185 protein-coding genes and 7 pseudogenes (1 of these 192 running past the window's edge) are annotated in these 203,377 nt (G+C 36.9%); 159 read left to right on the forward strand and 33 right to left on the reverse strand.

The window, feature by feature from the left end; translation table 11 throughout:
• From GMJ66_RS06955 to GMJ66_RS07005, 11 genes are all read left to right on the forward strand, one after another.
• Window positions 1-1,269, forward strand: the 3' portion of a protein-coding gene (locus GMJ66_RS06955) for a cobyrinate a,c-diamide synthase (RefSeq protein ID WP_156289600.1). It extends 108 nt beyond the left edge of the window; 1,269 of the gene's 1,377 nt are visible here — the last part of the coding sequence; its start codon lies off the left edge, out of view; it ends in the stop codon at window positions 1,267-1,269.
• A gap of 53 nt (window positions 1,270-1,322) precedes the next feature.
• Window positions 1,323-1,868, forward strand: a complete 546-nt coding sequence (locus GMJ66_RS06960) for a cob(I)yrinic acid a,c-diamide adenosyltransferase (RefSeq protein WP_156289601.1) — start codon at window positions 1,323-1,325, stop codon at window positions 1,866-1,868.
• 36 nt (window positions 1,869-1,904) lie between these two features.
• Entirely contained in the window at window positions 1,905-2,867 is a 963-nt protein-coding gene (gene cbiB / locus GMJ66_RS06965; protein WP_156289602.1) for an adenosylcobinamide-phosphate synthase CbiB, read from the forward strand.
• Entirely contained in the window at window positions 2,842-3,903 is a 1,062-nt protein-coding gene (gene cobD / locus GMJ66_RS06970) for a threonine-phosphate decarboxylase CobD (protein ID WP_156289603.1), read from the forward strand. Before cbiB ends, cobD begins: the two co-directional genes overlap by 26 nt.
• Window positions 3,900-4,478 (forward strand): bifunctional adenosylcobinamide kinase/adenosylcobinamide-phosphate guanylyltransferase, encoded by a 579-nt coding sequence (locus GMJ66_RS06975; RefSeq protein ID WP_156289604.1) that lies wholly within the window; start codon window positions 3,900-3,902, stop codon window positions 4,476-4,478. The genes cobD and GMJ66_RS06975 overlap by 4 nt, the downstream gene beginning before the upstream one ends.
• Window positions 4,475-5,980 carry a cobyric acid synthase gene (locus GMJ66_RS06980; protein ID WP_156289605.1) on the forward strand — a complete coding sequence of 502 codons (1,506 nt, stop codon included), beginning with the start codon at window positions 4,475-4,477 and terminating at the stop codon, window positions 5,978-5,980. Before GMJ66_RS06975 ends, GMJ66_RS06980 begins: the two co-directional genes overlap by 4 nt.
• Entirely contained in the window at window positions 5,980-6,771 is a 792-nt protein-coding gene (gene cobS, locus GMJ66_RS06985; RefSeq protein ID WP_156289606.1) for an adenosylcobinamide-GDP ribazoletransferase, read from the forward strand. Before GMJ66_RS06980 ends, cobS begins: the two co-directional genes overlap by 1 nt.
• Window positions 6,741-7,355: a histidine phosphatase family protein gene (locus GMJ66_RS06990; RefSeq protein ID WP_231514848.1), complete on the forward strand. Its 615-nt coding sequence runs from the start codon at window positions 6,741-6,743 to the stop codon at window positions 7,353-7,355. Before cobS ends, GMJ66_RS06990 begins: the two co-directional genes overlap by 31 nt.
• A complete protein-coding gene (locus tag GMJ66_RS06995; RefSeq protein WP_156289608.1) occupies window positions 7,307-7,735 on the forward strand; it encodes a bifunctional adenosylcobinamide kinase/adenosylcobinamide-phosphate guanylyltransferase in 429 nt (142 codons plus the stop codon). The genes GMJ66_RS06990 and GMJ66_RS06995 overlap by 49 nt, the downstream gene beginning before the upstream one ends.
• Window positions 7,736-7,800: 65 nt before the next feature.
• Window positions 7,801-8,514: an ATP-binding protein gene (locus GMJ66_RS07000; RefSeq protein WP_156289609.1), complete on the forward strand. Its 714-nt coding sequence runs from the start codon at window positions 7,801-7,803 to the stop codon at window positions 8,512-8,514.
• Window positions 8,515-8,928: 414 nt separating this feature from the next.
• Entirely contained in the window at window positions 8,929-9,108 is a 180-nt protein-coding gene (locus tag GMJ66_RS07005) for a hypothetical protein (RefSeq protein ID WP_156289610.1), read from the forward strand.
• On the opposite strand, the pseudogene GMJ66_RS21275 reads toward GMJ66_RS07005, so the two are convergent.
• A pseudogene (locus tag GMJ66_RS21275) lies at window positions 9,105-10,117 on the reverse strand (IS1634 family transposase); the annotation flags it as partial. The gene GMJ66_RS07005 and the pseudogene GMJ66_RS21275 overlap by 4 nt on opposite strands.
• 160 nt (window positions 10,118-10,277) lie before the next feature.
• A complete protein-coding gene (locus GMJ66_RS07015) occupies window positions 10,278-10,709 on the reverse strand; it encodes an aldehyde dehydrogenase family protein (protein WP_197046630.1) in 432 nt (143 codons plus the stop codon).
• A 110-nt stretch (window positions 10,710-10,819) separates the two neighbouring features.
• Here GMJ66_RS07015 and GMJ66_RS07020 point away from each other — a divergent pair, with 110 nt between their 5' ends.
• The 29 genes and pseudogenes from GMJ66_RS07020 (at window position 10,820) to GMJ66_RS07160 (ending at window position 42,303) form a co-directional block, all read left to right on the forward strand.
• Window positions 10,820-11,008, forward strand: a complete 189-nt coding sequence (locus tag GMJ66_RS07020) for a TRAP transporter large permease subunit (RefSeq protein WP_156289612.1) — start codon at window positions 10,820-10,822, stop codon at window positions 11,006-11,008.
• A 446-nt stretch (window positions 11,009-11,454) separates the two neighbouring features.
• A complete protein-coding gene (locus tag GMJ66_RS07025; RefSeq protein WP_156289613.1) occupies window positions 11,455-12,897 on the forward strand; it encodes an aldehyde dehydrogenase family protein in 1,443 nt (480 codons plus the stop codon).
• Window positions 12,898-13,024: 127 nt separating this feature from the next.
• Window positions 13,025-14,107 (forward strand): zinc-binding dehydrogenase, encoded by a 1,083-nt coding sequence (locus tag GMJ66_RS07030; RefSeq protein ID WP_197046632.1) that lies wholly within the window; start codon window positions 13,025-13,027, stop codon window positions 14,105-14,107.
• 9 nt (window positions 14,108-14,116) lie between these two features.
• Window positions 14,117-14,605 (forward strand): hypothetical protein, encoded by a 489-nt coding sequence (locus GMJ66_RS07035; protein WP_156289614.1) that lies wholly within the window; start codon window positions 14,117-14,119, stop codon window positions 14,603-14,605.
• Between the two features lie 316 nt (window positions 14,606-14,921).
• Entirely contained in the window at window positions 14,922-16,454 is a 1,533-nt protein-coding gene (locus GMJ66_RS07040) for a sodium:solute symporter family protein (RefSeq protein WP_156289615.1), read from the forward strand.
• 580 nt (window positions 16,455-17,034) lie between these two features.
• Complete coding sequence (locus GMJ66_RS07045; RefSeq protein ID WP_156289616.1) at window positions 17,035-18,603, forward strand: ATP-binding protein; 1,569 nt, start codon at window positions 17,035-17,037, stop codon at window positions 18,601-18,603.
• Between the two features lie 14 nt (window positions 18,604-18,617).
• Complete coding sequence (locus tag GMJ66_RS07050; protein ID WP_156289617.1) at window positions 18,618-19,283, forward strand: response regulator; 666 nt, start codon at window positions 18,618-18,620, stop codon at window positions 19,281-19,283.
• A 128-nt stretch (window positions 19,284-19,411) separates the two neighbouring features.
• Window positions 19,412-20,458 carry a DctP family TRAP transporter solute-binding subunit gene (locus tag GMJ66_RS07055; protein ID WP_231514849.1) on the forward strand — a complete coding sequence of 349 codons (1,047 nt, stop codon included), beginning with the start codon at window positions 19,412-19,414 and terminating at the stop codon, window positions 20,456-20,458.
• A gap of 15 nt (window positions 20,459-20,473) precedes the next feature.
• Window positions 20,474-21,520 (forward strand): TAXI family TRAP transporter solute-binding subunit, encoded by a 1,047-nt coding sequence (locus GMJ66_RS07060; protein ID WP_156289618.1) that lies wholly within the window; start codon window positions 20,474-20,476, stop codon window positions 21,518-21,520.
• Window positions 21,521-21,602: 82 nt separating this feature from the next.
• Window positions 21,603-23,597, forward strand: coding sequence for a TRAP transporter permease (locus GMJ66_RS07065; protein WP_156289619.1), 1,995 nt, complete (start codon window positions 21,603-21,605; stop codon window positions 23,595-23,597).
• 113 nt (window positions 23,598-23,710) lie between these two features.
• Window positions 23,711-25,150 (forward strand): SLC13 family permease, encoded by a 1,440-nt coding sequence (locus GMJ66_RS07070; protein WP_156289620.1) that lies wholly within the window; start codon window positions 23,711-23,713, stop codon window positions 25,148-25,150.
• Window positions 25,151-25,226: 76 nt separating this feature from the next.
• Window positions 25,227-25,991: an MBL fold metallo-hydrolase gene (locus tag GMJ66_RS07075; RefSeq protein WP_231514864.1), complete on the forward strand. Its 765-nt coding sequence runs from the start codon at window positions 25,227-25,229 to the stop codon at window positions 25,989-25,991.
• A 176-nt stretch (window positions 25,992-26,167) separates the two neighbouring features.
• The gene (locus tag GMJ66_RS07080; protein WP_156289622.1) at window positions 26,168-27,094 is read left to right on the forward strand and encodes a hydroxymethylglutaryl-CoA lyase; all 927 of its coding nucleotides are present in this window, start codon (window positions 26,168-26,170) and stop codon (window positions 27,092-27,094) included.
• Between the two features lie 12 nt (window positions 27,095-27,106).
• Complete coding sequence (locus tag GMJ66_RS07085) at window positions 27,107-27,901, forward strand: enoyl-CoA hydratase/isomerase family protein (protein WP_156289623.1); 795 nt, start codon at window positions 27,107-27,109, stop codon at window positions 27,899-27,901.
• Window positions 27,902-27,918: 17 nt separating this feature from the next.
• Complete coding sequence (locus tag GMJ66_RS07090; protein WP_156289624.1) at window positions 27,919-29,079, forward strand: acyl-CoA dehydrogenase family protein; 1,161 nt, start codon at window positions 27,919-27,921, stop codon at window positions 29,077-29,079.
• Between the two features lie 84 nt (window positions 29,080-29,163).
• Entirely contained in the window at window positions 29,164-30,006 is an 843-nt protein-coding gene (locus GMJ66_RS07095) for a fumarate hydratase (RefSeq protein WP_197046633.1), read from the forward strand.
• A gap of 14 nt (window positions 30,007-30,020) precedes the next feature.
• On the forward strand, window positions 30,021-30,578 hold the full coding sequence (locus GMJ66_RS07100; protein WP_156289626.1) for a Fe-S-containing hydro-lyase: 558 nt from the start codon (window positions 30,021-30,023) through the stop codon (window positions 30,576-30,578).
• Window positions 30,579-30,607: 29 nt separating this feature from the next.
• Window positions 30,608-31,276, forward strand: coding sequence for a GntR family transcriptional regulator (locus GMJ66_RS07105; RefSeq protein ID WP_156289627.1), 669 nt, complete (start codon window positions 30,608-30,610; stop codon window positions 31,274-31,276).
• 46 nt (window positions 31,277-31,322) lie between these two features.
• A complete protein-coding gene (locus GMJ66_RS07110; protein ID WP_156289628.1) occupies window positions 31,323-32,180 on the forward strand; it encodes an HpcH/HpaI aldolase/citrate lyase family protein in 858 nt (285 codons plus the stop codon).
• 28 nt (window positions 32,181-32,208) lie between these two features.
• Window positions 32,209-33,369, forward strand: coding sequence for a CaiB/BaiF CoA transferase family protein (locus GMJ66_RS07115; protein WP_156289629.1), 1,161 nt, complete (start codon window positions 32,209-32,211; stop codon window positions 33,367-33,369).
• An 18-nt stretch (window positions 33,370-33,387) separates the two neighbouring features.
• Window positions 33,388-33,918 carry a MaoC family dehydratase gene (locus GMJ66_RS07120; RefSeq protein ID WP_156289630.1) on the forward strand — a complete coding sequence of 177 codons (531 nt, stop codon included), beginning with the start codon at window positions 33,388-33,390 and terminating at the stop codon, window positions 33,916-33,918.
• 24 nt (window positions 33,919-33,942) lie between these two features.
• Complete coding sequence (locus GMJ66_RS07125; RefSeq protein WP_156289631.1) at window positions 33,943-35,298, forward strand: MmgE/PrpD family protein; 1,356 nt, start codon at window positions 33,943-33,945, stop codon at window positions 35,296-35,298.
• Window positions 35,299-35,381: 83 nt separating this feature from the next.
• Window positions 35,382-35,564 carry a hypothetical protein gene (locus GMJ66_RS07130; protein ID WP_156289632.1) on the forward strand — a complete coding sequence of 61 codons (183 nt, stop codon included), beginning with the start codon at window positions 35,382-35,384 and terminating at the stop codon, window positions 35,562-35,564.
• Between the two features lie 253 nt (window positions 35,565-35,817).
• A complete protein-coding gene (locus tag GMJ66_RS07135) occupies window positions 35,818-37,251 on the forward strand; it encodes a YfcC family protein (RefSeq protein WP_231514850.1) in 1,434 nt (477 codons plus the stop codon).
• Window positions 37,252-37,390: 139 nt separating this feature from the next.
• Window positions 37,391-38,509: a M20 family metallopeptidase gene (locus tag GMJ66_RS07140; protein ID WP_156289633.1), complete on the forward strand. Its 1,119-nt coding sequence runs from the start codon at window positions 37,391-37,393 to the stop codon at window positions 38,507-38,509.
• Between the two features lie 723 nt (window positions 38,510-39,232).
• A complete protein-coding gene (locus GMJ66_RS21015; RefSeq protein WP_331279672.1) occupies window positions 39,233-39,307 on the forward strand; it encodes a hypothetical protein in 75 nt (24 codons plus the stop codon).
• A 362-nt stretch (window positions 39,308-39,669) separates the two neighbouring features.
• On the forward strand, window positions 39,670-40,050 hold the full coding sequence (locus GMJ66_RS20605; protein ID WP_156289634.1) for a DUF4372 domain-containing protein: 381 nt from the start codon (window positions 39,670-39,672) through the stop codon (window positions 40,048-40,050).
• 124 nt (window positions 40,051-40,174) lie between these two features.
• Window positions 40,175-40,622, forward strand: a pseudogene (locus GMJ66_RS21170) (transposase); the annotation flags it as partial.
• A 597-nt stretch (window positions 40,623-41,219) separates the two neighbouring features.
• A pseudogene (locus GMJ66_RS07160) lies at window positions 41,220-42,303 on the forward strand (IS4 family transposase).
• Between the two features lie 491 nt (window positions 42,304-42,794).
• Here the strand turns inward: GMJ66_RS07160 and GMJ66_RS07165 are convergent.
• The 4 genes from GMJ66_RS07165 to GMJ66_RS07180 all read right to left on the reverse strand — a co-directional run bounded on the left by GMJ66_RS07165 (window position 42,795) and on the right by GMJ66_RS07180 (window position 47,528).
• Window positions 42,795-43,307 (reverse strand): TRAP transporter small permease, encoded by a 513-nt coding sequence (locus GMJ66_RS07165; RefSeq protein ID WP_156289636.1) that lies wholly within the window; start codon window positions 43,305-43,307, stop codon window positions 42,795-42,797.
• Window positions 43,308-43,356: 49 nt separating this feature from the next.
• On the reverse strand, window positions 43,357-44,688 hold the full coding sequence (locus GMJ66_RS07170; RefSeq protein ID WP_156289637.1) for a TRAP transporter large permease: 1,332 nt from the start codon (window positions 44,686-44,688) through the stop codon (window positions 43,357-43,359).
• A 71-nt stretch (window positions 44,689-44,759) separates the two neighbouring features.
• On the reverse strand, window positions 44,760-45,905 hold the full coding sequence (gene dctP, locus GMJ66_RS07175) for a TRAP transporter substrate-binding protein DctP (protein ID WP_156289638.1): 1,146 nt from the start codon (window positions 45,903-45,905) through the stop codon (window positions 44,760-44,762).
• Between the two features lie 135 nt (window positions 45,906-46,040).
• Window positions 46,041-47,528 (reverse strand): class I adenylate-forming enzyme family protein, encoded by a 1,488-nt coding sequence (locus GMJ66_RS07180; RefSeq protein WP_156289639.1) that lies wholly within the window; start codon window positions 47,526-47,528, stop codon window positions 46,041-46,043.
• A 649-nt stretch (window positions 47,529-48,177) separates the two neighbouring features.
• On the opposite strand from GMJ66_RS07180, the gene GMJ66_RS07185 reads away from it, so the two are divergent.
• The 47 genes and pseudogenes from GMJ66_RS07185 to GMJ66_RS07410 all read left to right on the forward strand — a co-directional run bounded on the left by GMJ66_RS07185 (window position 48,178) and on the right by GMJ66_RS07410 (window position 93,015).
• On the forward strand, window positions 48,178-48,786 hold the full coding sequence (locus GMJ66_RS07185) for a TetR/AcrR family transcriptional regulator (protein WP_156289640.1): 609 nt from the start codon (window positions 48,178-48,180) through the stop codon (window positions 48,784-48,786).
• A gap of 401 nt (window positions 48,787-49,187) precedes the next feature.
• A complete protein-coding gene (locus tag GMJ66_RS07190) occupies window positions 49,188-49,994 on the forward strand; it encodes an NADPH:quinone oxidoreductase family protein (protein ID WP_231514851.1) in 807 nt (268 codons plus the stop codon).
• Between the two features lie 318 nt (window positions 49,995-50,312).
• On the forward strand, window positions 50,313-50,708 hold the full coding sequence (locus GMJ66_RS07195) for an acyl-CoA thioesterase (protein WP_156289642.1): 396 nt from the start codon (window positions 50,313-50,315) through the stop codon (window positions 50,706-50,708).
• Window positions 50,709-50,813: 105 nt separating this feature from the next.
• A complete protein-coding gene (locus GMJ66_RS07200; RefSeq protein WP_156289643.1) occupies window positions 50,814-51,617 on the forward strand; it encodes an MBL fold metallo-hydrolase in 804 nt (267 codons plus the stop codon).
• Between the two features lie 281 nt (window positions 51,618-51,898).
• Window positions 51,899-52,735, forward strand: coding sequence for an enoyl-CoA hydratase-related protein (locus GMJ66_RS07205; protein WP_197046634.1), 837 nt, complete (start codon window positions 51,899-51,901; stop codon window positions 52,733-52,735).
• Between the two features lie 39 nt (window positions 52,736-52,774).
• On the forward strand, window positions 52,775-52,903 hold the full coding sequence (locus GMJ66_RS20885) for a hypothetical protein (protein ID WP_269321866.1): 129 nt from the start codon (window positions 52,775-52,777) through the stop codon (window positions 52,901-52,903).
• A gap of 88 nt (window positions 52,904-52,991) precedes the next feature.
• Window positions 52,992-53,981 (forward strand): NAD(P)H-dependent flavin oxidoreductase, encoded by a 990-nt coding sequence (locus GMJ66_RS07210; RefSeq protein WP_156289644.1) that lies wholly within the window; start codon window positions 52,992-52,994, stop codon window positions 53,979-53,981.
• A 71-nt stretch (window positions 53,982-54,052) separates the two neighbouring features.
• On the forward strand, window positions 54,053-54,457 hold the full coding sequence (locus GMJ66_RS07215; RefSeq protein WP_156289645.1) for an acyl-CoA thioesterase: 405 nt from the start codon (window positions 54,053-54,055) through the stop codon (window positions 54,455-54,457).
• Window positions 54,458-54,467: 10 nt separating this feature from the next.
• Window positions 54,468-55,410: pseudogene (locus tag GMJ66_RS07220) on the forward strand (acyl-CoA dehydrogenase family protein).
• Window positions 55,411-55,458: 48 nt separating this feature from the next.
• A complete protein-coding gene (locus tag GMJ66_RS07225; RefSeq protein WP_156289646.1) occupies window positions 55,459-56,628 on the forward strand; it encodes an acyl-CoA dehydrogenase family protein in 1,170 nt (389 codons plus the stop codon).
• 31 nt (window positions 56,629-56,659) lie between these two features.
• Window positions 56,660-57,418, forward strand: a complete 759-nt coding sequence (locus GMJ66_RS07230; RefSeq protein WP_231514852.1) for a beta-ketoacyl-ACP reductase — start codon at window positions 56,660-56,662, stop codon at window positions 57,416-57,418.
• An 18-nt stretch (window positions 57,419-57,436) separates the two neighbouring features.
• The gene (locus GMJ66_RS07235) at window positions 57,437-57,889 is read left to right on the forward strand and encodes a MaoC family dehydratase N-terminal domain-containing protein (protein WP_156289648.1); all 453 of its coding nucleotides are present in this window, start codon (window positions 57,437-57,439) and stop codon (window positions 57,887-57,889) included.
• Entirely contained in the window at window positions 57,882-58,283 is a 402-nt protein-coding gene (locus GMJ66_RS07240) for a MaoC/PaaZ C-terminal domain-containing protein (RefSeq protein ID WP_156289649.1), read from the forward strand. Before GMJ66_RS07235 ends, GMJ66_RS07240 begins: the two co-directional genes overlap by 8 nt.
• A 26-nt stretch (window positions 58,284-58,309) precedes the next feature.
• Window positions 58,310-59,083: an SDR family oxidoreductase gene (locus tag GMJ66_RS07245; protein WP_156289650.1), complete on the forward strand. Its 774-nt coding sequence runs from the start codon at window positions 58,310-58,312 to the stop codon at window positions 59,081-59,083.
• A gap of 30 nt (window positions 59,084-59,113) precedes the next feature.
• Window positions 59,114-60,283 (forward strand): thiolase family protein, encoded by a 1,170-nt coding sequence (locus tag GMJ66_RS07250; RefSeq protein WP_156289651.1) that lies wholly within the window; start codon window positions 59,114-59,116, stop codon window positions 60,281-60,283.
• 64 nt (window positions 60,284-60,347) lie between these two features.
• A complete protein-coding gene (locus GMJ66_RS07255; RefSeq protein ID WP_156289652.1) occupies window positions 60,348-61,556 on the forward strand; it encodes an acyl-CoA dehydrogenase in 1,209 nt (402 codons plus the stop codon).
• Between the two features lie 92 nt (window positions 61,557-61,648).
• Complete coding sequence (locus tag GMJ66_RS07260; RefSeq protein ID WP_156289653.1) at window positions 61,649-62,392, forward strand: SDR family NAD(P)-dependent oxidoreductase; 744 nt, start codon at window positions 61,649-61,651, stop codon at window positions 62,390-62,392.
• 132 nt (window positions 62,393-62,524) lie between these two features.
• Window positions 62,525-63,559 (forward strand): phosphotransferase family protein, encoded by a 1,035-nt coding sequence (locus tag GMJ66_RS07265; RefSeq protein ID WP_156289654.1) that lies wholly within the window; start codon window positions 62,525-62,527, stop codon window positions 63,557-63,559.
• A gap of 173 nt (window positions 63,560-63,732) precedes the next feature.
• A complete protein-coding gene (locus GMJ66_RS07270; RefSeq protein ID WP_156289655.1) occupies window positions 63,733-64,527 on the forward strand; it encodes an enoyl-CoA hydratase-related protein in 795 nt (264 codons plus the stop codon).
• 98 nt (window positions 64,528-64,625) lie between these two features.
• Window positions 64,626-65,234 carry an FAS1-like dehydratase domain-containing protein gene (locus tag GMJ66_RS07275; RefSeq protein ID WP_156289656.1) on the forward strand — a complete coding sequence of 203 codons (609 nt, stop codon included), beginning with the start codon at window positions 64,626-64,628 and terminating at the stop codon, window positions 65,232-65,234.
• Window positions 65,231-65,698, forward strand: coding sequence for a hotdog family protein (locus GMJ66_RS07280; RefSeq protein WP_197046635.1), 468 nt, complete (start codon window positions 65,231-65,233; stop codon window positions 65,696-65,698). The genes GMJ66_RS07275 and GMJ66_RS07280 overlap by 4 nt, the downstream gene beginning before the upstream one ends.
• 119 nt (window positions 65,699-65,817) lie before the next feature.
• On the forward strand, window positions 65,818-65,934 hold the full coding sequence (locus tag GMJ66_RS20890; RefSeq protein WP_156289657.1) for an AMP-binding protein: 117 nt from the start codon (window positions 65,818-65,820) through the stop codon (window positions 65,932-65,934).
• An 83-nt stretch (window positions 65,935-66,017) separates the two neighbouring features.
• Window positions 66,018-66,392: an AMP-binding protein gene (locus GMJ66_RS07290; protein WP_197046636.1), complete on the forward strand. Its 375-nt coding sequence runs from the start codon at window positions 66,018-66,020 to the stop codon at window positions 66,390-66,392.
• Between the two features lie 222 nt (window positions 66,393-66,614).
• Window positions 66,615-67,007 carry a hypothetical protein gene (locus tag GMJ66_RS07295; protein WP_156289659.1) on the forward strand — a complete coding sequence of 131 codons (393 nt, stop codon included), beginning with the start codon at window positions 66,615-66,617 and terminating at the stop codon, window positions 67,005-67,007.
• Between the two features lie 26 nt (window positions 67,008-67,033).
• Window positions 67,034-67,696: a hypothetical protein gene (locus tag GMJ66_RS07300; protein WP_156289660.1), complete on the forward strand. Its 663-nt coding sequence runs from the start codon at window positions 67,034-67,036 to the stop codon at window positions 67,694-67,696.
• A gap of 266 nt (window positions 67,697-67,962) precedes the next feature.
• Window positions 67,963-69,168, forward strand: a complete 1,206-nt coding sequence (locus tag GMJ66_RS07305) for an ABC transporter substrate-binding protein (protein WP_156289661.1) — start codon at window positions 67,963-67,965, stop codon at window positions 69,166-69,168.
• A gap of 157 nt (window positions 69,169-69,325) precedes the next feature.
• Entirely contained in the window at window positions 69,326-70,531 is a 1,206-nt protein-coding gene (locus GMJ66_RS07310) for an ABC transporter substrate-binding protein (RefSeq protein WP_156289662.1), read from the forward strand.
• A 63-nt stretch (window positions 70,532-70,594) separates the two neighbouring features.
• Window positions 70,595-71,449, forward strand: coding sequence for a branched-chain amino acid ABC transporter permease (locus tag GMJ66_RS07315; RefSeq protein ID WP_156289663.1), 855 nt, complete (start codon window positions 70,595-70,597; stop codon window positions 71,447-71,449).
• Window positions 71,449-72,423: a branched-chain amino acid ABC transporter permease gene (locus tag GMJ66_RS07320; protein WP_231514865.1), complete on the forward strand. Its 975-nt coding sequence runs from the start codon at window positions 71,449-71,451 to the stop codon at window positions 72,421-72,423. Before GMJ66_RS07315 ends, GMJ66_RS07320 begins: the two co-directional genes overlap by 1 nt.
• A complete protein-coding gene (locus GMJ66_RS07325) occupies window positions 72,420-73,178 on the forward strand; it encodes an ABC transporter ATP-binding protein (protein ID WP_197046637.1) in 759 nt (252 codons plus the stop codon). The genes GMJ66_RS07320 and GMJ66_RS07325 overlap by 4 nt, the downstream gene beginning before the upstream one ends.
• The gene (locus tag GMJ66_RS07330; RefSeq protein WP_156289665.1) at window positions 73,175-73,885 is read left to right on the forward strand and encodes an ABC transporter ATP-binding protein; all 711 of its coding nucleotides are present in this window, start codon (window positions 73,175-73,177) and stop codon (window positions 73,883-73,885) included. The genes GMJ66_RS07325 and GMJ66_RS07330 overlap by 4 nt, the downstream gene beginning before the upstream one ends.
• Before the next feature lie 51 nt (window positions 73,886-73,936).
• Window positions 73,937-75,466, forward strand: coding sequence for an acyl-CoA synthetase (locus GMJ66_RS07335; protein WP_156289666.1), 1,530 nt, complete (start codon window positions 73,937-73,939; stop codon window positions 75,464-75,466).
• A gap of 44 nt (window positions 75,467-75,510) precedes the next feature.
• Window positions 75,511-77,058, forward strand: a complete 1,548-nt coding sequence (locus tag GMJ66_RS07340) for a class I adenylate-forming enzyme family protein (protein ID WP_156289667.1) — start codon at window positions 75,511-75,513, stop codon at window positions 77,056-77,058.
• Between the two features lie 16 nt (window positions 77,059-77,074).
• Window positions 77,075-78,088 (forward strand): NADP-dependent oxidoreductase, encoded by a 1,014-nt coding sequence (locus GMJ66_RS07345; RefSeq protein ID WP_156289668.1) that lies wholly within the window; start codon window positions 77,075-77,077, stop codon window positions 78,086-78,088.
• 16 nt (window positions 78,089-78,104) lie between these two features.
• The gene (locus tag GMJ66_RS07350) at window positions 78,105-78,863 is read left to right on the forward strand and encodes an enoyl-CoA hydratase-related protein (RefSeq protein ID WP_156289669.1); all 759 of its coding nucleotides are present in this window, start codon (window positions 78,105-78,107) and stop codon (window positions 78,861-78,863) included.
• Between the two features lie 209 nt (window positions 78,864-79,072).
• A complete protein-coding gene (locus tag GMJ66_RS07355; protein ID WP_156289670.1) occupies window positions 79,073-80,110 on the forward strand; it encodes a phosphotransferase family protein in 1,038 nt (345 codons plus the stop codon).
• Between the two features lie 9 nt (window positions 80,111-80,119).
• Window positions 80,120-80,560 (forward strand): hypothetical protein, encoded by a 441-nt coding sequence (locus GMJ66_RS07360; protein WP_156289671.1) that lies wholly within the window; start codon window positions 80,120-80,122, stop codon window positions 80,558-80,560.
• A 15-nt stretch (window positions 80,561-80,575) separates the two neighbouring features.
• Window positions 80,576-81,559, forward strand: coding sequence for an NADPH:quinone oxidoreductase family protein (locus tag GMJ66_RS07365; protein WP_156289672.1), 984 nt, complete (start codon window positions 80,576-80,578; stop codon window positions 81,557-81,559).
• A gap of 19 nt (window positions 81,560-81,578) precedes the next feature.
• A complete protein-coding gene (locus GMJ66_RS07370) occupies window positions 81,579-82,793 on the forward strand; it encodes an acyl-CoA dehydrogenase (protein ID WP_156289673.1) in 1,215 nt (404 codons plus the stop codon).
• A 236-nt stretch (window positions 82,794-83,029) separates the two neighbouring features.
• Entirely contained in the window at window positions 83,030-83,797 is a 768-nt protein-coding gene (locus GMJ66_RS07375) for an SDR family NAD(P)-dependent oxidoreductase (RefSeq protein ID WP_156289674.1), read from the forward strand.
• Window positions 83,791-84,555 carry an SDR family NAD(P)-dependent oxidoreductase gene (locus tag GMJ66_RS07380; protein ID WP_156289675.1) on the forward strand — a complete coding sequence of 255 codons (765 nt, stop codon included), beginning with the start codon at window positions 83,791-83,793 and terminating at the stop codon, window positions 84,553-84,555. Before GMJ66_RS07375 ends, GMJ66_RS07380 begins: the two co-directional genes overlap by 7 nt.
• 11 nt (window positions 84,556-84,566) lie before the next feature.
• Window positions 84,567-85,664 (forward strand): hypothetical protein, encoded by a 1,098-nt coding sequence (locus tag GMJ66_RS07385; protein ID WP_156289676.1) that lies wholly within the window; start codon window positions 84,567-84,569, stop codon window positions 85,662-85,664.
• A 126-nt stretch (window positions 85,665-85,790) separates the two neighbouring features.
• Window positions 85,791-86,999, forward strand: a complete 1,209-nt coding sequence (locus tag GMJ66_RS07390; RefSeq protein ID WP_156289677.1) for an ABC transporter substrate-binding protein — start codon at window positions 85,791-85,793, stop codon at window positions 86,997-86,999.
• A gap of 67 nt (window positions 87,000-87,066) precedes the next feature.
• Entirely contained in the window at window positions 87,067-88,584 is a 1,518-nt protein-coding gene (locus GMJ66_RS07395; protein WP_156289678.1) for an acyl-CoA synthetase, read from the forward strand.
• 499 nt (window positions 88,585-89,083) lie between these two features.
• Window positions 89,084-90,457 (forward strand): MFS transporter, encoded by a 1,374-nt coding sequence (locus GMJ66_RS07400; RefSeq protein WP_231514853.1) that lies wholly within the window; start codon window positions 89,084-89,086, stop codon window positions 90,455-90,457.
• A 69-nt stretch (window positions 90,458-90,526) separates the two neighbouring features.
• Window positions 90,527-92,062, forward strand: a complete 1,536-nt coding sequence (locus tag GMJ66_RS07405) for a class I adenylate-forming enzyme family protein (protein WP_156289679.1) — start codon at window positions 90,527-90,529, stop codon at window positions 92,060-92,062.
• 173 nt (window positions 92,063-92,235) lie between these two features.
• Window positions 92,236-93,015, forward strand: a complete 780-nt coding sequence (locus GMJ66_RS07410; protein ID WP_156289680.1) for an enoyl-CoA hydratase/isomerase family protein — start codon at window positions 92,236-92,238, stop codon at window positions 93,013-93,015.
• A gap of 51 nt (window positions 93,016-93,066) precedes the next feature.
• On the opposite strand, the gene GMJ66_RS07415 is transcribed toward GMJ66_RS07410, so the two are convergent.
• Window positions 93,067-94,809 (reverse strand): acyl-CoA dehydrogenase family protein, encoded by a 1,743-nt coding sequence (locus tag GMJ66_RS07415; protein ID WP_156289681.1) that lies wholly within the window; start codon window positions 94,807-94,809, stop codon window positions 93,067-93,069.
• Between the two features lie 695 nt (window positions 94,810-95,504).
• On the opposite strand from GMJ66_RS07415, the gene GMJ66_RS07420 reads away from it, so the two are divergent.
• From GMJ66_RS07420 to GMJ66_RS07475, 12 genes are all read left to right on the forward strand, one after another.
• Window positions 95,505-95,945, forward strand: coding sequence for an acyl-CoA thioesterase (locus GMJ66_RS07420; RefSeq protein WP_156289682.1), 441 nt, complete (start codon window positions 95,505-95,507; stop codon window positions 95,943-95,945).
• Window positions 95,946-95,987: 42 nt separating this feature from the next.
• Window positions 95,988-97,358, forward strand: a complete 1,371-nt coding sequence (locus tag GMJ66_RS07425) for a sigma-54 interaction domain-containing protein (protein WP_156289683.1) — start codon at window positions 95,988-95,990, stop codon at window positions 97,356-97,358.
• Between the two features lie 284 nt (window positions 97,359-97,642).
• Window positions 97,643-99,250, forward strand: a complete 1,608-nt coding sequence (locus GMJ66_RS07430) for an AMP-binding protein (protein WP_156289684.1) — start codon at window positions 97,643-97,645, stop codon at window positions 99,248-99,250.
• A gap of 30 nt (window positions 99,251-99,280) precedes the next feature.
• The gene (locus tag GMJ66_RS07435) at window positions 99,281-100,795 is read left to right on the forward strand and encodes an acyl-CoA carboxylase subunit beta (protein WP_156289685.1); all 1,515 of its coding nucleotides are present in this window, start codon (window positions 99,281-99,283) and stop codon (window positions 100,793-100,795) included.
• A 132-nt stretch (window positions 100,796-100,927) separates the two neighbouring features.
• The gene (locus tag GMJ66_RS07440) at window positions 100,928-101,995 is read left to right on the forward strand and encodes a TRAP transporter substrate-binding protein (RefSeq protein WP_197046638.1); all 1,068 of its coding nucleotides are present in this window, start codon (window positions 100,928-100,930) and stop codon (window positions 101,993-101,995) included.
• A gap of 54 nt (window positions 101,996-102,049) precedes the next feature.
• Window positions 102,050-102,544, forward strand: a complete 495-nt coding sequence (locus GMJ66_RS07445) for a TRAP transporter small permease subunit (protein ID WP_156289687.1) — start codon at window positions 102,050-102,052, stop codon at window positions 102,542-102,544.
• Window positions 102,545-102,622: 78 nt separating this feature from the next.
• A complete protein-coding gene (locus GMJ66_RS07450; RefSeq protein ID WP_269321871.1) occupies window positions 102,623-103,894 on the forward strand; it encodes a TRAP transporter large permease in 1,272 nt (423 codons plus the stop codon).
• Between the two features lie 66 nt (window positions 103,895-103,960).
• Window positions 103,961-105,553, forward strand: a complete 1,593-nt coding sequence (locus GMJ66_RS07455) for an acyl-CoA carboxylase subunit beta (protein ID WP_156289689.1) — start codon at window positions 103,961-103,963, stop codon at window positions 105,551-105,553.
• A 343-nt stretch (window positions 105,554-105,896) separates the two neighbouring features.
• Window positions 105,897-106,685, forward strand: a complete 789-nt coding sequence (locus tag GMJ66_RS07460; protein WP_156289690.1) for an enoyl-CoA hydratase/isomerase family protein — start codon at window positions 105,897-105,899, stop codon at window positions 106,683-106,685.
• Window positions 106,682-107,857 carry a thiolase family protein gene (locus GMJ66_RS07465; RefSeq protein WP_156289691.1) on the forward strand — a complete coding sequence of 392 codons (1,176 nt, stop codon included), beginning with the start codon at window positions 106,682-106,684 and terminating at the stop codon, window positions 107,855-107,857. The genes GMJ66_RS07460 and GMJ66_RS07465 overlap by 4 nt, the downstream gene beginning before the upstream one ends.
• Window positions 107,829-108,677 (forward strand): 3-hydroxyacyl-CoA dehydrogenase family protein, encoded by an 849-nt coding sequence (locus GMJ66_RS07470; protein ID WP_269321868.1) that lies wholly within the window; start codon window positions 107,829-107,831, stop codon window positions 108,675-108,677. The genes GMJ66_RS07465 and GMJ66_RS07470 overlap by 29 nt, the downstream gene beginning before the upstream one ends.
• Window positions 108,678-108,686: 9 nt before the next feature.
• Window positions 108,687-109,823: an acyl-CoA dehydrogenase family protein gene (locus tag GMJ66_RS07475; protein ID WP_156289692.1), complete on the forward strand. Its 1,137-nt coding sequence runs from the start codon at window positions 108,687-108,689 to the stop codon at window positions 109,821-109,823.
• A 72-nt stretch (window positions 109,824-109,895) separates the two neighbouring features.
• On the opposite strand, the gene GMJ66_RS20895 is transcribed toward GMJ66_RS07475, so the two are convergent.
• The 3 genes from GMJ66_RS20895 to GMJ66_RS20620 all read right to left on the reverse strand — a co-directional run bounded on the left by GMJ66_RS20895 (window position 109,896) and on the right by GMJ66_RS20620 (window position 111,855).
• A complete protein-coding gene (locus GMJ66_RS20895) occupies window positions 109,896-110,261 on the reverse strand; it encodes a sigma 54-interacting transcriptional regulator (RefSeq protein WP_156289693.1) in 366 nt (121 codons plus the stop codon).
• Window positions 110,262-110,615: 354 nt separating this feature from the next.
• The gene (locus GMJ66_RS20615; protein ID WP_231514855.1) at window positions 110,616-110,864 is read right to left on the reverse strand and encodes a hypothetical protein; all 249 of its coding nucleotides are present in this window, start codon (window positions 110,862-110,864) and stop codon (window positions 110,616-110,618) included.
• 511 nt (window positions 110,865-111,375) lie between these two features.
• On the reverse strand, window positions 111,376-111,855 hold the full coding sequence (locus GMJ66_RS20620; protein ID WP_231514856.1) for a hypothetical protein: 480 nt from the start codon (window positions 111,853-111,855) through the stop codon (window positions 111,376-111,378).
• Between the two features lie 978 nt (window positions 111,856-112,833).
• Between GMJ66_RS20620 and GMJ66_RS07490 the strand changes: the two genes are divergently transcribed.
• The 5 genes from GMJ66_RS07490 (at window position 112,834) to GMJ66_RS07510 (ending at window position 118,187) form a co-directional block, all read left to right on the forward strand.
• Window positions 112,834-113,931, forward strand: a complete 1,098-nt coding sequence (locus GMJ66_RS07490; RefSeq protein ID WP_197046639.1) for a TRAP transporter substrate-binding protein — start codon at window positions 112,834-112,836, stop codon at window positions 113,929-113,931.
• Between the two features lie 157 nt (window positions 113,932-114,088).
• Complete coding sequence (locus tag GMJ66_RS07495; RefSeq protein WP_156289695.1) at window positions 114,089-114,583, forward strand: TRAP transporter small permease subunit; 495 nt, start codon at window positions 114,089-114,091, stop codon at window positions 114,581-114,583.
• Window positions 114,584-115,909, forward strand: a complete 1,326-nt coding sequence (locus GMJ66_RS07500) for a TRAP transporter large permease (RefSeq protein ID WP_156289696.1) — start codon at window positions 114,584-114,586, stop codon at window positions 115,907-115,909.
• Window positions 115,910-116,068: 159 nt separating this feature from the next.
• Entirely contained in the window at window positions 116,069-117,625 is a 1,557-nt protein-coding gene (locus tag GMJ66_RS07505; protein WP_156289697.1) for an AMP-binding protein, read from the forward strand.
• Window positions 117,626-117,779: 154 nt separating this feature from the next.
• On the forward strand, window positions 117,780-118,187 hold the full coding sequence (locus tag GMJ66_RS07510) for an FAS1-like dehydratase domain-containing protein (protein ID WP_156289698.1): 408 nt from the start codon (window positions 117,780-117,782) through the stop codon (window positions 118,185-118,187).
• A gap of 87 nt (window positions 118,188-118,274) precedes the next feature.
• Here GMJ66_RS07510 and GMJ66_RS07515 read toward each other — a convergent pair whose 3' ends face one another.
• Window positions 118,275-120,425, reverse strand: coding sequence for a sigma 54-interacting transcriptional regulator (locus GMJ66_RS07515; protein WP_156289699.1), 2,151 nt, complete (start codon window positions 120,423-120,425; stop codon window positions 118,275-118,277).
• A 279-nt stretch (window positions 120,426-120,704) separates the two neighbouring features.
• Here GMJ66_RS07515 and GMJ66_RS07520 point away from each other — a divergent pair, with 279 nt between their 5' ends.
• The 23 genes from GMJ66_RS07520 to GMJ66_RS07620 all read left to right on the forward strand — a co-directional run bounded on the left by GMJ66_RS07520 (window position 120,705) and on the right by GMJ66_RS07620 (window position 144,537).
• Window positions 120,705-121,490: an enoyl-CoA hydratase/isomerase family protein gene (locus GMJ66_RS07520; protein WP_156289700.1), complete on the forward strand. Its 786-nt coding sequence runs from the start codon at window positions 120,705-120,707 to the stop codon at window positions 121,488-121,490.
• Window positions 121,491-121,508: 18 nt separating this feature from the next.
• Window positions 121,509-121,727 carry a biotin/lipoyl-binding carrier protein gene (locus GMJ66_RS07525; protein WP_156289701.1) on the forward strand — a complete coding sequence of 73 codons (219 nt, stop codon included), beginning with the start codon at window positions 121,509-121,511 and terminating at the stop codon, window positions 121,725-121,727.
• Window positions 121,728-121,746: 19 nt separating this feature from the next.
• Window positions 121,747-123,138 carry an acyclic terpene utilization AtuA family protein gene (locus tag GMJ66_RS07530; RefSeq protein WP_156289702.1) on the forward strand — a complete coding sequence of 464 codons (1,392 nt, stop codon included), beginning with the start codon at window positions 121,747-121,749 and terminating at the stop codon, window positions 123,136-123,138.
• Window positions 123,116-123,451, forward strand: a complete 336-nt coding sequence (locus tag GMJ66_RS07535; protein WP_156289703.1) for an AtuA-related protein — start codon at window positions 123,116-123,118, stop codon at window positions 123,449-123,451. The genes GMJ66_RS07530 and GMJ66_RS07535 overlap by 23 nt, the downstream gene beginning before the upstream one ends.
• Window positions 123,452-123,467: 16 nt before the next feature.
• A complete protein-coding gene (locus GMJ66_RS07540) occupies window positions 123,468-124,619 on the forward strand; it encodes an acyl-CoA dehydrogenase family protein (protein ID WP_156289704.1) in 1,152 nt (383 codons plus the stop codon).
• A 13-nt stretch (window positions 124,620-124,632) separates the two neighbouring features.
• On the forward strand, window positions 124,633-125,784 hold the full coding sequence (locus GMJ66_RS07545; RefSeq protein WP_156289705.1) for an acyl-CoA dehydrogenase family protein: 1,152 nt from the start codon (window positions 124,633-124,635) through the stop codon (window positions 125,782-125,784).
• Window positions 125,785-125,809: 25 nt separating this feature from the next.
• The gene (locus tag GMJ66_RS07550; RefSeq protein WP_156289706.1) at window positions 125,810-127,339 is read left to right on the forward strand and encodes an acyl-CoA carboxylase subunit beta; all 1,530 of its coding nucleotides are present in this window, start codon (window positions 125,810-125,812) and stop codon (window positions 127,337-127,339) included.
• Between the two features lie 65 nt (window positions 127,340-127,404).
• Window positions 127,405-128,808, forward strand: a complete 1,404-nt coding sequence (locus GMJ66_RS07555) for a phenylacetate--CoA ligase family protein (RefSeq protein WP_156289707.1) — start codon at window positions 127,405-127,407, stop codon at window positions 128,806-128,808.
• A 17-nt stretch (window positions 128,809-128,825) separates the two neighbouring features.
• Window positions 128,826-130,478, forward strand: coding sequence for a class I adenylate-forming enzyme family protein (locus tag GMJ66_RS07560; RefSeq protein ID WP_197046640.1), 1,653 nt, complete (start codon window positions 128,826-128,828; stop codon window positions 130,476-130,478).
• Between the two features lie 69 nt (window positions 130,479-130,547).
• Window positions 130,548-131,603: a TRAP transporter substrate-binding protein gene (locus GMJ66_RS07565; RefSeq protein ID WP_197046641.1), complete on the forward strand. Its 1,056-nt coding sequence runs from the start codon at window positions 130,548-130,550 to the stop codon at window positions 131,601-131,603.
• Window positions 131,604-131,681: 78 nt separating this feature from the next.
• On the forward strand, window positions 131,682-132,188 hold the full coding sequence (locus GMJ66_RS07570) for a TRAP transporter small permease subunit (RefSeq protein WP_156289710.1): 507 nt from the start codon (window positions 131,682-131,684) through the stop codon (window positions 132,186-132,188).
• A 17-nt stretch (window positions 132,189-132,205) separates the two neighbouring features.
• Entirely contained in the window at window positions 132,206-133,519 is a 1,314-nt protein-coding gene (locus tag GMJ66_RS07575; protein WP_156289711.1) for a TRAP transporter large permease, read from the forward strand.
• Window positions 133,520-133,680: 161 nt separating this feature from the next.
• The gene (locus GMJ66_RS07580; RefSeq protein ID WP_231514857.1) at window positions 133,681-135,216 is read left to right on the forward strand and encodes a class I adenylate-forming enzyme family protein; all 1,536 of its coding nucleotides are present in this window, start codon (window positions 133,681-133,683) and stop codon (window positions 135,214-135,216) included.
• Window positions 135,217-135,253: 37 nt separating this feature from the next.
• Window positions 135,254-136,609 (forward strand): acetyl-CoA carboxylase biotin carboxylase subunit, encoded by a 1,356-nt coding sequence (gene accC / locus GMJ66_RS07585; RefSeq protein ID WP_156289713.1) that lies wholly within the window; start codon window positions 135,254-135,256, stop codon window positions 136,607-136,609.
• 26 nt (window positions 136,610-136,635) lie between these two features.
• Window positions 136,636-137,415, forward strand: coding sequence for an enoyl-CoA hydratase (locus GMJ66_RS07590; protein WP_156289776.1), 780 nt, complete (start codon window positions 136,636-136,638; stop codon window positions 137,413-137,415).
• A gap of 17 nt (window positions 137,416-137,432) precedes the next feature.
• A complete protein-coding gene (locus GMJ66_RS07595; protein WP_156289714.1) occupies window positions 137,433-138,962 on the forward strand; it encodes an acyl-CoA carboxylase subunit beta in 1,530 nt (509 codons plus the stop codon).
• A 45-nt stretch (window positions 138,963-139,007) separates the two neighbouring features.
• On the forward strand, window positions 139,008-139,775 hold the full coding sequence (fadH, locus tag GMJ66_RS07600; protein ID WP_156289715.1) for a 2,4-dienoyl-CoA reductase: 768 nt from the start codon (window positions 139,008-139,010) through the stop codon (window positions 139,773-139,775).
• A gap of 912 nt (window positions 139,776-140,687) precedes the next feature.
• Entirely contained in the window at window positions 140,688-141,467 is a 780-nt protein-coding gene (locus GMJ66_RS07605) for an enoyl-CoA hydratase/isomerase family protein (RefSeq protein WP_156289716.1), read from the forward strand.
• Window positions 141,468-141,497: 30 nt separating this feature from the next.
• Window positions 141,498-142,271 (forward strand): SDR family oxidoreductase, encoded by a 774-nt coding sequence (locus GMJ66_RS07610; protein WP_156289717.1) that lies wholly within the window; start codon window positions 141,498-141,500, stop codon window positions 142,269-142,271.
• A 77-nt stretch (window positions 142,272-142,348) separates the two neighbouring features.
• Window positions 142,349-142,558, forward strand: coding sequence for an MBL fold metallo-hydrolase (locus GMJ66_RS20625; protein WP_231514858.1), 210 nt, complete (start codon window positions 142,349-142,351; stop codon window positions 142,556-142,558).
• Window positions 142,559-142,607: 49 nt separating this feature from the next.
• On the forward strand, window positions 142,608-143,000 hold the full coding sequence (locus GMJ66_RS20630) for an MBL fold metallo-hydrolase (RefSeq protein ID WP_231514859.1): 393 nt from the start codon (window positions 142,608-142,610) through the stop codon (window positions 142,998-143,000).
• A gap of 1 nt (window position 143,001) precedes the next feature.
• Window positions 143,002-143,259: a hypothetical protein gene (locus GMJ66_RS20635; protein WP_231514860.1), complete on the forward strand. Its 258-nt coding sequence runs from the start codon at window positions 143,002-143,004 to the stop codon at window positions 143,257-143,259.
• 123 nt (window positions 143,260-143,382) lie between these two features.
• Complete coding sequence (locus GMJ66_RS07620; protein WP_156289777.1) at window positions 143,383-144,537, forward strand: thiolase family protein; 1,155 nt, start codon at window positions 143,383-143,385, stop codon at window positions 144,535-144,537.
• Window positions 144,538-144,634: 97 nt separating this feature from the next.
• Here GMJ66_RS07620 and GMJ66_RS07625 read toward each other — a convergent pair whose 3' ends face one another.
• The 3 genes from GMJ66_RS07625 to GMJ66_RS07635 all read right to left on the reverse strand — a co-directional run bounded on the left by GMJ66_RS07625 (window position 144,635) and on the right by GMJ66_RS07635 (window position 146,871).
• Entirely contained in the window at window positions 144,635-144,847 is a 213-nt protein-coding gene (locus GMJ66_RS07625; protein ID WP_156289718.1) for an acetyl-CoA carboxylase biotin carboxyl carrier protein subunit, read from the reverse strand.
• A 184-nt stretch (window positions 144,848-145,031) separates the two neighbouring features.
• A complete protein-coding gene (locus GMJ66_RS07630; protein ID WP_156289719.1) occupies window positions 145,032-146,174 on the reverse strand; it encodes an acyl-CoA dehydrogenase in 1,143 nt (380 codons plus the stop codon).
• Between the two features lie 61 nt (window positions 146,175-146,235).
• Entirely contained in the window at window positions 146,236-146,871 is a 636-nt protein-coding gene (locus GMJ66_RS07635; protein ID WP_156289720.1) for a TetR/AcrR family transcriptional regulator, read from the reverse strand.
• Between the two features lie 268 nt (window positions 146,872-147,139).
• On the opposite strand from GMJ66_RS07635, the gene GMJ66_RS07640 reads away from it, so the two are divergent.
• The 9 genes and pseudogenes from GMJ66_RS07640 to GMJ66_RS07665 all read left to right on the forward strand — a co-directional run bounded on the left by GMJ66_RS07640 (window position 147,140) and on the right by GMJ66_RS07665 (window position 154,322).
• A complete protein-coding gene (locus tag GMJ66_RS07640) occupies window positions 147,140-147,991 on the forward strand; it encodes a CaiB/BaiF CoA transferase family protein (protein WP_269321869.1) in 852 nt (283 codons plus the stop codon).
• Window positions 147,981-148,265, forward strand: a complete 285-nt coding sequence (locus tag GMJ66_RS20900) for a CoA transferase (RefSeq protein WP_269321870.1) — start codon at window positions 147,981-147,983, stop codon at window positions 148,263-148,265. The genes GMJ66_RS07640 and GMJ66_RS20900 overlap by 11 nt, the downstream gene beginning before the upstream one ends.
• A gap of 17 nt (window positions 148,266-148,282) precedes the next feature.
• Window positions 148,283-149,062 carry an enoyl-CoA hydratase/isomerase family protein gene (locus tag GMJ66_RS07645; RefSeq protein ID WP_156289721.1) on the forward strand — a complete coding sequence of 260 codons (780 nt, stop codon included), beginning with the start codon at window positions 148,283-148,285 and terminating at the stop codon, window positions 149,060-149,062.
• Window positions 149,063-149,077: 15 nt separating this feature from the next.
• On the forward strand, window positions 149,078-150,667 hold the full coding sequence (locus GMJ66_RS07650) for a long-chain-fatty-acid--CoA ligase (protein WP_156289722.1): 1,590 nt from the start codon (window positions 149,078-149,080) through the stop codon (window positions 150,665-150,667).
• Between the two features lie 268 nt (window positions 150,668-150,935).
• Window positions 150,936-152,064 (forward strand): annotated as a pseudogene (locus GMJ66_RS07655) (thiolase family protein).
• Between the two features lie 47 nt (window positions 152,065-152,111).
• Window positions 152,112-152,423, forward strand: a complete 312-nt coding sequence (locus GMJ66_RS21020) for a nitronate monooxygenase family protein (protein ID WP_331279669.1) — start codon at window positions 152,112-152,114, stop codon at window positions 152,421-152,423.
• A gap of 42 nt (window positions 152,424-152,465) precedes the next feature.
• Window positions 152,466-152,627 carry a hypothetical protein gene (locus GMJ66_RS21025; protein WP_331279670.1) on the forward strand — a complete coding sequence of 54 codons (162 nt, stop codon included), beginning with the start codon at window positions 152,466-152,468 and terminating at the stop codon, window positions 152,625-152,627.
• Window positions 152,628-152,668: 41 nt separating this feature from the next.
• Window positions 152,669-153,091: an NAD(P)H-dependent flavin oxidoreductase gene (locus GMJ66_RS21030; protein WP_331279671.1), complete on the forward strand. Its 423-nt coding sequence runs from the start codon at window positions 152,669-152,671 to the stop codon at window positions 153,089-153,091.
• A 289-nt stretch (window positions 153,092-153,380) separates the two neighbouring features.
• Window positions 153,381-154,322 carry an MBL fold metallo-hydrolase gene (locus tag GMJ66_RS07665; protein WP_156289723.1) on the forward strand — a complete coding sequence of 314 codons (942 nt, stop codon included), beginning with the start codon at window positions 153,381-153,383 and terminating at the stop codon, window positions 154,320-154,322.
• A 381-nt stretch (window positions 154,323-154,703) separates the two neighbouring features.
• Here GMJ66_RS07665 and GMJ66_RS07670 read toward each other — a convergent pair whose 3' ends face one another.
• Together GMJ66_RS07670 and GMJ66_RS07675 are read right to left on the reverse strand one after the other, a co-directional pair.
• Window positions 154,704-155,420 carry an anti-sigma factor gene (locus GMJ66_RS07670; RefSeq protein WP_156289724.1) on the reverse strand — a complete coding sequence of 239 codons (717 nt, stop codon included), beginning with the start codon at window positions 155,418-155,420 and terminating at the stop codon, window positions 154,704-154,706.
• Window positions 155,410-155,994, reverse strand: a complete 585-nt coding sequence (locus tag GMJ66_RS07675) for an RNA polymerase sigma factor (protein WP_156289725.1) — start codon at window positions 155,992-155,994, stop codon at window positions 155,410-155,412. Before GMJ66_RS07675 ends, GMJ66_RS07670 begins: the two co-directional genes overlap by 11 nt.
• A 221-nt stretch (window positions 155,995-156,215) precedes the next feature.
• Between GMJ66_RS07675 and GMJ66_RS07680 the strand changes: the two genes are divergently transcribed.
• From GMJ66_RS07680 to GMJ66_RS07705, 6 genes are all read left to right on the forward strand, one after another.
• Window positions 156,216-157,367 carry a COG1470 family protein gene (locus GMJ66_RS07680; protein WP_156289726.1) on the forward strand — a complete coding sequence of 384 codons (1,152 nt, stop codon included), beginning with the start codon at window positions 156,216-156,218 and terminating at the stop codon, window positions 157,365-157,367.
• Between the two features lie 2 nt (window positions 157,368-157,369).
• Window positions 157,370-158,314: an ABC transporter ATP-binding protein gene (locus tag GMJ66_RS07685; RefSeq protein ID WP_156289727.1), complete on the forward strand. Its 945-nt coding sequence runs from the start codon at window positions 157,370-157,372 to the stop codon at window positions 158,312-158,314.
• Window positions 158,311-159,363: an ABC transporter permease gene (locus GMJ66_RS07690; RefSeq protein ID WP_156289728.1), complete on the forward strand. Its 1,053-nt coding sequence runs from the start codon at window positions 158,311-158,313 to the stop codon at window positions 159,361-159,363. Before GMJ66_RS07685 ends, GMJ66_RS07690 begins: the two co-directional genes overlap by 4 nt.
• A gap of 426 nt (window positions 159,364-159,789) precedes the next feature.
• Window positions 159,790-160,611 (forward strand): aldo/keto reductase, encoded by an 822-nt coding sequence (locus GMJ66_RS07695; protein ID WP_156289729.1) that lies wholly within the window; start codon window positions 159,790-159,792, stop codon window positions 160,609-160,611.
• Between the two features lie 310 nt (window positions 160,612-160,921).
• On the forward strand, window positions 160,922-163,225 hold the full coding sequence (locus GMJ66_RS07700; protein ID WP_231514861.1) for an outer membrane protein assembly factor BamB family protein: 2,304 nt from the start codon (window positions 160,922-160,924) through the stop codon (window positions 163,223-163,225).
• A gap of 157 nt (window positions 163,226-163,382) precedes the next feature.
• Window positions 163,383-163,826 carry a hypothetical protein gene (locus GMJ66_RS07705; RefSeq protein WP_156289730.1) on the forward strand — a complete coding sequence of 148 codons (444 nt, stop codon included), beginning with the start codon at window positions 163,383-163,385 and terminating at the stop codon, window positions 163,824-163,826.
• A 438-nt stretch (window positions 163,827-164,264) separates the two neighbouring features.
• Here the strand turns inward: GMJ66_RS07705 and GMJ66_RS21280 are convergent.
• Window positions 164,265-165,450: pseudogene (locus GMJ66_RS21280) on the reverse strand (IS3 family transposase).
• Window positions 165,451-166,056: 606 nt separating this feature from the next.
• Here GMJ66_RS21280 and GMJ66_RS07720 point away from each other — a divergent pair.
• The 3 genes from GMJ66_RS07720 (at window position 166,057) to GMJ66_RS07730 (ending at window position 169,947) form a co-directional block, all read left to right on the forward strand.
• Entirely contained in the window at window positions 166,057-167,115 is a 1,059-nt protein-coding gene (locus GMJ66_RS07720; protein ID WP_156289733.1) for a TRAP transporter substrate-binding protein, read from the forward strand.
• A gap of 33 nt (window positions 167,116-167,148) precedes the next feature.
• On the forward strand, window positions 167,149-169,038 hold the full coding sequence (locus GMJ66_RS07725; protein ID WP_231514862.1) for a TRAP transporter large permease: 1,890 nt from the start codon (window positions 167,149-167,151) through the stop codon (window positions 169,036-169,038).
• A gap of 606 nt (window positions 169,039-169,644) precedes the next feature.
• Entirely contained in the window at window positions 169,645-169,947 is a 303-nt protein-coding gene (locus GMJ66_RS07730) for an iron-sulfur cluster assembly accessory protein (RefSeq protein WP_156289735.1), read from the forward strand.
• Between the two features lie 91 nt (window positions 169,948-170,038).
• Here GMJ66_RS07730 and GMJ66_RS07735 read toward each other — a convergent pair whose 3' ends face one another.
• Together GMJ66_RS07735 and GMJ66_RS07740 are read right to left on the reverse strand one after the other, a co-directional pair.
• On the reverse strand, window positions 170,039-172,135 hold the full coding sequence (locus GMJ66_RS07735) for an RNA degradosome polyphosphate kinase (protein ID WP_156289736.1): 2,097 nt from the start codon (window positions 172,133-172,135) through the stop codon (window positions 170,039-170,041).
• Between the two features lie 136 nt (window positions 172,136-172,271).
• A complete protein-coding gene (locus tag GMJ66_RS07740; protein WP_156289737.1) occupies window positions 172,272-173,822 on the reverse strand; it encodes a Ppx/GppA family phosphatase in 1,551 nt (516 codons plus the stop codon).
• 246 nt (window positions 173,823-174,068) lie between these two features.
• Between GMJ66_RS07740 and GMJ66_RS07745 the strand changes: the two genes are divergently transcribed.
• Entirely contained in the window at window positions 174,069-175,964 is a 1,896-nt protein-coding gene (locus GMJ66_RS07745) for a PrkA family serine protein kinase (RefSeq protein WP_156289738.1), read from the forward strand.
• 531 nt (window positions 175,965-176,495) lie between these two features.
• Window positions 176,496-177,665, forward strand: a complete 1,170-nt coding sequence (yhbH, locus tag GMJ66_RS07750; RefSeq protein ID WP_156289739.1) for a sporulation protein YhbH — start codon at window positions 176,496-176,498, stop codon at window positions 177,663-177,665.
• A 193-nt stretch (window positions 177,666-177,858) separates the two neighbouring features.
• On the opposite strand, the gene GMJ66_RS07755 is transcribed toward yhbH, so the two are convergent.
• A complete protein-coding gene (locus GMJ66_RS07755; RefSeq protein ID WP_156289740.1) occupies window positions 177,859-178,209 on the reverse strand; it encodes a hypothetical protein in 351 nt (116 codons plus the stop codon).
• A gap of 133 nt (window positions 178,210-178,342) precedes the next feature.
• Between GMJ66_RS07755 and GMJ66_RS07760 the strand changes: the two genes are divergently transcribed.
• Window positions 178,343-179,755, forward strand: a complete 1,413-nt coding sequence (locus GMJ66_RS07760) for a SpoVR family protein (protein WP_156289779.1) — start codon at window positions 178,343-178,345, stop codon at window positions 179,753-179,755.
• 84 nt (window positions 179,756-179,839) lie between these two features.
• Here GMJ66_RS07760 and crcB read toward each other — a convergent pair whose 3' ends face one another.
• Entirely contained in the window at window positions 179,840-180,214 is a 375-nt protein-coding gene (crcB, locus tag GMJ66_RS07765) for a fluoride efflux transporter CrcB (RefSeq protein WP_156289741.1), read from the reverse strand.
• Window positions 180,215-180,631 carry a fluoride efflux transporter FluC gene (locus GMJ66_RS07770; RefSeq protein ID WP_156289742.1) on the reverse strand — a complete coding sequence of 139 codons (417 nt, stop codon included), beginning with the start codon at window positions 180,629-180,631 and terminating at the stop codon, window positions 180,215-180,217.
• Between the two features lie 280 nt (window positions 180,632-180,911).
• Here GMJ66_RS07770 and GMJ66_RS07775 point away from each other — a divergent pair.
• The 4 genes and pseudogenes from GMJ66_RS07775 to GMJ66_RS07790 all read left to right on the forward strand — a co-directional run bounded on the left by GMJ66_RS07775 (window position 180,912) and on the right by GMJ66_RS07790 (window position 184,891).
• A pseudogene (locus GMJ66_RS07775) lies at window positions 180,912-182,196 on the forward strand (SulP family inorganic anion transporter).
• Between the two features lie 16 nt (window positions 182,197-182,212).
• Window positions 182,213-182,632 (forward strand): universal stress protein, encoded by a 420-nt coding sequence (locus GMJ66_RS07780; RefSeq protein ID WP_156289743.1) that lies wholly within the window; start codon window positions 182,213-182,215, stop codon window positions 182,630-182,632.
• A gap of 207 nt (window positions 182,633-182,839) precedes the next feature.
• A complete protein-coding gene (locus GMJ66_RS07785) occupies window positions 182,840-183,757 on the forward strand; it encodes a DUF4349 domain-containing protein (protein ID WP_156289744.1) in 918 nt (305 codons plus the stop codon).
• 360 nt (window positions 183,758-184,117) lie between these two features.
• A complete protein-coding gene (locus GMJ66_RS07790; protein WP_156289745.1) occupies window positions 184,118-184,891 on the forward strand; it encodes a class I SAM-dependent methyltransferase in 774 nt (257 codons plus the stop codon).
• 227 nt (window positions 184,892-185,118) lie between these two features.
• Here GMJ66_RS07790 and GMJ66_RS07795 read toward each other — a convergent pair whose 3' ends face one another.
• From GMJ66_RS07795 to GMJ66_RS07810, 4 genes are all read right to left on the reverse strand, one after another.
• The gene (locus GMJ66_RS07795) at window positions 185,119-186,144 is read right to left on the reverse strand and encodes an aliphatic sulfonate ABC transporter substrate-binding protein (protein WP_156289746.1); all 1,026 of its coding nucleotides are present in this window, start codon (window positions 186,142-186,144) and stop codon (window positions 185,119-185,121) included.
• A gap of 81 nt (window positions 186,145-186,225) precedes the next feature.
• The gene (locus GMJ66_RS07800; RefSeq protein ID WP_156289747.1) at window positions 186,226-186,984 is read right to left on the reverse strand and encodes an ABC transporter permease; all 759 of its coding nucleotides are present in this window, start codon (window positions 186,982-186,984) and stop codon (window positions 186,226-186,228) included.
• Entirely contained in the window at window positions 186,981-187,754 is a 774-nt protein-coding gene (locus GMJ66_RS07805) for an ABC transporter ATP-binding protein (RefSeq protein WP_156289748.1), read from the reverse strand. The genes GMJ66_RS07800 and GMJ66_RS07805 overlap by 4 nt, the downstream gene beginning before the upstream one ends.
• Window positions 187,755-188,296: 542 nt before the next feature.
• Window positions 188,297-189,673, reverse strand: coding sequence for a tetratricopeptide repeat protein (locus GMJ66_RS07810; protein WP_156289749.1), 1,377 nt, complete (start codon window positions 189,671-189,673; stop codon window positions 188,297-188,299).
• A 149-nt stretch (window positions 189,674-189,822) separates the two neighbouring features.
• On the opposite strand from GMJ66_RS07810, the gene mbcS reads away from it, so the two are divergent.
• Entirely contained in the window at window positions 189,823-191,403 is a 1,581-nt protein-coding gene (mbcS, locus tag GMJ66_RS07815) for an acyl-CoA synthetase MbcS (protein ID WP_156289750.1), read from the forward strand.
• 241 nt (window positions 191,404-191,644) lie between these two features.
• On the opposite strand, the gene GMJ66_RS07820 is transcribed toward mbcS, so the two are convergent.
• The 3 genes from GMJ66_RS07820 to GMJ66_RS07830 all read right to left on the reverse strand — a co-directional run bounded on the left by GMJ66_RS07820 (window position 191,645) and on the right by GMJ66_RS07830 (window position 192,349).
• A complete protein-coding gene (locus GMJ66_RS07820; protein ID WP_156289751.1) occupies window positions 191,645-191,782 on the reverse strand; it encodes a YvrJ family protein in 138 nt (45 codons plus the stop codon).
• A gap of 87 nt (window positions 191,783-191,869) precedes the next feature.
• Window positions 191,870-192,088: a DUF2922 domain-containing protein gene (locus GMJ66_RS07825; RefSeq protein ID WP_156289752.1), complete on the reverse strand. Its 219-nt coding sequence runs from the start codon at window positions 192,086-192,088 to the stop codon at window positions 191,870-191,872.
• A 36-nt stretch (window positions 192,089-192,124) separates the two neighbouring features.
• Window positions 192,125-192,349, reverse strand: coding sequence for a DUF1659 domain-containing protein (locus GMJ66_RS07830; RefSeq protein WP_156289753.1), 225 nt, complete (start codon window positions 192,347-192,349; stop codon window positions 192,125-192,127).
• 1,061 nt (window positions 192,350-193,410) lie between these two features.
• Here GMJ66_RS07830 and GMJ66_RS07835 point away from each other — a divergent pair.
• Entirely contained in the window at window positions 193,411-194,364 is a 954-nt protein-coding gene (locus tag GMJ66_RS07835) for a dipeptidase (RefSeq protein ID WP_156289754.1), read from the forward strand.
• 77 nt (window positions 194,365-194,441) lie between these two features.
• Complete coding sequence (locus tag GMJ66_RS07840) at window positions 194,442-194,771, forward strand: hypothetical protein (protein WP_197046643.1); 330 nt, start codon at window positions 194,442-194,444, stop codon at window positions 194,769-194,771.
• Between the two features lie 447 nt (window positions 194,772-195,218).
• On the opposite strand, the gene GMJ66_RS07845 is transcribed toward GMJ66_RS07840, so the two are convergent.
• Together GMJ66_RS07845 and GMJ66_RS07850 are read right to left on the reverse strand one after the other, a co-directional pair.
• Window positions 195,219-196,085 (reverse strand): YitT family protein, encoded by an 867-nt coding sequence (locus GMJ66_RS07845; RefSeq protein WP_156289756.1) that lies wholly within the window; start codon window positions 196,083-196,085, stop codon window positions 195,219-195,221.
• A gap of 228 nt (window positions 196,086-196,313) precedes the next feature.
• Window positions 196,314-196,775, reverse strand: coding sequence for a CoxG family protein (locus GMJ66_RS07850; protein ID WP_156289757.1), 462 nt, complete (start codon window positions 196,773-196,775; stop codon window positions 196,314-196,316).
• Window positions 196,776-196,993: 218 nt separating this feature from the next.
• Between GMJ66_RS07850 and GMJ66_RS07855 the strand changes: the two genes are divergently transcribed.
• Window positions 196,994-197,953, forward strand: coding sequence for a bile acid:sodium symporter family protein (locus GMJ66_RS07855; RefSeq protein WP_156289758.1), 960 nt, complete (start codon window positions 196,994-196,996; stop codon window positions 197,951-197,953).
• 237 nt (window positions 197,954-198,190) lie between these two features.
• Window positions 198,191-198,388, forward strand: coding sequence for an alpha/beta-type small acid-soluble spore protein (locus GMJ66_RS07860; protein ID WP_156289759.1), 198 nt, complete (start codon window positions 198,191-198,193; stop codon window positions 198,386-198,388).
• Window positions 198,389-198,826: 438 nt separating this feature from the next.
• On the opposite strand, the gene GMJ66_RS07865 is transcribed toward GMJ66_RS07860, so the two are convergent.
• Window positions 198,827-199,921, reverse strand: a complete 1,095-nt coding sequence (locus tag GMJ66_RS07865; protein ID WP_156289760.1) for a branched-chain amino acid aminotransferase — start codon at window positions 199,919-199,921, stop codon at window positions 198,827-198,829.
• A gap of 144 nt (window positions 199,922-200,065) precedes the next feature.
• Between GMJ66_RS07865 and GMJ66_RS07870 the strand changes: the two genes are divergently transcribed.
• Both GMJ66_RS07870 and GMJ66_RS07875 read left to right on the forward strand, forming a co-directional pair.
• Window positions 200,066-200,854 (forward strand): HAD family hydrolase, encoded by a 789-nt coding sequence (locus GMJ66_RS07870; RefSeq protein WP_156289761.1) that lies wholly within the window; start codon window positions 200,066-200,068, stop codon window positions 200,852-200,854.
• Between the two features lie 31 nt (window positions 200,855-200,885).
• Window positions 200,886-201,101 carry a hypothetical protein gene (locus GMJ66_RS07875; protein WP_156289762.1) on the forward strand — a complete coding sequence of 72 codons (216 nt, stop codon included), beginning with the start codon at window positions 200,886-200,888 and terminating at the stop codon, window positions 201,099-201,101.
• Between the two features lie 355 nt (window positions 201,102-201,456).
• Here the strand turns inward: GMJ66_RS07875 and serA are convergent, their stop codons facing one another.
• Window positions 201,457-203,043 carry a phosphoglycerate dehydrogenase gene (gene serA / locus GMJ66_RS07880; RefSeq protein ID WP_156289763.1) on the reverse strand — a complete coding sequence of 529 codons (1,587 nt, stop codon included), beginning with the start codon at window positions 203,041-203,043 and terminating at the stop codon, window positions 201,457-201,459.
• Window positions 203,044-203,377 lie beyond the last annotated feature (334 nt).

Below are 203,377 nucleotides of genomic sequence, written 5' to 3' on the forward strand. Positions count from 1 at the left end.
GGATTTAAATGTGGGCCTGATTATATTGATCCTACCTATCATACAGCGGTAACAAACCGAACGTCTCGAAATCTGGATAGTTGGATGTTAACAAAAGATAGGGTATTAGATATTTTCACACATGGAATGGAAGGCGCTGATATTTCGATTATTGAAGGGGTAATGGGCTTCTTTGATGGAAAAAGCCCAGAAACCAATGCTGGATCTACTGCAGAAATTAGTATGTTAACAAAAAGTCCCGTATTACTTGTTGTGGATTGCTCGAGTATGGCCCGTAGTGCTGCAGCAATTGTCAAGGGGTTTCAAGCATTTGCCGAGGGACCAAATATTGTAGGAGTTATCGCAAACCAAGTGGGAAGTGAAGGTCATTTTCAATTAGTGAGAACAGCGATTGAACAAGAATGTGAGATACCTGTCATTGGCTATTTAAAACGAGAACTAGATGTTGAAATTCCAGAAAGGCATTTAGGACTTATTCCTTCGATTGAAAGAGGAGATTTGGATTCTTTTTTTGGTAGATTAGGAGATTTAGTTATAGAGACGGTTGACATGGATAAGCTTTTGGAACTATCCGTTGCAGAACCATTAACAGCATTAAGTGGCCCCTCGCTTTTTGACCAAAAAAAGGAAAGGTTCTTGAAAATTGCGGTGGCAAAGGATGAGGCATTTAATTTTTATTATCCAGAGAACTTGGAAATGTTGGAAGCAGGTGGTGTAGAAATTATCTATTTTTCCCCATTAGCTAATGAATCCCTGCCAAAAGACGTGGACGGGCTTTATCTTGGTGGCGGTTTTCCCGAAGAGTTTGCTGGAAAGCTTGCCAGTAATCGTGTCACAAAAGAGTCGTTGAAAACTGCTATTGAAAATGGATTACCGACTTTAGCGGAGTGTGGAGGCTTTATGTATTTGACGGAATCAATAGAAACAACAGAGAAGATAAAACATGAAATGATTGGAATCATTTCGGGTGAAATACAAATGCAATTTACATTGCAGTCACTCGGATACCGAGAAGTAATGGGAGTGAACGGGAATTTTTTACTAAGAAATAATTTAGCAAAAGGTCATGAATTTCATTATTCCACATATTACCGAGCCGATGATGATGTTCCGTATGCATATGAGGTAAAAGGGATGAGGGGCAAATATAAAGAGGGATCCCTCATCCATAATGTAGTGGCAGGATATACGCATATTCATTTTGCCTCTTGTCCATCAGTTATCCGGAATTGGATTGACAAATGTTTAGAAATGAAGGCTATGGATTAAATAACAACACTCTGTACGAAAAGAGCCTAAGACTAATAGGAGGTTGACAGGTTATGGGAAAACAAAAAAGAAAAGGATTAACATTAGTTTATACAGGAGATGGGAAAGGAAAAACAACGGCAGCGATAGGCTTAGCAGTACGTGGAGTTGGAAGAGGATTTAAAGTAAAAATCCTGCAATTTATTAAATCACCAAGACGCTCTTATGGAGAGCAAATGGCACTTGAAAAGCTAGGGGTGGAGATGGTCCAACTGGGAATTGGATTTACTTGGTTGAAAACACCGGAGGAACATCGAGAAGCTTTAAAGAAGGCCTGGCCCAATGCTAGGGATGCTGTCATGAGTGGAGAATATGATTTAGTGATTTTAGACGAGTTAAACAATGCTTTAGCGATTGATCGTTTTCCAATCGATGATGTTTTGCCATTAAATGAGGTGATAAACATGATTGAAAACAAACCAGAACATGTTCACCTTGTGATTACAGGAAGAAATGCGAAACAGGAAATTAGAGACGTAGCCGATCTTGTGTCTGTAGTTGAAGTAGAAAAACATTATTATAATGAAGGGGTAAAAGCTGTTAAAGGAATCGAATTGTAAGCCAATCAAAAAAAATTTAAGAAGGGACCAGGACTAATGGGATACCATTTAATCGCAATTACATTAGCTGTCTTCATTGACTTTGTTATCGGTGATCCTCCAACCTGGCCCCATCCTGTTAAGTGGATTGGGAATGGAATCTCCGTATTGGAAAAAGGGCTGAATCAAGGGAAGTCACGTAAAGCCAAAGGGATGATGATGGTTTTTCTCATCATATGTGTTACTTTCCTAATAACCGCTTTTCTTGTATGGAGCTTTTATTGTGTTCATCCGATTGCTGGGATCATTTTAGAAAGTATCCTCATCTCTACGACCATTGCTCAAAAAGGACTGAAAGATGCCGCTTTGTTGGTCTATCATCCTCTAAAAAACGGAGATATGGCTGAAGCAAGGATTAAGTTATCCTACATTGTAGGCAGAGATACCAATCACCTTGGAGAAGAGGAAATTGTTAGGGGAACAGTGGAGACGGTTGCGGAGAACACAAGTGATGGGGTAACTGCTCCTTTATTTTGGGGGTTGCTTGGTGGAGCACCATTTGCCATTGTTTACCGAGCAATTAATACATGTGATTCGATGGTTGGTTATAAAAACGAAAAATACCAAGAATTTGGATGGGCTTCTGCTAGATTGGATGATTTGGTGAATTGGATACCAAGCCGTCTAACTGCTTTCCTTATTTTACTAGGAAACAAGCCAGCCAACATGAGTAAGAAAAATGCATGGAAAATCTTATTCCGGGATGCAAAAAGACATCCAAGCCCAAATAGTGGCTGGTTGGAAGCGGCAGTAGCAGCCCTTCTAGGGGTTCAACTTGGTGGTGTGAATTTTTATAAAGGAATAATCTCTAATAGAGCAAAAATGGGAGATTCCATTGTATCATTAAAAAAAGAACATATTTTGAACGCAAACAAGATATTAACACGTACAAGCTTTTTATTCTTACTTGTTTTATGGATTGGAGGGATACTTTTTGAAATGGCCACAGCACGGTTCTAACCCACAATATTTATATGAGAAGATGGGCATTCCCAAACCGGAAAATTTGATTGATTTAAGTGCCAATATTAATCCATTAGGGCCACCTGATATCTTAAAGAAAAGATGGATGAACTTTTACAATGAGATTAGTGATTATCCAGATCCACATGCACTTTTATTAAAGGAACAGATTGCTAGAATAACGGACGTAGATTCAGGATCCATCCTAATTGGAAACGGCGGTTCCGAGTTGATTACGTTATTAGGTAGGATGTTTTCTGGAAAGAATGTGCTCATTATTGAACCAGCCTTTTCCGAGTATGAGAAGGCTTGTCGTGCAAATGACTGTCACATTTATTACCATCAGTTAAATGAGCTGGAATGGGGATTGGACGAGGCCGAAATAGCAGGAAAACTAAGAGGTATGGATGCCGTCTTTTTATGCAATCCTAACAATCCAACAGGCATTCATTATCCCTATTCATCCATCGTTAAGCTAATAGCGGAGTGTGAACAAAGAAATGTCTTTCTTATCATAGATGAAGCCTTTTATGATTTTTTAGAAGACTATGTGCAGATTACTCCTTTAGTAAAAAAATATGAACATGTTATTATTCTTCGTTCCATGACAAAGATGTTTGCTATTCCTGGATTACGACTTGGATATATGATAGCTAGTCAAAATATCATAGAAAAGCTGACGTCCTACCAGCCGCATTGGAGTGTTAATATAATGGCTATGTTGACAGGACAAGTATGTTTACAGGATGATAATTTTGTTCAAAACACAATAAGGTATATACGTTCCGAACGTGGAAAGTTATTTTCCTTCTTTCATAAAGAGGGGTATGAGGTTTCACCTTCTCAAGTTAATTTTTATTTATTGCGGGATCCGTTAGAGGAAGATCAATTGTCATTCTTTAAATTTCTAATAAGGAAAGGCATTGTTCCTAGGCATACATTTAATTTTCCAGGTTTAGAAGGCAAATGGCTGCGATTTGCTATTAAAAGCACAGAAGAAAATAATCGGCTTATGGAGGTATTAAGAGAATGAAAACAGCTTCCATAACGTTTATTTCTGGTGGAGTACGAAGTGGGAAAAGCAGCTTTGCTGAAAGGCTGGCGATTAAAAAAGCATTGGAAATGGGAGGTTCCCTTCATTATATAGCCACAGGTGATCCATCTGATGATGAAATGAAGGAAAGAATTGTGCGTCACCAAAAGGATAGAAATGAAAGTGGGTCTTCATGGAAAACATGGGAGCAAGCAACCGACATTGGATCAGTGTCATCCTGCTTTAATGAAAATGACGTTCTCCTGTTGGACTGTTTAACGACTTTATTATCGAATGAGCTATTCTCTCATGAACAAGATTGGGGTAACCCTTTTTTTAATAAAGAGGAAGTTTTCCATCGTATATGGACTGGAATAAAAGCATTAGAGAAAAACTGTCACCACTTAGTCCTTGTTAGTAATGAGGTTTTATCCGAACCCTGCTATAATAGTGAACTTATGATTACATATTGTCAGCTTATAGGAAAATTACACCAGCAAATTACGAGCATTGCCAAACAAGCTTATGTTGTCGAAGCTGGTATACCCTTATTAATGAAGGGGGATGAAGGATGAGAGGGATTATGATTCAAGGAACGGGTTCTGATGTTGGGAAAAGTCTTATAACAACTGCGTTATGTCGACTGTTTGTAAAGGATGGCATAAAAGTCGCTCCATTTAAATCACAGAATATGTCAAATAATTCCTACGTGACGATGGATGGAAAAGAGATTGGCCGGGCCCAGGGGATTCAAGCAGAAGCGGCTAAAACGGCGGCAACAGTTTGGATGAATCCGATTCTATTAAAACCACGATCGGATTTACAATCGGAAATTGTTCTGTTCGGGAAAAGAGCAGAAACATTGTCAGGGAGAGATTATCGAGAAAAGTTCTATAGAAAAGGGCTGGAAGCTATCCAGTCTTCCTTGGATTATTTAGAAAAGGAATTTGATGTTGTTGTTATTGAAGGAGCCGGTAGTCCAGTAGAAATCAATCTAAACGACCGAGAGATTGTTAACATGAAAGTTGCGGAACTTGCGGATGTGCCAGTTCTTTTAGTAGCTGATATCGAACGTGGTGGCGTTTTTGCAAACATTGTCGGTACATTGGAACTGCTTTCCCCAGATGAACGAAGTCGGGTACAAGGATTAATCATTAATAAATTCCGAGGAGATATAGGGTTATTTCAAGACGGAGTGAAGTGGCTGGAAGAAAAAACAGGAATCCCTGTTCTTGGGGTTCTCCCCTATAAAGAAAAACATCAGATAGATGGCGAAGATTCCTTGTCGATCAAATCCCAGTTCAATGCTAAACAGAAGAAGCCAATTGATATGGTTGTTATCTCTTTGCCCTATATATCCAATTACAGTGATATCGAGCCATTTCTTTATGAGGAGGATGTCTCACTTCGATTTGTGAAAGATTCAGCCGAGTTTGGCAGGCCTGATGCAGTCATTATTCCAGGAACGAAAAGCACCATCAATGATTTGCATGAAATAAAAGAATCGGGTTTACATGAACTACTTTTCGATTTTGTTAAGGATGGTGGTTTTATGGTGGGAATTTGCGGTGGTTTTCAAATGATGGGAACTGAGATAATCGACCAGACGGGCTCTGATACAGGGGATAAGGGGAAGCGAGTGAAGGGGATGGGTTTCATCCCAGCTCGAACCAATTTCTTTGAGGAGAAAAAAACGATTCGTGTGAAAGGACACTATCATCCAAATACAAAGCTAAATGGAAATGAATTAATAGAAGGGTATGAAATCCATTTAGGGAAAACAGAGATATTTGGAGAAGACGCTTCTTTTCTTAAACTGGAAAATGGCAGAAACGAAGGGTATTACAGTCATGATGGGAAAATGATTGGTACCTATGTGCATCATCTTTTCCATAATGATGAATGGAGAAATAAATGGCTGAATGAAATTCGTAAATGGAAACATCAAGCCATAAAAGATGTAGTGAACACTCAGGAGTTAAAAGAGGAACGGTATGATAACCTTGCTTTTAATATGAAAAGTCACCTGAACTGGGAAAAGATAAAAGACATTACATATGGATGGGATAAGAAATAATGAAGATGATAAGAGGATTCTTAATCAGTCTGCAATTTCTAACTGCTCTTCCGATTAACATGTCCTTACCAATGGATAAGACGCATATCGAGAAAAGTATTCAATCTTTTCCTTTATTAGGTTTATTGCAAGGGGCTTTGTACACTTCGTTGTTATATGTACTTATTGAATGGACTCCCTTTTCGTCAGTAGCCATTGCATTTATGATCTGGCTATGCACGATAATTATAACCGGGGGAATCCATTTGGATGGGTGGATGGATGCCAGTGATGCCTTTTTCTCTTACCAAGATAAAGGAAAAAGACTAGAAATCATGAAGGATCCAAGAACGGGTGCTTTTGGAGTATTGTCTGTTCTCATTCTATTAGGCTCGCGGTTCTTGTTTATCTATGAAATTATCGGTTTTGTAAGTGGTCTATCATTTTACCTTATTATATTCATCCCTTTTTTGAGCAAAGTAGTGATGGGAACCGTACTGTTAAGAGTACCAGCAGCAAAGAAAGACGGGTTGGCATCCTTTTTCAAAAAGGCAGGTAATTCAAGTACATTGAAAATTTATCCTGTTTATTTGGTTGCGTTGCTCAGTTTTATCGCCTTTATCGATATTCATTTTATTTTACCTGCTCTTACCATAGTAGTGGTAGCGCTGGGATGTTCCTTTTTCATTCAAAAAAAATCCGTAACGTGGTTTGGTGGAATAACTGGGGATGTACTTGGGGCTTCTACAGAGGGGACTGAAAATATTTTATGGATGACACTGTGGCTATTACATTATTTCGTCATGGGCTAACAGAGGGAAATCAGCAGAAGAATTACATGGGATGGAATGATTCACCTTTGTGTACAGAAGCAATTCAAGACTTGTCCTCGTATAAATTAAAAATGGATACCTATGATTTATTTGTTTCCAGTGACTTAAAGCGATGTTTATCTACTATAAATCTGTTATTTCCAAATGTAAAACCAGTGGTTCTAACGGAATTAAGAGAAATGAATTTCGGAATGTTTCAAGGGAAAACATACGAGGACCTTAAAGAGATGAAAGCATATCAGCAATGGATTAATAATATGTTTACTTATTCCCCTCCTGGTGGTGAGACCTTTGAACAGTTTACAAAGAGGGTTGAGAAAGGATGGAATAAGTTAGTTGATATTATGTTACAACGGGATTACCAGAAGTTGTTTATCGTGACACATGGTGGTGTGATTCGTTATCTGCTGGATAAGTTATCTCTGGAAGAAAAAGAATTTTGGGAGTGGAATATTCCACATGGAACTGGATATGTGTTGACGTTTGACCGGAAACAATTAAGGAGGGGTGCGCATTGCGTTTCATTACAGGAGGTGCCTTTAACGGGAAACGAGCATGGGTGAAGAAGAACTACCCGGAAGCTGAGTGGATTTCTGCCTACAAAGGAGAACCGTTAGTGGAGAATTTCGGAGTTTTGCAAAGTTCGGCCGTTGTATTAGAAGGTATAGAGTTGTGGACCAAAGAACTGTCTGCGAAAATGACCATTAATCAAGCCAGGGAATATTGGAGGAAAGTATTAGAGGATTGGCTAGAATGGGAAAATTTAGCTTCCAACCGTAAAATCATAGTCATTGGTACAGATATTACTAAAGGCATTGTTCCTATGGAGAAAGAGAACAGAAATTGGCGGGATTTAACGGGTTGGGTTTATCAAGATCTTTCTTTTAGGTGTGAGCGGGTTGATGTGATTTGGTATGGTATTAATCAGACGATAAAAGGATAAGGGGATTTGAAATCCGCGTTTAGTCACATTTTTCAAGAAGTTAATCATAGAGTAGAGGTGAAGGAATGAGGGATGCACTTTACATTTCTATTGGCCAAGAAGAGCAGCTTGTGATTACGAGTGATAATAGTGGATCGGTCGGAATGAGAGAACAAGACACTGTTAAGGTTCCATATAAAACCGTTAGTTTCTATTCATTTAGAGTAGCAATAATGGAATGCATGGCATCAGGAGCCAAACCTATTTCCGTTGTTATTCAAAACTTTTGTGGAAATGAAGCTTGGGATGAGATTGCTTCTGGAGTTAGAAAGGGATTATCAGAACTTGATATGGAAAACGTACCAATTACAGGAAGTACAGAAAGTAATTTTTCACTATCCCAATCGGCAATGGGATTAATTGTGATTGGAAAAAGATCAATCTTAAGTAGTATGGAGCAAAACGACTTGCAGCATCAAAATGTTGCCTTGATTGGTTTGCCTTTGGTAGGAGATGAAGTGGTATCCCAAGCGGATATGATTGCACCGTTATCTATATTCAAGGAAATTTGTGGGGTTCGGGGTGTGACTGTTTGGCCTGTTGGGTCAAAAGGAGTACTCCATGAACTAGAGCGGATGTTTCCTGGTTTCGATAAGAATAGGGTGACATCATCATCTAAGGTTGATTTAATAAAATCAGGTGGGCCATCGACTTCCTTTTTAGTTGCGTATCCATTTAGATTGGAACGTAGAATAATAGAAATTGCAGAGAAACATTTTAATAAACTTATAGTAGGGTAGTATTAGATTTGGGATTCTCCTGCCATATATGGAACAAGTTTAACCATTGTAAGAATAAAAGAAGGTAAAAGAGAGCTTTTGCTCGATTTGACAAGCCAAATTTTATTGCATATCTCATAGTATAAATCTTGTCGAAATCCAATTCTTTTTTATCAAAACTATTTGGATATGGTTTAAATAGTAGATTTTCGTTTTATATATTATCAGAATGAAGGATTATTCTGATAACACTGTTCGTTCAGGGATTTTGCTAAAAGATTCTGTACGTAATAGTGTTTAACCTTTTGCTTTAAGACTTTGGTTAAATTCCCTCTGTAATAACACTAGCCCACACCAGCGGGTTGTCTTGCAATTAGGAACACTGACATTTCTAAAAATTAGTGGGAAAAGTTAGCTGCCACGTTGGAAGGCTATTTGGCTGGTCAAATTACACTATTTGAAGATGAAAAGCGAATTGATGAGTCTGCTGAAAAGGCGATAGTGAGCTATTCCTTCCATAAGAAAAAATCTGAGGAAAAGGAAGAACGTCAGGAAAAAAGTTCCTTCGTTTCCGTTGATTTAAACTCGGTCGCTAAGATAGAGTTTAAATCCTAAATTCCATATAAATCCATTTGTTTTTTTGTCATCTCACTAATGCGGCGTTTACTTCCCGGTTGTTCATAACATTCAATAATATCAAGTTCATCTAACAGTTCCTGCATGGTGTAATTTTTAAATAAATCCTTGTCTGACATGGCCTTTTTAATGTACGAAAGATAAATGAGTGCAATAAATTGTACAAACAGCTTCCCCTCTAAATTTTCTTCAGAAGATACCGATGTGCGTCGCATGTTCAGCCGCTCTTTTAAATTCCCAAAGGCCTTTTCGATCATATCTTTAGAACGGTAGATTTTAAGGGCTTCAAGCGGATCTTTAACTCCATTGGATATCAGTGCAAAATAACCAGAATTTTTTTCCGCATCCTCTATAGCTTCCTGCTTAGGAGTAAGTGAAACTCCTCTTTTAGGCGTCTCCTTCACTTCAAAGTATTTCGTATAGAACTTTTCATGATCTGGATTTTTCCTGCCAGATAATAGTTCTTCTTCAAGACCATCGAGCATTTTGTTCAATGCTATTTATCATCCGTGGCTTTCTGATCATTATAAAAAAGATGAAGGTAAATCCTGCGTTTACCATCAATGACTTTGCCGGTACGTTTTTTGGTTTGTTTGTAATTCCAATCCATCAGGAAGGAGACGTAATAAAGACCGTACTTGGAACTGAAATGCTTACGTGTCACCATAGAAACACGCACTTCATCTAACTTTTGTTTCACAAACTTTAGAGAAGTCTTTGCTGCAATCAGAAGCTTGTAATGTTTCTCATAGAATGCGTTAATATTGGCCTCACTGTAAAATCCGCGGTCCATGACGAATTTCACTTTGTCTAGCTTGAGGAAATCGATGTTAGAAAGCATATTCTGAATCGTTTTAACATCCGCAATGTTACCAGGAAGCTTTCTGTAATACACTGGTAAACCTGACTTTTCTCCAAAAAGGAGAGCTAGATTCATCTGTTGAAGTGGATCGTGATCTTTATTCATCCCATACTTGACATGTTTCAGCGAATCAATTTACTATATAGTTTGCTATGTGATATAGGATTAGGATTGACCGCCAAAACTTAAAAAAATAGCAAGAAAGGGTACAAATCTAGTATCCTTTCTCACACAAACTACCTCTCAATCGTTCTATACTAAAAATTCTGTTACTGCTAATTTCACATTAATCTAAATTAACCCAGACACTCTTTGTTTCTGTAAACATATCAATAGCAGCTGAACCATTTTCTCCACCGAGTCCACTTTGTTTATATCCGCCATAGGGTGTGGCAGGATCCAAAAGATTGTATGTGTTTATCCATACGTTACCGGTTCTCATAGCATGGGCTACTCGAGGAGCATTACCGATATTGGTTGTGCATATTCCTCCACCCAATCCATATTCAGTTTGGTTAGCTAGCTTAATAACTTCATCGATATCGTCAAATAGCATCCCTGATACAACTGGACCAAAAATTTCTTCTCTAGGAATTGTCATATCATTGGTTACATTAGCCACAACAGTGGGTTTTACATAATAACCGTAGGGAAATTTACTTTCGGTCGCATCACCCCCAACTAATAATTCGCCACCTTCTTGCTTACCGATATCCAAATAGCCTAAAATACGGTTTGATTGCAGCCTTAGTTATTTTAATCCCGATATTCACGCCGCTACTTGCAAGCTATGGTATTGATCCCATTCATTTTGGGGTGATCATGTGAATTAACTTAGCTGCAGGATTATTGACAGTAGGATCAGGTTTATATATTGCATCTTCTCTCGCTCATATTTCGATTGGACAGTTAACAAGATCTATACTGCCATTTTTATTGGTTACTTATATTGTGCTTGTTATTTTGACTTATGTGCCTGAGATTGTGATGTGGTTGCCTGAGGTGGTTGGGGATTGATACATTTCGTTTGCTATTTTTATGGGGAAAGCAGCTTCAGTCCTTTTGGGATTGAGGCTGTTTTTTGTAATATTTTAAAGTGTATGCTGTCAGATGTTAATATAATAGAACTCGATTAAAATATATAAAGATGATTTAGATATTTTTAATTCTGAAAATATAAAAATTTAACAATAAAATATAAATAAACTTGTTTACAAATAATCAGATTTTTATTAAAATAGCATTGTATCCAATCTACAATATCCAATTTCAAACAAATCACCCATTGTAAGCGATTTCTTTAAGCTGTTTAACTAAAAAGAAAAGGGGGATCTATGTATGTATAGGAAATGAATTGTGTTTGAAATCCTTAGTATTACATAAGGTAAAGCTTGTCCTTTAAAGACTTGAAAACTATTAAGTTAATTACTCATTAAAAAATATAAAAGTATAGAGGTGCTAAAATGCTAAACTTGAAAATGTTTATCAATGGAGATTGGGTCAATAGCTCTACTAATGAAGTGATACAATCAATTAACCCTGCAAATATGAATGTAATAGCAGAGTTTCCAAGAGGTACGAAGGAAGATATAAATACAGCTGTATTAGCTGCAAGGGAAGCTTTTAATTCCACAGAATGGAGAGAAATGGTCTATGCAGAACGGGGAAGGTTATTACTTCGTATGGCGGATCTTATCAAAGAAAATAAAGAGGAATTAGCTAAATTAGAGACTGAAGATATGGGTAAGCCACTAAGCCAGGCTATGATTGATGTGGATGTGGCTGCTAGATATTTTGAGTACTTTGGTGGTGCGGCAGATAAAATTTTAGGAGAAACAATACCTATTAATTCAGATATATTAGACTATACTGTGCGTGAGCCATTTGGGGTTACTGCGCACATTGTTCCTTGGAACTATCCGCTGCAAATGACGGCGCGCAGTCTTGCTCCGGCTTTAGCCTCTGGTAATACAACTGTTATTAAACCGGCCGAAGATACATCTATTACAACTCTTCGTTTAGCCGAATTAAGTCAAGAAGCAGGATTCCCAACTGGTGTTATTAATGTTGTTACAGGATATGGAGCTGAAGCAGGTTCTGCATTATCATCTAATCCTAACATTGACCATATTACATTTACTGGATCGGTCCCTACTGGATCTCAAGTAATGAAAAATGCAGCAGAAAATATTAAATCATTAACTTTAGAACTTGGTGGTAAATCTCCAAACATTGTATTTGAGGATGCAGATTTGGAAGAGGCTGCTCAATGGGCTGTCAAAACACTAATTCAAAATTCTGGGCAGACGTGTACAGCTAGTACAAGGTTAATTATTGAAAATAGTGTAAAAGATAGTTTCTTAGATAGAGTTAATGAAATAATGGATAATGTCACAATTGGGCCTGGACTAGAAAATCCAGATATGGGTCCTATAGTATCTGAAAAACAAATAAAAAATCTTGATGACTATATGGTAGTAGCAAAAGAAGAAGGTTGTAAAATTTTAAGAGGTGGCAAGCGTAAAGAAAATATGTCTAGTAACTTATTTTTTGAACCTACAATTATAGAACCACCATCAGAAAAAAGCCGACTCGCACAGGAAGAATTATTTGGACCAGTAGTTTCGATATTTTCATTCGGTTCAAAGGAAGAAGCACTTTATTTAGCAAATAGCACAGAATATGGTCTGGTAACTGGTATTTGGACAAAAAATATAGATAAGGCATTATGGTTGGCTCATAGAGTTCGATCTGGTCAAGTCTTCATAAACAATTATGGAGCTGCTGGTGGAGTAGAAATGCCGTTTGGAGGGCAAGGGAAGAGTGGATTTGGTAGGGAAAAAGGGCTGGAGTCTCTAAAACATTATACGCAAGTTAAGAATATAGCCATAAAGATAAATAAATAGAATGGATAAGTTAAATATAAATTAAGCTGCTAGTGTTATATAATTTAAAAATAAAATTACGTAACAAGTTATGAAAACGCTATTATAGGTAGTTTATTATAAATATATATCAAAAGGAGGAATTATTATGCAAGGAAAAGTTGCTGAAATGAAAAAGCCGGAAGTGATGTCTTTTCATACTTATGAATTACCAGTACCGGAAAAAGGATCAGTCCTATTAAAAGTTAGACGTTCAAATGTGTGTGGATCTGAAATACACATTTGGAAAGGAGATCATCCTACTAAGAAAACCGGAGTACTTGGACATGAAATGGTAGGGGAAGTAGAAAGTCTAGGGGAAGGCGTGAAGGCTGACTTTGCTGGAGAAGCTTTAGAAGTAGGTGACAGAGTCGCTTCAACTTATTTTCAGGTGTGTCGTAAGTGTAAGATGTGCCAAAAAGGTGCTTTTAATTTATGTGAAAATGCCTATGAATTTTGGAACAAAAGAGCAGAGGAGTCCCCGCACTTTCATGGAACTTTTGCTACACATTATTATGTACATCCAGATTTCTTTTTTTACAAGGTTCCTGACAATGTGCCAGATATAGTTGCTGCAAGTGCTAATTGTGCTATCTCACAAGTTTATTTCGGAATTGAACAGGCCAATCTTCAATATGGTGAAACAATTGTAATTCAAGGAGCAGGTGGTTTAGGTTTAAACGCTGCTGCAATTGCAAAGGAAAAAGGGGCAACAGTCATTGTAATTGATGGGGTTGAAAAGAGATTAGAAAATGCACTTAAATTTGGGGCTGACCATATTATTAATTTTAATAAGTTTGATACAGTAGAGAAAAGAGTAGAAAAAGTAAATGAGTTGACAAATGGAACCGGTGCTGATGTGGGTATGGAATTAAGCGGAACCCCAGATGCCTTTAGCGAAGGCATTCATTTAGTTACTAGCGGTGGTAGGTATGTATCAATCGGAAATGTATCCCCAGGTAAAACAACTTTATTTGATCCTGGTCTGCTTACAAGAAAGTCAATTAACATTATTCCAATTGTTCGTTATCACCCTTGGTATTTAAAAAAGGCATTAGACTTTCTTTCCAAAAATATAGATAAATATCCATTTGCAGATATGATTGATGGTGAATTTACTTTTGATAATATAGAAGAAGCTCTCGAACGTTCTGCTAAAAGAGAAGTAAACCGAGCTTCTATTGTATTCTAGGTGGCTAAAATGAAAGTGAATACGATAAAAGTTAATACAAAAAAAGGTTTATTTACCTGTTATTATCCAAAATATTATGCAGAATGGATAGTAAAGTTTCGTACTGTCTTTGGTTACAGGAGGGAAAAAATTCTAACGTTAGGTGATGGTGTTGCAAATCAATTAGGAATAATTGAGAGTTTACCAGATTGTGAGATCAAGGAAGTAAATAATGAGAATTTAATTGCTTATCAAATTCACTCTGAAGAATTTCAAACGAATTGTTATGATAAGCTAAGAAAGTATTTTATTTATAAACGTAGATCTTGGCAGGTGCCAGAGATAGAATTATTAAGTGAATTTATGGTGTATGTACCATATCAAATAGAAAGTAAGAAAAAATTATTAGGTGATAAAACAGAAACGCTCTTATATGAACCGATTTCAAAACATTATGATAAGTTGAAGAACTATAAAGTTATTCAAAATTTTTATATGGAGAGGAGAGATATTAGTTGAATTTTTTAACCATTATGGCTATCGGTATTTTAGGCACATGGATAAGTATGGCTTTCATTCTTTATAGAACAAATTTCTTAAAAGATTAATTATCTAAAATAATATAATAGAGCTAGAGTTACGAGGGTCTCTTAAATGTTGATACAAGGAGGCCTTTCTTTTTACAATTTTACCTTTTAACTAAAAGAGAGAAATTCAATTTTTACGGGTACATTTATGTAGCATTAAATGGATAGATTGATATTAGTGCATTCAATAGGAATTAAATTTTCTTTATTTTGTAAATCCTCTTTTTAATATGGAAAGGATGGTAAGTATGGATTCTCAAATAGTTATATATTCATGGATATTTATGGGGTTGTTTATTTTAATGATGCTGTTCTTCGGTTGGATAGGTTTAAGAAAAACAAAAACAGCAGATGATTTTGCTACTGCCAGATCAAGTTACAGTCCGGTAGTGATAGCCTTAGTAATAGCAGCGGGTATTTCTAGTGGGTCCACATTTATGGGAATGCCTGGTCTAGCATATAGTATAGGGACTCCTAGTCTTTGGTATCCATTGCTATATCCAATTGCAACAGTTATAGGGATGTTATTTGTAGCAAAAGTGATTAAAAAATATGGAGATGAATTCGGTACTAGAACTATTCCTGAGTTCATTGGAGAACGATATAATAGTGAATTTTTAAGAATTGCATTAACCATTATTTCTATACTTCTCATTTTTTATGTGATATCTCAATTTGTAGCAGCAGCTACTATGTTCCAAACAATGATGGGGATAGATTATGGATTAGGGTTGATAATTACAGCTGTTGTTATTGGCATTTATGTTTTTATGGGTGGTTCACATTCTGATATTATTACGGATACAGTACAAGGAATCCTAATGCTTCTAGTCGCTTTAACTGTTTTCATCTGCTTTGCTATGGGAATTGGAGTAAATGGTGGGTTTTCTGGAATGATGCAAGCAATTAGTACAGCCAAGCCAGAAGGTAACTTTAATCAATTGTTTCTTCCAGGTGATAAAACTTATGGATCCTTTTGGTTAGTTGGTTTATTATTTATTGCTCATTTACCATTTGCGATACAGCCTCACTTAGGTAATAAATTCATGGCTGTAAAAGAAGGAAAAGACATTCGTAAATTGATCATGTATTGTACTGCTTTTGCGACAATACTACCATTAATGGCGTTAGGAGGAATGCTAGGAATTGCTGTTATTGGCAGTGACGCAGCTATCCATCCGGATCAGATTATTCCAGTTCTTTTTAGTGAAATTTTCCCTCCTATTATTGCAGCATTTTTAGCGGTTGCGGTTTTATCTGCTGTCATGTCAACTTCAGATGGACTGGTAGTATCATTGTCACAGTTGTTAGCGAACGATTTATATAGAAAAACAATTGTTCCGCGCATAAATATTTCTAAAGAAAGAGCAGAACGTAATGAATTATTAATTAGTAGATACAGTACAGTTCTTATTCTAGTTGCTGCAGTATTACTTGCCTGGTCCCCACCAGAGTCATTATCGATTTTCTTATGGATTGGAATTGGGGGAATTATGGCTGCTACTGCCGGACCAATCTTATTAGGAGGTTTGTGGGAGAGGGCTACTAAGAAAGCTGCTATTGCTTCCCTTTTAGTAGGAACATCTGTATATTGGATAGTTTATTTACCTTTTGGATTTAATTTTTCTAATCCGTTTGGTGCTTCGGGTATAGGCGTAATAGTTGGATTAGTGGTTATGTATGTAGTAACAATCCTTACTACTAATTCTTCTTCTGGAAATGTTGAAAAAAATCGTTTTTCCGATTCCAGTAATACAAAAGTTCTTAATAGGAAAGTGTAGTAAACTTTTCTAACCAATTCTCTTCTATATGAGCTTGTTCGATATACAAAAAACTATTATTGAATATTTCTTATTTTTCTAGATAAAATACACCATAACTGGGATACAGTATTATTAATTCTATACACTGGAAAGCTATTCCGGTAAAGAGATGTGGAGAATAAGGGAATCAGTATAATTTTGCTGTACTTAATGGAAGCAGTGAAACCATTTTATTCAAGTTTGCAATTGGAACGAAACAAAAATATGGGTTTTTAAGTAATAGGGATATCTATCTATTAAGTAGGAAACATGTTCATATTGGACTAATGACGAAATAAAATGTGGAAGACAACGGGTTCTTTTTAAATGCACATCCCGGGTTAATCTAGATGTTTGTAATTCAGCGCTAGAATTTAAAGAATGTTGTTAAAAGGTGGGTTTACTGGTGTCCTTTAAGGGGGCATCTTTTTTCATTTCTACATATTCATAGATATAAGATTGATATATGTTAATTTTCATAATATTATAAGGTAAGGAAGGTACTTGGAATGAAAGCGTTATCCTAAAAACTGATACATACAAATAAGTGAGGCATTCGATGAAAAAACAAATCAAACTACGAACAAAAATGCTTATTCTATCATTTACATTAGTTTTGTTATCGGTCATTGTCAGCGGGATTACCATGCTCCTTAGTGTATCCAAGTCATTTGAAGAAGAAATTGGAGAAAGGGCTATTGCTATTGCTAGAACCATCTCTCAATTAGATGATATAAGAACTTCTGTAGGGCAAACAGGTGGTGAAGACACAATACAACCCATCGTTGAACGTATAAGATTATCAACGAATGTCGATTATATCGTTATTTTGGATATGGATGGTATACGCTATTCTCACCCGTCCGAATCGAGAATTGGAAAGAAATTTACAGGTGGGGATGAGAGGTCAGCTTTTTCAGAGCTAGAGTATACTTCGAAAGCAGAAGGAGAATTAGGGTTTGCTATTCGGGCATTTGTTCCTATTATGAATGAGGAGGGGGTGGAACAGGTAGGTGTTGCTGTTGTTGGAATTTTAGCACCTACCTTTCAATCTCTTCTACAAGAATACCAGTACGATTTAATTTTCTCTTTAATATGGGGACTATTAATAGGTATAGCTGGTGCGTGGCTATTAGCGATTAATGTTAAGAAGCAAACCTATCACTTGGAACCATATGAGATAGCTAGATTGTTTGAGGAACGTTCTACCATTATGGAAAACCTGGATACCGGGATTATTGCTACGGATAGTAGAGGAAAAGTTACCTTTATGAATAAGCTGGCAGAAACATATACAGAAGCTACTTATTTCAAAGGAATGTCAATTAAAGAAATTTTTCCTCATACTTGGATTAATGAACAGATACGAGGAAAGGGGAATATTAGCAATAAACCTATTAGTATAAAAGGGGAAATGTACTTAATTTCTATTTATCCAGTTTTTGTAAGAAATTCGTTTGCCGGTTTATTAGTAAACTTAAAAAATCGATCGGAAGTTCATCAACTGGGTGAGGAATTAACGGGTGTGAAAAATCTAGTAGCTGCTTTGCGGGCCCAGAATCATGAATATATGAATAAACTTCATAGCATTGCAGGACTAATTCAGTTGGATCGAACAGAAGAAGCTTTAGATATAGTATTGGATGAAACTTCTTATGAAGAGGATATTGTGCTTTTTTTAAGGAATCGTATTGAACATTCCTCTATTTCTGGACTATTGTTAGGAAAGCGTTCTCGAGCAAGAGAGTTGGGTGTTCGATTAGTAATCGATCGTGAGAGTTATTTAGAAGACATAGTAGAGGGATTAAGTTCCGGGGACATTATCACTATTCTTGGAAATCTGCTAGATAATGCAATGGAGGCTTGTGAAAATCAGGAAGAAAAAGAAGTGGTATGTTTAATTCAAGGCAAGAAAGATCATCTGTATATATCTGTAAAAGATACAGGTAAAGGAATTCCGAAAGCCTGTCAATCCAAAATCTTTGAACAAGGCTATAGTTCAAAAGCTAAGGAAGGCAGAGGGATTGGCTTATCATCAGTAAAAGAAATTGTCGATGCAAAACAAGGAATGATCCGGATTGTTTCAGAGGAAAACTATAGTACAAAAATGGAAATAGAAGTTTTCTAGCAGGAGGGGTAACGATGGTAAAAGTCTTAATCGTGGAAGACGATCCAATGGTTCTGGAAGTAAATAAATCTTTCTTAGAAAAGATGCCACATTTTAAGCTGGTGGGCTGTACGGAAACAGGTGAGGAAGCGATAAAATTAATTAATCGAAAACATCCTGATCTTGTTTTACTTGATGTGTTTTTACCGGATATTTCAGGATTGGATGTGATGTTTGAATTAAGAAAAATGGAAGTTCCAACAGACATCATCATGATAACAGCGGCGAGAGATACGAAAACAGTTCACCAGCTATTTCGTCTAGGTGCTGTTGATTATATAGTAAAACCTTTTCGATTCGATCGTTTTAAATTAGCATTAGATAACTACTGGAAGATGTGGAAAAAACTGAAACACTCCCAATCTGTTAGTCAAAAAGAGATTGATGAATGGACAAACAAAGGGGAAGTGAAGAGTGAAGAGAATTTACCTAAAGGACTTAGTGAAGTTACCTTAAAACAAGTATTAATGGCACTCTTTGAACAAGAAGAACCTGTTACCTCAGAGCAGCTGGCAGAATATTTGGGGATGGCCAGAGTGACCGTCCGGCGTTATTTAGACTATCTATCTAAGCAAAATAAAATAACCGTTAAAATGGAGTATGGACGTGTAGGAAGACCTAGTAACTATTATTCTATTTAACACCTGATATAAAGAACAAAAAGACCAAAAAGATTAATATGGTCTTTTTATTGTGATTAAAATGAAAGCGTTTTATAATAAGAAACATCAGATTAATTAAATATTTCTTAATATTTAATCTGGAGGTGTTGACAGTACTGGAGGGATTATTAAAAAAAATAATTTTGCACCTAGTAATAATATGTACTGCTGCATTTTTAGTCTCCTGCAGCATGGAAAATTACCCAGTAGATCATGAACAACTTAGTGAAGAAGAACGAATTGTGATTCGCTTTTCCCATGTAGTAGGGGAAGATACACCAAAAGGGCTTGCCAGCAGACGTTTCGCTGAATTAGTTGAGGAAAGAACGGATGGGTTTGTGGAAGTACAGGTATTCCCTAATAGTTTCTTATATAGGGATGGCGAGGAGCTTGATGCATTATTAAAAGGAGATGTTCAAATGATTGCTCCTGCAACATCCAAGATAGCTTCCGTTGTTAAAGAGTGGCAGGTTATGGATTTACCCTTTGCTTTTGAGAGTGCTGAGGAAGTAAAGGAGTACATATCCAGTCCGGTCGGAAAGGTTTTGACAAAAAAATTGGAACAAGAGGGAATGTATTTTCTTTCTTTTTGGGACAATGGGTTTAAACAAATGACAAATAATCAACGTCCCCTTTACGAACCAGAAGACTTTAAAAATCTAACCTTTCGAATAATGGAAAGTGAAGTTTTAGAAGAACAATTTCATTTATTAGGAGCTGTTCCACATGTGGAGACATTTGATCAAGTATTTCCGATTTTAGAAAAAGGAGAATTACAAGCCCAGGAAAATACTTTCTCCAATATTGTCAACAAGAATATTCATTCTGTTCAGGATTATATGACAGTAAGTAACCATGGATATTTAGGTTATTTGGTTATTATGAATGCTGAGTTTTGGCAAGGACTTCCAGATGAAATTCAGATTATTCTCCTAGATGTTTTACAGGAGGTAACAGAATGGGAAGCAGAACTTGCAGAAGAAGTGAACCAGGAAAAGTATGAGTTTTTGAATACTTGCCATTGTATCGAAATACATCAGCTTAGCGAAAAGGAAAAATTACTATGGGAAGAAGCTCTAAATCCTTTATATGATTCCTATGTGGAAAGGTTTGGAGCAGAATATATAGATTTTATTCCAAAATTTAAAGAGTAAAGGGGAGGAAAAAGAATGAAAGGGTTTACAAAGTTTGGTTTTATTTTAGCTATGTTAGTGCTTATCGCACTTCTTTCGGCGTGTGGGGGTACTACGGAAGATGCAGGGGCAGATGATACTGATGGTAAAGAAAGCGCTGGTTCCAATGATTATCCAAGTACTGTAACCATTGGGACTGCTTCGCAAGGTGGGACCTATTATGTTTGGGGTGGAGGATTAGCTAACCTCTTAGAGGAACATCTTGATGTTATTTCAAACGTGGAAGTAACTGGTGGTCCTGTGCATAATATTCAATTGCTTGATGCTGATGACATTCAAATAGGAATGGTAACAAATGGACCGCTTTATGAGGGATATTATGCAGAGGGTGAATGGGCTGAAAAAGAATATAGTGATATCCGAGTGATTTTCCCAATGTATTATACTCCATTCCATTGGTGGTCAACTGCGGATTCAGGGGCTACAAGTCTATGGGATCATGAAGGTGAAAGAGTTGGAGTTGGTCCTGCTGGAGGAACTCCTGGAACGTATAACCCATTAATTTATGAAGCATTAGGAATCGAAACAGGCGATCAAGTACAAGCGGGTGCAAGTGATATGGCTTCCCAAATGATGGACGGTCAGCTTGAACATATAGGTTTCTCGGCAGGAATTCCAATTTCAGCAGTAACAGAAGTGGAAACACAAATGGATATCAACATTTATGGGCTTAGTGAAGAAGACCGTCAGACAGTTATGGAGGCACTCCCATATTTTACTGACTATACGATTCCTGCTGACACCTATGACCAACTAGATGAAGACTTAGAAACGATGGCTCAATTTAACTTTGGTGTGGTACAAAAGGAGGCAAATGAAGATTTTGTTTATGACTTTGTAAAAGCCTACCATGAAAACATTGATCAAATGATTAATACACACGCATCTGCGAAAGAAGCAGAAGATCCATCAGCAATATTAATTAACCAAGAGTTTCCGTTACATCCAGGTGCAATTCGATACTATGAGGAAATAGGTGTTGATCTTCCTGAGTCTGTTTATCCTCCAGAATGGGATGAATAACTCAGTATGTGATGAAAGATTCTTTGCCTATTGGGCGAAGAATCTTCCCCATATCTAATTCTCGTTTTCAGGAGGAAAAATGATGTCTGAAAAAGAACAGAATTCAAAGAGCATACATTCAATCAATGAAAAAAAGAATAAGGACATAGAAGAAGTACCAGAACTACAATCGAGTGGGAAAATTGATACGACGGTAGATGAAGACGTGCTAGAAGCCTCTTCCAATACTCGTAACTTAACTGGATGGATTCGATATCTGTTTATGGGAATTGCTGTATTCGGAGCCTTATATCATTTATATATTTTAAATTTTAATCCAATCGATCCATGGGTTTTCCGCAGTACACACTTGGTTTTCGGTACCGTGCTAGGACTTATGCTATATCCAGGCTGGAGGAAGGCCTCTAATAAAGTCCATATCGTTGATTGGATTCTAATCATAGCTTCCATATATATTGGATATTACATTTATGCAAATCTAAACCAACTTGTATTTCGCTTCGGGGTAACTCCTACAGATATGGATTTTTACGTTGCTTTAGTTGGTTTATTGCTTGTATTTGAGTTGACCCGTCGTACAAGTGGCTGGGTCCTTCCAATCTTAGCAATTGTATTCGTTGCCTACGTTTTTGCGGGTCCGTACTTACCGGGAATTTTAAATCATAACGGATATTCTTTGGAGCGATTTGTTACGTATGTATATGGTTTAGATGGTGTCTTTGGTGTAACAACGGATGTGTCATCTAAATACATTATTTTATTTATTATTTTTGGCGCGTTTCTTCAAATGTCAGGTGTAGGGCAGTACTTTATAAATGTGGCATTTGCTCTTGCAGGTGGTTTGCGTGGTGGTCCCGCTAAGGTTTCCATCTTTTCCTCAGGACTTATGGGAATGATTAATGGAACATCGGCAGGTAATGTTGTTGCTACTGGTTCATTGACAATCCCATTAATGAAAAAGACTGGATATGCTCCTCGGTTTGCAGCTGCAACTGAAGCAACAGCATCGTCCGGTGGGCAGCTGTTACCGCCAATTATGGGTGCTGGTGCATTCTTAATGGCGGAAATAACAGGAATTGCTTATTCGGAAATCATTGTAGCAGCAATTATTCCAGCGGTTTTGTACTTCACCTCTGTTTATTTTATGGTTGATTTGCAAGCCCTTAAAACAGGTATGAAAGGGCTTCCGCGTAAACAGCTTCCAAATTTAAAGGGAATTTTAAAGAAGGTTTACCTGTTCATTCCTGTCGTATTACTAATCACATTACTTGTTCAAGGATTCTCCGTTATCTATGCAGGTACAGCAGGAATTATTGCTTGCTTTATTCTAAGTCTATTTAGCAAAGAAACTAGAATGGGACTAAAGAGTATATTGGAAGCGTTTGAATTGGGGATGAAAAATGCAATCCAGTTAATTGCCATTGTAGCTTGTGCAGGAATCATCGTTGGTGTTATTGCGTTAACCGGAATTGGCCAACGCTTTAGTTCATTACTTCTTTCAATTGCTGATAACAATATGCTAATTGCGCTGATATTCGCTATGGCCATTTCTATTATTTTAGGGATGGGAATGCCGACAACAGCTGCTTATGCGGTTGCGGCCTCTGCTGTGGCACCTGGCTTGGTAAGTATGGGGATTGAACCCTTATTAGCGCATATGTTTGTCTTTTATTTTGCGGTTATTTCTGCAATTACCCCACCAGTGGCCTTGGCAGCATTTGCTGCAGCTGGTATTACAGGTACAGACCCGATGAAGACCGGTTTTCAGGCATTTAAGCTTGGTTTAGCCGCATTTATCGTACCATTTATGTTCTTCTTTAGTCCGGAATTGTTATTAGAAAGTGATTCCACGACGGGTATTATCATTGCAACTATAACTGCTTTAGTTGGAGTGTATTTACTATCCGCGGCAGTACAAGCATGGTTCTTAGGTAAGCATGCTCAGTGGTATAGCAGAATTTTACTGATGGCGGCTTCTCTGCTTTTTATGCTTTCAAGCTTTTACACAGACATAGTAGCAATTGCGTTAGTAGCGTTGGTTGTTGTCATCCAAAAATTTATAATAAGTCCGGTATGATCGAGAAGGCAGCATGACGTTAGTTGGCTATAAGAATGCATAGCAGATAAACCTATCATGCTATACATTCTATAATAAAGCTGTTTTATATAAATAAAAAGATGGGATAAAACATGAAGGTTCAAAGTGGGTTATTAAAGAAGGTACACTTGAATGTCTCGAAAAGAATGATACTTTTTGGAATCTCTAGTTTTGTATTTTTAGCTATATTGCTATTTTTGCCTGAAAATGTTTCCTGGGAGCCAAGAGTTACCATAGGAGTAATGGTATATGGCGTTCTTTTATGGGCGCTTGAACCTATCCCTTTAGGTATGACCTCGGTATTAGCACTAATACTATTGGGTTTATTGAATGCAGCCCCAGCTGATACGGTGTTAAGCGGTTTTGCATCACCTGCTGTTTTTCTAATTATCGCAGGTATGATGATTGCCCAAGGAGTAAATCAAACTTCCTTAATGGATAGGATTACTTACACGTTTCTTGCCAGATGGGGGAATTCTGCCAAAAACATCTTTATATGTTTTTTCCTGCTGATGCAGGTACAGGCTTTTTTTATTCCGGCCACTGCAGTTAGGGTTACGTTAATGATGCCAATCATACTAGCTGTAATAAATGCGGTAGGGGCGAAAAAGGGAAGTAATTTTAGTAAATTAATGCTAGTCGGAACTGCGTTTGCAGGTAACATTAGTGGGACGGCAATATTAACAGCAGCAGTTGGAAACATTTTAACGATTGAAATTTTGCAAATATACACGAATAGTACCATATCTTATTTTGAATGGTTTCTCTATGCATTCCCAATTTGGTTCTTACTTATTCTAATTATCCCCTGGGTGATATGGAGGCTGTTTCCAACTGAGCAATATTCTTTTCAATTATTGCAGCAGGAAATGAAGCGAAAGAAAGATCAATTGGGACCATTAAGAGCGGATGAAAAGAAATGTCTAAGCATATTAAGTTTTACAGTTGTATTATGGATGACTGAATCCCTGCATGGCTATCACCCAACTATTCCCGCTTTATTAGCTGTTGTTTTAATGGCTTTTCCAAGATATGGATTCGTTCAGTGGAAAAAAACGGTGAAAGTAAATTTTGATATGATCTTACTGATTGGCGCCACCTTATCACTAGGTTTTGCATTAATAGAGTCAGGAGCAATGGATCTGCTTGCAAGTTTATTTGCAACCAACTTTATTTTACAGGCATTTGGGAATCCGTGGATTGCATTAATTCTAGTCATTATCCTTTCACAAATCTATCATCTTGGTGTAACGAATGTATCCACTGCGGTTGTAACATTGTTGCCTGTGTTAATTGGCTTGTCTATGCAAACCGGTTTAGACCCAGTAGTAGTGAGTTTCGCTTCAGCCATCACCTTTTTGTTTGGTTTTATTTTAGTGGTAGAGACGATGCCGAATGTCGTTGTACATGGAACAGGGCTAATAGAGCAAAAAGACTTCTATATCCCGGGGATTTGGGGGACGGTTATCAGTACGCTTGTTACGATACTTGTAGCCTTTACATGGTGGAAGTGGATTGGGTTTTGGCCATAGAGTAATGAAGGGAAGGGGATGAATATCAAAGGAAATGATATATGTAACAGAAGTACAAGAGGTTACTTGTGTGAAGATGGTGACAAAGCCAGGGAAACTAGGAAGAACGGTTTATCTCTTTTTGGTCGATGGGATGTTGATTGATACAGGTCCAGCTCTTTTACTGGAAGAACTAGTTTCTTTCTATAAACAGAATCTATTTGAATTGGTAACAATGACGCACAGCCATGAAGATCATACAGGAACTGCTTGGTGGATAAAGGAAAATAGGAATGTTCCAATATACATCCATCCGAATGGAAAGCGGATATGCGAAAATCCAGCTTCTTACCCGGAATACCGAAAAATCACTTGGGGAGTTCGAAAACCCTTTAAAGTACTTCCACTAAAAACATCCATTTATTCTTCTAATGTAAGATGGGAAGTTCTTTTTACTCCGGGTCATGCTAATGATCATGTCTCTTTATATGATAAACACTCTGGCAGGTTATTTGCAGGTGACCTATTTCTAACACAAGAACCAAAAATTATCATGAAAGACGAATCGATTCCTCTTATGATGGATTCTATCAGAACGTTATTAAAATTGGATTTTGAGAGTCTATTCTGTTCACATAATGGATTTGTTCCTAATGGAAGAAATTTATTAACGCAAAAGTTATCCTATCTGGAGGAGTTGTATGACAAGATAGAACATTTATATAGAAAAGGATATTCTATAGAAGAAATTAAGAAGCTTACGTTTCCTAAAAAGTATAGACTAATTGAGTTCTCAAAAGGGGAGTATGATACGCTGCATGCTGTGACATCGATTGTTCAGGATATAAAGAAAAGAAGTTAAATTTACCCTTTACAATAATATGAATATTATTTATAATTATTAATATCAGATAATTAAAAGTTTTTATATGATTAAAACGAATATAGTCGAATCATCGTTTTCAGTTTTGGAAGCGATTTTAAAATCATTCATATTGTATCCAATATACAATAGCCAATAAACAAGGAGGGGAGTACATGAAGCTGCCTAATAGGGTAACTATTAATGAAGTTATTCTTAGAGATGGCATTCAGTTGGAGGATAAGATCTTAACCGTAGAAGATAAACAGGAATTAGTGAATCTTTTGCTGGAAGCGAATTTGACAAACTTAGAATTTGGGTCTTTTGTTCATCCGAAAGCGGTACCACAAATGGCGAATTCAGGGGAGTTGTATGAGCTGATCAAAGAACAGAAGGCATTAAATCTGGTGGCACTTATTCCTAATTTAAAAGGTGCAGAAACTGCAGCGACGCATGGAGTGAAACGAGTGAACTTTGTTTTTTCTGCAAGTAATACCCATAACCTGCAAAACGTGCGCCAAACAACGGAGCAATCTCTGGAAAGACTAAAAGACATTAAGGAACTCTGCAAAGAAAATGAGATGAATTTAGAAGTATCTATTGCCACATCATTCGGCTGCCCTTTTGAAGGGGAAGTACCGCTCAACCGTGTGAAAGAGATTGTAAATAAGGTAACAGAACTTGATGTAAATGTCATCACCTTTGCAGATACAACCGGAATGGCAAATCCAAAACAGGTATATAAGTTTGTTGCAGAAATGAAGCGAACATTTCCTAAGCAGTCCTTCAACCTTCATTTCCACAATACGAGGGGAATGGGATTATCTAATATTTTAGCTGGTATGGAAGCAGGGATTACAAGTTTTGATGCTTCATTAGGCGGACTTGGCGGCTGTCCTTTTGCACCTGGTGCTACTGGGAATGTGTGTACAGAAGATGTGGTACATATGCTGCACAATATGGGAATTGAAACAGGAATAAATCTTGATCATCTAATTGAAGCATCGAAGAGATTAAAAGAAATGATAGGGCATGATTTATCAAGTTATGTACTAAAAGCTGGAAAGTCTGATCGGAAATATTCCGTATCGGCAGAAGTGTAGAGGAGGTTAGAGATGGAAACGTATGAAACGATATTAGTTAAACAGGATGAAGAATTAAAAGGAGTTTATACGATTACGCTAAACAGACCAAACTCCATGAATGCAATGAACACACAAATGGGGCTGGATTTATTAAATAGTCTCCAAGAATTAAAAGAAGATGAAGAAATTCGCGTGTTAATTATTACTGCATCTGGTGAAAAGAGTTTTTGTGTTGGGGCAGATCTTAAAGAACGGAATGGAATGACAAATCACCAATGGAAAAAACAACATGATATTTTTGAGAACGCATTCAAAGAAATCCGTGACTTTCCATATCCAGTTATTGCTGCTATCAACGGTTATGCTCTTGGTGGTGGACTGGAAATGGCGTTAAGCTGTGACCTTCGTTATTCTGTCCCCCATGCAAAGTTAGGGTTGCCTGAAGCAAAAATCGGTATCATTCCAGGTGTTGGTGGAACGCAAAACCTGCCACGTGCAATTCCGGTAGGGATAGCAAAAGAGTATTTGTTCAGAGGGAATCAGATGGAATCAGAGCGTGCGAAAGAACTTGGACTATTAAATGATGTTTTCAGCAAGGAAGCGTTTGAGGGAAGTGTTTTGCAGATTGCTAGAGAAATTGCTGCGAATGCACCGTTATCTTTAAAAGCATTAAAAGAATCTGTTAATAATGGTTTGCAAACAGATATTCATACGGCATTAACGATTGAGTTAAGCAATTACTATAAAACGGCGAATTCAGAGGATCGGCAAGAGGGAATCCTGGCTTTTAATGAGAAACGTAAACCAAATTGGAAAAATAAATAATAAAGGAGAAATGTAAAATGGCTACAAGTACTGTTCAAGATTTAGAGTTAATTCGTGAAAGTGTTAAGGCACTATGTGAGAAGTTTCCGGAATCTTATTGGAGAGAAACAGATGAAAAGGATGAATATCCAGAGGAATTTATTAAAGCGTTAACAAATGAGGGGTGGCTATCTGTTCTTATTCCAGAAGAGTATGGCGGTGCTGGACTTGGGATGCTGGAGGCTGGAATTATATTAGAGGAAATTAACCGTTCTGGTGGGAACTCAGGTGCAGGTCATGCACAAATGTACACAATGGGCGCGATATTAAGACATGGAAGTGAGGAGCAAAAGCAGCGATTCCTGCCCAAAATTGCAAGTGGTGAACTAAGGCTTCAAGCATTTGGTATTACAGAACCAACTGCAGGCAGTGATACAACCAGCATTACTACCACAGCAGTTAAGCAAGGAGATAAGTACATCGTAAACGGACAGAAAATATTTATATCTCGTACAGAGCACTCTGATCTAATGCTGCTTTTAGCTAGAACAACGCCAAAAGACCAAGTAGCAAAGAAAACAGATGGTCTTAGCTTATTTATTTTGGATATGAAAGAACAACAAGACAATATTACAATCCGTCCAATTGATACGATGATTAATCACGCAACAACAGAAGTATTCTTTGAAAATGCGGTTATTCCAGAAGAAAACTTAATCGGAGAAGAAGGAAAAGGATTTAAATATGTACTAAGTGGTATGAATGCAGAGCGTATTTTAGTTGCTTCGGAAAGCCTTGGGGACGGTAAATATTTTGTAGATAAATCGGTTCAATATGCGAATGAGCGTGTTGTCTTTAATCGTCCGATTGGTCAAAATCAAGGAGTTCAGTTTCCAATCGCACAATCTTATATGGATATTGAAGCAGCAACTTTAATGCGAGATAAGGCTGCTAAGTTATTTGATGCGGGCGAGAATTGTGGTGCAGAGGCAAATATGGCGAAATATTTAGCGACAGAATCCACTTGGAAAGCAGCAAATGCTGCAATGAATACCTTTGGTGGATATGGATTTGCAAAGGAATATAATATTGAGCGTAAATTCCGAGAGGCACGCTTGTTTATTGTTGCGCCAGTTACCAATAACTTGGTGACTACTTATATTGGTCAACATGTTCTTGGGCTGCCAAGGTCTTTCTAAAAAGACGGCATCCTTCTTCCATCAGTAGATTTTCTTACTGATGGAAGTTTCCTATCTACCTACTAAGCCGGAAAGGTGATTCGTGTGAGGAAAATAACATATCAGGAAGTAGTTGATTGTGTCGCTACTCTGTGTCAAGAAGCAAATTATAATTTAGGTGAAGATGTATTTAAAGCTTTTGAAACAGCATTGCGTACCGAAGAGTCCCCAGTTGGAAAAGATGTACTTCAGCAGTTAGTGGATAATGCCAATGTGGCTGCAGCAGAACACGTCCCGATGTGCCAGGATACAGGTACGGCAGTTTTTATGGTGGAAGTTGGTCAAGATTGTCATATTGTTGGAGGAATCCTTTCTGAGGCTATTAACGAAGGTGTCCGCAAAGGCTATGGAGAAGGATATTTACGGAGTTCCATTGTGGGAGATCCCCTGAAACGTCAGAATACTGGTGATAATACACCTGCTGTAATCCATACGGAATTGGTGGAAGGCGATCAGATTACGATTCATATGACTGCCAAAGGTGGCGGTGCAGAAAATATGAGTGATATGAAAATGCTGAAGCCATCTGATGGGCTGGAAGGAATTAAAAATTATATTCTCGATATTGTGAAGGTTGCTGGACCAAATGCCTGTCCACCATTAGTTGTCGGTGTTGGAATTGGCGGAAATTTTGAACGCTGTGCTTTTCTAGCAAAGAAATCACTGTTTCGTCCAATTGGTGAACGGAATCCGGATAAAACAATTGCTAATTTAGAAGAAGAATTAATGGGGCAAATTAATCGATTAGGAATTGGGCCACAGGGATTAGGTGGTTCAACAACAGCACTTGATGTAAAGATTGAAGCAGAAGCATGCCATATAGCTACATTGCCTGTAGCGGTTAACTTGAATTGCCATGCCAGCAGACATCAGGTTGCTATATTGTAAAAAGGAGTAATTGTATGCTTAAAACTATTATACTGCCATTGGATAATAATACGGTAAAAGAGTTAAGAGCGGGGGATCAGGTGCGGATCACTGGAACACTATATACGGCAAGGGATGCAGCACATAAAAGAATGGCAGAAGCTTTGAAAAAGGGGCAGGAATTGCCATTTGATATAAAGAACCAAGTTATTTATTATGTAGGCCCTACTCCGGCAAAACCAGGTCAGGTGATTGGTTCTGCAGGTCCGACTACTAGTTCACGAATGGATGCATATACACCAAAGTTATTGGAGTTGGGTCTAAAAGGCATGATAGGAAAAGGATATCGCAATAATCAAGTGAAACAGGCAATAAGGGATTATAGAGCAGTATACTTTGCGGCTGTTGGTGGTTCTGCAGCACTCATTGCTAAAACAATTAAAAAAGTGGAAGTAGTCGCATATGAAGATTTAGGGACAGAAGCAATCCGAAAAATGGAAGTACAAGATTTTCCGGCTATTGTGATTAATGATATGTATGGTGGAGATTATTATCAAGAAGGTGTGGATAGATACAGGAAGTTGGGAGTATAGGAACATCAGACAAAATAGGAGAAATGAATATGTCAGAGAAACTAGATTTAAAAATAGGTGATAGAGAAATGCTGCATAATCGAGTATGCAGTGTTCTAAGAAGAGCCATTTTAAAAGGGGATTTTAAACCGGGAGAAAGACTAGTACAGACAGAACTAGCCGAGCTTATTGGGGTCAGCAGAATGCCTATAAGAGAAGCGCTTCGTACTTTAGAGATAGAAGGTTTAGTGAAAATTGAGCCACATAAGGGTGCAGTGGTTCGTCCAGTATCAAAAGAGGATATAGAGGAAATATATGAACTAAGGTCCATTCTAGAACCAGAAGCGTTAAGAAAAGGAATACATCATTTCACGAAAAATGATATTCATCAGTTGTCAGAACTCCATGAGGAAATGGTAAATACGAATTCAGGGGAAGATTTTGTAGAATTAAACATTGCGTTTCATCAACTATTAATTAAGAAATGTAATCGCCCAAGGCTTCTCGGAATTATTGAAACAATTTCAAATGGCTTTCCACAAGATACGCCACAAATTATTCCTGGGCAAATTCGAAAATCCAATCAAGAACATGAAGCAATACTAAAGGCTATTATAAATGAAGATGTAGAAAGTGCTGCGAAGTATTTATCTGAGCATATTAAGAGATCTGGTGAAGAACTTATTGATTCGATGGAGAATCACGAATTTCTATCATAAAAGTAGAGCAGCGCGTTTCTCACCTTGATAGGAGAGGAGGGTTATTTTGCTGAAATCATGGATGTTCATCCCTGGTAATAAAGACAAACATCTACAGAAAGCGGAGGATTTAGATGCAAATGTCCTTATTTATGATCTAGAAGATGCCGTAACTATTTCTGAAAAGGAAGATGCCAGATTAAAAGTTTCCAAGATTATTCAAGAAACAAATGGGAAATTGAAATTTGCCCGAGTTAATGACCGAATGACTCCATACTTTATAGATGACTTGTTGGCAATAGTACAGGAAGGCTTAACTGGTATCATTCTGCCGAAAGTTAATGCGAAAGAAGATATCGTTATTGCAGATTATTTATTAGATTCTCTAGAGAAGAAGCATCAGCTTCCACCTGGCCAAATTTCGATTGTACCACTTATTGAAACTGCTGCTGGTCTTTTTCATGCTTATGAAGTTGCTTTATCAAGTAAGCGAATACATTGTTTGGCTTTTGGTGCGGAGGATTTTAAAATGGACCTTCAAATTAGCTCCGATATCGAAGGAACAGAATTATTGTATGCCAAATCGAAACTGGTCGAGGTGTCACGGGCAGCTGGGATAGAAGCTCCAATCGATACCGTATATACAGACTTCAGAGATGAAGAAGGATTAAGGAAAGAAGCACAGCTTGGAAAAAGGCTAGGGTTTCAAGGAAAATTATTAATTCATCCGAACCAAATCCATATTGTGAACCAGGTTTATTCTCCTTCTAAAGACGAAATGGAAGAAGCGAAACGAATCGTGCAAATATATAACGAAGCTAAGGATAGAGGCGAAGGTGCAATACAGGTTGATGGGAAAATGGTTGACATCCCTGTGGCTGAAAGAGCAAGGAAGCTATTGTTACATGCAGATATTAATCAATAAATAGAAAAAAGGATGAAGGAGGAATTAGATGCTACCGTTAGAAGGCGTTACAGTTGTTTCTTTAGAACAGGCAATAGCCGTTCCTTTTGCCACACGACAATTAGCGGATTTAGGTGCACGAGTTATTAAGGTAGAACGCCCTGGATCAGGAGATTTTGCAAGAAATTATGATACTACGGTAAATGGAATGTCGAGTCATTTTGTTTGGTGTAATCGCTCTAAAGAATCGATTGCCCTTGATTTAAAAACGGATGAAGGGAAGGAAGTTTTAAATAAATTATTGGAACAAGCAGATGTTCTTGTACAAAACCTTGCTCCAGGGGCATTGGAGAGAATGGGTTTCATTCCAGAAGAATTAGTAGAGAAGAATCCACAGCTTATTATTAGCAGTCTCTCTGGTTACGGAAAAAATGGATCCTATGAGCATAAAAAAGCCTATGATCTGCTAATTCAATGTGAAGCAGGGTTAGTATCTGTAACTGGAAGTGAAGACACGCCATCCAAAACAGGAATTTCGATAGCTGATATCGCTGCTGGAATGTACGTTTATTCAGGAATATTAACAGCACTCTTAAATCGGGGAAAAACCGGTAAAGGAACGATCATGGAGATTTCCATGCTGGAAGCTCTTGGAGAGTGGATGGGCTTTCCGATGTATTATTCCGTTTATGGAGGGAAAGAGCCAAAACGTACAGGTGCAAGTCATGCTACGATATATCCTTATGGACCGTTTAAATGTGGGGATGACAAAACCGTATTTATCGGATTGCAAAATGAAAGAGAGTGGAAAAAGTTCTGTGATATGGTTCTGGATAATTCCAGCCTGGCAACAGATGCTAGATTTGATAATAATTCCAAGCGATCAGAGAATCGGGAAGAGTTAAAAGATATGATTGAAAAATCATTTGAAACATTGAATTCCGGAGAGGTTATCCATCGTTTGGAAGATGCACAAATTGCCAATGCAAGGCTAAATAATTTGAAAGACTTTTATAATCATCCACAACTTGCGGAACGGGATCGCTGGACAACAGTGGATACACCCGTTGGAGAAATTTCAGCGCTTAAGCCGCCTGTCACTATAATCGGGATGGAACCAGTTATGAATCCAGTACCGGAATTGGGTGAGCACACAGATAAAATATTGGAAGAACTAGGATTTAAGAAAGACTTTGTTAAAACAAATTGAAATATAGGGAGGATAAAAATGAGTGTAAAAGATGGATGGAAAGGCCGTTTTTATGAAGATTTTCAAATCGGTGATATCTACCCTCACCCATTAGGCAGAACTATTACAAAGACAGATAACATATGGGTGACATTATTAACGCAAAATACAAACCCGATTCATTTTGATGATTATTATTCAGAACAGACAGAGTTTAAAAAGCCATTAGTGGATTCAACCTTTACATTAGCACTCGTTACCGGTCAATCCGTGACAGATATTTCACAGAATGCAATGGCAAACCTAGGCTGGGATGAGGTACGTCTTCCAAACCCTATATTCGAAGGGGATACCATATATTCTTATTCCGAGGTCCTTGATAAAAGGGAATCCAAGTCACGTCCGAATGTTGGAATTGTAACTGTAAAAACAGTTGGATATAACCAAAGGGAAGAAGTAGTTATTACGTATAAGCGGACCTTTATGATTTATAAGAAAGAATTTGCACCAAATAAAACTAATGATTTATTGGATAGAGTCTTAGAAAAAGAGCATGTTCGTTCAGATTAATCAGTTAATTGGGAGGGAAGAAGGATGGGTTTAAGTAAAGAGTTGGCAAATTATATTATAGATACGAATTATGAGGATTTGCCTGAAGAGGTTGTGGAATTCACGAAATTATGTATACTAGACTATTTCGGATCGGCAATTGCAGGTTCTAATAAGGCTCCTATTCAGATGGTTCATGACTTTGTAGTTGAGATGGGAGGAGCACCACAAGCTACGTTAGTTACAGGTGGAAAAACATCCGTAGCACAAGCTGCACTAGTAAATGGTGCGGCAAGTCATATTGTTGAATTAGATGATATTCATAAGGCTTCCATTATCCATGCTGCAACAGTCGTTGTACCTGCTGCTTTAGCTGTGGCGGAGTGGAAGAAATTATCAGGTAAAGATTTGATAACAGCTGTTGTAATCGGTTATGAAGTTTGTTATCGAATTGGGGAGGCTGTCACTCCTTCCCATTATTATTACTGGCATAATACGGCAACATGTGGAACTTTTGGTGCGACTGCAGCAGTTGCTAAACTATTAAACTTAAATGAAGAACAAATTGTTCATGCTTTAGGGAGTGCTGGAACACAGGCAGCTGGTTTATGGGAGTTTATTGAAGATGGGGCGATGTCTAAACAACTTCATCCAGGTAAGGCGGCCATGAATGGGGTAATTAGTGGTTTGCTAGCTCAAAAAGGTTTTACTGGCGCAAGTAAAATATTAGAAGGAGACCGGGGATTTTTCCGGGCAATGAGCGAATCTTTTGATGAAGGTACTGTGACAAAGGATCTGGGCAATAAATTTAAGATTTTAGAAAATGGATTCAAGATACACGCATCTTGCCGACATACGCATCATGCGATGGACCTAATGATTGAATTAAAGAATGAAAAAGGCATCACGGAAAATGATATCGAGAGTATTCGTGTGAAAACGTACCAGGTAGCACTTAATATTACAGATAACGATAATCCTCGAACAGAATACGCATCTAAATTCAGTTTGCAATATTGTACGGCTTTAGCAATAGTGAAAGGTGAAGGTAGATTAGATGCATTTAATGAAGAAACATTATGGGATTCAACCATTCGGGATATGATGAAAAAAGTGCAGGTTGTAGTAGATCCTGAGATTGATAGTAATTACCCTGAGAAGTGGGGAGTGAAAATTGAAGTTACTCTCACAACAGGAGAGACGATTACAAAGCAAACAGATTATCCTAAGGGAGATCCTGAGAATCCGGTCACAGGAATTGATCTGCGTGATAAGTTTTTGAAATTAACAAATGGATTACCAAGTGATGTAAGCAAGTTTATGATTAATGAAATACTAATCTTAGAAAATGTTAATGAAGTGGAAACTGTTATGGAGTGTTTCAACAAGGAAAGGGTTTAATTGTCCTTGCTACAATACCGAACCTTTTGAATTGTTCGGTATTATTTGTTTAATTTCACACCATATAAATAGGAGGTATGGTAATGAAGGGAGTAATTCAGAACGGAATTATCGATGCAGATGTTCATCCTTGGATTAAGGGTGATATTAAAGGTTTACTACCGTATTTGAGTAAATCTAGGCAGAAACATTTTGAGGGGAGAATGGTTCTTCCTGACCATTCTTTTTGGCAGGAGCAACTTCCATACGTCATGATGCAGCACTAAATCGAGTTCCGGAGCTCTTTACCTTTACATTGGATAACGTTACCACATCACGAATTTATTGGTGAATTCTATTAGCATCTATACCTCCAGTTAAGTCTAATTCAGTTTCAACCATCTCTGCTTTACTGCAAATAGTTTTTATCTATTGACCAATCACATATCCTGACTGGTAGTATCTAATCAGAGATGACGTCATTATACAAATGTTTTGAGAACCTTAAGTTCTGAATGAAAATAAAAAAGGAGGAAGAATATGAAGAATATGAAGAATATGATGAAGAGAAAAGTGAATAGTTCTAATAAGAAATTTGCTATGCCTGATGCGTTTATTATTATTTTTGGAATAGTGTTTCTCGCCGCAATCGCGACATATTTTATTCCTGCTGGTTCATATGAAAGAGAGACAGTTAATAACATTACCCAAGTTATTCCTAATAGTTATTCACTTGAGGAATCAAATCCAGCTAATTTAATGGATCTATTTAAATCAATACAATTAGGAATGATTCAGTCAGCACCTATTATATTCTTAATATTTATAATAGGTGGTATAGTAGCTATTATAGAATCAACAGGGTCTATTAATTCTGGTATTAATACCTTAATTGTAAAAACAAAAGGTCGCTACATGCTATTGATTATAGCTGTAGCTGCCGGCTTTGGTCTAATAGCTACCCTTGGTGTTGTTCCCAATGCTGTTATAGCATTTATACCAATTGGTATAGCACTGGCACGTTCTCTTAATCTAGATGCGATTGTTGGCGTAGCAATTGTGTATTTAGGATATTATGCTGGAATGGTTGCCGGAGTATTTGATCCTACCATACTTGGTTTAGCTCAAACTATAGCCGAATTACCATTGTTTTCTGGTATCGCCCTGCGTATCGTTATATTTATAGTTCTTATTACAGTCACGATAACATACATTAATTTTTACGCAAAAAAGGTTAAAAATGATCCATCAAAATCTTTGATGGGGGACAAGCTGTTTACTGATAATTATGATGAAGCGGCTGCAACAGTGGAAAATACGGATTTTACTGGAAAACAAAAATTGATTGTGTTGACGTTCTTCACATTTATTCTCATCTTTGTATACGGTGCTTTTAACTATGATTGGAGTATAAATGAACTTGCAGCAATATTTTTAATAATGGGAGTAGTTGTCGCCCTCATAGCAAAAATAACACCTAATCAATTTATAAAAATATTTATGGATGGAGCGAGATCACTCGTTTATGGAGCTTTGGTCGTTGGGATCGCGCGAGCAGTTATTGTTATTATGGAACAGGGAAATATTCTTGATACCATTGTTCATGCTGCAATAGTTCCGTTAGAATCAACTTCACTATTTATAGGTGCACAATTACTATTTGTTTTCAATTTGTTTTTTAATTTTTTGGTCACTTCAGGTTCAGGTCAAGCATCAATAATCATGCCATTAATGGTTCCAATTGTTGATTTATTAGGTTTAACAAGACAAACTGGAGTACTCATTTTAAAATTAGGAGATGGATTTACGAATACCATTACCCCTACATCAGGTGTGCTTATGGCCGTATTAGCGGTGGGGGGTGTTCAGTGGACAAAGTGGGTTAGGTTTGTTTTTCCATTATTATTAATGTGGATTATTGTCGGCGTTATTGCTATAGGCTTCGCGACTTTAACGGGTTATGGTCCTTTCTAAGATGAATTACAAACAAACACGGATCATTATTTTATTTTAATACTTCCGGAAAATATAGAAACGTTAATGTTGGAACATAAGAGTAGAGATAGAAATAGAAACTCAAAAGGAAAATAAAACAAGAAAGGATACATGCTAAATGAAAACTTTGAATTACTTAAAATTTCATCAACAAGAAATATTAGATGATTTAGAGAAATTAGTTAAACATGACTCTCCATCGCTTCATAAAGAAATGGTTGATGAATGTGGGCAATTTCTAAAACAACTAATTACTGAAAGGTTGAAAGTTGAAATTATCGAATACCCAAATACGAATTCTGGAAACCATATTAAATTTGAGTTCGGTGAAGGTGATGAGCAAATCTTAATTCTAACACATTACGACACTGTATGGGAAAAAGGTGCATTAGATTTTAAAATTGAGGGTGAACGTGCGTATGGGCCTGGTATTCTTGATATGAAAGGAGGAATTATACAAGGATTTTGGGCATTGAAAGCCATTAAAGATTTACAGTTAACTCCAAATAAAAAAGTTGTCTACTTACTAACTTCTGATGAAGAGGTATTTAGTCCAACTTCAAGAAAACTGATTGAAGATGAGGCGAAGAAAAGTGAAGTAGTTTTAGTTTTAGAGCCAGCAGCGGAATCGGGAGCGTTAAAAGTAGCAAGGAAAGGAGCAGCAAAATTTAGGTTACGTGCAAAGGGAATTTCCTCTCATGCAGGACATGCCCCAAACATTAATGCAAGTGCAATACATGAAATTGCACGTCAAATTATATATTTAGAAACACTTGCTGATTTTGATCAAGGAACTTCAATTAATGTTGGTGTAATAAAAGGTGGAGAGTTGAGTAATGTTGTATCTGATTATGCTGAGGCAGAAATAGATATTCGTTTTTCTAAGGAAAGCGAGGGTGTGAGAGTTGAAAAAGAGTTGTTTAATTTACGACCTAAACTGAAGCAAACAAAAATTGAAGTTACAGGTGGAATTAACCGACCTCCTATGGAACAAAGTAAAGAAGCGGTCAAATTGTTTAAAATGGCTCAGGAAGTTGCAAATGATTTAGGCTTTAAAATTACCGGGGAATCAGTAGGTGGAATCAGTGATGGAAACTTCACAGCTGCTTTAGGAATACCAACATTAGATGGTTTAGGATCAGTTGGTGAAGGTCCTCATGCTATTCATGAACATATCATAATTGATGAGATTCCTAAACGAACTGCGTTATTAGCTGATTTCATAGTAAAGTTATAAATTCTCAATAACCATTTATGTTAATATTTTGAAGGTTAACACACATATATAGGGGCATTGAAATTCAAATATAGAAATTGAAGAAATTGAATAATCAAATCAATATTGTCAAATGCTTTCATTTTAGCGTTAATAGGTACACTCATATAGGTGTTTTGGTCTGATAGAAAGTACTAGGTAGGAAACCGGCAAATCCAGGTAAATCATTGGGTTTCACTCGGTTTCCTACCTTTTTCACGACAAGCATGTTCAACACTATGCTGTTCTTGCGAGTCGGATAAAGAGCAAGCCAACCTTCCCCACTGCGTTTTCGCCAACGTTCTTTGGGGTTCAAACAAAGAATGGAAGTGATTTTCATGGAAAAAAATCTATGAAGTCGTAAAAATTCAACAGTTAGTAAAGGAAGATGAAATGATGAAGGTGTGGGTGATTCGTTCCCCTGATAATTGTGCGATGTCGCTAGAAATTATATTGGAAATGAAAATCGAGAGGTATTCCTGGTTATGTGCCTGAATACGAAAAATGGTGTTATCGCTGTCAATCGCTGCCATATCGGTTCCAACAACGCAAGCATCGTTTCGCCAAGAGAAGTATTTAAGGCCGAATCCTCAATAATGCAGCTTCAATTATTGTCGCGCATAACCATCTCAGATTTGACCCTTCACCAAGTAAGGAGATATTCATGTTACCAGAAGGCTGGGGGATGCAGGAAAGTTGCTAGGGATGGAACTTTTGGATCATCTTATCATTGGTGGGGGAGCAAGATTTGTCAGCCTGAAGGAAAAAGGCTATACCTAAGCAAATAAGGGGATTTTCCCCTTATTTGGTTGGTTTTTTATTGTTTTAATTGGGTGTTTTTCTAAAGAATTCTATCTTTTTATCGAACCTAAAAGAATATATTCAAATTGCTTTCTCTGTATTTGACATCTTCAGATTATTCAAGCTGATAAAAGAGTCGATTGATTCCCTCGGGGATTAGTCGGCTTTTTTTTGTCTAGGAAATTACACTAGCGTTGCATTAAATTTTTGAACAGAAGTCAAGCAATATATTTTTTGTTAAAATTATTAATCTTAGCAATTTTCGCTATAAAATTCCACAAAAAAACCTTATAATTAGGGTATGGTAGTCCTGTCCAATTCCCTAACTATAAGGAGTTACGATGGACAATAATACCATAAAAACTGTATTCAAGGAATACATTTATCCATTAGATTCAAAAGTGATACAAAAAATGATTGACCATGCCCAGATTGATAAGTATGTTAAAAAGTTGGATTTACTGACAATTACGAACGCTTTTATCTATGCTCAGCTGAAGAATCTAGATAGCCTTCAGCGGATAAGTGATACGATAAAACGCAAGAAAACAGTTCAAAGACTAGTTGGAATAGAAAGCATTAGTAAATCACAGCTTTCTCGAAAAAATAAAGATATCCCACCCGAAATTTGCCAGGTGATCTTACATCATTTAATTCAGAAGCTACACACCAACTTCTTGGTCCCAAAAAGGCAGACAAGGCACTTGGCAAGCTTCATTTGATTGATTCATCAACAATTTCTATGTGCCTTAGCCAATATGAATGGGCAGATTTTCGAGAAACAAAAGCTGGGGTAAAGATGCATACCCCATTCATTTTTGCGATGGTGTTTCTTACCCAAATGAAATGATTCTAACACCTGCAAGGCCGGCAGATGAAACACAACTGGATGCATTAATCGTACCGGATAAAGGTGTACTTCATGTATTCGACCGTGGCTATTTCAACTTTAAAAAGTTTGATATTTATTGCGGAGAAGGTATTCGCTTTGTGACACGAATTAAGAGTAATACCGTTGTACACGTCATCGAGGAACTACCCGTTGACCCATCTTCTCCCATTTCACGACATGCGGTCGTAAAAATTGGAAACATGAAGTATCCATTGCAGTTAATAGAAACACTAGATAGTGAGGGGAATAAAATCTTTATTGTGTGTAATGATGCAAAGATAAGTGCACAAGAAATAAGTGATCTCTACCGAAACTGCTGGCAAATAGAATTATTTTTCAAGTGGGTAAAGCAACATCTCGTTATCAAAAAATTGTATGGAAAAGGTGAAAATGCCGCATATAACCAACTTTACTTAGCTATGATTACGTTCTGCTTAACCCTTTTAATGAGAATTAAATTAGGCTATAAGGGCACCTTGTTGGAAATGCTAAATTGGGTTCGCGACTTCTGGTCAAAATCAATGAAAACCTTTATTACTGAAATATTCAAGGAACCTGAACGTTACTCTAAAGGCCGACGAAGGCTGGAACACGAACGTATTTTTGAAGAAACCTTAGCACAATATGAATCAGGAGATGGTTTGCATTTGGATGATCTAACCTACGATCCAATCGTTTAAAAAGATACAGTATTCATAAAATGGATGAAGGACTACCTTTAAAGCCCATTTATCCTTTTTTCTTTAACATAACAAAAATACTATCAGAGAATTATGGCAATTGGTTTGATATAAAAAATTAATGGTTGACTTCATCTATACTTTTTTATGCAACGCTAGTGATTTGGAATAAATCATATCACTAGCGTTGCATTGATTAAATCCGAAAATATAAAATACTAAAAATGTTCAATTTTTAAGCGTCTTATGCATAAAAAAATCCTTTATAATGAATAGGACGGGTGGCTTCCTGTCCAAATCCAATTATAAAGGAACTGACATGGACAAGAATACACGATTATCATCATTTGGTAAATGGGTTTCACCCATTAATTTTAAAAAAGTTTTTGAACAAGTTGAAAACCTGAAACAAGATTATTACACAAAGAAACTAACTACAGAAGCCTATATTAAACTTTTTCTTTTTGCACAGCTACATAAAACGGAGAGTCTTTAGGCGATGAGTGATGCGTTGCTTGATGATGATTTTCAAAAGGCGCTGGGTTTTGAATCCATCAGTGCGTCACAACTATCACGTAAAAATAACGAAATCGAGCCTTCCATCCTGGCTACCTTGTTTCTGGATCTTGTCTATCAGATTCAGGGGTTTCATCATAAACACTTGAAATGGATGCCGTTAAAAATCACTGATTCCAGTACGTTGCCTCTCAATCTAACCAATTATAAATGGGCAAAATTCCGTAAAACAAAAGCGGGTGTAAAGCTTCATTTAAGGCTTGTATTCATGGATAAGAATATGGTTTATCCAGAGAATGCAGTTATCACTGTAGCCAAAGAACACGATAGGAATCAGTTGGAAATCCTTGTAGGACAAGGAAGCCATGTATGTGTTTGATTGTGGCTACGTAGATTATGAGCGATTTGATCAAATGACAGGTGATGGCTATTTCTTTGTTTCCAGACTGAAGAAAAATGCCGTTATTCGCGAGGTTCATTCCTTTTCACTACCGCCTGAATCTACGGTGTTATCCGATAAAAATAGTCTATATTGGTTCCACACAAAACTGAAGAATGTATTCTGATTGCTGGAAGTAGTGGACACAAAAGGAAATGTCCTTCGTTTAATCACCAACCGATTTGATTTAAGTGCGGATGAGATTAGCGAAATCTATCGATCACGTTGGGCGATTGAGTTATTTTTCAAATGGCTAAAACAACATGTTGAGATAAAACATTTTTATGGGATCAGTGAAACAGCTATACAAAATCAAATTTATATAGCACTCATCACCTATTGCTTACATGTACTGATTCAATTAAAAACAAAAAGTAGAAAGTCCTTGCTTCAAATCAGTCGCTGGTTAAAGGCGGTACTATGGAAACCAGCCTATATTTGGCTGTGACGTTTTGAAAGTCAAACCATTCTATAATATAAGTTTTGTCGTTGCCCCTTTTGGAAATAATTTTATATAATTTTCAAAAATGGATAGAGCCCCCTTTAGTTGGACTTTGACTTTTTGGCAAAAATTTCAGGAGTGTATTTTACAGAATTTTGCAACTCCATTTATGCAATGCTAGTGAAATCATATAAGTATTAAATTAGAGGGGATTCATACCTTGTTTTAGGACGAAAGAAAGTCTCTATAACAAAGAAAAAGAGATGAAGTTTGTGGGAAACGTAGCAGTTATCAAGCCATAAAAGTAGGGATACGCTTATTTTTTTAATAATTTTATATGGAAAATGGGAACAGGACCAATTAAGGATCAGTTCCCATTTTTAAATTTAAAAACTAAAATTAATTAGGAAAATTTTAACTTAAGTGTTTCTGTTTCCATTGATGTAATTCCAATGGGCTAAACCCACTGTAAAGACATCCATAACTAAAGGAAACTATCACTCTTTAAAATTTAATGTTGGTTTTTCTGATTGGAAGTTTTTAATGATTAAAAAGAAAATCTCAATGGATAGTAATAAAAATCCTAATGGTACAAAATAAAGGATAGGATAATATGGAATTATTGTACCCTTCATACTAAAACCAAGGATTTCTTCTGTCCCTGTGAGTGCATATTGAAACCCATAGAATGTCAGTAATAAAAATAAAATCATCTCTAATATCAATAATGCAATAAATATATTACGTTGATGTCCAATTTTTAGTTTAACAACAAACATTTCAACCCTCGGCATAATCCCCGAACTGTATGCAAAGGCTAAACCTGGAAAAAAGGCTAGAGGCATAAGAAGATATTCTGTAATTTCATAACTACCTAGTACACTAGAATTCAACATATTTCGTAGTGCTACATCCGCAACGATAAATAGCATCATTATAAAGATTGTGCTACCGCTTAAAATTAACCCACCAATTTTTATTTTATTAAATATTTTGTAAGCCGCAATCAAGCTTCTCCCCCCTTATTTTTTCAAAATAGAACTCATTACATTTAAGTGCTCACATTAAACTAGGAAGCCAGGTAACAAGACCAGGGAAAGCAATCAATAATCCACAAATTACAATAGCTAGTGCAACAGCAATTAATAATGATTGACGGAATAACCTTTCAATTGGAATTCCCGTGACACCTGAAACTGCATAAACACTGAGTCCAACTGGAGGTGTAAGGAGACCAATCGTACAAATGACTGAAACAAGTATACCAAACCAAAGTAAATCGACATTCATCTCTACAACAATTGGTAAAAGAACTGGTGTCGCCATAATAATTACTGCGCCACCTTCAACAAACATGAAGAGGGCAAAGTAAATCAAGGACAACAACACTAATACAAGGGCTGGATATTCAATAAGTGGTCCCAATGCATTGATGAGGGCTTTCGGAAGTTGCGATACCGTTATGAATCGGCCGAAAATTTGAGCTGTTACCATGATGAGCAAAACCATCGTTATTATTTTCACTGTTCCAGCAAACGATTCAACAAAAAATGATCTGTTTACCTTCCCTAAAAAAAGTGCCATAATAAAGCCAACAAACGCTCCAACTGCACCTGCTTCCGTTGGAGTAAATACCCCCGAATAAATGCCGCCAAAAATAATGATCACCATAACTAGACCAATAGCAATAATAAATAGAGAACGTGCCACTGTTAATTGTGGTTGTTCTCCTTCCTCATCCCCGTTCTCTTTTTCTGCTTCTAACCCAGCGGCGATTTGTTTACCACTTCGATAATGAAGAAATAGCATTACTCCTATGATTATGAGTGTCATCAATATCCCTGGAATAATAGCCGCAATAAAAAGTGTACCTATTGGTGTTTCTGTTACAACCCCATATAAGATTAATATAATACTAGGTGGGATGATCCCTGATAATGATCCAGCGGCTGCAATGGTTGAGCCTGCAATATCATCACGAAAACCGTGTCTCTTTAATTCTGGAACTGCGACTTGTCCTAAAGCTGCAGATGACCCAGATGTAGATCCCGATACAGCCCCTAGAAAGGCCCCTATGATGACAGTTAACACACCTAACAAACTTGATTTCCCTTTAGATAGTTCATAAACAATAGCATACATGTCACGAACAATTCCTGATTTCACGACAAATTGCGCCATTAATACAAACAAAGGAATCGTAGTTAACGTATAACTTGCAATCTGGTTATAAGGGTCACTTTGTAAAAAAGAAGTAATATAGGATGGACCCTCCAATAATACAATCCCGATTATTCCAATACTTAGAAGTACGGAATGTACATGCAGGCCTGAAAATAAAAGTAACATAAAAAGGAAAAGCATCAATACAATAAAAATTTCAATTGGCATCCTAACACTCCCTTCCATTAAAATTTAAATGTAATGTATGGAAAAGGAGGATTCCCTTTTCCTTTTAAACTTTATTCAATTTCCATGATAGATTCAGGTACCGTAATACCTTCTTCCACAATTAAATCTCTCCAAAGCTTAGCCATTTCTTTACCTGGTTGGCCGTTTTCCTCTTGCTCATCAATCCATTCAAACCAAGTATCTTCCACACCTTTTTCTAAAAGTTCTTGTGCTTCTTGGTCAAGGTTCTCTACACCTTCAAAAACCGCTCCTCTATCTTCTGCATTCTTTCTATTCTCCTCAGAACGTTCCATCCAAAGTTGGGCGCCTTCAAGGATTTGCTCATAAGAAGTTTCTTCCATAATTTGCTGAATCTCTTCTGGTATCGTATTCCATTTTTCTTCCGTCATGGCCCACATACCTGCATAGTGCCCAAGGTTAATCCCCTCGAGTGTAAAAGTAAAAGTATCTTGCAATCCATAACTAGTCCAGTCGGAAATACTAAAGAAGCTCCCTTCAAAAGCTCCACGGTTGATGGCATCAAACATTTCTGTAGATGGCATGGATATCGTATTAATCCCTACATGCCTTGCAAATAACTCGTGTACTCTTGATGGTGAACGGAGGGATACATTTTTAAAGTCTTCTGCTGTTTCAAAAGTGTAGTCTTTAGTTGATATAACGTATTCTTCTGTAGTAGGTGTAGCAAATACTTTTAATCCCCTATCTTGGTATTCGATTTCATTAAATGTCTTTCCATCCATTATTTCACGGTCACTTTTTACCAGTTCAGCATAAGCTTTTGTCGCACGCAATGTATCTGTATCCAACAACGGTAGCATTGTGACTTCGCTTAAAGGAAAACGCTGTGGATCGTAGAGTGGCCAAAGCGGAGCTGCAATATCAATAGTCCCATTATTAAGAGCTTGTAATTCTTCGTTAACTGGAATAAGTTCCCCGTTTGTATAGAATTCAAATTCTACACGCCCATCTGTTCTTTCTTCGACTTTTTCCATCCAAGGCTGGAAATATCCTCCCCACCAACCGTTTTGTGTACTTAATGCAGATGATAGTTTTAATACAATTGTGTTTTCATTATTCCCATCAGAACTTGACGATTCTGAATCAGAGCCTGAATCTTCGCTTGATTGCTCTACACATCCGGAAATTAATAAGACAAAAAATAATAACAAAATAAAATTTAGCCACTTTTTCAATCTTAACCCTCCAATGTTTTGATTTATTTTAAATTTTCAGGTCAAACAGGGAGTATTTAAAGTATTTCAACATAACTTAAGGAAATTGCTTGCTATATACTGGGTTCATTCAGTTCAAATAAACTTATGATATATTTAAGCGAATATTTCTTTTAATTTTCCTTTAACAATCTTTCCAGAGGCATTTTTCGGTAGTTCTTCTACTATTTCAAATGTTGAAGGTACTTTGTAAGATGCAAGCCTTTCTTTACAATATCCTTTTAGGTCAGTAGTGCTTTCTATACTAAAACCAGATTTGAGTGTTAACACTGCTTTTACTAACTCTCCTCTTTCCGCATCGGGGTATCCTATCACCGCTACCTCCAATACCGCTGGGTGTTGATATAATACTTCTTCTACTTCTCTCGGATATACATTAAATCCTGACCGAATAATAACATCTTTTTTCCGATCGACTATATATAAATAACCATCTTTATCTCGTTTTGCGATATCTCCTGTTTTAAACCATCCATCTACAAACGCGTTATTATTTTCCTCTAACCGATTAAAGTATTCCTTCATGACATTTGGACCTCGAACAACTAACTCCCCTGACTCACCAATTGGGACCTCTTCGAATTGTTCGTTTACTATTTTGACACTTACACCATCTATAGGTAGTCCAACGCTTCCTAGTTTTTTTCTACCATGAGGAGGATTAGTGGATACGACAGGGGAACACTCTGTTAACCCATATCCTTCTACAATTTCAAAACCAAATGTTTTAACCCATTTGTTAAAAATCTCTTCTGGTAGCGCAGAAGCACCTGTATAGGCATATTTTAATTTCAATTTAAATTCACTAATGTTCTGATTATTTAGTATATAAGTATACATCGTTGGAGGGCCAAAAAAGAAAGTTATCTCTTTATCTTCCATCGTTGCTAATGTTTTTGTACTGGATTCCCATCTAGGCAACATATAGTTGTATCCACCGCTATACATCGTGGCATTCAAACAATTCGATTGCGCGGCGATGTGTGATAATGGTGGTACAATTAATGTTCTATCTTCCTCGTTTAAATTGAATGCTTCAGCAAATACTTTCGCGTTATGATACAGACCATAGTGAGTAAGAATCGCTCCTTTTGGTAATCCTGTTGTTCCTGAAGTGTATAAAATAGAGCATTCCTCAGGATAGCTATAATTCATTAAACGTTCGATGGGTCCATTTGTTAGGAGGTCATCGAATTCTTTACTTTTGGTAATTAGGAGTTTTGGATCCCCATCGAATTTTGTGTTACTTAGTTTTTCATTTACAGTATCATTCATGATAATAATAGTAGGATTACTGTCATTAATAATTACTCCAAATTCCCTTGGAGTAAGGGATGGATTAATTGGAACACTAATAGCCCCTACACGCATACATGCATAATAACTGACAACAAATTCAGGACAGTTATCGAGTATAATAGCGATTCGATCCCCTTTCCGAATACTATTTAAGTAAAAGTTATCCGCAAGATTTTGAACCTTTTCATTCAATTCTCTGTACGTATAAGAACTTGATTCCGATCCAATAGCCAGGTTTTCTGGTATATTTCTGGCGTGTTCTTGAAGTTTGAAATCTAAATTCACTTCTTATCACTCTCCTTAAATTTATGTAAGAATTTGTATGTGAATAATGGATATTCGTACAAGTAAAAGGCTATTTTTATTGAAAAAATTTTTAAAAAGTCAATATGATTTTAATTCACCCCATTAAATTATTAGAATTCAGTACTGAATACGCTTCCATCATTACGTGATATTCTAAAGTTTTAAATTTAAAATGTCAAATAAAATATTGAATTTTTGTTTAATAAAAATTATTAGGATAATTAAAACTTTTGTTATGCCAGATAGAATATTGCATACTAAGGCGCAAATTAACAGCTATGAAAAGAAAAATCTATTTCCTACTCTAATTACGTAGTTTTTTTAAAGTTATTGATTGCTAGTTTTTAATGAACTCTGATTTTTCCAAGATAATATAAATTATGTGCTTAGTTAGAGTCTGGAACATATGCTGTCACAATAAAAGGTTTTATAAAACGATTTTAAAATATTCATAATTTTAACAAATTTACTTTGAAATTCAAAACAAAAATTGTTAGAATAAATTAAGAACTATATTTAAGAAAATTATTTACTTCCCAGTATGTAAGCGTTATCTATGAGTTGGCTTATGATGAGTAGAGAATTATTCCAGCTTATTTTAGAGACTAATAAAGAGGAAGTGAGATAAATGTCGTTACGTGAGAGGAAAGCTGCTAAGAAAAAGGAAGAAATTTTACGATCTGCTTTGAGCTTGATTTCAGAGAAAGGTTATTATGCAACAACCATGGAAGACATTGCTGCAAATCTGCTAATGACAAAAGGTTCGGTATACTACTATTTTAAGGATAAACAAGATTTAGTTTTTCAAAGTTATCTAATGTTATTAGAAGAAAGTAGTGAAAGATTTGAGGTGATTCAGCAAAAGAATTTACCTATTATTGATAAGTTAAGAGAAACTATGAATTCGCATATTTCATGTTTACTAAGCGAAAGATCTGGTTTTGAACTAGGACTTAAACCAGAACAATTTTTCACGGACGAACAACTTAAGGTAGTCGCGGAAAAGAGAGAAGAGTATGCAGGTTATTTTGAAAAATTAATAATCGAGGGTAAAGAAGCAAAAATATTTCAGGACGTTGATGTAAAAATTGTTCGTAATATTATTCTTGGAGCAATGAATTGGTTATTACAGTGGTATTCTCCAAATGGTAAATTAAATTCCGACGAAATGGCTGACGTCGTATCAAATTATTTATTACGAATGTTGTTAGAAAGCGATGATATAGTAACCAAATAATACCTCATTAATTCATAAACTTGAAGGTCAAATACAATAATTATAAATGAATTCAAAATTATAAAGAAAATGCTTTATCCTCAATTTATAACCTCTATGTTGTACTGGGGGAGTTTAGAGTAATTTTTTAATATTAGGAGGTAAAGCGATTTAAGAAATGGGAAGTATTTAAGCTTGGGGAACCAACGGAAGCACTTCGGATAGTGGAAATGAATAAACCTAATTTCGATCAGGGGGAAGTTTTAATAAGTGTAGAAAATGCTGCTATTTGTTCATTTTATTCTCTAATTGTTACAATTATTTTAATATTATGTTAATTAATTTTGCCATTCTAGCCTTATAAATAAATGAACTTCTTTGATATTCTCCAGTGTAAGGGAGAGTATCAAGAAAAGCCTGGCTTGCCGTTTACACCAGGGGCAGAGTTAGCAGATACTATTGTGGATGCTAGTCAAAGTAATTTATTTGAAGAAGGACAAATGGTAATTGCAACACCTAGCTTACCAGATGGTGCTTATAGTCAATACGTAAATGTAAATGCTGTTTTCCCAATACCTGCGTCTATGAGTTGGCAAGAAGCTGCATCGATGTTTATTATATATCACACTGGATACTATGCGTTGAAACAATGTACGAGATTAAAGGAAGGAGAAACTTTACTTGTACATGCGGGTTCAGGAGGTATTGGTTCTGCTGCAATCCAATTAGGTAAAGTGTTAGGTGCTACTGTTATAGCTACAGCAGGGAATGATGAGAAAGTTGAAGTATGCAAAAAGATTGGTATAGATTATGCAATTAACTATCAGGAAGGAGATTTTGTTAAAAAGGTAAAGAAAATAACAAATGGAAAGGGAGTAGATGTGATTTACGATCCTGTTGGTGGTGAAGTTTTCCATTGCTCTCGTAAATGTATTGCCTTTGATGGAAGAATTCTTATTGTTGGTTTTGCTGGAGGGGAGATTCCAAGTGCACCAGCAAACCATATTTTGGTTAAAAATTATTCACTTGTAGGTGTTCATTGGGGGTACTTTAGAAAATTATACCCTGAGAAAGTATTCGAAAATCATGAACAGTTAATGAGTCTATATCAAAATGGACTAATTAAACCTTTAATTTATAAAGAATATACTTTTGAACAACTACCAACAGCATTAGATGAATTAGCAGAAAGAAAAACATGGGGAAAGATTGTACTAAAACTTTCTTGAACCTCCCTTGATTAATAGTAATAAGATGGATTATTTGGAGAAGTCTGTTTTGAAGGTGGACATAGAACAGACATATATATTAGAAAAGTTATGTAAACTCTAAAATGCTTGGAGCTTTTCGGGGGAGGGACCGTTTACGGAAGAACCAGTGTTTAAGAGACACTATTTGATGCGTACAATTTATTAAAACGGAATCAAGTCGTGGCAGGTTTTATTTTAGTGATTGGAAAAACTACCATAGGAGTAGTAAGATGAAAAACTATGCTACTGAACAGAAGTTTAAAACATTAACTTATATAGGTATAAGGAGAAGAGGTTATGCTAAAGAAAGTAATTGAACCAAGAGTTTCTGAAACCGATGGAGTAGGACATATCAATAATACGACTATCCCTGTATGGCTAGAAGCAGCACGGAATCCAATCTTTAAGCTGTTTACACCCGACAATTCTTTTAAGAATTGGAAACTGATTTTATTAAATGTCAATATTGATTATTTAGATCAAGTTTATTTTGGTAAAGAAGTAGAAGTATTCACATGGGTAAAGAAAATAGGCAATTCTAGTATGGAATTATATGAGGAAATCCATCAAGAGGGAAGGGTGTGTATTAAAGGGAAGGTGGTTTATGTGAATTTTAATCTGGAAGAACAGCAACCCGAAAGAATCCCAGATGAAATTCGAAAGGAATTGGAAAAGTATTTCTATCTGAATTAATAAATGTTACTAGATATTCGGGGAAAGGAAGTACCGGAGAAGAAGTTTTTGATAAATTTTTTAACTTTAGTAAGAAGTAAGGGTAGGAGTAGGAAGGGGGAAAAAATGATTCAAGTCTATGAAAGGGAAAATGTAACTTGTGTCGAAGCAAAAGTGGCATTACCTTCTCAAAATGGAATAAAAGTATATGTTTATCTTGTTGATGGAATGTTAGTAGATACGGGTCCAGAAAATCTACAAAAAGAGTTCATTCCATTTTTTGAAGAAAATGAATTTGGGTTTGTAATATTAACACATAGTCATGAAGATCATTCAGGGAATGCACAGTGGATCCAACAGAAACTAAATAAGCCTATCTATGTGTACGAAAAAGGAATAAGTGTTTGTCAACAATCTGTACCATATGGCGAGTATCGGAAGATCAGTTGGGGTAATCGTGAAAAATTCTCCCCACTTCCATTACAAAATACGATTCAATCGAATCATCAAGAGTGGGAAGTTATTTATACACCAGGTCATGCAAGCGATCATATATCCATTTATGACAAACTGAATGGGAGGATGTTTACAGGGGATCTCTTTGTTTCTACTAAAACAAAAGTAATTATGCGTTATGAATCTATTCCCATGATTATGAAATCAATTAAGAAACTTCTAACTTATGACTTTGGTGCCATGTTTTGTTCTCACTCTGGGTATTTTAAAGAAGGAAAAAAGCTTTTGAAACAAAAGCTGGATTTTTTAGAGGAAGTCTACGATGAAGTAGAAAAATTATATCGAAAAGGATATACTATCTCCGAAATGAGAAATAAATTATATCCAAAACAATACCCTGTCATTGAATTATCAGATGGAGAAATCAATTCATTGCATATTATTACCTTTATAATAAAGGATATTGAGCAATAAATAAAGTTTTCATTTAATATCTTCTTAAAAAATATTATGCAATTATCATTACTCATAATATTTGTCATCAAAGTTAGGAATAAATATTGCTCACCTGAAATATGAATGTTATAATAATTTTAAATTATCAGTAAAATCATCCCCCATACTTATATATTTAAATGATAGTTGAAAGTTCTACTAAAATAGCATTTTAGTGCAGTGGTATGGTAACGGTTACATATTTTGGGGTATTGGCTACTTAATTAACAGTGCAATTGATATTAGGAGGTGTGCTTTCAGTGTATGAGACGGTTAAAGTAAGCATTCATAATTTTATTATGACGATTACTCTTCATAGACCAGAAAAATTAAACGCGTATTCTTTACAGATGCATGATGAACTTCTCGATTGTTTTAATCAAGCGGACGAAGATGATGATGTTAGAGTGATTATTATAACAGGGAAAGGTAGAGCGTATTGTGCTGGGGCTGACTTAGAAAATGGTGCAGATACATTTAAGTCAGATGTACCAATGGATGAGTTTCGTGATAAAGCAGGTATTCTTGCATTGAGAATATTTGAACTGAAAAAACCGATTATTGCGGCAATTAACGGTGCTGCTATAGGAATCGGAGTAACAATGACACTTCCAATGGATATCCGTATTGCTTCTGATAATGCAAAAATGGGGTTTGTATTTACCCGAAGAGGAATCACGCAAGAAGCATGTAGTAGCTGGTTTTTGCCAAGGATTGTTGGAATTAATCAAGCGCTGGAATGGGTTTCAACAGGAAGAATTTTTTCATCACAGGAGGCATTGGGGAAAGGTCTGGTAAGTAGAGTAGTTCCTCGACAAGAACTTTTACATACCGCACAACAACTTGCGATGGAAATTGTAGATAATACATCAGCTGTTTCTGTTGCAATTAATAAACAGCTTTTATGGAAGATGCTAGCGGCTGAACATCCGATGAGAGCCCATCTTTTGGAATCCAAGTACCTTTACTGTACTGGAAGAAGTGAAGATGCAAAAGAGGGGGTAAATTCCTTTCTAGAGAAGCGAAAGCCTAATTTCCCTTTAAAAGTAAGCAAAGATATGCCTTCTTTTTTTAATGAAGATAACGAGTTGATTTAACCTCTTTGTCATGCAATCCATCAAGTAAGGGGATAATAGTTGAAATTCAATGGGCTTTCCATTGCGGATGGGGATACCTTTGCAATGAGTCTTGTTAACAAGGATAAGAAAAGAGGAATTTTAAATATTGCAATCAAGATTAAAGATCAACATAAAGAAGAAGTATGAACGGCTAAAAAACTTAATTTCTGTAATAAATAAATGCTTCAAAAAATCTTTTTGGTGTAAATATATTTAATAGAAAAGGGGTTTTTAGATGAGATTAGAAGCAATACAAAAAGTAAGAGATGCAGTGGATATACCTGTTATGTTGGCTCCAATGTTTTTAATTAGTAACCCAAAGATGGTAATTAATGCATGTGCATCAGGAATTATTGGAACATTTCCAGCGTTAAATGCTAGAACAGATGATATTTTAGAAGATTGGATGAAAGAAATAACTCAAGAAATAGATAGACTAAAACAAGAAAATCCTTCTAAAAAGATTGGGCCATGGGGTATAAACTATATAGTGCATAAATCTAATAAACGATATACAGAGGATTTAAAGTTAATCGAGAGATACCAACCACCTGTTGTTATAACATCTTTAGGTGATCCGAGTGTCGTTACAAAAATTGTCCATGAATATGGTGGGGTTGTTTTTTCTGATGTGATTAATATTAAATTCGCAAAAAAAGCAATTGAAAAAGGTACGGATGGGTTAGTACTGGTGGCAAATGGAGCAGGTGGACATGGAGGTACATATAATCCAATACCTTTTGTACGAGAAGTAAGAGAATTCTTTGATGGACCAATCGCATTAGCGGGTGGCCTTACAGAAGGAGAAGATATTTTAATTACAGAGTTACTTGGGGCAGATTATGCATACATTGGTACGAAGTTTATTACATCAGAAGAAAGTCAGGCACAAGATGATTATAAAAAGATGATTCTTGATGGAACGATTGAAGATATTACTTATACAGATGCATTTAGTGGTGTGAAAGCAAACTATTTGACACCGAGTATTGTGAACGCTGGGTTAGACCCTAATAATCTTAAAAAGAAAGATAAAATAGACTTCTCGGAATTAAGAGAGGGAAGTGTAAAGGCATGGAAAGATATTTATGGTGCGGGTCAGGGTGTTGGATCTATTGAAAGAATCCAAACAATTTCAGAAATTGTAGAAGAATTAAGGAAATCATATCAACAAGCGGTAAGTAATATTGCTGAAAAGGAAAGAAGGATAATTCAAAATAATTAAATGGGGTAAAAGACAGGAGGGGCTACTTATTATTTGAAGTTAAGTAGCCTTTTGTTTGAAGGGGTGTTTGAATGGTAGATCATGAAATTGAAGTATATGTACGATTTAGTGAAACAGACGCAATGGGACATGTAAATAATGTGAGCTATTTTTATTATTTTGAAGAAGCACGTACGAAATTTATGATGGAACTCTTTGGAGGCGAAGTTGAATTTAAAAGCATGATTTTAGCCTCAGTTTCTTGCGACTATATTGCTCAAGCGTACGCTGCTCAAATTCTGAAAGTTAAATCTAATATTTTACGCATTGGAAATAAGAGTTTTACTATTATGCACAATTTGGTAGATGCAAATGATGGAAGGTTAATTGCAAAGTGTACTGCTGTATTAGTTTATTTTAATTATGAAGAACAAGTTACCGAAGAATTACCTCAAATAGTAAGAAATCAATTAGAAAATAGACTTGTATCAAGTTAGGAGGTTTCATATGGAACGAACCTTTTTAAAGGAAGAACATGAAACTTTCCGTAATGGATTGAAGAAATTCTTACAAAAAGAAGCTGCACCACATTTTCAACAATGGGAAGAAGAAAAATAAGTACCCAGGTCATTTTGGAAAAAGGCGGGAGAACAAGGTTTTTTTGCCCACAAGTGGATGAAGTATATGGTGGTCTTAATGCCGATTTTGGTTATTCTGTTGTTATTGTCGAGGAACTAGAAAAGATCGGTACTGGTTTAAATGGTTTTGGACTTCATAATGATATTGCTATTCCTTACATTGAAGCCTACTGTACGAAAGAACAAAAAGAGCGTTGGTTACCGAAAGCTACAACTGGAGAGGTTATTTCTGCAATTGGGATGACAGAACCTGGTGCTGGTTCTGATTTGGCAGGGATAGAGACAACGGCAATAAGAGATGGTGACGAGTACATCATAAATGGACAAAAAACTTTTATTACAAATGGTTACTATGCTGATTTAGTTGTTGTTGTTTGTAAAACCGATTCAAAGATTAAATCTGCTCATAAACGGATTAGCCTTTTAGTTGTCGAGGCTGGAACGCCTGAATTTGAAAAAGGTAAAAAATTAAATAAAGTTGGTCAACATTCTAATGATACTGGTTTCAAAATACACAATTTAAATTGGCAGAAATGAGGACAGAGGCAACGATTGGTAGAACTTTTGTTGATCGATTAATTGAAGAGCATATGCAAGGTGCTAATATCGTAAATGAAGTATCTATGGCTAAATCGTGGATTACAGACTTATCACAAAAAGTAGCAGTGGAGTGCATGCAGCTATATGGTGGATATGGTTATATGGAAGAATATGAGATTGCTAGAAGGTATCGTGATGTTGCTGTTAATTCGATCTATGCTGGTACCAATGAAATTATGAAAGTTATCATTGCAAAGAATTTGGGGCTTTAGTAAGTATACTTACATGATTATATAAATATTAAATAAAGGAGGTACAACATGTATTTGCGATTAACAGAAGAGCAAAGGATGGTCCAACAAACCATTCGAAAGTTTGTTGAAAAGGAATTGATGCCACTAGAACAAGAAGTGCTTCGAAATGAAAGAGAGGGAAGAACAGGTCTTTCTAAGGAAAAACTAGAACAATTACAGAATAAAGCAAAAGAAGTTGGTTTTTGGGGGATTAATACACCTGCGAAATATGGAGGTGCAGACCTTGGACAACTAATGCAAGCGATTGTAACGATTGAGGTCGGTAAAACATTTGTCCCTTTTGAGTTTGGGGGATTTGCTGACAATATTCTTTACTATGGAAATGAGGAGCAAAAAGAGAAGTATCTCATTCCTACTATCAATGGTGACAAAAAGTCATGTTTTGCGATGACAGAGCCTGGTGCAGGTTCCGATACACAGAATATTAAAATGACAGCTATTAAAGATGGAGACAGCTGGATACTAAATGGAGAAAAGACATTTATTACTGGTGGAAATGAAGCGGATTTCGTTATGGTTATTGCTATTACGGATAAAGCATTACATCAAAAATCAAAGGGTAGAGAAGGCGTTACTTGTTTCATTGCAGATCGCAATATGGGATGGAAGTCAGAATATATCCACACGATGGGAGAAGGTGGACCAGCAAGTTTATTTTTTGACAATGTAAGAGTTCCTGAAGAAAATATTTTAGGAGAATTGGATAAAGGATATAACCTTGGTCTAGAATGGATTGGTTTTGCTAGATGGATGGTTGGTGCTAAAGCAGTTGGCGCATCTGAACGTTTGTTGAAAATGGCGATCAATTATGCCAAAGAACGTGAAACATTTGGAAAACCAATTGCGGAAAGACAAGCGATTCAATGGAAAATAGCAGATTCTGCAGTGGAAATTGAAGCAGCGAAATGGTTAGTATATAATGCTGCATTTACTTTGGATGAAGGAGAAGATAATCGTCATCTAGCATCTATAGCGAAGTTATATGGTTCTAATATTGGGAATCGTGTGGTGGACCGTGTATTACAAATACATGGAGGGATGGGTTATACGAAGGAGTTGCCTATTGAACGTTGGTACCGTGAAGCTCGTCTTTGGAGAATCTATGATGGTACTGATGAAATCCAGCGCTTAATTATTTCTCGTAATCTATTAAAAGGCCATGTGAAAATAGATTAATATATAATCAACAGAAATGGAGGAGTTATCAATGAGGTTTGATGGTAGAGTTGCATTTGTAACAGGAGGAAGTAGAGGAATTGGAAAGGGTATTGCTCAGTTGTTTGCGGAAACAGGAGCGAAAATAGGAATTGTTGATGTGAATGAAGAAGCTTTAAAAGAAACGCAAAAAGAGTTTAGTGAGAAAGGTTTTGAAGTACTAACCAAAAAAGCGGATGTTTCTAATGCCCAGGAAGTAGAAGCAGCTGTAAAAGAGGTTGTCGATACCTTTGGTAGAGTCGACATTTTAGTCAATAATGCAGGAATTATTCGTGATAATTTGTTATTCAAAATGACAGATAGTGATTGGGAAGCGGTAATGAATGTTCATCTTAAAGGATCATTCAATGCATCTCGTGCAGTACAGCAATACATGGTTGATCAAAAATACGGACGAATTATTAATATTTCTTCTACGTCTGCCTTAGGTAATCGTGGTCAAGTAAATTATTCTGCGGCTAAAGCTGGTTTACAAGGTTTTACGAAAACGCTTGCAATTGAATTAGGTAAATTTGGAATTACAGCTAATTCGGTAGCACCAGGCTTTATAGAAACGGAAATGACAAAAGCAACAGCAGAAAGAATGGGAATTTCTTTTGACGAACTTACTAGCGAAACATTAAAATCCATTCCAGTTGGTAGATGGGGACAACCAGAAGATATCGCAAATGCTGTTCTATTCTTTGCAGATGAGAAATCATCGTTTGTAAGTGGGCAAGTTATCTATGTTGCAGGTGGACCAACTGTTTAATGGTAGAGGGGTGTAATGATGTACAAACATATGATTGGCAAACAATCGAATAAGGTTAAAAATACCGTTGAAAAAGGAATGGTCAAGCGCTTTGTGGAATCTATTGGGGATCCTCATCCAATATATACGAATGAGGAAGTTGGGAAAAAGTCAAGATATGGTAAAAACATAGCACCCCCAACATACCCAAGAGTATTTGATTATGGAGTGATTGAAGGATTGATTTTACCTGAAAAAGGGTTGATTCATGGGGAACAAAACTATCATTACGAAAGACCACTATTCATTGGTGAAGAAATTTCCTGTTACTCAGAAGTTAAAAATTATGTTGAAAAAAGCGGTACCAACGGCCGAATGGGATTCTTAGAAATTGTAAATTATGGAGAAGATCAAGAAGGAAATATGATTTTTTCAGAAAAGATGGTCACCATTATCACGGAAACAGTTAGGAAGGCGATGTGTTATGAGTAATTTAACCAATTTACAAGTTGGAGATTCATTAGAAGAAATAACATTATCTCCTGTATCAAGAATGGATTTGATTAAATATTCTGGTGCATCTGGAGACTTTAATCCAATTCATACGATTGATGAGGAAGCGGAAAAGGCTGGTTTACCAGGTGTTATTGCACATGGTATGTGGACAATGGGAAATCTGTCAAAGGTATTTACTTCGTATTATGAGGAAGGGTTTATCGAGAATTTCCAAGTCCGATTTTCTGGAAAGGTATTTTTAAACGATGTATTAACACTTAGAGCTACTTTACAAGAGAAAAACAATGAAACATTTTCTTTTAAAGTAAATGTTTCTAGTCAAAGTGAAAAGGTTGTAATGAAAGGAAAAGTTGTATTTGTAACCAATTAATAGGTGAATAGAAAGGAGGCTACCTCATGCATGTAAGAGAACTGTTTGACTTAACGGGTAAAACAGCTGTTGTTACTGGCGGAGGACGTGGATTAGGTGAGCAAATTGCCATCGGCCTTGCTGAAGCTGGTTCGAATGTGGTTGTATGTTCGAGAAAAGTAGAAAATTGTATCGAGATTAGTAAGAAGTTAGAGGAACTAGGAGTGGAATCGACTGCCTTGCAGTGTGATGTAACAAACGGAGATGATATACAAAATGTTATTGATCAGACGGTTGAAAAGTTTGGAACAATCGATATTTTAGTCAATAACAGTGGTGCTTCTTGGGGAGCCCCAGTAGATGACATGCCATTAGAAGCCTTTCAAAAGGTAATCAATGTAAATGTCGTTGGAACTTTTCTTATGTCCCAAGCAGTTGGGAAAGTGATGACAAAACAAGGTTATGGAAAGATTATTAATATTGCATCTGTAGCAGCTTTCAGAGGATCTTATCCAGAGCTGATGGATGCGATTGGATACAATGCGAGTAAGGGTGGAGTAGTTTCTTTTACAAAGGATTTAGCTGTCAAATGGGGGCCGCAAGGAATTCATGTGAACGCAATCGCTCCAGGAATGTTTCCGACAAAAATGTCAAAAGTAATGTTTGAACGGAACCGAGAAAAATATATTGAAGGAATACCTCTTCGGAGAGTAGGTACGGATAAGGATCTTAAAGGTGCTGCCTTATTTTTAGCATCTCAAGCATCAGATTATGTGACTGGTGAAACAATTGTTGTTGATGGTGGCTCGATTGCACATTAAAAAGGTGAATAAAAGGGAGAGATAATTTATATGAAGAGAGATGCGGTAATTGTATCAGCAGTACGAACGGCTATTGGGAGACAAGGTGGGGCTTTAGCGACAGTTCCTGCACATGTCTTTGGAGCAGAAGTAATAAAGGAAGCAGTTAAACGTGCAAATGTTAATCCAGAAATGATTGATGATGTTATTTTTGGAAATGTATTGAGTGGAGGAGGAAATATTGCTAGATTAACAGCTTTAGAGAGCGGGTTGCCATTAAGTATATCAGCGCTTACTGTTGATAGACAGTGTGGTTCGGGTATTAATGCCGCTGCTCTTGCAGCACAAGCTATTCGAGCAGGCAGTGGTGACATTTATGTTGCGGGTGGAACGGAGAGTATGAGTCGTGCGCCATACTTAATGGATCCAGCAGAGAGACCTTATAGTCCTGCACCACCTCAATTTAGAAGTTCTAGATTATCACCAGATCGTATAGGTGATCCTCCAATGGGAATTACAGCAGAAAATTTAGTAGAGAAATATGAGATATCAAGAGAGGAGCAGGATCAATTTTCTTTAGAAAGCCAAAAGAGAATGGCTAGGGCCATTGAAGAAGGACGTTTTAATGAGCAAATTGTACCGATTACAATTCCAGTTCGAAAAGGAGACCCAATTGTATTTGATAAGGATGAACACCCACGTCCAGGTACAACAATGGAGGGGTTATCCAAACTACCAGCTGTATTTAAAAAAGGCGGTTCGGTCACTCCTGGGAATAGTTCAGGACTAAATGATGGTGCCTCTGCACTTGTTGTAATGGCTAGAGAAAAGGCAGAAGAGTTAGGTTTGAAACCGCTAGCTAGTATTAAAGCCTCTTCTGTAGCTGGTGTTGACCCTAATATTATGGGAATTGGACCTGTTCCTGCGACGAAAAAGGTTTTAGAAAGAACAGGGATGAAGCTATCAGATATGGATCTCATTGAACTAAATGAAGCCTTTGCTTCACAAGTACTTGCTGTTGACCGTGAACTTTCTTTTGATAGAGATAAATTAAACGTCAATGGTGGCGCAATTGCCCATGGACATCCTTTAGGAGCAACAGGTGGTATGCTCATTACAAAGGCAGTATATGAACTAGAGCGTTCAGGTGGACAATTTGGATTAATTACTGCTTGTATTGGTGGGGGCCAAGGTATTTCTACTATTATTGAAAGGGAATAGAAAACAAAAAGATTTAATCCAGAACCAGATTTCTGAATATTATATAATTTAGGGAGGAAAGAAAATGAATTTTACTTATTCTGATAAAGTTAAAAACTTGGAAAAGAAACTAACAGCATTTATGGAAGAATATATTTATCCGAATGAAAAAATATATGAGGAACAATTAAATAGTCAAAAAAATAGATGGGATGAAGTTCCTCCTATTATGGAAGAGTTGAAACAAAAAGCAAAAGAATCGGACCTTTGGAACTTATTCTTACCAGAAAGTGAATTAGGCGCTGGACTAACGAATTTAGAGTATGCGCCATTATGTGAAATTATGGGAAGGTCCGTTATTGCTCCAGAAGTCTTTAACTGTAGTGCACCAGACACGGGTAATATGGAAGTGCTTGTCCGTTACGGTACAGAAAAACAAAAGAAAGAATGGTTAGAACCATTACTTAGCGGTGAAATTCGTTCCGTGTTTTCCATGACAGAACCAGAGGTCGCTTCAAGTGATGCGACAAATATTTCAACAAGCATTATAAGGGACGGGGATGAGTATGTCATCAATGGGCGTAAGTGGTTCTCTTCAGGTGCTGCGGATCCGAGATGTAAAATTGCTATTGTAATGGGTAAAAATGATCCTAATGCTCCAAAACACGAACAACAATCGATGATTCTTGTTCCATTGGACACACCAGGAGTAAATATTATCCGAAATACTACATTATTTGGATATGATGATGCACCGCATGGGCATGCAGAAATTGTTTATGACAATGTGAGGGTTCCTGCTGAAAATATGCTTTGGGGAGAAGGAAAGGGGTTTGCTATTGCCCAAGGAAGACTTGGACCAGGACGTATTCACCATTGCATGCGTTTAATTGGTTTGGCTGAAAGAGCTTTGGAAGATTTATGTGATCGTGTTGTAAAACGTGAAACCTTTGGAAAGAAACTATCTGAACAAGGCGTAATTCAGGAATGGATTGCTAACTCTCGTATGGAAATCGAACAAGCACGTTTACTAACATTAAAGGCAGCTGACATGATGGATACGGTTGGGAATAAAGTGGCTAAAAAAGAAATTGCAATGATTAAGGTGGTTGCACCAAACATGGCATTGAAGGTAATTGACCGAGCAATTCAAGCACATGGTGGGGCAGGGGTAACCAGTGATTTCACTTTAGCATACGCATGGGCAAATGCACGTATTTTGCGTATTGCAGATGGTCCAGATGAAGTACATCGCCGCCAAATTGCAAAATTAGAACTTAAAAATTACTCATAATATGTACTCAGATGAAAAATGACGAATAGAAGGGAATTTGTTCCCTTCTATTTCATTTATAATGGAAATTAAAATAAGAAAGGTTGGATTTTATGCGTTTAAAAGATAAAGTAGCTATTGTAACTGGAGGTAGTGGAGATATTGGTCGGGCTACAGCTGTACGATTTGCAATAGAAGGTGCAAGTGTAATGGTAGCAGACATCAATGAAGAGTCAGGATTAGAAACCATACAAATGATTAAGGATGATGGGGGAAAAGCTGAATTTATTCGTACAGACGTAAGTAATCCACAAGATGTCGAGAAGATGGTTACTTCCACTATCGACACTTTTGGAAAGTTAAATATTCTATTTAATAACGCAGGGGTTTCCATAGAAGAAAAAAAAATTCCAGATGTCTCTTTAGACACATGGCAAAAAGTAATGGACATAAATAGTACAGGAGTATTTCTTGGATTAAAGTATGCCATTCCTAAAATGGAAGCAGGTAGTTCCATTATTAATACTGCTAGTGTTGCTGGTATAAAAGGACAAAAGCTATTATCTGCTTATACGGCTTCAAAAAGTAGTGTTATTGCAATCACGAAAGCAGCAGCTTCGGAAAACGGTCGAAAAAACATTCGTGTAAACGCCATCGCTCCTGGAGTAATCAATACGGAAATGGTAACGTTCTGGAAGGAAACAAAGAAATGGCCAGCAATATCCACTGCAAATGCATTAAAGAGAATTGGAAAACCAGAAGAAGTAGCAAATGCTGTCTTATTTTTAGCATCGGATGAATCTTCCTTTATTACAGGTGAAACGTTACTCGTAGATGGAGGTACATTAAATCTGTAAACTATGATAATGAGCCAAATGAACGTGATGGCAACTTACCCTTTAGTATAAGTATGTTGCTGTTTACTGTGATTTGGCTTTTCCTCCCATTTTTAAGTAGATAGTTAGATTAAGAGAAAGGAGAAAATAATCATGAGCCAGACAAATGAAACAATCGATTGGAATGTAATAGAGCATTATATTCAAAAAGTAATTCCCGAAGTACCCCAGGAAAAGATGAAAATAACAAAATTCAATGAAGGTTATTCAAATTTAACATATTTATTAGAAATTGGTGAATGGCAGGGAGTTTTACGACGACCTCCCTTTGGTTATGTTCCACCAAAAGCGCATGATATGGAAAGAGAATATCGTATATTAAAAAAGGTGAATCCTGTCTATCCTTTAGCACCGAAACCGTATGTGTACTGTGAAGATCCAAATATAATGGATCGCCATTTTTATATTATGGAGAAAAAAGAAGGTTTTGTTATTGATAAGGAAATTCCTTCTGTTTATGGGAAATCGCCTGAGGTTGGAAAGGAAATTTCGGAAGCAATTATTCATGCACTTGTCCGACTTCACAGGATTAACTATAAAACTGCCAATCTAGAAGATATCGGAAAACCAGAAGGGTATTTAAAAAGACAAGTTCATGGTTGGATTCGTCGCTATCAACGAGCCAAAACAGAAGAGATTAAATACATTGAATCAGTTGAAAAGTGGTTAATAGAAAATATCCCAAATGAACCTGAAGTTTCTATTGTTCATAATGATTTTAAGTTAAACAACATAATGCTTGATGGACAAAATCCCGGTAGAGTTGTAGGTGTATTTGACTGGGAATTATCAACTATTGGGGACCCATTTACGGATTTAGGGTCTGCACTTGTCTATTGGGGAGAGAAATCGGATTTAGACATTGGTCTTAGCGTAGTAACAGACAAACCAGGATTTTACTCGAGAAGAGAATTTCTCGAAAAATATGCTTTACTTTCTGGTAGGGATGTTTCAAATATCCATTATTATTTAACATTTGGATTCTATAAAATAGCAATCATACTACAGCAACTACACCATCGTTGGAAAATAGGAGAAGCAAAAGACGAACGTTTTGCTACCTTAAACCAAAGTGTGGCTAATTTAATAGAGATGGCGAATGATGCTAGGTATGGAATCTTATTGTAAGCAAAAGTCCTGTTGTGTTTTCCGAAAATTTAAAATTAAAATAATTATTTAAAACAAATATTGATTAGATATTATCTGAATGTTATAATTACAAAAAAGTGAGTTGGGACTATTATTCGTATGGATAGACAATAAAAACTACTGATTTTCTAGGATGATAAGGAGCAAATAAAATGTTAAAAGATTTAAGTTTAGAAACGATTAAATTAGAACTTATTGGAAAGGTGTTAATTATAACATTAAATCGGCCTGGTTCTTTAAATGCAGTCAGTAAACAATTAACCTATGAAATGGACGAATGTTTAAAGGCTGCAGAAGAAAATCCCGAAATTTGGGCAATGATTATTACTGGAGCTGGTCGTGCTTTTAGTGCTGGAGCAGATTTGAAAGAATTATCTCAAAAAAATAGTAAATCTTATCCAGAACCTACAGGAGGATTTGCTGGAATTGTAGAAGCAAACTTGTCTAAACCAATTATTGCAGCAGTAAACGGCCTAGCACATGGTGGAGGAGCTGAAATTGCCCTAGCGAGTGATATTGTAATTGCTTCAGAAAATGCAATATTTGCATTTCCAGAAGTAAAACGTGGTATTATCGCAGCTGCAGGGGGCTTACTACGATTGCCTAGACAGATTCCTCAGAAAATCGCCATGCAAATGGTTCTAACTGGAAAGGAATTATCGGCGCACGAGATGGAAAGATGGGGAATGGTAAATGAAGTTGTTACACAAGAGAATCTTCTAAAGGCTGCGTTAGAACAAGCAAGTGCGATAGCGGAAAATGCTCCATTAGCAGTGCAGGCTAGCAAGCGCTTACTTCTGGAAGGAATGGATTTACCATTACATCATTCCAATGAAGCATGGGAATTAAATCAAAAGACAATTAATCGAATTCGAAATACGGAAGATGCTTTGGAAGGCCCGATGGCATTTGCAGAAAAAAGGCCACCTGCTTGGAACGGAAAATAATAAAGTATGTGTGAAAAATCAACTTGTTATATACATTTTTTTGAATACTAAGGATTTGAATTTCAAATTCAATTTAAACAAAGAAAGGAGATAACACCATGCAAGGAGATTGGAAAAAAGAATGGCAGCCAATGGTTGATTCGGTTGGCCAAGACTTTAGTAATAAAGGGGAAGAAGTGGTTTGGGGAGCCGATGAGGTGGAAAAAGGTGGTATTCGTAGATTTTTAGAGCCCTTAGAATTTGATTGTGCACTTCATTATGATGAAGAGGTTGCACAAAAACATGGTTACAACGATATTATAGCCCCTTATAGCAGTATATTAACATGGAGCATTCCCCCGCTTTGGGAGCCTGGTAAAACAGTTTTTACATCTGAGGAAAAACATTCCCAACCAACAGAAAGTCCATTGACAGGGTTGAAAATTGATAAAGCCCCATCAACAACAGGGTATATTGTAACGGATATTGAATTTGAATATTTTCAACCAATTGTAGTAGGTGATCGAATTTGTAAAGTTGGAAACGTACTTCTTTCGTGCCTTCCAAAGGAAACAAAAATCGGTAAAGGCGCATTTATGACATGGGAATCCAAATTTCTTAACCAAAAGGATGATTTAATCGCTATTGTACGTATGCAAACCTATAGCTATAATCCATATCCAGTTGGAAATCAAGAAGAAACAGGTCAAAAGGAGGCAGCAAATTGAGTATGATAAATAACCAGTTATATTGGGAGGATGTTACAGAGGGTGATAAAGTTCCTTCTGTTGAATTTCCGCTTAGTATATACCGCTTAGTAGTAGAAGCTGGAGCAAATCGAGACTTTAATTCAATACATCATAATTCTGAATATGCCCGGATGACTGGAGCACCAGAAATGTATGCAAACAATGTTTTTTTACAAGGAATGTGGGAAAAAACAGTAAGGGAGTTTATTGGATTAGAAGGGAAATTTAAGAGTTTAAAAGGTTTTCGAATAAAAACCTTTAATACAGCTGGTGATACTGTAGTAACAAAAGGAACTGTGAAGAAAAAATGGCAAGAAAATGGAGAAAATTTAATTGAAATGGAAGTTTGGTCGGAAAACTCAAAAGGTGTTTCAGTCGGTCCTGGTTCTGTTGTTGCTGTACTACCAAGCAAAGAACAATTAGAAAAAACTACATCTAAATAGCTATATGATGGAGGTATTTTTCTATGAATTTAGGGACTGTGTTAACTAGACAATCGTAAAATTATACAGCTATAAAATTTGAAGGGAAATCTTTCTCCTAATGGTAATTAAACGAACGGGTGAATAAACTAGCTCATGGGCTACTGTCTTTAGGTATCCAAAAAAGGGGCCGGATAGCTGTTTTACTTCATAATTCTAATGAATACGTTGAAATTTTTTGGGCTGTAGCAAAATAGGTGCCGTATTAGTTCCAGTAAATTGGAGATTACGTTCAAAAGAGGTTAAGTATATTGGATGATTCAGGAGCAAAATTATTAATTTGAGTGATAGTTATATAGACACAGTCCTAAAAATATATGAAAAAAATAGTTCAGTAGAGAACTTTATCATTGTTGAGGGAGAAGATGACTTAGGAATTTCTTACGATACCTTTCTCCAAGGTAATTCGATAGAAGCCCCAAATCCTGATATAAGTAACCTAGACGATCTTTTCGTTCTCATGTATACATCTGGAACAACTGGTTTTCCGAAGGGGTCCATGTTAACTCAAAATAATATTGCGTGGACTTCCATAAATCGAATTTTAGATTTTGAAATTGTAAAAAATGATCAAACCTCGGTTGTTGCACCTATGTTCCATGTTGGTGGTTTACTCATGTTTTCATTACCAGCAATCCGTTCAGGATCACATTAAACTTACGTAAAATAACCATGAATGAATTATAATGCCTCAAAGAAATGATTTTTTAGATAGAATGTTTATATTGACGAAAAAAATGATAGCGCATTCATTTTCGTTATATTATATAAAGCTGGAATAAAGATTCCGTGGTGCATTATCAAAAGGAAGGATGATAAAAGAATGAACTTTAATTGACGTGAATGAAGTCAATATTCTTTTAAAGGAGGGGAAGAAATGACGGTAAAAGAATGGTTTAGTAAGGAACAATTAACACTTTTATCCCAACCAACTATGGAGCGAGTCGTAAAATTAATAGAAGATGAGGATTTTACTACTTCTATCAAACTAACAGAAAGTTACAAGATGGAATGGAGCTTTTTACGTAAACTTATGCTTAATTCGAATGAAGCTGTTCTACAATTTATCCAATCAAAATCAGAGGAATTGCAAATGCAAGCAATGGAAGAATTAGTAACAATGGTGTGGAGACCAACCTTATATTCTATTGATGAGGATATCAGGAAAAAGGTAGCGACGGAAGTGATAAAGCGTTGGAAAAGTTTGGGGGTTAATATTAAAATACGGAATTTATCGAGCACTACAATAAATCGTTATTATATAACCTGACACATCCAAAGAAAAATGAAGACCTTATGGAACGCTTGAATGAACAGGATAAGGAACAAGCAGTTCAGCTTTGTAAAGAAGTGGATCATGAATGGGGTATATTCCATGATATGTTAGTTGAATCCATTGCTTCATTATTAACTTTCATCAGTACGCAATTTGGAGAACGAGAGGTAGGTAATGCATTAAAAGTCATGACGGTGAAAGTTTGGAAAGTACCTTTTGAGAAGATTAATAGCCGTGATAGAAAGAGTGTTGTATTGGCATTAGCTGCAACATGGAGAGCCCATAGTACAGGAGGGGTAGGGCCGGATGCTGGTAGTTTTTCCGTTAGTGAAGATGATGAGAAATTTACTTTTCAATTACATCCATGTGGGAGTGGGCAAAGATTATGGAAAAGGGGATATTATGAACACCCACAAAAATTTGGAAAAACTAAGGCTGCACATGATTGGTCTTTTCAACGTAAAGATTTTCCATACTATTGTGCACACTGCACGTATATGAATGAAATATTACCTATAGAATGGTCTGGTGCACCAATCTATCCACTAGATCCCCCAAAAGAGTTTAGTCAACCATGTACTTGGTATTATTACAAAAATCCTGAAAATACTCCAGCAAGATTTTATGAAAGATACGGTTATGATAAAGAAGAGATGCTACAAAAATATCAAGAGAAGAGTTGAGGCACGAAAATTTCAAAGGGGTTAGAATACCTAGAAAAGGATTAGTGAATACTGAATAAATAATCACACATGATTTTTCACTAGATGAAGTAGTAAAAGCTTTTTGAAACATTAGAATCATATTCATCAGCTGTGCAGGTAATAAATAATCCTTAAAATATACAGCTTAGTGTACAATTAAAATTCAGATTATTAATTTTATTATGAAAATATTAACAACAATAATACAATAATCAATTTGGATTATTTAAGGGGGCCAATGAATTATGTTAAAAAAAATTATGGTATCTCTGCTTTTCTTACTTATGATCGGAATTTTGATAGCTTGTAATGAATCGGAAACTTCTACAAGTGAAGGTGGAAGTGAAAATAACACAGATGGAGAAGTGTTAGAAATTGGTCTAGTTGGTCCATTATCAGGTGGTGCAGCTGGATGGGGATTACCTCTACAGTATGGTGTAGAAATGGCAATTAAAGAAGTTAATGAGAATGGTGGTCTTGAAATCGGAGGTACCACTTATAATGTAGAATTAATTGCTTATGATGATCAGTATATTGGAGATGAAGCAGTTAGTGCAGCGAATCGTTTAGTATTTGAAGATGGTGTGGAGTATATTTTCGGAACAATTGGATCTTCTGGTGTTTTAGGAATGCAAACCATAACAGAGGATAACGAAGTCTTATTAATACCTAATTCTTACGGAAGTAAAACGGTTTCACCTGAAAAACCGTTTACATTCCGTGCATTTCAAACTAATTTAGAGTGGGGGTTTGAACTTGGTTCTTATATTAGTGAAGAATTCCCGGATGCTAAAAAAGTTGCTTTTATTTCACCAAATGATGAATCAGGTTGGGAAGTACAAAAGAATGCAGAAGAAGACCTTGTTGAATTGGGATTTGAGGTAGTTGCTAATGAGTTTCCAGAGCGAGATACACAAGATTATAATCCAGTACTTACGAAAGTACTTAACACAGAACCAGATATTATTGCATTTGGAGGTACTTCCCCTGGAGAAATGGGGGTTGCAATGAACCAAGCCCGTGCCCTAGGTTATGATGGATTATTTACAACATTTGCAGGACCTGCAATTCAAGAAATTCTAAGTATAGCAGGTGATAATGCAGAAGACTTTATATATTATGCGCAAATAGATCTCCAGGCTCCCGAAGTACAAGAATTGTTTAACAAATATGGTCAGGAATATGAGGAAGAATTTCTAGAAACTGCCCCTGATTGGTATGATGTTGTTAAAATGCTATTTGCAGCAATGGAAGAGACTGGGAGCCTTGATACAACGGAGGTAGCAGAGACATTACGAAATATGGAAGGTTTCGAAGGAATAGCTGGTGAATTATCCTGGACAGGTGAAGAAAATTATGGCATAAATCAACAATTAATAAAACCAGTCATAGTTGGACAGATAATTGATGGAGAAGGAGTCATTGTAGATGTAAGGGAAATAAAAGAATAGGGGGTGGTGTAGTTAGTCTATCTAACTGCCCCCTTAATGAATGGCTGCTTTACAAGGGAATCATGAAGATTGTAAATATTGCTCATGGTGAAGGAAATGCTTACGACAAAATAAGAAGATAAACTCAATTTGGGCTATTCGAGGAGGCCAATGAATTATGTTTAAAAAATTAATGTTATCTCTACTTTTCTTACTAATGGCCGGAATTCTAATTGCTTGTAATGAATCGGAAACTTCGTCAAGTGAAGGTGGAACTGAAAGCAATGCAAATAGAGAAGTGTTAGAAATTGGTCTAGTTGGTCCACTCTCAGGTGGAGGAGCTGCTTGGGGTTTACCTTTGCAGTATGGTGTAGAAATGGCAGTTAAAGAAGTTAACGATAACGGTGGTCTTGATATCGGAGGTACTAACTATAATGTAGAATTAATTACTTATGATGATCAGTACATTGGGGATGAATCAGTTAGTGCTGCCAATCGACTTGTTTTTGAAGACAATGTAAATTATATTTTTGGAACGGTAGGTTCATCAGGTGTGTTAGGAATGCAAACGATTACAGAGGATAATGAAGTATTACTGATGACAAATTCATATGGTACAGAGGCACTTTCACCAGATAAACCATTTACTTTCCGAGGGCTTCCTACAAATCTGGAATGGGGATCTGAAGTCATTACTTATATGAGTGAAGAATTTCCTGATGCGAAAAAAGTGGCATTTATCTCACCAAATGATGAATCTGGGTGGCAAGTACAAAAGAATGCAGAGGAAGACTTTCTTGAGTTGGATTATGAAATAGTAGCAAATGAATTTCCAGAAAGAGAAACCCAAGATTATAACCCGATATTAACAAAAGTTCTTAATACCGAGCCAGATATTATTGCATTTGGTGGAACTTCACCAGGTGAGATGGGTGTCGCTATGAATCAAGCACGAGCTTTAGGTTATGAAGGACTATTTACAGGATTTGGTGGCCCAGCAATTCAAGAAATATTAAGTATAGCTGGAGATAATGCTGAAGATTTTATATATTATGCACAAACGGATATCGAGTCACCTGAAGCGCAAGAACTGATTAATAACTATGGTCAGGAATATGAAAAAGAATTTTTAGAAGTTGCACCAGATTGGTATGATGCTGCGACAATGCTATTTGCTGCGATGGAGGAAACTGGAACCCTTGATACATCGGAAGTAGCCGAGACGTTAAGGAATATGGATGGCTTTGAAGGGTTAGCTGGTGAAATGTCTTGGACAGGTGAAGAACATTATGGAATTAATCAACAATTAACAAAACCGGTCATAGTTGGGCAGGTAATTGATGGAAAAGCCGTAATTGTGGATGTACGTGAAATAAAAGAATAGAGGATGGTACGGTTAGTTAATCTAACCGTAAACTCTAATATTTGAAGAAGTGGAGGGAAATAGATGTTTGAACAAGCCTTAATTAATGGATTAGTTCTAAGTTCAGTTTACGTTTTAATGGCACTTGGTTTTACGATGATCTTTGGAATAATGAAGATTGTAAATTTTGCTCATGGTGAATTTTATATGCTAGGTGCCTTTGCGCTTTACTTTACGTATCAAGTTTACGAAATGAATTTTATCCTAGCAATCATAGTATCCGCAGTGTTAATAGGAATGTTCGGGATGTTTCTTGAAAAAGTTTTGTTTCGCAAACTTGGAAATGATGAAATGAAGGTGATGATATTAGCATTAGGGGTCTCTATTTTCTTACAAAATTTGGGAATTGTCCTTTTTGGAGCAACAACGAAAGCAATTTCACCTCCATTTCAAGGAATGCTTGATCTAGGTTTTGTAAGCATTAGTTACTATAACATGTTTATTATCATTATTTCTGTCATTGTGTTGATTGCATTTTACTTCTTTATTAAGAAAATGAAAACGGGTCAAGCTTTTATTGCTGTTTCACATGATGAAGAAATTGCTAGTGTTCAAGGAATTAATGTGAAACGAATTAAGATGATTGCTTTTGGTATTGGAATACTTTTAGCTGCTTTTGCGGGAGCACTTGTGACTCCTTTATATACTGTTTCTCCTACTATAGGTATGGGTGCTTTAATGAATGCGTTTATCGTTGTCATATTAGGAGGACTTGGAAGTATTATGGGAGCATTATGGGGAGGTATAATTATTGGACTCTCTCGGAGTTATTTAACAACATATATCGGTGCTGCTGAAGCAGATTTATTAATATTTATTTTAATTGCTGCATTGTTACTAGTTAAACCGAACGGCTTGTTAGGAGGGAGTTATCAGTGATGAAAGGGATACTAACAAATCGCAGAAATTTATTTATCATTGCAGCAATTCTATTCATCATCGCCCCTGTCTTTATACAGAGTAATTATTATTTTCATATTTTAGTGTTCTTATTTTTGAATACAATACTTGCGGTTAGCTGGAATCTTATTTTCCAAACCGGCCAAGTATCCTTAGCACATGTTGCATTTATGGCGATAGGTGCATATACGTCGACCTTATTAGTTTTAAATCTAAATCTTCCCTTTCTACTAAGCTTTATTTTGGCGGGAATTCTATCATCTATTGTTGCTGTTGTAATCGGCATGATCGTATTAAGGCTTAAAGGTATCTATTTTGTTATGATCACGTTTATTCTTACAGAGATTGTACGCCTTACGATTACGAATTCAACGGAAGCGTTAGGAGGAGCTAGTGGTATTTCAGGAATCCCTTATCCCAATATATTTGGCTACGTTATTGAATCACGGGTTGAATTTTATTACCTATTCTTAGCAATTTTAATGATTACGATTTACGTTATATACCGATTATTACATTCAAGGGTGGGTAACGTGTTAAAAAGTATAAGCAATAATGATACATTATCACAAGCGGTGGGTGTAAATATTAGCTATTATAAAATATTTGCATTTGCAGCAGGTGCCTTTTTTGCAGGTCTAGCAGGTGCATTATATGCTCATTATAATACGCATATTTCACCGCACTCTTTTACCTTTCTTCGCTCATTCGATATTATTATTTTTAATATCGTTGGTGGGACGGCTAATCTACTAGGGCCAATCTTGGGGAGTTCAGTCTTTACTATTCTACCAGAGTTTTTCAGAAGTTTAGCAGATTACCAAGTATTGGTATATTCTTTAGCTTTAATAGCCAGTATCTACTTCTTAAAAGATGGGCTTCTATCTATTGTCCAATTCTTTACAAATAAATTAAAGAAGCACGACACAAAGGAGGAGGTTAAGAATCTATGACAGTCATGTTTGATATTAAAAATTTACAGAAAAGCTTTGGTGGTGTAGCTGCAGTAAATGATGTTTCTTTTCAAATAAATGAAGGAGAATTATTTGGAGTTATTGGACCAAACGGCGCTGGAAAAACTACTTTATTTAATTTAATCACTGGTTTCTCCAATGCCGATTCGGGTGAAATCCTTTATTACGGAAAAGATATTATAGGTAAAAAAACTCATCAGCTCGTTCAGAGTGGGATAGTTAGAACCTTTCAAAGCACTAATTTATTTCTAGGAAATACCGTATTAGAAAATATAATGATGGGTGGATTTTTATCCTATAGACCAAGTATTTTACGTAATATCTTTACAAATACAAAGTTAAGAGAAAAAGAGTTATTAATTTATGCGGAAGAGATTTCTGATTTTGTTGGAATATCAAAGTATAATGACACCATTGTTGATAATCTGCCTTATGGTTATAAACGATTAGTCGGAATAGCGATTGCTTTAGCATGTAAACCTAAGGTTCTTCTACTGGATGAGCCAGCTGCAGGAATGGTTGAGGAAGAAACAAAAGAATTAGTAAAAATTATAAAAAAAGTTCATCAAACAGGCGTCACAGTAGTATTAATTGAACATGATATGAAAATGGTCATGAATCTTTGTGAAAAAATAACTGTTCTCGAGTTTGGAAAAAAGATTAGTTATGGCATCCCGGAGGAAGTTAGTCAAGATAAAGAAGTAATTCGTGCTTATCTGGGGGTGGAATCATGACATTATTGGAAGTTAATGATTTACATGTTGAATATTCTGGTATACGGGCAGTGAATGGCGTTTCCTTTAGTATGGAAAAGGGACAATTTATTACGTTAATTGGAGCCAACGGTGCTGGAAAGAGTTCCATTGTTAAAGCAATAATGGGACTTGTTAAACCCATGAAAGGAGAAATCATTCTAAATGACAAGCATATTGAAGGCGTCGACTCTTCAATAGTTGTCAAACAAGGAATTGCCTATTGTCCAGAAGGTAGAAGAATATTTGCTACGATGTCCGTAGAAGAAAATTTAAAGATAGGTGCCTATTTGCGAAAGGATAAACAAGGAATTGAAGATGATTTGGAAAAGGTATACCACTATTTTCCAATCCTAAAAGAGAAAAGAAATTTACCCGGTGAGAGCCTAAGTGGAGGTCAACAACAAATGCTTGCTATTGGTAGAAGTTTAATGGCAAGTCCAAAATTATTAATAATAGATGAGTTAACGCTTGGATTGGCACCGATTATTATTCAAGATCTAACGAAAATACTTAATGATTTAAATGAGAATGGGTTAGCTATTATACTGATTGAACAAAATGCCAATGTTGCATTAAAAACAGCAGATTATGGCTATGTATTAGAAACTGGAAATATTATTTTAAAAGATGATACTAAGGAATTATCAGGAAATGACTTTATTCAGAAGGCTTACTTAGGAATTTAATATTTTATATGTTGATGAAAATAGACTAAATCATTAGGAGGGATTATTGTCATGCATAAAGGTATTGGAAATTGGTTGGTAAAACATGCATATTACGATTCAGAAAGGCTTGCTTTAGTATATAAAGACAAGAGATTTACGTATAAACAATTTAATGAAAGAGTCAATGAGTTGGCAAATGCTTTCGTTGAAATGGGAATAAGAAAAGGGGAACGCGTAAATGCATTGCTTTACAATACGAATGAGATGCTTGAATCTATGTTCGCCTGCTCAAAAATAGGAGCAATCTTTGTACCAATTAACTATCGGTTAAGCGTTGAAGAGGTTTATTATATTGTAAACGATTCGACAGGGAGTTTATTTATCTATGACAGTAGAATGAGGACGTTAGTAGACGAATTGAGGAATAAGAAATCAAGTATTAGAGAATATATCCATGTTGGGAATAATCCTCATGATGCAGATTTCTTGTATGAAGAAGTTCTTTCAAGTTCTTCTAAAGAAGAGCCAGGCTATGATGTGGCATTAGATGATGTTCATATTATGATGTATACTTCTGGAACGACTGGAAGACCAAAAGGTGCCATGCTAACACATGGGAACACGTTATGGAATGCAATTAATATGATGAATTATTTACCAGTTCAACAATCAGATACTACTATAGGTGTGGCACCTTTATTCCATATCGGAGGAATGAGTTGTTCCGTTACACCACTTTTCTATAAAGGGGGGACAGTATTTTTAGATGATGTATTTAATCCAGAAAGTGTTTTACAAAAAATACAAGATGAAAGAATTACGTTCATGTTTCTCGTACCAGCTATGTGGCAAGCGTTAACAGAGGTTAAGGATTTTGAAAAATATGATTTATCATCACTTCGTATTTGTGAATGTGGTGGTGCTCCATGTCCAATACCAGTCATAGAGAAATTTCAAGAGAAGGGCGTTGAATTCTATGAAGGATTCGGACTGACTGAAACAGCTCCATTTGTTAGTTTATTAGATTCGAAAAATTCGTTACGTAAACATGGCTCGGTAGGGAAAACTCCAATGCATGTGGAAGTTCGTATTGTTGATGAATATGATCGTGATGTTCCCGTTGGAGATGTAGGGGAACTAGTCGTTAAGGGACCGAATGTAATGAAAGGGTATTGGAATAAACCAGAGGCAACGAGAGAGGCCATTAGAGACGGCTGGTTCCATACAGGAGATTTGGCCAAATTTGATGAAGAAAACTTTATCTACATCGTTGACCGGATGAAAGACATGATCATTACTGGTGGCGAAAATGTATATCCGATTGAGATTGAACAGCATTTATATAAACATCCAAATATCCGTGAAGTAGCTGTTATTGGATATCCAGATCAAAAATGGGGGGAATCGATTAAGGTAATTGCTTCATTAAAAGATTCAAAAAATACAATAACCCTTGATGACATACGTGATTACTTAGATGGAAAAGTAGCAAGGTTTAAGTTGCCGAAACAATTAGAAGTTGTGGAGGAGTTACCAAGAAATGCAACAGGGAAGATTTTGAAAATGGCTTTACGTGAAAGAGTAGCTCAAACGAAATAGTCGGAACATTTTTAATGGTGAAAAATGTTGAGGAGGAAAAATAGATGAACATCGCTTCTTATATTAACCGAGCTGTACATGAATATCCAGATAAAGTGGCACTCAGAGTAGATGATTTAGAAGTGACCTACGGAAATTTAAATAAAAAAGCTCATTCTCTTGCAAATTATTTGCAAGAGAATGGGTTTAAAAAGGGTGATAAACTAGGTGTCTTTATGCCTAATTGCCCTGATTACGTTATATCCATGTATGCAGCATGGATAATAGGTGGAGTTGCTGTACCAATGAATTACCGTTTTCAAAATGAAGAGTTAGCATTTTTATGTGAGGACTCAGAAATTTCATGGATAGTTACAACTGCCAATGACTATAATATCTTTCAGAATATGTCCATCCGTGTCATTACACAAACCGATGTAAAAGAAACGATTTCATTAGAAAGCATTTACCAAATGGAAGGAAACGAATTAGACATTGTCCCTTGTTTAGATGCTGACACTGCCTTACTAATGTATACAAGTGGTTCAACAGGTAGGCCAAAAGGAGTTAGGCAAACACATCGAACGAATACTGCTTCAGCAGATATGGTTATTGAGATTCGAAAGTTAACTTCTGAAGATCATATTTTACTTACGGTTCCTTTGTTTCATGTTGGTGGGTTTCAATGTGCAACTTTACCTTTATTATTTACAGGAGGTACAATTACGTTCCAACCAAATTGGAATGCGCAGGAATGGATTACACTATCCCGAGACTTAAAGCCAACCTGGTCTGGTTTAGCGACTACAATGATTATAGACGTTGTTAATTATTTGAAAGTAAATTCTGTCGATAAATCTTGGTTTCGTACGTATAGGTTTATGATTTATGGTGGCTCGCCAACTCCAGACCCAATACTTGAATTCTTTGAAGATGAGTTAGAAGTTAAATTAGTAGAAATTTATGGGCAAACTGAATTATCTGGATTAGTCATCACATATTGGGGAGAAGAGAATCGCAAGAAAGGGTCAATGGGGAGAATTGTAAATCAGGTCATAGAAGGGAAAGTAATCGGAACAGATGGAAAAGAAATTCTCCCTGGGGAAGAAGAAAGTGGTGAACTCTATGTTAGAGGGGATGTTGTAACACCTGGATATTGGAAACGTCCTGAGTTAAATAAGGAAAGATTAATAGATGGTTGGTTACGAACAGGAGATGTTGTCCGCTGGGATAAGGATGGCTATTTATATTATACCGATCGATTTGACGATATGATTATCACCGGTGGGGAAAATGTTTATCCAAAAGAAGTAGAAAATGTTTTAGCAGAACACCCTAAAATAGCAGAAATAGTAGTAATTGGCACCCCACATGAAAGATTGGTGGAACAAGTTACTGCTGTAATTGTGCCTAATGAAAATACGCTAACGGAAAAAGAAATCATTGATTTTTGTGATGAGCATACGGGGTTAGCTGGGTACAAAAAACCACGTCGAATTATTTTTACAGACGAAATACCAAAGACTGGTAGTGGAAAGTTTAATAAGAGTTTATTAAAGAAAATGTATAAAGATAATAAACCAGAAAGTACAACAGCTTCACAAAAAGAGTAAGTGCTAAGGAGGCAAAATGTTGGAAAAAGCGAATCGAAGTATCCTTTTAATAAGTAGGCCAGAGGGAATGCCATCACAGGATAATTTCCAGATTACTACGAATCCAATTCCGAATATTAATGAAGATGAAGTGTTAGTTCGGGCAATCTATTTATCGGTAGATCCTTATATGCGTGGAAGAATGAGTGGGAAAAAGACGTATATTGATCCGTTTAAGTTGAACAAACCCTTAATCGGAGGTGTTGTTGGTAAGGTAGTAGAATCAAAGAATTCTCACTTTCAAGTTGGAGACATTGTACAAGGGTATATGAGATGGGCCGACTATTCTGTTTCTGAAGGTAAGGATTTAAGGAAAATAGATCCTACCATTGCCCCAATTTCTACATCATTAGGAGTCGTAGGGATGCCTGGACTAACAGCATATGTAGGATTACTTGATATTGGAAAACCGAAGAAAGGCGAGACGGTCGTTATTTCAGGTGCAGCAGGTGCGGTTGGAACGGTTGTTGGACAAATCGCTAAACTAAAAGGATGTCGAGTTGTCGGTATTTCTGGCTCAGATAAAAAGAACAAGTATTTAGAAAATGAACTTGGATTTGATGAAACAATTAATTATAAAACAGAAAATGTTAACGAGGAATTAAAAGTAGCTTGTCCAAATGGAGTAGATATTTACTTTGATAATGTAGGCGGATCGATATCTGATGCTGTTATGAAACGAATAAACTTCTTTTCGAGAATTGTACTTTGTGGACAAATCTCTCAGTATAACAATAAAAAGGTAGATTACGGTCCACGTATGCAACAACAAATACTCACTCATAGCGCTATTATGCAAGGTTTTATAATAAGAAATTATACCAACCGATATGAAGAAGGGTTTCAACAACTTGGTAAATGGGTGAAAGAAGGAAAAATCAAATATAGAGAAACGACAATAGAAGGTTTAGAAAATGCTCCAGATGCTTTTATAGGACTGTTTCATGGAGAAAATATCGGAAAACAGTTAGTTAAAGTTTCTGACGAATAAAAGGGATTGATGAAAATTGAACTTTGTAGATTTAAAAATAGAAAATAATATAGGGATTGTAACTTTAAATAGGGAGCCAATAAATGCCTTAACGTATGAAATGTATCAAGAAATTAAAGAGATATTTCAATCCATTAATGAAATGGATGATATAAGGCTAGTCATTTTAAGAGCAGAAGGTAGAATGTTTTCACCTGGAAATGACGTATCTGAATTTAAAACATTGCAAGAAGGAACACGGGATTATGCAGATATGGTGAAAACTAGCATTGCTTCAGTTTATGAATGTCGTGTACCTGTTATCGGTGCAATACATGGAGTTGCTTTAGGTGCGGGAATGGCTATTGCTGCATGTTGTGATATTTTAGTAGCATCTGAGGAAACAGTTTTTGGTATACCTGAGATTAAAGTTGGAATTATTGGAGCTGCAGAATTCGCAGACCTTCTTGTACCGAGAAAGGTACTTAACTATATGGCTTTAACAGGTAATCCGATTACAGCCAAAGAAATTCAAAGTTATGGTGGTATCAAAAAAGTAGTATCCCGTGAAAGGCTAATGAATGCAGCTTATGAAATTGCAGATGAATTTCTTGCCGTTGGTCCGATAGCTTTAAGATATTTCAAAGAAGCACTTCAAACAAATCTAGATGCAAAATTAGTAGATAAATATACTTTGGAAGCTAGTTACACAGAGAAGTATAGTGAAACAGAAGATTTTATGGAAGCAGTAACATCATTTCTTGAAAAGAGAAAACCACAATATAAAGGAAAATAAATACGGGAACTATCATCATGAAAAAATATCTACATTTCATGCCTATGTTGTCGAGTGAGGTCTTCTTGTACCTCATTATGTTATTAAGACATAAATATAGATCAGTATTAATAAGATTATAGTAATTTTGAAATGGATAACGTTTACTACAATTGTCCCTTTTCGCAGTTTAAATAGAGGATTTTTCTATAAGGAGGGATTTTTAGCTAATGAAAATAGAAAATGAACAGGACATGAAAAGTGTGCTAGCAAATTATATCAATGAACAAATAATAAAAGCCGACCATATCGAAGTTGTTCAGTTTTTTAAGGCATCTGGAGGATGGTCTGATGATGTATTTATACTAAAAGTTAGATGGGGAGAAAACGATAGTAAAAAAGAACAAAATTATGTTGTTAGAAAGAAAAAAGATGGCCCGATGATAGAGGAAAAAGATTTCTTACGTCAGTTCAACATATTGGATATTTTGAGCAAAGACACTAATTTACCAGTACCTGAAGTTTATTGTTATGAAAAAGATAAAAGTATTATCGGAAATGAATTCATTGTAATGGAAAAAATAGAAGGAAAAAGCTATGTTCCATGGTCGATTGAGGGGAGACAATTCTTTAAAAAAGCATCAAAAGGGAATATTCGAAAAGAATTTGTAAGCTATTTAGCGGCTTTGCATAGTTTGGATTATCATTCTTTACTTTTAGATCACCATTTATCTGTAATGGATAGCAAGATTTATTTGGATCGCAAAATAGAGGAATTGGAAGGACTATATCAACAACATAAGTTCATTGAAGATCCTTTGATAACAGATGCTTTTGAATGGTTGAAAAAGAATAAGCCGGAACCTATACCACTGGCTGTGATTCATAACGATTATCGAACAGGTAATCTTTTATATGAGGATGATATAGTTACAGGGATATTAGATTGGGAAAGTATAGAAATAGGTGATCCTAGATTAGACATTGGCTATGTTTGTTCGAAGTCAAATCGCATGGATTCACCTTTAATGTGCTATTTAATAAGTCGAGAGGAATTCTATTCTTTATATAAACAAGATGTGAATTTTGACTTTGATGAAAAAGACATTTATTATTTTGAGGTTTATCATCAACTCCGTTTTTATATGATATCTTTGCTAGCTGGGGATATTTTTGTGAGAAAAGGGTCAACGGATTTACGGATGGTAAGACAAGGTTTCCGATCGGGTTTAATGAAACATATGTTAGCAGAGTTATTGGGATATTGAGGTGATGATATGTTTGATAAGGACTACACTATAAAATTAATTAGTCAAGTAATTAAAGAAGAAATTATTCCGTCTATAGATAATAGTGTTGTAAGAGAACAAGCTATTGCAATGGTCTCCGTTTTAAAAAATGTGAATTTAAACACTCTGCAAAATTTAAATCCATATGAAGAAGTTAATGAATTACTAGGAAAGGAACTAAGTCTCCTTTTAGAAAAAGTAAGAAAACAAGAAAAATCTGAATCGGAATTAATGAAAGAATACGAGATTCAACTAGCAGAAATAGAAAAGATACAAAATGTTAAGCAAAAGTGGGCAGAATTAAATAGTCTTTTTAGCAAAATAATTAAAAGCTTATATCATTCAGAAGAAAATGTTGAAGAAGATATACAAGAATGTAGAAGGATATTAAGAAAACAATTAAATATAGAAATAAAATTAGTAGGTTAGTATAGGAGGGGTTGAATGAAAGGCTGGATTGTAAGAGAGTTAGGTAAGCCGAATGATGTGTTAAAGTTAGAGACCAACTTAAAGGAACCGAAAATGGATAATAATGAAGTATTAATTAAGGTTGAAGCAGCAGCTTTGAACTTTTTTGAAATTCTTTTATGTCAGGGTAAGTATCAAATAAAACCATCTTTGCCATTTACGATTGGTGCTGAAGTTTCAGGGACTGTTATAAAAACAAATAACAATAGTAAGTTTGAAGTTGGAGAGAGAGTGCTAGCATTACCAGAACTACCTAAAGGTGGATTGGTCGAAAGAGTTTCCGTCAAGGAGGAAAGTGTTCATCCAATTCCAGATTCTATGCCTTGGGAAGAAGCTGCTTCCATGTTTATCACGTATCATACTTCCTATTATGCACTTAAAAAAAGAGCGAATATTAAAAAAGGGGAAGTACTACTCGTACATGCAGGAGCAGGTGGCGTTGGTTCAGCCGCTATTCAATTAGGGAAAGCTAGTGGAGCATATGTCATCGCAACTGCAGGAGGAGAAGGTAAAGTAAAAATTTGTAAGGAATTAGGTGCAGATATTGCAATTAATTATTTACAGGAAGATTTTGTAAAGATTGTTAATAGAGTAACAGATGGTAAGGGAGCAGATGTTGTATATGATCCAGTAGGTGGTCAAGTATTTGAACGTTCGAGAAAATGCATCGCTTTTAATGGACGGATTCTAGTTATTGGCTTTGCCAGTGATAATATTCCATCGATTCCTTTGAACCATATTTTAGTCAAAAATTATTCGGTTGTTGGCGTACATTGGGGTTATTATGCAAATGTATCAAGTCATGCCGTTGAGAAGGATCATGAAGAATTAATGAAACTTTATGGTGAAGGGAAAATTAAACCTTTAATTTATAAAAACTACGAATTTACAGATGTGACAAATGCCCTTCAATTATTAGCAGAAAGAAAGACATGGGGAAAGCTAGTAGTTAAATTATAATTATTTAGGAGGAAAAAAGATGGAATTTGAATACTCTAATAAGGTTAAAGATTATCAAGCGAAAATTAGTGAATTTATGGATGAATATGTCTATCCAAATGAAAAGGTATATGAAGAACAACTTGATAAAAATAATCCATTTTCTAAAGTACCACCAATTATAGAGGAATTAAAACAAAAGGCAAAAGAAAGAGGGTTATGGAATTTATTTTTACCTGAAGCGGAATATGGTGCCGGTTTGACGAATATGGAATATGCACCATTATGTGAAATAATGGGACGCTCGGCTATAGGACCTGAAGCATTTAATTGTAGTGCTCCAGATACAGGAAATATGGAAGTACTTGCACGCTACGGGACAGATGATCAAAAAGAGAAGTGGCTAAAACCATTATTGAATGGGGAGATTCGCTCTGTATTTTCAATGACGGAACCTGGTGTTGCCTCTTCTGATGCTACGAACATTTCTACAAGTATCGTCCGTGATGGGGATGAATATGTCATCAATGGAACGAAATGGTGGTCATCTGGTGCAACAGACCCCCGGTGTAAAATTGCTATTGTTATGGGGAAAAATGACCCAAATGCCCCAAGACATAAACAACAATCAATGATTCTTGTACCACTCGACACCCCAGGAATTACCATTAAACGTTCTACTTCGGTATTTGGTTATGAGCATCCTCCTATAGGGCATGCAGAAATTGAATACAAAGATGTAAGAGTGCCTGCTTCTAATATGTTACTAGGGGAAGGAAGAGGATTTGAGATTGCTCAAGGTAGATTAGGCCCTGGTAGAATTCACCATTGTATGCGTTCAATCGGGGCAGCTGAAAGAGCATTGGAACTAATGGTAAAGCGTGTTCAAGAAAGAGAAGCGTTTGGTAAGAAGTTAGCTGATCAAGGAGTTATTCAACAGTGGATTGCTGACTCTCGTATAGAAATAGAACAAGCAAGATTGTTAACGTTAAAAGCGGCATATATGATGGATACGGTAGGAAACAAAGAGGCGAAAGCAGAAATTGCGATGATTAAAGTCGTTGCACCAAACATTGCTTTAAACGTAGTTGATCGTGCTATTCAAGCATTTGGTGCAGCAGGGGTAACTAGTGACTTTCCGTTAGCATCTATGTATGCGGACCAACGTATTCTTCGTATTGGAGATGGTCCAGATGAAGTTCATCGTAGAGCGATTGCACGAGAAGAATTTAAGAAACAGAATGTAAGAGTTTAGTAAATAATCTTGAGATGCTAGCTATTAAATAGGTAGCATCTCTTAGAAATATAAATTTCAGAAAATTAATAATAGATTAAAAACAATATTGATTCTTTATTACGGTAGTGTTATAATCAAAAAAATAAAAAATTAGAAGTTGTTCGTGGATGCAAATTTTATAGGAAGAGGAAAGGAAATGAAAGCGCTTAAATTTTGTGGAAATAGTATGAATACAGGATATTAGGAGGAGAGCAATGTTATCAAACATATTTAACTTAGAAGGTAAGGTAGCAATTGTTACTGGTGGTAGTCGTGGAATCGGGGAAACAATGGCTAAGGCACTCGCGGAAGTTGGTGCAACGGTTGTCATCGCTAGTAGAAATATAGAAAAATGTAAAGAAGTTGTTCGTCAAATTAATAATGAGGGGGGAAAAGGACTCCCAATTCAGCTGGATATTTCTAATGAAGCAAGTGTATATGCAATGGTTGAGGAGACATTGGACCAATTTGGGAAAATTGACATACTGATTAACAATGCTGGAATTAGTCCTTTTATGGCACCAATGGAGAAAACGAGACTATCAGGATTTGAAAAAATTATGGATGTAAATGTAACTGGTGCCTTTCTTTGTTCGAAGGCTGTTAGTGAATATATGATAAAAAATCAAAAAGGTAAGATCATTAATATTTCTTCCTCTGCTGCTAAAGTATCGACGGAAGGAATTGGAGCATATTCCGTTAGTAAAACGGCTTTAGTCAAATTGACTGAAACACTAGCATATGAGTGGGGAAAATACAATATTCACGTTAACGCAATTGCTCCAGGGTTTATGGATGCAGGTATAGCGGATCTTGTTCAAAATCAAGATGGGTTTTTACAAGAGAACGCAAATCGAACTCCTTTAAGAAGAACGGGGGAAGCAACAGAATTAATCGGCCCATTACTCTTACTAGCATCGGATGCATCTAGTTATATAACGGGTCAAACGATTTATGTTGATGGGGGTGCTGCCCATTGTTAAAAAAGGGAAAAACAGCTATTGTTACTGGTGCAGGAAGAGGAATTGGATTTGAAATCATAAAGAAATTGTCGATGGAAGGGTATTCTTGTATCGGATTAGACATCCATGTAGATGAGGATTCCTATCAATCTTTAAAAGATCAGGAAGGTATTGATTACGAAATTGTTGATGTTACTGAACCAGTTCAAGTAAAAGAGGCATTTAAAAAAATTCATTCTACATATGGTGGAATTGATATTCTCGTTAATAATGCTGCGATTACAAATAACATTTCTCAAATTATGAAGATGGACATTGAAAAGTGGAACAAGGAAATAGATGTAAATCTTAATGGTGCTTTTCATTGTATAAAGTATGCTCTACCGCATATGATTCCCAATAAATGGGGAAGAATCGTAAATATTTCATCGATGGCAGCAACTGGTGGAATTGACAGACAATCATCCTATGCAGCAAGTAAAGCTGGTTTATTAGGATTAACTAAAAATGTAACGCTAGAGTATGCAGAACACGGAATAACCTGTAATGCTATTTTGCCAGGTTTAATCCAGACAGAAGCTGTTGGGAAAATGCCAGATATTATTAAAAATGAAGCATTAAGAGTCATCCCTTCGAATCGTTTAGGAAATATGGATGAAGTTGCTGAATTGGTTTCTTTCCTCGTTTCTGAGCACGCCAGCTATATTAATGGGGTTGAGATACCGATTGATGGAGGGGGACATTGTAATCCAATTAGTTTAGCAAGAACGAAAATATAGGAGGTATATTATTGGAATCAGAACAATGGTTTAGTAAGGAACAGTTGTCTCGAATGTCTGTACCAACAATGAAAAGGGTAAGTAATTTACTTGAAGACGGTGATTATAAAAATGCAATAAAATTAGCAAAGCGTTATAAAATGGAATGGAGCTTTCTCAGAAAATTGATGGCAGATTCAACGATTGGACTACTAGAATATATTCACGTCAATTTCAAAGGCGAACGTGATAATGCATTGAAAGAGATAATTTCCAAGGTATGGAAACCAGCTTTTGTTTCTGTTGAAGGAGAACTTAGGCAGAAGGTATCGAATGATTTAACTAAAAGATGGCAAAGTATGGGGGTGGATATTCATGATCTGGATTTTCAACAAAACTTTTCTAAGGAATTATTAGATGAAATTACTATTCCTAAAAAGTATGAAACGTTTTTAGAAAAGCTAGAAAAGGATGATGCAGATGCAAAACAACTTTGTCATGAAGTTGACCATGAATGGGGCATCATACATGACTTATTAGTCGAATCCGTTGCAGCACTATTTACGTTTATTGGTGAGCGCTTTGGAGAAAAGGAAGTGGGAAAAGCAATCGAAGTATTAACAGGTGAAGGTTGGAAAGAATCCTTTGAGCAGATAAATGAACGTGATAGAAAGAGTGTCGTATTAGCTTTAGCTGCTACTTGGAGAGCACATAGTACCGGCGAAGTTGGCCCTGAAGCTGGTAGTTTTACAGTAGAGGAAGATGAAGAAAAGTTTACCTTTTCTCTAGATCCATGTGGAAGTGGACAAAGATTAGTTAGAAGAGGCTATTATGATGAACCTGCTAAATTAGGAAAAACAAAAAAAGCACATCCGTGGTCATTTAATCGAGAAAACTTCCCTTATTATTGTGCACATTGCACATATATGAATGAAATTTTACCGATGAAATGGTCTGGTACCCCAGTTTACCCACTAGATCCACCAGATGATTTTTCAAACCCTTGTACTTGGTATTTTTATAAAAATGCAGAAGATGCTCCTGAAAGGTTTTATGAAAGGTATGGATTTGATAAGGAAAAGATGTTAAACAAAGTAAAGAAAAAAATAACACCTAAGTCTATAAAATAAGTAAACATTAGTAGATATAACAAGTATAACTCCACTATTTCTTTGCACGAGTACAATCAAGCGTTGTAGACCTTTTCTAGTTATATAATATCATAAGATAAAAATTTAAAATTGGAGGTTTGGTTAATGAAAAGGAAATCTACTTTATTTGTTTTTGTTCTTCTATTGTCGATTCTTATAGTTGCGTGTGATGAGTCAACATCATCGACAGATGAAGGTGCAGCTGGAAATGATTCGGAGGTATTAAAAGTTGGTGTAATTGCGCCATTATCGGCTGGAGGTGCTGGATGGGGGGTACCGATACAATACGGTGTAGAAATTGCAGCTGAGGAAATTAATGAAAGTGGAGGATTAGAAGTTGATGGAAAGAATTATTCCATTGAAGTGATTGCATACGATGATCAATATATTGCAGATGAAGCGGTAAATGCAGTAAACCGACTTGTTTATGAAGATGAAGTTGATTTTATTGTTGGGACAATTGGTTCTGCAGGTGTATTAGGTATGCAACAGATTACAGAGCAGAATGAAGTCATTTTGATGGCTAATTCTTATGCGACTAAATCACTTTCACCAGATAAACCATTCACATTTCGCATTATGCCAACAAATGTAGAATGGGGGCAAGAATTGGTTGGATATTTACATGAAAATTATCCTGAACATCGCAAGGTCGCCTTCATTTCACCAAATGATGAATCCGGTTGGGAAGTACACGAAATTGCAGAAGAAGACTTTAAGCTATACGACGATTATGAGATTGTTACAAGTGAATTTCCAGAAAGAGAAACACAAGACTATAATCCTCTACTAACTAAAATAATGAATACAGATGCAGATATCATTGCTTTTGGTGGAACTTCTCCTGGTGAAATAGCATTAGCAATGAATCAAGCAAGGGCGCTAGGTTATGAAGGATTATTTACCTCTTTTAGTGGGCAAGCGATTTTCGAAACAATTGAAGTTACTGGTGAGAATTCAGAAGGATACGTTTTTTACCTTCAAACAGATTATAATACACCGGAAACTCAGGAATTTTTTGATAAATATTTGAGTACTGGTAAATATAATGAAAATTATTTACTGAATGTACCAGATTGGTACGATGGTGCCCATGTGTTACTTAATGGGATTAAGGAAGCAGACAGTCTGGATACAACGGAAGTTGCTGAAGCTATACGTAATATGGGAGTTTATGAAGGATTAGGGGGAGAATGGAGCTGGACTGGTGAGGAGTTCTATGGAATTAATCAACAAATTACAAAAGATGCAGTTATAGGTGAAGTGAGAGGCGGAGAACCAACTGTTGTGGATGTACGTAAAATAGAAAAATAGAAAGTACTAGCGCGTCAAAAATTTATTGAATATTTAATATTTTATAAATTCAAATAGGGGTGATAGAATGCAAAATAGTGTTGGAAATTGGTTAGTAAAACACGCTTATTATGATTCTGACCGTCTTGCATTGATTCATCATGATAAAAGATTTACTTATAAAGAACTGAATGAAAGGGTAAACCAGTTAGCAAATGCATGCGTATCAATGGGAGTGAGAAAAGGAGATAGGGTTAATGTATTATTATTTAATACGAATGAAATGATTGAATCCATGTTTGCCTGTTCGAAAATAGGAGCAATCTTTGTACCTATCAATTATCGGCTAAGTGTTGAAGAAGTTTATTATATTGTAAATGATTCAACAGGAGATTTATTTATCTATGATAGTAGAATGAGATCGTTAGTAGACGAATTAAGGAAAAAAAAATCAAGCATTAGAGAGTATATTCATGTTGGCAATGATCCACATCAAGCAGATTTTTTATATGAAGAAACTCTTTCAAATTCTTCTAAGGAAGAGCCAGGATATGATGTAGAGTTAGATGAGATTAACATGATGATGTATACCTCTGGAACGACAGGAAGACCCAAAGGTGCCATGCTTACAAATGGGAATATGCTATGGAATGCTATAAATGCAGTTCAATATCTACCTTTTCATCATACCGATGTCACAATCAGCGTGGCTCCATTATTTCATATCGGAGGAATGAATTCATCAGCAACACCACTTTTATATAAGGGTGGAACCGTAATATTAGAAGACGTTTTTAATCCAGAGAGAATCCTTCAGATAATTCAAGATGAAAAAGTTAGCAATATGTTTTTAGTACCAGCTATGTGGCAGGCCTTAACAGAAGTGGAAAATTTTAATGATTATGATATATCTTCCTTACGTTTTTGTTCATGTGGAGGTGCACCTTGCCCTATCCCTGTTATTGAGATCTTCCAATCAAGAGGTATTGAATTCCTGGAGGGCTTTGGATTAACGGAAACATCTGCATTTGTCAGTTTATTAGACTCGAAAAATGCGATTCGAAAACATGGCTCTGTAGGAAAGACAGCGATACATGTTGATGTTCGTATTGTTGATGAAAATGATCAAGATGTTCTAATTGGAGAAGTAGGAGAACTTCTTGTTAAAGGTCCAAATGTTATGAAAGGATATTGGAATAAACCAGAAGAAACAAGAGAGGCGTTGAAAGATGGCTGGTTTTATACAGGTGACCTGGCTAAATTTGATGAAGAATATTTTATTTATATCGTTGACCGGAAAAAAGACATGATTATCACCGGTGGAGAAAATGTATATCCAATTGAAATTGAACAGCATTTATATCAACATCCGAATATCCGTGAAGTTGCTGTAATTGGATATGCAGATAAAAAGTGGGGAGAATCCATTAAGGTTGTAGCTTCTTTAAAAGACCCAAGTAAAGCGATAAACCTTGAAGAATTACACGATTATTTAGATGGCAAAGTAGCAAGGTTTAAGTTGCCGAAGCAATTCGAAATTGTGGAGGAGTTACCAAGAAATGCAACTGGTAAGATTTTGAAAACGGTTTTACGTGGTTTGGGCTAATTTAATTAACACAACACTGTAAAATGTAAATACATTATAGAAAGTGTTTACTTATATTGTTACAAGGGAGATTTTAAAAAGGAGCTTTCCTGCTTACGGCCACTGGTGGTCAATAATCTGACAATTTAGACACTGCATAGGTATTACACTACTCCACCCTATAGAAACCATTAAAGAAACAGCAATCACGCATTGCTTTATGTGAGAAATCGTTTCGTGTGCTGTTTACCATTGACAAAAACAATGTGAATTTAGTGGCAACAAGTTATTGAAACAGCTGTTGAAAGATATGAAATCCCTTCTCTAGGAGAACTTAATTTTTTACTATGGCAATACCCCTGGGGAGGGATTACTCGCTTATTAACAATGGACGCACCTTTTAAACTCTTAAGTAGACGTATGTAAGAAATAGAAATTTAAAGCTAAAAAATGGTACTTAAAGGCCACTCGTGTTAAGAAATAACCTGTTGTTCTTCACAAAAAAGAGAGGGGAAAGCATGTGTCTTTAAAATTACAAGAGGACAAAAATAATGAATTTCAACAAAACGATTTAGGGCATAAGGAAATGATTACTTACGGTTTAGGTAATTTAGGTATTCTTTTAGCATGGACAATGGTAGGTTCGTTTTTGTTATATTACTATACTGATGTAGCAGGTATAGCAGCTGGAGTTGTAGGAACGCTTATGTTACTTGCTCGTCTTTTCGATGGGGTTACAGATATTGGGATGGGGATCATAGTCGATAAGACGAAATCCAAGCACGGTAAAGCACGTCCTTGGTTATTATGGACGGCAGTGCCATTGGGAGTCGCAACTGTATTGCTTTTTACTGTACCAGATATCAGTAGTAATGGAAAAATCGTCTATATTTATTTCACATACTTTTTATTTATTCTTGTATATACCATGACATCCATCTCATATAAAACATTATTAGGCTTGATTACTATGGATCAACTCAAAAGATCCACTACTGGAGTATATGGTGCATTTTTTAATATATCTGCTCAGCTGCTTGTAACCATACTCACGATACCAATTGCTGAGGCTATTGGTGGGCAAATTGGTTGGATTTTAACCGCTACTATGTTCAGTCTTCTTGTGGCTACTGCTCTTCTTACGGTTTTTCGTTTCACTAAAGAAAGGGTAGGCATTTCAATAAAAGAACAAAAGAATAATATACCTTTAAAAGTTGGGGTAAAAGCCTTATTTAAAAATAAATATTGGATCATGATAACTATATTTTGTGTGGTAGGCTATACCAACTTTGGAATAATACAGTCAGCAACTGTTTTTTATGCGGACTATATTTTAGGCAATAACAGTTATTATTCATTAATTGCTTTAGTGATGACAGTACCAGGATTACTTATCTTATTAATTATTTATCCATTTATCAAAAAGTTTGGTAAAAGGAATGTATTATTTGTTGGTACAACTCTGATAGTGCTCGGTGGAATTATTAAAGCTATTAATCCAACAGATCTTACTTTTTTCCTGGTTGGAAGTTTTTTGCAAGGTATTAATACAACATTGTTTGTGGCTACAATATATGCATTAATTAATGATACTGCTGAATACGGATTATGGAAGTCAAGAGTGAGGACGCAAGGATTGGTTAATAGTGGTGCTAGTTTTGGCATGAAGGTAGGAACAGGAGTTGGAACAGCATCTATTGGATGGTTACTAGCATTCGGAGGCTACGATGGTAGTCTAACTATTCAATCTGACTCAGCAAATCAAATGATTATAGTTTTAAATATCTATTTACCGATAATATTAGGGATTTTACAAATTATTTTGTTACTCTTTTACAAACTTGATAAAGAGTATCCACAAATAGTTGCAGATCTAAAACAGCGACAATCTTAGAACAGATTGCTTAGGTTTATCAATAATTATTTAAATATTAATTATTTTTAAAAAGCAAGGAGGATTCTTATGGCGGATATTATAAGTCGGATAGCAGTTGGGGATATACTGCGAAGAAATGCTTCACGTTTTCCAGAAAAAATCGCCTTAATTGACGGGGAGAAGAAAATTACATTCCAGGAGTTAGATGAATTAGCTAATAAACTAGCAAATTATCTCCTAAACATGGGTTTGAAGAAAGAAGATAAGATTGTAACGGTTTATGAAAACTCTTGGGAATATGTTGTTCTTTTTATGGGGATTGCGAAAGCAGGGGTAATTTGGGTTCCAATTAATCCAAGTATTTCAGTTGAAGAGAAGAAATATATTGTAGGTTTTGTGGAAGCGAAGTTGATTATTGGCCAAGAACCATTATTGAAGGATGAGAAAGAGGAGTTAAGTACCTTATGTTCCCAGATTATTGAGACTGATGAAAGTAATAGTTTGTTAGACTTTATTGGAGAAGAGTCTTCTGAAGAGCCGTTAGTAGATATTGGGGATCGGGATGTCTCTCAGATAATGTTTACGAGCGGAACGACTGGAAGACCTAAAGGAGTAATGACAAGTCATCAAGCAATTTATATTGCAAGCTTAAGTAATATTATTGAAAGTAATATTGGGGAAGATGAAAATGTCCTTGCTATGATGCCGATGTTCCACTGTGCTCAACATACAACAGTTGTTGGAGCATTACATCGTTCAGCAACGACAGTAATTATCAATGGTTTCGAACCAGAACGATTAATGCAAACCATTGATAAATATAAAATTCACCAAATGTTTGCGCTACCTATGATGTATCGTATGATGTTAGACCATCCAAATCGTGATCAATATGATTTTAGTTCATTGAACAGATGTCTTTATGCAATGGCACCAATGGATAGACTACTACTTGAAAGATGTATCAAAGTATTTGATGCTGAATTTGCTCTTGGTACTGGTCAAACGGAAATCTACCCGTCAACAATGATTTTCCGCCCAGAAGAACAATTACGGCGTTTTGGCCCATACTGGGGAATTTCGAATATTGTGAATGATACAGCTGTCATGGATGATGATGGAAATATCTTGCCAAAAGGTGAAGTTGGTGAAATTGTTCACCGTGGCCCGAATGTGATGAACGGATACTATAAGAATGAAGAGGAGACAAAGAAGAGTAGAGAATTTGACTGGCATCACACAGGGGACCTAGGATATTGGGATGAAGACGGGCAAATGGTGTTTGTTGATCGGAAGAAAGACATCATTAAAACAGGTGGAGAAAATGTATCATCCATGCAAGTAGAAAGTATTGTACTAGAACATGAGGATATTGCTAATGCAGTAGTAATAGGATTACCACATGAACATTGGGCTGAGGCTGTAACAGCAATTGTCATAAGAAAACCAAATACTAACACGACTGAAAAAGATATCATAGACTTTTGTAAAGAACGACTTGGTGGTTTCCAAACTCCAAAATCCGTTATTTTCGTTGATGAATTACCAATGACGCCTACAGGTAAAATTCAAAAGCACATTTTAAGGCAGAAACATGCTTCTCATTATTCTGTGAATAAATAAAATAGCCTAATAAAGCAAAACCTGGGATGAATTCAATCAGTCCTAGGTTTTTGTTTTGAATTAAAGTTGGTAAAAATATTTGCTTTAAAAAAATATTAAGGAATACTGACATAATATATGATAGAATAATATATATATTTAAATAATTCTATAAATTATTTTGGAGGGAAAACATGGGAATAGTAAATACAAACTTAGCAGATGGTGTTTTTGAAATTGAACTGAATCGACCGGATAGGATTAATGCGTTTAATAGAGAATTAGGAAGTGAAATGTATAAGGTTGTACTGGAAGCGAAGGAAAATCCTGAAGTTCGTGCTGTGCTATTGTATGGGAAGGGAAGAGGGTTTTGTTCTGGTGGTGATTTAAAGGATTTTGGAGTAGATACGAATGATCCAGTTGCTGTTAAGGAGTTTATGCAAGATGGTCAACGAGCTATTCTATGGTTATATCAAATGGAAAAACCAGTCATTGCTGCAGTTCATGGAGCAGCTGCAGGAGCTGGATGTAATTTAGCATTTGCTTGTGATATTATCATTGCTGAAGAAAATGCTGTTTTCTCAGAAACCTTTTCAAAAGTAGGTGCATTACCAGATTTAGGCGGTTTATATTTTCTTCCTCAAAAAGTAGGTATGCATATTGCTAGTGAGTTGATTTTTACAGGGAAGAAAATTACTGCTAAAGAGGCGTTAGATTATCGTTTAATTAATCGCGTTGTGAAAAATGGCCAAGCGGTTGAAGAGGCCAGAGACTTAGCGGTAGAATTAGCAGCTGGGCCTACGAAGGTATTAGGAATGGCAAAAAAATTAATGCATCAAGCACCTTACAGTTCGCTTGAAGAGCTACTTGAGAAAGAAGCAATGGGGCAAGCGATCATTTTTCAATCCAAGGACTTTAAAGAAGGAAGACAAGCATTTAATGAAAAAAGGCAACCAAGGTTTGAAGGGAAATAATTATGATGAAAGGAGTAAGCGTTGAATGCTTACTCCTTTCTAAATATCACTTCATATTTCATTTCTCTCAAAGCAAACAAGTGATTCGAAAAGTTCGTCCGATATTTTAAAGTTTGATAGTATATCTTCATCAAGCGTTTTTTGAAAGGCAAGCCTTCTCCACTGTTCTGCAGCAATTAATCTTCTTCCATCCCTCATTTGTTCTATGTCATATTGGGCTTCTTCTAATAAATGGATTCCTGCAAAGACATCATACATTCTATTTGCAAGTTTTTTAGCCACAGATGTTTGAGTGTATTCATCCTGATGAAGTGTATGAGCGATTAATTGCTCTAGTTTATTTACTTCTTGTTCATAGAATTCTTTTAGTTCATTCGCGTATTTATTTGTAATATTCATCAATGTGTTACGTAGATCTTTAATAAATCTTTTGCCACTGGCCTTTTTTAATATTTTTAGTATTTCCAGTGCTTGAATGTTTGCTGTACCTTCCCATACTGGATTTACAAGCGCATCTCGAAGCAAGCGTGGTGTTACGTATTCTTCAATATATCCATTTCCCCCATGTAATTCCAAAGCATTTTTTGCAGCGGATACACCCAGTTCACTTCCACGATATTTTGCTAAGGACAGTAAGAGTCTTAATAATACATAATCCTCTTCATTTCGTTGATTATACGTATGGATGCTATCAAACCACTTTATTACTTGAGATATGGTTGCCCAAGATGCTTCGATTTCTGTAATCATATTTACGAGTGTTTCTCGAACCATCGGGTAATTATTGATAACGCTCCCAAAAGCTTCTCGGTGGGAAGTGTAGATGGCTGCTTCAAGAAAAGCCCTTCTTGCAATTCCTGTACCACCAAGTGCTGTTCCGAGGCGGGAAACATTTAAGGCTTCTGCCATGTATTTGAATCCTTTATCTTCATCTCCAATTAAATATCCTACTGCATTATTAAAAATTAATTCTCCACTTGCTACTGCACGGACACCTAATTTATCCTTAAGTCGACGAATAGTTATATTGTTCTTTTGACCATTCTCCAATGTATGTGGTACGAGGAATAGTCCCAGTCCTTTAGTGGAAGGTTTGTCATTCACACGTGCTAGTACAATTTTAACACCAGCATCACAATTACTTACAAACCACTTTTCTCCTGAAATTAAATAGTGATCCCCATTAGCTACTGCAGTAGTTGTTGCAGCACCGACATCTGAACCTCCTTGAATTTCGGTTAAGGAAGTCGCGCCTTCTACTAAACTGTCAGGGTTTTGGCTACTAAGTCGTGTTAAATATTTTTCTTTCTGCTCCACTGAACCAAATTTTTCAAGTACAAATGCTGTGGATTGGGTTAAGCTTACAGGACATGTGAAACCAGGTTCTGTTTCACATAGAAGATAAAATAAAATTGAATTGACCATGATAGGAATTTCCTCTGGGGCATTTGTGTCATAACGATATCCGACAACTCCAGTACCATAACCGTCTTTAATGGTTTGTTTGTAACCTTCGTTATACCAAATTTCGTTAATTTCTTCTCCTTTTTTATTGTATCGAATTAATCTAGGTTGACCTTCTCGATCAGTATGGACAGCCCTATGATCTATGGGACCTGCTGCTAGTGCTCCTGTTTCATGAAAAGAATCTTCAACGTAGTTAAGTATATTAGATGATAGATATCGTTTTGCATAACGGGTTAAAATTGGATCATCACGATACCAATTTGCATCATTGCCACTCTCCCACTTGCTATAATCGATTCTCTTTTCAGGTATAAAATTTTTTCCCAACTATAATCCTCCCTTATCATTAATGAAATTTAGTAGAAATAATTTATTTCTTTCTTTATTAATATATGAATGTATTATTATGAGTAGCCTGTAAATATTAAAGATTTGGAATAACTAAATTTTGAAGTCAGTATTAAATACGATATAAGTAATATTTAGTTCATTATATATTATGTGACAGAAAATTTCAAATAGTATATAATTTATTTGTATAATATAAGGGAGGGAATAATAATGACTTTAAATAAATTTGAAGAAAAAATACTAGGAATATGGAAAGGTTGATAAATGAGTTAGAGACAAGGAGAAATTCTTTGTTAGATGAAGGAAGAATTGAAGAAATAAAAAACAACATGAAAAAGGCGAATTAACTGCTTGAGAAAGAATCCATCTTTTAGTAGATAAAGGAAGTTTTAACGAATTAGGAATATTAGTCACGCACGATGAAACATTTGCGTAAAAAATCAATATTAGATCATCACTATACCAATTTGTATCGTTCCAACTTTCATATTTACTATAGTTAATCCCTGTCTTTTTAAGTACGACTTGTTTGCAATTTCTAACTCCCTTTTCCATTGATAATATTATGTTAAAATAAGTCCCTATATAAATAAAAAATACTTTATAATAGGGACGGAAAATTCTAAATAGTGTATAATTTACTCATCCTATATAAAGGGGGAGATTTAAAAATGGATGAGAAGTTTAAATTTAAACATGAGATAAAAGTTCGGTGGTCGGAAATTGATGCAATGAATATTGTATTTAATGCACATTATTTAAATTATTTAGAGCTTGCTTCTACAGAATACTTGAAAGAAGGTTTAAAACTAGATTTAATGAACTTGACTGAACAAGATGAATTTAATTTTGTTTTAGCAAAGTCTACTTTGGAATTTATAAGTCCTGCACGGTTGTGGGATAACTTACAAGTTTGGTGTAGAACAAAAAATATAGGTAATAAAAGCTATACAATGGAATTTATAATTACAAAAGAAAGTGAGAAAGACCTAGTATTAAAAGCAGAAATTATTTATGCTTGTTACAGTAAAAATGAAAATCAATCAGTACCAGTTCCCAGTTTTTTAAGACAAAAGATAGAATCATTTGAGAAAGGAATTGAAACCTTGTAGAGTAATATTTGACATTTATTTGTCTTTGTGAGGGGTTATTTAATGTTTACAGAAATTCTAAATAATAAATTTAAGCAGGACGATCTTATTTCAATTATTGAACAAATGTACGAGGGTTTTATTCTTTCCTATATTGATGGGCGTATCTTTTATGCAAATCAGTATGTCGAGGATATTTCAGGTATACCATTAAAAAAAATCATAGGTAAAACCCCAAACGAAATGGAAAAAGAAGGATTAATTATTGAGCAAACAACACGTGTGAAACCCAATTTTCCTGTAACCATTATTCAAAAACTAAAGACGGGTAAAGAAGTATTCATAATTAGCAAACCAATTTATGATGAAAAGGGAAGTATTATATGCTTTGCAGCAAATTACCGTAATTTAATGGATTTAATGCATCTCCAAGATCTCCATTATTCCAAAAATAATAGAGATACGAAGAGGGAAATAGAGATGGCATCGGATAATTGGATTGGGGACAGTTATTTAACACACCAATTAAAAGAAAAGGTAGCCAAAGTCGCAAAAACAGAAGCACTTGTATTAGTTTTGGGTGAGTCAGGGGTTGGAAAAGAAATAGTGGCAACCCATATACATAAATGGAGCAACAGAAATCAAAAACCATTTATACCTATTAATTGTGGAGCGATACCAGAAGAATTAATTGAAGCAGAATTGTTTGGATACGAGAAAGGTGCTTTCACTGGTGCAAATAGTGAAAAGAAGGGTTTATTTGAAGCGGCAAATGGAGGTACTGTATTGCTAGATGAAATAGGAGAAATGCCGTTAAACTTACAAGTGAAGTTGTTAAGAGTTATTCAGGAAAAGAAACTTACCCGTATAGGTGGAACAATAGAGCGGTCATTGGATGTTCGATTTATCGCAGCGACAAATAAAAACTTAGAAGAATCAGTGAAAAAAGGAGAATTTCGAGAAGATTTATATTACCGACTAAATGTGATTCCAGTGCGTATTCCACCATTAAAAGATAGGAAGGAGGATATTATTTCTTTAAGTAACCATTTTATAAACAAATCCAATAAAAAGTATCAAGTACAAAAGATTCTAACCCCTGAAACACTACAATTATTTCAAGAATATGATTGGCCTGGAAATATAAGACAATTGGAAAATGTGATAGAGCGATTAGTTATCATAACGGAAGAAACACAAATCTCACCTGTATATTTGCCAAAAGAGTTTAAGGAAAGACATCGATCTACTCTAAAAGAAATTAGACCATTGAAAGAGGTTAGGGAAGAAGCGGAAATAAATATGATTAAACTTGCCATAAATAAGTATGGATCAATTCGTAAGGCAGCCAAACATCTTAAGGTTGATCATTCTACTATTGTAAGGAAGATGGATAGGTATGGTATGAAGGAAGAGTTGGGTTTGGTTAAATGAATAAAAAACACATTAAACATTTGAAGTGTATGTTTAGTGTGTTTTTTTAATTCTGCAAATGTAGAAAGGTAGGGTTAGGCAAAAAAACATTAATATAATTAACGACAAAAAATTGGTAATAGGTAATAATATATATAATTTTGAATATTTACAATATTCACTTGACAAGCGCAGGTATCTTTTTTATAATATTTTGTAAGCGTTTACTGGTCATTCGAAAATATCATCATGAAAATTATTTTAAATGGAGAGATGGCGTGAATAAATTAAAGGGGAGGAAAAAAATGAGCACAGATGTAAAATTAGTTTCAAGGACTATAAAATACCTTCTTGAGAAACAGTCTGAAGTAAGGGGAGATTCAATATATTTACAATCTGCGAACACTGGAGAAGAAGCAACATTTAATGAAGTTTTATACTATGCAAATAAAGTAGGAAATGGATTAAATTCTCTAGGCATTAATAAAGGTGAAATGGTTGCTACAATGATTCCGACTCAATTTGAAGCTATATACGCTTGGTATGGATGTGCAATGATAGGAGCTATCGAAGTTCCGATTAATAATGCCTATAAAGGAAATATTTTAAAGTATATTATTAATAACTCTGAATCTAAATTACTTGTTATAGAAGCATCAATTTTAAGTAGAATATATGAAATTCAAGATGAATTGGATATTTTGGAAAAAGTAGTTGTAATTGGGCTAAATGATGATGAAAATATAAAATTACCCTTAAAATTTTCAGTTATAAAATGGGAAGATCTAATTACAAAAAACACTACTGAATATCGTTCAGATATTTATAATTATGATATTAATCATATGTTATATACTTCTGGTACCACAGGCCCTTCAAAAGGTGTTTTATGTACTTTTTCTCATAACTATGAAACGGCAGTTGGGAGTGTACGAGAAGAGGTGGTTACAGATCAAGATATTTATTATAACCCTCTACCTATAAATCATATCGGTGGAAGAGTAGCTTTGACGGCTATGTTAGTTTATGGGGGGAAAGTGGTATTACGAGATGTTTTTCGTACGGATAAATTTTGGAGTGATATTGAAAAATTCCAATGCACCTGTACCCTACTACTAGGTGCTATGGCTAATTTCATATACAAACTTCCATCTAATTCAAACAATAAGAATAATACGCTAAAGTGGCTAAATATGATACCTCTAATTCCAGAAGTTGAAGAATTTAAAAAGCGTTTTCAGGTTCATGTGCAAACAGTTTTTAACATGACGGAAATATGCGCACCTATTACTAGTGATGGTTTTAAGCTAAAGGATAATAAATCTTGCGGTAAAGTGAGAAAAGGTTTTGAAATACGTTTAGTAAACGATTTTGATGAAGAAGTACCCCATGGGAAAGTTGGTGAATTAGTTGTAAGATCTGAAAAGCCATGGGTTTTAATGGCAGGATATTGGAAAATGCCAGAAAAAACTGTTGAAGCATGGAGAAATCAATGGTTGCATACAGGTGATCTCTTTACCAGAGATGAAGAGGGAAATTTCTATTTTGTTGATAGGGTGAAGGATTCTATAAGAAGAAGAGGAGAAAATATTTCCTCAATGGAGGTAGAATCAGAGATTAACGGTTATCCGAAGGTTTTAGAGTCGGCAGCAGTAGCTGTACCTTCAAGTGATGGAGAAGAAGAAATTAAAGCATGTATTGTACCACAACCAAATGAAACAATTATGCCTGACGAATTAATAAAATTTTTAGTAGACAGAATGCCGCACTTCATGGTTCCTAGATATATTGAAATATTAGAGGAATTACCAAAAACTCAAACACAAAAAATACAAAAATCTGAACTTAGAAAAAATGGTATAACAAATAAAACTTGGGATCGTGATGAAGCTGGAATAAAGGTGAAGCGATAAAGTATATTGTGTTCTATAGGAGGATAATAAATGGATACTCTTACTGACGAACTTCTTAACTTAAGATGGCAAACGAAAGATGAATTTAGGAAGACTGCTGTAGATAAACAACATAGCAAAGGAGAACTAACTGCAAGGGAAAGATTAGAAAAATTACTAGATACAAATAGTTTCTTAGAAATTGGCAATTTAACTCAACCTAGTAACCTAAAGGGTGACTACCCAGCGGACGGTGTAGTAATTGGAACAGGTAAGATAAATGGTAGACTGGTATGTTGTGCCTCTTATGATTACACAGTTTTAGGTGGATCACAGGGGCAGATAAATCATAAGAAAGTTAATTATATTGTGGAACTAGCTATAGAGCAAGGTTGTCCGATAATCTTCTTTTCTGAAGGTGGGGGAGCAAGGGTTCAAGATATATCCTTGCTTACTCGAGATAGTGGGCAAGTCTTTACAACATTGGCAAAAGCATCTGGATGGATCCCAACTATATGTGTTGTTCCTGGACCTGCCTTTGCGGGACATGCCAACATTGCTTCTCTTTGTGATTTACTGATTTTTATTGAAGGCTCCAGTTCTATGGGGATTGCAGGTCCTCCACTTGTAAGGGCAGCAATGGGTGCAAACTTTTCCCCTGAAGAGTTAGGTGGGACCCAAATACAAGAGGAATCGGGGGCACCAGATTTAATTGTAAAGGATGAGGAAGAAGCTATTGAAAGTGTTAAGACTTATCTAAGTTATTTTCCATCTAATTATAAAGAAAACTTACCAGTAAATGAGGTTGTAGTTGAACCAGAAAGGAATTTATCAGAGTTAGTACCATCCTCTAAAAACAGGGCTTATAACATGAAAACGGTTATTCGGAATATAGTTGATGTTGACTCTATGTTTGAGTTAAAAGACTACTATGGAAAAAGTATTATTACATCACTAGCTAGATTAGATGGTAATCCAATCGGAGTCATAGCTAATCAGCCAAGCGTAAGAGCAGGAGTTCTTGACTCGGAAGAATCAAATAAGATGGCAAGATTTATATCTCTTTGCGACGCCTTTAATATTCCTCTTACATTTTTAGTTGACGTTCCTGGTTTTACGCCAAGTATCGATTCTGGAAAAAAAGGATTACTAAGGCAAAGTGCAAGAATTTTAGTAGATTTAGCCCATACGACAGTCCCAATATATACGGTGGTGTTAAGGAAGGCCTATGGACTTGGTTATTATGCGATGGGTTCTTGGCAATTCAAACCTAGTCTAGTTGTTGCCTGGCCAACAGCTGAATTTGGTAGTATGGGCTTAGAAGGAGGAGTAGAGACAATATATAAAGATGTGTTGGAGAAGTCCAATGATTCTAAAGCAAGTAGAAAACGGATGTCTGAAGAGTTGGAGAAAGATATAATGGGAATCAAAATAGCGCAAAAATTTGCAGTGGACGATGTAATACATCCCGATGAAACAAGAAGTATTTTGCAAGAGGCGATATCCCGTTATAAAAAGAGGAATGTATCATTGCCTCCGAAGAAACACAGTGTAATGCCAATATAAAGTATTGAAAAAAAGAGTCCTCTTATTCTTAATACGACTGGTGGAAGAAAAAGAAAAAAGAGGACTAATGAACATTTAAAAGTTGAGAGGTATTAATTAGGTGAATACTTTGAAGATAAAGGGGGCGATATGATGAGGAGAAAAAAATTGCTGCTTTTATCCTTGCTTTTAGTTTTAATTTTAAGCGCTTGTCAAAGTAGTGGTGAAGAAGCTTCTTCTTCGAATTCAGCTGGAGAGATGGATTTGTTATTTGGCACATTACACCCAACTACGCATCACGCTCATGAGAATGTTTATCAACCATGGGTAGATTTACTCTCGGAAAAAACGGATGGAAAAATAGAGGCTTCTCTTCATCCAAATTCTACTTTAGGATCGCAATCGAGTACGTTGGAGGATATTGGTAGCGGAGCTTATGATGTAGGAATGGTGGTTGTACCAGAGTATGTTGATTCACCTTGGTTTCCATATAATATTGCAAGTTTACCATTTGCTTTTAATAATGTTGATGCAGCACATAACGTTACAAGGGAATTTGCGGAAAAATATCATCAAGAAGATGCATTTAAAGATGTCGTTTTAATGGGCTTTAGTAATACAGATCCATATGTCATAACAAGTAAGGTTCCTATTGAAACTGTAGAAGATACAAAAGGTTTACAAATCCATGTACCTAGCAAATTAGTTGCTGATGTAGTTGAAGGTTGGGGGGCTACGCCTGTTACGATGGAAGTCGCGGAAGTCTATCAAGCGCTGGATCGAGGAGTTTTAGATGCTACGATATATACACCAGTTGGAGCAGCGGGATGGAAATGGTATGAAATTGCGCCATATGTTACAAATATTGGAATCAGTTCATCTCCTATAGCAATGGTGATGAATAGGAATGTGTATGAAAGTATTCCCAATGACTTAAAAGAAGTTTTTGATAATGAGTTAATGGATTTTATGCCACAAGCGTTAAGAGATAGTTATGTTAATGAAGTAGATAATGCCTTCGGGAATATTTCAGAAGGAATAGAGGGAAAAGGTAGGATTATAGAAGTAGATCCAGAAGAACAAAAGAAGTTTATTGCACCTGCAGAGTCCGTTTGGAAAGATTGGGAAAATGAAGCAAACGAGAAAGGTTATGATGGAACGAAAATGGTTGAGGACTTCAAGAGTATGATTAATGAAGAAGGTATTGAAATACCGTTTTAATACTCTAAAAGAATATGCTTGAATTAAAGAATATTTTTAAGGAGAGAGGGTGGTATGTTGGCGAATATTGAAAAACTAATCAATCGTTTAACAGGGATAATTAGTAGAATTGGTCAAGTTTTATTATTTTCTATGGTCATTTTTATATGTATTTCTGTCGTATTAAGAAATGCCAATCACCCATTAATAGGAAATATAGAGATTACTACTCTTTTAATGGTAGCGATAGTTAATATAGGAATGTTATATGCACAATCACAAGAAGGGCATATAAAAATAGGTTTAGTTATTGATAAACTCCCTCATCGAATTCAACAATTAATGGATATAATTGAATCCTTATTAACTCTTATTGTTACATTCATTATCATGCTAGTTTATTACAATGTCAGCATTAGATTTTTCCAAAGCCCAGAGTATACAGACTTACTTGGTATTCCACTTTACCCACTCAAATTTATTATTTTTGTATCATTTCTTCTATGGACATTAATAGTAGCAATGAAATTCCTAAAAAAACTAATATCATTCCTTAAACTAGAAGGATAGAAGACTAACAATTAATATTAAGAAGGGTGGATAGAGGATATGTCTGTAGAAATAATAGGTTTGTTGGGAATCATTGGGATGCTACTTCTAATGATTTGTAGAATTCCAATATTTATATCAATGTTAATACCGACCTTTATAGGAATCTTTTATATAAGAGGATGGGACGCTCTTGCTTCTGTCATTGAGCAAGTAGTTTGGAACCAAAGTCATAATTACATTTTAACAACGATACCAATGTTTATCCTTATGGGGCAGCTCATTTATTTATCTGGTATAAGTGAAGAATTATTTAATATGTTTAGAAATCTATTTCATGGATTAAAAGGAAATTTAGCAATTTCTACTATTGGTGCATCAGCTTTATTTGCAGCCTCAACAGGTTCGAGTGTTGCAACTACAGGGACCATTGGTGTACTTGCTTCAAAAGAAATGGTAAGTCATGGATATAACAAAGCTCTAAGTAGTGGATCGATTGTAGCTGGTGGTACTTTAGGGATATTAATTCCCCCAAGTACGATGTTTATCGTATACGGCACACTTACAGAACAATCGATAGGGAAATTATTTATAGCTGGGATAATACCAGGTATTTTACTAACCCTATTATTTATATTAACCATTTATATTGCAATTTTGATAAAGCCACAACTTGCACCAATATCAGATGAAAATGAAAAAGTAAGTTTAAAACAAAGATTTATGTATGTTAAATCATCACTTTGGGTAATTATCTTGTTTGTCATTGTGATTGGAGGAATGTATGTAGGGTTATTTACTCCAACGGAAGCAGCTGGAGTTGGTGCATTAGGTGCATTGATTATTGCTTTGATTAGAAAAAGAATGACTTGGAACTTACTGTTTAAATCATTAGCTGAAACGCTTAAAACCACAGGGTTTATATTTGCAATTCTTATTGCAGCATTTTGTATGAATTACTTTATGTCTATAACAAATATCCCGATATTATTATCTGATTATTTTAATAATACAAATTTGTCGCCTATATTAATATTAATTTTATTGATACTTATGTATATTGTGTTAGGTGCAATAATGGATTCAAACGCAATTATTGTAATAACCATTCCAATAGTATTGCCATTAATAGTTAGTTTAGGCTATGACTTAATATGGTTTGGTGTATTGGTCACTCTTGTTGTGGAAATGGCATTGATAACCCCTCCTGTAGGATTAAACTGTTTTGTACTTAATGGAGTAGTGCCCAGTTTCAAATTAGAAACTATATTTAAGGGGGCATTTTTATTTGTGATACCTATTGTAGCTCTAATCGCATTACTAATCATCTTCCCAGAAATAGCGTTATATTTACCTAATAATATGGATTAATATGAAAATTAAACAGAATTATCTCACCTTTAGCGTGAAATTCAATTTATAATTGGGGGTGAAACAATGACTTTTAAGAAATGTAAAAATGGGACTGCTAAAAATATAGGAAATTTACTTGATGAGTTAGAGACAAGAAGAAACTCTTTGTTAGATGAAGGGCGGGCTGAAGAAATAAAAAAGCAACATGAAAAAGGAAAATTAACGGCTCGAGAACGGATTAATCTATTAGTAGATGAAGGTAGTTTTACGGAACTGGGAATGTTAGTAACCCATAGTGGGATGGAAGAAATGGAGAATCTTCATGCTCCAGCAGATGGAATTATCGTTGGGATTGGTGAAATTGACGGCAGGCCGGTAGCAATACTAGCAAATGATTTCACTGTTTTGGGAGGGTCGATCGGTCATAAAGGTGGTGAAAAAACAGCACGTATTGTAAAAATAGCGAAAAAAAATGGGTATCCATTAATTCTTCTTTTAGAGGGTGGTGGACATCGAATACAAGAAGGGTTAGACTCCAAACACTTTGCTAAGGGATCAGGTGAGGAATTTTTGGATATGGTACTTATGTCTGGATGGGTTCCGACAATAGGTGCGATAATGGGTCCTGGTTTTGCTGGTCCTTCTAATTTTGCCTCACTATGTGACTTCATTCCAATTGTTGAAAATCAAGGAACGATGGGAATTGCTGGACCAAAATTGGTGAAAGCAGCATTAGGGGAAGACACAACAAATGAAAAATTGGGTGGTGCAAAGTTTCATACGGAAGTAACAGGTATTTCTGATATAGCGGTGAAAAATGATGAAGAATGTATTGAAGTAATCAAAACTTTCCTAAGTTATTTGCCATCTAACGCTGCGGAAGATCCTCCGCAAAAAGAAATGGTAGAACACTTGGAACTGGATGAGGAATTATTATCATACATTCCAGAAAATTTAAATCAACCATATGATATGCATGACATTTTAAATCATATTATGGATAGGGACAGTATATTTGAATTAAAACCTAATTATGCGAAAAATATGATTACAGCTTTTGCTCGTATTGATGGGAAACCAGTTGGTATTGTTGCAAATCAGCCAAACTCAATGGGTGGGATATTGGATACCCCAGCCTGTAAAAAGGCTGCTAGATTTGTAAGTTTCTGTGACGCCTTTCATTTACCTATTATTTCGTTTATCGATGTACCGGGATTTTTACCAGGATCTAGTTCAGAAAAAACGGGTATTGTACGGTATGGTGGAAAATTACTGTATGAATTTGCTCAAACTACGGTTCCAAAAATGTCCATTATTATAAGAAAAGCATATGGACTTGCATACTTGGCAATGGCAGGTGGAAGAGCATTGGATGCTGATTTAACAGTAGCGTGGCCTTCAGCTGATATTTGTGCGATGGGTATTGAGGGAGCAGTTGATGTAGCTTTTCAAAAGCAATATGAGAATACTGAGGATCCAGTCAAAGCAAGACAAGATTTAATTGATAAATACCGTTCTCAAACAGGGGCAATTCGTGGTGGGGAAGGTTTTGGAATTGATGATGTGATTCACCCATTAGAAACGAGGAGATTGATTATCCAAACGTTAAAACATTCTGTGGGGAAAGATATAAGTATATTTCCATCAAAGAGAAAACATGGAATTTCTCCAATCTAATATAAAGGAAAACGAGGGATTGGTGTATTAATGCACCAATCCCTCGTTTTCCTTTAAGAGATTAAGATGGAAATCAACCATTTGCTTTCTAGAAATAATAATGGTGAAATTTCGCAAACATTAATGGTGCGTTAATGCAACGGATGTCTAGGGATATTAGAAATACGACATAATAAACTAGATGTAAACTCTCATTCACTATAAAAATTCAAAATACTACAAGTGTTGAAAATGAGGGAGGACAACAGTTACGCCTATTTGCTTAACTTTCACTTCACCATGTTTACTTTTTGGCATGATTTTTGCATGTATATTTATGAAAAGATTAAGGGGAGGTGAATAAATGGGGAATTATCAATTTATTCATGTTGAGATGTTAGAGAACGGTATTGCTAAAGTACAAATAAATCGACCAGATGCATTGAATGCATTAAATTCAGAAGTTATTACAGAACTAGATGACGTGGTTACAAAATTTGAAGATGATCAAAACGTAGCTTGTGTCATTTTAACTGGAAATGAGCGGTCATTCGTTGCTGGTGCCGATATTCATGAGCTAAAGGAACAGAGTGTAAGTGGTGCTTATGAGATTGCAATGCACACGAAAAAATTGCATGACAATATTATTCATTCCAAAAAACCTTATATCGCAGTAATTCAAGGCTATTGTCTCGGTGGAGGGCTTGAACTTGCATTAGCTTGTGATATTAGTCTTGCCGATGAAAAAGCCAAGTTTGGATTACCAGAAATTAATTTAGGTATTATTCCAGGCGGAGGAGGGATTCAGCGGATATTGGAGTTAGCAGGTACATCCTTTGCAACTCAAATGATTATGACTGGAGATCCAATCTCAGCTGAAAAAGCAGAGAAATTAAATGTTATTAATGAAATTAGCACGAATCCATTAGAAGAAGCAATTTCCATTGCTAGAAAGATATCATCTAAAAGTCCATATGCTATTTCATCTCTAAAAACTCTTATTAATAAACGTAGGTTGAGACAGTCAGAAATGGAATTGAAAGAAGAAATATATGAATTCTCACAGCTCTTTGATCATCCTGATGCTTTCGAAGGTATAAGTGCATTTATTGAGAAAAGAAAACCAGTTTTTCATAGGGGGGATAATAAATGAATACTGTCTATATTGTTGAAGCTAAAAGGACAGCAATTGGTAGTTTTGGTGGTAGTTTAAAAGATTTATCTGCAGTGGACTTAGTTGTACCAGTTATGCAAAATGTAATGGAAAATACGAAACTTGGAGCAAATGATATTGATGAAGTTATTCTTGGTAATGTATTTAAAGCAGGTTTAAAAGGAAATCCCGCTAGACAGGCAACAATCCGCGCTGGAATTTCTGAAGAAACCCCTGCAATGACAATCGATAAACAATGTGCTTCTGGAATGCGCTCTATTACACTCGGAGCTTTAGAGATTGCTAGTGGTGAAGCGGATTTGATTGTAGCTGGCGGAACGGAAAGTATGTCTAATGTACCTCATTTATTATTAAACAGTCGTTGGGGACAGAAAATGGGGGATATGAAAGCGGTAGATGCGTTATTCCATGATGGGCTTAATTGTGCGATTGAGGACTATCATATGGGTGTAACTGCAGAAAATCTTGTTCGAAAATACGAACTAACAAGAGAAGAACAAGATCAATTTGCCTTAGAGAGTCAAGAAAAAGCTTATAAGGCAATTGAAGAAGGAAGATTTGAAGATGAGATCGTTCCATTAACTATACAAAAAAGAAGAGAAAAGATAGCTTTCTCTACGGACGAACATCCAAGAAGTACTAGTTTAGAAAAATTAGGTAAGTTACCAGCAGCTTTTGAGAAAAATGGAAGTGTTACTGCAGGAAATGCATCTGGTCTTAATGATGGGGCGGCAGTGGTACTTTTAGCTTCTGAACAGGCTGTAAATAAACATAACTTGAAACCGCTAGCAAGAATTGTAAATTGGGCAAGTGCTGCAGTAGATCCTTCCATTATGGGTATAGGTCCTGTTCCAGCTACAGAAAAGGCATTGAATAAAGCAAAAATGCATATTAACGAGTTAGACTTGGTAGAACTCAACGAAGCATTTGCATCACAAGTATTAGCGGTGAATAAAGAATTAGATATTGACCCATCTATTATAAATGTTAACGGTGGTGCCATTGCATTAGGTCACCCTGTTGGATGTTCAGGTGCAAGAATCGTTGTATCATTATTACATGAGTTAAGGAAAAGACAGCAATCATATGGATTAGCTAGTTTATGTGTTGGAGGTGGACAAGGTGTCTCTGTTATCATCGAAAAATTGTAATCAAGTACTTGTCGTCGGTTGTGGATTAATGGGAGCTGGAATTACACAGGTGATTGCACAGGCTGGTATTAAGGTAGTGGCATCTGATCGAGCGGAAAAAGACATAGAACGGGGAAAGAAACAAATCTTAAAAGGTATATCCAAAAAGGAAGAAGAAGAACAACAACAAATCCTTAGTCGTATTACATTTACAACGAATATGGAGGATGGGAAAGACAGTGACTTAGTCATTGAAGCAGTTCCTGAAAAGCTAGAAATTAAAAAGGAAGTATTTGCAAAGTTAGATCAATTTATGAATCCGGATGCGATTTTAGCTAGTAATACATCAACATTGTCTATTGCTGCGATTAGTTCCGTAACGAAAAGACCTGAGAAGGTAATTGGTTTACATTTCTTTAGTCCCGTACCAGTAATGAAACTATTAGAGATTGTTGAAGGAATAAGCACTGGGGAAGAAACACTAGAATTCTCAAAACAATTTGCAGAACAAATTGGAAAAGAAACGATTGTTGCTAAAGATTATCCTGGATTTACGGTAAACAGAGTCCTAGTACCAATGCTAAATGAAGCTGCATACTTAGTAATGGAAGGAAACGATCCAAGGGATATTGACAGAGGAATGATGCTAGGAACAAATCATCCAATAGGGCCATGTAAATTAACAGATATGGTTGGAGCTGATGTATTATTCTATGCATTAGAAAGTTTATATGCTGACTTTAGTGACTCTAAATATCGCCCATGCCCATTATTAAGACGAATGGTTGAGGCAGGACATTTAGGGAAAAAATCTGGCCAAGGCTATTATAAATATGAATAGAGGTGTCGTATGATGTTATTAACGGAACAGCAGGAAATGATTCAAAAGGTAGCGAGATCCATTGCGAAAGATTATATTGAACCTCGGGCGAAAGAAGTAGATGAAACAGGTGAATTCCCTTGGGACAATATTAAAATAATGGCAGAGAATGGCCTATTTGGTGTTCATGTTCCAGAAATGTATGGTGGAGTAGGAAGTGATATGGTAAGTCATGTCAATGTTGTTGAGGAGATAGCGAAAGTTTGTGGTTCTACCTCTGTAGCACTATCAACACAGGCATTGGCGATTGCGCCATTGCTAATTGCTGGGACAGAAGAACAAAAAAAGAAATATGTAACCCGTTTAGCAAGTGGGGAAGTTTTAGGTTCTTTTGGAATTACAGAACCAGGTGCAGGTTCTGATGTGTCCAGTGTTAAAACTACAGCGGTTCGTGATGGTAATGATTTTATCTTGAATGGACAGAAGCTATTTATTACTAATGCTGGAGAATCTGAAATTTACATTTTTGTTACACGGACGTCGGAAGATAGAACAAAAGGTATTTCATTGTTTATTGTTGAAAAAGGGACACCCGGACTCTCATTTGGAAAAAATGAAGATAAAATGGGCATAAGAGGATCGGTCACTAGAGAAGTAATTCTAGAGAATGTACGAGTGTCGGAAGAGAATTTGCTTGGAGCTGAGGGAGAAGGTTTCAAGATTTTGATGAATGTATTTAATGAAACAAGACCAGTCGTGGGAGCGCAAGCAACAGGCATTGCACAGGGGGCTTTTGAATATTGTTTGAATTACGTGAAAGAAAGGAAACAATTCGGTAAAGCACTCCATCAGTTTCAAATGACTCAAGCATCCTTATCTGATATGGCGATGAAGATTGAGTCTTCTAGACTACTTGTGCATAAGGCTGCGAAAATGCTAGATAACAAGGATCCTAATGTCATTCGATATGCTTCTATGGCAAAATGCTTTGCTTCAGATACGGCAATGGAAGTAACGACGGATGCTGTACAAATGCTAGGTGGATATGGATATATTAAAGAATATCCAGTTGAAAGAATGATGCGTGATGCGAAGATTACACAAATTTATGAAGGAACAAATCAAGTGCAACGTATCATCATTGCAAATCAACTAATTAATCAATAAAAAAAGGGGGAATTTTTCCTCCTTTTTTATTTTTACACGAAATTTGTTTCTCTTTTATATCATATTTTATATTTAGGAGTTTGTTTGGTAAGTGCTCCATATCAATTCAAGCAGGGTTACAAAAAGCCCTTCCAGAATAAATATTTTGTAGTTGTCTATCATTCCCTGGCCAGTGGTAGTCAAGGAAAATTTTAATCCCTTCTGCGGATGCCCCTGTAATGTTTTTTTCGTATTTGACTTTTTGTTTAAGTTCTCGATAAACTGTCTACATAATATAGGAATATCGTCAAGACGCTCTTTTAATTGTGGTGTTTTTAGTTGAATAACGTCGGTACGATAATATAAATCTTCTCTAAATTTCCCTTCTTTCACTGATTGTGGTAAGTCTTTATTCGTAACGGAGATAATACGGACGTTTACTTTCGTTGTTTTCTTCACCTACCCATTCAAATTTTGTTTCTGAAACCACTTATAATTTTTCTCTATAAAGTTCAAAAATAAAAAAGAAGAATATATTTAAATAAACATTAAAATTATTACTAATTTTCATAATATTTAGTTGACAGTTAAACTCGTTTTTATTATACTGAATTGAAAACGTTACCATTTTTTTAAAAAAGCTTCAAAAACTATTATAGGCTCTCGGAATTCCAGAGGTTAATATGAGGTGATTCCAATAATTTAATGGAAATGTGACTGAATTTGAAGATTTTGAGCCGATTTTCATAATGTTTTCAAAAAAGAGTATGACAAATAAGCCTGAGTTGATATATTTTTAAAAAATTCAGTCAACTAGGCTATAACTGGAAAAATATGCTCTTTAAGAAATGCAAGCCCATCTTTTTGATGCACATACCAAGCATCTATGTGTTGACACATCATAATACCGAAGATACGAACATACCACATCATGGTGGAACGATGTCTACCAGCTTCTAAGTGGTAATCAACTTTCTCGCGTTTATTCGACCGTTCTACGGAAGTACGGCGTTTATAGATGGCTTTCCATTTATCTGTTTCCCTTGATGTTTTAGGGAACAAACGCAGATTATCTTTCGGATGCGTATGGTATGTACGTCCGTACTTGGCGGTGGAACAAGGTGTTTTACAAGCGTTTTTTGTCCCACAAGCTAATGGGCAGCGCCATTTCTGACGATTCTGGGTACGATCATAACCATTCGGCTTCATCTTTTTACCGATAGGACAAATGGGCACGCCTTCTGGCGAAATTTTAATATCTGTTCCTGTTTCTATGTTTTTCTTGGCCCGTTAATTCAGATCGATAATTAGTTCTACATTCTTATGATCAATGAGTTTATAAATAGCTTCTGCGTCATGCGCTGCATCAAGAAGCATTTTATCTACTGCGCCCAAGTTGAATCGCTGCGAAAATTCCGCCCAACTGACGACAAAGTTTACTGAGTCGTGGGTAGAAGCCAAATGTAAACGTGGAAATAAAGGCAAATCATATGGGCTGTCGCAAGCGTCAATCATATAGAGATGGTATCCATTAAAATACTTCTCTCGATGACTACCCCATCCACTGTCGCAGTCAGGCTGGCTGGGAGTAAATGCGACCATGATCACACTGCGCTATACCTTGGGCGCGACAATCACAAGTGGGCTTACTTCGGGTGTGGGAATCGGTGGCGACGGGCGTGCCGTCACCAGCAACGTTAAGTTGATTCACATCCTCGAGCAATCCTAATTTAACTGAGATAGTTAGAATTTGACTTTGAAAGAAATCGAATAGGCGATCAGATGGGAGTTCCTTTTTCTGATCTAGTCTAGGAATCATCCATTCAACCAAACGCTTCACCCGGCCATGTGTTGCCGTTAGCGCCTTTTCACCTTTCTTGCCTTTTTTTGGTTTCCGTTTACGTGACTTTTTACTTTTCTTTTTATGGGTTCGATTCTTTTTTTCACTCGCCCATAGTCTTCCGAAAAAGTCATAAAAGGTACCGACTCCAGGAATATCTCCTGGTTCGAATCCGCTTAAAATAGCGTAAAGGGGTGTGGTAAAGTTCCTCAACCCACTTCGTAATACCTATCGTGGGATTCGTTAAAATAAACAAAAGATACGAGCGAAACATAGAAGCTGGATCCCGTGGAGCTGGTCCTCTATTTCCATAAACATCACTTAATAATGTAGTGATTTTGGAAAGGTCAGTTATCCATAGTTTCGTAATCACAGGCCAATCCTTATTCCTGAGAACAAGGATACCATTGCCAGAAAAATGTTTTTGAAGCTGGTTCATGACAAAATCTTGATATTCTTCGTGGGAAGCGAAAACTGGTTTCATAAAAAACACCTCAATCTTAGTTTGTAAGGAAAAAAATCTCCCTTTAACCGCAATTATTTAGGTGATTTTGAAAAGTCAAGTGATTTCTTTAGCGACTTTTATGACAATATTTCGACACTTGGTTTTTAGTTCGTAATATTGATTATAATAAAAAAACTCCTACAAGGTAGGAGGGAAATCAAATTGGTGAGGTAAGAAATCCTTGCCCCATCTGACTCGGTAAATGCCGAGAGTCTATTATTTTAAAAGGAGGGATATGAATGGGGTCAATTCGGCTATTATGAAGTCATAATATTGTCATACTAAGTCTACTTGAACATGAATACCTTATTCAAAATAATAGTCAAAGTCGAGGGCAATCAATGTAAACAACAAATCTATCAATTTTTTTACAGGGTTAATGGCAGAGCAGGTGAAAGAGTGTTTATCGAACTCTTCCATGGGTGAAATAAATGGCTACTAATCTCCTAAGATTCATACGTAGAATTTTAACTGTTGAGAAGCATTGGAAAGTGGCGGCCTTTTCTAGTTCAACTTTTACAATTTTTGAAAATGATTCGGCACCTTTTGCAGTAATATGAAATCAAAATTGATGAGTAATTACTACAAAGAGGTGAACTAACTAAAGTTATTTACATGGAATGTGTAATTATCAACAATTAATTTTCTTATTTTTAAAACTATATTTATTAAAGGGGGAGAAAAGTTTGAAGAAGATACTTATTGTAACATGTATTTTGATCTTGGGATTGTTGACAGGTTGCCTTAATAATAGTCAAGAAGCATCAAGTGAGGGTGACGGGGGTGGTTCATCACAAGAGACTTATAAATGGGTTGCTCATTCCCCTTGGCCAGAAGGCACAGCCTTACAAATAATGGCCGAGGAAATCGCTAAAGACATCACAGAGGCATCGAATGGCAGGCTGACAGTTGAAATGCATGCATCTGGGGAGATTGTTCAACCTACTGAACTATTGGATGCAGTTGAAAGTGGAACAGTTGATGCGATTCACAGTTGGGATGGTTACTGGGTTGGAAAAGTGCCACAAGTTGCGTTATTTGCATCTGTTCCAATGGGGTTGAATGAACAGGAATATGCGGGTTGGATTACCCAGGGTGAGGGTAGAGAATTATGGCAGCAAGCTTATGATGAGGCCGGATATAATTTAAAAATATTAGATGCAGGTGCTGGTACTCCTGAAATCTTCTATCACTCCAATGTACCAATCCGTGCATTAGAAGACTTTAAAGGACTCAAAGTAAGAGCAGTGGGTGACTGGGGCGCCATATTGGACCGTGTCGGGGCATCCGTTGTTTCCGTCAACGGCTCAGAATTATACCAATCCTTGGAGCGTGGAGTAGTGGATGCGGTAGAGTATTCCGGTCCTGCATCGAACCTACCATTAGGGTTTCATGAAGTCGCAGAATATTTGATCACACCATCCCTTCACCAGCCTGGTAGTGTTTCAAGTTTTATTATCAATCAAAAGAAATGGGATGAACTTCCGGGGGATTTGAAGGAAATTGTTCGGCTTGCAACTGAAAACATGTGGGGGAAAGGCTTTTCTCTGTTAGCGAAGGAAGATATGCAAGCAATGAGTGAATACCGAAAGCTTGAGGAAGAAGGACAAATTGAAATCATCAGATTTGAGGAAGAATCTCAAAAGGAATTGAAACAGATTATTGATCAGTACTATGAAGAGCGATCTGAGGAAGACCCATTATTTAAAAAGATTTGGGAGTCTCAACAAAGTTTTGCTGAAAAGTATAATTATTGGAAGGATGCAATGACTCCCGATTATTAAATCAATAATGCTATTTTAATTGAATAGTAAAGTATTCCTTTTTTTTAAAAATGGATCATTGAAAAAGCTGGGCAGCAGTTCAGATGGGGAGGTATAATACTGCTGCTCATTTTCTTCAAATCTAATAACGATGAGGTAGGTGAGCAGGTTGAAAAAAATGATTAGTATCATAGAATCTTTAGGGGAATGGGCAGGGAAAATTGCTAGTTGGTTTGTTTTGGCCGTTATTTTAATCTTAACCTATGAAGTAATTTCCCGGCATTTATTTAATAGTCCAACGATTTGGGCCTATGATCTGAGCTACATGCTTGGAGGTTCTGCCGCCTTTTTAGGAATGGCATGGGTGTTAAAGAATAAACAACATATTAGGGTAGATGTATTTTATGAAAGGTTGTCAGAACGCAAAAAAGCTATATATGATATCGTTTTAGCCCTGATTTTACTTTTCCCTTTACTAATTGTTGGTTTTGTCAATTCATTGGATGTTGCTATTTTATCCCTTTTGAGAGAGGAAGCTATTGTTTCCGGCTCATGGAGGCCGCTTGCTTTCCCGATTCGTATGGTAATTCCACTATCATTGGGACTTCTGTTTTTACAAGGGCTTGCTGATTTGATTCGAAATATATATTTATTACTGGGAAGGAGGATATAAATGGACTTTTACTCCTTAATCGTTTTTGTTCTAATGATTGTCGGGCTCTTGATTGGGATTTTTTCCGGCTATTACTTATTTGCAGTTCTAGGGGGCTTGGGCCTAATCTTTGGGTTGTTATTTTGGGATTATGCCGTCATTAACTTAGTTACGACAAGTGCCTTTTCAACCTTGGGGAATTACACGATGCTTGCTGTTCCATTATTTATCTTTATGGGCAATATTATGGAAAAGTCGGGATTAGCAGGTAAAATCTTTCATTCTCTTAGTTTACTTCTGGGACGTTTAAAAGGGGGACTTGCCGTTGCCGCATTGATAATCTCTTTACTATTTGCAGCAAGTACGGGAATAGTTGGGGCAACAGTGGTAACCATGGGGCTGTTGTTTTTACCGGCCATGTTGGATAGAAAATACGATCCAAAACTGGCAACAGGGGTAATTAATTCAGGTGGTACCCTTGGAATTCTCCTTCCACCAAGCATCATGCTAATCGTTTATGGACCAATGGCGCAAATTTCCGTGGGCCAATTATTTTACGCTGTGTTAATTCCTGGAATACTTTTGGGGATTGTCTACATTATTTACGTACTGATTGTTGCCCATGTGAAACCAGATTCTGCCCCGGCAATTCCTAAGGAAGAGCTAGCAAAATACACCTTAAAAGACAAAGTAATAGGTGTTTTTCATATTTTGCCGATTGCCGTCATCATATTGGCTGTCCTTGGTTCAATTTGGTTTGGAATTGCCCCACCGACTGAAGCGGCGGCCATTGGCTCACTTGCAGCCATGATTGTTGCTTTATGCTATGGAAAATTGAATATAAAAGTTTTGAAAGAAACAGTGTTTAACACTTTACAAACAACGAGCATGATCTATGCGATTTTATTTTTGGGAACTTTTTTTGTCAGCGTTTTCATGCGTTTGGGTGGTGGAGATATCGTTAAAGAAGCTTTCTTATCATTATCACTCGGAAAGTGGGCAATTCTGGCAATTATGCTATTAGTTGTGTTTATATTGGGAATGCTTATGGACTGGATTGCTTCACTATTAATTATTGTCCCAATTTTCACGCCTATTGCAGCTGATTTAGGCTTTGATCCGATATGGTTTGCAGCAATTATCTGTATCATGTATCAATCATCCTTTATTACTCCACCATTTGCCCCAGCAATTTTTTATTTAAAAGGGGTTGCTCCTAAGGGTGTGAAAACAGGAGATATCATGAAAGGGGTCATTCCGTTTGTGTTGCTACAAGTTTTCGTCCTAATCCTTTGCATCATTTTTCCGGAAATTATTCTATGGCTCCCAAGCAAAATAATTCAGTAACTGCAAATATAAGTTTAGGACCAGGCAAGCTATAAAAAATCAAGGCAGGATTGTTCGTCGAAAGTATCCAAAAAACAGATTTAGGAAAAATTCAAAATTCTAAATGGCACGGAAATTATTCTGATTTGTCAGTGGAAAATCTAAATTAGGGGTGGTTAGATGGAATTGATTAATCAACTAGTAGATAGACGTATGGAGGAAACACCAAATAAAACATATCTGTTTACTAAGCATGAAGAAATTACCTATAAAGATTTATACCAAACGGTTAATCGGTTGGCAGTATCTTTAAAGTCTTTTGGAGTTGAGAAAGGTGATCGCGTTGGTCTATATTTAAATAACTCTCCAAACTTTTTGTATAGCTGGTTTGCCTTAAATCGCCTTGGGGCAATCATGGTTCCAATCAACACTTCATTGCTAAGCAAGGAAACCTTATATATTTTGCAAGATAGTCAAGTAAAAGGAATTATTAGTGAGGAAAGTGCTATACCGGCAATCATCAATCCGATTTTGTCCCAGTGCAGCTCGATTGAATTTAGTATCAATGTTGGTGATAAGGAGTTTGACGGATGGCATTCTATTTCAAATCTTTTAGAAAATGATGGAGTAATAGATACGGTAGTCTTGGAAGAGACAAATTTGGCTTCCATACTGTACACCTCGGGAACAACAGGAAATCCTAAAGGAGTCATGTGTCCGACTCGATACTATTATTATTTAGCGAAGGGGTTTGTTGATACTTTGCTTCTCAAAGAGAATGATCGGTTGATGACGTGTTTGCCTTTATTTCATATGAATGCTCAGGTGATTACAGTAACCGCTTCGCTTTTAAGTGGAGCTAGTGTCATTTTATTGGAAGGATTTAGTGCTTCTAGTTTTTGGAAAGATGTAGCTCATTTTAAACCAACCGTATTTTACTACTTGGGTTCTATTTTGCCAATTTTAATGAAACTTCCAGTAACTGAGGAAGAAAAGATGAGTACATTAAGGGTGGCCGTTGGTGCGCAGGCGGATGCTTCTAAACTAGAACAATATGAAACTAGGTGGAACTTAAAGATGATTGAATTATATGGAATGACGGAAGGAGGCGGAACAATCAATCCGCTCAATGCCAGAAAACCTGGTTCCTGTGGTAAAGCCTATAGCAATCATGAGTTAAGGATTGTCAATGAACAAGATGAATTCTTGCCGGCAAATACTGCTGGAGAGATTGTCTTCCGTGGTCCATCTTTAACACTGGGTTATTGGAACAATAAAGAAGAAACAGATAAAGCCTATCGAAACGGTTGGATGCATTCGGGTGATATTGGCTATATGGATGAAGAAGGGTATTTGTATTTTCTTGACCGCAAAAAAGACATTATCCGCAGAAGTGGAGAAAATATCTCGCCAGCGGAAGTCGAGAAAGTCTTGATGGCACACCCAAGTATTGTTGAAGCCGCCTGTATTGCTGTCCCGGATGAAATTAGAAACGAAGAGGTAAAGGCTTATTTGGTAGTCAAGGAAGGGGAACTAGTTAGACCAGAGGAAATCATTGAATGGTGTGAAAATAACCTGGCAAAATTTAAGATTCCTAAATATATTGAATTTCGCTCTCAACTACCAAAAACGAAAACATTAAAGATTCAAAAGAACATACTAAAACAGGAAAAGGCAGATTTACGAATTGGGGCTTGGGACTCCACACTGAAAAGAATCTATTCAAAAGAAAGATGACTACATTTGAAGAAATAGAGTGGAAACCAAAAGGTGCTTGGGTATACTTTGTGTATTGGATAAAGTAGTGTAAAAATTTATTTTTAAGTGGGAGAACCTATTATAAACCCAAACTTCTCTGAGAAGAGTTTGGGTTTTCAGAGGTGTTTACTTAATGCAAATTGACAAAAGTGGTAGGAGGAATAAAGTGCTAAAAATAGGTGATGTCTTTACATGGGAGAGAACTTTTACAAAAGAAGATGTTTTGGAGTTTGGACGAATTTCGGGTGATCAAGGTGAGCATCATATAGAACCTGATGAAAATGGACTTTTAATGGTTCAGGGTTTATTAACTGCAAGTATAGGAACCAAGATTGGTGGTGATTTAAACTATATTGCAAGGGAGATGGTGAATGAATTTATTCGTCCAGTTTTTACTGGAGACACCATTACATGTGAAATTAGTCTTACGAATGTTCAACAGTTGGAAAGTTTTAAAAAGCTGGAAATGAAGACGATATATCGTAATCAAAAAGGGAAAGAAGTAATAATTGGGTCAAGTTATGGAATAATTCGGGACTAAGTAAATTGGACCACACATATTTAGATATGTGTGGTATTTTTAATATCAATTGATTACCCTATTTAACCGAAATACAAAACCTCTTGTTTATGAGGATTTTAAAACGAAATTGATTTCTTCTTGTATATCGTATTTTTTAATTTTATTGTAGAGAGTTGTACGACTGATTCCTAAATTTTCTGCAGCCTTTGTACGATTTCCTTTTGATTTTATTAATGCTTCTATGATGGCTTGTTTATCTGCATTGTGTATAACATTTTCACGGTTCAAATCTGGCTTTGGCTTTGATTTGATCGTATGAGATTTACGTAGAATATCTTCCTCTTCCTTATTTAAGAGTTCGTTTGGAAGGTGCTCCATATCAATCCAAGCAGAGTTACTAAAATAATAAGCCCTTTCCAGAATATTTTGTAGTTGTCTAACATTCCCTGGCCAGTGATAGTTTTGAAAAACTTTAATCACTTCTGGGGATACTCCTGTAATATTTTTTTCTGTATTTGCCTTTTTGTTTAACTCCTCGATAAAGTGTCTACATAATATGGGAATATCATCAAGACGTTCTTTTAATTGTGGTATTCTTAGTTGAATAACGTCAATACGATAATATAAGTCTTCTCTAAACTTCCCTTCTTTCACTAATTCTAGTAAGTCTTTATTCGTAGCAGAGATAATACGGACGTTTACTTTCGTTGTTGTCGTAGCACCTACCCGTTCAAATTCTTGTTCCTGTAATACTCTTAATAACTTCGCTTGTAATGCTAACGGCATTTCTCCAATCTCATCAAGAAATAATGTACCATTATTTGCAAGTTCAAACTTTCCTGGTTTTCCACCCTTTTTTGCCCCTGTAAAGGCTCCATCGGCATAACCAAAAAATTCCGATTCTAATAGTTCTTCTGGAATTGCCGAGCAATTTACCTTAATAAATTTTCCTTTTCTTTCCGAAGTCTTATGAATTCCCTCTGCTAGTAATTCTTTTCCAGTTCCACTTTCTCCAGTAATTAATACATTCGATAAAGATTTTGCCGAAATAATTGATTCACGTTTTAATTTTTCCATTCCTTCGTTAATTGAAATGATATGATCAAAATGGTGAGATCCTTTTGAAATACGGTTTAGTTCATCTCGGTAGTAAGTGATTTGACTTTCTAATTTGTCCATATGGATTAGCATCTCTTTCCACGTTTCTAATTGTTTAAAGATAATTTTATAGATCGCTCCTAGTTTTTGACCATTTTGATATATTGGCATTTGGGCTACAATACATTTCCGATTATTAATTTCAATTAATTCTCCTTCGATTTTTTTATCGAATATTAGACTTTGTTTATAATTAATTTCAGGTACAATTTCAGAAATACTATGTCCAACTACTTTTTGAGAATCCTTTAAATTTAAAAGATCTCTAATTCCTTTGTTTGTCATTGTAATGTATCCATTATTATCTGTAATGAGTACACCGTCATAGGATAAGTCTAATGCACTATCTAATAATTTTCTAATATTATTCGTTGTTTCTAGTTCATCGGCAATGCTTTCATAGGAAGTGATATCTCGAAATACGATAAGTACTTCGTGCATTTGGTCTAATTCACGAATGGGGATAAAGGATGCTATGACGGTAAGGCGCTTAAAATCAATTCTTTTAGATAGTTGTGGTTTTCCAGATTTAAACGTATCTTCAATCCATTTTTTGAATGACGGAAAAATTAATTCAATATTTGCGCCAGTTAATCCAGTGTTATTTATTTTTAAAAGATTTAACAATGCCTGATTAAATGAGGTTATAGTAAAATTTTTATCGATGGATATAACTGCATCTTGTAAATGCTCGATAAGAGATTTCATGCGATGAAGTGTATCTTCTAAATAGGTCATATTGGAATGAACGATATCTGATTTTGTCATAATTCCATATACATTATTGTTGTCATCTAGTACTACTGCTTGACTAACATTTCCTTCTATCATTATTTCTCTTGCTTCTAATAAATCCTGATTCTTAAAAATAGTGACAACGTTTTCATTTATGAAGGATTTTAAAGAATAATCCATGGGAAAATTATCTAACAGTGCTCGATAAATTGAATATTTATGTACAATTCCTATTAACTTATTATTCAAAGTGATACAGCAAATATCAACTCGATGATTTAAAAATCCGGAGATAGCTTCCCGAATGGTGCTATTAGGAGATAGGTTAATATAATCCCTCGTAGAAAAGTCACTAACGATCATTTAGCATTCACCCCAATAATATATTTAAATTTTCTATATTTATTATATATTTGTTCAATTATAAATACAAGTGTTAAACAATCTGAACAGTTGTTCAATAGGATTAACAACTTGTTCAATTTACAAACAGATGCAAAATATGACTTTATTATATATAGAAATTTTGCAAATACTGATATGAGTGCTAATATATTTACTTTTCTATTTATTTAAAAATATTGGCATGAAATTTGCATATTAATAGTGAAAGAATTTGTAAATCAAAAGGAGGATAGGTTGATGGGGTATGAAACAATTCGCTATGAAGAAAGCGAACACATTGCCAAAATCACGCTAAATTTACCTGAGCAAAGGAATCCCTTATCCGAAGTAGTAGTAGAGGAACTTATTGATGCTGTTAGGAAGGCGGATAAAGATGATAATGTCCGAGTGATTATCCTAACTGGTGAAGGAAAGGCATTTTCAGCAGGAGGAAATATTAATGATTTTGAGAAGAATTTAGCGAAGACTGCACCTGAACATTATTTTGAAGGGCTCGAAAGTACAGAAGTATTCAGGCTTGGGGCTGAGATTAATACACCATTAATTGCAAGTGTGAATGGAGCCGCATTGGGTGGAGGAACTGGACTAGTTGCTATGTCGCATATTGCCATTGCTTCTTCAACAGCAAAATTAGGTCTTACAGAATTAAGACTAGGCCTCGTACCTTTTGTCATTATGCCATGGGTGCGTCGAGCTGTTGGTGACCGTAAAATGCTGGAGTTAATGTTAACTGCTGATATTATCACTGCAGAACAAGCAAAAGAGGTTGATCTTGTACATCGTGTCGTACCTCCTGAAGATTTAGAAAAGGAAACCCTTGAAGTTGCTAGAAAAATAGCTTCATATAGTCCGCTGGCAGTGAAATTAAGTTTAGATGCTTTTTTCAATACAGAACAAATGGATTTGATGAAATCATTTGATTATTTGTCTACTTTACGTCTTGTATCGTTCATGAGTGAAGATTTAAATGAAGGTGCGAAAGCTTTCTTAGAAAAGAGAACACCAAATTGGAAAGGAAAATAAAAAAGGAGAGTGTATAATATGGCACAGGTTGTATCTGAAATGTCAGGAAGTGTTTGGAAGGTAGAGGTTAAAGAAAATGAGGCAGTGAAAGCTGGAGATGTCCTTGTTATTCTGGAATCAATGAAGATGGAAATACCAATTGAATCTACTGAAGATGGAGTTGTTACCTCTTTAAAGGTAGGAGAAGGTGACTTCGTTCAAGAAGGCGGCGTTGTTGCTGTAGTAAGTAATGGATAACTAAAAAAGGAGGGGTAAAATGAAAAAAGTAAGAATTGGTGCAGGGCAAGGTTTTTATGGGGATACTTTTGAAGCTGCTGTTGCAACTGCTGAAAAAGGAAATGTCCAATATATATGTTCCGATGCTCTTGCTGAACTGACAATGTCCATTTTATCAAAGGACAAAAAGAGAGACGAGAACTTAGGTTATACGAAAGATTTAACAGTTCAAATGAAGCAATTACTTCCATATATGAAGGAAAAAGGAATCAAATTATTAACGAACGCTGGAGGAATTAATCCAATAGGTGCTCAACAGGAAGTTATTCGTGTTGCCAAAGAAATGGGTATTAGCAACATTAAGGTAGCTGTTGTAACAGGGGATAATGTCCTCAATCGAATTGACGAACTTCAAGATTCGGGATATACACTCGAAGATATAGAAACAGGCGTTCCGTTAGATAAAGTGAAAGATAAACTTCAGTTTGCAAACGCATACATCGGTGCTCGTCCGATTGTAGAGGCATTACAAAAAGGTGCGGATATTGTAATTACAGGTCGCACGACAGATACAGCTCAATTTCTAGCTCCATTAATTTATGAATTTGGCTGGGCTGAGGATGAATGGGATAAGTTAGCAAGTGGTATCTTTATGGGACATTTATTAGAGTGTTCGGCACAATCCACTGGTGGTAATTATAGTGGAAAATGGTGGGAAGTAGAAGGCATGGACAAGATGGGTTATCCCATTGCAGAAGTGGATGAATCTGGAGAATTTATTGTTACTAAAGTGGAAGATCAAGGAGGGTTAGTAACGGTTGATACCGTAAAAGAACAAATGCTTTATGAAATACATGATCCTTCTGCTTATATTACACCAGACGTTATCCTTGATTTAACCAATGTAACTTTGGAAAACGTTGGTGAAAATCAAGTGAAAGTGAGCGGAACAAGAGGGAAAGCTCGTCCTGAGACATTAAAAGTAGTAATGGGTTATGAAAATGGATATGCGAGTCAAGTTGTTGTTGGTTATTCATGGCCAGATGCATTGTTAAAAGCAAAAAAACTAGAAAAAATTATACGTAATCAGATAAAAGATAAACAATTAAATTATGATGAAGTACGTGCAGATTATATTGGTTATAACTCCTTACATGGACCACTAGCACATGGTGATGGAAATGATTTAAATGAGGTATATCTACGGATGATAGTAAGTTCGAAGTCGAAGGGAGAAGCAGCGAGCTTCCGTAGACTATTCCCACCACTTGGACTAAATGGACCACCGACAATGGGAGGATTTCTTGGAAATATGTCACCAAGAGCATTAATTGGAATGTGGTCAACACTCATCCCTCGTGAATTAGTTGAAGATCATATTAAGATTCAAGTGGAGGAGGTAGACCAATATGACAACAGTACAATTAAGTGAAATTTCTCAAACTCGAGCTGGAGATAAAGGAAATAAGGTTAACATTGGCTTATTTGCCCCGAATGAAGAAATTTATAAAGTATTATTAGAACAAGTAACGCCGGAAAAAGTAAGAGAGCATTTTACAGGACTGGTTGAAGGAGAAGTAGTCCGTTATGAACTGCCGAATATTCATGCAATGAATTTCGTTTGTTATGATGCCTTAGATGGTGGAGGATCATCTTCTTTACGTGTTGATAATCTAGGTAAATGTTTTGGCGGGAATTTAATGCGGATGGAAATAGAAATTGAGGAAGATTTAGTGAGATTATAAAGTGAGGTGACGCTTAATGAAATCATATGAACCATATTTTAAAGAGGAACATCATGAATTGCGAAAGGTAATTCGAAAATTTGTAGAGAAAGAAATTGCACCACATGTAGATGAATGGGAAGAGGCAGGAATATTTCCTAGAAGTTTATTTAACCGAATGGGTGAATTGGGCTATCTCGGTCTAAAGTATCCAGAATCAGTAGGTGGCCAAGGTGGAGATTACTTTTCAGCACTCGTTTTAGCAGAAGAAATGAACCGATGTGGTTGTGGAGGAGTACCGATGGCTATCGCGGTTCAAACGGATATGGCGACACCTCCTGTATATAAATTTGGTACAAAGGAACAACATGAACATTTTCTTAAACCAGCTTTAAATGGAGAAAAAATCGCCGCAATTGGGATTTCAGAACCAAATAATGGTTCGGACGTTCAAGGAATTAAAACGAGAGCAAGACGTGATGGTGATGAGTGGGTAATTAACGGAACGAAAACATTTATTACGAATGGAACGAGAGCTGATTTTGTTGTTTTAGTTGTTAGAACGAACGACCGACCAGGATCAAAGGGAATTAGTTTGATCTTGGTTGAGACAAATCGACCTGGTTTTTCTGTTAGTAAAAAATTGGATAAAGTAGGAATGCGTTCTTCCGATACAGCAGAATTAATTTTTGATAATGTTCGAGTTCCTTATGAAAACTTACTTGGGGAAGAAGGAAAAGGCTTTTATCAAATTATGTGGCAGCTACAAGGGGAAAGATTAATCGGTGCTGCAGGAAGTATAGGAAGTGCAGACTTTTTATATGAAAAGGCATTGGAATATGCTAAGACAAGAAAGACCTTTAATAACCCGATTGGAAACTATCAAGTAATTGCACATCTCTTAGCTGAGATGAAAACTGAAATTGAAGTGTGTCGTGAACTGACTTACTCGACGGCTTATCGCTTTGCAAAAGGAGAAGCACCACCGAAAGATATTTCGATGGCAAAACTAACAACTGCACAAATGGCTCATTGGATAGCAGATCGAACACTACAAATTTATGGTGGTAACGGATATATGGCTGAATTCCCAATTGAGCGATTTTGGAGAGATTCACGACTTGCTCGTATTGGAGGAGGAACAGACGAAATTATGAAAGAAATTATTGCCAAACAAATTGGCTTATAGGGAGGGATGCTAAATGGCTCATTGGATTTTTACTGAAGAACATGAAATGTTTCGTGAATCTGTAAAGAAGTTTGTAGAAAAAGAAATTAAACCGTATGTTGAACAATGGGAAAAAGACGGAGAAGTACCAAGAAGCATGTACAAGCGATTAGGTGAGTTAGGTTATTTAGGAATTAAGTTTCCTGAAAAATATAGTGGTCTCGGTTTAGATGTAATAACTGAAGCCGTTTATACAGAAGAAATGGCAAAAAGTGGTGCGGGTGGGGCCAATGCATCCTTAGGAGCTACTCTTGGAATTGCATTATCTAATGTTTGGAAATATGGAAACGAAGAACAAAAACAAAAATATCTTGTTCCTGCTATTAAAGGAGAAATTATAGCGGGATTAGGTATTACAGAGCCTAGTGGTGGATCAGACGTAGCTGCGATGAGGACAAGGGCGAAGAAAGATGAGGATTATTATATTCTAAACGGATCAAAGACATTTATCACAAATGGTGTAAATGCTGATTATGTCGTTGTTGCTGCAAAGACCTCTGATGGTCCAACACATAGAAACATTAGTTTATTTGTAGTTGATACGACTTCAGAAGGTTATTCAGTGGGTAGAAAGTTAAAGAAACTAGGTTGGCGCTCTTCGGATACAGGGGAAATTTTCTTTGATAATGTGAAAGTACCAAAGGAAAACCTTATAGGGGAAGAGAATCATGGGTTTTATTATATTATGCAAAACTTCCAATATGAAAGAATTACGATGGCTATAGGGAGTGTTGCATTAGCAGAATTAGCGTTGGAAGAAGCCATGAAATACAGTAAAGAGAGAATTCAATTTGATAGACCGCTTTCTGAAATTCAAGTACTACGCCATAAAATGGTAGATATGGCTGTTGATATTGAAAAAGCAAGAAATATAACGTATCGAGCACTTTATAAATTTCATAAAGGAGAAGATGCTGTTACAGAAGCAACTATGGCAAAGGCTTATGCTACAGAAATGGTTTGCCGAGTAACAGATGAAGCTGTACAAATCCACGGAGGAAATGGATATATGATGGAATATCCGGTACAACGTTATTGGCGTGATGCACGTATCCAACCTATAGGTGGTGGGACAACCCAAATAATGAATGAAATATTAACGAAACGATTAGGTATTATTTCATAAGATTAAAAAGGGAGAGTGAATTATAATGGAACGTGAAAATAGAGTATTAAGAGAAAAGGAAAGAGTACTAAAGGGTGGCCCGGATCATGACAAAATAAAAAAAATTGGAAAATTATTTGTCCGTGATCGATTAAAGTTATTTTTTGATGAGGAAGAGCCTTACTATGAAACAGGTTTATTTGCAAATGTGTTAAATGAGCGACTACCAACTGATGGGGTTGTTGCTGGAACAGGTAAAATAGATGACAGAATTGTATATTTTACCGCTAGTGACTACACGGTAAAAGCTGGTTCTATGGGGGGATATCACAGTGAAAAAATATTAAGAATTCAGGAATCTGCTATTCGTGGAAAACGCCCTATTCTTTATCTTATCGACTCTTCAGGTGGTCGTATTGATGAGGCTGGAGGGTACCATGTAGAGAAATATTCAGGTGGTAAAATATTTTATAATCACAGTGTTCTTTCAGGAAGGGTCCCTCAAATTGCCGTACTATACGGGCCGTGCTTTGCAGGGACAGCTTATATGCCTGTATTTTCAGACTTTTCGGTTATGGTTAATAAAACATCTGGTATGGCAATTGCATCACCAAGAATGGTACAAATGGCAACGGGTCAGCAAACAGATGTTGAAGAATTAGGTGGCGCAAGAATGCATGCTTCAAAGAGCGGTTCTATTGATTTTGTCGCTGAATCGGAGGAAGATGCTGCACAATTTGTTAAGAAATTATTAACCTACTTACCAAATCACTTTGACGATGATTTACCAGAATATCCAGCGGTACCACCAAAACGTGACCCGAAAGAAATAGATAATATTATCCCTAAAGAACCAAATAGTCCGTACGATGTTCGTGTTTTGATTGAATCAATAGTTGATGGGGATAGTTTCTTAGAAATAAAAGAAGACTTCGCGAAAGAACTTGTGACAGGTTTTGCAAGATTGAATGGGAAAACAGTTGGTGTTGTAGCTAACCAACCAAAATATAAAGGTGGAACTATTTTCCCAGAATCTGCAGATAAAGGAGCAAAATTCGTTTGGACTTGTGATGCTTACAATATACCATTACTTTATCTATGTGATACACCAGGATTTATGGTTGGAACAAAAGTAGAACAAGAAGGTATTTTAAGAAAAGGAAGAAACTTTATTTATGCAAGTTCATGTGCTAATGTGCCGAAAATGTGTGTGATTGTTCGTAAAGCTTATGGTGCAGGTATTTATGCAATGGCTGGACCAGCATATGAGCCTGATACTACAATTGCCTTACCTTCTGCTGAAATTGCTATTATGGGACCAGAAGCAGCTATTAATGCTGTTTATTATAATAAGATTCAAGCAGTGGAAGATCCTAAGGAAAGAGCAGAACTCGTTAAGAAACTACGTGACGAGTATCGTGCGGGCTACGATATTATGAAATTATCTGGCGAACTTGTAGTGGATGATTTAGCTGTGCCCAGTGAATTAAGAAAAGAATTAATTACACGTTACGAGACATTTGCAAATAAAGATTTTCCACTTCCTGCTAGGAAGCATTCTACCATTTTAAGCTAAAGATAAATGATAAATTCTGAACATTTATAATATAAATAATATTAAAGTCGGCAGGAGGGAAAAAAATGAGTGAAGTAAATATAGCGCATTCAACTTACAATATGGAATTTGATTTACCTTATAAAAGTAAAGAAGAAATTCGAGAAATACAGAATAGAAATTTAAAAAGACAAATGAAACTAATTGAACAACACCATCCTTACTATCGAAAGAAGTTTAAAGAATGGGGGCTTGAGTTTAGTGATATTCAAACTGTTGATGATCTAGAAAAAATCCCATTAACTTATAAATCCTCCCTATTAGAGAATCCAACTGAGTTTCGTTTACAGTTAACTCCAGAAGAGTCGGAATTGGAAGAAATAATTTCCTGGGATGTTATGTATACAACTGGTACTACTAGTGGAAAACCAACCCCTTTTTTTAATACATCGTATGACTTTTTAGCTACTACGATGTTTAGAAAAAGAATGAGTGACATTTCAGGTTTTCATGAAGATGACACGATTATTAATTTATTCCCTTTGGGCTCTGTACCACACCTAGGATATTTGGGTGTAATTGGTATCGCAAATTCAATAGGAGCAAATTTAGTTTGTACTCATACTGGTTCTAAACATAAAGAATTTCCAGTTCATAATTCTTTAGATGAAGCAGTGAAAATAATAGAAAAGAAAAAAGGAACTGTATTGACTGGTATTTCTAGCTATATTCGCCGAGTAATTATGCGAGCGGAAGAACTTGGGTCTGATCTATCGTCAGTTCGGTACTGTTGGTTATTAGGTGAATCTTGCCCAGATGGTTTACGAAAAGATATTAAGCAAAGATTAGCTAAGCTTGGTGCTAGGGATGTAATAGTAACAACTGGTCTAGGATTTACTGAGATGCAGGGAACGACAGTTGAATGTAAGGAATTTAGTGGCTTTCATAATCCTGTTCCAGATCTTGCTTATTTGGAGATAGTGGATGAGAAAACTGGGAAACGGGTTCCAGATGGAGAAAGGGGCTTATTAGTTGTTTCTCATCTAAATCGTAGAGGGACTGTTCTGCTTCGTTATGTCGTTGGAGATATCACTTCTATTACTCATGAGCAGTGTCCGCACTGTAAACGTAATGTTCAACGGTTAATAGAACAGTCGGTTAGAACTAAAGAATTGGTTAATTTGCGAGGAACTCTAATCAATCCCACGATTTTAAAAGACGATTTAACCCAAGTTAGTGGTTTGTTAGAATACCAAATTGTTTTCGATAAAGTTAATCCAGAAGATCCTTTGTCAGAGGATTGTCTACGATTAAGAATTGCAACAGAGAGAACAGATAAAGAAAAAATGATAGAAGAATTAACACTAGTAACGGGCAAGGCAGTGGAAATGAAGCCGGAAATTGAATTTTGTGACATTAATGAAATCTATGACCCTACTGTTACATTGAAATCTAACCGAATAGTGGATAATCGACCAGTACTGGAATAGTAATGGGGTGCAGAAATATGTTAAATGAAAGATTGAAGAATAAACAGTGGTTTAATCGAACAACGCAAGAATTATTTATAGAAACGTGTAAGAACAGGCCGGATAAAATAGCCATTGTGTATCAAGAAAAGTCGATTACATTTAATGAATTGCAGAATAATGTAAACAAAGTCGCCAATGCTCTTATTAAACTAGGAGTTAAACCAGGCGATAGAATTACAACCTTGCCAAGTTCTACCCCAGAGTTTGTTTATGTGTATTTTGCGACATTGCAAGTAGGAGCGGTTATTAACCCACTAAATCTATTATGGGGAATACGGGAAATAGAAAGTGTTTTAGAGCGAAATGACCCTAAGATTATTATTACAATAGATGAGCAGAAGGGTAAAAATTACATTGAACTGTTACGAAGTGCGATTCCCGACTTAAATTTTAAAGACAGTAGAAGTCTATCAAGTGAAAGAATACCATCCCTAACAAATATGATTAGTTTAAGTCAGGATAACCTTATCTATGATGGTTTTCTAGATTTACATTATTTGATGGAACAGACTGATAGTCATGATGAAGATATAAAAGAGAGAATGAAAGAACAGAAAAATACAGATATACAGTTTATTTGTCAAACATCAGGTACAACAGGGCTTTCTAAGAGTGCCCTTTGGGATCATAGACCACCATTAGCAACTGTTAATTTTAGTGTGAGAAATATCATGTACGATGAGAATGATTCATATATCAATTTTGGACCATTCTTTCATAATAGTGGAATTACCGCTATCAACTTAACCTTAGCATATACTGGCACAACTCTTTATTTACTAGAAGACTTTAATTCGAAAAAAGCATTAGAGTATATTGAAAAATATAAGATAACAACAACATTCGGATTTTCTGCGCACTGGCAAGGATTATTAAAAGATTCTAGTTTCACAAGAAGTAATTTTTATATAAGAAAAGCACTTGTGGCTGGGGATGCAAAAACTTACGAAATGGCACGTGATATGTGCTCTGGGTCAAAAAATATTGTGATGTTATATGCCCAAACAGAGAGTGGACCACTCATTTCATTGGGAGAATCTGATTGCATGAATGATGAGATTAATAAATACACCCATGGAAGACCTTTACCTGGAGTAGAAGTAATAATAAAGTCACTAGAAACAGGTCAAGAATTAACAAATGCTGAAGGGGAAATTTGTTATAGAAGTCCCTTTATGTTCAAGGGGTATTATAAGCAATCTGATGAAACAAAGAAAGTATTTGATAAAGACGGTTATTTCCATAGTGGGGACTTTGGCAATTTTCGTAATGGATATATTACTTATTTAGGCCGTCTGGGCGGGGTCATTAAATCAGGTGGAGAGAATGTTTCTACATCACGTGTGACTACGCAGTTAGTTGACTTACTTCAAGATGATATAGAGGATGCTCAAACAGTTGGTATTGATGATGAATATTGGGGGAAGAAGGTAGTTTCATGGATTCAATTAAAATCAAATATTGAAGAAGTGGATACCAAAGTTCTCCGTCACAAACTCAAAGGCCAGATGGCTGATTATGAGATACCTAAGGAAATACTTGTATGGAAAAACGAATGGCCTATAACAGCAGAAGGTAAGATAGATTTTAAAAAACTTGCAGCCGAAGCTGAGAAAGTATTGACATAATAAAAGTTTATAATGGGAACCTCTGTGAAGGTTCCCTGTAAAAACATCAATATAAAAGGGGTTATTTATATGAAGGGAAAAATAAGATATTTGAATTTAATAGTATTTGTTTCCTTACTTTTGCTATTAACAGCATGTACTAGTTCTACAAGCTCCGAAGCGGAGTCGAGTAGTGACAGTAGAATAGACGGAAATTCGGAATATAAATTTACTTTTAATATTTCCTATCCTCCTGCTGCGGATGGAAGTGTGCTAATGAGAAGTACAGAGGAATTTGCTCAGAGAATCGAAGAAAGAACTGATGGACGTGTGGAAATTGATTTATTTTTTAGTAACCAATTGGTACCTCAAGATCAACTAATGGATGCATTAAAAAATGATACAGTTGATTTAGGTTATTCTGGTCCACAATACTACGGGGATACAATACCTACTTCTTTCTTTACAAACATACCTTTTTTAGCTAAAGATATTGATCATTTAATGAGTTTAATTAGAGAAAAAGGAATCCATGAGATTTATCAAAGGGAATTGGAAGAAAATGGAGTTAAACTACTCACTTATGGTCCTGCGGGTGAATATGGATTATTGAGTAAAAAGCCAATCCATTCAGTAGAAGATATGAATGGCTTGAATTTGAGAGCTGCTGGTGGACTATGGACTCCTTGGTATGAAGAAGTAGGTGCATCTCCTGTTAATGTAGCTGCTGCAGAAACATATGAAGCATTGCAACGTGGAACTGTTGATGCAATCCCTTATCCATATTATTCTTTAAGAGATTTTAACCTTCATGAAGTAGTAGATTATATTACAGTACCAGGAGTTACCCCTGCTGCTATAATGGCAGGATATATTAGCTTAGATACATGGAATGAACTTCCTGAAGATATCCAAGAAATTATTACAGAAGTATCTGCGGAAATTGAACAAGAAAGTATTGAAGAATATAAGAGAGATAGGGAAGTTACTTTAGAATTTGCTGAAGAGAAAGGTGTAGAAGTAATAGAGTGGACAGATGAAGAATATGAAAAATTTGTGGAATCCAGTCAAATAGTATGGGATAACTTTGCAGACTTAAATGAAAATACATCAGAGATTATGGACATCATTCGTGAAAATCAATAGGGTGATTTAATTCATTTTTAAGTGGGACATTATCCCGATTAAAAATATTTCTAATCAAAATTAGAGAAAGGAGAAAAAATGAGGAAGTTCATTCAAATTATAAATAAAATCAATGAAATAGCGATGTGGATTGTTGGTTTTATGTTGTTAATAATGGGTATTTTATTATTTTATGCTGTCATAATGAGATACTTTTTTAATAATTCTCCTTCTTGGTCTTTTGATTTGACAGGATTGTTAACTGGATATGCTGCATTTCTTGGAGGAGGATATGCTTTGTTACAAGGTGCTCATGTTCGAGTAGATATATTTTATGAAAAATTCTCTTTAAGAACACAGAGTTTATCGAATATCATTTCTTCTACACTATTATTCCTGTTAGTAATTGTTCTAGTTTGGAAAGGGATGGAAGAAGTGTTAACGAATTATCAGAACAATACAATTGCATCTACTGGTCTAAACATTCCTGTTTGGATTAAATGGGTGATGCTTCCCTTAGGGGGGGTATTATTAGGCATACAAGCAATAGCCCATTTAATACAAGACTTTTACGTAGTAATAAAGGGGAAAAGAATGTTTGATTAAACAAAGGGGGACAGATAATGGATCCAGGGATTATGGCATTAATACTTTTTGGCTCTTTGCTTTTGTTAATAGCGATAGGTACACCAATTGCATTTGCGATGGGCGGAGTTTCTTTAATATTCGGTTTTATATTCTGGGGAGGTCCTCCTAGTATTGATGCATTTACACTTGGAGCTTTTGGAAAAGCGCAAGAATTTGTATTATCGGCAGTACCTTTATATATATTAATGGCTGCGATATTACAATATAGTGATTTAGCAGATGATTTGTATGAAGTGGTGTACCGATGGTTTGGAGGAGTGCGTGGTGGTTTAGCAGCTGGTACTACAATCATTTCCTCTATCTTCGCAGCAATGGTTGGTATTGCTAGTGTTGCAACGGCTACGTTAGGACTAGCTGCTAGGCCATCAATGTTAAAACGTGGTTATGATGATCAACTGGTAATGGGCACAATTATTGCAGGAGGGGCCTTAGGTATCTTAATACCTCCAAGTATCATCATGATTATTTATGCTTCAGAAGCAAGTGTATCCGCTGGATCAATGTTCATGGCTGGAGTAGTCCCCGGAATTTTTGCTGTTGTCATATTTATAGGGTACGTACTAATTCTTTCTTGGATTAAGCCAAATTATGGTCCTGCTATCTCTAAAGAGGAAAAGTTTTCATGGGTAGAAAAATTGAGTTCACTAAGGGGCGTAGTTTTACCTGTTTTTGTAATAGTACTCGTTTTGGGTTCTATTTATACTGGGGCAGCTACACCAACGGAAGCTGCAGCAGTAGGGGTAACTGGGGCATTAATCAGTGCAGCAATTAAACGAAAGCTAACCTTTGCAAATTTAAAAAGTATTCTTTCTATGGCTGTTAAGCTGAATGCAATGGTGTTTTGGATATTAATTGTAGCTGCTGCATATTCACGAATTGTTTCAGTAACAGGCGTTGGTGCTTGGTTTGCAGATACAGTAACTTCTCTAGATGTGAATAGGTGGGTAACATTGATTCTAATGCAGGCCGTTTTCTTTGTGCTTGGGATGTTTATAGATCCATCAGCTATTATTTTAATGACAGGTCCATTATTTCTTCCCGTTGTTACTGAATTAGGTTTTGACCCTATATGGTATGGAGTTTTATTTGTTATAAACATGTGTATGGCATATATGACGCCACCATTTGGATTTAACTTATTTGTAATGAGAGGGGTTGCAACTGATGTTAGTATAGGTACGGTTTATAAGTCGGTTTGGCCGTTTGTTGGTTTATATATACTTATAATGGCAATTTTAATTATATTCCCAAGTTTAGTTTTATGGTTACCTAATTTAATGATTAATTGAGTATTTGGGTTCTGATGTGCTGCATTGTTGTATGATCGTTTATTGAGGAGAAAGGGAGATAATTAGCACCGATTGCTCGTATAAATTTAACAATAGAGTCAGAATTCTAGCAAGTATTTATAATAATCATTTTGAGAATATTTTGTATAGGGGGGATGGCTATGTCAAGTATTATTAATAGGATTGCAGTAGGAGATATTATTCGAAGGAATGCTTCAAGGTTTCCAGAAAAAATCGCCCTTATTGAAGGGGAAAAAGAGATAACTTACAAAGAATTAGATGAATTAACAAATAAACTAGCAAACTATTTACTAAGTTTAGGCTTAAAAAAGGAAGATAAAGTAGCGACCCTTTATGAAAATTCATGGGAATATGCTTTATTGTTTATGGGGATCGCAAAAGCTGGATTGATTTGGGTTCCAGTAAATCCAAATATTTCAATTGAGGAAAAAAAATATATATTAGAGTTTGTGGAAGCAAAATTTGTCATTGGAGAAAAAAGACTAATAACAAATGAGATAGAAAAATTGAGAGAGTCTTGTTCCGACATATTAGAAACAAGCAATACTAATAGGTTAGTTGATTATATTGATCTTCAGCAGACCGAAGAACCAATAGTGGATATTCAAGACAGAGATGTCTCCCACATTATGTTCACAAGTGGCACAACAGGAAACCCTAAAGGAGTTATGACAAGTCATCTTGCTATTTATATAGCTAGTTTAAGTAATATTATCGAAAATAATTTCCAAGAAGATGATTGCATGATTTCAATGATGCCGATGTTTCACTGTGCACAACATACATTAGTTATATCTGCTCTACACCGTGCTTCAACAGTTGTCGTATTAAATGGTTTTGAACCTGAGAATTTTATGCAAACGATCCATGAACATAAGGTTACACAAATTTTTGCACTTCCAATGATGTATCGTCTCGTTGTAAATCACCCAGAACGTTCCAAATATGATTTTAGTTCTTTAAGAAGATGTATATACGCTATGGCTCCAATGGATAAAGGTTTATTAGAAAAGTGTATTTCTGAATTTGGAGCTGATTTTGTTCTAGCTACTGGACAAACAGAAATCTATCCTTCAACAATGGTGTTTCGTCCTGAGGAACAATTACGTCGATTTGGATCATATTGGGGAATTTCTACCATTATCAATGATACAGCTGTCATGGATGATGATGGAAATATTTTAACAAAAGGTGAAGTTGGTGAGATTGTTCACCGCGGGCCAAATGTAATGATTGGCTACTACAAAAACGAAGAATCAACGAAGGAGAGTAAAAAATTTGGATGGCATCATACTGGTGATTTAGGTTATTGGGATGAAGATGGTCAAATGGTGTTTGTTGACAGAAAGAAAGACATTATTAAGACTGGTGGAGAAAATGTTTCATCTATGCAAGTCGAAAGTACTATTCTAGGCCATGAAGGTGTAATGAATGCTGTCGTTGTAGGATTACCGCATGATTATTGGTCAGAGGCAGTAACTGCTTTTGTTTTAAAACAACCGAATGCCAGTGTAACGGAGCAGGACATTATTGATCATTGTAAACAACATCTAGGCAGTTTCCAATCACCAAAATCCGTTATCTTTTTGGAAGAGTTTCCAATGACTGCTACAGGGAAAATTCAAAAACACATATTAAGAGACAAATACAACTCCCATTATGCTATGTCAAAATAAAATTTTATACTTTAGAATTTAAAAGGAGTGGATTATATTGTTTTCTAAAATATTAATCGCAAATCGTGGAGAAATAGCAGCAAGGGTTATTCGCACTTGTAAAAATATGGGGATAAAAACAGTAGCTATATACTCTGAAGCAGACGCTGATGCACCACATGTAAAGTTGGCAGATGAAGCATTTCTAGTCGGAAAGCCACAAGTGAACGAGAGCTACTTAAATATCAATAAAATTATTGAAATTGCTAAAGAGTCCGGAGCAGAGGCGATTCATCCTGGTTATGGTTTACTATCTGAAAACACAAATTTTGCTAATGCATGTGAGGAAGCTGGGATTGTATTTATCGGTCCATCTTCAGATGTTATTGCAAACATGGGAAGTAAAATTGAGGCAAGAAAGTCGATGCAAGATGCCGGCGTACCATTAGTTCCGGGTATTAATTATGCCCTAGAAGATAAACATGAGGCAGCTGAAGTTGCTGAAAGTATTGGGTTTCCAGTCATGTTAAAAGCATCCTCTGGTGGTGGAGGAATTGGTATGCAAGTAGCTAATAACAGTGATGATATTCTGAAAGCATTTGAAGGAAACCAAAAGCGTGCGAACGATTTCTTTGGCGATGGTGCAATGTACGTTGAAAAACTTATCGAAAATCCACGTCACATAGAAATCCAAGTGTTAGCAGATCAATATGGAAATACCGTTTATTTATGGGAGAGGGAATGTTCTATACAGCGCCGTAATCAGAAGGTAGTTGAAGAAGCACCATCTCCATTCCTTGACGAAGAAACAAGAAATAAAATGGGGAGAGTTGCAGTTAAAGCTGCAAAATCAATTGGCTATAGTAATGCAGGAACAATTGAATTTATTGTAGACGAAAATAAAAATTTCTACTTTTTAGAAATGAACACACGTCTACAAGTAGAACACCCTGTAACAGAAGAAATAACAGGACTAGATATCGTTGAACAGCAAATTCGAATTGCAGCAGGTGAAACACTAAAGGTTAAACAATCCGACATTACTAGAAATGGCCATGCAATAGAAGTACGAATTTATGCAGAGGATCCAAAAACTTTTTTCCCTTCTCCTGGGAAAATAAATTATTTGAAGGTTCCAAAATCAGAAAATATCCGTCATGAACTAGCTATTCATGAGAACTCTCAGATTACTCCATTCTATGATCCGATGATTGCCAAATTGGTCGTGAAGGGTAACACGAGGGAGGATGCAATACGATCAATGTCTAAGGCCCTTGAAGAATATAAAGTAGAAGGAATAAAGACCAATATTCCGATGTTGCAAAAGGTAATTGATCATCCAGCCTATATGGAAGGTGATACAACAACTAATTTCGTTGAAAAGTACTATAAAAAGGAACTTTCAAACAAGTAATGAGAGTGAAATATGTAGAAGGCGGGATCAAAGAAATGATTAAATTGGATATACACAAACACATAGCTATCATCACCTTAAACCGGCCAGAAGCAGCAAACGCTATGTCAAAGGGACTCCTTGATTCACTGAATGAAAAGATTTCTGAAATTAAGGAAAACCCAGATATCTACTGCGCGATTATAACAGGAGCCGGAGAAAAGGCTTTTTGCGCAGGAGCAGATTTAAAAGAAAGAAAAGGCATGTCTGAAAAACAGGTAATAGAAACAGTGCAATATATAGGAGAAACAGTTACAGCAGTTGAAAAATTGCGTATGCCAGTAATAGCAGCGATAAATGGAGGAGCGTTTGGTGGTGGATTAGAATTAGCACTTGCCTGTGATCTACGTGTCATTGCAAAAAATGCCAAACTAGGCCTAACAGAGACCTCTTTAGCTATTATTCCAGGTGCAGGTGGAACACAGCGATTACCTAGATTAATAGGGGTGGGACAGGCGAAGCGCCTCATATATACAGCTAAGGCAATTACAGCGACCGAGGCTCTGTCCCTTGGTCTAGTGGAACAGGTGGAAGAGAAAGACGATGTTTTATGTGAAGCATTATCTTTAGCTGAGGTTATCGCAAGTAACGGCCCCATTGCTCTACAGCAGGCCAAAACGGCAATCAATAAGGGAATCCAAACGGACATAACAACAGGGCTAGCAATTGAACATTTAGCATATAGAGAAACGATACCGACTATAGATAGAAAAGAAGGACTTCAAGCATTTAGCGAAAAACGTAAACCAAATTATAAAGGACAATAGTAGTAGGAGGATGTAACATGTCATCAATGGAAGAATTATACGAAAGACGAGAGAATATAGCAAAAGGTGGAAAAGAAAAATATCATAAAGTAAATGAAGAAAAAGGGAAGCTATTTGTCCGTCAGCGCTTAGAATTATTATTGGATGAAGGCATCAATCTTGAAGATGCCTTTTTCGCCAATTGCATGGAAGATGGCTTGCCAGCTGATGGAGTAGTTACAGGGGTTGGAAAAATAAATGGCCAAGATGTTTGTATAATGGCGAATGATTCTACCGTGAAAGCTGGTTCATGGGGAAAAAGAACGGTTGAGAAAATTTTGCGGATTCAGGAAACCGCAATGAAATTGGAACTGCCTATGTTCTATTTAGTTGATTCTGCAGGTGCTAGAATTACAGATCAAATCGAGATGTTCCCTGGTCGTAGGGGGGCTGGTCGGATTTTCCATAATCAAATCAAATTATCAGGCCGTGTCCCGCAAGTATGTTTACTATTTGGTCCTTCAGCAGCAGGTGGGGCTTATATACCGGCATTTTGTGACATTGTGGTAATGGTTGATGGAAATGCATCCATGTATTTAGGTTCTCCTCGTATGGCGGAAAAAGTAATTGGAGAAAAGGTTTCTCTTGAAGAAATGGGTGGAGCCAAGATGCATACGTCCGTATCAGGAGTTGGTGATGTCTTAGTAAATTCAGAGGAAGAGGCAATTTCTTATTCACGTAAATATCTAAGCTACTTTCCCGCAAATTTCCGTAACAATCCTAAAAAGGAAGAAATGAAGAAAGCAAAAAACTTTGAGAAAACTATTGAAGACTTAGTTCCTAAAAACCAAAATGCTCCATTTGATATGTATGATTTGATCACTCGTATTATTGATGAAAATAGCTTCTGTGAAGTAAAGAAAAGATTCGCCCCGGAAATCATTACAGGGCTTTCGCGTATTAATGGTAGACCAATTGGGATCATAGCAAATCAACCACGAGTTAAGGGTGGAGTTCTATTTACAGATTCAGCGGATAAATCTGCCAAGTTTATGCAATTATGTGACGCTTTTAATATTCCATTATTATTCTTAGTCGATGTTCCTGGGTTCATGATTGGAACGAAAGTTGAGAGGCAGGGTATCATCCGTCACGGGGCAAAAATGCTTTCCGCAATGAGTGAGGCTACCGTTCCTAAGATTTCTGTCATTGTTCGAAAAGCATATGGTGCCGGCCTTTATGCTATGGCAGGTCCAGCCTTTGAACCAGACTGTGTGTTAGCATTTCCAAATGCGCAAATTGCTGTTATGGGTCCTGAAGCAGCGGTGAATGCAGTTTATGCAAATAAAATTGCGGAGTTATCAGAAGAAGACCGCCCTGGATTTATTAAAGAAAAACAGGATGAGTATCGGAATGAAATTGATATTTATCGATTAGCATCTGAAATGGTGGTAGATGACATTATAGAACCTAATAGATTAAGAGAAGAATTAATTAATCGTTATTCAATTTATCAAGCTAAGAATGTTACTTTTACTGAGAGAAAACATGGAGTGTATCCAGTTTAACCGTTATAGGTGATATTACATTTCACACTAAAGGGAGGTAGAAATGTGAAGGGACAAGTAGTTATTATTACTGGTGGATCGAGCGGAATGGGGAAAGCGATGGCAATAAATTTTACCCAAAAAGGAGCTAATGTTGTAATAACCGGCCGGAATTCCGAAAGGTTGGAGGAAACAAAGAAGGAACTCAAACAATATGATGGAGAGGTTTTGACCGTTACAATGGATGTTCGCGAACCTGAACAAGCGCAGTTTATGGTTAATGAGACGGTAAATAGATTTGGAAAAATTGACCATTTGGTAAATAATGCGGCAGGTAATTTCATATGTCCAGCTGAAGATCTATCAGTAAATGGGTGGAATGCTGTGATTGACATTGTATTAAATGGTACCTGGTATTGTAGTCAGGCAGTTGCGAAACATTGGATAGCAACCAATACAAAGGGTAGCATCCTGAATATGGTCGCTACATATACATGGGGAGCTGGAGCAGGGGTTGTTCATTCTGCATCAGCTAAATCAGGTGTACTGACAATGACAAGAACACTAGCAGCAGAGTGGGGAGAAAAATATGGTATTCGAGTTAATTCTATTGCCCCCGGGCCGATTGAAAATACGGGTGGAGCAGACCGACTCTTCGGTTCAGAAGAGGAAACTAGGAAAGTAATTGAGAGCGTTCCATTAAAGCGTTTAGGAAAACCTGAAGAAGTTGCACATGTTGCTGCATTTCTTCTTTCACCTGAAGCTTCATATATTAATGGGGACTGTATTACAATTGACGGTGGAAAATGGCTTAAAGGTAACAGTGTAAATTAATAACGGAAAGATAGGGGTAATGGTAAACAGATTGCAAAATGTCTAGCTTCATTGCCCCTGCTTTTTACGAAAAGGACCTATATATAGGCTCTTGGAATTCCAGAGGTTAATACAATACGACGTGATTTCCAATAATTCAATGGAAATGCGGTTGAAATTGAAGACTTTAAGCCCATTTTCATAGTACTTTCAAAAAAGAGCATGACAAATATACCTCAGTTTATATATATATTTAAAAATTCAGGCAAATGGGTTATGGCTGAGAAAATATGCTTTATAAGAAATTCAGGTTCTATTTCTTGATGTGCATAACCAAGCATCTATGTGTTGACACATCATAATACCAAAGATACGAACGTACCACATCATGGTGGAACGATGTCTACTAGTTTCTAAATAGTAATCAATTTTCTCCGTTTATTAGACCGTTCTACTGAAGTACGGCGTTTATAAATGTTTTCCATTTATCTGGTTCCCTCGAAGTTTTAGGAAACAAACGTAGATTATCTTTCGGATGCGTATGGTATGACCTGGTATTGCATCAAGCAGTTGCCAAATATTGGATAGCAACCAAGACTAAGGGAAATATTTTAAATATGGTAGCTACGTATACGTGAGGAGAAAAATATGGTATTCAAGTTAGCGCAATAGCTCCAGGTCCAATTGAAAATACTGGAGTAGCTGATTGGCTATTTGGCTATGAAAAGGCCACTCAAAGGGTTATTCAAAGTGTACCTCTAAAAAGGTTTAGGTAAACCAGAAGAAGTATCGCATGCTCCAGCCATTTTAATATATCCTGAAGCGGATTTTATTAATGTAGATTGTATCACCATTGATGGTGGAAAATGGTTAAAAGGTGATCAACTATAAAACTACTAACTGAATTGAACTAATGAAAAAGGAGGAAATAGAATGAGTGATCCAGTTTTATATAAAAAGGAAAATAATAAAGCATATATTACGTTTAATCGACCAGAGCAAATGAATTCTATGACACCAGAAGGATTTAAAATGCTTGGAGATTATTTCTTAAAAGCTCAAGGAGATAAGGATGTAAGAGTAATTATCTTATCTGGATATGGGGATAAAGCTTTTTGTGCGGGAGCTGATTTAAAAGAAACTATCCCATTAGTTCAAGCTGGTAAGCTTGACCCGGAGACAACTAATAATGCTGTCTTAAAAGATACTCCAGTATGGAAGCCTATTATTGCTGCTGTTCATGGATTTTGCTTAGCAGGTGGGACAGAAATTCTAGAGGCCACAGATATTCGCGTAGCAACAAAAGATGCTAAATTTGGATTACCGGAACCGAAATGGTCAATTATGGCTGCAGCAGGTTCATTAGTACGATTAGTAAAACAAATTCCATATTGCAGAGCGATGGAGATACTCCTTACTGGTGAGCAAATTACTGCCGAAGAAGCAAAGGAAATTGGATTGATTAATAAGGTAGTGAACGACAAGGAAGCATTAATGAAAGAAGTAGAAAGATATGCTGAAGTTATCTGCAATAATGGACCAATAGCAGTTCAAAATACGAAAAAGGCTGTATTAAGACTGATGAATCTACCAATGGATATCGCCTTCCGAGAGGAGTGGAACTATTCAAGGGAGGCTTTTGAAAGTTTGGATGCTAAAGAAGGGGTACAATCTTTTATTGAAAAAAGAAAGCCTTTGTTTCAAAACCGATAATGTTTCAAAGGACATAGGGGGATGAATGTAATGAGTATACTTGACATGTTTAAATTGGAAGGAAAAACAACAATAGTTACTGGAGGAGGACGTGGGTTAGGAGCAATCATTGCAAAGACGTATGCAGAAGTTGGGGCGAATGTAGTGGTTTGTTCTAGAAAATTAGATGCCTGCTTGGAAATGCGAGATACCCTAAAAAATATGGGGGTTGATTCACTTGCTTTTGAATGCGACGTTGTGAATCCTGATGATGTCAAAAGAGTAGTAAAGGAAACGTATGACCATTTTGGTGCCATTGATATATTAGTGAATAATAGTGGGGCTTCTTGGGGGGCTCCGGTTGAAGAGATGCCATTTGATGCTTGGAATAAGGTAATGAATGTGAATGTAACAGGTACATTTTTAATGAGTCAAGAAGTGGGCAAAGTCATGATAAAACAAAAACAAGGAAAAATTATAAATATATCTTCCATCGCTGCTTTTGGTGGAACGAATCCAGCGTATTTGGATGCTATTGGATACAATGCGAGTAAAAGTGCAGTAAGTACATTTACGAAAGATTTAGCAGTTAAATGGGGGAAATATAATATAAATGTAAATGCAATCGCTCCAGGATTTTTCCCAACTAAAATGACAAGGGGAATACTGGATGAGAAAGCAGAAAAAATCCTAGAAGACACACCATTAAATCGACTGGGAAGTGATGATGATTTGAAAGGGGCAGCATTATTTCTAGCATCTCCCGCATCAGATTATGTTACTGGGGATGTATTACTAGTCGATGGCGGTATGAAGGCAAAATAGATAGTAAAAAATATCAAACTATCATACAACTAAATTTAGCAATATAAATATATTTTAAATACTCTGGGTGTGATGATTTGTTAGAGGAATATGGATTAATCCTAGTTAGACATCCACTACCATTTAAGGTGAATCATGTAAATAGCTTTTTAGCAGAAGGAAAGAATGGCTGGAAAATCATCGACGCGGGACTTCATAACGAGGATATTAAGAATAGATGGGAACAAGAGCTACATGGAAGAACGGTTACGGATATCATTGTAACACATTATCATCCAGATCATTAAGGTTATGTCGGGGAGCTTCAACAGAAGACAGGAGCCCGTCCGTGTATCCATGACCAAGGCAGATCCCGAAACCGGAGTTGAAATGTGGACGAAAGAATTCCTTCATACACTAATGGAAATTTATGCTTATTCCGCTATTCCTAAAGAAATAGGATTGCAAATGGTAAATGATATAGAAAGATTTATTCAATTGGTGAGTCCTTATCCAGTAGTAAATCATTACTTTAAAGGAGGCGAAGTAGTACAGTTAAGAGAATATGAATATGAGGTCCTTTTTACTCCAGGTCATTCAGATGGTCTTATCAGCTTTTATAATAAAGAAAAGATTGTACTGATTTCTACTGATCAAATATTACCTAAAATCACGCCAAACATTTCTTATTGGTTTCATGGGGATACAAATCACAAATCCTTTAAAATCCTATCTTCAGTAATTAGATAAAATGAAGAAACTAGATATCGATTTTGTGATTCCATCGCGTGGCAACCATTTTCATGGGGCCAATGAAAGAATAGGTGAGATAAAAGCTCATCATGAAAAACGGCTAAATTTTATCCTTGATCATATTTATAAAGAAATTACGGTTTATCAATTATCTCAATTACTCTTTCCATGTATTAAAACAACACATGAAATCAGGTTTGCTATTGGTGAAAACAATGGCTTATATAGAATACTTAAGGGAAAAAGGGCAATGTGAAAGGAAATTAGGGAAGGTGTTTATTTGTATAAAGTCTCGTATTAAGTAACCTATATTTTATGATGCATATAAATGAAAAGCATATAAAATAAGGAAATAATAACTATGGAAAGGAAAATGTATATGCGTGAAGTAGTAATTGTAGAGGCTGTTAGAACTCCTGTAGGGAAAAGAAATGGTTTATTAAGTGGAATACGTGCTGATGAATTAGCAGCAAAACCGCTTGAGGAAGTAGTAAAACGAGCTCGTATCTCAGCGGAAATTATTGATGATGTTATTTTAGGTTGTGTATCACAAATTGGAGAGCAATCGTTTGACATTGCAAGGGTTGCTGCATTAATGGCTGGATATCCAATTGAGGTTCCAGGTACTACTGTGGATCGGCAATGTGGTTCAAGTCAACAAGCGGTTCACTTTGCAGCACAGGCTATTGCTAGTGGTGATATGGATGTTGTCGTTGCTGGTGGAATCGAGAATATGTCAAGGGTCCCAATTGGTTCAAACAGACTAGATGTTAAATTTAGTGAAGATTTAACTTCTAAGTATGAAATGATTCATCAAGGGTTATCTGCAGATCGCATTGCAGAAAAATGGGGATTCACTAGAGAAGAAATGGATGAATTTTCATTTGATAGCCATAAAAAAGCAATTCAAGCACAGAAGGAAGGACGTTTCGATAAAGAGATTATGCCTATTAAGGTTACTTTGGAAGACGAAACGAAAACGGTTCTAACAAATGACGAAGGTCCAAGGGAAGATACGAATCAAGAAAAGTTAGGTACTCTAAAACCTGCTTTTAAAGAGGATGGACGTATCACTGCAGGAAATTCTAGTCAAATTAGTGATGGTGCCAATGCTATACTTCTAATGTCTCGAGAAAAAGCTGGAGAACTAGGTTTAAAACCAAAATTTCGTGTTTTAGCTAGATCTGTTGTTGGTTCTGATCCAACCCTTATGTTAACAGGACCTATTCCAGCAACTAAAAAAGTGTTGGAAAAAGCGGGACTAACTATTGATGATATTGATGTTTTTGAAGTGAATGAAGCTTTTGCATCGGTTCCTATGGCTTGGTTAAAAGAAACTGGTGCAGATTCAGACAAATTAAATCCAAACGGTGGAGCAATATCTTTAGGTCACCCTCTTGGTGCAAGTGGTGGCAGATTGATGATTACGATGATTCATGAGTTAGAGCGAACTGGTGGGAGGTATGGATTACAAACCATGTGTGAAGGGCATGGAATGGCAAATGCAACTATTATTGAAAGAATTGATAATTAGATTCATAGTTATATTATTGGAATTCAAAAAGAGGCTGTACCAACGTTAAAATTTTTGGTACAGCCTCTACTCTATTAACCCTTTTGATTAACTGCTCCTAATCTAATTCTACAATTGCATCATTGTCGTTTACAAAATCCCCTTCTTTAACAAGGACTTTGGTTACATTTCCATTGTTATTAGCTGTGACTGGGATTTCCATTTTCATAGATTCAAGGATTGCTAAATCCTGTCCAGCACTTACTTTATCTCCTTCTTTTACCAGGACTTTCCACACATTACCAGCCATACCTGCTTCAACTTTAGCCATTTGTTATTCTCCTTTACATTTTAAAGATAATTTTATAATAAATTCAAACCCTTCTGAGTTTTACTATATCACTATCAAATAAACCAATCCATAGTTTTTAAGAGTAGTAGTTATAAACAAAGTTTTCTCTAGCTTCAATCGTCTACCGTTAGTTTTACTACAGATTAATTCTATTCGGTCAATACTAGCATTCTAGGTGACGAGCAATTACTAAGCGTTGGATCTCTGAAGTTCCTTCACCAATTTCCATTAATTTTATGTCACGTAAATGTCTTTCTACGTCATATTCCTTCATATAACCGGAACCGCCATGAATTTGAACTGCTTGATTACAAATACGGAAACCTGCCTCTGATGCAAATAGTTTTGCAAATGCCGCTTCTTTACCAAAAGGTTTTCCTTGGTCTTTTAACCATGCAGCCTTATAAACTTGATTTCTTGCTAACTCAATTTCCATAGCCATATCAGCCAATTTAAATTGAATTGCCTGGAATTTTGAAATGGAATGGCCAAATTGTTCACGTTCTTTTGCAAATTGAAGGGCTTTTTCAAATGCTGCTTGTGCTATACCGACAGATAAGGCCGCAATAGATATTCGCCCCCCATCCAAGGTGAATAAAAATTGACTGAATCCTTTCTTTTCATCTCCAAGCAGGTTTTTCCTTGGTACACGTACACTCTCAAGAATAACCTCACAAGTATTTGAGCCTCGGACTCCCATCTTGTCATAATTACTGGAAATCGTAAGCCCAGGTGTATCTGTAGGAACTATAATCGCTGAAACAATATTTCTTCCATCTTCTCTTTTTCCGGTGACAGCGGTTACAATTACTTGTCTAGAATAACTTGCATTGGTAATCCAGCATTTTTCTCCATTTATTACCAATTCATCCCCATCCAAGACAGCTTTTGTTCTCGTGCCTCCAGCATCAGAACCGGCATTCGGTTCAGTTAAGCCAAACGCACCCATCGTTTCTCCTTTTGCTAATGGTACTAACCATTCCTGCTTTTGTTCCTCAGTCCCAAAATAATAAATGGGGCTAGCACCCAAACTTGTGTTTGCAGCATAGCTTAAACCTGTACCACCGCATGCTTTCCCAATTTCCTCAACAGCAATACAATAGGAAATGGTATCGCCACCAGCACCACCATATTCTTCTGGAAAAGGGATTCCAAGTAAACCCAGTTTACCTAATTTTTGAAACGTTTCATAACGCATTTTCGATGTTTCATCCACCTCACGGGCATAAGGTTTTATTTCCTTTTCAGCAAAATCTCTTACTACATCTTTTAACATTTGATGTTCTTCTGTTAATTCAAAATTCATTACTTTTTCCTCCTTTATGTAGACCGACTGGTCAGTCCTATTAAAACCTTTTAATAGCCAGCTATAATGATGGCTGACTTTTGAGTAAATATGCTTGAACTGCGTATTGACTCTTTCCTTTATGAGTCAGAAGTGAATGTAAGAGCAAATCGATATATACCCTAGAGATTGAATCGATGGTTAGTGGCCCGTCTTTGTTAAACCATTTATAGGTCCAGTTCACCATTCCAATAATGGCCATCGCAGAAATGTCTGCTGGAACTTCTTCACGAAAATCTCCACTTTCTTGGCCCTCTTGGATTACTTTTACTATTAGTTTGCGGTATTCATCACGTTTTTCCTTAATTCTTTGATAAAATTCCCCCGTCAAATAAGCACTTTCTTGATAGAAGACGGTAATATGAGGTTTGTACAAGTCGAATACTTTGGTAAAGGATTGCATAATAGCACACATGCGAGAAACTGGAGTATCAAAGTTATTATATGCCTCCTTTCCTTTTTCAAAAACATAGGAGATAAAAACATCGTGGATGTGATAAAGTAGTTCATCTTTTGATCGATAATTGTGGTAAAATCCTCCCTTTGAAGTTCCAGCTTCTTTTACGATTTGGTCAACTGTAACACCATGGTAGCCATTTTTTTCGAATAAAACGAGGGCGGTAGCAATTATTTTTTCCTTCAACGTTAGCTTCTGCATTTTTCACCATCCTTTGAAATTATTGTAACATATTTAGTTAATGTTTGCTATAATTTTCTGAAAATAAATTCTGTTTAATAATCGGGCTAATCACGAACAAATTTGCTGAAATATTCTATAAAACAATTATTTAAATTAGGTGAGTAGTAACAATATATATAATATTATTGGCATTTTTTAATATTATACTTAAAATAAATTGTAACCGGTTTCAAAAAATGTAAATTGTTAAACAATTTAATTATTTACCTCGAAAGGATGGTGTCATTTGCCACTAAAATCCATCAAAGTCCTAGATCTAACCCGTCTCCTCCCAGGTCCCTTCTGTACCATGCTCCTCGCTGATTTTGGAGCAGAGGTAATTAAAGTGGAAGCTCCGGAATTTGGGGATTATTTACGAAACTATGAACCAAAAGTCGATCAGAACAGTGCATTTTTTCATTCGCTTAACCGCAACAAAAAAAGTATATGTTTAGATTTGAAAACGAAAGAGGATAAAGAAAAGTTTAAGGACCTGGTTAAAGAGGCAGATGTAGTGGTGGAGTCATTTCGGCCGGGGGTAATGGAAAAACTGGGGCTTGATTATTCTATCCTTAAATCAATTAATCCAGGGCTGATTTATTGTGCAATAACTGGCTATGGCCAAACAGGTCCATACGCCAATCTTCCAGGTCATGACATCAACTACATAAGTCTAGCTGGTTTGCTTAATTTAATGGGGGAAAAAGACGGAAAGCCTGTTGTTCCTGCAACACAAATTGCGGATATCGGTGGTGGAGCACTGCCAGCAACGATTGGGATATTATTAGCTTTATTAGAAAGAAAAAATTCAGGAAAAGGTCAATTTGTTGACATTTCTATGATGGATGGAGTCATATCATGGTTACAGGCGACTCTGCCAAACTATTTATCTGCCAATATACTTCCCAAAAGAGGAGAGCAGTTGTTAGATGGCAGTCGTGCATGTTATGCGGTGTACGAGACAAAAGATGGACGTTATCTTTCTGTAGGTGCTTTAGAGCTGAAATTTTGGAAGGCGTTTTGCATCGTGATTAATAAAGAGGATTTTGTCCCACTTTTGAATGCATCACTCAAAGAACAATACTTGTATGAAGTATGAAGTCCAAACCATCATAAATGAGAAGACACTGGAGGAGTGGACGGAAATATTCGCTGGAGTGGAAGCGTGCGTTACCCCTGTCCTTACATATGATGAAGTGATAAACAATCCGCAAGTTATTGCAAGAAATATGATTCAAACTCTGTTTGATGACGAGAAATATATTGGTAATCCTATTAAACTTTCGGAAACGCCTGGAAAAATTCAAACCAAAGCACCAGAGCTTGGTGAGCATACAAAACAGATACTTCAAGAAGTTAGTAAATTACCATAATACGGGAGGCATATATCATGTCAACAGTAAACACTAATTTTCAAGATGGTATCTTTGAAATCATACTGAACCGTCCTGAAAAATTAAACGCATTGAATAAAGATTTAGCAGTGGATTTAGGAAAAGCTGTGACTGAAGCGAAGTCTAATACCGATGTCGGAGCAGTCTTAGTTTATGGAAATGGGAAAGGCTTTTGTGCAGGAGGGGATTTAAAAGACTTTGGGATTGATATTGATGATCCAACCGAAGTCAGGGAGTTTTTACAAGTAGGTCATGAAGTCGTGCTAGGACTTTATCATATGGAAAAGCCTGTTATTGCTGCAGTACATGGTCCTGCAGTTGGAGCCGGCTGTAATATTGCATTTGCCTGTGACATCATTATTGCGGAAGAGGGTGCCGTTTTTTCTGAGATTTTTTCACAGGTAGGTGCCATCCCTGACTTTGGCGGTTTATATTTTCTTCCGCAAAAAGTGGGAATGCATGTTGCAAGTGAATTAATATTCACAGGAAAGAAGCTCAAAGCGCAGGAAGCGAAAGAATATAGATTAATTAATCAAGTCACAGAGAATGGCCAAGCTATCGAAAAAGCTCGAGAACTTGCTGCTTCCTTGGCAAAAGGTCCAACTAAAACATTAGGAATGGCAAAACGAATACTGCATCAAGCTCCATACATGTCATTGGAGGATTTATTACAGCTGGAAGCCTACGGTCAAGCGGTTACCTTTCAATCCGAGGACTTTAAAGAGGGAAGAGCTGCATTTATGGAAAAAAGAAAACCTAATTTTTTAGGTAAATAATAAGGAGATGATTATATGCAAACCCCACTAACGCCACTAGACTGGAAAAGAAGAGCAATTAAATACTACCCGGAAAAAATAGCAGTCATTGATGAAGGGAAAGAATTCACGTATAAAGAGTTCGGCGAGCGTACGGATAGATTAGCAGCTGCACTAAGTGAAGCTGGTATCAAACAGGGTGATCATGTTGCCGTGATGCTGCCAAATACCCATTATATGCTTGAATGCTTCTATGGAATTTGTCAACTTGGTGCGGTAATGGTTCCGTTAAACTATCGGATTTCAGCTGCAGATATGGAATATATTATCAACCACAGTGATGCAAAAATGTTAATAGTCGATGAGGAGTTTGCAGCACCCATCGAAGAAATTGTTGATAACCTCTCCTTAGAACAAATCATCTTAGTTCCTGTTGAAGGACAAAAATCTTCTATTAAAAGCATTGACTATGAATCATTTCTACAACATGCTCGGGCTACAATACTTCCAGAAGTAGAGATTGATGAAAATCAATTACTAACCTTAAACTACACCAGTGGAACCACTTCAAAGCCTAAAGGCGTTATGCAAACCCACCGCAGTAACTACATTAATGCAGCCAATTTTATGTTTCATTTAGGAGTAAAACACGATGATGTTTACCTTCATACATTGCCAATGTTTCATGCTAATGGATGGGGAGGAGTATGGGCGATTACGGCAGCAGGAGCTACACATGTCTGTTTACGAAAAGTAGATCCCCCTGTTATATTAGATGTTTTTGAGAAAAAAGGAATTAGCTTGCTATGTGGAGCACCAACCGTTGTGAACATGTTAGTTAATGATCCTAAAGCTAAGGAAACAACAGTTACAACTAATCCACGTATGGGTACGGCGGGTTCACCACCAGCTGCTGCACTTATTAAAAAGGCTCAAGACATACTAGGTATAAACATGATTCATGTATATGGATTAACAGAAACAGCGCCATTTATTTTATATTGTGAATGGAAAACCGACTTTGACTCGAAATCAGCGGATGATCAAGCAACCATTAAAGCAAGACAAGGTATCGAACTAGCATTTAATGGAGAAACCAAGGTGATTCGCCCAGATGGAGAAGAAGTCGAGTGGAATGGGGAAGAGCTTGGTGAAATTGTGACGCGTGGGAATGTTGTGATGAAAGGGTATTATAAGGACCCGGAAAAAACAGCAGAAGCTATAAAAGACGGCTGGTTCCATACGGGAGATTTAGCCGTTACGCATCCAGATGGATATATCGAAATTCGTGATCGTGCAAAAGATTTGATTATTTCTGGTGGAGAAAATATCTCTTCTACAGAGGTAGAAGGGGTGCTGTATAAACACAAAGATGTCTTGGAAGTGGCAGTCATTGCGATTCCTAATGAAAAATGGGGAGAAGTGCCAAAAGCAATCATTGTTTTGCAGCCGAACGCACAAGTAACCGAGCAGGAGATAATTGATTATTGCCGTGATAATATGGCTCATTTTAAGGCCCCTAAAGAAGTGGAGTTTGTAGAAAGTTTACCGAAAACAGCTACAGGTAAGCTGCAGAAATTCCGTTTACGTGAAATGCATTGGGGAAGTTTCAAAAAGGTAAATTAACAATGATGGCCTCTGGACTTTGATTCAGGGGCTGTTTTTAAGTTGAAGGCCAGTGAGGGGATAGTGAATGGAAAATAGAAGAAGCCTTCCAGAACAAATAAGAGAGGATCTCGGTAAATTGAGTCCATTTCTTAGAAAGGCTTGAAAAATAGAAGAATACGAGCAATTGACGATAAGCATTATCAAAAATGTCTCTGTTAGAATGTTGCCAAAGTAGACATTGTTTAATGGAAGAATTACAAATTTACAAATAGAGAGGAGCATGTTTATGCGTGAGGCTGTTATTGTAGAAGCGGTTAGAACTCCTGATGGGAAAAAAATGGGGGTTTAAGTACCATCCGTGCAGAGGATTTAGCCGCAAGACCATTAAGGGAAGTAGTAAAGAGGGCCGGTATTTCACCTGCTTTGGTAGAAGATGTTATTTTAGGATGTGTATCACAAGTTGGAGAACAATCTGCAAACATAGCTAGAGTTGCAGCACTCCAAGCGGGCTATCCCATAGAAGTTCCAGGTACAACCATTGATCGCCAATGCGGTTCGAGCCAGCAAGCTGTTCATTTTGCTGCTCAAGCAATTATTAGTGGGGATATGGATGTAGTTGTGGCTGGTGGCGTAGAAAGTAGAATCGTTTAAATGTTGATTTTAGTGAAGAACTTACTTCTAATTATGAAATCATTCATAAAGGTGTATCTGCTGATCGAATAGCAGATAAATGGAATTTTTCTCGGGAGGAATTGAATCAATTTTCATTGGAAAGTCATCAAAAGGATATCCAGGCGCAGAAAGAGGGAAGATTTGATAGGGAAATAATGCCGCTGGAGGTTACCGCGTCAGACGGTTCAAGCTATATAACAAATGAAGATGAAGGGCCTAGGGGAAATTCCAGTTTAGAGAAATTATCAGAGTTGAAACCAGTGTTTAAAGAAGATGGAAGTATTACAGCTGGAAATTCCAGTCAAATCAGTAATGGTGCAAATGCTATTTTACTAATGTCCAGGGAAAAGGCAGAGGAATTAGGGTTAAAGCCTAGATTTAGGGTAGTTGCTCGTACTGTGGTTGGATCAGACCCAACGCTCATGCTAACAGGACCAATTCCAGCTACTGAAAAAGTGCTGAAGAAAGCAGGATTATCCATGGGCGACATCGATATATTTGAAGTGAATGAAGCTTTTGCATCTGTTCCATTAGCATGGCTTGAGGAAACTGGCGCCGATCCTAAAAAGTTAAATCCGAATGGCGGAGCGATTGCTCTTGGTCACCCACTAGGAGCAAGTGGTGGGAGACTGATGATTACGATGATGCATGAACTGGAAAGAACCGGCGGACGATACGGACTTCAAACAATGTGTGAAGGTCATGGAATGGCAAATGCAACGATAATTGAAAGACTAGATTAAGAGTATGATTGCAAATTTGAAACTTAATTAAAAAGGAGTGTAAAAAAATGAAAAATGAGGCAATTGAACAAATGAAAAAATCGGTGGAATTGCCAGTAATTATGGCACCAATGTTTATTATTAGTAATTCTAAAATGGTCATCAATGCCTGTACTTCCGGAATAATTGAAACCTTTCCAGCTCTTAATGCTAGGACAGAGGAAATATTGGAAAACTGGATGGAGGAAATTACAACTGAATTGGAAAAACAAAAACAGTTCCATCCAGATAAGAAAGTTGCACCTTGGGGTATCAACTTTATCGTACATCGCTCCAATAAACGCTATGTCAGGGATTTAAAGCTAATAGAAAAATATTAGCCGCCCGTTGTTATTACTTCATTAGGTGATCCCAGTCCGGTCGTGAAGATTGTACATGAATATGGTGGCATCGTTTTTTCTGATGTTATTAATATTAAATTTGCTATGAAGGCGATTGAAAAAGGAGCAGACGGATTGGTGCTAGTTGCAAGTGGAGCTGGTGGGCATGGTGGTACATATAACCCAATCCCCATTTGTCCATGAAGTGAGAGAATTTTTTGATGCCAATTGCCTTATCAGGGGGGATGACGAAAGGGGAAGGTATTCTTTTGACAGAGGTTTTAGGAGCAGATTTTGCCTATATAGGGACACGGTTTATACCCTCAGTAGAAAGTCAGGCCAAAGAGCGATATAAAGAGATGATAGTTGAATCGTCTATTGAAGATATTACGTATACAGATGCATTCAGTGGAATCAATGCAAATTATCTTGTACCGAGTATTGTGAATACAGGGCTGGATCCTAGCAATCTTCAAAAGAAAGATAAGATAGATTTTTCAGAGAGGCAGAAAGATGTGAAGGCTTGGAAGGACATTTGGGGCGCTGGTCAAGGTGTAGGTTCGATTACTAAAATCCAAACTGTGGCTGAAATAGTTAATGAACTGAGGAGAGATTATGAGAGAGCGATAGGAAAAGTATTTCAAAAAAGGGAGGAGTACAGTAAATAATCGGTTATAGGTCAAACTCTCTATCTTAAAAGAAGAAATTGAGTTTTACACAATTATTCTGAAATTTTTAGAAAAGGAAGCCTATCTTTATTTTGAAATAGGAGACAATTTAAAGGAGGCAGCTAAGCTAGGCTTTCTATGTTCTCAAGTAGAGGAGAAATATGGCGGAATGAATACTGTAGTTTGGATATTCTGCTGTGCTTCTAGAAGAATTGGTAAAGGACTGGTCGGTTTGGGATTTGTAATAATGAGTTAAAAATGACAGTAATATTATTAGGAGATGAATCAAATGTTAGAAGAATTTGGATTAAAACAAATAACACTTGATCTACCCTTTCGTTTAAATCATGTAAATTGTTTTTTAATGGAGGGGGAGCATGGTTGGAAGATTATCGATGTTGGGCTTCATAATAAGGAAACTATCGAAAGGTGGAATAAAGAGTTAAAAGGAAAAGAAGTTACGGATATTATTATTACCCATTACCATCCAGATCATTTTGGTTATGCAGGCGCTCTTCAACAAAAAACTGGTGCAACCCTTTGGATGAGTAAAACTGATGCAGATGCTGGAGTGACAGCCTGGGAAGAAGAGTATTTAAATAAATTAACTACAAACTATGCTCTAGCTGGTATTCCACCGCAAGTAGCTAATGAGATGTTTAAAAATACCGATAGTTTTATTTCCAAAGTTTCCCCTTATCCAAGCGTAAGCCAATATTTGAATGAGGGAGAATTTATACAAATAGGAAAGTATGAATATGAGATTATTTTTACTCCAGGTCACTCGGATGGTTTAGTAAGTTTCTATAATAAAGAAAAAAATATATTACTTTCCACAGATCATATTTTACCTAAGATTACTCCTAATATTTCTTATTGGTTTCACGGAGATCCGAATCCATTAAAAACTTATCTTGAATCACTGGACAAAATTAAGAAACTGGATGCTGATTATGTTATTCCTTCACATGGAAATGCATTTCGTGGAGCCAATGATAGAATAGAAGAAATAAAGTCCCATCATTATGAACGATTGGATAAAACACTTGAGATTATTAATCAAAGAAAAACAATCTATGAGGCATGCCAGCAACTATTTCCTAAGATTAAAAATGTTCATGAGTCCAGGTTTGCTATTGGTGAGACGATTGCACACTTGGAGTATTTAAGATGCCAAAGTGAATGTGAACATGAGTTGAAAGAAGGAGTTTATTGGTATGTAGCTTCATAAATATAAAAGGATGTCTTAGCAACCTTTTAAGGACATCCTTTTTTAATAATTATTTTAAAAATCATAACGATTATACATTCATCTACCGCTCCCTTAACTCTACACCACTGATCTAATACGAGTAGACTTTGGCAATTTTCCATCTTTCTATACGGATCGATAGACTATTTAGTATGTTCTTTGAGTTCCCTCACTAATCTAATTTAGGAGCATAGTTTGTTCTAAAGTGTTGCCATCTTGAAACTTTACTACACTACCCTTATCTATAATCTATACTCTACTTTCTCCATAAATAGTATATTAGCATGGGCGTTGAGATTTGGTTGCATCTTTCTTATATCCATATAAAAAAAGAGGAGAACCCAAATCCCCCCTCCAACCTCACTCCCAATAACCCACCGGCACCACAAACGTCTCCGGCCCTGTTGGCTCAACACTACCACCAATCGGTTCCACACTTGCCTTCATGAACTTAAATTGTCCCACATCATCCCCTTTGAAAAATACACGGGATGTCCCGTTTTGAATGTAGAGAACTTCTCCTTCCATTAGATTATCGTCATACACAATCCATAATTGATAATCGTTATCGGAAAGTTGCGGTAATCCATCTACCTCAAGCAGCATTTCATCTGCTGATTGATTAATCCAAAGGTTCCCCGAAATATCAGGAAAGTCCGCAACGGGAATGACCGCCACCTGTTTGGTATAATCCTTAGAGATGATATCTTCCTCTACATCATCATTATAAGCGACTTGATAGGAACGCTCCAATGACTGATTATAAAAAATCAATCCTACCGTAACGATGAAAATGGCTACAGCACTACCTAATACGAAGACAAAAGCAGGTTTTTTCCGTTTTCTATGAATGGGGTGTTTTTTCTCTTCAAAGTCTTGCCAAATTCTTTCTTTTACAGAAGAATTCGGGCTTTCCTTCTCCTCTTTTTCCAGTATGAACCGCCAGTTTTCCAATTTACGATGACAAGTCCCACAATGTTCCATGTGCTCGTATACTTTCTTTTTCTTATCTTCACTCAGATTTCCTAACGCCAAATCAATTAACTGTTCTTCAGATACATGCTGCTTATAATTCATGCCCGTTTCCACCTCCACCTGTTTCCGTCCAATTCAAGATGGATTTCTGTTTTCGTAGATTATGTAATCCATATCGGATCAAAGATTTGACCGAACCTAATGGCTTTTTCATCGATTCGGCAATTTCCTTATGTGTTTCCCCTTGGAAATAGGATCTGTAAATTGCTTCCTTCTGTGCTGCTGGGAGATGTTGAAGTGCATCATGAATGAGGTGGTTTTCGATTTCCCTGAGAACTTCTAAATCTGCACCATCCACCTCCGCAAGAGAAATTTTTTCTAACTTCCGGATGAGAAGTGGTTTCTTTTTGCGAAGTCTGTCAATAGACCTGCTCCTTGTTTTGACAGCGAGCCAGGCTTTGACACTTCCTCGTGATGGTTTGTATTGATGTGCCTTTTGAAAAACTTCCAAAAACACATCATGGCACACATCCTCTGCTTCCGCATGATTGCCGGTTACATGATAGGCAATTTGGAAAACAAAGGTGCTATATTTTTCGTAAAAGGGATCAAATGCTGCACGTGAGCCATGGGAAATTTGCTTTAACCATTCGACACTTTCCTGGTTTTTATCCACATTTCTTCGCCCCCTTCATGTTCTTTTTCTATTTTACTAGACGCTCGGTTAGTTCAAAAAGTTACAAAGGAATAAACGATTTTTTTTGCTTAGAATGTCACATAAATTTTGAAGCACGAGAACCGTCCATATGCTTCCTAAAATTTTTTTCAAATAAATAAATCCAAAATTATATTTCCGTCGTAACTAGTATGAAAAATAAACAGAGAGGATGAAATATCATGTTAAAAAAATCCATTGCTATTTTATCGCTTATCCTATTGGTAAGCACCATGATAGGAGTGAATCCGGCATTTGCACAAGTAACACTCTACACTCCATATACGGGGCTTTCCGCTACACCTGGGGAAACAATCGATTACACAGTGGATGTTATTAATAATGAATCATCCATCCAAAATGTAACGTTCGATGTACAGGGGTTGCCGGAAGAATGGTCCTATAAAATTACAGCAAATGGAAGTGCGATTGAGCAGCTTTCAGTTCGCAAAGGCAGTGAGGAGCAAATTACCCTTGAGATTACGGTGCCGCTTGAAATTGAACAGGCAGACTATGAATTCAATTTAGTTGCGACAGATCAAAGTGGAAACAGTTCACAGCTTCCATTTCTAGTCAAGCTTACGGAAGAAGGAACCTTTGAAACCGAAATAAATGTTGACCAGCCAAACCTACAGGGGCAAACAGACTCCTCTTTTTCCTATTCGGCAACAATTCGTAACCGGACAGCAGAAGAGCAAAACTATGCCTTAACAGCTAATGCGCCTGAAGGATGGGGTGTGGTGTTTAAATCTGGTAGTGACAATATCACTTCGGTAACAGTAGAACCGAATAGTGAGGCTGATATCATTGTTGATGTGACACCGCCTGAAAATGCCAGTGCGGATACGTATGAAATTGGGGTTTCTGCTGCGGGAAGTGGAACGTCTGCGGAGACAACTTTAGAAGCGGTTATTACTGGATCATACGGGATTAACTTAACGACACCTAATGAAAACTTAAGCACGGATATTACGTCAGGCGGTGACCGTGTGATCGATTTGGTAGTACAAAATACAGGAACAGCCCCGCTAACCAATGTGGAATTATCCGCATCTACACCAACGGATTGGGAGTATGAATTTGATACAAACACGATTCCGGAAATTGCCCCTGGAGAATCTGTCACAGTGAAAGCAACGTTAACGGCTTCCAATGATGCGATTGCCGGTGATTATATTACGACCTTTACGGCTACAGCTGCCGAAACTTCATCGGACGCTGATTTTAGAGTATCTGTGGAAACATCCACACTTTGGGGAATTATCGGTATTGTGATTATTGTAGGGGTCGTTGCCGGATTGTATTACATCATTAAAAAATATGGGAGGAGATAAATGTGGTTGCTCCAATTATCGAACTGAAAAACGTCAGTAAGCAATATGATGATCAGTTTGCCGTCAACAATTTGTCTCTTTCCATTCCAAAGGGAGAAATCTTTGGCTTGCTCGGTCCGAATGGTGCCGGAAAAACCACGACGATTTTAATGATGCTCGGGCTGAGTGAACCAACGTCTGGAAGCATCCGTGTTTCTGGGATTGACTCGGTACGCAGACCGATTGAAGTGAAGCGGATGGTTGGTTATTTACCGGATAATCTCGGATTTTATCAAAATATGACAGGCCTGAAAAATCTGTTGTATACAGCTGAATTAAACAATATTCCAAAAGAAACAGCGAAAGAAAGAGCAGATTATTTGCTGGAAAAAGTAAACTTAACGGAGGCAGCCAATAAAAAGACAGGCAAATACTCACGAGGGATGAAACAGCGCCTTGGACTTGCGGATGTTTTGATGAAAAATCCCGAAGTCGTCATTTTGGATGAACCGACACTGGGAATCGACCCTGAAGGTGTTCGTGAACTGCTAAAAATGATTCGGGAATTAAGTGAAGAAGAAGGAATTACGGTACTGCTTTCTTCCCACCATTTACATCAGGTTCAGCAAATCTGTGATCGGGTTGGTATTTTTGTTAAAGGAAAATTGCTTGCGGAAGGGAATATCAAGAGTTTAGCAAAGCAGCTTTTTAAAGATAATACCCTTGTCATTCATGTCGAGGCTTCTCCCATCGAGGAAGCATTATTGGCAAATATCCGCTCCATTCCAAACGTGAAAAAGGTAGTTCAGGAGAAATCCGGAATTGATGTGTATTGTACCGAGGATGTCAGCCCGGTAATTAGTGAGACCATCATCGACTTAGGGGCGTCTCTATATCACATCAGTAACAAACATTTTGGACTTGACGAAATCTATCATCGTTATTTTGAAGGACGTGAGCAACAATGAATCTCGCGAATGTCAAAGAAAAATTTAATTTTAAAGGAATAATAAGGAATCGCGAAACAGAAGAAGGAACTGTTCATACGGTAGATAATCGTGCTGCTTTTTTTGCGATTATTCGTAAAGAGTTTACGGATTCCATTAAAAGCTGGCGCATCATCATTTTATTGGCGATCATTCTATTAGCCTGCTTCGGTTCGCTGTATACTGCGGTGACGGCTATAACAGATACATTGGATAGTGGTGCTGCCGAAGAACTTGGTGGAAATACTTATTTATTCCTCCAATTGTTCACGATATCGGATGGCATATTGCCTTCGTTTATTACATTCGTTGGCTTTCTAGGTCCACTGTTTGGCATAGCACTAGGTTTTGATGCCATCAATTCCGAGCGTAACCGAGGCACATTAAGTAGATTAATGGCCCAGCCGATTCCAAGGGATTATGTATTAAATGCCAAATTCATTGCAGCATTGCTGTTGAATGTCATTTTATTCTTTTCCCTTGGCTTCATCGTGATGGCGCTTGGGATACTGATTCTTGGGATTCCGCCGACTACGGAAGAATTTTTACGCGTCATGTTTTTTCTCGTTGTATGTATTGTCTATATTGCATTCTGGCTAAATTTAGGCATCCTGTTTTCCGTTGTCTTTAAAAATTCGGCAACGTCTGCACTGTCCAGTATTGCCGTGTGGATCTTTTTCAACATCTTTTATTCGATGATTGTCCAATTATTGTCCCGTTCCATCTTAAATCCGGAGTCCATAACCAGTATGGCAGATGTGGTAAATCGCCAAGGGGCTGTTCTCAATCTAATGCGGCTGTCGCCAAATTACTTATTCACTGAATCCACTACGATTCTTCTGTCACCATCCGTCCGCAGTCTTGGACCATTAACGATGGAACAAGCAGTAGGTGCAGTTGCAGGTCCATTACCATTAAGCCAAAGTCTATTACTCATCTGGCCACAGCTAACTGGTCTCATTGCTGCAACATTAATCTGCTTTGCGATTGCCTATATCATCTTTATGCGCCAGGAAATTCGCTCTAATTAATGAAAATCCAGCTGTCTTTCTATTGGGAAGGTGGCTGGATTTTTTAAATGCGCGAGTTTAGGTTGAAATCGCAAAAGTTGAGCGACAGCCCAATCAAAATGCGCTAGGCCTAGTGAAAACCGAGCGACAGCGGAATTAAATCGAGCGAGGTGCAACGAAAACCGAGCGACAGCCCAATCAAATCGCGCGGAATCAATCAAAAAACGAGCGACAACGAATCCGAATCGAGCGAGGCCAAACGAAAACCGTGCGACAGCCCAATTAAATCGCACGAGTCTAAACTAAAATCAAGCAACAATCCCAATCAAACGCCCGACACAACCAACATCAATATACCAACACCCGTCCATCCTACTTATTACTAAGTCTTGAACAACACCATATGATAAAATAAAACTAAATTAAAATTAGATGGAGGGATGCACGATGATTACCAATCTTCAAGACACGGTTACTTTAAACAACGGAGTAAAAATGCCTGGCTTCGGTCTTGGTGTGTACAAGGCAGAGAACAGCGAAACTGTTAACGCAGTGAAAGCAGCACTTCAGCATGGATATCGCCTCATTGATACCGCTTCATACTATAAAAATGAAGAGGGGGTCGGGCAGGGAATTAAGGAATCAGGTATTCCTAGAGAAGAAATATTTGTCACTTCCAAGGTATGGAATGACCAGCAAGGCTATGAAAACACATTAAAGGCTTTTGATGAAAGCTTGAGAAAATTAGATTTGGATTATCTCGACCTTTATTTGATTCATTGGCCTGTGACAGGGAAATTTAAAGATACATACCGGGCGCTAGAAAAGCTGTATGAAGATGGAAAAATACGTGCGATCGGTGTGAGTAATTTTCAAGTGTACCATTTGGAAGATTTGCTGAAGGATTGTGAAGTGAAACCGATCATCAATCAGGTAGAGTATCATCCACACTTAACCCAGTCGGAAGTGAAAGCATTTTGTGAGCAGGAAAATATCCAGATGGAGGCATGGTCTCCACTTAAAAAAGGCAGACTTCTTGATGTGCCGGTAATTGTAGAGATTGCTGAAAAATATGGAAAAACACCAGCTCAAGTTATTTTGCGTTGGGACGTGCAAAATAATGTTATTACGATTCCAAAATCTGTGAAAGAGGAACGAATAGTACAAAATGCGGATATTTTTGATTTTTCTTTAACAGAGGAGGAAATGAAGCGAATCGATGATTTAAATATGGATGATAGAAGTGGTCCAAATCCGGATGACTATTAATTTAAAATCATGAGTTCTGCAGATTATAGGCTGCAGAATTTTTTTTGTACGTTTGAAATATGAAGTTATAGTAGAAAGTAGATTAACGCAGTACAAATCCTCAGGCCCAAAGTATAAGTGAAAACTTGATATTCTTAAAGGGATGAGGCGAATACCGGGTATAACTTAAAATAGTAATAAGGTTTTATTTCCGCAACCAGATTTAATCTCATATCATACGAAACTCATGCATATGATTTACTACTTATTGGTTTTATTTTCATTTTAATAATTTGTAAGCGTTCACCCAAAAGGGGCAGGGAGGATTGTATTGGAGAATAACAGGATTATTTGGTTTATTGTGGCGCTGGCATTACTTGTAATTGTTAGTGTTTTCGGGTGGCAATTGGCAATATATAATAATGCATCGGAACCAGTGCCAGATGAAACGGAAGAGATGACAGAGGAAGTCGTAGTGGAAGAACCTGAGATGGAAGAAGATTTGGCTGAAGAAACAGAGAAAAGCGAGGAATTAGATACAGAGGAAGAAGTAACTGCAGAAATTAAGCAGCTCAAACCGTATACTGCGGAGGTTTCACCAGCATTTACTGCAGAAGAATTAAATGAGCTGCCAACCAATAATTGGCTTACAAATGGGGGGAATCTGACCAATCAGCGATACGCTCCATTAGATCAAATTAATACATCCAATATTGGAGATTTAAAAGCAGAATGGGTTGCTAATTTGGGCTCGGGTTTTGATTTTAAATATTCCGGTGAAGCATCCCCTATCGTCTATGATGGTGTCATGTACGTAATCACAGGAGCCAATGATGTTCTAGCACTTGATGCGGTTACAGGGGAAACGATTTGGGAATATCGGCCACATATTACAGAAAAACTTACAACGGTCTGCTGTGGCTGGATTAGTAGGGGAGTAGCTATCGGTGAAGGATTGGTGTTTGTTGGTTTATTGGATGCTAGACTAGTAGCTCTGGATCAGAAAACGGGTGAGGTTGTTTGGGAGACTATTGTAGATGATTGGAGAAAAGGTTATACCATTACCAATGCTCCATTGTACTATGATGAAAAAGTGTATACCGGAATATCAGGCGGGGAATATGGAATCAGGGGACGTGTTACAGCTTTTGACGCTGAATATGGACGTGAATTATGGCGGTTTTACACGATACCGGGCCCTGGAGAGATTGGTCATGAAACTTGGCCAGATGATAATAAAGCCTGGATGTCAGGTGGAGCACCTGTTTGGCAAACACCAGCTGTAGATCCAGAGCTAGGATTGATGTATTTTTCAACAGGAAATGCAGCTCCGGATTATGACGGGAGTAACAGAGAAGGAGATAACTTATTTGCTGCATCAATAGTTGCAATAGATGTAGAAACAGGGGAGTATCAATGGCATTTTCAAGAAGTTCATCACGATATTTGGGATTTGGATTCACCTAATCCAATTATTTTATTTGATATAGAGATAGAAGGGGAAATTCGGAAGGCATTAGGTCAGGCTGGAAAAACGGGATGGATTTATTTTCTGGACCGGACAAATGGGCAACCTCTAATCGGAATTGAGGAAATGCCTGTACCTCAGGACGAGCGGCAAAAGACTTCTCCTACTCAGCCTATACCAGAAGGAGATTCATTTGTACCACAGGAAGTAACGGAAGAGGATGTTGAAAGAGATCTGCAAGGAGATGAATTTGATGCTAAAATCGGTAAGATATTTGATCCGTTTTGGGAGGAACCTGTTGCATTAAAACCATCTGCATTAGGTGGTGCAAATTGGCCACCTTCTGCATACAATCCTGAAACTGAGTATTATTACGTATTAGCATCTGACCAATACGGTACATTTACAAGGGACGAGGACGAATACTTTGATCCCGAAAAGATCGAGGAAGGAGTTAAATATAGAGGTAGTGCATTTGATATTATTTCAGATTCACCAATGAGAGGTACAGTTACCGCAATAGATGTCAAGACAAATACTATTACATGGCAGCAACAGTGGGATACGAATGCATACAGTGGAACGTTAACAACAAAGGGTAATCTACTTTTTGTAGGTCATAACGATGGCAGATTTATCGCTTATGATGCGACAACTGGTGATCAGGTCTGGGAGTTTATGACAGATGCGGGGGTAAATGCACCGGCAGTCACGTATGAAATAGATGGTAAGCAGTACATTACCGTCTTTGCAGCAGGTAACTCACTTGCTGGCAGTAAGCATGGTGATTCCGTTTGGACATTTTCCTTAGACGGCTCGATTGAATCGGTGGATGATTTGGAAGAAGCTGATACCGCTTCAGAAAATTCAACGGAAGAAACAGAAAATGATGAATCAGCCGAAGCTGCCTCCATGGAAGGGGAGGTAGTCCAGCAAGGATTAGAAGTGTATCAACAGAACTGTTTGGCCTGTCATGGCACAGAAGGAGTAAATGGACATAATGGGCCAAATCTACAAGCGAGTGACGTGTCTCCTGATAAAGAAGCTGTCATGAATCGAATAAAAAATGGCGGAGAATCGATGCCTGCTTTTGAAGGAGTATTGTCTGAAGAAGAAATGGATGCTGTGGCATCATATATTAGTGAAATTGTAGCTGAACTGGATTAATAGGAAACGGTGGGTTAATTCCCACCGTTTTTTTCATTTTACAGGCTTTCCGCTTTGGAGACATATGGCAAGAAACGACATCCTACATTAAAGTTTTCGGATTTCGCATAAATACTATAAAATTAGAAATGAAATCATTTACAGGGGAGTCAGGAGAATGAGAAAACTGGGGATATTCGCTGTTATAATCACACACTTATTCTTAAGCGGCTGCATGAATTCTACTGCAGTTCGTATTGTGGAGGACATGTATCGTATGGCACTTATGGAAGAATATGAGAAAGTAGAGTCCTATTTTACTAGGGAGTTTATAGTAGAAAACGAGCCATTTGCCGAATATATGACAGAATTAAAGGAAGATGTTATTTCGATGGAAGGCGTTGACCTTATGCATTTGACTGAATTAACAATCAGCGAACTGCATGAGAATATTGTGAATGAGCTGGATGAACGGTTCCCAGAAGGTTGGAGTATGGTTGTTGCACAGACAGATGAACAGCATGTAATGACATGGATTGTACAAAAAGGGGAACAGCAATATTATATTGTCTACGGTGAAAAGCTTCACTTTGACGAATACCATCAGGTTATTCTGAGGTAGCTGTGCGAATTCTAGCACCTGAAAGCCGAAAAAATTTTGCGAGTGCTGAATTCCAAGCGTGAAAGCTGAATTAATCTCGCGAGTGCTGAATTCCAAGATTAAAAGCTGAATTATCATCGTGAATGCTGAATTCCAAGATTAAAAGCTGAATTATCATCGTGAATGCTGAATTCCAAGATTAAAAGCTGAATTATGATCGTGAATGCTGAATTCCAGGAATAAAAGCTGAATTATGATTGTGAATGCTGAATTCCAGGAATAAAAGCTGAATTATGATCGTGAATGCTGAATTCCAAGATTAAAAGCTGGTCTTCTGTCAAGAAAATGGACACTTAAATTTTGTGAACCTTAAGTTCAAAACAACTACCGCACTCCGTTTGCTGCGACATCAGAAAGGATAAGTCGAGCCCATGACTTATCCTTTCTGATGTCAAATGGTCAATTTGTTGCCAAGTCTTCCTGTGTATTTAAATGATATGCTTGCTCATAATTATTCGGAGAACAATTCCCTAGACTCGAATGCTTTCTTCTCCCGTTATAAAAACTGCTTATATAGTGGTTGATGGATTTAATAGCTTCTGTACGCGTATTAAAACGCCTTCTGTAAATTAAGTCCTTTTTGATAGTTGCGTGAAATGATTCGATACATGCGTTATCATAGGGATTACCTTTTCTACTCATACTTATTTCAAACTTTCTATCTTCTAATACATCAATATAGTCAGTCGAACAATATTGCGACCCACGATCGGAATGGTGTATCAATCTTTTAGATGGTTGCCTTAATAAGAGTGCCATATTTAACGCTTTCAGTACTAACTCCTTTTTCATATGAGAAGCTGTACTCCACCCCACAATTTTCCTGGAAAATAAATCCATAACCGTTGCTAAATAAACCCATCCTTCTAACGTCCAAATATAGGTTATATCCGTTACCCATACTTGATTTGGCTTCTCTACATTAAAGTCCTGGTTAAGTAAATTTGGATAAATACGCAAATTATGATTAGAATCAGTAGTATTGATATATCTTTCCTTTGGGGTGGCTCTTAAGCCCATTTCTTTCATCATACGAGCCACAGTCTTTTGAGAAATAATATATCCCCATTCTATTAAATCATCATGTACTCTCGGGCTTCCATAAGTTCCACCACTTTCGTGAAAGGACTTTTTAATTTTTTGCTGTATTTCCTTTTATAAGCCTCTTTTTCAGGGTGAACCTGATCTCTTTTTTTTAACCATTCATAATACCCACTTTTCCATACTTTAAGAACTCTGCACATCATCACCACTTGGTATTCTTCGCTGTGAGCCAAAATAAAGGCGTATTTTACTCTTGGTTTTTCGTGAAGATGTGCATGGCTTTTTTTAGGATTTCATTCTCCTCTTTCAAGCGCTGTAACTCTTTTGCATGTTGTTTCTTAAGTTTCTCCAATTCCCCAGGAGTAATATATTCTTCTTTATCTGTCCCTTTCTTCAATTTCTTCTTATAATCCGAAACCCAATGTCCCACTGTGGAATACGATAATTCAAGCTCATAAGCCACTTCCCTAGCTACTCTTCCATCTTCTACAATTAGTTTGGCAACATACTCTTTAAATTCTGGATCACGATGCTTCCCCATATGAACACGTCCTTTTCTTAGTTATATATTATACTAGATTCTCATTTTGACGTGTCCACTTTTTAGACTAACATTATGAATGCTGAATTCCAGGGTTAAAAGCTGAATTATTATCACGAAGGCTCATTTCCACCACAAGAAATCCAAATTAACTCCCCGAAAACTAAATTCCCTCCACGAAAACCGAATTCCAACACTAGCAATCTAAATGACATACTTTCTTATGTCGTTAATTATAAATTATTTGAATAAAAAATCGCAGCGAATTAGCATTAAAATTCAAATAATGAATGCCGGAATATTCTCTCTAATTTACTGGAAATCCTATTAAATTAGCAATCCTCACATTAATTCCATCATTTTATAAATAAATGCGTAGAAAATACTTGCATGTTGTACCCAAATTTGTTTAACTATGATTCTGTGGGGGAAAACAGATGTAAATTTTGAATCTAAAAAATACGTCTGTTGATTGTGACTTATAAGTACAACATATAATCTTATTTTTGAGCACCTATATTCCCTGTTTTATTTTCCGAAAATTCTGTCTACAGAAGAGATATCCACCATATATTTTCAACAAATAAAATGTAAAGGAGCTTTTATATGAGTCGATGGAAGAAGAGTATTACACCGATCTTACTGGTGATTGTGTTTGCAGCTATTGTTGCACTGGGAAACATGGCATTAAGTTCGAGTGCAGGGTCATTGGATACTGATACGATAACATTGCGTCTTGGGCAAGCAAAAGCAGCTAGTCATCCTGTTTCACAGGGGATTGATAAGTTTGCTGAGCTTGTCGAGGAAAAATCTAATGGTGAAATTGTGATTGAAACGTTTCATGACGCCCTGCTGGGAAGTGACAGGGAGGTAATTGAAAGTGCGCAAAAGGGGAGTCTTGCTTTTGCAAGTTCATCTACACCAAATATGACGAGCTTTACCAATTACTTCACCGCATGGGATCTACCGTATATTTTTGAAAATAAAGAGGAAGTATATACAGCCATTGACGGGGAGCCAGGAGATATTGTCCGAAAAGAAATGGAACCATTTGGCTTTAAAGTTATCTTTTTCCCGGACTATGGTTTTCGGCAAATAGTGAATAATGTTCGCCCAGTAGAAGTTCCTGAGGATATGGAAGGGCTGAAAGTAAGAACCACTAATTCAAGAATCGAACAGGCTGATTTTGAACAGTATGGATCCAATCCTACGCCTGTAGCCTGGTCTGAAGTGTTTACAGCCCTGCAGCAAGGAACTGTTGAAGCAGAAGGAAACAGCTATTCCCTCTTATGGGATTCCAAACATCAGGAAGTGCTCGACTATGCCACGGAAGTAAACTATAACTATAGTTCTGACATTGTTGTGATGAACCTGGATAAATTTAATGGGCTTTCTGAGGAACATCAGGAAATCATTATGGAAGCAGGCGAAGAAGCGACCGAGTGGCAACGGAAATTGGCGAATGAACGTGAGGAAGAAGCCAAACAGCAGTTTATTGATTATGGAATCGAAGTCTATGAACCTACCGAGGAAGAGATGAGAGAGTGGAAGCAAGTGGTAGAACCAGTTTGGGATACCTTTGTCAGGGAAGGTTTTGCTGAACCGGAATATGTGGAAATTATACTGGATACGCTTGGAAAGACAAAAGAAGAGATTTTTGAATAGAACGTTAGAAAAGAAGGCAGAGGAGTGTGTATGATGAAAGAAAATGTGCCGACAAAGGCAAATCCAACTGACAATGTTTGGAAAAAAACATGGCGTCAGATTGACCTTCGATTTGAAGAAGTACTCATTGTTGTTGGGTTTGCCATTTTTATACTTTTAATTAATTTACAGGTGATTAACCGTTATGTATTACCATTTATAGAAATAGGAAATATTACAACGTGGACAGAGGAAATTTCAAGGTATATCTTTATTTTTGTATCCTTCTTAGGAGCGAGTTTAGCGATAAAGAAGCGGGAAAATATTCGCGTAAATATATTAGTGGATCGCTTTCCGGAGCATATCCGAAATGCGATTGATGCAGCGAATTCATTATTTATGCTCTATTTCTCGTATTTAATGGTTATGTACGGATTCGATCTCGTTGCCTTTCAATTTGAAACGAATCAGTCAACACCTGCAATGGGAATTCCAATGGCGATTCCGTATAGTGCGATTCCGATTGGGTTCCTGTTTATGGGAATTCGCTTGATTCAAACATTGATAGAAGACGTAAAAGGCATGACGCCAAAGGATGGCGTTACTGCAGTGGCCTTATCGATATTATTTATTTTACCTGCCATCCTATTTAAAGATGGAAGTATTACACTGTTATTGTTCGGTTACTTCGTATTCTTTATCCTGTTTGGAATGCAAATTGCCTTTGCACTGGGGGTTAGTACGTTAGCAACTGTGCTGGCAACGGATGCGATACCGGTAGACTTCTTCCCGCAGACAGCTTTTACAAGTATTGACAGTTTTCCGATTATGGCAGTTCCATTCTTCATTGCTGCCGGAGTCATCATGGGAAACAGCAGTATTATTAAAAAGCTCTTGCATCTGTCGGATGAGCTTTTAGGCTTTTTACCTGGTGGCTTAGCCCTTGTTGCCATTGTAACAAGTATGTTCTTTTCGGCGATTAGTGGCTCTGGACCTGCAACTGTAGCGGCAATTGGTACATTGCTCATACCAGCGATGATAAAGCAAGGGTATCACCCCGGATTCTCGGCAGCGGTAGTAGCTGCAGCTGGTACGATTGGGATTATTATTCCACCAAGTAATCCGCTCGTTATTTATGGGGTTGTATCCCAGTCATCGATTTCCGAGCTGTTCATGGCCGGAATTATTCCGGGCGTATTAACTGGGGCTGCTTTAATGCTTGTTACCTATGTCATTTCCAAAAAGAATGGATGGCAAGGTGACCGCGAATCCTTTAGCTTGAAAGGGACCCTAATAGCTGCTTGGGATGCCAAATGGGCTTTACTGGTACCGGTGATTATTCTAGGCGGGATTTACGGTGGTATTATGACGCCAACAGAGGCCGCGGCAGTCGCTGCAGCTTATGGTTTGGTGATTGGAATATTTGTTTATAAAGATCTGGATTATAAAGCTGTCTATAAAAGTTTAGCCACTGCAGGTGTCACTTCTGCTGTGATTATTCTGCTAATTGTTATGGCGAATATTTTTGGCCGGTTAATTACATTAGAGCAGGTTGCAGAAGCAGTAGCTGACTTTGTTCTGGCAATTAGTGAGAATAAACTCGTCATTCTACTTCTGTTAAATGTTTTCCTATTATTAGTAGGTCTTGTACTCGAGGCTCTGGCAGCGATTGTTATTTTAACGCCAATATTGCTTCCGATGGCGATGGAACTTGGAATCGACCCAATTCACTTTGGGGTTATCATGATTTTCAACCTGGCAATTGGACTAATTACACCACCAGTTGGTGTGAACTTATTCGTTTCAGCAGGTGTGATGAAGCTGAAAATTGAGCAGGTTATTAGAGGGATTATACCACTATTAATTACGATGATTATTATTTTATTGCTTGTAACTTATGTTCCTGACATTAGTATGTGGTTAGTTAATTTACTTGGGGATTAATCTATTAAACTGTTTGTTGCTTTTTTTCGTTACTGTTGATGGAAATGCGACGTAGTAAAGTGCAACGTTGATTTCCACTACGGGCAGTCGCTTTCCGCGGGCAACGCTTCAGCCTCCTCGGAAGAAACCCACTTCCTGCGGGGTCTTCAAGCTGCCCGTTTTCCCGCAGGAGTAGACTGCCCTCCACTCCAATCAACCATCTCAATACTGGTACGCTATACTAAGAATTTATTTCGCCTAATCCATATTGGGAAGGTAAAAGCATAAAATCAGCGGAGGAAATACACGGAGACTCCTGTGGGAAAAGAGGCATCGGTGAGACCCCGCATTGCGACAGCACGAGGAGGCTCACCAGCCGCCCACGGAAAGCGTAGTGTATTTCCGGAGCGGTTAAACGTACAGACTATCATTTCAAGTTATGACGAGTTCTATCGATTTAGCGAATAGCAATCTTCTAGAAAACAACTATTTTTAAAAATAAATGTAACTGGATAAAATGGATAAAAAGTCATCTATTGTTGATAAAAGTCTTCTTTAGATGACTTTTTATCATATCTTATGCGATAATAACTAAGACAGACTAATGGTGATAGGAGTAGTTAACGAATGAAAGTGAAAATTAATCGCAATGCAGCGAAGCAATTGAAAAAAATGCTGGAGACAGAAGAAGCTCAAGGAAAAATGATTCGCATATATATTTCTCACATGCATGGGGATCATGCCCATTATGGTATTGCCTATGATACACCACAGGAACATGATGAAATCGTAAAAACAGATAAAGATATTGACATTCTTTTGGACTCCCGTGAAGAATTCCTGGATGGGATTTGGATTCAGTACTTCCACGTTAATGATGAAGGTTTTGTGATTACGAACCCGTCTAAAGGCGGACACCACCACCACTAAGCCTTAGAGTCAGTGACCGGGTATTTATAACTGGCATATTAAAGATAAAGAACCCTGCAGTTTATGAAACTGCAGGGTTCTTTTGATATATCTATTCCTCATCTTCCAGCACATTATATGCCATCTCATACAGCATCATTTGACTGTCCACGAGGGCTTCTCCTGGTTTTGCCTTAACATAATGATAGGTTCCATCACTGGATTGTTCCCGTGCTTTTACATTATCTTTTAAAAGAATCGTCAGAACTTCTTTAATCCGCTTCTTGATCGTCTGTTCATATATCGGGAAAAAGAGTTCGACACGTTTTGCCATGTTCCTTGTCATTAAGTCGGCCGAGGAGAGGAAGAGTTTTTCATCGCCATTACTATGGAAATAGTAGATCCGTGTATGTTCAAGAAAACGTCCAACAATACTACGGACACGAATGTTATCGCTTACGCCTTTTATCCCTGGTTTTAGACAGCAAATGCCACGTACGATTAAATCGATTTTTACACCAGCTTGAGATGCTTCGTAAAATTTCATAATAATTTCTTTATCTGTGAGAGAATTCATTTTGGCAATAATATATCCATTTCCTCTTTGTTTATGGAAGCTGATTTCCTCATTAATATAGCGAATAAAATCTTTCCTTATCTCAAAGGGGGCCATGGAAATATGATTGAATTCAGGTTTTTCCGTGAAACCACTTAAATAATTAAAAAAGTTAGTGGCATCAATGCCAAATTTGCGTTTCGTAGTAATCAGCCCCATGTCAGTATAGGTTTCAGCCGTTTTGTCGTTGTAATTTCCGGTTCCCAAATGGACGAAACGCTCTATTTTTTCTTTTCTTTTCCGAACAATTAAGGTGATTTTACTGTGGGTTTTGAGAAAATTCATTCCATAGATTACATGACAGCCAGCCTTTTCAAGTTCTTTTGCCCATTGTACGTTCTGTTCCTCATCAAATCTTGCTTTTAGCTCCACTAATACCGTCACTTGTTTTCCGTTTTCTGCAGCTTGCTTGAGCCCTTTAATAATGGGTGAATTTCCGCTTACCCGGTATAGGGTTTGCTTAATTGCCAGCACTTCCGGGTCTTTCGCTGCTTCGGTTATCATTTCTACTACGGGTTCAAAGGATTCATAGGGATGGTGGAGCAGGATATCTCTTTTTTCCGCTGCTTCAAATACCGTTTCATCCACCCCAATATCCTGGGGATGCTGTGGAATCAGGGTTTGGTAGACAAGGTGTTCCTTATCTTTCTGCACTTCCTTACAAAATCCAAACAAAAACGTTAGATCCAGTGGTCCATCCACGAGATATAGATCATTTTCATGGATTTCAAGTACATTCAGTAAAAAGCGAATAACGTCTTCATCGTATTTTCCTTTTCGTACTTCTAACCGGACTGCTGCACCCCATTTTCGTTTTTTGAGCTCTTTTTCAATTTCTTTTAATAAATCCCTTGCTCCTTCTTCGTGGATAGTCATATCTGCATTTCTTGTAATTCGAAATTCAGTCACTGATTTTACACGATAGCCTTTGAATAATTTATATAGAAAATGCGAAATAATATCTTCCAATAAAATAAATCGGTTTGTTTGTCCAATTCTTACATACCGGTCCAGGAGGGCAGGTACTTGTACAATGGCGTTTTTCGTTTTATTATCTACCTCTACCATATCCTCAAGAATGATGGCCAAATTAATTGATTTATTCATCAGCATCGGAAACGGATGATATGCATCGATTGCTAGTGGCGTAAGAACTGGGAAAATTTGCTCATCGAAGTATTCCTCTAGTTTTTCTTCTTCCTCAGCTGATGACTGTTCAATGGATATAATGCTACTATCTTCCTGTTTTTCTAACAATGCCAGTAGATTTTTATATCCTTTATATTGTTGCTCGACTATCGTGTGATTTTGTTTCGAGATTGCTTTTAATTGCTGTTTTGGTGTTAGTCCTGCTTTGTTTTCAGGTTTATTAAAGCCTGCTTTTACTTGATCTTTAAGGCCAGCAACACGAACCATAAAGAATTCATCCAAGTTAGAAGAGCAGATGGCAATAAATTTAAAGCGCTCAAGTAACGGATTTTTCGTGTCAAATGCTTCCTCGAGAACACGTTTGTTAAAAGCCAGCCAACTGAGTTCCCGATTGTTGTAATATAAAGGATCGTCCAAGTTCACTCTGTTTGCAATGTCTTCCATTTATCTTCACCCTTCTCTCTGACTAATACTAGCAATAATTATACAAAGACGAAATGAATAAAATGTAAAATATTTGTAAATTCTCGTTTTTTCTATCATAACATGCTGACTAAACCATAAAATTTAAAATAACACCTTATGGAACTTGATGGTAGGATGCCTTTATATTTATAAATTCCAATTCAATGGATTGATGAAGCGCCTTTTCCAAGTGCTTTTTCTGCTTTTGCGTTTGATATTCTTCTGGCCGATAATCTTGGTTGCAGTACACTTTTATATGAATCCTATCACTGGAAATAAGAATATCCAGCTCTTGCACTACTTGTCTTTTCGTTGCATCTAAGCAATATGTGAACTTAATGATTGCTCCCAATAGACATAGTTTCTTCCGTTCCCTTTTTAAAAACCATTTTTTGTATGGGGAAATAAACTGCTTAAATATTGTCTTATTTTTAAAAGATGCAATTAAAGCGAGTTTTAGTCGGTCTATGTGCATGAGTCCATCAATCGTTCGGTTTGCCAGCAAATAGAAGGTGTGCTGGGCACTGGATTCGGAGTCAATGTAATCTCCCAGGTTGTAGACAAAGCATCCACGTTCCAGTAGCTCCCAGTCTGTTTGTGTTAATGATCCCAGTCCTCTTTCTTTTAAGCTGACAAATAATTTTCTGGTCAGCAATTGAATATGCTGAATTTGTCCCATATTCAGACTGTACTCATGGACAAGTTCCTGAATGCTGTCTTCTAGCACATTTGGGTATAGATTGTTTTTTAGGCTGCGTGTTAATCGTTCATAAAAAACGCCGTCCCGAAGTCCTTTTCTGCTTAAAATGAAACATTCCGCCCCGATGATTTGATATAAACTGTGAAAAACAGCAATGGCTGGAAGAATGGTGTCTGCCCGGTCAGTGGATAGTCCTTCTACTTTCTCTAATTCTGCTTTGGACATGGGAAGTAAATAGTTCATCACTCGTGCGATGTCACTATCATACATTTTATATTGATGTAACCCAGCAAGCGGGTATTTTCTGAGTGACTGATCGATCTGTACTAAGTTTCGGGCACTTCCACCAATGGCAATGATGGGGACATGTTTTCCCTTTAACCAGCTTAGTGTTTGAAATTCCTCAAATAAAAATCGTCTTAATTTTGCCAGTCCTTCTTCTTGATTGTCGATGTCACTAAAGAATTTCTTTAAAGTTAATGCCCCAAATGGAAAGCTATGGGATTCCTTAAGTATCCGGTCCTTATAATAGGTAACTTCCGTACTGCCACCGCCTATATCAATCGTAATTCCTTCAAAAATCGATGTGGAGTTCACTACCGATAAATAACCATAATAGGCTTCTTCTTTTTCCGATAAGATACGCATATCCCAGCCAATGTGCTTTTTAACCATTTCTTGAATCTTTTTTTTATTGTTCGCTTGTCGAATCGTTGCGGTTGCTACACAGATAAACTCTTTTAAGGCATAAACTTTCGCGACTTCTTTAAAGCTTTGTAAAGTGGAAATCATTAGGTTGATCCCTTCTTCACTTAAATCATTATGATTATCTAAGTAATTACGAAGCCGTGCCACGGATTTTACGTTTTCGACCTCCTGAAGGCGACCGGAATTTACCTGGGAATAAATAACTAGCCGCATCGTATTGGAACCAATATCTATAACTGCATAATAATTTTTTTGCATCGAATCACCTCGTCTATGTTAAATATATCAGTTCAAGTTTTTTCTGTCACGAAAACAGTGGAGTAAACTATTTAAATAAGACAAATTTCGGTAAAAATTTCCCGGGCAATATGACATGATTAGGTAATATGACGAATTAGCATTTATTTTGTAGGAATCGAAGCAATATTCGAACTTGTTATGAATGATACAAGATGTACTTGCATATGATTTAGAAACCGCAGTAATTATGGAGGGAGAATATAGATGGATATTCTAGGTAAGGTAAGAAGTTACCGCGAGAATGAAGAGAGCCTGAAATGGGAAGGTACATTTGCGGAGTATTTGGAAATCATAAAAGAAAGACCTGAAGTCGCACAGCCTGCTCATTCCCGTGTTTATAATATGATTAAGGATGCTGGAATAAAGGAAGTAGATGGAAGAAAAACATATAAATTTTTTAGTAAAGAGATTTATGGTTTAGAGGAAGCAATTGAGCGGTTAGTCGAAGAATATTTTCATCCGGCAGCAAAACGGCTCGACGTTAGGAAGCGTATCTTATTGCTCATGGGTCCTGTCAGTGGAGGGAAGTCAACTATCGTAAGTATGTTGAAACGCGGATTGGAGCAATATTCAAGAACGGAAGCTGGTGCGGTTTATGCGATTAAAGGCTGTCCAATGCATGAGGATCCACTTCATTTAATCCCGCCACACCTGCGTGATGAATTTTATGAGGAATATGGGATCCGTATCGAGGGGAGCCTATCACCGCTTAATACGATGCGTTTGGAAAAAGAATACGATGGGAAAATTGAAGACGTAATGGTAGAACGGATCTTTTTTTCGGAGGATAAACGGGTTGGGATTGGTACGTTTAGTCCATCAGATCCGAAGTCCCAGGATATCGCGGACTTAACTGGCAGCATTGATTTTTCAACGATTGCGGAATATGGTTCCGAATCCGATCCGAGGGCATATCGCTTTGATGGGGAATTAAATAAAGCAAACCGTGGCATGATGGAGTTTCAGGAGATTTTAAAATCCGACGAAAAATTCCTTTGGCATCTATTATCTTTAACGCAGGAAGGGAATTTTAAGGCTGGCAGGTTCGCCCTTATATCGGCGGATGAACTTATCGTAGCGCACACAAATGAAGCAGAATACCGCTCTTTTATTTCAAATAAAAAGAATGAAGCATTACACTCAAGAATTATTGTTATGCCAATTCCGTATAATCTTCGTGTGGATGAAGAAGAGAAAATTTATGAGAAGATGATAAAGACAAGTGACATGGCTCATGTCCATGTGGCACCACATGCATTGCGGGTTGCTGCTATCTTTTCTGTTCTTACCAGATTAAAAGATTCAAAGAAACAAGGAGTAGATTTGCTTAAAAAGTTACGTTTATATAATGGAGAGAGTGTGGAAGGGTTTAACGATGTCGATGTGGATGAATTACGAAAAGAGTATTCAGATGAAGGAATGACTGGGATTGATCCGCGCTATGTCATTAATCGAATTTCTTCAACCATTATTCGAAAAGAAGTCCCATCGATTAACGCGCTTGATGTACTGCGTTCCTTAAAAGATGGTTTGGATTCTCATCCATCGATTTCCAAGGAAGATAAAGAAAAATATATGAATTATATTGGGGTTGCCAGAAAAGAATATGATGAAATTGCCAAGAAAGAAGTACAAAAAGCGTTTGTGTATTCGTATGAAGAGTCCGCGAAAACGCTAATGGATAACTATTTGGATAACGTGGAGGCTTACTGCAATCATAATAAGCTCAGAGATCCGTTAACTGGTGAGGAAATGAATCCAGATGAAAAACTGATGCGTTCGATTGAGGAACAAATTGGTATTTCAGAAAATGCGAAAAAGGCATTCCGGGAAGAGATTCTTATCCGTCTATCTGCCTTTGCCAGAAAAGGGAAGCGCTTTGATTACAATTCACATGAGCGTTTGCGTGAAGCCATCCAGAAGAAGCTTTTTGCCGATTTAAAAGACGTTGTCAAAATTACGACATCATCGAAGACACCGGATGAGTCGCAATTGAAGAAAGTGAATGAGGTCATCGTAAGGCTAATTGATGAATATGGATATAATTCGACTTCTGCCAATGAATTGCTGCGCTATGTTGGCAGCTTGCTAAATCGATAAAGATATACTGAGCTTGCTAAAGATTGTGTATCTGGTACGGTCAATTTTCAATCCGTGGAAATTCTACCGTCCATTCTTCCACTAGTTGTTAGATAAATGAATGAGGTGCTTAATTTAACTGGCTGTTGCCCGGATGAATCATGATGGAAGTATCTCGGATTCTTAAAGGGTTTTATAGCCAGTTAAAGACGTGGTAATCATACAGGGCTAATGAAAAATTAGTCTTTTTTTTTCACATTAGGAAAGTATAAAATTTTAGCAAGAAGAGGATCCGACGTAGTTAAAATTTTAAGTACCAAGTATAAGAAAAACTAACACATTCGCTAAAGGACGAGCGAATGCGAGTTTTTCTAATAACGGAAGGTATGACCGAATAAGGCATAATACATGTTTTCATGTCTATATTTTTGAAAAAATAGCAATACCTGATATTGTTTTGCATATGATAAATAAAGTACTCTAGTTACTTTTGCAAGTGTCTATTTAAAGGGAATATACGGAATTTTTTTAAAAAAAGGGGAGAGGATCGTATTGTCGGATAAGCACAAGACAAATTTCATTGTCTCACAGGAAGACTGGACTCTCCATCGTAAAGGTTATCAAGATCAACAGCGCCATATTGAAAAAGTGAAAGATGCTATAAAAAATAATTTGCCTGATTTAATTACGGAAGAAAGTATTATTATGTCAAACGGCCGTGAAGTAGTAAAAATCCCAATTCGCTCTCTTGATGAATATAAAATTCGCTACAACTATAATAAAAACAAACATGTTGGCCAAGGCGATGGCGATAGTCAAGTTGGCGATGTGATTGCAAGGGAACCTGGAAAAGGAGACCAGGTCCAAGGTAAAGGGCGAGAGAAAAAAGCAGGAGATCAGCCTGGCAGTGATTATTATGAAGCGGAAGTTTCCATTGAAGAGGTAGAAGAAGCACTTTTCAAAAACCTCGAACTGCCAAACCTCCAGCAAAAAGAGCAGGATGAAATCGTTGTGGAAGACATTGAATTTAATGATGTACGGAAAAAAGGACTTATGGGCAATATAGATAAGAAACGAACGATTTTAACGGCACTAAAGCGAAATGCCAGAGAAGGAAAAGCGTCTATTGCTCCTATTTATAATGACGACTTAAGGTTTAAAACCTGGAATGAAGTGGTCAAACCAGAATCAAAGGCAGTCGTTCTTGCGATGATGGATACAAGTGCATCGATGGGGACGTTTGAAAAATATATGGCAAGAAGCTTCTTTTTCTGGATGACCAGATTTTTGCGAACGAAATATGAATCAGTGGATATTGAGTTCATTGCTCATCATACCGAGGCAAAAGTTGTATCGGAAGACGATTTTTTTAACAAGGGCGAAAGCGGTGGAACAATTTGTTCGTCTGCTTATTTAAAAGCATTAGAACTTATTGAAGAGAAGTATAGTCCGTCCCGTTATAATATTTATCCGTTTCACTTTTCCGATGGAGAAAACATTACTTCAGATAATGCAAAATGTATTGATTTGGTGCATGAAATTATGGATGTATCGGCTATATTCGGATATGGTGAGGTAAATGGCTATAATCGCTACTCGACGTTAATGAATGCGTACCGGACAATTGATAATCCGAAATTCAGACATTATATTTTAAAAGAAAAGCGCGACGTCTACCATGCAATGAAAACCTTCTTCTATAAGGAAGCTGAAGCTGTGTAAATGCATATCCCCATTTGGTTGGGGATTTTTTTGTGTGGAGAGGGTATTTTAGAGGGAAGTAAGGAATTACAATAGAAAAGTTCTCATTCGCTTGTATTTTAGTAGCTACGTTGTTTTTGCTAAAATCATATACGTTCCTTAAGCGTAAAAAGAAATCGGCTATTTCGCCGATCTCTTCCGATAGATAAAAACATTATTCCACTAATTCAATCGTATAAACTCCTCTGGATGTACTGACGATGAAGCGGGAACCATCAAATTCATAGAGCGCAGAATCTTCGAGTGGAATTTCATATAGCTCGGATGGGAGTGACTGGTAATGGTTCATGGTCGTTTCAATCACACCACTTCCATTTAAATGTAGGGAGTACATTGGTACATAATCATCGATTCTTCTTGATTCCTTGGAGTACGAGATGGCACTTAAATCCATTAATGTTTCGTCAAAATCGTCCAGTTCATGCTTTACAATTTTTATTTTTCTTCCATTCCACTGTCGTATTAAGTCATTAAATTCTTCAACGGTCAAAAAATACTGGTCCATGATTATCCCTCCTATCGTTTAAATTCTCCTTGTTCGTAAATTTCATGCAGACAATAAGCAATTTCAAGGTTCATTATTTATGACTTGTTTCATAAACTATAAAAAGCAATTTTGGAGGGGATTTCACTTGTCAATGACAAAGGAGCTTCACTACGCGATTGAGGAAATTACGGAAATTGCGTCTGATTTTGGTCTCGACTTTTATCCAATGCGCTATGAAATATGCCCTGCTGATATCATTTACACATTTGGTGCATATGGGATGCCAACAAGGTTTTCACATTGGAGCTTTGGAAAACAGTTTCACCGAATGAAGCTGCAGTATGATCTTGGTTTAAGCCAAATTTATGAGCTTGTCATTAATTCCGATCCTTGCTATGCGTTCTTACTCAATACGAATTCATTGATTCAAAACAAATTGATTATTGCCCATGTTCTGGCGCATTGTGATTTTTTCAAAAACAATGTTCGTTTTTCCAATACAAGAAGAGATATGGTCGAAAGCATGACAGCAACTGCAGAGCGAATTGCCGATTATGAAATGAAGTATGGAAAAGATGAGGTGGAGGAATTTTTAGATGCCGTTCTGTCGATTCAGGAACATATTGATCCTTCCATCGTTTCTTCCAAGCTTTCCTACGAGGAAATGGAAGAAGTGCTGGAAGAAGAGGAAGAAGTGGTGAAGAAAACGCCATATGATGATTTATGGAGCTTAGATGAAAAACCGGTGGAACAGAAGCCGAAAAAGCGGAAAAAGAAGGTTAGGAAATTTCCGCCACGGCCTGAGAAGGACTTATTATTGTTTATTGAGGAGTATAGTCGGGAGTTGGAAGACTGGCAGCGGGATGTCTTGACGATGATGCGTGAGGAGATGCTTTATTTCTGGCCACAGCTCGAAACGAAAATCATGAACGAAGGCTGGGCATCATACTGGCATCAGCGGATATTAAGGGAGATGGATTTAACGACAGAAGAAACGATTGAGTTCTCAAAGCTGAATGCAGGGGTTGTTCAGCCATCGAAAACTCAGATTAACCCGTATTATTTGGGCTTAAAGATTTTTGAAGATATTGAGGAGCGTTATAACAACCCAACGGAAGAAATGAAGGAATTAGGATATAAGCCCGGAGGTGGCAGGGAAAAGATTTTTGAGGTGAGGGAAATTGAATCAGATATTTCCTTTATCCGAAATTATTTAACGAAGGATTTGGCACAACAGGAAGATATGTATTTGTTTGAGAAGAAAGGCAGAGATTATCGGGTTACAACGAAGGATTATGAACAGGTCCGTGACCAGCTGGTTTCCATGCGGGTGAATGGGGGATTTCCTTATATTACAGTCGAAAATGGAGATTACAACCGGAATGAGGAACTGTATTTGAAGCATAATTATGAAGGTATTGAATTGGATTTGCATTATTTGGAACATGTCCTTCCATATATCTATCAATTATGGGGACGAAATGTTCATATGGAAACCGTGATTGAAGGGAAAAAAGTGGTTTATACGTATGATGGGAATAAAGTCTTGAAACGGAATTTGTAAACGACAGAAGAGCTTGGTTTTAGGCTTCCAAGCTCTTTTTCTTGTAACGTCAAAATTCGACAAAATCCGGGAAGTGACAGGCACCTATAAAAGGATGAATCCTATGAAAAAGGTGAGGATGGAACCGAAAATACTTAATGTGACATATGTAACCAGCTTCGTCCATTTTTTTTCGTTATAAAGCTGTACTGCTTCTACACTATACGTGGAAAAGGTAGTGAAGGCTCCGAAAAAGCCAATTCCAATCGATAAATAAACGGGATCGTCATAGGCACCTAATGGTATTTCCCCGTAATAGAGGCCATAAAATATACCTAATCCGAGCGAACCCAGTATGTTGACAGTTAACATGGAAATTGGAAAAGGAGGGTTCGGATATCGGTTCATCAAAACTAAACCTAAGAAATAACGGGAAATGGCACCGATGGATCCTCCAGCTGCCAGTAAAAAAAGATTCATTTAGCCTTCCACCTCTTTCGCCCGTTTTTGCTTAAGCCGTGAAGACAGAATCGTACCAGCACGGTAGCCAATCCATGCCAGCAATATTCCACCTACCATAGATCCAAAGACATACAGGATAGAGTTCATTATCGTATATTCCTGCAATAAAAAGGCTGCATCTGCTGCCAAAGTGGACATGGTCGTAAACCCACCACATAAACCAACACCTAATCCTGCTTTCAGCCATTCTTTAGGAACAGATACAAGAAACCACGCTGTTAAAAATCCTAAAAGCAAACTACCAGTTAAATTCTCTATCATGGTTCCTAGCGGATAACCTGTTTCCAGTGTTATAAGGTTCAATGCATATCGGCTTAGTGTTCCGATAGCTGCACCAACTCCGATGGCAATTAGAATTTTCCATTGCTCCTTCAAACCAGTTCCTCCTCAAGGATAACTTGTTTTTACCTTCATTTATTGTAAATGACTTTGGATGGAAGATACAATTCTAACATATAGAGAAAGGGAATATATAATGTTATCTATTTAAAGAATTTTATCACGTGATTAACTGGCTGTAAGACCCCCACTTCAAGAATTCGAGATACTTCAAGAAGTCATGTCAACGGAATTTCAAACATTCTGATATCAAATCTTATTTGCATTCATGAATTTTGCAGGAATGTTCATACTAGAAAAAGGAAGGAGGAGTTGGATGCAGGCATCTTATAGAGAATCATGGTTTGGAAATATCAAAGGGGATATTCTTTCTGGTCTAGTTGTAGCACTGGCACTAATCCCCGAAGCAATTGCTTTTTCCATTATTGCAGGTGTAGATCCGATGGTAGGATTGTATGCTTCTTTTACCACGGCAGTAACGATTGCCTTTGTTGGCGGTAGACCGGGAATGATATCAGCAGCTACTGGTGCAATGGCACTATTATTTACGACATTAGTTGCAGAACATGGTATTGAATATTTGTTCGCTGCAACCATTTTAACGGGAATCCTACAAATCATCTTTGGCCTTTTAAAGCTGGCGAAGTATATGAAATTTATACCCAGATCTGTAATGGTCGGATTTGTGAACGCTTTGGCAATTATGATATTTACTTCACAGCTGCCTCACTTTGAAAATCAATCATGGGTTGTGTTTGGGATGGCAGGTTTAACGTTAGCAATTATTTACTTATTTCCCTATATAACAAAGGCGGTTCCTTCTACACTTGTTGCGATTGTAGCGGTAACAGTTTTAGCGATCTTTATGGATTATGGGATTCCAAATGTAGGCGATATGGGGACAATCTCACAAACACTACCGCAATTTTTAATTCCAAATATCCCGCTGAACTTTGAAACGTTAGCCATCATCTTTCCCTATTCCATCGCATTATCCATCGTTGATGTAAAATCTGGGGGAAGCGGCAGATTATCCTCGTTTGTTGCTGGTTTTCCTGATGCTGCTCATTGTCCTACTCGGTGATATTGTGATTCAAGTCCCGATGGCAGCCCTTGCTGGAGTGATGATTATGGTTTCCATCAGTACGTTTGACTGGAACTCTTTACGTACGATTCATCTCGTACCAAAGACAGATGCTATCGTGATGGTTGTGACGGTTTTCGCAGTATTGTTAACACATAACTTAGCAATTGGTGTATTTATTGGTATAATATTAAGTGCCATTTTCTTTGTGGCGAAAATTTCCAATGTGCAGGTTATAAGTGAGCAAAAAGGGGAGAAAAGGTATTACTCTTTAAGAGGTGAGCTTTTCTTTGCATCGGTTACAGAGTTACTGAACAAGTTTGATTACGATGAAGACGTAAAAAAGGTTGAAATAGATTTAAGTCGTGCTCACGTATGGGATGATTCCGGAGTAGTTGCCGTGGATAAAATCGTTGCAAAATTTAAAGCAAATGGGATTCACGTAGATGTAAAAGGATTAAATGAAGATAGTACGGAGCTGGTGAATAAACTGGCCAATAAACTGGGAGCACATTAATGGGGAGGTTTTAACCATGTATCAAAAAATCTTATTAGCTACAGATGGTTCAGAACATGCAAACCGGGCAGCAAAACATGCTTTGGAACTGGCGAAAATGAATGCGGATTCAAAAGTGGAAGTCGTTTATGTAGTGGACCATGATAAAGTGAAATCTGACGTGTTAGCAAACTGGAATTCAGCAGATATGGGGGACAAAAGAAAAGTACAGATAAAAAATATTGAAAAAATGGCAAAAGATGCTAATGTGAACTATGAGATTGTATTCCTGCACGGTGACCCTGGCCCACAGATTGTAAAACACGCTAATGATAAGGAATTTGATGTTGTTGTGATTGGGAGTAGAGGATTAAATGTTCTTCAGGAATTTGTATTGGGCAGTGTCAGTCATAAAGTGGCAAAACGAGCAAATTGTCCGGTAATGATTGTAAAATAGAATAGAAATGAAAGGGCTATCATTTATTTGTGATGGCCTATTTTTTTTCACCTTACTAGGATTTTAAGTAAAGAGTTTTAGCCAAGAGGTGAGTTTGACATAGCTAAAATTTTAACATAGCTTAAAAATTTAAAATATTTTTGTAACATTCTTCTCTAAATTCCGTCTAAACCTGGAAATAGACATTTTAGATTGGGGGTCCATGTTATGAAAAAACGCTTATGGACAGGTCTCTTCATGATGTGCATTCTAGGATTATTTACAGCTTGCAGTAACCAGGACAGTAGTACGGAATCACAGAATGCTGCCATGACGGAGTCGGAAGTAAGAGAAGATAGCAGTACTTTTTCAGATGAAAGTGTAGACGAAAATTCAGTGGAAATGGAAGGTGCTGAAGGGGAGCGGGAGTCCGTAGAAGCAGGAGAAGTCACCCAAAGTGATCGCAAAATTATCTATCATGCAAACCTTAACATTGAAGTGAAAAATGTAGATCAGGCAATTAGTGATATTCATGCAAGAGCATCTAATGCCGGTGGATATATTGTGGAATCCATAACACAAGGAGAAACAGAAAACGAAACAGCATCCGGACAAATTACCGCACGGATACCACAGGAACATTTTCAGGATTTTATTCAATTTGTTGAGGAAGGAAGCAGTAAAGTCATGGAAAGTTCTGTTTCCGGTCAGGATGTGACAGAGGAATATATTGATTTAGAATCAAGGCTGAAATCGAAGCGTGCAGTAGAAGAAAGGCTGCTTTCTTTTATGGAGCAAGCAGAAGAAACAGAGGATTTGCTGGCTATTTCCAATGATTTGGCAAACGTCCAGGAAGATATAGAAGAAATCATTGGTCGCATGAATTACTTGGAAGATAAATCGGATTTAGCGACAGTTACTATCTATCTTCAGGAAAATAATGTAACCCTTTCTGGGATGAGTGAGGATGATTTAAATACATGGGAAAAGACGAAGCAGCAATTTTTAAAGAGTCTTAATTTCCTTGTTAAAGCTTTCTCAGGAATGTTTGTTTTCTTTATTGGAAATCTACCAATCCTAATTCTTTTAAGTTTGATTGCATTTGTTATTTATTATTTTATTCGAAAAAGGAAAAAAGAAGATTAATCTTTACAGGAGTTAAGCTAGAAAATGTCGAATGTAATAGAAACTACCCTAATCTAAAGGGGGGACTTATGTGGATATGGGGAGATTTACGGTGATATGACTCAAAGGAAGTCGAAACATAAAACCAGTCAAGATTGGTTATGTTCTTTTCAAAAATTAATGGGGAGGGGAATGCAACTGGAGTTTACAAGAAAGTCCGGTCAAGAAATTTAGCAAAATGTTTGCTAGAAAATGAGGTTCAGAGCTAGTTATGTTTAAAGGGGATCATCATACGTAAAGCCGTGTTCATAAAAGGGATATATCGAGATTTAAAAAGTCTATGTGATGATACGACCACAGATTAATCAAGGGGGAGAAAAGTTGAATCATTCTAAAATAAATCAGGACAATTGGAATGCGCAATTATACGATGGGAAGCATGGTTTTGTTTCGAAGCATGGAAGTCGTTTAATAGAACTATTGGAACCAAAAAAAGGGGAAGTCATTTTAGATCTTGGCTGTGGTACAGGGGATTTGGCAAATGATCTTTTTAATAGTGGTGTAAATGTGGTCGGAGTAGATAAATCCGAAAATATGATCGAACAAGCGAGAATGAAGTACCCGGAAATTTCCTTTTATGCTGCGGATGCTACGGAACTAACATACGATCATGAATTCGATGCGGTGTTTTCGAATGCCGTTCTTCATTGGGTAAAACCTCCGCATAAAGCCTTGGCCTGTATTTACCTAAGTTTAAAAAATGGTGGAAGATTTGTTGCCGAATTCGGCGGAAAAGGCAACGTTCAAACGATTATCGACGAAATCATTGATCAAATAAAACAAAATGGGAATCCATTTAAAGAAGAAAATTTCCCGTGGTTTTATCCAAGTATTGCTGAATATACCGCATTAATGGAGGAAGTAGGATTTAGGGTGACGTTCGCCCAGCATTTCGACAGGCCAACCCTATTAGAGGGAGAAAATGGATTAAGAAACTGGGTAGAAATGTTTGCCGGTTCATTGCTTAAGGATATGATGGAATCGGAAAAAGAATCTATTTTAACCAACGTGGAAAACAACTTAAGAGAGAAGATATATGAGGATGGTCAGTGGGTAGCTGACTATAAGCGAATCCGTGTTATTGGTATAAAATAATAGGAAATACATAAAAGCTGCGAAATAAGCTATTCGCAGCTTTTTAAATATTATCACGTGATTAACTGGCTGTAAGACCCCCACCTCAAGAATTCGAGATACTTCAACAATTATAAGAGGGGATCAACAGCCAGTAAACTCCTGATTCGTTCAGAGGCCTTTAGGTCATCCTTTAGGGCTAACAATCAGTGGGGGTGAAAAAAACCCCCACTGATTGAAGATTCACTTTATTTGCTGGCACTTGCCAGTTCTGTTTCAATAAAGCTCGTGTTTACCAATCCATCCAGGTTTGGTTTTTCTTTTAAGAATTCGAGCTCATATGAAGAGTCCGCAAATTCCTGTAAAACATTGCCGTCTACTTCATATGTGAAATCAATTCGTTCCCAGGCTTTTTCAATGACGGAGGCGGAAAGCTCTTGCCCAGTAATATCCGCAATTTTTTCACGTGCTATCGTTTTTGCTTCTTCTGGATTGTCATTGATGAAATCTGTTGCTTTTTTATGGCCATCTACAATGCTTTGAACTAATTCCGGATTATTTTCTACTAAATCCTGAGAAGTTACGAAAACTGCTGCAGGTAATGTTTCTCCATATGCCACATCAGGTGTATCGATGAGGACTTTTCCGCTTCCTTCTTCTTCAATCACTGCTGCCCAAGGTTCAGGAACGGTAGCTACATCCACTTTTCCAGATAGGAACATGCTATGATATGTTGCAGGTTCACCAGTAACATGTTTCATTTCTCCACCGACACGGTCAGAAGTAAGGTTATACACTTCGCTCATTAATGTTTCAAATTGTACGTCATGTGTGCAGCCAACTCTTGGGGAGATAAATGTTTTCCCGGCTAAATCCTCCGGAGAATCAATATCTGCATCACTTCTAGCCATAATGACCGTTCCACCAGTGGAACCACCGGCTATTACATTCACTTCTGAACCGCTTGTGAAGTGGTTCATTGCTGGCCCCGGTCCGACAAGTCCGCCTTGTATTTCTCCTGCTGCAAGTGCCGTCATAAATGATGACCCATCCGGGAAGAATTGATAGTTAATCGTTGTACCATCAGGGAATGTCTCTGAATATAAGTCTTTCTCTTCAGCCACCATTCCGGCTACATGGTTAATATTAGGGAAATATCCAATAGTAATCTCGTCTGGAATATTGCCTTCTGAGCTTTCTCCTTCGCCGCTTCCGCAAGCTGCCAACACCAAGCTAAGGGCAATCATTCCGACAAATAGTAAAAACTTCTTCATGAACTTCTCATCCTTTCTAGACTGATAGATTATTATAGTTATTCGACGAAAATCGACAAATTCCGGGAAGTGACAGGCACCCTATTGCATGCCCCATCTTCGCATGACGGTTTTTTCTAATTTGGAGAAGACAAAGTGATCGACGACTGCTCCGATAACACCGATAATGATAATGATTCCTATAACTTGATCCATTCTTGCGTAATCCTGTGCATAACTTAACGTATATCCTAACCCTGGTCCATTACTTAACAGCTCACCGGCCATTAATGCCCGCCAACTGAATGCCCATGCCAGACGCAGACCGGACATAAAGTAAGGAATGCTTGCTGGTACTTCAACACGGTAGAATAATGGCCATCCTTTGGTTCCCATTGTTCTAGCAGCCCTAACCAATTGTGGTGGGACATTATGAATGGCTGATCGAACGTTCATTGCCATAACGAAAGTACCGCCAAGTACGATAACGAAGACTACCGAGAATTCGGTAAAACCAAATAGCATAATTGCCAGTGGAACCCATACGATACTTGGAATACTCTGCATGGCAATTAAATACATGCCAGCTGTTTCATCGGCTTGTTTGGATTTTCCAAAAATAACCCCGATAACAGTTCCAATTAAAATAGCTAAGGATAATCCACTAAATAAATGCTTAAAGCTTGCACCTAAGGCGATTAGGAATTCTCCGCTTGCGAATCCTTCATATAATGCGGTAAAAACCTTCAGTGGAGAAGGGAAAGTAATTTCTGGAAAAAACTTCAATTCAAAAATGAGCTGCCATATTCCGATGACGACGACTAAAAATAATATCCGCTTGATGATGATATTCCACTTCATTGGCTTAACTCTTCCTTTAAAACTTTATTAATTTCCACTTCCAAGAGGTCCATTATCTCTTTTTCCAGTTGAATAGCCTCGAGATTGCCTCTTTTTCTTGGACGTTCGATGTCTACGGTAATATCTTTAATAATCCGGCCAGGTCGGGTTCCCATGACGACAATACGATCAGATAGTTTTATCGCTTCCTGGATACTATGCGTCACGAAAAGAATGGTTTTCTGTGTTTCCTGCCAGATTTTCATCAATTCATCATGCATAATATGGCGGGTTTGTTCATCGAGGGCACCAAATGGTTCATCCATTAGCAGCACTTTTGGATCCATTGCCAGTGCACGGGCAATAGCTACGCGCTGTTGCATACCTCCGGATAATTCAAAAATATAGTTTTCTTTGAATCTGCTTAATTGAACCATTTTCAAAAAATGATCTGCCCGGTCATTTGCTTCTTGTTTAGACATTTTCCCTTTCAATGGAAACGTAATATTATCCCGTACGTTTAGCCATGGAAATAAGGAAGGCTGCTGGAACACCATGCCACGATCCGGACCCGGTTTTTTAATAGTCTTTCCCTCGAGGATAATGTTTCCTTCCGAGGCATTTTCAAGTCCCGCTACCATAGACAGCAGTGTCGATTTCCCGCATCCTGATGGTCCAAGTATGGATACAAATTGGTTTTCGGTTATATCTAAATTGATGTCGGAAAAAACCTGGAATTCTTTTTCTTCCGTTGCAAAGGTTTTACCAACTTCCTTTAGTTGAAGAAACAATAGACCATCTCCTTAACGCTATAATTCCTATGAAAATAGTTGGGTTTGTATGTTATATATTATACGGAGGCATGCGCATATGTGTCAATAATTTTTGGAAGATTTCCAAGGAATTTCTATCACGTGGCTAACTGGCTGTAAGACCCCCACTTCAAGATATTGAGATATTTCAAGAATGATAAGTAGGGGCGGTCAGCCAACAGACACCTGATTTCGTTCATCCATTATTCATTGAGGGATGAAAAAATCCCAACTGAATTAAAATTCTCTTATTCGGGATTGTTAAGGGAAATGTAAACGAGGGATACTGAAAAAATCACTATGAAACCCTGAACCGAAAAGATCCAGGGGTTTTTATTCTGATTTATCACTTAACTGGCTGTAAGACCCTTAACGAGAAGAACTCGAGATACATCAAGAATTATAAGTGGGGGTCGGGCAGCCAGTAAACTCCTGATTCGTTCAGAGGTCTGCGGGTCTCTCCTTGTGGTACTAACAATCAGTGGGGGATGAAAAAAACCCCCACTGATTGAAGATTCACTTTATTTATTCATCTGCACCATGAGCTGCTGATATGCCTTTGCTTCTTCGCGATTGCCCATTTCTGCATAGATTTTAGATAAATAATTTACCGGTTTGGGGTCTTCTGGATTCATTTCCATTTCCCATTTGAAACAGTCAATGGATTTTTCTAGCTGTTGAAAATCGAGATACATTTCTCCTAAGGCAAACTGACGGTCCGGATCATTCGTTAATTTTTTCATTTTCTTTAGTTTCTGTTCAAGGGAAAGGTGGATGTTAGCTTGTTGGAATGGAGCAAACCACTCCATAATTTTGTTTAGACTGTATTCGTCAAAAAAGGCGGAGACAAACGGTGTCACTAATTTCTCCAATGTAATCTTATTATGATTGGATATCGTAAGCAGCCGTTTATTGGACGATTCAAAATTTGAAACAAGAACTGAAGTATCAGCTTTTTCCAATTTTTCTATAAGGAGAGGAAGCTGTTTTTCCTGTGGCTGAATATCATTAGTAAGGATAAATTGGGCTATATCATTCGGCTCGCCACCGTCCAGTAGTAGAGAAAATAATTCTTCTGTAATATTGGCAGAATGGTCCGTATCGATTAAATCACCCAGAATCCGAATTTGGTCGTGTAATGGGAAATTTTTAATAAGCTCTTTCAGTTCTTGAAAATTGGCCATCGTAAACTGATGTTTGAGGAGATCAAGGCGAACAGCGATTTCATCAAGGCTTCGATGCTGGTCTCTATATAATTGAAATAGGATTTGGGAAAAAGCGGGATCGTAGCGATTGTCAAAACATACTAATTCCGCATAATCAGGGTCTTTTTCATAGAGGGTGTTTAAATCGTTATAATGTTTTTCATAACGCTGAAACTGCAGATTGTGGAGCATGTCAAAAACAAATTTGTTGGAAGGATTATAATTGGAATAATATTTTAATGCTTGGTAGGCGGTGAAATCTTTCCCGTTCCTACGATAGTCATAAAATGTATTTTTAAATAACTTTCTGCTTGAACCTTGTTTCGTAAAGGAATTGAAGAAGAGGAAGATAAATGCAATTTCTTTACTGGAGTATTGTTTTGGCAGTGACTTAATCAACTGATTAAACTTGGTGAAATGGAAAGTTTTATCGTGGACGAGATGTGTGATAAATGGATGTATGCGATCGTAACAGATGCCGTGTTTACATGCCTGATGGATATAGGAATTAAGTCGAATTTGATTTGCCTTCACACCGTTAACAAAATGATTTTTAAAAAAGACAGCATAGTAAAAATTGGATTGGTGGTCTGTTGCTTCGATGATTTTCGTCTGTTTATATACGATAAGTTTTTCTACGGTTAAGGTTAGCTGCTTTTTGTTAACTTTCGCCTGGAACTGATTTTTATTCATCTTCATTCCTCCCTTATCTTACTTCCTATCATATCACATTTTAAGTAAAGAACACATATCATGAAGTTTTTCTTTCTAAATTATTTGATATCTGATATAATATCTAGAAATTAGTATCTAGTACTAAAAAATGATAGGAGGATGTTGTGATGAGTCGTTCCGATTTAATAGCTCCTGAAAATTATAATATTGTGATGGAATTTGAAAAGTACGCTGAAGAACCTACTAGAAAAGCAATTATTTGGGAAGATGATGAAGGGAATAAGCGAGAGATTACGTATGAAAAGCTGATTAATAATGCGAACAAAATTGGTAACATACTTTTAGAACATGGTCTTAAAAAAGGCGATAAATTGTTAGTTATGATGCCTCGCATAATTGAAACGTATGAGGTATATATTGCTGCACTAAAAACTGGAATTGTCATTATCCCGTGCTCGGAAATGCTCCGTACGAAAGATTTGCAATATCGTATTACCCACGGGGAAGTGAAGGGCGTTGTAAGCTATGGTGCTTTCACTTCACAATTTAATGAGATTAAACAGTATGAGGAACTCGTGAAATTCTCTGTAGGCGAACAAGCAGACGGATGGATGGATTTAGGGACTTTAAAGGATACAGCTGATGACAAACTGGAAATTGTATCGACCACAAGTGAAGATCTTGCATTTTTGCCATACACATCCGGAACAACCGGCAATCCGAAAGCGGTCATGCATACCCATGCATGGGGATATGCACATATGCGAACAGCTCCTGAAAATTGGCTGGCTATCCGTGAAGGAGATACCGTATGGGCAACAGCGGCACCAGGCTGGCAAAAATGGGTTTGGAGTCCATTCCTTTCTGTTTTGGGAACAGGTGCAACAGGTTTTGTTTACAATGGAAAGTTTGAGCCGAAGAAGTACTTGAATTTACTTGAAACATATGGGGTGAATGTATTCTGCTGTACGCCAACCGAATACCGCTTAATGGCGAAGTTGGATAATCTATCAGACTATGATTTATCCACATTGCATAGTGCTGTTTCTGCTGGGGAACCATTAAACCGTGAAGTCATTGACCGGTTTGAGAAGTATTTTGGTGTGACGGTTCGTGATGGGTATGGTCAAACCGAAAATACATTGCTTCTAGGATTTTTAAAAGGAATGAAAGTGAAACCAGGATCAATGGGCAAACCTACACCAGGAAACAATGTGCAATTAATTGACGAAAACTGTAATCCTGTTCCTGTAGGTGAAGTCGGTGATATTGCTGTACCACTGGATACTCCTGCACTATTTAAAGCATATTACAAAGATGAAGAACGGACGAAGAAAGCCTATCGCGGAGACTTCTACATTACCGGTGACCAGGCAAAAATGGATGAAGAAGGGTACTTTTGGTTTGAAGGGCGAAAAGATGATATTATCGTCAGCTCCGGTTACACCATTGGGCCATTTGAAGTGGAAGATGCGTTAATAAAACATGCAGCAGTAAAAGAATGTGCAGTAGTTGCGAGTCCTGATCAAGTAAGAGGAAATGTCGTAAAAGCATTTATCGTACTTCAGGATGATGTGGATCAACATAAAGAGGGCTTGGTAAAAGAATTGCAGGATCATGCTAAGCAGCTCACGGCACCGTATAAGTATCCCCGTAAAATCGAATTTATCGATGAACTGCCAAAAACATCGTCTGGTAAGATTCGCCGTGTAGAATTAAGACAACGGGAAAATGAACTAGCAAAATAATGTAAGTAGCCCCACTATGGAACTTGTAGGAAAGTTTTGTAGTGGGGTTGTATTTTGGACACGCACTAATAGTTTTGTTTTTCCTTGTAAATTGTCGGTTGATATGAATAAATATGATCTTTACATCTATGAAAAATCGGGTCCGCTCATGAAATTCTTCTCCAATCAACGGACCCGTTTTTCTCTTATTTAATAAGATTTTTCAATATTTATTTCTTCAAGGATTTTCCTTCGTCTGTTCTTAACTTTTCATCTTATCAGGTAATGCATGAATCGATTCAATCAGCTGATTTAGTTTTCCTTCGATGCGGTGCAACAAATAAAAAGTGACCGCAATAGGGAATCCTACTTCCGTGATGAACGATATCCAGGCTTCCATCGTAATGACCTCCAGTCTTTTTAGATTAGGTTGCTAGAAAAACAGACCAGCGATGATGACGCTGGTCATGTTTTATAATTGTTACGCTTATAAATCAATGTTGATTTCTTCTACCGTGTTTTCGACGATGCGAGCACTATGTTTCGCTACTAAATCCCCACCGGTTGATGTAAAGGCATTTTGTGTAATAATCTCATCCATTGCCGCACTGACTGCAACGGGATCGGCCGGTTCAATCGGATTCTCAATGGAATACGTCACGATTTTTCCATCTTCATTTGTAAATTTAATTTCAAGCTTTCTCATCGCTGTACCTCCTTTCTATACGAATTTTAACTTTTTCTACTCTGCACTAATATCAGCGTTGTCTTTACGAATGATGTTGTAAAGTGGGCGCTCCTGCAACCCAGCGATTGCTGTAGCTGCCGCAAATAGCTGATCAGCTGTTGCAGTTGTCTTTACGTTGTTGAAGCTTTTGTATTTGTAAACTGGTAATCCAGTCTCCAAATCGTTGCCATCGTTAAGAACTAACTGCATTGTTGATTTTGTTAATTCTGCTACTGCCATGTGTTTCACCTCCCTTTCACTATTACTATCGAATCGAAACGGGAAAAGGGGGGATTGAATATTGGAATTTTTTTCTGAATGTACTTTTACTTTTCATAAGTATTGTTGAATCTCTTTTAAAAAGGCTCTTTTCGTAAGTCTTGTTGTTCTTTAACCTGTAGTAGATATAAAGTACGAGATAATATACCGCTCAGGAAATATACTATGGTCCCTTATGGTACCTCGGAAGCTTGATAACAGGACGCTGGTTACACAGGCGTTGCCACAGAGGTTTTCAGTAGCCTCGTACTGGTTCGACGTGCCCGAATGAGCTCGAATTCAATCAAAAGGTCACGTAGAGAGGTTCTAGGTTCCCGAATGTACTTGGTATCCATTCAAAAGGTCACGTAGAAAGGATCTAGGTTCCCGAATGAACTCGGGATTCAATCAAAAGGTCACGTAGAGAGGTTCTAGGTTCCCGAATGTACTTGGTATCCATTCAAAAGGTCACGTAGAAAGGATCTAGGTTCCCGAATGAACTCGGGATTCAATCAAAAGGTCACGTAGAGAGGTTCTAGGTTCCCGAATGAACTCGGGATTTAATCAAAAGGTCACATAGAAAGGTTCTAAGTGCCCGAATGAACTCAAGAATCATTCAAAAGGAAACGTAGAGAGGTTCTAGGTGCCCGAATGAAATTGGGAACCATTCAAAAGGTCACGTAGAGAGGTTCTAGGTGCCCGAATGAAATCAGGAAACAATCAAAAGGTCACGTAGAGAGGTTCTAGGTGCCCGAATAAACTTGGGAATCATTCAAAAGGTCACGTAGAGAAGATTTACATGCCCAAATGAACTCGGGAGATTCAGTCAAGGGACATCGGAGGAAGGGGCTCCGTGTATTTACACCACTAATGCTGAGCTACACACTTCTATGACATTTAGATAATGCAATAAACCTAACATCAGCTAACCTTTTCGGTGGAATGAGTAACCGAAGTCTCAATCTTTTAGAAAAACAGCCTTTGAAAAATACTCTATAAATCACAAATGAAGTGATAAACTAAAGAAGAAAGGAGTACATATAATGAAAATTATTGATACACACTGTGATGCACTATTAAAATTACAACTCGGAAAAAGGAAACAATACTATCAGAATGGTCCATTTGACTATCGAACATCCGAAGAAATTGACGCGAATTTAACACGGCTTAATCAGGGAAATGTAGCAGTTCAGTTTTATGCGATTTTCATTCATCCGGATGTACCATTAGATGAAAAATGGCAGCATGCATTGGAGCAGGTAGATTTATTTTATACAGATGTTATCGGAAAAAATCCGGAAGTAAGGCATATTCAAAACTGGAGGGATCTGGATACATTAAGAGACGGAGAAATTGGTGCTGTATTAGCTTTAGAAGGTGCAGATCCAATTGGAAATGATCTCATGAAGCTCCGCCAGTTATTCAGGCTTGGTGTTATGTCTGTTGGGCTGACGTGGAATCATGCAAATTACTTTGCAGATGGAGCAGAGGAACCACGAGGAGGAGGGTTGACACTTCTAGGCAAAGAAGCCATAAAATCGAATAATGAGCATCTTGTTTTTAGTGATGTATCCCATTCAACGATTAACGGTTTCTGGGACATTCTAGAGATTGCAGATTATCCGATTGCAACCCACTCCAATGCACGGGCCATTTGTGATCATCCCCGTAATTTATATGATGATCAGGTGCAGGCAATGTTTAACAAGAACGGTTTGATCCATGTTGTTTTTCATCCTCCTTTTATTACCGGCAAGGAGGAGGCAACGATTTCTGATCTGCTTAAACATATTGATCATTTATGCGCATTAGGTGGAGTGAAACACATTGGATTTGGATCAGATTTTGATGGGATCAGCAGTTTTGTGAAAGGCTTAGAGAATGCCTCCAAATATCAAAACTTGATTAACGAATTATTAAAGCATTATTCAGATGAGGAAGTTCGTGGTTTTGCCTATCAAAATTTCCTGAATCATCGACCGGAAATCCGCTAAAAGTTGTCGAATTATGTATACACCTTAAAGGATTGAGTTATATTATGATTAGAGAATAATTTAACAGGTGTGGTGAAATGATGAAAAAATACGTCCTCGTGCTAAGTGCTTTAGTTATCATGATGGCAATGGGTGCTTTGGAAGTGGACCCAGCCAAAGCTGTGCAACGTGATGTTACCAAAATGGATGAACTGGAGCATAACTGGGTGGAGTACAGTGTGGACTATAATGAAGTGGACGGAGGTACCCATGAGTACACGTACTGGAAAAACTTTATTAAGCGAACCCGTACTTGTCACAAGACTCATATCATAAAAACCGTTGTCTATTACTGTGATAAACACGATCATACTAAATCAGAAACATTTTTGGACGAAACGATACACAGCCACAGGCATGGGAAATAACTTGAGAAATTGCTCACAGTCAAAAGTGGGCAATTTTTTTTATATTACAAAGGCAATTTTCGTAAGTTTTGTTACTTTTTAGTCATTGAAATGGATATAAAGTCTGACGTAAGATACTACTCCGCCAGATTTCGCTGCGATCAGTCATGCACTTTGGCAACGCTCCAGCCTCCACGGAAGAAAACCGATTCCTGCTCAAGTATAGCCGCCAGCGGAAAGCGTAGTGTATTCCGTAGCGGTATGGAGATCACTAAGTTACGTAAGACCTTAATGATAGATTTACACCTTTAAAAAATTAGAAAAACTCGCATTCGCTCGTCCTTTAGCGAATGTGTTTGTTTTTCTTATACTTGGTACATTAAAATTTTAACTACGTCGAATCCTCTTCATGTTAAAATTTTATACTTTCCTAACGTGCAAAAAAGAGGTACCTAAGCGGATACCTCTTTACAATTTCTGGCCGTAATATTTTTCCAATGAAAATCCTCGTCCCATAATTTCCGAAGCGTCTATGAAAATAACAAATGTTGTCGGGGCTTCTTTTTGCAGCTGTTTTTTCAATTGAACAGCTTCTTGCTGCTGGGTGACACAAAGAATCATTGTCTTGTCCTTGTTTGTGTATCCTCCAATGGAACGGACTTTTGTTAATCCCCGGTCCAAATGATTCTGGATTAGTGACTGGACTTTTTCTTCTTCATCGGTAATGATTAAACTTAACTTCGCCGTCGATGTGCGTAATTGGACAAAATCAATGGCCTTTCCGGAGATATAAATCGCCAATAATGCAAACAATGTTAATTCCAAGTTGAAAACAATAACAGAAGCGGTCACAACTAGTCCATCGACAATGAACTGGGAATAACCGCTGGAAATCCCCGTGAATTTCTTGACAATCTGTGCAATGGCAGCAGTACCACCGGTTGAACCATTCCCCTTATATACAATTCCTAGTCCAATACCTAGAAGTATTCCACCATAAAGTGCTCCTAAAAAAGGATTGGTAACAACAAGTGGAATATCTTCGGTGAGGTAAATCATAAAAGGTACCCAAAATGTTCCAACTAACGTTTTCCAGCTAAAATCATTTCCAAGTGCTATCCAGCCAATCACAAAAATCGGGATGTTAATCACCAGTTGAACCAGGGAAGGACTCAAATGGTATAGTTCAAATAAAATAGTACTTATACCAGAAATACCACCTGCAGCCAATCTTGCTGGGAGGAAAAAGATATTATATGCCAGCGCCACAATGGTAGCACCTATAATAATATAAGTATATTCTGTAATCGTTTTATTGAGTTTGAAAAATTCCATATGTATGATTTCCTTTCGATGCTAAAGTACCTTCTTTACTTTAACACCTGGAGGGAAGGGAGTAAACAAGAAAAAGGAGTACAGATGAAATGATGTATCTGTACTCCTTCTTAAGTCAGTTGAAAATATTTATCACGTGATGAACTGGTTGTTGGACCTTGCCTTCATTTTTCGAGGTATTTTAAAAATGAATAGTGGGGGAAGAAAAAAATGGGTTGAAAATTTGCTTTATATGGTTGCCCTGGCAGTCTCACGTTCCATAATTTCCGCTGCAACCTTTTCAGTAAAATCTTTCCCAACTTTTGGTACAAATGTTTTTAACACTGGGTTTACCATTGTGCCCATCATCCCTTTTATATGGACACTCAGGCATCCTGTCATTTTTGTTTGCGTAGAGGATATGGCTTCAGCTTCAAAATAGCCATTCCCTTTGCACGTTCCATTTAAGGTGCTCATCTGAAAAACGACGGTTTCCGGTTCAATCCACTCGATTATTTGAATTTTTATGCTGACGGTTCTTTGTACAATGCCAATATCACCATGAATTTTCCAAATGGACTGCCGCTCATTTAGTACTTTATGATCAACATAGCCTGGAACCAATGGTGCCCAATTATTCATGTCACTCACAAAATTCCAGATGGTCGAAATAGGTGTTTCCAACTCCACTTGATGAACGCTTTTTGTCATTTGTATGCCTCCTCCTATGTAAAAGGTCGTTATCTCCAAAATAAAACATTGTAAGTATATGGTGTGAAAATTCGATTTAGAACATGGTTTAGCTTATGATAACACTTTCTTAAAGTTATCTTAAAAAAAGTACTATTAGAAAATGTCCATCTATGGTAAAATGTTCAAAATTAATAGATTTACTGCGCTATTAATAACACAATTTAGGAGGAGACAATATGGGAACTTTAGGAAAAATAAGTAATTTTGCGGGGAATACATTTGCTATATGGGTTATTCTCTTTGCTGTATTAAGTTTCTTTTTTCCAGAAGCCTTTGCGTGGATAGGTCCATACATATCGCTATTATTAGGAATCATTATGTTTGGTATGGGGCTTACCCTGACATTGGACGATTTTAAAGGAGTGGTACAAGCACCGAAAAGTGTATTGATTGCTGTACTTGCTCAATACACAATCATGCCATTATTAGCATTTGGTTTGGCAGCTCTGTTTCAGCTACCACCAGAAATTGCCGTTGGTGTCATCTTAGTTGGATGCTGTCCAGGAGGAACTGCATCTAATGTAATGGCGTTCCTGGCAAAAGGGAATACAGCGTTATCTGTTACGACAACAGCAGTATCAACAATTCTTGCACCTGTATTAACACCTGCATTAACTTTATTATTAGCGAGCAATTGGCTTCCGGTATCATTTATGGACATGTTTATTTCGATTATTCAGGTTGTTTTAATACCAATAGGTTTAGGTGTGGGGATTCGATTGCTCTTTCCTAAACAAGTGGAAAAAAGTGTTCCAGCATTACCACTTGTATCCGTTATTGGGATTGTCGCAGTAGCTTCAGCGGTAGTAGCCGGTAACACAGATTCCATCGTAACATCTGGATTAGTGATTTTTGGTGTAGTTATTTTACATAACTTACTGGGATTATTGATTGGCTTTTTCCTTGCAAAAATGCTGAAATTAGATTTCAGTGACCAAAAAGCAATTTCTATTGAAGTTGGTATGCAAAATTCCGGTCTTGCAGCATCCCTGGCATCTGCTCATTTCTCACCACTATCAGCGTTGCCTAGTGCCATATTTAGTGTTTGGCACAATATCTCAGGACCTGTCCTGGCAACATGGTGGGGAAAAAGAAGTGAGAATCAGCAGCAGGATAACGAAGAAAAGGTTAGTTAATTAAATTAGCTTTGTAAGTTAATCCATCAATAAAAATGGTATAAAAATACTATCAAAGCGTATTTCGGTGCGTTAGGTCAAGAGTCAGCAACTAACTACTCGAAATAGAGTGAATAAGAAACCCCTTGGTAATATGCGGAAATCAAGGGGTCTTTCTGTCGAATAAAATAGCCAGAATTTCAAAATCTAATAGTGAGCAGATAAATTCTGTTCAATACCCACGAGGAGTGATTCTTCATGGCAAATAACAGAAATAAATTGTTAGTGCCTGGTGCGGACAATGCTTTAAACAGCATGAAAGAAGAAATCGCCAAGGAATTCAATGTTGAACTTGGAGCGGATACAACTGCACGTGAGAATGGTTCAGTGGGTGGCGAGATGGTCAAACGAATGATCCAAATCGCCGAACAAAGCATGGCAAATGGAGATAAATAGCAAAGAGAATACTTTGCATATACCTTCAAAATAGTTTCATGCAAAAAAGGCTGTGGCTCGAATGTAGCCACAGCTTTTATACTAATATTACTCTTTATATAACAAACACTGTGTAAAGTTAAGGGAAAATACACGGAGACACCTTGAAAAAAGAAAACCGCTTTTTCTGCGTGCGATGTAACCCTGCCGAAGTCTTCCTTGTCCTGTGGGAAAAGAGGTATCGGTGAGACCCTAAAGACGCAACAGCACGAGGAGGCTCACCAGCCCCACGGAAAGCGTAGTGTATTTCCGTAGCGGTAATACTATCTCAAATTAAACTAATTCGCATTCTATATATTTAGAGGAAAATCAATAAATTTTAAATAAAAAAAATAGAGCCAGGTTATTAGCCCGGCTCTATTGCATTTGTTAAATGAAATTTTATTGTGTAAATCAGTATTAATAATTCACTTTAGTCTTTTTTTCGACTTTTACCACCCAGTTAAACGGATCTTCTATGTTACCATATTGAATGCCTGTGATGGTATCATAGATTTTCTTAGATAGTTCGCCCGTTTTACCTTCATTGATGGTTAGGTGATGGTCCTCCCAGTAAAGCTCACCGATTGGAGAAATTACTGCTGCAGTACCTGAACCAAATGCTTCTTCCAATGTCCCATCCTGATGGGCCTGATATAATTCTTCCATGGAAACTCTACGCTCTGTAACAGGAACATCCCAATGTTTTAGAAGTTGAATTACAGAGTCTCTCGTGATACCAGGAAGAATACTGCCATTTAATGCAGGTGTAATCACTTCACCGTTAATCTTGAAGAATACGTTCATGCTTCCTACTTCTTCAATGTATTTACGTTCTACACCGTCAAGCCATAAAACTTGGGAATAGCCTTCTTTTTCCACCATTTCCTGGGCTTTAAGGCTGGAAGCATAGTTGCCGCCTGTTTTTGCTTCACCTGTTCCGCCTTTTACGGCACGAACATATTTGTTTTCAACTGCAATTTTTACCGGATTTATGCCTTCTTTGTAGTATGAACCAACAGGTGACATAATAATGATAAATTTATATTGACTAGATGGAGAAACACCTAAGTATGGTTCATTTGAAATAATAAATGGACGGATATATAATGATGTTCCTTCTGCGTCTGGAACCCAGTCTTTATCCAGTTCTACTAGTTGTCTGATTGCTTCTAATCCAAACTGCTCATCAATTGGTGGAATTACGAGACGTGCGTTTGAATGATTCAAACGCTGCACATTCTTTTCCGGTCTAAATAATTGAACGTCTCCATTTTGTGTTCGAAAGGCTTTAAGTCCTTCGAATACAGACTGACCATAATGAAAAATCATAGCTGCTGGACTGATGGAAAGGTCCTGATAAGGAATAATGCTGGCATTATGCCATCCTATGCCTTCTGTATAGTCCATCACGAACATATGGTCTGTAAAATATCTTCCAAACACAAGCTCATTTGAATTGGGCTTTGATTTTCTTGATTCACTTTCTTCCACACGAATTGATTGATCTACCATTTAAATTATCTCCTTGCATAAAAGATTTCTATTAATCATAAATTAAATTTTTAATTTAAGCAAGACTAAATTTTAAATTATTTTATGTTAAATTAGAATTGGGCGAATAATTTTATAAGGAGTTAGAGAAAGGAGGAAAAACGGATGAGTAAACTAAAAGCAGTTTTCTTTGATTTAGATGATACATTGCTATGGGATGAAGAAAGTGTAAGACAAGCATTTCGTGGCACCTGCAAAAGAGCAAAAGAAAAATACAACTTGGATCAGGAAGCGTTGGAGCAAGTTGTTCGTAAAAAGGCAAGGGAATTGTATGAAAGTTATGATGTATACCCATTTACAAAAATGATAGGTATTAACCCTTTCGAAGGTTTATGGGGTACTTTCAATGATGAAGGGGAGGATTTTCAAAAACTAAAAGAAATCGCTCCTTCTTACCAAAAGCAGGCCTGGACAAACGCGCTGCTTGAATTCAGCATTGATGACCCAGAATTTGGGCTGGAGCTGGCAGAAACTTTTCCAGAGGAGCGGAAGAAAGTTCCGTTCTTGTTTGAAGATAGTTTAAAGGTTCTTGACAGTCTTCGTGGTGAATATCGATTACTACTTCTCACCAATGGGTCACCGGAGCTTCAAAATATAAAGCTGGAAATCACACCAGAGCTTAGACCTTATTTTGATGAGATTCTCATTTCAGGGGACTTTGGAAAAGGAAAACCAGATCCAAGCATTTTTGAACATGCACTAAGTCTAATAGGTTTATCTGCAGATGAAGTTCTGATGGTTGGGGATAATTTAAATACAGACATTTTAGGTGCCAATCGTACTGGAATTCGTTCGGTATGGATTAACCGCAAAGGGATTGAAAATGTGGAAGTGAAGCCTACATATGAGGTGAAAAGTCTGACAGAGGTGTTAGAACTTGTGGAAAAACTGTAATTTTGTAAGGTGCACAACAGGTGGATACTGGTTGTGTGCTTTTTTGTTGTGTAAATTTAACGAGCAGAATGGATACAAAGCAAGGAAGATATCAACCATTGACGGGGATATATCAACCGTAAAGGAGAACATATCGACCGTTGCACAAAATATCAACTCAAAGCAAGCGTATATCAACCCGAGCAAGGAAGATATCAACCATTGGCTGGCACATATCAACAAAAATCAGCAGGAAATCAACCAATAAAACAACTCCCACCACACAACCAAAATAAAACCGACCTCTCCAACCAGGTCGGTTTATCTGAAAAGATAAGAAAGTATAAAATTTTGTATCGATGTCTAGCTCCAGCGCCCAGCATACTAGCGAGACTTCCCTCACCTCCGTAGGATAAGTCAACATCGACTCACTTTTTTTAGGAAGGCCGACTAAAAGCGGGACAGCGCTCAGGCGTCGGCATACCCCTATGAAGGGGCATGTTTCCTATATCTCCTGCGGGGACTGTTCGGTTAAAACCGCCGCTTTGCGCGGCAACACCGAACCACCTGGCATGGCCAGGCGCAGTCCGTACGTCTCTAAACGGGCGCTTGCGCTTTTCTTATTACAAATCAATGGCTACAACATCCTTAATTTCCTCCAGCTCATTTAATTCAGCTAAAGCATTGTCATCTAAATGGCGGTCTATCGTTAGAATCATAATCGCTTCTCCGCCAATATCTGAGCGGTCTACCTGCATAGTTGCAATATTGATATGATGGCGACCGAGCAGGCTACCCATTCGGCCAATCACTCCTGGCTGGTCCATATGTTCGATAACAACCATATGACCTTCTGGGCGGACGTCTACACTGTAATTATCCACTTTTACAATTCGGGCTCCTAGTCCATTTAGCAGCGTACCAGCTACTTTTCGTACTTTTGATTTAGTTTTCATTTCCACCGAAACTAAGTTTGTAAAGCCTTTTGCCGATGATGTTTTATTTTCATTGACGACAATTCCTTTCTTTTCAGCAAGGAACAAAGCGTTAACATCATTGACATGCATACCAAGATGGCGTTTTAAAATCCCTTTAACCGTGTTTCTTGTAATGGGAGCAACTTCGATATCGTAAAGCTCTCCAGCATATGAAATATTAATTTCTTCTGCAACCTCATCCACAAGATCAATTAAAAATGAACCTAATTTTTCCGCTAAATGAAAATATGGTTCTACCTTCTTCATGACGTCCTTTGGCAGGGAAGGGAGGTTTACTGGATTTTTGACACTATCTCCGTTTAAATAACGAAGGACATCTTTACTAACATCGACAGCTACAATTTCCTGGGCTTCTACAGTGCTGGCACCTAAATGTGGTGTGGCAACTACTTCGGGTAAATGCAGTAATTTATGGTCCATAAATGGTTCTTCTTCCAAAACGTCCAGTGCAGCACCAGCAACCTTTTTAGAAACAATCGCATCGTAAAGAGCATCTTCGTCAATAATTCCGCCTCTGGCACAGTTGATAATGAATACGCCGTTTTTCATTAATTCAAACGCTTTGGCATTAATCATATGTCTTGTTTCTTTAAGCAGTGGCGTGTGTACGGTAATAAAATCAGCTTGCTGGATGACCTCTTCAAAGGTTCCATAGCCGATTCCCATCTTTTCTGCTTTTTCCTCTGTGAAAAATGGGTCATATGCAATGACATTCATTCGCTGCCCTTTTGCTCTTGTTGCCACTTCTGTACCGATTCTGCCAAGACCAACAATTCCCAAAGTCTTATCCCGTAATTCCACGCCAACGTATTTTTTTCGGTCCCACTGATGATTTTTTAGAGAAAGATATGCTTGAGGTATATTTCTTGATAGTGCCATTAACATCGCCATCGTATGTTCTGCGGCGGAGTTGGTATTTCCATTCGGTGCATTAACAACGATAATCCCATGTTCCGTTGCTGCATCCAAGTCAATATTATCGACTCCAACCCCAGCACGGCCGATAACTTTAAGGTTTTTCCCTTTTTGAATAAGGGAGCGGGTAACCTGAGTACCACTGCGAACGATTAATGCATCAAAGTTACCGATTCGCTCTTCCAATTCTTCTGGAGATAAATCTGTTTCCATCACGATATGGACATTATCTGCTTGTCTTAGGGGCTGAATTCCGTCTTCACTTAGTGGGTCACTGATCAAAATACTGAAGCTCATACATGTACCTCCTGTAAATGAAATAGAGAAATAAAAACTTACCATTATCAAAGAGGTGGATTCAACGTAGCTAAAACGTCCTAAATAATAAGAAAAACGAACACATTCGCTTCTGGACGGTAGAATGCGAGTTTTTCTAAAAAGATAAGAAAGTATAAATTTGCGCTTTGAAGTCTAGCTCCATCGTCCAGCGACTAGCGGACTTCCCTCACCTCCGTACGTCGCTAAACGGGCGCTTGCGCTTTTCCAAAAAATCATATATTTATGATTTAATATAGCAATAATTAAAATATTGTCAATTATTATTCGGAAAATATTTCTAAGGTGGAAAATT

The sequence above is a fragment of the Oceanobacillus salinisoli genome (assembly GCF_009733865.1).
Taxonomy (GTDB): domain Bacteria; phylum Bacillota; class Bacilli; order Bacillales; family Amphibacillaceae; genus Oceanobacillus; species Oceanobacillus salinisoli.

Bases quoted from the DNA above. Each gene is read 5' to 3' on its own strand.
- GMJ66_RS07230 (WP_231514852.1), top strand. From the start codon at position 56,660: ATGAGGTTTGATGGTAGAGTTGCATTTGTAACAGGAGGAAGTAGAGGA.
- GMJ66_RS07250 (WP_156289651.1), top strand. From the start codon at position 59,114: ATGAAGAGAGATGCGGTAATTGTATCAGCAGTACGAACGGCTATTGGG.
- GMJ66_RS07295 (WP_156289659.1), top strand. From the start codon at position 66,615: ATGACGGTAAAAGAATGGTTTAGTAAGGAACAATTAACACTTTTATCC.
- GMJ66_RS07360 (WP_156289671.1), top strand. From the start codon at position 80,120: ATGTTTGATAAGGACTACACTATAAAATTAATTAGTCAAGTAATTAAA.
- GMJ66_RS21020 (WP_331279669.1), top strand. From the start codon at position 152,112: ATGAAAAATGAGGCAATTGAACAAATGAAAAAATCGGTGGAATTGCCA.
- GMJ66_RS07505 (WP_156289697.1), top strand. From the start codon at position 116,069: ATGGAATTGATTAATCAACTAGTAGATAGACGTATGGAGGAAACACCA.
- GMJ66_RS07440 (WP_197046638.1), top strand. From the start codon at position 100,928: ATGAGGAGAAAAAAATTGCTGCTTTTATCCTTGCTTTTAGTTTTAATT.
- GMJ66_RS07835 (WP_156289754.1), top strand. From the start codon at position 193,411: ATGAAAATTATTGATACACACTGTGATGCACTATTAAAATTACAACTC.
- GMJ66_RS07550 (WP_156289706.1), top strand. From the start codon at position 125,810: ATGGAACGTGAAAATAGAGTATTAAGAGAAAAGGAAAGAGTACTAAAG.
- GMJ66_RS07670 (WP_156289724.1), bottom strand. From the start codon at position 155,420: ATGAATTATAAGCAGCATGTATCTGAAGAACAGTTAATTGATTTGGCG.
- GMJ66_RS07570 (WP_156289710.1), top strand. From the start codon at position 131,682: ATGAGGAAGTTCATTCAAATTATAAATAAAATCAATGAAATAGCGATG.
- GMJ66_RS07810 (WP_156289749.1), bottom strand. From the start codon at position 189,673: ATGAATAAAAATCAGTTCCAGGCGAAAGTTAACAAAAAGCAGCTAACC.
- GMJ66_RS07475 (WP_156289692.1), top strand. From the start codon at position 108,687: ATGATGTTATTAACGGAACAGCAGGAAATGATTCAAAAGGTAGCGAGA.
- GMJ66_RS07515 (WP_156289699.1), bottom strand. From the start codon at position 120,425: ATGATCGTTAGTGACTTTTCTACGAGGGATTATATTAACCTATCTCCT.
- GMJ66_RS07500 (WP_156289696.1), top strand. From the start codon at position 114,584: ATGGACTTTTACTCCTTAATCGTTTTTGTTCTAATGATTGTCGGGCTC.
- GMJ66_RS07100 (WP_156289626.1), top strand. From the start codon at position 30,021: ATGCTTAAAACTATTATACTGCCATTGGATAATAATACGGTAAAAGAG.
- GMJ66_RS20605 (WP_156289634.1), top strand. From the start codon at position 39,670: ATGGACAATAATACCATAAAAACTGTATTCAAGGAATACATTTATCCA.
- GMJ66_RS07225 (WP_156289646.1), top strand. From the start codon at position 55,459: ATGTATTTGCGATTAACAGAAGAGCAAAGGATGGTCCAACAAACCATT.
- cobS (WP_156289606.1), top strand. From the start codon at position 5,980: ATGAAGATGATAAGAGGATTCTTAATCAGTCTGCAATTTCTAACTGCT.
- GMJ66_RS07395 (WP_156289678.1), top strand. From the start codon at position 87,067: ATGCAAAATAGTGTTGGAAATTGGTTAGTAAAACACGCTTATTATGAT.
- GMJ66_RS07760 (WP_156289779.1), top strand. From the start codon at position 178,343: ATGACAAAGGAGCTTCACTACGCGATTGAGGAAATTACGGAAATTGCG.
- GMJ66_RS07195 (WP_156289642.1), top strand. From the start codon at position 50,313: ATGCTAAAGAAAGTAATTGAACCAAGAGTTTCTGAAACCGATGGAGTA.
- GMJ66_RS07720 (WP_156289733.1), top strand. From the start codon at position 166,057: ATGAGTCGATGGAAGAAGAGTATTACACCGATCTTACTGGTGATTGTG.
- GMJ66_RS07275 (WP_156289656.1), top strand. From the start codon at position 64,626: ATGCAAGGAGATTGGAAAAAAGAATGGCAGCCAATGGTTGATTCGGTT.
- GMJ66_RS07200 (WP_156289643.1), top strand. From the start codon at position 50,814: ATGATTCAAGTCTATGAAAGGGAAAATGTAACTTGTGTCGAAGCAAAA.
- GMJ66_RS07305 (WP_156289661.1), top strand. From the start codon at position 67,963: ATGTTAAAAAAAATTATGGTATCTCTGCTTTTCTTACTTATGATCGGA.
- GMJ66_RS07785 (WP_156289744.1), top strand. From the start codon at position 182,840: ATGAAAAAACGCTTATGGACAGGTCTCTTCATGATGTGCATTCTAGGA.
- GMJ66_RS07630 (WP_156289719.1), bottom strand. From the start codon at position 146,174: ATGAATTTTGAATTAACAGAAGAACATCAAATGTTAAAAGATGTAGTA.
- GMJ66_RS07310 (WP_156289662.1), top strand. From the start codon at position 69,326: ATGTTTAAAAAATTAATGTTATCTCTACTTTTCTTACTAATGGCCGGA.
- GMJ66_RS07330 (WP_156289665.1), top strand. From the start codon at position 73,175: ATGACATTATTGGAAGTTAATGATTTACATGTTGAATATTCTGGTATA.
- GMJ66_RS07870 (WP_156289761.1), top strand. From the start codon at position 200,066: ATGAGTAAACTAAAAGCAGTTTTCTTTGATTTAGATGATACATTGCTA.
- GMJ66_RS07455 (WP_156289689.1), top strand. From the start codon at position 103,961: ATGACTTTTAAGAAATGTAAAAATGGGACTGCTAAAAATATAGGAAAT.
- GMJ66_RS07240 (WP_156289649.1), top strand. From the start codon at position 57,882: ATGAGTAATTTAACCAATTTACAAGTTGGAGATTCATTAGAAGAAATA.
- GMJ66_RS21030 (WP_331279671.1), top strand. From the start codon at position 152,669: ATGACGAAAGGGGAAGGTATTCTTTTGACAGAGGTTTTAGGAGCAGAT.
- GMJ66_RS07070 (WP_156289620.1), top strand. From the start codon at position 23,711: ATGAAGGTTCAAAGTGGGTTATTAAAGAAGGTACACTTGAATGTCTCG.
- GMJ66_RS07115 (WP_156289629.1), top strand. From the start codon at position 32,209: ATGCTACCGTTAGAAGGCGTTACAGTTGTTTCTTTAGAACAGGCAATA.
- GMJ66_RS07855 (WP_156289758.1), top strand. From the start codon at position 196,994: ATGGGAACTTTAGGAAAAATAAGTAATTTTGCGGGGAATACATTTGCT.
- GMJ66_RS07525 (WP_156289701.1), top strand. From the start codon at position 121,509: ATGGCACAGGTTGTATCTGAAATGTCAGGAAGTGTTTGGAAGGTAGAG.
- GMJ66_RS07215 (WP_156289645.1), top strand. From the start codon at position 54,053: ATGGTAGATCATGAAATTGAAGTATATGTACGATTTAGTGAAACAGAC.
- GMJ66_RS07565 (WP_197046641.1), top strand. From the start codon at position 130,548: ATGAAGGGAAAAATAAGATATTTGAATTTAATAGTATTTGTTTCCTTA.
- GMJ66_RS20635 (WP_231514860.1), top strand. From the start codon at position 143,002: ATGAAGAAACTAGATATCGATTTTGTGATTCCATCGCGTGGCAACCAT.
- GMJ66_RS07595 (WP_156289714.1), top strand. From the start codon at position 137,433: ATGTCATCAATGGAAGAATTATACGAAAGACGAGAGAATATAGCAAAA.
- GMJ66_RS07235 (WP_156289648.1), top strand. From the start codon at position 57,437: ATGTACAAACATATGATTGGCAAACAATCGAATAAGGTTAAAAATACC.
- GMJ66_RS07745 (WP_156289738.1), top strand. From the start codon at position 174,069: ATGGATATTCTAGGTAAGGTAAGAAGTTACCGCGAGAATGAAGAGAGC.
- GMJ66_RS07865 (WP_156289760.1), bottom strand. From the start codon at position 199,921: ATGGTAGATCAATCAATTCGTGTGGAAGAAAGTGAATCAAGAAAATCA.
- GMJ66_RS07370 (WP_156289673.1), top strand. From the start codon at position 81,579: ATGGAATTTGAATACTCTAATAAGGTTAAAGATTATCAAGCGAAAATT.
- GMJ66_RS07530 (WP_156289702.1), top strand. From the start codon at position 121,747: ATGAAAAAAGTAAGAATTGGTGCAGGGCAAGGTTTTTATGGGGATACT.
- GMJ66_RS07135 (WP_231514850.1), top strand. From the start codon at position 35,818: ATGAAGAATATGAAGAATATGATGAAGAGAAAAGTGAATAGTTCTAAT.
- GMJ66_RS07825 (WP_156289752.1), bottom strand. From the start codon at position 192,088: ATGAGAAAGCTTGAAATTAAATTTACAAATGAAGATGGAAAAATCGTG.
- GMJ66_RS07315 (WP_156289663.1), top strand. From the start codon at position 70,595: ATGTTTGAACAAGCCTTAATTAATGGATTAGTTCTAAGTTCAGTTTAC.
- GMJ66_RS07065 (WP_156289619.1), top strand. From the start codon at position 21,603: ATGTCTGAAAAAGAACAGAATTCAAAGAGCATACATTCAATCAATGAA.
- GMJ66_RS07555 (WP_156289707.1), top strand. From the start codon at position 127,405: ATGAGTGAAGTAAATATAGCGCATTCAACTTACAATATGGAATTTGAT.
- GMJ66_RS07850 (WP_156289757.1), bottom strand. From the start codon at position 196,775: ATGACAAAAAGCGTTCATCAAGTGGAGTTGGAAACACCTATTTCGACC.
- GMJ66_RS07130 (WP_156289632.1), top strand. From the start codon at position 35,382: ATGAAGGGAGTAATTCAGAACGGAATTATCGATGCAGATGTTCATCCT.
- GMJ66_RS07795 (WP_156289746.1), bottom strand. From the start codon at position 186,144: ATGAAGAAGTTTTTACTATTTGTCGGAATGATTGCCCTTAGCTTGGTG.
- GMJ66_RS07105 (WP_156289627.1), top strand. From the start codon at position 30,608: ATGTCAGAGAAACTAGATTTAAAAATAGGTGATAGAGAAATGCTGCAT.
- GMJ66_RS07210 (WP_156289644.1), top strand. From the start codon at position 52,992: ATGAGATTAGAAGCAATACAAAAAGTAAGAGATGCAGTGGATATACCT.
- GMJ66_RS07410 (WP_156289680.1), top strand. From the start codon at position 92,236: ATGGGAATAGTAAATACAAACTTAGCAGATGGTGTTTTTGAAATTGAA.
- GMJ66_RS07245 (WP_156289650.1), top strand. From the start codon at position 58,310: ATGCATGTAAGAGAACTGTTTGACTTAACGGGTAAAACAGCTGTTGTT.
- GMJ66_RS07580 (WP_231514857.1), top strand. From the start codon at position 133,681: ATGTCAAGTATTATTAATAGGATTGCAGTAGGAGATATTATTCGAAGG.
- GMJ66_RS06975 (WP_156289604.1), top strand. From the start codon at position 3,900: ATGAAAACAGCTTCCATAACGTTTATTTCTGGTGGAGTACGAAGTGGG.
- GMJ66_RS07000 (WP_156289609.1), top strand. From the start codon at position 7,801: ATGAGGGATGCACTTTACATTTCTATTGGCCAAGAAGAGCAGCTTGTG.
- GMJ66_RS07645 (WP_156289721.1), top strand. From the start codon at position 148,283: ATGTCAACAGTAAACACTAATTTTCAAGATGGTATCTTTGAAATCATA.
- GMJ66_RS07355 (WP_156289670.1), top strand. From the start codon at position 79,073: ATGAAAATAGAAAATGAACAGGACATGAAAAGTGTGCTAGCAAATTAT.
- GMJ66_RS07465 (WP_156289691.1), top strand. From the start codon at position 106,682: ATGAATACTGTCTATATTGTTGAAGCTAAAAGGACAGCAATTGGTAGT.
- GMJ66_RS07335 (WP_156289666.1), top strand. From the start codon at position 73,937: ATGCATAAAGGTATTGGAAATTGGTTGGTAAAACATGCATATTACGAT.
- GMJ66_RS07610 (WP_156289717.1), top strand. From the start codon at position 141,498: ATGAGTATACTTGACATGTTTAAATTGGAAGGAAAAACAACAATAGTT.
- GMJ66_RS06960 (WP_156289601.1), top strand. From the start codon at position 1,323: ATGGGAAAACAAAAAAGAAAAGGATTAACATTAGTTTATACAGGAGAT.
- GMJ66_RS07090 (WP_156289624.1), top strand. From the start codon at position 27,919: ATGGCTACAAGTACTGTTCAAGATTTAGAGTTAATTCGTGAAAGTGTT.
- GMJ66_RS07080 (WP_156289622.1), top strand. From the start codon at position 26,168: ATGAAGCTGCCTAATAGGGTAACTATTAATGAAGTTATTCTTAGAGAT.
- GMJ66_RS07860 (WP_156289759.1), top strand. From the start codon at position 198,191: ATGGCAAATAACAGAAATAAATTGTTAGTGCCTGGTGCGGACAATGCT.
- GMJ66_RS07035 (WP_156289614.1), top strand. From the start codon at position 14,117: ATGAAAGTGAATACGATAAAAGTTAATACAAAAAAAGGTTTATTTACC.
- GMJ66_RS07425 (WP_156289683.1), top strand. From the start codon at position 95,988: ATGTTTACAGAAATTCTAAATAATAAATTTAAGCAGGACGATCTTATT.
- GMJ66_RS07345 (WP_156289668.1), top strand. From the start codon at position 77,075: ATGTTGGAAAAAGCGAATCGAAGTATCCTTTTAATAAGTAGGCCAGAG.
- GMJ66_RS07535 (WP_156289703.1), top strand. From the start codon at position 123,116: ATGACAACAGTACAATTAAGTGAAATTTCTCAAACTCGAGCTGGAGAT.
- crcB (WP_156289741.1), bottom strand. From the start codon at position 180,214: ATGAATCTTTTTTTACTGGCAGCTGGAGGATCCATCGGTGCCATTTCC.
- GMJ66_RS07040 (WP_156289615.1), top strand. From the start codon at position 14,922: ATGGATTCTCAAATAGTTATATATTCATGGATATTTATGGGGTTGTTT.
- serA (WP_156289763.1), bottom strand. From the start codon at position 203,043: ATGAGCTTCAGTATTTTGATCAGTGACCCACTAAGTGAAGACGGAATT.
- GMJ66_RS07085 (WP_156289623.1), top strand. From the start codon at position 27,107: ATGGAAACGTATGAAACGATATTAGTTAAACAGGATGAAGAATTAAAA.
- GMJ66_RS07605 (WP_156289716.1), top strand. From the start codon at position 140,688: ATGAGTGATCCAGTTTTATATAAAAAGGAAAATAATAAAGCATATATT.
- GMJ66_RS07780 (WP_156289743.1), top strand. From the start codon at position 182,213: ATGTATCAAAAAATCTTATTAGCTACAGATGGTTCAGAACATGCAAAC.
- GMJ66_RS07300 (WP_156289660.1), top strand. From the start codon at position 67,034: ATGGAACGCTTGAATGAACAGGATAAGGAACAAGCAGTTCAGCTTTGT.
- GMJ66_RS07460 (WP_156289690.1), top strand. From the start codon at position 105,897: ATGGGGAATTATCAATTTATTCATGTTGAGATGTTAGAGAACGGTATT.
- GMJ66_RS07030 (WP_197046632.1), top strand. From the start codon at position 13,025: ATGCAAGGAAAAGTTGCTGAAATGAAAAAGCCGGAAGTGATGTCTTTT.
- GMJ66_RS07050 (WP_156289617.1), top strand. From the start codon at position 18,618: ATGGTAAAAGTCTTAATCGTGGAAGACGATCCAATGGTTCTGGAAGTA.
- GMJ66_RS07625 (WP_156289718.1), bottom strand. From the start codon at position 144,847: ATGGCTAAAGTTGAAGCAGGTATGGCTGGTAATGTGTGGAAAGTCCTG.
- GMJ66_RS07435 (WP_156289685.1), top strand. From the start codon at position 99,281: ATGGATACTCTTACTGACGAACTTCTTAACTTAAGATGGCAAACGAAA.
- GMJ66_RS07620 (WP_156289777.1), top strand. From the start codon at position 143,383: ATGCGTGAAGTAGTAATTGTAGAGGCTGTTAGAACTCCTGTAGGGAAA.
- GMJ66_RS07045 (WP_156289616.1), top strand. From the start codon at position 17,035: ATGAAAAAACAAATCAAACTACGAACAAAAATGCTTATTCTATCATTT.
- GMJ66_RS06980 (WP_156289605.1), top strand. From the start codon at position 4,475: ATGAGAGGGATTATGATTCAAGGAACGGGTTCTGATGTTGGGAAAAGT.
- GMJ66_RS07125 (WP_156289631.1), top strand. From the start codon at position 33,943: ATGGGTTTAAGTAAAGAGTTGGCAAATTATATTATAGATACGAATTAT.
- GMJ66_RS07800 (WP_156289747.1), bottom strand. From the start codon at position 186,984: ATGAAGTGGAATATCATCATCAAGCGGATATTATTTTTAGTCGTCGTC.
- GMJ66_RS07025 (WP_156289613.1), top strand. From the start codon at position 11,455: ATGCTAAACTTGAAAATGTTTATCAATGGAGATTGGGTCAATAGCTCT.
- GMJ66_RS07365 (WP_156289672.1), top strand. From the start codon at position 80,576: ATGAAAGGCTGGATTGTAAGAGAGTTAGGTAAGCCGAATGATGTGTTA.
- GMJ66_RS07270 (WP_156289655.1), top strand. From the start codon at position 63,733: ATGTTAAAAGATTTAAGTTTAGAAACGATTAAATTAGAACTTATTGGA.
- GMJ66_RS07170 (WP_156289637.1), bottom strand. From the start codon at position 44,688: ATGCCAATTGAAATTTTTATTGTATTGATGCTTTTCCTTTTTATGTTA.
- GMJ66_RS07820 (WP_156289751.1), bottom strand. From the start codon at position 191,782: ATGGAAGCCTGGATATCGTTCATCACGGAAGTAGGATTCCCTATTGCG.
- GMJ66_RS07390 (WP_156289677.1), top strand. From the start codon at position 85,791: ATGAAAAGGAAATCTACTTTATTTGTTTTTGTTCTTCTATTGTCGATT.
- GMJ66_RS07060 (WP_156289618.1), top strand. From the start codon at position 20,474: ATGAAAGGGTTTACAAAGTTTGGTTTTATTTTAGCTATGTTAGTGCTT.
- GMJ66_RS07545 (WP_156289705.1), top strand. From the start codon at position 124,633: ATGGCTCATTGGATTTTTACTGAAGAACATGAAATGTTTCGTGAATCT.
- GMJ66_RS07340 (WP_156289667.1), top strand. From the start codon at position 75,511: ATGAACATCGCTTCTTATATTAACCGAGCTGTACATGAATATCCAGAT.
- GMJ66_RS07575 (WP_156289711.1), top strand. From the start codon at position 132,206: ATGGATCCAGGGATTATGGCATTAATACTTTTTGGCTCTTTGCTTTTG.
- GMJ66_RS07075 (WP_231514864.1), top strand. From the start codon at position 25,227: ATGGTGACAAAGCCAGGGAAACTAGGAAGAACGGTTTATCTCTTTTTG.
- GMJ66_RS20900 (WP_269321870.1), top strand. From the start codon at position 147,981: ATGAAGTATGAAGTCCAAACCATCATAAATGAGAAGACACTGGAGGAG.
- GMJ66_RS07830 (WP_156289753.1), bottom strand. From the start codon at position 192,349: ATGGCAGTAGCAGAATTAACAAAATCAACAATGCAGTTAGTTCTTAAC.
- GMJ66_RS07635 (WP_156289720.1), bottom strand. From the start codon at position 146,871: ATGCAGAAGCTAACGTTGAAGGAAAAAATAATTGCTACCGCCCTCGTT.
- GMJ66_RS07185 (WP_156289640.1), top strand. From the start codon at position 48,178: ATGTCGTTACGTGAGAGGAAAGCTGCTAAGAAAAAGGAAGAAATTTTA.
- cbiB (WP_156289602.1), top strand. From the start codon at position 1,905: ATGGGATACCATTTAATCGCAATTACATTAGCTGTCTTCATTGACTTT.
- GMJ66_RS07560 (WP_197046640.1), top strand. From the start codon at position 128,826: ATGTTAAATGAAAGATTGAAGAATAAACAGTGGTTTAATCGAACAACG.
- GMJ66_RS07450 (WP_269321871.1), top strand. From the start codon at position 102,623: ATGCTACTTCTAATGATTTGTAGAATTCCAATATTTATATCAATGTTA.
- GMJ66_RS07325 (WP_197046637.1), top strand. From the start codon at position 72,420: ATGACAGTCATGTTTGATATTAAAAATTTACAGAAAAGCTTTGGTGGT.
- GMJ66_RS07730 (WP_156289735.1), top strand. From the start codon at position 169,645: ATGAAAGTGAAAATTAATCGCAATGCAGCGAAGCAATTGAAAAAAATG.
- GMJ66_RS07665 (WP_156289723.1), top strand. From the start codon at position 153,381: ATGTTAGAAGAATTTGGATTAAAACAAATAACACTTGATCTACCCTTT.
- GMJ66_RS20630 (WP_231514859.1), top strand. From the start codon at position 142,608: ATGACCAAGGCAGATCCCGAAACCGGAGTTGAAATGTGGACGAAAGAA.
- GMJ66_RS07840 (WP_197046643.1), top strand. From the start codon at position 194,442: ATGATGAAAAAATACGTCCTCGTGCTAAGTGCTTTAGTTATCATGATG.
- GMJ66_RS07405 (WP_156289679.1), top strand. From the start codon at position 90,527: ATGGCGGATATTATAAGTCGGATAGCAGTTGGGGATATACTGCGAAGA.
- GMJ66_RS07445 (WP_156289687.1), top strand. From the start codon at position 102,050: ATGTTGGCGAATATTGAAAAACTAATCAATCGTTTAACAGGGATAATT.
- GMJ66_RS07430 (WP_156289684.1), top strand. From the start codon at position 97,643: ATGAGCACAGATGTAAAATTAGTTTCAAGGACTATAAAATACCTTCTT.
- GMJ66_RS07520 (WP_156289700.1), top strand. From the start codon at position 120,705: ATGGGGTATGAAACAATTCGCTATGAAGAAAGCGAACACATTGCCAAA.
- GMJ66_RS07690 (WP_156289728.1), top strand. From the start codon at position 158,311: ATGAATCTCGCGAATGTCAAAGAAAAATTTAATTTTAAAGGAATAATA.
- GMJ66_RS07705 (WP_156289730.1), top strand. From the start codon at position 163,383: ATGAGAAAACTGGGGATATTCGCTGTTATAATCACACACTTATTCTTA.
- GMJ66_RS07120 (WP_156289630.1), top strand. From the start codon at position 33,388: ATGAGTGTAAAAGATGGATGGAAAGGCCGTTTTTATGAAGATTTTCAA.
- GMJ66_RS07375 (WP_156289674.1), top strand. From the start codon at position 83,030: ATGTTATCAAACATATTTAACTTAGAAGGTAAGGTAGCAATTGTTACT.
- GMJ66_RS07320 (WP_231514865.1), top strand. From the start codon at position 71,449: ATGAAAGGGATACTAACAAATCGCAGAAATTTATTTATCATTGCAGCA.
- GMJ66_RS07510 (WP_156289698.1), top strand. From the start codon at position 117,780: ATGCAAATTGACAAAAGTGGTAGGAGGAATAAAGTGCTAAAAATAGGT.
- GMJ66_RS07260 (WP_156289653.1), top strand. From the start codon at position 61,649: ATGCGTTTAAAAGATAAAGTAGCTATTGTAACTGGAGGTAGTGGAGAT.
- GMJ66_RS07845 (WP_156289756.1), bottom strand. From the start codon at position 196,085: ATGGAATTTTTCAAACTCAATAAAACGATTACAGAATATACTTATATT.
- GMJ66_RS07265 (WP_156289654.1), top strand. From the start codon at position 62,525: ATGAGCCAGACAAATGAAACAATCGATTGGAATGTAATAGAGCATTAT.
- GMJ66_RS07650 (WP_156289722.1), top strand. From the start codon at position 149,078: ATGCAAACCCCACTAACGCCACTAGACTGGAAAAGAAGAGCAATTAAA.
- GMJ66_RS07420 (WP_156289682.1), top strand. From the start codon at position 95,505: ATGGATGAGAAGTTTAAATTTAAACATGAGATAAAAGTTCGGTGGTCG.
- GMJ66_RS07695 (WP_156289729.1), top strand. From the start codon at position 159,790: ATGATTACCAATCTTCAAGACACGGTTACTTTAAACAACGGAGTAAAA.
- GMJ66_RS07540 (WP_156289704.1), top strand. From the start codon at position 123,468: ATGAAATCATATGAACCATATTTTAAAGAGGAACATCATGAATTGCGA.
- mbcS (WP_156289750.1), top strand. From the start codon at position 189,823: ATGAGTCGTTCCGATTTAATAGCTCCTGAAAATTATAATATTGTGATG.
- GMJ66_RS07140 (WP_156289633.1), top strand. From the start codon at position 37,391: ATGAAAACTTTGAATTACTTAAAATTTCATCAACAAGAAATATTAGAT.
- GMJ66_RS07740 (WP_156289737.1), bottom strand. From the start codon at position 173,822: ATGCAAAAAAATTATTATGCAGTTATAGATATTGGTTCCAATACGATG.
- GMJ66_RS07755 (WP_156289740.1), bottom strand. From the start codon at position 178,209: ATGGACCAGTATTTTTTGACCGTTGAAGAATTTAATGACTTAATACGA.
- GMJ66_RS07680 (WP_156289726.1), top strand. From the start codon at position 156,216: ATGTTAAAAAAATCCATTGCTATTTTATCGCTTATCCTATTGGTAAGC.
- GMJ66_RS07495 (WP_156289695.1), top strand. From the start codon at position 114,089: ATGATTAGTATCATAGAATCTTTAGGGGAATGGGCAGGGAAAATTGCT.
- GMJ66_RS07255 (WP_156289652.1), top strand. From the start codon at position 60,348: ATGAATTTTACTTATTCTGATAAAGTTAAAAACTTGGAAAAGAAACTA.
- GMJ66_RS07735 (WP_156289736.1), bottom strand. From the start codon at position 172,135: ATGGAAGACATTGCAAACAGAGTGAACTTGGACGATCCTTTATATTAC.
- GMJ66_RS07725 (WP_231514862.1), top strand. From the start codon at position 167,149: ATGAAAGAAAATGTGCCGACAAAGGCAAATCCAACTGACAATGTTTGG.